Genomic DNA, 230,686 nt, shown 5'->3' on the forward strand with positions numbered 1-230,686 from the left:
AATTCGAACGGAAATAACTTGCTTTTTTGCCGACCTCATTATACAATGTTAAACAGGCAAAAAAAGGACTTGCTTATGGGATGGAGGAAACCAGCATAAGTAATCTGGCATAACATGACGTTTCAAGCTGCTATATCAACTGTATGTGCAAGATAAGCTGCGGCTGTTCCGGTGCGGATTTGACGAAAGATGCGAGGCTCTTCTGGCTGCAAATTAAGAAGAGCCTCGGTATGCGTTATATCGGCAGAAGCGCGGAATCGGGATGGCGGGCACAGAAGTAGTGCGAAAGCGGGGGCGTTTGTCAGCAGGAAACTGTGAAAGCAGTGGTTCGCAGGCAGGCAGCTGCGCTAAGACGCAGGCAGGGAAAGGTCGGAGAATGCAGATTCCGGATTTAGTACTGCATGGAAGCAGCGTGTTTTTACATATTGTATAATGATTATATAATCAGAACCGTCGGCGGAGTTGTAGTGCTAAAAAAGGGATGTCAGTGCGGCTGGCTGCCGGAATCATTTCCGGAAACAGGGATGAGGGCAGTGTTTGTCATCAGTCAGGCACCGGACAGCGCTTATGTGAGAATCGAATAACAAGTCAGTGGTACAGATGTTTATGTATGCATGGCTATTAAAGTCGGATTCGCATAGACGGAAGTGCATGCCATTTATGTATGCAGAGGAGATTGTACAATCCTCTGCTGCCGCAGCGTGTCAGATGGAGAATTCCCGGAGTGGATGACAAGCTCTGGAAATTTTGCAAAAACACCTGCAAACACAGATAGGTGGGAAGTATCACGGATGGCGCCATGAAAGAAACATGGATGCTGTCAGGATATGATTCACGAAGAAAGAGGGACGTCCGTCAAAGCATGGAACGATCTAATTACGAGGTGACACATTTATGAAACAGAATATGAAAAGAATGCTGCTTGTACTTTGCATGGCAGTCTGCTTTTTCGCTCTGTCCGCCTGTGGTAGCGCTTCTGAAGAAGCGGTAGAGCCGATTTCTCCGGAGATCGAGCAGACCATGAGCGATGGCGCTAAGAGCTATCTGGAGCAGTTCGCCAGCTACAGTGACGAAGATCTGGCAGCACAGCTGAAACAGGCTGAGAAGCAGAAAAACACAGTCATTGAGTCTGCAATTTCTTCTTGGACCAGTTCTAAGGACGATTTAGGCAAGATGGGTGAGATTCAGAGCGTGACCGTAGAGCGCGCCGATGATGACAGCTACACAGCAGTTGTTCAGGCTTCCTTTGAGAAGAGAAACTTGACTTTCTCCCTGACCGCTGAGGAGAGCGTAAGCAGCTACGGCGGTACTTCTCTGGTACCGACTGAGTTATCCTTTGTTGTAAACTACAGCTTCGGTGAGAAGATGGAGAAGGCAGCATTAAATACCCTGATGGGTATGGGTACCGTATTCCTGGTACTGATTTTCATCAGCTTAATTATCAGCAGCTTCAAGAAGGTTAACGAGATTGAGGCAAATGTAAAGGCTAAAAAAGCAGGAGCAGAGGCACCGGCAGCAGCACCGGCACCTGTACAGACTGCAGCACCGGCAGCAGCGCCGGCACGTACCGCAGCACCAGCAGCAGGCAATGCGGCAAACGATGGAGAACTGGTAGCAGTTATCACTGCAGCGATCGCAGCAGCAACCGGCGTACCGGCAGACAGCGTAAATATCCGCTCCATTACACGTAAATAATCATCGATAAAATCTGGAGGAATTTAAAATGAAGAATTATACTATCACCGTAAATGGTACAGCATATCAGGTAACCGTAGAAGAAGGATTTGCAGGCGCAGCAGCACCGGCTCCAGCAGCAGCTCCAGCACCGGCAGCAGCTCCGGCTCCAGCAGCAGCACCGGCAGCAGGCGGCGTAACCATCACATCCCCGATGCCAGGTAAGATCCTTGGTATTAAGGCAGCAGCTGGCACAGCTGTAAAACGTGGTCAGGTTATCCTGCTTCTGGAAGCTATGAAGATGGAGAACGAGATCGTAGCTCCTCAGGACGGTACCGTTGCCAGTGTTAATGTTGCAGTAGGCGATATGGTAGAACCGGGCGCAGTTCTTGCTACATTAAACTAATCTAATTTTTATAAAACTGGCTGAAAAAATACGGGATATGTTATTCCGTTTGGAGGAATTAATATGGAATATATAACAACTACATTGTCCAATCTTCTTCAGCAGACAGCATTCTTAAACCTGACATTTGGAAACATCGTTATGATTTTCGTAGCGCTGATTTTCCTGTATCTGGCAATCGGAAAAGGATTCGAGCCGTTACTGCTTCTTCCGATTTCCTTTGGTATGCTGCTTGTAAATATCTATCCGGATATTATGAGATCGATTGAAGACTCATCGAACGGAGTTGGTGGACTTTTACATTACTTTTATTTACTGGATGAGTGGAGTATCTTACCATCCCTCATCTTCATGGGTGTCGGTGCGATGACAGACTTCGGTCCGCTGATCGCTAACCCGAAGAGCTTCCTGCTCGGTGCAGCTGCTCAGTTCGGTATCTACGGCGCTTACTTCATGGCTATCTTCATGGGATTCAACGATAAGGCTGCGGCTGCTATCTCCATCATCGGTGGTGCAGACGGCCCGACCTCTATCTTCCTGGCTGGTAAACTTGGTCAGACAGGTCTGATGGGACCGATTGCCGTAGCAGCTTACTCCTACATGGCTCTGGTTCCGATTATCCAGCCGCCGATCATGAAACTCCTTACCACCAAAGAGGAGAGAGAGATCCGTATGGAGCAGCTTCGTCCGGTATCCAAACTGGAGAAGATTCTGTTCCCGGTTGTTGTTACAATCGTTGTCTGCATGATTCTGCCGACAACTGCTCCGCTGGTTGGTATGCTTATGCTTGGTAACCTGTTCCGTGAGTCTGGTGTTGTTAAGCAGCTGACAGAGACTGCTTCCAACGCCCTGATGTACATCGTCGTTATCTTCCTGGGTACTTCCGTAGGTGCTACTACCAGTGCAGAGGCTTTCTTAAACCTGGATACCATCAAGATCGTAGTTTTGGGTCTGATTGCATTCGCTCTGGGTACTGCAGCAGGTGTTATCTTCGGTAAGATTATGTGCAAGGTAACTCATGGTAAGGTAAACCCGCTGATCGGTTCCGCAGGTGTATCTGCAGTTCCGATGGCAGCACGTGTATCCCAGAAGGTTGGTTCTGAGGCAGATCCGAGCAACTTCCTTCTGATGCACGCAATGGGACCGAACGTAGCTGGTGTTATCGGTACTGCCGTAGCAGCAGGTACATTCATGGCTATCTTTGGCGTGAAATAGGATCGAGCAGATTTATTCTGAATAATGTATTTATATAGTAGGGTGGGATTCTTCGGGATTCTGCCCTATTGTTATATGCAAACGCCGGTTGCTGTTCACAGGTAGGAATTTTCTGAACTGAAAATTCCGTACGATACAGTTCCGGCAGCAGATTTTGCCGATTTGGAATGCGTAGCATCGGCAAAATCCCGTTGCTGGGCACACGTGTGTGAACAGTAACAAACGTCGTTTTTTGTCGAATTTAATCGGTCGAAATAGTTTGCTTTTTGCTGGTGGAAGACGTAAAATGACAGTGAAGTAAGGAGGAATGGCACTAGAGAATAGAAAAGGAGAATGCATAGGATGGCGGATATGAGAGAAGAATTAGTTCAAAAGATTGAACGGGCAAGACAGCAGCTGAATCAAAATATTGACACAAAGGCAGCATATGACATAATTTATCACTACAGTGTGGAGCTTGACAAACTCTTAAATCAGTATATCGGGCTGGAGACGGAGACTGAAAGAGGGCTGGAGACGGCGCTATAAAATAAGAGTGGAAATAGAAACAAATATAGATAAGTACAGAAAACTCAGGTACATGTGTTCGGAAAAAGAACCGGTGCCTGAGTTTTCTGATTTTTTTTCGATTTAGACCTTGCCATTTTGATGGGCATGTACTAAAATAAACATAACAAGTGGTAGAAAGTGGTGAAAAGTGGAACGAAATGGATTTTCGGGACACAAAAGTGGTACACATCGGATGACGGGTGATTGATATGTTCATGGGAGAATACAATCATACAATCGATGCGAAGGGACGTTTGATCGTTCCGTCGAAGTTCAGGGAACAGCTTGGAGACGAATTTGTGGTGACAAAGGGGTTGGATGGCTGTCTTTTTGTGTACGATAACACCGAGTGGAAAAAGTTCGAAGAGAAGTTACAGGCACTCCCACTTACCAATCAGAATGCCAGAAAATTCTCCCGTTTCTTTCTGGCAGGTGCCTCGGCGTGTGAGGTGGATCGTCAGGGACGAATCCTGCTTCCTTCGGTTCTGCGGGATTTTGCAGGACTCGAGAAGGAGGTTGTCCTGGTCGGCGTCGGAAGCCGGATCGAGATCTGGAACAAGGCGACCTGGGCGGAGAAGAATGTCTATGATGACATGGAAGAGATTGCAGAAAATATGGAAGGCCTTGGCATATGATATTTAATCACAAATCAGTATTATTAAATGAGACGGTTGACAGTCTCTGTGTAAAGCCCCAGGGTATCTATGTGGATGGGACACTGGGAGGCGGCGGTCACGCGAGCGAGGTGGCGGCACGGCTGGGAGACGGCGGACGCCTGATCGGGATTGATCAGGATGCGGACGCGATTGCGGCTGCGTCAGAACGTCTGGCTCCCTTTGGAGATAAGATAACCGTTGTGCGGAGCAATTATGAGCGGATTGCACAGGTGTTAGATGAGCTGGAGATTCCGCAGGTGGATGGAATTTATCTGGATCTGGGTGTTTCTTCTTTCCAGCTTGACACAGCGGAACGGGGATTTACCTATCGCGAGGACGATGCGCCGCTGGATATGCGGATGGATCAGAGAAATGAGCAGACCGCGAAGGACATCGTCAATACCTACAGTGAGATGGAACTGTACCGGATCATCCGGGACTACGGTGAGGAGCGGTTTGCGAAGAATATTGCAAAACACATCGTACAGGCACGACAGAAAAAAGAGATTGAGACGACAGGCGAGCTGACGGAGATCATCCGGGCATCGATTCCGGCAAAGGTCCGGGCGACCGGCGGTCATCCGGCAAAGCGTACGTTTCAGGCGATCCGGATCGAGTTAAACCGGGAACTGGATGTGCTGGAAGATTCGATCGATACGATGATTGAACGCCTGGCACCGGGCGGACGGCTTTCGATCATTACGTTCCATTCCCTGGAAGATAGAATCGTAAAGAACCGTTTCCGGACGAATGAAAATCCATGCATCTGCCCGCCGGATTTTCCAGTCTGTGTCTGTGGACGCAAAAGCCGCGGCCGGGTGATTACAAGAAAACCGATTCTTCCGACCGATCAGGAGATGGAAGAAAACCCGCGTTCCAAGAGCGCAAAGCTCCGGGTATTTGAAAAATCATAAACAAAAGCATAACTGCACCTCAGAACAGAGATCGTTTCAGGTGCGGGGGAGATAAAAGAGAGAAAAAGCGAAAGAGCAGGGAGGGAACGTTATGTCTGTCAGAAGGAGACAACATGTATCGGCCTCCACGTATGTGGACGGTAATACCGTGCGAAAAGTTCAGAGAACCGTGGAGATAAGACCAGAAAGAGATGAGAGAGAGGAGTACCGGCATAAACACGCCGTGCGCCGCAACCAGGAAAAGGCGCTTTACATGAACGGACCGTATGTGCTGGCGCTGACCATCGCTGCGCTGATCACGCTGGTTTTATGTATGAATTATCTGCATAAGCAGGCGTCGATCACGACCCGTATCAACCACATTGAGGATCTGGAGCTGAAACTGGAGAACCTGAAGTCCGAGAATGATGCACTTCAGACCCGGATTGACACGTATGTGGATCTGGATCATGTATATAAAGTGGCGACCGAAGAGCTCGGCATGGTATATGCAAATAAGGATCAGATTCTTTTATATGACAAGACGGAAAGCGAGTATGTAAGACAGTATGAGGACATCCCAAAACACTAACGGCAGACAGACCTTTCGGAAATATATGCAGGAAAAGCTGGCAATTACCGTCCTGGTAATTATGCTGGCTTTGTTTGCATTGGTGCTGGTGCTTTATAATCTGGTAAAAAGTAAGGGCGAGTCGTACAATCAGATAGTCCTGAGCCATCAGGACTATGAGAGCCGCACGATTCCCTACAAGCGCGGCAATATTATCGACCGGAACGGGACGTATCTGGCGATTAGCGAGAAAGTTTACAATCTGGTCGTCGATCCGAAGCAGATTCTGGATACGGAGGAGAACTACCAGTATCTCGATGCCACGCTGGACGCGCTGGTGGAGTGCTTCGGTTACAAGCGGGACGAGCTGCAGGCGATGATCGAGGAGAAAAAAGACAGCCAGTATGTGATCTATGCGAAACAGCTTCCAGCGGAAGACAAAGAGAAGTTTGAGACTTATGAGAAGGACAAGAACAAGGAATACCGGGCGCTGCCGACGGAGGAAGGCGGCAACCAGCGTATCACGGGCGTATGGTTCGAGGAAGAATATAAGAGAACGTATCCGTACAATGAGCTGGCATGCAATGTGGTTGGTTTTGCCCTCAAGGATGGCAATGCATCCGGCGGTGTTGAACAGTATTATAATGATATCCTGAACGGTGTGAGCGGTCGTGAGTATGGTTATTTAAACGGCGATTCGAACGTCGAGCGAACGGTAAAACCGGCGCAGAACGGAAAGACGCTGGAGTTGACGATCGACGTCAACATCCAGAAGATTGTCCAGAAATATCTGGATGAGTGGCAGGCGGGCATTGGAAGTAATCTGGCGGCGGCGATCGTCATGGATCCGAACAGCGGTGAGATCCTGGCGATGGATACGACGACCCGTTACAATCTGAATGATCCGTACAATTTAAGCACCTACTATACGGATGAGGAAATTCAGGCGATGGATGAAAAGGCGAAGTCCGAGGCGTGGTATAAAATGTGGAGAAACTTCTGCGTGAGCGACTCCTATGAGCCGGGTTCTCCACAGAAGGCATTTACGGTAGCCGGGGCGATCGAGGAAGGCGCGATTTCCGGAAACGAGGTCTTTGAGTGCGGCGGAAAACTGCATTTCGGAGACTGGGATATCCGGTGTGTTGCCCGAGCCGGTCACGGACCGCTGACGATCACACAGGGATTGATGAAATCCTGCAACGTCGTTATGATGCGTATTGTATCACTGGAGGGAAAAGAGAAGTTTGTCCAGTATCAGAAGATTTTCGGATTTGGCGAGAAGACGGGCATCGACCTTCCGGGTGAGGCGTCCGGTCTGATTTATCAGGCGTCCAATATGGATCCGGCTTCTCTGGCGACCAACGCATTTGGACAGAACTATAACTGTACGATGGTGCAGATGGCAGCCGGATATGCGTCCTTAATCAACGGCGGTTCCTATTATGAGCCGCATGTGGTAAAAGAGATTCTGAACGACGAAGGATCCGTTGTCAAATCCGTTTCCCCAAATCTGGTGCGAGAGACGGTTTCGGAATCGACCTCGAACTTCATTAATAATGCGCTTTACCAGACAGTATCAGGTGATGGCGGTACCGCGGGCGCGGCGGCAGTTGCCGGTTACGAAGTGGCTGGTAAGACAGGTACGGCGCAGAAGCAGCCGCGTGCGGAGAAGAATTATCTGGTTTCCTTTATCGGATATGCACCGGCATACAATCCGCAGGTGCTCTGCTATGTGGTAGTAGATACTCCGCATCTGCCGGGCGAGCAGCAGGCACATTCGACTTTTGCCAGCGAGATTTTCAGCAAGATCATGGCGGAAGTCCTTCCATATAAGAATGTATTCCCGGCAGGCGGCGCGGCACAGGATCTCGAGACCAATCTTTCCAGCCAGGAAGAAGGCATTATAAGCGGCACAGCGACCGAGGATCCGAATGCAGCTGAAACACCGGCAGAGACGACTCCGGCTCCGGAGGGCGGCTGGGCGAACTACGATGAGGAATTTATCGATTCCGGAGACGAGTACAGCTATCCGGATACGATGGGAAATGTGCAGGATGAATCGGCGGCGGTTGGAAACGGTGAAACGGCTGGAACGGGCAGAGACACCGGAACAGCGGATAATGCCGGAGAAACGGCATCTTCCCAGGAAGCGCAGGCAGCGGGAGATTAAGAATTGTGCCTGTCGGGAAGAGTTATCTATCCTGCGTGGAAAATACGTAACTGTTCACAGGTAGGAATTTTCTGAACTGAAAAATCCGTACGATACAGTTCTGGCAGCAGATTTTGCCGATTTGGAATGCGTAGCATCGGCAAAATCCCGTTGCTGGGCACACGCGTGTGAACAGTAACGAAAATACAGAATAAAGAAACGGTTCTTATGATATACTGTAGCAATGAGATCAGACAGGAAGCAGTATGAATCGGAACCGGACGCATCACAGAGGAAGAACTGTCTTTTTGTGCGCCGCCATCTGCCTGTGCATGGCAGGATTGGCGGGGAGACTGTTCTTCCTTATGCTGTATAAAGCGGATTATTACAGCCAGATGGCGGAGGAGCTGCATCGGCGGGAGCGCAGTATCAAAGCGCCGCGCGGGCGGATCCTTGACCGGAACGGAACGGTGATCGCTGATAACCGGACTGTGTGTACTATCTCAGTGATTCATAATCAGGTAAAAGATCCGGAGACAGTTATCCGGGTTTTAAGCGAAGAACTGGGACTTCCGGAGGCGGAGGTGCGGAAAAAGACGGAAAAACGATCTTCCAGAGAGGTGATCAAGTCTAATGTAGAGAAAACGCGGGGCGATGCGATCCGGGCAAGGCGCCTGGAGGGGGTCAAGGTAGATGAGGACTATAAGCGATATTATCCATATGGACGTCTGGCATCGAAGGTACTGGGATTTACCGGGGGAGACAACCAGGGGATCATCGGTCTGGAAGTACAGTATGAGAAGTATTTAAAGGGCACGGATGGCAAGATCCTGACGCTCACGGACGCGGCGGGGATCGAGCTGGAAAATGAGGCGGAGGATCGCATCGAGCCGGAGGCAGGGCGGGATCTGCAGGCGAGTCTGGATGTCAATATCCAGATGTACGCGGAACAGGCGGCGTACCAGACGATGCAGAAAAAGAATGCGAACCGCGTCTCGATCATCGTGATGAACCCGAAGAACGGGGAAATCTATGCAATGGTAAATGCACCGGAGTTTTCATTGAATGAGCCGTTTGAGCTGGTGACAGATGGAAAAAACGAAGATTCAGAAACAGAAGAAGACATATCCTGGAAGAATGAAGTGCAGTCACACGCAGCATCAGCGCAAAATAAACAAGCTCTCCTCAATCAGATGTGGCGCAATCCCTGTTTAAATGATACATACGAACCGGGGTCTACATTCAAAATCGTGACTGCCGCTGCGGGACTGGAGGCGGGCGTGGTCAACCTGACTGATCAGTTTTCCTGCCCAGGATTCCGGATCGTGGAAGATCGGAAGATTCGGTGTCACAAGGTGGGCGGACACGGCGGGGAGACGTTTTTACAGGGAATGATGAATTCCTGCAATCCTGTTCTGATCGATGTCGGACAGCGGCTGGGACCGGAGCGGTACTATCAGTATTTTAAGCAGTTTGGTCTGCTGGGAAAGACTGGGATTGATCTGCCGGGTGAGGCGGGGACGATCATGCACCAGCCGGATCAGATCGGACCGGTGGAGCTGGCGACCGTCTCTTTTGGGCAGTCGTTTCAGATCACGCCGATCCAGCTCATTACAACGGCATCCTCCCTGATCAACGGAGGCACGCGCATCACACCGCACATCGGGATCCGTGCCGTGCGAGCAGATGGTCAGGCAGTCCACGTGTTTACCTATCCAAAAGGGGAGAGAATCTTATCGGAGCAGACGAGTGAGACGCTGCGTTATATTCTGGAACAGGTGGTGGCGGAGGGGAGTGGAAAAAACGCCCGGATCGAGGGCTACCGGATCGGCGGAAAGACGGCAACCTCGGAGAAACTTCCAAGGAGCCGGAAAAAATATATTTCCTCATTTTTAGGGTTTGCACCGGCGGACGATCCGCAGGTGATCGCGCTTATCACCATCGATGAACCGGAAGGAATCTACTATGGCGGGACGATTGCCGCCCCGGTGATCCGCGATCTGTTTGAGGTCATTTTGCCGTATCTGGGGGTGGAGAAAAGAGGTTGATTATTCCCCTAAAAAGACGTATACTATTGAAGTGTATAATTTGAGGAACTATCTCTGTATACATAGGAAGATAAGTTAGAGGTGTGACATGGTAAATGAAACAATACTGGCGGTTATCATCGCATTTGTGGTCAGCGCAGTGCTGTGCCCGATCGTGATACCGTTTCTCCACAGGTTGAAATTCGGACAGCAGGTGCGCGATGACGGGCCGCAGACGCATCTGAAAAAGCAGGGAACCCCGACGATGGGCGGTCTGGTAATTCTTTCCAGCATCATCATTACGTCCCTGCTATATATCCGGGATTATCCGAAGATCATTCCGGTGCTGTTTATGACCGTTGGATTCGGCGTGGTTGGATTTCTGGACGATTACATCAAGATCGTGATGAAACGTTCAGAGGGCTTAAATCCGATTCAGAAGCTGATCGGACAGTTTGTGATCACAGGTATTTTTGCCTATTATATTGTAACCTCACCGGACATCGGAACAGGGATGCTGATTCCATTTACCGGCAAGTATTTACAGCTTCCGGTCTGGCTGTTTGTACCGGCACTGTTCTTCATCATTCTGGGAACTGACAATGGCGTGAACTTCACAGATGGTCTGGACGGTCTGTGCACCAGTGTGACGATTCTGGTAGCAACGTTCTTTACGATCGTGGCGATCGGGGAGAACAGCGGCATTAGCCCGATTACCGGCGCAGTAGTTGGAAGTCTTCTGGGCTTTCTTCTGTTCAATGTCTATCCGGCGCGTGTGTTCATGGGCGATACCGGTTCACTGGCACTCGGCGGTTTTGTCGCTTCCAGTGCCTTTATGATGCAGATGCCGATCTTTATCGCGATCGTGGGTCTGATTTATCTGGTGGAAGTATTATCTGTTATTATTCAGGTAACCTATTTTAAGAAGACGGGCGGAAAGCGTTTTTTCAAGATGGCGCCGATCCATCATCATTTCGAGCTCTGCGGATGGTCTGAGACCAGGGTCGTAGGCGTATTTTCGATTATTACGGCAATCCTTTGCCTTATAGCATACTTAGGATTATAGGAGGAAGATTATGAGTCAGAAAGTATTAGTAGCAGGAACAGGTATCAGCGGTATTGCAGCTGCAAAGCTCCTTCTCTCAAAAGGCGGGGAGGTAGTGCTTTACGATGGCAATGAAAAACTGGATCAAGAGGAGCTGAAAAAGAAATTTGACGAAGGCGCGACGATCACGTTCGTCCTCGGAGAGCTGAAAAAGACGGATTTGTTAGGCGTGGAGCTGGCAATTTTAAGCCCAGGCATCCCGACCGATGCACCGTTTGTAGAGATGATTCGTGAAACCGGTATTCCGATCTGGGGCGAGATGCAGCTTGCATATCACTGTGCCAAAGGACGTATGGCAGCCATTACCGGCACGAACGGAAAGACAACAACGACTTCCCTGACCGGCGAGATCATGAAGTCATTCTATGACAGCGTATTTGTAGTTGGAAATATCGGTGAGCCGTTTGCATTCCACGCATTGGAGACAACGGATGAGACCGTAACCGTCGCAGAGGTATCGAGCTTCATGCTGGAGACCATGACTGATTTCCACCCGAATGTAAGCGCTATTTTAAATATTACCCCGGATCATCTGGATCGTCATAAGACGATGGAATGCTACATCGAGACGAAAGAGAGCATTACCAAGAACCAGAAAGAGGGCGATGTCTGCGTCCTGAACTATGAGGATCCGGTACTGCGTGAATTTGGTGAGACTTTAAAAGACATCAAGGTGGTATATTTTTCCAGTCTGCGTACCCTGAAACAAGGTTTCTACCTGAAAGAGGATGAGATTGTATACAACGACGGCGAGAAAGAGACCGTGATTGTCAATATCCACGATCTGAAGCTACTTGGCCGTCATAACCATGAAAATGTTATGGCAGCGGTTGCTATCAGTATGAACATGGGCGTTCCGCTGGAGAAGATCCAGAAGGTGATCAAGGAATTCAAGGCAGTTGAACACCGCATTGAGTTCGTAACCGAGCGTTTTGGTGTCAAATACTACAACGATTCCAAGGGAACCAACCCGGATGCAGCGATGCAGGCGATCAAGGCGATGCCGGGACCGACCTTATTAATCGCAGGCGGATATGATAAGCATTCCGAGTTTGACGAGTGGATCGAGAGCTTTGGCGGAAAGGTACGCTATCTGGTGCTGATCGGCCAGACCCGCGACAAGATTGCCGAGTGTGCAAAACGCCACGGCTTCAATGATATCATGTACGCGGAAGATCTGCAGGAGGCTGTACAGGTATGTGCATCCTACGCAAATCCGGGCGATAACGTCCTGCTTTCACCGGCATGTGCAAGCTGGGGGCAGTTCAAGAACTTTGAAGAGCGCGGACGCAAATTCAAAGAGTTTGTGAGAAATTTGTAATACCAAGGTTCAAAGGTCGGAAATCCGACGCAAGATTGCTTGCAGGAGGAATTGTGACTTTTGAGAATTGCGGAGTGCAAAGCACGCAGCAATTCGGTATTGGAAGAATAAAGGCTTAATGTATTTAAGGGGGCTGTCGCAGCCGGCATTTGTCTGCGGCAGCCCTGATTTGAAGGAAAAACTGCCGTTTACAGGCAGAATTTCGAAACTGTAACAACAAAAAGCAGGGGAGTGGAAGTATGCCGGAACCGGGAAAAATTAAAAAGAAAAAACCACATCGGTTTTATGATTACAGTCTGCTGTTTACCATCATTTTCCTGACGGTATTCGGACTGATCATGATTTACAGCGCGAGCTCCTATAAGGCGCAGCTTGATTACGGCAATCCGGGATATTTTATGCTTCGTCAGGCGGGCATCGCGGGTGTCAGCTTTGTTGCGATGTATATCGTCTCCAAGATAGATTATCACTGGTTTGCGCGGTTTGCGATGCTGGGATATATCGTTTCATACGTGACGCTGCTTCTGACGCGTTTTACACCTCTGGGCGTGGCATCGCATGGTAAGAAGCGCTGGCTGCGCCTGGGACCGCTCCAGTTCCAGCCGACCGAGATTGTCAAGATTTCCCTGATTCTGCTTCTGGCGGTTCTGATTGCCAATCTGGGCGTGCGGATCAACCAGCTGCGGGCAGTCGGATTTATCGTGGCGCTGTCGGCGCCGCTGGCACTTTTGGTTACGGCGAACAACTTAAGTTCTGGTATCATCATCTGCGGCATCGTGTTTGTGATGCTGTTTGTGGCGTGCAAGATCAAATGGCCGTTTTTCCTCTGCATCGGAGGCGGCGTCGGACTTCTGGCGGTCGCCCCCTATATAGGGCATCTGCTGGTAAAGCTCCATATCCTGAAGGATTATCAGCTGGGACGAATCAATGTCTGGGTCAACCCGGTGCAGTATGCACGTTCCGGCGGTTATCAGGTGCTCCAGGGTCTGTACGCGATCGGTTCCGGCGGTCTGTTTGGAAAGGGACTGGGCGAGAGTCTCCAGAAGCTCGGTTTCGTGCCAGAGGCGCAGAATGATATGATTTTTTCGATTATCTGTGAGGAATTAGGTCTGTTTGGCGCGATTTCGGTCATTCTGATTTTCATGTTTATGATTTACCGCTTCATGGTAATTGCTGGAAATGCACCGGATCTGATGGGTGCGATGATCGTGATCGGTGTGATGGCACACATCGCGATTCAGGTTATCTTAAATATCGCGGTTGTTACGAATACGATCCCGAACACGGGTGTTACGCTGCCGTTTATCAGTTACGGAGGTACGTCCGTCATGTTCCTGATGCTGGAGATGGGGATGGTGTTAAGCGTCTCGAACCAGATTAAGTTGGAGCAGTAGGAATATTTGGCGGAGTTACATATTTACTTCGGGAAATGTAGAAAATGAGAACCATTTTCTCTCGTTGGCATATAATAATACATAGATGCCGGTGGGAGGGGATTGTTTGGCTTTCATCGAGATTCACGGACCGTGCCGGATTCAGGGCGGACTCACGGTGCAGGGGTCGAAAAATGCAGTTTTGCCGATGATGGCGGCGTCAGTGTTAAACCGCGGAATTACCGTGCTTGAAAATGTCCCCAGAATACAGGATGTGTTCTGTATGATGGGGATTCTTGATTCTCTGGGATGCCGGTGTGCGTTGCACGGAAACCGTCTGGAAATCGATACTTCGAAGATGAATGGCTGGCGGATCGAGCAGAAAGCGATGGGGAAAATGCGCTCGTCCATTATGCTTTTGGGAGCGCTTCTGGGACGCTTTTGCGAGGCGGGTGTCTACAGCCCCGGCGGATGTATGATCGGAAAACGTCCAATCGACTGGCATTTGCGGGCACTCCGTGCGCTGGGCGCGGAAATACGGGAACCGGAGCCGGACGGCTTCCTGCATGCACAGACAACGGGACTTCGCGGGGCAGAGATTATTTTTCCGTTTCCGAGTGTCGGCGCGGTGGAAAATGCCCTGTTTGCCGCTGTGGCAGCGGTGGGGCGGACGGTTCTGCGGGGATGCGCGCGGGAACCGGAGATTGGACAGCTGTGCCATTTCCTAAATGGTATGGGGGCATCGATCCGGGGGATCGGGACGGATGCGCTGATCATAGAAGGCGGATTGCCGCTCCATGACAGCCGGTTTGTGATCGGCGGCGACCGGATCGTAGCCGGGACCTATCTTCTTGCCGCTGCGTCCTGTAGCGGTGAGGTGATCGTGGACGGCGTGCAGACACAGGAGCTGCGTGCATTGACCGGGGTGTTGGAGCATATGGGCGTTTCGCTTTATCAGGAACCGGAACTTATATATGTACACGGCGGACAGCGCCTGCGGGCGGTATCGGTGAAAACCGGACCGTATCCGGCGTTTCCGACCGATCTGCAGCCGTTTTTGATGGCGGCGCTGTCACGGGCAGATGGAACCAGTATGCTGCGGGAGACGGTATTTGAAAACCGGTTTGGCACAGCGGCGGAGCTTCAAAAAATGGGGGCGAACATCGAATGCAGCGGGAACATTGCCCGAATTGACGGAGTGGAAACCTTGCGGGGAGCTTTGGTGCGTGCCCGTGATCTGCGGGGCGGTGCAGCCCTGACGGTGGCAGCCCTGGGGGCGGACGGATGGACCAGAGTATCAGAATGTGAACATATTGAGCGGGGATATGAAGATATTTGTCGGGATTTGCGGGCATTAGGAGCAGAGATCCGGCGCCGGGAGGATGATGGAGATAGAGAAGATACAGATTGAAAAAAAAACAGAGGAAAAGGTATGGCGCCGCCGTGGAAAAAAACATATCTGGATCACGGCGGCAGCACTTCTTGTGGCGGCCGCGTTTTTTGTCGGTCTGTCGCTGCTTCAGATCAATACAATCCATGTCAGTGGAAACCGGCAATATACGGCAGAGCAGATAGAGGCGTCTATTTTCGATTCGCGGCTGAGCCGGAATCCGGTGTTCTGCTATCTGCAGTACCGCTTCCGGCCGCACAAGTCAATTCCGTTCGTGCAGGATTACAAGCTGGTGTTCCGCAGCCCGTCGGACGTGGAGGTGATCGTCTACGAGAAGAGTGTGGTTGGTTACGTTTCCTACATGAACAGCCGGATGTATTTTGACAAGGACGGCATCATTGTGGAGAGCACAAGCGAGACATTGCCGGGTGTGCCGAAGATTGCCGGACTTTCCTTTGGACATATCGTGCTGCATCAGCCGCTGCCGGTCGAGGATATCAGCGTTTTCAACGAGATTCTGAACCTGACGCAGGTGCTGTCGGTCAACGAGGTTGCGGTGGACGAGATCCGTTTTAATAAGGAAAAGGAAGCGACGCTTCAAATCAGGAGCTTGAAGGTTGAGCTGGGAAGCAACAGTGAGATGAACGGGAAACTTTCGGAGCTGACGGATATTCTGCGGGATTATCCGGATCTGTCCGGAACCCTCTATCTGGACAGCTACGATGAATCGAATGCAAATCCGATGTACCGGTTTGATAAAAACTAGGAAGAATCGGCAAAATCCGTTACTGGCACGTATGCGTGAACAGTAACATTGTGACTGGTTTATTGAAAATTTATAAAAGAAACGATTGATTTTTTGCTGAAAATCAAATATAGTATTAGGTAGGCTAGATTTAAAAGACCCTAATTTTAGTATAAAGATGATAAAACCGGAACAGATGGGAAAATGAAGGAGGAAGTATCTTGTTAGAGATAAAGATAAATGAAGCAGAGAACTCTGCCAGAATTATAGTAGTAGGTGTCGGCGGAGCCGGTAACAACGCTGTCAACCGTATGATCGATGAAGATATTGCCGGTGTAGAATTTATCGGTATCAATACAGATAAGCAGGCACTGCAGTTCTGCAAGGCGTCCACAGCTATGCAGATTGGTGAGAAGCTGACCAAGGGACTTGGTGCAGGCGCAAAGCCGGAGATCGGTGAGAAAGCAGCTGAGGAAAGCCAGGAAGAACTGGCACAGGCTCTCAAGGGTGCAGATATGGTATTCGTTACCGCAGGTATGGGCGGCGGTACCGGTACAGGTGCAGCTCCGGTTATTGCACGTATCGCAAAAGATATGGGCATCCTGACGGTCGGCGTTGTCACAAAGCCGTTCCGTTTCGAGGCAAAGACCCGTATGAGCAACGCGCTCAATGGTATCGAAAAACTGAAAGCAGCTGTCGATACTCTGATCGTTATCCCGAATGATAAACTTCTTGAGATCGTAGACCGCCGTACCACGATGCCGGATGCACTGAAGAAAGCAGATGAGGTTCTTCAGCAGGCAGTACAGGGTATTACCGACCTGATCAATGTTCCGGGTCTTATCAATCTTGACTTTGCAGATGTTCAGACCGTTATGGTGGACAAGGGTATCGCTCATATCGGTATCGGTCATGCGAAGGGTGATGACAAAGCACTTGAGGCTGTTAAGCAGGCTGTATCCAGCCCGCTGCTTGAGACAACCATCGAGGGTGCAAGCCACGTTATCATCAATATTTCCGGCGATATCAGCCTGATCGAGGCAAATGACGCAGCCAGTTATGTACAGGAGCTTGCAGGCGACGATGCCAATATCATCTTCGGTGCGATGTACGATGAGAATGCACAGGATGAGGCGACGATCACTGTTATTGCGACTGGACTGGATTCCCACGGTGTGAACACACCGGTCGCAAAAGCGATGACTGAGTTCAAGACTCCGTTCAAGGCAAAGACGACTGGCAATACATACGCTCAGCCGGCAGCACAGACTGCAGCGGCAGCGCAGCCGACCTACAAGGCACCGACCTTCCGTGCACCATCTGCAGCAGCACCGGCACAGCCAGTCGCTCCGAAGGAAGCACCGCAGTCGGCACCGGCACAGCCGTTCCGCCCGATGCGCCAGGAAACACAGATCAATATTCCGGATTTTCTGAGAAATAAGAAATAATATAAGAGTGAGAGATGAGCTGCTCTTGCTTTAGTAAAAATACAAAATATATACAGAAGCAGTTGCTTTTGGAAGAGACACGCATTAGAAGTGAAAATTTCTGATGCGTGTTTTTTTGTGTAATAGGAAATTCCTTGGAATCCCCTATTACACAAAAAGTACTAACGTGCCAAGGCACATTCTTTTTTATCGTCGATTCAGACCTTCGACTTATGTCGAATCTATTCAAATTTTACGTTTTCCCCCCGATTTTTGGCGATCAAAACAGGCGTTTTGCGCCCTCGGTTTGACAAATTTTGCGGAACTTTTTTCTTATAATATCCCGTGTCGGACAGAAAGGTGGGAAGAGACAGTGACCTATCGTGTGTATGCGGATGTCATCCTGCTGCAAAATCTGGCAGCGGATTTCCTGCTTCTGTCGGTGGTGAAGAATTGCCTGCGTCTGCCGGAACGCCGGTATGGGCGGTTGGCAGGGAGTATTCTGGGAGCCGTGTATGCGTTAGGAATGGTGTTAGCTCCGGTTCCGCTGGGATATGCCGGGCGGATGCTCCTAAGCGCCACGATGAGCGTGCTGATGGTATGGACGGCATTTTCCATCCGTAGGAAGTCGGAGGCGGCAGAAGCTGCGATCGGGCTTTACATAGCATCTATGCTGGCGGCTGGCTGCATGGAACTGGTTCAGCCGCTTGGAATACGGGTGAATCTTCTGTTCTGGCTGTTTACCGCGGGGGGCAGTTTTCTGATTCCATCTGCGGTGTGGCGGTTTGGTATGCAGCGGTGTATGAAGCTGGAACACCAGTACGCGGTAACGCTTTTTAACAAAGGCAGGGAGCGGCATGTGCAGGCGATTCTCGACACAGGCAACCATCTGACGATGCCGCTTTCGGGGCGTCCGGTGCAGGTGCTGGATGCGTGTGCGGCAGAGAGATTTTTTTCCTGGGAGGACGGTGTCCAATACATCCCATTTCGGAGTGTCGGAAAGGGCGGCGGCGTGATTCCGGCATATCAGGCGGAGCGGATGGAAGTGTCCGGTCAGGGCGGTATGCGGGTGATTGAGAAGCCGTGGATTGCCATTTCACAGGAGGCGCTGTCGCAGAAGGGCGAGTATCAGATGCTGCTCAATGAAAAATATTGGTTGTGAAGAAAAACAGCCGTTATGGTCTGAACCATAGCGAACAACATAAGGGGGAAAAGCGTATGTTTATAAAAGTTTCAGTTCCAGGTCAGTTTCGTTTAAAAATGATGCCGTCGTTCCGGTCATTTCTGATGCACCGGGACGGGGAAGTTCATTATATCGGGGGAACCGATATCCTTCCGGCACCGTTTGACAGTGTGCGGGAGGCGGAGGTTTTAAGAAAATTTGGAACCAGTGAGGATAAAGAGGCGCGTTCGGCGCTGATCGAACACAACCTGCGCCTGGTGGTCTACATAGCAAGAAAGTTTGACAACACCAGCGTGGGCGTGGAAGATCTGATTTCGATCGGGACGATCGGTCTCATCAAGGCGATCAACACGTTTGACGTGGATAAAAATATTAAGCTGGCGACCTATGCATCCCGTTGTATTGAAAATGAGATTCTGATGTATCTCCGGAGAAATAATAAGACGAAGCTCGAGGTTTCGATCGATGAGCCGTTGAATGTGGACTGGGATGGAAATGAATTGCTTCTGTCGGATATTTTGGGAACGGATGAGGATATTATTTACCGGGATCTGGAGGATGAGACAGAGCGGAAACTGTTGAATGCGGCGATCAACCGCCTGAATCCGCGGGAACAGAAAATCGTGAAGCTGCGCTTTGGTCTGGGGAGAGAGCAGGAAGATGAAATGACCCAGAAGGAGGTTGCCGACCTTCTGGGTATCTCGCAGTCATACATATCGAGGCTGGAAAAGAAGATTATGAAACGCCTCAAGAAAGAAATTTCGCAGCAATGCGGTCTATACACCAGCCGATAAGTGCTGGAAGAAACAGACCGATCAGGATGTAAAACGGACCCATTTCATAGCGGAAGGAGACCGGGAAGTTGGAAAGCGTTTCCGGTATTTCCTTCAAAATGAAGCGGGCATAGGCAAAATCGATCAGCTTGAACAGCGTGAAGTGAATCGCCATAATGTCAAAGGAATGGCGTCCTAAAAAGGCAAGGACCTTTGCCAGCGGTCTGATGCGCTCGGACAGGTCGGAGAGCGAAAGGACGAAGTAAATTCCAATGATGGAGATCGGATAAAATAAGACGCCCGGAATGTGCATGCTTGCCAGATCGATGAAAATGTGAAGCTTTGTGTTCGTCAGGTGCAGAAGCAGGGCGCTTATCAGGCAGCCGTACCAGACTGTATAGTGGCGGAAATTGGAGAAAAACTGCTGCATCAGCCAGGCGATGAGATAGACCGGAACAACGAGCAGCGCCGCCTGCAGATTGTAAGGGAGCGGGCAGCTTCTCATATTTAAGAAGACACCGGCAAGGCCAATCAGGATGCATGCAAATGCACATACGGGAAGCTTGACATTATCTTTCCGGGTGAAGCGGGCAGCTGCGCGTCCAAACCAGACGCATCCGGCAAAGAGTCCGGAGGACACCAGCCAGACCGGCAGAAACCAGAGGGCACCCTGAACCTGTTCCGGGGAGTTGAAGGAAAGACTGCTCATCCATGCCGTAAGCATTCTGGTATGGTTGTAAAGTTCCTGTCCCGCATAGAGCCTGTGCGTTACAAAAAAGTTGTGAAGCAGGACAAAAAACAGCGTGTAGAACATATACCTGGGCCATGCACCGGCGAGACGGGAGCCGAAGTAGAGAAACGGCGTATCCCCGTATTTCGTTTCATTATAAAAATAGCCTGTGATAAAGAAGAACAGCGCCAGGTGGAACAGATAGACAAACGCACCGGCGAAATATCCGGTATGCCCCAGCACGATCGCAATAATGCCCCATCCCTTTACGATATCCCAGTAGAGGGAACGGGCTTTTTTTTGTGTGTTCATGAATGGATCTCCTTGTGGTTGAATTCTATTTTCTATAAATAATATTGATCGTAAAATCCCTGAAAATATATTTTACTATGGAACGGCAGAAAAGGCAAGAAATTGGAATGAGTGAAAACGGTTCTCATTTGTCCGGGTATAAATGAGCTTTGAATTGTCCATTCTAATGTATAGGTGACAAAACAAAAATCAAAACGATTCAACTATTTGCGTTGATCGTCCATCATACGGAGGGAATGGAAATGCCGGTCTATAAAGTGGAAATCTGCGGGGTCAATACATCCAAGCTGCCTCTTTTAAGTAATGAGGAGAAAGAAGAACTGTTTCGCCGGATTCTAAAGGGCGATCGGGAGGCAAGAGAACAGTATATCAAGGGGAATCTGCGGCTGGTGCTCAGTGTAATACAGCGCTTTTCGGGCAGCCGGGAAAATGTGGACGATCTGTTCCAGATTGGCTGTATCGGCCTCATCAAGGCGATTGATAATTTTGATATTACCCAGAATGTTCGTTTTTCGACGTACGCGGTTCCGATGATTCTGGGGGAGGTGAAACGGTATTTGAGGGATAACAATTCAATCCGGGTCAGCCGGTCGCTCCGCGATACGGCATACAAAGCGATCTATACCCGTGAAAATCTGCTGAAAAAGCAGTCAAAGGAGCCGACACTCTGCGAGATTGCCAAAGAATTGGGAGTCAGCAAAGAGGAGATTGCGTATGCGCTCGATGCTATCCAGAGCCCGGTCAGCCTGTACGAACCGGTCTATACGGACGGCGGTGATCCGCTCTACGTGATGGATCAGCTCAGTGACAAGAAAAATTCAGAGGAACATTGGGTCGAGGATCTGTCGCTGGGGGAGGCGATGCAGCGCCTGCCGGACCGGGAACGCCGCATTATTGATATGCGCTTTTTTGAGGGAAAGACCCAGACAGAGGTTGCCGAAGAAATCCATATTTCGCAGGCGCAGGTGTCACGGCTGGAGAAGAGTGCGTTAAAAAGCATGAAGCATTATTTGAGCTGAATGTTGATAGGGATTGTGTTATAGGGATTGTGTGAGATTCTTCTGATTGATTGTTTGGCGGCTCTGTGTTAAAATATAGAGGATATAGTCTGCAAAAAGAATCTGAAAATCAAGCAGATGACTGTTATCTGAACTGGGGTTGAGCGGAGTATTCCATCTGATATAGTGATAAAGGCAGCTTGGCGATGCGACACTCAGGCAGTCATGGACAGCAGACAGAGTAGAAAAGACAGGCGCAGGCGGATTGAGCCCCGCGCATGATAAAATGTACTCTCGGAGTCTTTTCTGCACTCGCTTTTGTGGCTGATTTTCCGCCAGCCGTACCCGAATTTCATCAACGTACGCACCGCGTACGCCTCAGAAATTTGAGCACAGCTGACAAAAAATCATCTCACAAAATCAAGCACAGAAAGATTCCGAGAGTACATTAAAAAGAGCCGGAGGAATTCAAATGGAGAAATTACGTGAACTGATGAAAGAACATCAGGATAAAGCAGATAAAAAAGTGATGGGAGAGGTTCTGGAGCTGCTTCAGAGAGAGCCGGGACTGTTTGTTGTGACTGTCCATGCGACGAAAAACTTCTTCCTGGGTGCAGAGAACGGCAAGGCGGCTGCTTTCCTTTACACCAGCCGCGAGTATGCAGATGAGTTCGTGAAAGGGCTGGAGATGGTCGGCGTAGAGACGAAGGTACTGGAGATCCGCCCATTACAGCGTATTTCCTTTTTCAACGACCTCTACCGCAGCGGTTTTGAGGCAGTTGTGATCGACAAGGGACAGGAAAATCATATGTCCATGTCGCTGTTCAGCATCATCGAGAAACCAAAGGATACATCCGAGATCGTGATGAACCCGTCCCTGGTCCGTTCTGCAAATCAGTTCTATCAGGCACTGGTACAGCACCAGGCATTCCCACAGATGCAGGATCTGATGTGCAAAGAGCTTTACGGTGCGCGTCTGCTGGTTCCGGTTGCTGACCCGCAGAAGACGACGGCAGTGCCGGTTCTGACCACTGGAAAGGGTGTACGCTATTACCCGGCATTTACGGATTTAGTAGAATTTGGCAAATTTGACCGTAAACATCAGTTTGGAGCAATGGAAGTCCGCTTCCGCGATCTGAAAAAATATCTGGATTACGTGAATGGAATCGTGGTAAATCCGTTTGGATTTGCACTCCGTCTGGACGGCGAGAAGCTGGATCGGATTGAGAAAGAGAATATGAAGCTGAAGGTTGTAAAATAAATGCTGCTGTGACCGTGACCGGTAATGAATAGATGTCAGCATAATAAACTGTGGTGAAAAGGCTGTCTCCCATCAGAATGTATCATATAGATACATCTGCCGAGAGACAGCCTTTTTGATTATTCGGTTCTCCTGTTTTTTTCATATAAATGTAGTAATCCCTTCATCAACAGCGCCCCATCATACGTGATCGTATGCGAACAGAGCGGCAGGACAATCTTGGAGATGCCGCCGGTGGCGATGATGGAAGTTTTCTCTCCGAGTTCTTCCTCGATGCGATCCAGCATACCGTCGATCATCGCGGCATTGCCAAATATGACGCCGCTTCTCATGCAGTCTATGGTATTTTTGCCAATGACACGGCGCGGCGTATCGAGGCTGATGCGCGGCAGCTGGGCAGTGCTGGCGCTCATGCTGTCGAGGGAAACGCGAAGTCCCGGCAGGATCGCGCCGCCGACATAGCGTCCGTTTTTGTCGATGACAGACATGGTCGTAGCGGTTCCCATTTCGATGATGATGATTGGCGGTTCATGCTCTGCAAGGGCACCGACTGCGTTTACGATCATATCGCTGCCGACGGATTTCGGGTTGTCCATCAGGATGTTTAAGCCGGTTTTCATGCCGGAACCGACCAGCATTGCGTTTAGTCCCGTTATTTTACGGATGGCGGCAAGAATCGTCCGGTTAAGCGGCGGAACGACCGAGGAGACGATCGCACCATCAAGCTGATCTGGGGCGATATGGTAAATTTCAAGAATACTTTTCAGCGCCACGGCATATTCCAGATTCGGTTTTCCGATGGTGGTCGTGATGCGTTCTACAAAATACGTTTTTTTTGCGTCGATCACGCCGATAATAATGTTGGTGTTTCCAACGTCGATAGCTAGAATCATAAAATAACTCCTTTATATCTCCTGCATCTCTACAATAATCAACATCTCTTATAAAATGTTGATTGTATAGTTATCGCAACGGTTTCATATGTTCAACTGTTACTATTTATTATATATCCACGTTAATAGTATGATTATATGTTTTTTAAAGAAAAGGATCAAGAAGAAGATGAAAAATGTTTTTAAGATCTGTTACCGATCGCGCGTGAGTGAACCGTAACTTGGACTTGCGTATTCGTTTAAAATAATATAGAATAAATACGTTTAGACAAAGTTAAAGAATGGTAGTAAGTTTGGAGGAAGATTTTTTTGGAAAATATAGCGGAGCAGATCAAAAAACGGCGTACATTCGCCATTATTTCCCACCCGGATGCTGGTAAGACAACCCTGACGGAGAAGTTTCTTCTCTACGGAGGCGCGATCAACCTGGCTGGTACGGTCAAGGGAAGAAAAGCGGCCAAGCACGCGGTTTCTGACTGGATGGAGATAGAGAAGGAGAGAGGTATTTCGGTTACCTCTTCCGTATTACAGTTTAATTATGAGGGATTCTGCATCAATATCCTGGATACACCAGGACATCAGGATTTCTCGGAGGATACCTACCGTACTCTGATGGCAGCCGATTCGGCGGTCATGGTCATCGATGGTTCTAAGGGTGTCGAGGCGCAGACGATCAAGCTTTTCAAGGTTTGCGTTATGCGCCACATCCCGATTTTTACCTTTATCAACAAGATGGACCGCGAGGCGCGCGATCCGTTTGAGTTGATGGATGAGATCGAGAGCGTGCTTGGCATCCGTACCTGTCCGGTCAACTGGCCGATCGGCTGCGGTAAGAATTTTAAGGGCGTGTATGACCGTGCCACAAAGAAGATCACAACTTTCACAGCAGCAATGGGCGGACAGAAGGAGGTCGCATCTCAGGAGTTCTCGTTAGAGGGCGATGAGGTTAACTCCATCATCGGTCCAGACTACCATCGGCAGCTGATGGATGATATCGAGCTTCTGGACGGCGCATGCGATGAGCTGGATATGGAGCGTGTCAGCCGCGGAAATTTATCCCCGGTATTCTTTGGTTCGGCGCTGACAAACTTTGGTGTAGAGACATTCCTGGAGCATTTCCTGAAAATGACAACCTCGCCGCTGCCGAGAAATACGACAACCGGCATGGTGGATCCGTTCTCTCCGAATTTCAGCGCGTTTGTCTTCAAGATTCAGGCAAATATGAACAAGGCGCACCGCGACCGTATCGCATTTATGCGTATCTGTTCCGGCAAATTTGAGGCAGGCATGGAAGTAACGCATGTGCAGGGCGGACGCAAGATCCGTCTCTCCCAGCCACAGCAGATGATGGCGCAGGATCGAAAGATCGTCGAGGAGGCATATGCGGGCGATATCATCGGTGTATTCGATCCGGGTATCTTCTCGATCGGTGATACACTTTGTACAGGTGAAAAGGTAGAATTTGAAGGCATTCCTACGTTCGCACCGGAACATTTTGCACGCGTGCGCCAGATGGACACGATGAAGCGCAAGCAGTTCATCAAGGGCATCAGCCAGATCGCCCAGGAAGGTGCGATCCAGATCTTCCAGGAGTTCAACACAGGTATGGAAGAGATCATCGTCGGCGTAGTCGGCGTCCTCCAGTTCGAGGTACTGACCTACCGTCTGGAAAATGAGTACAATGTAGAAGTCAAGCTGGAAAAACTTCCATACGAGTACATCCGCTGGGTAGAAAACGCTGACGAGATCGACGTTGCCAAGATTCAGGGAACTTCGGATATGAAGCGGATCAAAGACCTCAAAGACAATCCACTGCTTCTGTTTGTCAACAGCTGGAGTGTGGGAATGGTGGAAGAGCGGAATCCGAAGCTTAAGTTAAGCGAGTTTGGGCGTAACTAAAGCCATGCAGCGGAAAGCACTGTTTCAGCGAATGGAAAATTTATTTTTCAGGCGCTGAAAGGGGGATTTCTGCTATACGGCGCAGCCGGACAGGGGTGTGAAACCGCAGGTTTTGCACCTCTGGGCATGGTAAAACAAGAGAGAGTCCCTATCGCACCCCTGGGCATGGTAAAACAAGAGAGAGTCCCTATCGCACCCCTGGGCATGGCGAAATAAGAGAGAGTCCCCATCGCCCCCCCCTGGGCATGGTGAAAATATAGAAAAAATCAGAAAAGGAGACATTTCATATGAGCAGAGTAGATGTAGTACGTGCAGCCATGGTAGAAGCCATGAAAGCAAAAGACAAAGCAAGAAAAGATTCCTTATCCATGCTGTTATCCGCACTGAAAAATGCGGAGATCGACAAGCGTTCCCCGCTGACTGAGGAAGAGGCGGACGCAGTTGTAAAGAAAGAGATCAAGCAGACGAAGGAGACTCTGGAACTGGCTCCGGCAGATCGTGCGGATATCCGCGAGGAGGCACAGGCACGTCTGGCAGTTTATCAGGAATTTGCACCGGAGGATTTGACCGAAGAGCAGATCGCAGAGGTGATCAAAAGTGTTCTGGCAGAGCTTGACATTGAAAATCCGGCACCGTCTGACAAGGGCAAAATCATGAAAACCCTGATGCCGAAGGTAAAGGGCAAGGCAGACGGAAAGGTAGTGAACCAGGTACTGGCTGGAATTCTGTCCAAATAATAACCAAAGGAAAAGAACGAGGCGGAAGATTTATGTATAAAAAGAAAATCGAGCAGTATATCGAGGCGCACAAGCAGGAGATGTTAGATGACATATGCACGCTGTGCAGCATCAACAGCGAGCGTTCGGCATACCAGGAGGGCGATCCGTTCGGCGAAGGTCCGAGCCGCGCACTGGCACAGGCACTCAAAATGGCGGAAGAGTATGGATTTTCCATCAACAATTACGATAATTATGTAGGAACCGCCGATTTAAACGACGGTGAGCACCAGCTGGATATTCTGGCACACCTGGATGTTGTCCCGGCAGGCGAGGGCTGGACTGTGACACAGCCGTTTGAACCGATTGTAAAAGACGGAAAGTTGTACGGACGCGGCACGGCGGATGACAAGGGACCGGCGGTAGCAGCTCTGTATGCGATGCGTGCGGTCAAAGAACTGGGAATCCCGGTGACAAAAAATGTCCGCCTGATTCTGGGAACAGATGAGGAGTGCGGCAGCAGCGATATTGAACATTATTATAAAGTGGAGAAGGAAGCGCCGATGACATTTTCCCCGGATGCTTCGTTCCCGGTTATCAATATCGAAAAAGGACGTTTCCCGGGGCATGTGACAGCTTCTTTTGAGGTATCGACGGAGAATGCGCGGATCCTGTCCATCGAGGCTGGCATCAAGATCAATGTTGTTCCGGGCAAGGCGCATGCGACAATTACAGGACTGACCGAGGAAGAGGTACGTCCGATGGCAGAGGGCGTGACGAAGGAGACTGGCGTACAGTTTGAGCTGCAGGCAGAGGAAGATGTGATCGTGATCACCGCAGTCGGTGAGGGCGCACACGCCTCGACACCAGAGGAAGGCAAAAATGCGCTGGCATCCCTGCTTCTGCTTCTGGATCGCCTGCCATTTGCATCCTGCGGACAGACGAAGCTGATTCACAGCCTGACTGAGTGCTTCCCGTGGAATGATACCGAGGGAAAGGCGCTTGGCGTGGCGATGCAGGCAGAAGGATCCGGAGCGCTGTCTCTGGCATTCACGATGCTTACGATGACGGAGACACGGATGGAAGCGTACTTTGACGGACGTTTCCCGATCGGCGGCAATGATGACAACCTGTTGAAACCGGTGGAGGCAAAACTTGCGTCCCACGGCATGAAGTTAGAGTCCCCGCAGCTGCGAGAGCCGCATTTTGTAGACGGCAATTCCGAGTTTGTCAGAACACTTCTGAATGCTTATGAGCTTTATACCGGCAACAAGGGCGAGTGCAACTACACCGGCGGCGGCACATATGTGCATGACCTGAAAAACGGCGTTGCATTTGGCGCGTCGATGCCGGGCGTGGACAACCGGATGCACGGGGCAGATGAATTTGCCTATGTGAGTGATCTGGTGGCAAGCGCGAAGATTTTTGCACAGGTGATTGCGGATTTGTGTAAGTAACAGAAAATTTCGTTTTTTCCGCCGTAAGAATTAAAGAAACCTTAATTGATTCGCCGCAGGTTCTATGTTAGACTGAAATCCACAACCGGGAGGTACTGTGCATGTTTGAAGACAGCTGCAGGAACTCTGGCGAGAGGGAAAGGAGAGAACGATTATGAAAAAATCATTCCATACAGTTAAAAAGGCAGGGATTCTGACGGCGGCAGCGGTTCTGGGAACAGCGGCACTGGCGGGATGCGGCAGTAAGGCAGATATGGCAGAGAGTGCAGCGGCAAGCGAGGAAGCAACCGAAGCGGTCGGAGAAGCAGAAGCATCGGATGCACAGCTTGTCATCGCAGGCGGAGACAGCGCCGGATTGATCGCGGCGGTTCAGGCGGCAGCCGAGGGCATGGATCCGTCGAAGATCCTGATTCTGGCACCGGGCGAAGAGCTGGCGGCAGATATGGCGGAGATGGCGCCGTATGTCAATGCAGCCAATACAGATGAGCAGTTCCAGGCGAATCTTACGGATGATTTTGAGATTTATCTGTCGGATATTATGACGGCAGGAAATAATACGAACAATTCGGATATGGCGGCAGATGTATCGGAGAACAGCGAAGAGGCGAAAGACTGGCTTGCCGACACACTGGGAATGGAGTACGGCGATCTGACACAGGAGGCAGGTTCCACGGTAGCCCGCAGTTTCCCGGCAAAAGAGGGAAATCTGAATGAGCTTGCACAGGAAGCGCTGCTTAAAAAAGTCGAAGAGCTGAAGATTCCAGTTGAATATAAGACAGAATTAAAGAGCGTCGCTTACGATGAAGAAGGTGCGCTTGACCGCATCACTGTGACGGTGGACGGCAAGGATCAGGAAATTGACTGCCTGGCACTGGTAGCGACCGATGTCTCCCTGATTCCGGTTTTTGAGGAATCTCAGGTATATGAGGCAGATGGAAAGGCAGCTGCCTTGGTTGTCAGCAACAATGCGGAACAGCTAAACAAAGATAGCGGCGAGCTGATCAATGGTCTTTATGCAGCAGGTCCGATCCTGTCAGCGGCAGTAGACGGTGAAGGTGTGCTCTCCGGCAATGAGCTGACCGAGGCGGTTGTGTTTGGTTCGACTGCAGGAACAGAAGCAGCGGTTTATGTTTCGGATAACCAGTAAAAGCTAAAATGATTCACATATAATGCCATTTCTAAAAAAGTAGATGATACAGACGAAATAAAATAGAAACCTTTAAGAAGAAGGTTCAAGCAAGAAGCGGGTAAAAGCGAAAAACTTTTACCCGCTTTTAGTATTTTACAGAAAACAGCACGGAACTGATTTGCAAAAATAAAATTATTTTTATTGTGGAGACAATATCTAAAAAAGTAAGTCAGAACTAACTTTATATCACTGAATTATTATAACTTATTCGCAATTCGATATATTTGTTTATAATAATCTGGCTTTTTGATACTATGTAGTCAAACCTCATGAGGAACACGAGAAATAAAAAAACATTACATAAGGGGGTATTACATGGTGGAGAAAACTAAAAATGGGGCGGAGAAAAAAGAAACTCCGTTGTACGTGAAAATATTCATTGCATTGTTTGCAGGTATCGCGTTTGGTTACGTCTTAAATTTTATGGGCGGCGTGGAGAATGAGATCATTAACGGATATGTCCTTCCGTTCTTCCAGTTCATCGGAGATTTGTTTATCAAGTTGATCAAGATGATTGTCGTCCCGCTGGTGTTCTTCTGTATCATCGACGCGGCACTTTCGCTGGGCGATATCAAGAAACTTCGAAGCATCGGCGTTAAAACCATCATCTGGTTTTTAGCAACTGGCGGTATTTCAGCAACCATCGGTCTGATACTTGCCAATATCATCAAACCGGGACGTGGCTTGCAGCTGGGAACGGCAGAGACAGCAATGGAGGTGAAAGAACTTCCGGGTATCTACCAGACACTGCTCGACTTAATTCCGTCCAACCCATTCCAGGCACTGACAAGCGGCGAGATGATGCAGATTATCGTCTTTTCCCTGTTTCTTGGATTTGCCATCATCAGCATTGGCAAGGAAGCACAGCAGTTATGTGACATCATCAGCCTTTGTTCACGGACGATGTTTAAGGTTATCGACATGATTCTTGGAATCATCCCTTACGGCGTATTCAGTTTGATGACTGTAGCACTTGCAAAATATGGCGTTGCCATCTTCGGACCGGTTCTGAAATTCATCTTAACTGATTATCTTGCCTGCATTATCATGAGTACTGTTGGATACAGCATTTTCCTTATCGTGATTGGAAAGGTAAATCCGATGAAGTTCTGGCGCAAAGCGTTTGAACCTTGGATGATCGCATTTAGTACCTGTACTTCTTCAGCAGCTCTTCCGGTATCAATGGAAGTAGCACCGAAGAAGATGGGCGTTCCGAGAGATATTGCGAGTTTCGTACTTCCACTTGGATGTACCGCTCAGATGAACGGAACGTGTGCATACTTTGGTATCGTTGTTCTCTTTGCCGCACAGCTGTACGGCGTAGAGTTAAGTATTCAGCAGCAGATTATGCTGGTTGTACAGGCAACCTTCTTAAGCGTTGGCTGTGCAGCAACTCCGCAGATTGGTCTGGTTATCAGCTTAACCTTGATGACGCAGATGGGACTTCCGCTGGATGCATACGCACTGGTAGCTGGAATCTATCGTATCATCGACCAGATTCACACATCTACTAACTCTGTAGGCGACCTGGTAGCATCTGTCTGCATTTCTCAGATGGAGGGTGAACTGGATCACGATATTTTCAATCAGGAAGAAGCCAAAAAGGCAGCTTGAGTTTTAGAAAGAAACATCCCGGATTCGTATGAAATGTGAAATATATCTGGGCAGTAGTTATGTATGAAACCCGGAAAGCGGGGAAACGACAAATTTGTGCAGAACGTGAATCAAAGATGGAATATGGAACCCCCGGTTCTGAAAAGTCCACGTTTTCCGGATAAAAAGGAAAAAAACAGAAATAATTCCCACTTGCAAAGGTGCAAAAATTTAAGGGAACCAGACAAAACAAGAAAAGGAGATTAAAACTATGAGTGATAACAGAATTATCGAATGTATGGAACGTGCACAGTATCTTCTTGGCAACCTGATGGCTGTTAAACCGGGCGAGGAAGTTTTGATTGTCGTTGACCCTCAGACCGACGAGAGAATGACCCAGGCGATGGCAGCAGCCGCTTTAAACTGCGGCGCTGAGTACGGCGTATACATGATGCCGATTCGTGGAAAAGACAAGGCAACCATCTTCCCGAAATCCCTGGAACTTGGCATGGATGCCTGCGATGTATTTGTCGGCATGACCACCGCATCCGGTGCAGCTATCTACAATAACCACCTGAAAGAGCTCATCAACCAGAAGAAACTTCGCGAGGTTTCTATCTGCTTAAGAAATATCGACAACTTCACACGCGGCGGTGCTCTGGCAGACTATGAAGCAGTTTATGCAGACGGCGAGAAGCTGCAGGCGATCTGGAGAGGTCATAAGATGGCTCACATCACCACACCGGCTGGTACCGACCTGTACATGGAAATGAATCAGATGGAGCCGATCATCGAGTGTGGTATCGCGAGAAATCCGGGCGATGCAATGGCATGGTCTGATGGCGAGGTTTCCTTAGGACCGGTGATCGACACAACCCATGGCAAATTGGTAATTGATGGACCTATCTGCTACTATGGATGCCCGACCACACCGGTTGAGTTAAGGATCGAAAAAGGACGTATCGCAGAGGTAGTTGGCGGCGATCCGAAGATTTGTAAAGAAATCCGCCGTCAGATCGCAGAAGTTAAAGATTCCGACAACATCGCAGAGATCGGACTTGGACTTAATCCGGCTTGTATGTTTAACGGAGACTTCGAGGAAGAGAAGAAGGCAAGAGGAACCTGCCACATCGCAATGGGCAACGGCTTCTACTATGGACAGCCGGCACGCTCGACCGTACATATCGACATGGTACAGTACAATCCGACCGTTATCTTCGACGAGGGAACACCAGAAGAGGTTCTGATTGTAAAAGACGGCAAGGTTGTTTGTTTGGGCGACAAATAAAACTATTGCATCCAACTAGACAGTTCGCCCCAATTATAACCATATAAATATACCTTACTGTTTTGTATGACGCCAGGAATCCCCGTTCGGCCAGTGTATCGGCTGAACGGGGATTCTTGGTATTTTTAAGTCTGATTTGGATGTGAAGCACCGCCTCCCGAGCAAGAAAAACAGGTGACATTGAGCCGGTATGGAACTGCGGCTGGATGGCAAGCAAGCCGATGCAGGCGATTATCGTCCTGCTGTACGGCAGTACCGTATTCTACGCAATTTTCAGCGCACTGGAAATGCTTCCAGCAGGATGGTAAACCCCTTATCACGAAATATTTATAACATATTCGCAAATGGGTATATTTGTTTATAAAGTGTGTGCGGGTTTGATAGTATATAGTCAAACCTCATGAGGAACAGAAAAACTAAATAAACAGTTATGAAACAGAGAACAATGACAGGCAGATAGCTTAAATCGGCTGGATGCAGAAACTGTCAAATAATAAAAAAAGCGAGGAGAATGAACTATGAGTGATAACAGAATTATCGAATGTATGGAACGTGCGCAGTATCTTCTTGGCAACCTGATGGCTGTTAAACCGGGCGAGGAAGTTTTGATTGTCGTTGACCCTCAGACCGACGAGAGAATGACCCAGGCGATGGCAGCAGCCGCTTTAAACTGCGGCGCTGAGTACGGCGTATACATGATGCCGATTCGTGGAAAAGATAAAGCAACCATTTTCCCGAAATCTCTGGAACTTGGCATGGATGCCTGCGATGTATTTGTCGGCATGACAACTGCATCCGGTGCAGCTATATACAATAACCATCTGAAAGAGCTCATCAACCAGAAGAAACTCCGTGAGGTTTCCATCTGCTTAAGAAGTATCGATAACTTCACACGAGGCGGCGCTCTGGCAGACTACGAAGCAGTTTACGCAGATGGCGAGAAGCTGCAGGCTATCTGGAGAGGTCATAAGATGGCTCACATCACCACACCGGCTGGTACCGACCTGTACATGGAAATGAATCAGATGGAGCCGATCATCGAATGTGGTATCGCGAGAAATCCGGGCGATGCAATGGCTTGGTCTGACGGCGAGGTTTCCTTAGGACCGGTGATCGACACAACCCATGGCAAACTGGTAATTGATGGACCTATCTGCTACTATGGATGCCCGACCACACCGGTTGAGTTAAGAATCGAACAAGGGCGTATCGTAGAGGTAGTTGGCGGCGATCCGAAGATTTGTAAAGAAATCCGCCGTCAGATCGCAGAAGTTAAAGATTCCGACAACATCGCAGAGATCGGACTTGGACTTAATCCGGCTTGTATGTTTAACGGAGACTTCGAGGAAGAGAAGAAGGCAAGAGGAACCTGCCACATCGCAATGGGCAACGGCTTCTACTATGGACAGCCGGCACGCTCGACCGTACATATCGACATGGTACAGTACAATCCGACCGTTATCTTCGACGAGGGAACACCAGAAGAAGTTCTGATCGTAAAAGACGGCAAGGTTGTTTGTTTGGGCGACAAATAATATGGCTATATATTAAGAAGTATCAAGAACGAATTGTCAATGAAAGACTGCATGAATTGTGGCTGTGATTTCCCCTTGAGCAGTCGCAATATAAAACATCAGGAATTTGTAAAAGCTTAGGAATTGAATAAACCTCCATATTAAAAATGGAAGCTGTGGACGCAGGTTAGCTGCCTTAGATGTGTAGAGCGCAGGTGTTCGCAGCTTCTTTTGAGTGCTGATTCACGCACCTGGAAGTTTTGTAAAATAAGTTGGATTCTGCCTGAAAACGGACGGAAAATACAGTTTATTTGTTTACAGATATAGAAATCTTATGATAAAATAATAACAATAAAAAATAACTGTTAGATATGGCGGTTATATTCGTTTATAGCAGATTTTAGCATAGAGATATGGGAAAGTGGATCAGCCATATTTAAGTGCAGAACTATGGCAAAATTCGTTACGGGTCATGTGTGCAAGAATCGTAACATCATTTAAGCAAAGCAGGATGGAAAATGGACAGGGGGAATTGACAAATGCTGAATGAAATGAAGTACGTGTATGAGGTTTACAAAGAAAAGAGTTTTTCCAAAGCGGCGAAGAAGCTTTTTATCAGCCAGCCAGCACTCAGCAACATGGTGCGGAAGGCAGAGAAAGAGATGGGAGCGCCGATTTTTGATCGCAGTACGATTCCGCTGACGGTGACGAAGGAGGGCGCGTATTACATCCGTACCGTTGAAAAGATTCTTTTTCTGGAACGGAATCTGGAACGGTATTTTCAAGATATTGCGGGGCTTCAGGGCGGCACGCTGGCGCTCGGCGGTGCATCTTATTTCTGCTCGTTTGTGTATCCGGATCTGATTGCCCGTTTTCAGACAAAATATCCGCAGGTTACGATTGACCTAACAGAAGGAAATACGCGGGAGCTGAAAGCGGGGTTGGAAAATGAGTCGCTGGATCTGGTGTTGGAGACGGCGATGGAGAAGGACGATACTTCGATCAAACGGTATTTATTCCGGAAGGAAAATCTGATTCTGGCAGTTCCGGAAAGTTTTCCGGTTAACCGGAAGCTGCAGCCATACCGACTGTCCAGGCAGGAGATTCTGTCCAAGTCCTTTTTAAAACCGGAGGTGGAGGCGGTTCCGTTAAAGGACTTTAAGGATGTGCCGTTTATCACGATGAAACCGGGCAATGATATGTATAAACGAGGCGCGAAAATGTGCCGCAACGGCGGTTTTACGATGAAAACTGTGATGATGGTGGATCAGGTGCTGACTTCTTTAAATATCGTCTCCAACGGGGTTGGAGCGATGTTTGTGCGTTCTGATATTGTACAGTGGCGTCCGGAGGACCCGAGGCTGGTCTATTATAAGCTGGACGACCCGCTGTCTGAGCGGGAGATCACATTTTCGGTCAAGAGGGGGCGTTATGTGACGGCGGCGATGCGTGAGTTTATGCGTCTGGCAGGCATCCGGTCGGATGATCCGGACGCCGATCCGGCTGCCGGGAGGCAAAAGGAGTAACGGCAATTTCCGAAGACAGGGACTGAATGCGGCGTAAATTCCGAAATGCGGTTGCAAAATCAGTTAATCGTGTAAATTTTATATAATTTTACGTCGATTTAGACTTTACCAGCAGTCTAAAGTATGATAAACTATAAGAATGAGGGTAAATGAGTTGCCGATTAAAGGCGGAAGAATTTCTATTCTGGAGAATTCGCGGGATGCTATGAGAGACAGGAGCAAAGGTGGATTTTATGAAGGAGACAGAGGGGATTTATTTATCCAAGACGATGAGGAATAGGAGGAATGGCGGGCAGGAACATGGAAATTACAGTTGCGAAGACGGCTGGCTTCTGCTTTGGCGTGAAGCGGGCAGTCGAGAAGGTATATGATCAGATAGCGACGGGGAAGAAGCCGATCTATACCTACGGTCCCATCATCCACAATGAAGAGGTGGTGCGGGATCTGGAAGAGAAGGGCGTACAGGTCATCCATTCGAAGGAGGAACTGGAAGCCCTGAAAGAAGGCGTGGTCGTCATCCGTTCCCACGGCGTAGGCAGGGAGATCTATGAACTCCTGGAACGCCAGGGACTGGAGCTTGTGGACGCGACCTGTCCATTTGTCAAAAAGATCCACAAGATTGTCCGGGAACAGTGCGAAGCCGGACGCCGCGTGATTATCGTGGGAAATGAGCACCACCCGGAGGTCGAGGGTATCAAAGGCTGGGGAAATGAGTATACTCTGGCAGTCGAGTCACTGGAGGAATTTGAAAATCTGGCACTCAGACCGGATGAAAAGCTCTGTATCGTGGCGCAGACGACATTTAACTACAATAAATTTCAAGATTTAGTTGAAAAAATTTCAAAAACGTATTATGATATACTTGTTTTAAATACGATTTGCAATGCAACACAGGAGAGACAGGTTGAGGCGAGGCAGATAGCTTCACAGGTTGATGTTATGATTGTGATTGGAGGCAAGAACAGTTCTAACACACAAAAGTTGTATGAGATTTGCCGCAGGGAATGTAAACACACTTACTACATTCAGACACTGGAAGATTTCAAGCCTGAGATAACAGGTACTGTGCGCAGCGTAGGTATTACAGCCGGGGCATCGACCCCAAATCAAATTATCGAGGAGGTTCATACTAATGTCAGAATTAAGTTTTGAACAAATGTTTGAAGAATCATCATTCAAGAGATTACGTACAGGAGAGGCTGTTACCGGTCAGGTTATCGGTGTCAAGGAAGACGAAATCATTCTCAGCATCGCTGGAAGCAAATCCGAAGGCATCATCACAAGAAGCGAATTCACCAATGAGCCGGGCGTAGATCTTAGAACCAAAGTTCAGGTCGGCGACGAACTGGAAGCAAAAGTTCTGAAAGTAAACGACGGAGAGGGCATGGCTGCTTTATCTTACAAGAGACTGGCTGCTGATAAGGGTCTGAAACGTCTGAAAGAAGCTTTCGAGAACAAGGAAGTTCTGAAAGAGAAAGTTACACAGGTTATGGAGAAAGGCCTCGTAGTAGAGGTTGAGGGAACCCGTGTATTCATTCCGGCAAGCATGGTTTCTGATACTTATGATAAAGACTTATCCAAGTACGCAGGTCAGGAGATTGAGTTCGTAGTTACCGAGTTCAATCCGAGCGGAAGAAGAAGCCGTATCATCGGCGACCGCAAGCAGATCCTGCTTGAGAAGAAAGCTGCTATGCAGAAAGAATTATTCGAGAAGATCGCTGTTGGTCAGACCGTAGAAGGTGTTGTTAAGAATGTAACTGATTTCGGTGCATTTATCGACCTTGGCGGCGCTGACGGTCTGCTTCACATCTCTGAGATGTCCTGGGGCAGAGTTGAGAACCCGAAGAAGGTTTTCAAAGTAGGCGATAAAGTAAAAGCTCTGATCAAAGATATCAACGGCGAGAAGATCGCTCTGAGCTTAAAGTTCCCGGAGAGCAATCCGTGGGCAAACGCAGCTGAGAAATATGCTGTAGGCAACGTAGTAGAAGGCAAGGTAGCACGTATGACTGATTTCGGCGCATTCGTTGAGCTGGAGCCAGGTGTAGATGCACTTCTTCACGTATCCCAGATTTCCAGAGAGCATGTTGACAAACCATCCGATGTACTGAGCGTAGGACAGGTTATCACTGCTAAGGTAGTTGATTTCAACGAGGCAGACCGCAAGATCAGCCTGAGCATGAAAGCTCTTGAGAATCAGGAAGCAGAAGAAAACTAATCAAACGGTTGACGCCAGTTTCCCATCGGACAGATAGTGCGTCAGACGGAGGATGAAAGAATCATCAGGCTGTCGCTTCCACAGGAAGAATGTGGAGGTGGCAGCCGTTTTTGTGATGGCGTGGGGCATGGTATTCTTGACCGGAACGCAGTCGGGTGTTTCTGGGATTGGAAGAAAGAGCAGGGTTTTTCTGGTGTGGTAGAAAGCTATTTGGTGATTTTATCTCAGTTGAGAAGACTCCCGCCTCTTCAGGTAGTGAGTAATAGCAAATTTGTCTCAGTGGGAGTTGGGTCTCCAACTGAGATAAACGCTCCGCGAGGATGCGCAGTGATTCTGATAGGAATATGTCAGCTTTGCTGACCAGAATCACGCGCCAAGTCTCACGGATGTTCGACTTGAATAAGATAAAAATGAAAACAGGCTGTATGGCGTATGTGATGGAACATAGGTTGTACGGTCTGTTTTTTGCGTGATGAGGAGCGGGATACGGCGTGGTGAAGGGTTGTGGGAGCAGAAAGATGGATTGGAGTGAGTCATAAGGATATTTGGAAAAATATTGACAAAGAAGGTACACTGATATATAATTTAGATACAATATTATATAACATATAATATTAAACAAGAAAAAATATTATATTTTGAATTAGTGAATCTTAGGAGGGATAAGATGGTTTTTAATACAGGAGCTGCGCTTCTGGATGCGATCGTCCTTTCAGTTGTATCAAAATCTGCAGAAGGAACATATGGGTATAAGATCACGCAGGATGTCCGTCAGGCAATCGAAATATCGGAGTCCACGCTTTATCCGGTGTTGCGGCGGCTTCAGAAGGATGACTGCCTGGAAACATATGACCGGGCGATCGACGGCAGAAACCGACGGTATTACAAAATAACGGAGGCGGGACGGATTCAGCTGAATCTTTACCGGGGTGAGTGGAACGTGTATGCAGGAAAAATTTCAGAGATACTGAAAGAGGGATAAGGAGAGGCAGATCATGAAAAAAGAAGTATTTTTAGAGAGGCTGGAAGCGCTCTTGCAGGATATTCCGGAAGAAGAAAAACGGGATGCGATTGACTATTACCGCGATTATCTGGAGGAGGCAGGACCGGAGAAGGAAGAAGAGGTACTTGCAGAATTTCAGAGTCCGGAGCATATTGCCGAGGTAATCCGGATGGAGCTGCAGAGTGAATGGAGTGGCGGCGAATTTACAGACCGGGGGTACAATGACAGCCGGTTTGAAGAAAAGCGGACGACTTTATCCAGAAGCGGTGGGGCAGAACAGGGAGAACGAGAAAAAGAAGCAGGATTTCAGGCTGGAACCGAGGACGACCCATTCCGGGAATTTCGGGATGAGGAAACGGGAGAAAATGCGGCATCCAATGAGAATCAAAGAAGCCGTCTGAGCGAGATGCTGCATTGCTTAAAAGAAAAAATAACCGGTTCCAAGATTGGAATGGTTGTGGCAGTTCTGGTAGTGCTTGCAGTTCTTCCATTTATCTTTTCGCTGGTGACGGGAACTGTGGGAAGTGTTTTTGGGCTGGCAGTCGCACTGGCAGCGATACTGGTGGTGCTGGGACTGATGACGGTGCTGGTGTTTGTTGGCGGAATTATGCTGTTTGTTCTGGGTACGGCGAGTCTGTTTGAACATTTTGCGATGGGACTGATGTTCATCGGATTGGGTATCGCGGCAGAGGGCAGCTGTCTGCTTCTGATATGCGGCTGTATCCTGTTTTACGGTGTATTTCTGCCGTGGGCAGTCAAGGGAATCATTCAGCTTTGCCGTCAGGCGGCAGGTTATCTGTCAGCCAGGGCGTAGGAGGATAGGAAAATGAAAAAATGGATGAAAAAAATGGCAATCATTGGCGCTGTCCTCTTTGTGGGTGGAATCGGTGTGACATCGATCGGGGCTGCCATTGGAGGCGCAGCTGCCGGACTGGATTTTCTGATCGATCAGGAAAAAATTTTTCAGGATAAATATAATTGGGGTGATTCGGAGGAAATATGGGATGATACGGAGCAGCTGCCGGAAGAGATCGACGAGCCGGATGAGATGGAAGAGCAGCTGGACAGAGAAAAACAATGCGAATAGTTTTCCAGAAAATGGACATACTCTGAGTACACAAGGTGGAAAGGAGTATTTTTTATGGATGAAAATAAGGTGGATTTTGAGAAAATGACCCCGGCAGAGCGGCTGAAATATGAGGTGGCGGAAGAAATTGGACTGGCGGACAAGGTACGGCAGTATGGCTGGAGAAGCCTGACTGCCAAGGAGAGCGGGCGGATTGGCGGTCTGATGACGAAGAAAAGGCGGGAGATGAAACAGGATAAGAAAGGCTGATAGATATTTGCTTGAAAACACCAAAAGCCCTTGAAAATAAAGGAAAAATCCAATATTTTCAAGGGCTTTCAAATCTGCCGGCTGCGGGACTTGAACCCGCACGGTGTTGCCACCAATGGATTTTGAGTCCACCTCGTCTGCCATTCCGACAAGCCGGCTGTCTATCGACGCTTTTTATCTTACCAAAATTGGAGACAGATTGCAACTGTTTTTTTGTTTGTTTTGAAATTAAGAAGCGAAGCATTCGCAGGGGCTTGCGTGTTTCATTAAAATAAGGTATGATTAGGTTCAAATGGGTTTATGAACGCGTCATGCGTGAATGATAATTCATATGGAATGACAGACTGGAAAAGGAGGTGGCGTCTGTGACCTGTCGGGAAGCGGAGCGTCTTGTGACGCCGTATATCCAGGATAAACTGAGCGGGGATGAGCTGGAAGCGTTTCTGGAGCATCTGGAACATTGCCGCAACTGTCAGGAAGAATTGGAAATTTATTTTATGGTAGATGTCGGACTGAAACAGCTGGACACCGGATCGGGTACTTTTGATATCATGGGCGCACTGCAGAAGCGGATCGCTGAGTCATATGCCCGCGTGCGCCGGATGTGGCGCTTCCGGAAAATGGAGTATGCGGTCAATACGCTGGGCGTGATGGCGGTATTGGTGACGGTGATGCTACAGGTCAGGATTTGGCTGGCACCATAGAAAAAAGCAACAAGTGATAGAACAGGAGACGGAAACAGATGGGCAAATTAGTGCTGATAGATGGTCATAGTATACTCAACCGGGCATTTTACGGGGTGCCGGAGTTGACAAATTCGAAGGGACTCCACACCAATGCAGTGTACGGATTTTTAAATATCATGTTCCGGGTGATCGAAGATGAGGGGGCAGACTATCTGGCAGTGGCATTTGACTTGAAAGAGCCAACATTCCGTCACAAAATGTATGCGGCATACAAGGGAACGAGAAAACCGATGCCGCAGGAGCTGCATGAGCAGGTTCCGGTGATGAAGGAAGTGCTGACAGCGATGGGCGTGCCGATTCTTACCAAGGCGGGGTATGAGGCAGACGATATTCTGGGAACAATCGCGAAACGCTGTGCGGCGGAGGGCGTGGAGGTTTCTATCGTATCAGGAGATCGTGACCTGCTGCAGCTTGCAGATACGCACATTAAGATTCGGATGCCGCGTACTTCGAAAGGTACGACGGAGATACGCGACTATTACCCGGAGGATGTGAAGGCGGAGTATCAGGTGACACCGATCGAATTTATTGATGTAAAGGCGCTGATGGGCGATACTTCGGATAATATTCCGGGCGTGCCATCGATCGGTGAAAAGACGGCAACCAGCCTGATTACCACCTACGGAAGCATTGAGAATGCATATGCACACATTGATGAGGTAAAGCCGCCGCGCGCACAGAAAGCGCTTCGGGAGCATTATGACATGGCGCAGATGAGCAAGGATCTGGCAACGATCCGCATCAATTGCGAGATTGGTTTTTCGCTGGAGGAGGCGAAGCTGGATTCGCTTTACACGCCGGAGGCATATCAGTATATGAAGCAGCTGGAATTTAAGTCCATTCTGCAGAAATTTGGTGAGGACGCCTTTGCGTCATCAGAAATGGAAAAATCTTTCCGTCTGGTAAATGATTTTGGCGAGGCACAGGTGATTTTTGACCGTGCACAGCGGGCGGAGGAGATCGGCGCGCAGCTGGTGATTGAAAAAGGAGAGGTTGTAGCACTGGCACTCTGCCTGGATGGGACATCGATCTATGCGATCCCGGCGGTTGGGTTCCTGACCGGACAGTATCTGGCGGAGGAGCTGGAACGCCTGATGGAGGTGGTTCCGTCTGTGACGGTTCTGGATCTCAAGATCCAGCTTCCATTTCTTAAAAATCACAGCCGCCGGATCGTGGACGGCATCCGGAATGCAGAAGGAAACCGTGCGGTTATGGACGCAGGCGTGGCGGCGTATCTGTTAAATCCGCTCAAGGATACCTATGGATATGATGACCTGGCGCGCGATTACCTGGATATGACCGTGCCGTCACAGGTCGATTTGCTTGGAAAAACGGCGCTGTCGGATGCATTTGAGACAATGCCGGAGAAAGCGTTGAATTGTGTCTGCTACATGGCATATACGGCGTGGAAATCGCGGGAAATCCTGCTGGGGCGGCTTCGAAGACATGGAATGCTGCATCTCTTTTATGAGATAGAGATGCCGGTTATTTACAGCCTCTACCATATGGAAGAGGAAGGTATTCAGGTGCGCCGGGAGGAATTGAAAGCCTACGGCGAACGCCTCCAGACGCAGGTAGAGAAACTGGAGCAGGAGATTTACGCCGAGACGGGCTGTGAATTTAATATTAATTCCCCGAAGCAGCTGGGTGAGGTTTTATTTGAAAAAATGTCCCTGCCGGGCGGCAAAAAGACGAAGACCGGCTATTCGACGGCGGCGGATGTGCTGGAAAAACTGGCGCCGGAGTATCCGGTTGTGCGGAAAGTATTAGACTATCGCCAGGTGGCGAAACTCAAATCGACCTATGCGGACGGGCTGGGGGCATTTATCCGGGAGGACGGACGAATCCACGGAACCTTTAACCAGACGATCACAGCGACAGGACGTATCAGCAGTACAGAGCCGAACCTGCAGAACATTCCGGTGCGTATGGAGCTGGGACGCGAGATCCGGAAGCTGTTTGTACCGCGCGAGGGCTGTGTGCTGGTTGACGCTGATTATTCCCAGATTGAGCTGCGTGTGCTGGCGCATATGTCGAATGACAAGAACCTCATCCAGGCATACCGGCAGGCGGAGGACATCCACGCGATCACGGCGTCGCAGGTATTCCATGTGCCGCTTGAGGAAGTGACACCGCAGCTTCGCCGCAATGCAAAAGCAGTCAATTTCGGTATCGTATATGGTATCAGCGCGTTTGGGCTGGGCGAAGATCTCGGTATTTCCCGCAAGGAAGCGACCGAATACATTGAGCGCTACTTTGAAACCTACCCGGATGTCAAACGTTTTCTCGATGGTCTGGTAAAAACGGGCAGGAAATACGGCGAGGTCAAGACTATGTATGGGCGCGTGAGACCGATTCCGGAGCTGAAATCCGGCAATTTTATGCAGCGTTCGTTCGGTGAGCGTGTGGCGATGAATTCCCCGATTCAGGGAACTGCAGCCGACATTATCAAGATTGCGATGATCCGCGTCGATCAACGCCTGCGCCGCGAAGGACTGCGTTCCCGCATTGTCCTCCAAGTGCACGATGAACTCCTGATTGAAACCTGGAAAGAAGAGCTGGAACAGGTGCAGTCGATTCTGGCGACGGAGATGAAACGTGCGGCGCAGCTGCAGGTGGAGCTGGAAATCGATATGAAGATGGGAAATTCGTGGTTTGAAACGAAATAATGGAAAGGTACAGATAAACATGAAGATAATCAGTATTACCGGAGGCGTTGGTTCCGGTAAGAGTGAGGTCCTGCGTGTGCTGCAGGAGGAATTTGACGCGGAAATTATTAAGGCAGATGAAGTGGCTCACCAGCTCATGGAGCCGGGTAAGAAAGGCTATCAGCATGTGGTAGAGGCGCTGGGTGATTCCTTTTTAAATAAGGACGGCAGCATTGACCGCAAAAAGCTGGCGGCGCTTATTTTCCAGAATAAAGAGGCGGTGGAGACGATGAACGCCATCATCCACCCGATGGCGTGGGAGGAGATCCGCTATGCGATCAACCATTCCGACAAGGAGATCATCGTTGTGGAGGCAGCTCTCTATGATGACGACCATAATGCGATGTTTGATGAAATCTGGTATGTATACACATCGGTGGAGAACCGCATCAAGCGTCTGATGGCAAGCCGCGGCTACAGCGAGGAAAAATGCCGGGGCATCATGGCAAATCAGGCATCCGAGGACGATTACCGGAGTTTTGCGACGCGTGTGCTGGACAACAACGGCGGGATTGAGGATATTCGGAAGCAGATAGCGTCATTTTTAGGAAAAGAGGATTAGGATACATATGCGGATGGTTAGTATTGCCAGCGGCAGCAGCGGGAATTGTATTTATATAGGAAGCGACAACACCCACGTTCTGGTGGATGCGGGGATCAGCAACAAGCGTATTGAGATGGGGTTAAATGACCTGGGGCTGAATGCGCGGGAACTGGATGGAATTCTCATCACGCATGAACATTCCGACCACATCAAAGGGCTCGGCGTGTTGGCGCGCAAATATGGCACACCTATTTACAGCACAAAAGAGACATTAGAGGAAATTCAGGATTCCAAGAGTCTTGGCGAGATTCCGGAAGATCTGATGCACCCGATTACGCCGGATGTTGATTTTATGGTAGGAGATCTGGAAGTCAAACCGTTCCGGATCGACCATGATGCAGCGAATCCTGTTGCCTACCGGGTTCAGAATGAAAAAAGATCGGTGGCGGTGGCGACGGATATGGGGCATTATTCCCAGTACATCATTGACCATCTGCAGGGGCTGGATGCGATTTTGCTGGAAGCCAACCACGATGTCAAAATGCTGGAGGCAGGACCGTATCCGTATTACCTGAAGCGTCGTATCTTAGGCGATTACGGACACCTTTCCAATGAAAATGCGGGGCGGCTTTTAAGTTCCATTCTGCATGACAATTTGAAGCACATTTTCCTGGGGCATCTGAGTAAGGAAAATAATTACGAAGAGCTGGCATATGAGACGGTGCGTCTGGAGATCACAGAGGGAGATACGCCGTATAAGGCGAATGATTTCCCGATCACAGTGGCAAAACGCGATGCAGTGTCGCAGATTGTGACGGTGTAGAAGACGTAAAAGTATTAAAATTGGTTATACAAAGTCTGAAAACAAGCCAGAAGATATATTTGGGGTTATGGCTTGGAGGCATGGACAAAAGTGTGGGGTTGACAGAAATATCGTTACTGTACACGCATACGTGTCCAGTAACGGAATTTGCCGTGGCTTCGCATTTAAATACGGCAAATTCCTGCTGGCACCACGTTTTCTTACGGCACTTTCGGTTCCAAAAGTGCCTACCCGTGTACAGTAACGAAATATCATTTTAGGTATAAAAGTCAGCAGCCGGATGGCAGTTGAATTTTTATAGAAATTAGTAAGTCATAAAAACATTTCCGCCATAGGACGGAGAGCACACAGGAGGATGAAACCTATGAGTAAGATTATTATTACTATCGTTGGACAGGACCGCGTCGGTATCGTTGCAAAAACGTGTAATTATCTGGCTGACCACAACATGAACATTCTTGACATCACGCAGACGATCCTGCAGGAATATTTCAACATGATGATGATCGTGGATATTTCCGGTTCCAAGACATCCTTTGATGATATGGCACATGAGCTGGACAAGCTGGGACAGGAGATCGGCGTAAAGATTCTCTGTCAGAGAGAAGAGATTTTTACCAGTATGCACAGAATCTAAGCAAATATTTTCAGAAAGGACGTAAAACCAATGATTAACATGCAGGAAGTTCTGGAAACTAATAACATGATCGCGCATGAAAAACTGGATGTGCGGACGATCACGATGGGTATCAGCCTCTTAGACTGTGTGGACAGTGATCTGGCGAAGATGAATGAGAAGATCTACAATAAGATTACAACTTATGCGAAAGATCTTGTATCGACCGGCGATGCCATCGGACGTGAATTTGGGGTTCCGATCGTCAATAAACGTATCTCGGTTACTCCGATCGCGCTGGTAGGTGGAAGTGCCTGCAAGAAGAGCGAGGATTTTGTAGAGATTGCGAAAACACTTGATAAGGCAGCGAAAGAAGTGGGCGTCAACTTTATCGGCGGCTATTCTGCATTGGTTTCCAAGGGAATGACACCGGCGGAAGAGCTTCTGATCCGCTCGATCCCGCAGGCACTTGCCTGCACCGACCGTGTGTGCAGCTCCATCAATGTCGGTTCTACCAAGACAGGTCTTAACATGGATGCGGTCCGTCTGATGGGCGAGATGGTTGTGGCAACCGCAGAGGCAACGAAGGACAATGATTCCCTCGGCTGTGCGAAGCTGGTTGTATTCTGCAACGCGCCGGATGATAACCCGTTCATGGCAGGTGCATTCCATGGCGTGACTGAGGCGGATGCGATCATCAACGTCGGCGTCAGCGGTCCGGGAGTTGTAAAGACGGCTCTGGAAAAGGTACGTGGCGAGAACTTTGAGGTGCTGTGTGAGACGATCAAGAAGACGGCGTTCAAGATCACCCGTGTTGGACAGCTGGTAGCACAGGAGGCGTCCAAACGTCTGGGCGTTCCGTTTGGCATCATTGATCTGTCGCTGGCACCGACTCCGGCAGTCGGAGACAGTGTGGCGGAGATTCTGGAAGAGATCGGCTTAGAGCGCAGCGGTGCCCCGGGTACAACAGCAGCGCTGGCAATGTTAAATGATCAGGTTAAGAAGGGCGGCATCATGGCGTCCTCCTATGTTGGCGGACTCAGTGGTGCGTTTATTCCGGTCAGCGAGGATCAGGGCATGATCGATGCAGTTTCTGAGGGTGCGCTTACGATTGAGAAGCTGGAAGCAATGACCTGTGTCTGCTCTGTAGGTCTTGATATGATTGCGATCCCAGGCGATACGAAAGCGACCACGATCGCCGGTATCATCGCGGACGAGGCGGCAATCGGCATGATCAACCAGAAGACAACGGCAGTCCGCCTGATTCCGGTCATCGGAAAAACAGTGGGCGATACGGCAGAGTTCGGCGGTCTGCTTGGCTATGCGCCGATCATTCCGGTCAACCGTTTCTCCTGCGACAACTTTGTCAAACGTACCGGACGTATCCCGGCACCAGTACACAGCTTTAAGAACTAATAGGAGTTTCATATGGATAAATCACAGGAACTGAGAGAGGTGCTTCTGCGGTATCTCGATGCCGATCTGGAGCGAATCATTTTCAGCAACCCGAGAACCCGTGAATCCTATCTGAAATTAACCGTGCGTCCTCTGCTTCTGCGGGGGGCGCTTGCTTTTCAGACGGAAGAATTTACGGAAAAACAGGCATTTCAGAAAAATCAGAACGCAGAAAAGACCGCCGAGTACCTGCTCGGAGAACTGGAAAACCGTTACCGCAATGCGGAGATCGCGTCGCTTCACGGGATTGTCAATATTCTGATCAGTAAGAAGGGGACGGTGACGATCAAAGAGAAGAAAGTGGGGGTTAAAAGGGCAGAGAATCGGACGGTACCGGTGGCAGCAGGTGATGTGCAGAAAGCTGGAAAGCAGATGCCAGCGAAGAGTCATGCAGATGTGAAAGAAAATTCGCTCGAAAAATCGGGTCAGAGTCAGTCAAGTCACGAAAACGGAAAGATGCAGAGAAGTGCTAAAATACAGGGAAATGGTAAACTGCAGAGCAATGCGAAACAGCAGAAAAATGCCGGAACAGGACTGTCGGCTGGCATGGATGCCGCAGCGTTTTCAGAACGTCTGGCTTCGTTATCCCATAACCGTACTAAAAAATACGTCCTTCAGGAAGGCGTCCCAGTCCCATTTCTGGTAGATCTCGGTGTCATGACGGCAGAAGGCAAAGTTGTGAAATCCCGCTACGACAAATTTCGCCAGATCAACCGTTTCCTGGAATTTATTGAGGATGTACTTCCGAATCTCGATCCGAACCGGACGAATACGATCATTGATTTCGGATGCAGGAAATCATATCTGACGTTTGCGATGTATTACTATCTGCATGTGCTGAAAAAATATTCGATCCGTGTCATCGGTCTGGATTTGAAAAAAGATGTCATTGCGCTCTGCAACCGCCTGAGCAAGAAGTTTGGATTTGAGAACCTGACCTTCCTGCACGGCGACATCGCCGGATATGAGGGCGTCGATCAGGTCGATATGGTCGTGACACTGCACGCCTGTGATACAGCGACCGATTATGCGCTGGCAAAAGCGGTCAAATGGGGCGCAAAAGTCATTCTTTCCGTTCCGTGCTGTCAGCATGAGATTAACAAGCAGATTCAGAACGACCTTCTGTCGCCGGTTTTACAGTACGGTCTTCTGAAAGAACGTATGTCGGCGCTTCTGACCGACGGAATCCGTGGGCAGCTCCTCGAAATGTCCGGCTACCGGACGCAGATTCTCGAATTCATCGACATGGAACATACACCGAAAAACATCATGATCCGTGCGATCCGCCAGGGCAAGAAAGCAGACGGGGCGGCATTAGAGACAATGATGAAGGAATTGCATGTGAAGCCGACATTGTATGGATTGTTGGTGGGGGATGAGTAGAAAAACTGTGGCAGGTATAGTTGTATACTGAAGCTTATTTTTTGAATGAACGTTCAAAAAGTGAGTTATTAGGAACAACTATACCTGTTTTTGTTTTGTGTATATTCAGCAGTTGGAACAGTTCTTAGAAAATTGTGATATTGCAGATTTTGGAAGCTTTTAGAATAAAGAATTGAAATGATAGATCAAATGCGAAATATCAGAAATTAAATTTGATATTTATCATATAAGATTGTTCACATCGCATTTTCATGATATGATAAAAGGAAGAAAGAGTATTTGTTAAAAAAAATGATAGAACAAGAGGTGACATTATGGCGGTTAGTTATAAAAAGCTGTGGAAAATGCTAATTGATAAAGATATGAGGAAGAAAGACTTACGTGCATTGACTGGATTTAGTACAACAACAATGTCCAGATTGGGCAAGGATGAGAATGTGAGTACGGAAATTTTATCAAAAATATGTTCTGCTTTAAGTTGTGATGTTGGAGACATCATGGAATTTGTTCCTGATAAAAAAGAGGAACAGTAAGGAGGTACGGTAGTATGGATCATTCTTATCCTTATATTGCGTCTCTGACCAGAGAACCGTTCCTTTTCTACGAGATGCGTTCTACCGCAAAGCTAATGGCAGAAGGAAATTCAGATGATGCGATTGTGAAAGAAATTGTAGAGCAGAATCTTTTCCAGTACCCAACGGAAAAATCTATCACACGCATGGCGAAAGCCTGTATCAAACGGCTTCATGCTCTGGAAGATGATTCTCTGGTTTCTGCGATTGCGTCACAGCCAACAGATGTAGCAAAACAGATTTGTCTGTATGCGTTGATGAAGCAGAGCCGACTGGTCTGGGAATTTATGCTGACCGTCATTGGTGAGAAGTACAGATTAAGGGACACGTCTTTTGGTAAGATAGATTTGAATACATTTTTTATGCGCTTGCAGGAGCAGAATGATACCGTGGCTTCCTGGTGCGATACTACAATAACAAAGTTAAAACAGATCATTGCCAGAGTGCTTGTTGAAACAGAATATCTCGACAATCTCAAGGCAGATCATTTGAATCCAGTATGGCTACATCCTGTTTTGGAGAATGCCATCAGAAGCAATGGCGACACAGCGATACTGCCAGCGTTTAATTGCTTTTCTTAGGAGGTAGCCAATGAGTGACATAAAAGAACGCCTGGACAAAGTTCGGGTATTGATTCAGGAACCGGAGTTCCTGGAAGGCAAAGGACTCAGCAATGAGGTGAATATCAGAATCTTCTGCTATGAACCGGAGAATGAAATGGTTGTCCGCCATTTTGTGAATCAGTTGGAAACCGATCAGTCCTTAGATTGCCATTTGATCGTTTGTAATTTATATAAAACATTTCTCTCTATCTGCGATGATATGGACATCACAGATGCGATTCCCGATATGGAGGAAGCTGACGGGAGTGTTTATCTTCTGGAGCAGCTTAACTCCGCAATCGGTAATGGAGAGTTTATTGATAAAATCCAGTATGAGCCACATGAACCGGGTGATGTGCTGATGCTGACAGGTGTGGGCGAGGTGTTCCCGTTTATGAGAATCCATACGTTACTGGAAGCCTTGCAACCGTATTTTTCGGATGTTCCGATTTTGGTTATGTATCCGGGTGAGTTTGATGGTCGTCATGTAAAACTGTTCAATCGGTTGACACCAAATGATTATTACCGGGCATTCAATGTCATAGATTAAGGGGGATAAAGCCATGATGATTCGAGATATGTTTGCGGATGATATTAACCGCAAAATCAATGGTGTAATTAAAGTAGATCAGGCTGCTGATGATGTAATCGAGCAAGAGTTAAATGAATATGTCATTACCAGAGAATTGAAGAAACACTTTATTACATTCTTCAATTATTACGGTGATGCTTTCGACCAGCCGACAGCCGATATGGGTGTTTGGATTTCCGGTTTCTTTGGAAGTGGTAAATCTCACTTCTTGAAAATGCTTTCCTACCTTTTGGAAAATAAAGAGGTAAAAGGCATTCGCAGTGTGGAGCGTTTCCGTAAAAAGTTTGAGGATGACCCGGCAACTTTTATGCTGATCGACCGTGCCACGAAGGGTCAGACGGAAACCATTCTTTTCAACATTGATATTGAAGGCTTCAGCAATAAAGACAAGACTGCTGTACTTCGTGTTTTTGCAAAGATGTTCTACAACCATCTGGGATTTTACGGTGAAAATCTTAAAGTTGCCATGATGGAGCGTTATATTGACCAGCAGGGTAAGACAGAGGAGTTCCGCAGAGTTTTTGAAAAAAAGAAAGGCAAGCCATGGCTTGAAATGCGCCGTGCCTTTGCTTTCAATGGAAAGTTCATCATCCCGACACTGATGGAAGTTTTAGATATGAGTGAGGACGATGCCAAGACGTGGTTCAATGATAAAACCGCAACAGAAATTTCTATTGCACAGCTTGTGGAAGATATGAAAGCCTATGTAGATACTAAACCTGCAAACTTCCGTCTGCTGTTTATGATTGACGAGGTTGGACAGTATGTTGGTACGGATACCGATATGCTTTTGAACCTCCAGTCTCTGACCGAAAAAATCGGAAGTGAGTGCGAAGGTAAGATTTGGGTGATCTGCACTGGGCAGGAAGCCATTGATGAAATCATCAAAGTTCGTGCGGATGAGTTCTCCCGTATTCAGGCTCGTTTCAAAACAAGACTGAGTTTATCTTCTTCCTCTGTGGATGAAGTCATCCAGAAACGTATTCTGAAAAAGAAAGCGGAAGCAGTCGAAGAGCTGGAAGATGTTTATGAGCAGAATGATTCAGTCCTTCGCAATTTGTTCAGCTTTAGCGGTTCCGTTTTGGATATCAAAGGCTACTCCGGTCCGAGGGAATTTACAGAGAACTTCCCGTTTGTGCCGTATCAGTTCATCATCATGCAGAAGGTATTTGCTGAAATCCGCAAGCACGGAAATTCCGGCAAGCACCTGTCCGGTGGTGAGCGTTCCATGCTGTCCGGTTTCCAGGAAGCTGCACAGAAAATTCAGGAGAAGGACGAGTATGCACTTGTTCCATTCTTCCGTTTTTATGATACCGTACATACTTTCCTGGACGGTTCTATCCGTAGAGTGATTGAGCGTTGCCAGAAAGCTGCTGACAATGGCGATGGAATCGAACAGCAGGATGTGGATGTACTGAAACTTTTGTACTTGATTCGATATCTAGATGATATTCCTTCCAATCTGGACAATATCGTTATCCTCATGGCAGACGATATTCGTGTAGATAAGATTATCATGCGTGAAGCTGTCCGTGGAAGCCTTGACCGTCTGATGAGCCAGAATTATATCGGCAGAACTGGCGATACCTACAATTTCCTGACGGATGAGGAACAGGACATTCAGCGTGAAATCAGAGATACCAATGTGGATACCGTTTCTATTGTGGAGCGTATTGCCAAGATGATTTATGGTGATATTTTTAAAACCAGTAAATTTCGCTATGGAAACAATGATTTTGCATTTGACAAGATGGTAGATGGTATTACGGTTGGTGTGGCAACAGGCGGCATGTGTCTACGTTTCTTGACCGTTGCTATTGATGCTATTGAAAAAACAGATTATCGTCTGATGGCAGAATCCAAGGGCAACGAAGCAATCGTTGTTCTGGCTGATACGCCTTATTATGAATCTCTGGAATCTGCCATGAAGATTCGCAAGTATGTAATGCAGAGAAATGTAAGCTCATTACCAGATACAGTACAGAAAATTATTGAAAATCAGCAGAGTGAAGCTGGAAAATATGAGCTGAGTGCTATGACTGAATTGCAAAATGCCATCGAAGGGGCACAGTTCTATGTAGATGGCGAGCATCTGGAAATCAAAGCCGGAAATGCCAAGAGCAAAATTGACCAGTCTCTTGAATATCTGGTTGCTCATGTATATAGCAAGCTCGACCTGATTACAGATAATGCAGGCAGTGACGCAGATATTATTGCGATTCTGACAGGTGCAGTAACGGCACTTCCAGGCATGGAACCGAACCGTGATGCTGCTTCTGCTATGGAAGAATATCTGGAAATGCAGGATGCGAAAAAGCTACCGACTTCTATGGCAGATGTGCAGAGCAAATACAGTGCGATTCCGTATGGCTGGAAAGAAATCGACATTGCTGCGGTTGCGGCACAGCTGATTTATTCCCAGAAAGTAACCATCAAGTATGCAGGCAATACCATTCAGCCGGATGACCCGAAACTGCCGGATATGCTTCGTAAAAAGAGTGAGATTGGCAAGACTTCCATCAGCAAGCGTAAAACCATTTCCGCTACGATGATGCGTGATGTGAAATCAATGCTCCGGGATTATTTCGATGTTATGGATGTACCGGACGATGAAGATGGTCTGATTCGCTTTGTGACTGAGAAATTCAGTGAACAGCGTGATTACTATGCTTCTCTGGATGCCCGTTATGACGGACATAAATACCCGGATCGTGCATTGGTGCAGGAAGCCATTCATCTGATGGATAATGTACTTTCTCAGAAGAAAGACAATATTGCCCTGATTGAGCGTGTGCTGAAAAAAGAGGATGCTCTTTTCGATAACAAAGAAGCCATGAGCAACGGCATTGAAAACTTCTTCAAGACTCAGGTAACAGTATTCGACCAGGCGGTGCAGTTTGAAAAATCTCTGCATGATGACATTGACCGTATTGCAGAAAATGAGGAAGCACACAAGGCACTGAATACTATTCGTCTGATTACGATGGTTCAGACTGGAAACGAGTTCAACTATACCCGGATTCGTGAACTGAATCCGTTGATGGATACGGTTCGTACCGCCCATGACAAGATGCTGGAAGAAAAACGTGCCGAGGTTCTGGAAACGGTTCGTCAGTGTATGGAAGCGACCCACACTGCCGCAAACGGCGATTCCAAGGCATCCCATCTGATTGAAAAATCAGATCGGTATTTCAGCCAGTGCAAGGAGAAAATCGCAGAATTAAAGAGCCTCGCCCTTTTGGATGCCATGTTCCTGCCGATGTGCCAGTATAAGGATGATACCGTCAGCAATATTGAGTCTGTTCTGGCTCCGCCTGCACCGAAGCCGCCAGTACAGCCGACACAGCCGGGGAAAGAAGCTGCTCCGGCAAAGAAAAAGGTTGTCCGTGCCTATAACCGACAGGTTGTATTCCATGCAAAGACCTTACAGACGGATGCGGATATTGATGATTATGTAGAGAAGATTCGTTCTCAGCTGAAACAGTTGCTGAAGCATTGCGACGAAATCAAGCTGAATTAAGGAGGAGTTATGAAAAGTACGATAGAACATCCAAAAGTATTTATTTCTTATGCATGGGGAACTGAAGACTATAGATTGAAAGTTCGTTCTTTTGCAACAGACTTAATAGAAAATGGTATTGATGTTTTGTTAGATCAATGGTCTTTGAAAGAAGGAAATGATACATATGCATTTATGGAGCAGAGTGTGACAGATCCAACAATAACAAATGTATTAATACTACTGGATCCGATATATGAGAAAAAAGCAAATGAAAGACATGGTGGGGTAGGAACAGAAACACAGATTATTTCACCGGAAATTTACAACAAAGTTAAACAGGAGAAATTTTTACCTGTAATTTTTGAACGGAGAGAAAACGGAGAAATTCCAAAACCTCAGTATTTAAAAACGATGTTACATTTTGATTTATCTCAGGAAGAAAAGTATGATTTAGAATATCAGAGATTAGTGAAACGCTTATACGGAATAGAAATAATAGAAAAACCAGAATTAGGTAAAAAACCATCATGGCTGGAAGAAAGCTCTATTATTTCAACAAAAACGCGTACAGGATATGAATGTTTAAAACAACAGAAATCAGATAATGTTAAGAAAGACGAATATAGAAATTTTTTATTTGCTGTAAAAGAGAAAATGGTAAATTTTAGTAAGGATGAACTGGAAAATGGCGTATCAGCAGATGAGTATATAGAATTATATTCTAATACAAAATTGTATCGGGATGATTTTTTGCATTTATTAAAATATTCACTTTATGTTCCAGAGGCATATAAAATTATAGCATCGCTTATGGAAGAAATATGTGTGGAAATAAAGGAAAAAGGTGGATGTGAAGGCGAAGTCGTAAAAACCTTGCTGCACGAGATATTCATTTATGTAGTGGCATTTTATTTGAAAAATAAAAATTCTGATGCTGTATCGTATATTTTGTCAAAGACATATTTTGTAGGTAGATATGGATATAATGAAGCTCAGAGTTTTGATGCCTTTTATTATAATAATGAGAATTTAGACAGAGCTGTCTCACAAAAAGATGGTAAAAATTATTATTCTGGGACAGCTAGTTATTGGATTAATAATATCAATGTAGAAGTATGTAACAAGAATGAATTTGTTTTTGCTGATATCTTTTGTCATAATGCATCTATGTTTATTGAAAATTACACTAGAAAGTGGTTTTGGTTTCCAATAACATATATATATGATAAAGCGGAATATGGAAGTAGTCTTTTCAGGCAATTTGCAATGCGTTTGAAATCAAAGGAGCATTTACAAGAAGCTGTTAAAATAATGGGATTTTCAGATACAGATGCATTTAAAAAGAAATATATTGAAATCGAAAGCAAAATTAAAGAAGGAAAGATTGGAGAATATCGATATAACAGTGCGTTTGAATCAGCACCAGTTATATGTCAATATGTTAAATCGGAAGAATTAGGGATCAGAAATTAATAGAAAAGTTTGGTAAAGGAAAATTAGTAGAAAATAAATGGATAAGAATGCGATTAAAAAATTTGCTGTCTGGGCAAGAACAGAGCTAATTGCCCGTGTTTCCCTGAAAGGTGTGGAATACGGTATCACAGAGGACAACATTGAGGATGCCAATGCGGACAGCGTTGGCGGCAAAGTCCTCACTGCCGATGAAAAGAAACAGCGTCAGGCTCTCATTGCCGAGATTAACGATAAAGGCTATAAGCAGGTCATGGAGGAGGTTGCCTACACTTGGTTTAACCGCTTCTCTGCTCTGCGATTTATGGAAGTCAACGGTTATCTTCCTTCCCATGTGCGAGTATTCACGGACGAGGAAAACAACTTTAAGCCGCAGATTATAACCGAAGCTATTCATCTGGATTTGGATGGACTCAATATGGAAAAGGTCTATGAGCTAAAAGATGCTGAAAAGACTGAAGAACTGTATAAATATTTGCTGATCGTGCAGTGCAACGCTCTGAATAAGATTCTGCCGGGAATGTTCCAGAAGATTGCGGATTACACCGAGCTTCTTCTGCCGGATAATCTGCTCCGTGAAGGTAGTGTGATTCAGCAGATGATCGAGCTGATACCAGAGGAGGACTGGAAGGATGCTGTCCAGATCATCGGCTGGCTGTATGAAGCATATAACATCGAAAAGAATGAATTGGTTTACAATGGCAATATGTCAAAATCAAGAATCTCCAAGGATCTATTGCCAGCAGCAACAACGATTTTTACACCAGATTGGTCTGTTCGTTATATGGTAGAGAACAGCCTTGGTCGTTTATGGCTGGAGGGACACCCGGATGTGAAAGAGCAGCTTCTGCCGACAGAGGAAGAACAGTCTGCTTATGCTGCCGGAAATCGTGACCTGGAAGATGCCAAATGGCACTACTATCTGGAAGAAGCTGAGCAGGAACCGGAAGTGCAGACACAGCTTGCCGAGATTCGTAAGGAATACGCCGCACTGACACCGGATCAGCTGAAAGTCATTGACCCTTGCTCTGGCTCTGGTCATATTCTTGCATATATGTTTGATGTGCTGATAAAGATTTATGAATCCTATGGCTATACCACCCGTGAAGCAGTGGCAAGCATTGTGGAAAATAATCTTTATGGTCTGGATATAGATGACCGTGCGGCACAGCTGGCTTACTTTGCGGTAATGATGAAAGCCCGTCAGTATGATCGTCGTTTTTTCAGCCGCGGCATTCAGCCCCATGTATATGCTATTGTGGAGAGTAATCATGTAGATAAATTCGCTATGTACTATTTCTGCAATGGTGATATGAAGCTCACAGCTACTATGGATACCATCATCAAAGAGCTGCATGATGCAAAGGAATATGGTTCTATTTTGAACATAACACCGCAGGATTGGTCTGCATTGTATGATCGTTTTACTGAGATTACGGAAGATATCAATATGTCCCGTGAGACGGCACTCAGAGAATTACTGCCGTTGGTGCAGGTGGCGGAAGCATTGGCACAGAAGTATGATGTGGTTGTGACGAATCCGCCGTATTTAGGTAGTTCGAGATTTAGTCCTAAATTAGATTCATTTGTAAAAGAGCATTATCCAGATGTAAAAACAGATCTTTCAATGGTAATGTTTAAACATTCTTTGAGAGATTTATGCAAAGATAAAGGATATGTTTCCTTTATTACAACAACTTCATGGATGTTTTTATCGAGTTTTGAAAAATTACGAGAGTATGTGATTGATGGGTATACTTTTGGTTCGTTGGTTGATTTTGGAACAGAATTATTTGAAGGTAAGGTAGGGCATAATCCGATCGTGGCATGGGTGAATTGCAAGTCAAACATTAAAGCAAATATGACAGCAATACGATTAGTGGACTATTGTTATTCAAAGCGTGATGAAAAAGAAGCAGAGTTCTTTAATTCTCAAAATCTCTATGTTTCAAATCAGAATAAATTTAAAATGATACCAGGAAGTCCTATTGCATATTGGTGGGAGAATTTCAAAATTTTTTCATTGCCGCAAGTTCAAGATTTCTATGAATCCGCAGGGAGAAATAAAACACATAACAATGAATTATATACAAGAAATTGGTGGGAAATATGTGATATGGACAGATGGCAGCCGTATGCAAATGGAGGTCCTTTCAGAAGATGGGAAGGAAATTCGCTTGATGTTGTTGATTGGTCTATTGCCGCTAAAGAGTTTTATGCAAGTCATGGAGGTTTATATAATCAGAAGTATTGTGGAAAGAGAGGTATTTGTTGGAATTTAATTACATCTTACAAAAATGGCTTTAGAATAAAATATAAGAATTATCATTATAGCTCTGCCGCACCCACTATTATTGCAAAAAAAGAAAATTTTGATTTTTGGATGCTTGCATTTTTGAATGGGATTGTAGCTTCTACAATTTTAAACATGTATAATCCTACACTTAATACAACTGTTGGAGATATTCTTAGTTTACCAGTCCAGTTCAAGAAAAGAGAACAAATTGAACCTATTGCAGAGAAAAACGTAGAACTTTCACAAACTGACTGGGATTCTTTTGAAACCTCATGGGACTTTCAGCACCATCCACTGCTTCGTAAAGTTTCTACCATTGCGGAAGCCTTTGAACAATGGAAAACGGAATGTGATGACCGTTTTAATCAGCTGAAAACTAATGAGGAAGAACTGAACCGTATTTTCATTGACATTTATGGCTTGCAGGACGAGCTGACACCGGAAGTTGAGGATAAGGATGTCACTGTCCGCAAGGCTGACCTTGGCAGAGATATTCGTTCTTTCATTTCCTATGCGGTTGGCTGTATGTTTGGTCGCTACTCTCTGGATGTGGACGGTCTTGCCTATGCAGGTGGCGAATGGGATGCCAGCAAGTATGCTTCTTTTGCTGCGGATAAGGATAACATTATCCCGATTTGCGACGATGAATACTTCGAGGATGATATGGTTGGTCTGTTTGTAGAGTTCGTGAAAACCGTTTACGGTGCAGATACTCTGGATGAAAACCTGAAGTTTATTGCCGACGCTCTGGGTGGCAAAGGTCAGCCGAAGGATGTGATTCGGAATTACTTCCTGAGCGACTTCTACTCCGACCACTGCAAGATTTATCAAAAACGCCCGATTTACTGGCTGTTTGACAGTGGTAAAAAGAATGGCTTTAAGGCTCTGATTTATATGCACCGCTATCAGCCGGACACCATTGCCCGTATCCGTACCGACTATGTGCATGAACAGCAGGCTCGTTATCGCACCGCCATTGCCGATTTGGAACAGCGTATTGCCAATGCTTCCACTGGCGAGCGTGTGAAGCTGAATAAAAAGCTGACCACCTTACAGGCACAGGATACCGAAATCAGAACCTACGAGGAAAAGATTCATCACCTTGCCGACCAGATGATTTCCATTGACTTGGACGATGGCGTGAAGAAGAATTATGCAATTTTCCAGGATGTTTTGGCTAAAATAAAGTAAGGAGGGATAGTTATCGAACCGAAACAAAAGAAATCTGTTCTCTTGGGGAATGGAGTAAACATACAGTTTGGTGGAAAAGCCTATTCAAATAGATTCATTTTGTCAAGAATTATCTTTAACGCACAGTGCGATAAGTATGATAGTCTTTTTGAAGGTACGCTGTCGGGAAGTGAAATTGAACAGATATTTCGAGGACTTCTTCCTACTGTAAATGCTGTGCTTGATGGAAAATATGATAAAGTCAATGCTGACGATGTAGTGAAAAGAGCTGTAATGGAGTTCAAGGCACAAAACGCAGAACGCAGCAAATTTGAGCATTATTATGAAATTCCATTAGAAGATTGGTTTTTGTTACTTCGATTATTCTTCATGGATAATCCAGATTTGAGTGATATGTGGAAAGCATCAAAACAAGGATTTGAATGGATGATTCTGGATGCTATCTATAATGCTGGTAAAATTCAAGAAATTTATCAAAAAATGAAAAAGCCTGTCAAACATTTTTTTAAATCGTTTGATTCGATATTTACATTGAATTATGATAATAATATTGAAAAGTTGACTAATAAAACAATTTACCATTTGCATGGGGATTATTCTGTCCTTGCAGATTCTGAAAATCCTGAAACAGTTCAGGGATTTTTGAACAAGCAAAACGGAAAAATCGTTATGAATCCAGATTATCTGCAATGTTATTGTAATGCGTTACTTAATTTTAGTGGACAGAATAAATATAAAGAAGCTCAGGATAAAGTGAAAGGAATTGAGGCACTTCAAAGACTAAAGCAATTACATGATTCGGATGTAGAGAAATTTGAGATAATGAGAGCAGGTGTAGAATCAGAAAAAGCTCAAATTATAGATACTTATATCAAACATCCAGAACTGAAAATTGCTACGGATTATCATTTTGGGGAACTTGAAAAACTTTCAGGTGAATTGCATATTATAGGGCTTTCACCACAGAATGACAGTCATATATTTGCTTGTATAGAAAAAAGCTCATTAGATAAGGTGGTTTTCTATTCGTATGGTGAGCCGCCAAAGAAATTGCCATTGACTAAACCATATGAATTTGCAGATATTAAGCAGTTATGGAAGTCATTGGATGCGAATCAGCCACAATATAATTGTGGTAGAAAATATCCGGATTCTGATGAAGCTAAAAAGTTTTTTGAACTTTTTAATGCATTATCCCTTGATCCGATCACAAAAGAAGAAATTGAGAAAGAAGCAAATTCAATTCCTGAATATATGGCGTTGCCATTATGCAAAGAAGCTATGAATTTGATTAAGGTTCAGACAACACCAAAAAGTGAAGAAGAACTTATGAAACAGTTTAGAATGGTTAGTAGAATAGCTTTAAGAGAGGGAATTTATCCGTCTGCTTTTTATTTGATTTTAATAGACAATTTTTCAAAATTATCGTAAAAGGAGGGCTTGCATATGATAACGGATGAAAGAATCAAAAATTCCAGTGAGCTGGAGTTTGCTGTATTTTGTATTGAAAATGTAGCAGCAAAGCTGGGTGTGGATGCAGAGCGTGTCTATCAGGCATTTACTGAACAGAGTGATATTTTGCACGGTTACATCGTGCCGGAATATGAAGTGCTGCATACCCAGAGTCGGGAATATATCGTTGATGACCTCCTTGATGTGATGAAAGAAAGGGGTGTGGAAGTATGATTCTCTATCATGGTTCTTTCTTAGAGATTGCAAAGCCGGATTTGGTTCATTCCCGTCCCAATGTAGATTTCGGGCGTGGCTTCTATGTCACGCCGCTGTATGAACAGGCGGCGAAGTGGTGCGGCAAGTTCAAACGCCGTGGGAAAGATGGCATTATCTCTCGGTATGAATACGATGAAAGCCGGGAATCTGAACTGAAAACGCTGAAATTTGATTCTTATTCCGAAGAATGGCTGGATTTCATTCTGAACTGCCGCAGCGGAAAAGATTCGACAGATTACGACCTTGTTGTGGGCGGTGTTGCCAATGATAAGGTGTTCAATACCGTGGAGCTGTTTTTTGACGGACTGATTGATAAAACGGAAGCTATCAACCGCCTGCGTTATGAAAAGCCGAACCTGCAAATATGTTTCCGCACAGAGAAAGCACTATCTCTGTTGCATTTTGAAGGGAGTGAAGCACTATGACAGCGAACCCGATTTTGCTTCAGAAAAAATATAGCCGTGTTATTGAATGCTTTGCTAAACAGCAGGGACTTTCGCTGGATGCGGCATTGGATTTCTTTTATCATTCCCAGGTTTATCAGCTGATCCGTGATGGTGTTTCTGATATGCACTGCATGAGCGATGCGTATCTGGCAGAGGAACTGGAACAGGAATATGCCGAGAAAATCGCCGGATAAGTGCCGTTAAACTGCCGGATACTACAAAAAGTGCCGGGAAAGTGCCGACAAAATGCCGGATACCAAGGAAGGAAAGAAAGTGACTTATGGATACAGACAAAGTAATACAAGACTTAAACCGCAGGTTTGCTGCACTTCTGCCGGAGTTTTATCAGCGTCGTATCATCTTCTGGTACGATGAAGATAAGGAATTTGAGGATAAACTGGACGAAGTGGTTCTGGAAAATGCAAAGGTAATTGCTCTGACCGGAAACAATGCCTTTTCTATGAAGAAACTGCTTTCGGTGGACGATCTGACCACAAACTATCTGGTTTACAGTCCATTAGCATATAACCGCCCAGATGATAACTGGCTTCTGGATGTGGAGCTTTACAGTGAGGAGTTCCGGGCAGACCTGATTTCCATTTGGATGGATGAGATGGGGCTTGCATCGAATCCGGCCATGCGGAAGCAGGTCAAGAATTACCGTGCTTATTTCAATGCGAAAGACCGTCGATTGAAAGTCAGCACACAGAATAAAGTTCCGGCAACTCCGGCACAGTTGCACATGGCTGTCATGGCGGCGATTTGCGGATTGAAAGACGCACAGCCGAATATGATTCTACGCAGCGTGTTCCGGGCAGGGCTGGATTTGAAGAACAATACTATTTATCAGGATTTTGTAAAATATCATGCTGATGGTGCATTTTGGGCGATGGTTCGCCAGGGCTGCGGATTTGTAGAGGAAGAACCAGACCTTGGACGACTGGCAATTCATTTGCTGTTGACCGCCGCTACCCGTACCATGCGGCAGGAGTATCTTGCCGGACTGGATAGTTTTATCTCCATGCCACACCAGGCATATTGCTATGATTTCATTTCTGAATGGCTTCACAGCGAGGACATTCAGCAGCTATATGATGTGGCACGGTATGTTGAGGATGAAGCACGTCTGCATCAGCGTTTTGAAAAGCTGACAGTGGATGATCTGGCAGGAACCGAGTGCTTCCCATGTATCAACGAAGTGATTTTAACAAAGCTGATGATAGAGATCAGCGACCATATCATTGATGTGGATACGATCACATCTACCGTTGAAAAGCGGAGAACCTGCGCGTGGTATGAGCCGTTTGAGAATTTCTATGATGGTATCTTGCAAGTGGCAAATATGCAGAGCTTCTTCAAGGAACACTCTGCCGGATTCCATACCGCAGAAGCAAAAGGCATCTGGAAAGAATACACGGAAAGCTACTATCAGATGGATACCTATTACCGTTTGTTCCATCTGAGCTTCCAAAAGAGCCTGGGAATTTCCAATATCTTGCTTGACGATTTGTTCAAGCACGTTGTCGATAAAGTGGAAGGACTCTATACGCATTGGTTCTTAGGCGAGCTGGGTAACAACTGGTCGGATGTGTGTGTGGATGAACTGGAAAACTACGGTAAGGTTTTGGAAGTGCCACAGCAGGAAGAATTTTACCGTTCTCGCATTAAGACTTCGGATACTAAGGTATTCGTGATTATTTCAGATGCTATGCGGTATGAAGTGGCGGCTGCGATGGCAGATCAGCTTCAGAGAGAAACCCAGAGTAAGGTTTCCATCAGCAGTATGCAGAGTATCTTCCCGTCTATCACAAAGTTTGGTATGGCAGCGTTATTGCCACATAAAGAACTGACAGTAGAAGTTCGGAACGATATTTTGACGGTTCTGGCAGATGGTCAGTCTACGGCAAGCACTTACCGGGATGAAGTTCTGAAATCAGAAGATCCGGCGAGTGTAGCTTTGAAATACAATGACATCATTGCCATGAAACGAGCAGAACGAAGTGCGCTGGTAAAGGGCATGGATGTGGTTTACATTTATCACGATACTATTGATGAGGCCAGCCATACTTCTGACACCGCTGTTTTTTCTGCCTGTGATAAGGCAATTTCAGAGTTAAAAAACCTTGTGCGTATTATTGTGAATGAATTTGGCGGTACGAATATTCTGATTACGGCTGACCACGGATTCCTTTATACATACAGTCCGCTGACTGAGGATGACAAGGTAGATAAGACCAGCTTTAACGGCATGGATGTGGAATATGGCAGACGCTATGCAATCATGCAAAAAGGCGCACAACCGAACTATCTGTTGCATGTGAAGTTCCTGGGCGGCAAAACGGAATTTGATGGATTTGCACCGAGGGAAAGTATCCGTATCAAGATGAATGGCGGCGGCATGAACTTTGTCCATGGCGGTATCAGCTTACAGGAAATGGTTGTTCCGGTGATCGAGTACCATTATCTCCGCAATGATTCTATGGAATACAAGCGTAATAAACAGAAATATGATACCAAGCCGGTAACAGTCAATTTGCTGTCTGCAAACCGTAAAATTAGCAATATGATTTTCTCATTGAACTTTTATCAGAAGGATTCAGTCAGTGCAAACCGTGAAGCGGCTACCTATCAGGTTTACTTTACGGACGAAAATGGCAAGCAGATCAGTGATGTTCAGAAGATTATTGCAGATAAAGCCAGCGACAACGGTGCAGAGAGAACTTTCCGTTGCCAGTTTAATCTGAAGTCTCTGAAATACAGCAATACTGCTACTTACTATCTGGTAATTGCAGATGAACAGAGCTTGCAGATGCCGCAGCGTGAGCCGTTCCAGATTGACATCGCCTTTGCGGTGGATGAGTTCGATTTCTTTAGTTAATACTGCAGGAGGATAGAAAGATGGGGCAATTTACAGAGGGTGAAAGCACCCGTGAAGAAATAAAGAATAAGCTCCGTCAGAACTTTGACGGTAAGATTGTTCGGAAAGACCTGACAAAGAAAATCAAGGAAGGGGCAAATGTCCCGGTGTATGTCCTTGAGTTCCTGCTGGGTCAGTATTGCAGCTCAGATGATGAAACGGTCATTGAAAAAGGCGTACAGAACGTGAAGCGTATTCTTGCTGATAATTTTGTACGCCCGGATGAATCGCAGAAGATTCTGTCTCAGCTGCGAAAGAAAGGCAGTCACACTATCATTGATATGGTGACTGTCCGACTGGATATGAAAAAGGACTGCTTTTTTGCGGAGTTTTCCAATTTGGGCGTTGGCAATGTACCGATTGCCGACGAATACCCGGAGAAATTTGACCGCCTGCTCTGCGGAGGTATCTGGTGTATCGTTCAGCTGGATTACGAGGTTGAGGGCGACAATAACTTTGGCATTGAGGATATTGACGGAAATCCGCTTCGTTCCAAACAGAAAAAACAAAAAGATATTTCTCCGATCAGTATCCGTAAGCTGACACCGATCCAGATGCCGCACATTGATATTGATGAACTGAAGCAGGGACGAAAGGCTTTTACGAAAGATGAATGGCTGGATATTCTTCTTCGTTCTATCGGCATGGAGCCAGATGAATTTACATATCGTGAGAAATGGCTGCTCCTGACCCGTATGATTCCATTAGTTGAAAACAACTTTAATCTTTGTGAGCTGGGACCGAGAAGTACCGGTAAATCTCATCTTTACAAAGAAATTTCACCGAACAGTATTTTGATTTCCGGTGGGCAGACGACGGTTGCAAACCTGTTTTACAATATGGGACGCAAAACGGTCGGACTGGTCGGCTTATGGGACTGTGTAGCTTTTGATGAAGTGGCAGGTATCAAGTTTAAAGATAAAGATGGCATTCAGATTATGAAGGATTACATGGCATCCGGCTCTTTTGCCCGTGGCAAAGAAGAAAAGTCTGCTATTGCGTCGATGGTATTTGTGGGAAATATCAATCAGAGTGTGGATGTGCTGTTGAAAACGTCCAGCCTGTTTGCACCTTTCCCGCAGGAAATGGGAACAGATACAGCATTTCTTGATCGTATGCACTGCTATCTTCCAGGATGGGAGATACCGAAGTTCAGACCGGAACATTTTACCGATGATTACGGTTTTATCAGTGATTATCTGGCTGAATTTATCCGGGAACTTCGCAAAGAACAGTATGGTGATGCACTTGACCACTACTTCCGCCTGGGAAGAAATCTGAATCAGCGTGATACGATTGCAGTCCGCCGTATGGTAGACGGTTATCTGAAGCTGATGTACCCGAATGGTGAGTTTACCAAAGAGGAACTGGAAGAAGTCATTCAGATTGCATTGGAAATGCGCCGCCGTGTAAAAGAACAGCTGAAAAAGCTGGGCGGCATGGAGTTTTACGATGTGAACTTCTCCTATATTGACCTAGAGGATATGTCAGAACATTATGTTTCCGTACCGGAACAGGGTGGCGGTAAACTGATACCGGATGGAATGTGCAATCCGGGACAGGTTTATACCGTATCCAGAGGAAAAAGCGGCATGATTGGCGTGTTCCGTCTGGAAAGTCAGATGCTTCCGGGCAATGGCAAGATTGAACGGACAGGCTTAGGCAGTGATTCCAAGTGCAAGGAAGCTGTGAACACGGCGTTCAATTATCTGAAAGCCAACGGCAACCGGATCAGCGGTTCTATCAGCACTTCGACCAAGGATTACATCATCAATTATCAGGATTTGCAGGGTATCGGTATGACAGACAAATTGGCACTTCCAACATTGATTGCACTTTGTTCGATTGCCCTTGGAAAGCCTGTTGTCAGCAACTTGGCAGTGTTGGGAGATATAACAATTAGTGGCACAATGATAAAGGTGGATGAACTTGCCAATACGCTTCAAGTGTGCCTGGACAGTGGTGCAAAGAAGGTACTGATTCCGAGTACCTCATTTGTTGATTTCGCAAGTGTTCCGGCTGATCTGATGAGTGCATTTCAGCTGATTCCGTATCAGAGTGCGGAGGATGCGGTGTTTAAGGCGTTGGGGGTAGAATGATTGAAGAAAGACGTAATTGTGCTTATAGATTCACGAAAAGAAATAGAAAAGATGTTCCATCCGTTTGATGGAGGTATGGGAACATCTTTTGAACGGATCGGTGATGTGCCTAAATTTCAGAATTGGCTATGAAAAGTTAAAGTTATAACTTATAAAACCTCTTCGCAAACTCCAAAAACACCCCGCCTTCCTCCGCCATATACTTAACCGGTGAATACACCAGATAGAGTTTCCGGAGAAAGGCAGCTTCCCCAAGCGGAAAGAGAAGCAGTTTCCCCTGCCGTGCATCTGCCTGTATAGTTGCTTTTGAGAGAATGGAGATGCCCATTCCCAGCATGATACACTGCTTGAGGGCGGCGGCATCGTCCATCACGGCAATAACATTTAAATCATCGAGTGAAAGCCCTTTATTTTTCAGGAAATAAAGGGTTTCCTGTTTTGTGCCGGAATTATCTTCCCGGAGCAGAAACGGTTCTTTTAAAAGGGCATCCAGCGGTGATGGAATAGACTGGTAAGCCTGATAATGCGGTGTGGCGGGGGCAGCGATCACAAGCTCATCGGAGGCAAATGGGAGAAATTCGCAGGAGGTGTCCGAGGTAGTAGTTCCGACCAGACCGATGTCGCAGATGCCGTCATCCACCTTATGTACAACGTCCAGGCTGTCTGAGCAGGAGGCATAGACACGGATATCAGGATGAACTGCGTGATAAGCGCTTAAAAGTTCCGGCAGAAAATAAAGGGACGGAACGGAGGATGCGCCGATCCGAAGCTGCGGTTTCGTCTCGTTGGCGAGTTCCACGATTGCTTTCTGCTGCAGGGTCAGAATCTCCGTGGCATAGGAATATAATTTTGTCCCGGCAGGAGTCAGGGAGAGCGATTTGGTGGTGCGCTTTAAAAGCTGGGTGTGAAATTCCTCCTCCAGACTGCGGATGTGGGCGCTGACAGTCGGCTGTGAGATGTACAGCTTCTGGGCGGCAAGCGAAAAACTCTGATATTTGACGGTGTACACGAAAGCTTCTAATTGGCGGATGTCCATATATTTAAAATCCTTTCTATAGATAAAATCAATTTTTAATGATTCTGTGATAAAATCCAAAATTAAAATGAATAGTAGACAGGTGAAAACAATCTCTAAAGAAGAGTGTAGCTTTATTTATTGAAAATATCAATAAGTTTATAGCAAATATCAATATAAACGATTTTACCATAAAAATACAGGATGTTATACTTGTCTGCGGAAAGTATGGATAGATCCATGAAATGTACGCGCTTGAAATTTTTCTTGTTTGATTTTGTGAGATGATTTTTTTGCCAGATGCACTCAAATTTCTGATATGTATTGATGAAATGCGAGTGTGGTGCGTGAAATCACCCACAATGACGAGGGTGAGAAAAACTTTAAGAGTACATGAAATAAAAAAGGAGGCAGGTATGAAAGTATTTGACAAGACATGGAAGCTGGCAGTGGCAGGCGCGCTTGTGGGTGTGCTGGCAGCATTGCTGGCGTATTTTGGAAATCCGGCCAATATGGCGATCTGTATTGCGTGCTTCGTACGTGATACGGCGGGCGCGCTGAAACTTCACTCAGCAGCACCGGTTCAGTATTTCCGTCCGGAGATTGTAGGATTTGCAGTGGGAGCATTTGCAATCTCACTGGTGACGAACGAGTATAAGGCGACAGCAGGTTCTTCACCGATGATCCGCTTTGTTCTGGGTGCGATCATGGTAATCGGCGCGCTGGTATTCTTAGGGTGTCCGCTGCGTATGGTTCTGCGTATGGCAGCCGGTGACCTGAATGCGTATGTAGCGCTGGTTGGATTTGCAGGCGGTATTGCAACTGGTTCGTTCTTCCTGAAAAAGGGATTTTCACTGGGCAGAGCGTATGAGACGCAGAAATCAAGCGGATATGTGCTTCCGGTGCTCCTTTTGGCGCTTTTTATCATTGGAGCAGTAACAGGCGTATACGCAGCCAGCACGGAAGGACCGGGAAGCAAGCACGCACCGGTTCTGATTTCCCTGGTTGCGGCTCTCCTGATTGGTGCATTGGCACAGAAGAGCCGTATGTGTTTTGCAGGCAGCATCCGTGATGTGATTCTGATGAAAAACTTTGATCTGCTCAGCATTATCGGCGCACTGTTTGCAGTCATGCTGATTTTTAACCTTGCAACTGGCAATTTCCATTTGAGCTTTTCCGGTCAGCCGATCGCGCACTCCCAGCATCTCTGGAATATTCTGGGTATGTATGCCGTTGGATTTGCAGCCGTTCTGGCTGGCGGATGCCCGCTGCGTCAGATCATTCTGGCAGGGCAGGGCTCCTCGGACAGTGCGGTAACCTTTCTGGGAATGCTGTTAGGGGCGGCACTTGCACACAATTTTAACCTGGTTGGTGCGGCAGCAAAAGCGGCAACCGAGACAGAGGCAGCCGTTTTGGGTGGTCCGGCGATGCCGGGCAAAATTGCCGTAATTGTATGTATTGCCCTGTTATTCGTGATTGCAGCGGCAAATATGAAACGTAGAAAGAAATAAAGAAAAGAGGAAACGGAAAATGTCAGATTTTGTTGAGGTAGATGTGCGGGGACTCTCCTGTCCGGAACCGGTTTTGATGGTGATGGATGCGATGGATGAACATCCGGGAAAACAGATCCGTGTGCTTGGCGATGAGGCACACACCCGGACGAATATTGAGCGCACGTTGGAGTATCATGGAAAAGAGGGGCACACCAAGGTACTGGAAAACGGATGTTTCACCATTACCTTTGAAGCGTGATGCTGCTCTGGAATATTAAATAGGTGGAAATGATGAGGCAGAAACGGGAATATCGGATTTTTACCTTTCACACGACGGCTGCGGCGGTGGAGATGGAGGCATTCTGCCGGGAACAGGGAATCAGAGGGCGCCTGGTGCCTGTCCCACGCGAACTCTCAGCAGGCTGTGGAATTGCCTGGCGGATGGAACCGGCGGAATATGAACGGTTTCAGGGAGTGATTGCGGAGAGCCAAATTGAGATCGAGCAGAGCTGTGTGGTTATGAATTAAATAAAATGTTATGTTAGAGCAGGCATCATAGAAAAAGTATATAGGAAAAAGCGGCGGTATCGGCAGTGGCGAGACATTCAAAAAAGAATGGAGCGCTGACTGTGTGATACCGCTGCTTTTTGGCGTGTAAATCGAGGTCAGAATGAGGTCATTGAGGTCAGAAATCAAATCATGGCCTCGATGACCTCATTTGAGACCTCGATGATCCCAATATTTTGAAATATTATTCTCCCGCCTTCGCCTCCTCCAGCAGCCGTGCAATCTCCCCCCGCACCAGCGAGAATGCAACCTCATTCCGCCCGCTGTTGGTAACCACATCCGCATAGGCGCGGGTCGGTTCTACAAAGAGGGCATGCATCGGTTTGACGGTGGTCAGATACTGGTCGATGATGTTTTCGATATCGCGTCCGCGCTCTTTCGTGTCACGTAAGATTCAGCGGAGGATGCGCTCGTCGGCGTCGGCATCGACGAAAATGCGGATGTCGAGCAGATTGCGGAGTGCTTCGTCATAGAGAACGAGAATGCCCTCCAACAGGATAACCGGGCGCGGCTCGATGTGAATGGTCGCTTCGGCGCGGTTGTGGTTGGCGTAGTTGTAGGTTGGACAGTCGATTGCCTCCCAGTTTTTCAGTTTGTTGAGATGCTCAAGAAGCAGCTCCGTCTCAAATGCATCCGGGTGGTCGTAGTTCAGCTTTTTGCGCTGTTCAAATGGCATATCGTCGTGGGCGCGGTAGTAGTTGTCGTGGTAAAGCACGGTTACCTGATTACCAAATGCGTCTTTCAGACGGTTTGTAAAAGTGGATTTTCCTGAACCAGTTCCTCCGGCAATTCCGATGATAATAGGTGATTTTCTATTCACTGTGGTTTCCTCCATTTGTAAGTTTTATCTCAGTCGAGAAGAGTCCCACCTCTTTAGGTGGCGAGTAATAGCAAATTTGTCTCAGTGGGAGGTGGGTCTCCGACTGAGATAAACGCTCCGCGGGGATGCGCAGTGATTCTGTATGGAATATGTCAGCTTCGCTGACCAGAATCACGCGCCAAGTCTCACGGACGTTCGACTTGAAAACTGGTTCATTTTTATACAAAAACCAGTCCTTCTGTATATTCATTTTGAAATACGCCGCTGCGCTTCATCCGCACCGTCTGGTATAAATGCGAGGCGTACACCTCCTGCTCCAGCAGCGCGAGCGCCGACGGGGAGAGGTTCTGGGCGGCATCTGCCATTTTAGTGATGAGGGGGATGCTGCTTTTTTTATGCAGACAGGAGAGCAGAGGGCTGCTCTGCCTGCGAAAACCGAGAATCCGTGCATAGAGTGCATAGCCCTCGTCCTTCCACCGGGAAATATCTTCCTCGCGCATACCGAGTACCAGATGCAGAAGCGCACGGCTGACACGCGTGTAGGTAAGCTGGCGCGTCTTTAATGCCTGAATCCGTTCTTCAAAAGAGAGAGGAAAGTAAGGTGGTTTTGCAAGGCGGGCGGCAAGCTCCGGGGAGAGATCTGCGATGCGGGATATAGCCTGCGTATTGGTATCAACAGACAAAGTGCTGGAAGGCATAACGACGTTTGTGGCAGCAATGGAACCTTTCGCTGAAGATTTCTGCATCTGTAAAACAGCCATATTTAAAAGTTCTGAAAAGTCATCCGTAAAAACGGGAAGTGCACCTGCGTATGCGGGATGCGTCACGGCTGGCAGATGAGGTATTAAAATATTAAATAAAATCTCACTTTTTGAATCAGAACCCGGTTCCTGTTTTAGTGAAGCTGGACTATCTGCTGACAGATTTTCATAGCTCTTCCGAACTATCCCGCGAATTGCCGAAGCGGATGGAAACTTTGCTTCAGACAGTGCATCCTCATGATATCCGCTTCCCTCCCGCGAAATCGTATAAAATTCCATCGGGCTGTGCAGATCTTCCGCCGCCCGCAGATATTCAATCCCAAGGATATTATTAGGGGAGTTTAAAATGGAAGACCATATATGAGAGTTCGACACATCTGTATTTGCGTGAAAATCTTCTACATTTTCAACTCTTGTCCCGCCCGCCTGTGTTTCTCCCAGCGCCTTCGCCCGTGCCTGCGGATAAGTCAGTCCCGCCTTCAACCCTTTCCGCAGCCGTTCCTGAAATTCTGCCGATTCGTGGTTCAGCGCAGAAGCAGCCTGCTTAAGGAATTCAATCTGCCCGCATTCACTGCCGAACACAACGGCATCCACACCGATCGCCGACAGAAGCGCGACTCCATAGGCGGCAAATTCATGCGCCGAAGCGGTAGAAAAAGCGACCGGCATCTCAAGTACCAGGTCGGCACCGGCGAGAAGAGCGGCTTTTGTACGACGGTACTTATCAAAGATGGCGGGTTCGCCGCGCTGGACGAAGCTGCCGCTCATCAGGACGACGCAGTAGTCTGCGCCGGTCAGTTCCCTTGCCTGCTGCATATGATACAGATGTCCGGCATGGAACGGGTTATATTCGGTAATTAAACCAACGATTTTCATAAATTTCAATCCTGTTTTTTGCATTTTTGCGAGGAATTTTGTAGCAGCCTATTTATAATAGAAATAAAAATAAAAGACTGTTGCTGTTGCGGCAGAAAAATCTGTAAAAAATAGCAGCCATTTTCTGCTTCATTTACATTATATAGTGGAAGTGTGGGAGCGTAAAGGGAAAATTATAGTGCATCTTGTTAAAAATTTAATTAATCAAAAATTTGAAAATCGCTCTTGTATACAATAAACAACTGGTATATAATGTTAGCAGTAATAGACACACACTTATGAAAGGGGTTTTATAACCATGGCATTTATTGACAAGATTAAGGAAAGAGCAAAAGCAGACAAGAAAACCATCGTTCTTCCAGAGTCAATGGACAAGAGAACATACGAGGCAGCTGAGAAAATTCTGAAAGAGGGTATCGCAAATCTGATCATCATCGGTACTCCGGAAGAGATTGAGAAAAACGGCAAAGGCTTCGACATTTCCGGTGCCACCATCGTTGACCCGTACAATGATCCGAATAAGCAGAAATACATCGACAAGTTCGTTGAATTAAGAGGCAAAAAAGGTGTTACTCCGGAAGTCGCAAAAGAGCAGATGGAGAAAGACTATATGTACTATGCTTGCCTGATGTGCAAGTGCGGCGATGCTGACGGCGCTGTATCTGGTGCATGCCATTCTACCGGCAACACCATTCGTCCGGCTCTGCAGCTTCTGAAGACCAAACCGGGTATCAGCTCTGTATCTGGCTTCTTCCTGATGGAAGTTCCGGATTGCGAGTTCGGTGAGAACGGTCTGTTCGTATTCGCTGACTGTGCAGTAAACACTGACTTCGATTCCAACAAGCTGGCTGAGATCGCTGGTCTGTCCGCAGAGAGCTTCAAGATGCTGGTTGGCGCAGAGCCGAAGGTAGCTATGCTGTCCTATTCTTCTATGGGTTCCGCTAAACATGATGATGTTACCAAGGTAGCAGATGCAGTTAAGATCGCTCATGAGAAGTTCCCGGAACTGAAACTGGATGGCGAGCTTCAGCTTGACGCAGCACTGGTTCCGTCCGTAGGCGAGGCTAAGGCACCGGGCAGCACCGTAGCTGGACATGCTAACACCTTAGTATTCCCGTCCCTGGAAGCAGGCAACATTGGTTACAAACTGGTTCAGAGACTTGCAAAAGCTGGCGCTTATGGTCCGGTTCTTCAGGGTCTGTCCATGCCGGTAAACGATCTGTCCAGAGGATGCTTCGCAGACGATATCGTAGGCGTAGTAGCTATCACAGCTGTACAGGCTCAGCAGGCATAATTAATACCAATTGGAATCAAATGGATGGAGAACTGGCACCGCGTCAGAGAATCTTAAATCCGTTTAATTAAGAATTAAAAGTGATAATTACAGTTCAGCCCGGTATTCATACATAATCCTGCAGTTCACAACAGGGCAGTGCAGACGTTTTTGCAGATGCTTCCGTGTGAACCGCATATAGAGAGAATACCTGCGGCTGAATTGTGATGTTATAAAGAAAGGAATCTATTACCATGAATATTTTAGTTATTAACTGCGGAAGTTCTTCCTTAAAGTATCAGTTAATCAACTCTGAGACAGAGGGCGTTCTGGCTAAGGGTCTTTGCGAGAGAATCGGCATCGACGGTATGCTGACTTACCAGCCGGAGGGCGGCGAAAAAGAGAAATCTGAGATCGCTATGCCGACCCATACAGAGGCTATCAACGCAGTTCTGGCAGCCCTGACTAACGAGAAGAGCGGCGTTATCAAGAGCCTGTCTGAGGTAGGTGCAGTTGGACATCGTGTCGTACACGGCGGCGAGAAATTTACTTCTTCCTGCTTAATCAACGACGAGTCCATGAAAGCGATCGAAGAGTGCAACGATCTGGCACCGCTTCACAACCCGGCAAACCTGATCGGTATTCGTGCCTGCCAGGAACTTATGCCAGGCGTACCGATGGTAGCTGTATTTGATACCGCTTTTCATCAGACCATGCCGGATGTCGCTTACACCTACGGTATTCCGTATGAATACTATGAGAAATACAAAGTTAGACGTTACGGCTTCCATGGTACTTCCCACAGCTACGTATCTAAGAGAACCGCTGAGATCGTGGGAAAACCGTATGATCAGATGAAGATCATCGTTTGCCACCTGGGTAACGGCGCCAGCATCTCCGCTGTAAACTGCGGCAAATCTGTAGACACCAGCATGGGTCTGACTCCACTGGAAGGTCTGGTTATGGGTACACGTTCTGGTGACCTCGATCCGGCTATCATCGATTTCGTAGGTAAAAAAGAAGGTCTGTCCCTGGATGAGATGAACGAAGTCCTGAATAAGAAATCCGGTATGCTCGGTATCTCCGGCGTATCCAGCGATGGTCGTGATCTGGAAGCAGCAGCTGAGACTGGCAACAAGAGAGCACAGCTGGCCCTGGACGTATTCGACTACCGCGTAATCAAATATATCGGTGCATACGCAGCAGCTATGAACGGTGTAGATGCAATCGCATTTACCGCTGGTATCGGTGAGAACAACATCAAGATGAGAAAAGATGTTTGCAGCAGCCTGACCTACTTAGGCGTTAAACTGGATGAGGAGAAGAACAACGTAAGAGGTGAGGAGAGAATCATCTCTGCTGACGACTCCAAGGTTCAGGTTCTCCTGGTTCCGACCAACGAAGAGCTGGCTATCGCCCGCGAGACTCTTGCACTGGTAAAATAATTAAATATGAATTAAAATTTGCAAAAATATGTAAAATTAATCATTGACAAACGCGCTCGACCTTTGTATAATATCAAAGTGCGTATTAGGAGATTAGTATGCTGATTCATTTATCGGAACTTTTTAACTGCGAGGGTAGAAAGAAAGTCTATACAGTCGAGACTGCGCTGGACTCTGTTGATTTTGACGGAGAGACGTTTCAGATTGAGAAGGCTGAGCCTTTTGAACTGGAACTGACGGCTAAGACACGGCATAAGTATACGATGAGTGGTCATGCGACGCTGACGGTGGGAGGTCACTGTGCGCGTTGTCTGGAGCCAGTATCTTTCGACTGCGAACTGGATTTTGGACGAGAGTTTGAGGTGCAGGACGGTCAGGAGGAGAGTTTAGATGATGAACCCTTTATGAAGGGGTACAATCTGGATGTAGACCAGTTGGTTTGCAACGAACTGCTACTGAGCTTGCCTATGAAAGTCCTGTGCAGAGAAGACTGCAAGGGGATTTGCAATAGATGTGGTACAAATCTTAATCTTCGGACTTGTACCTGTGACACTAGGTCGCTCGATCCAAGGATGTCGGTTATCCAGGAGATATTCAATGAATTTAAGGAGGTGTAACCATGTCTATCTGTCCTAAGAACAAATCTTCCAAAGCAAGAAGAGACAGCCGCAGAGCTAACTGGAAAATGAGTGCTCCGAACTTAGTAAAGTGCAGCAAGTGCGGTGCTCTGATGATGCCTCACAGAGTGTGCAAAGCTTGCGGAAGCTACAACAAGAAAGAAATCGTTAAAGTAGAAGACTAATTCAATACTTTAATATCAGGGGTTAGGTCGTAAAGACCTAACCCTTATGTACAAGTCAATATCCTACTTACATAATATGTATTAGGGATAGGGGCGCAAGAGCACTTTGATTGCTTTTGTAGTTGTAAAATATCTTTCATTTTCTTATTTAAATGAGTTGCAAGTTGTTTTTAGCGGAATGGTTTTATTTTTTTTATCATACAAACCTACTAAAACAGTCGGAAAGATGGATTTAACACATTACTCCCACAAAGAAAATGAAATGAAAACAGACGGAGGAGTTATGACAAACGAAACGAAAAAGTATGCGGAAACGTATGGAGGAATGGCAGGAGCAGTTCTCCCGCTGATTATCATGATGGGAACGATGATCTTCATGGTTGCCTTTGGAATGCGTTCTACCAAAAATTTCTGGTCGGCTGGTTATTTTGCTGTTTTGGCTGGATTTCTTGTATATAAGGATAAGAAAGCATTTCAGAAAGCGCTGATCGACGGCGTGCGCGACAATATTTTTGCATTTATGATCGCCTGTTTCTTATTTGCGGGCGTGATGTCGAAGATTCTGACAGCATCGCATCTGATCGAAGCACTTTTATATGTAATGACAAAGATCAACATGTCACCGGCACTGATGCCGATCATCTGTTTCTTTATCTGTGTGGTGCTTTCCAGTGCAACCGGCAGTGCGGCGGGTGCGTTAAATACAGCCGGACCTCTTCTGATTCCGCTTTCCGTCGGAATGGGCTGTAATGTCAACCTGATCTGCGGTGCGATTCTGGCAGGCAGCTGTTTCGGTGATAACCTCGCACCGATCTCGGACACGACGATTGCATCCTCTCTGTCCCAGGAAGTCGATGTCATGAAGGTTGTCCGTTCCCGTTTTAAATATGCACTGATCGCAGGTGCCATTTCTGTGGTTGGCTATCTGGTATTTGGCTTTATGGATGCTGGAAATGGTGTTTCTGCTGAGATGGCGGCGGTTGACGCAACCTACGCTTCCAGCATCGTATTCCTGATTATCCCAGTTCTGGTGGTTGTGCTGATGCTGCGTGGCAGCGGACTCTTTACCTCTCTGTTAGTCAGTGAGATGGCTGGTTTTGTTTTACTCTTTGCATTTGGTTATCTGACACCGGCAGAGCTGGTTGCGAAAGATGGTCTGATTGCGAATGCGTTTGACGGTATGTTAAGTTCCATCATTTTCATCCTGTTTATCTTCGTTATGGTCAGCCTGATCAGCGAGGCAGGTGTGCTGGATGCGATTCTTGTATGGATGCGTAAATATGCGAAATCTGAGAAGTCGGCAGAAATTGCAGCCGGTGCGATGGTCAGCGTCATGGGTATCGTCATCAGCAGCGGTACTTCCGCCATTTCTTTCTGTGGCCCGATCATCCGCAAGCTGCTCCGCCCATTCAAGATTGACCGTGCCCGTGCGGCTAACTTCCTGGATGGTCTTGGATGTGGCGTCGGCTATCTGGTTCCGACAAACCCGGGGTGCCTGAACCTGGCGGCGATCGCGGTTGCCAGTGGCGTTGTGTCCGAGGGCTATAACGCGGTATCTTTTGTTGGCTACAACTTCCACAGCATGGCGCTGACGCTGGTTTTCTGGTTTGCAATTCTCTCTGGATGGGGAATGAAGCATGAGACAGACGAAGAGCTGGCGGCAGATGGAGTCGTGATTGAAGACGGCAATTCTGGGAAATAAAAAAGAATAGATTTTTGGCGTACATACATGACAGACGATAAAAAAGAATTTATAATAGAGTCTGTGTGAGAAAAAGAACAACTGTGCTATATCATCTGCATTGAAGCCGATTGTATATGGGAAAATCAGGTATATAGCATGCTTGCTATAGAAGAGAGGTTCAAATACGTGGGAACAGCAGAAAAATATTTAGATGCTGCGAAGGCAGCCATGAATTTTATCAACACAAGAAAGAGAACGGATGAGGAAGGTATCTACTGGACGCTTGCAGATGCGGCGGCGGGAAAGCCGAGCTATTATGACGAAATATGCGTGTACGCAGGTGCTTCGGGCATTATTTGTTTTCTTCTGTCTCTGTATGAAGATACACAGGATGCGGCATATCTGGATGAGGCGAAAGAAGCGGGCTGTTATCTGGAATACCGTTGGAGAAAGAGACGCGAACTGAAACGCAATTTCTCCCCGTATGCATTTTCAACCGGATGGGGCGGCGCCTCGTTTGCCTTGCTTCAGATGTATCTTGTAACGAAGGACGAACATTACCGCGCGCTGGTAGAGGAGATTCTCGACCAGGCGGTTCGGGATGCAATCCCGGTCAAAGAAGGCGAGGGCTATTACTGGTCCACATATCCGGGCATCGTCGGAACCGCGGGAACCATTCTCGTTATCTTAAATGCGGCTGAGAAATTGGGACGCGAGGACTGGAAGGAGTTTGCGGTCAAAGCAGGACGCTATTTTCTGACAAGAGGACGCGATATGGGAAATGGAATGATCTGCTACACGGGCGTCGATCCGACCTACTTTGGCGCTGGAAAAGATTATATCGACCCGAATTTCCCGATGGGAACCGGCGGAATCGGATTCCTGATGCTGAAGCTTTACGAAGTCAGCGGAAAGAAGGAATTTCTGGATGCGGTCAAGGGCGTGCCGGAGTATATGGACACGGTGGCAGTCAAGATGCGTGCTGGAAAATTGCTTCCGCATGCGCTCCCGGATCGTCCGGATCTCTTTTATCTGGGCTACTGCCACGGACCGGCAGGAACCAACCGTTTCTACTATGAGCTGTACAAATTCAGCGGCGATGCGAAATACCGCCATGAGATCGAGGAGCTTGTCAAAGGACTTGAGGCGACCGGTGCACCGGAGAAACGTTCGGCTGGATACTGGAATACGGAAAATATCTGCTGCGGAACCGCAGGTCTCTTAAATATGTACCTGGGGCTCTGGGCGGCATTTGGCGAAGAGCATGATCTGGAGTATGCGAGACGCTGTGCAAAGGTGCTGATGGATACGGCGGTCTTCGAAGATGGTGCGGACGGCGGACAGGCAAGCTGGAAATTTGCGCTTGATCGCGTAGCACCGGAACGCCTGAGCACGCCGATTGGTTTCCTCGACGGTGCGGCAGGTATCGGTTCGGTTCTCCTTCAGATGGCGCGGGCAGAGCGCGGCGATTTCCATACGGTAAGAGCGGTGGATGATCCGTTCCCGGAGAGAAAGTTAGAGAAGTAAAATGGCTGTTCAGGCAGAGGTGCTGTTTGTGGGCGGTATATTTGAATGTGTTTGAAATAAAATGTGCTGTGAGATAGTTGCTGTTCACGTATGTGTGAACAGTAACGTGAGATACTGATACTATGTAGATGGCGGTGTTGTATGCAAAAAGGTGTACAATACCGCTATTTTTTGTTAATATAGAGAAGAAGGAAAAAAGAGGGATAATGTTTATAAAAATCACGTTAGGAGGTTTTACATATGAAAAAGGGAAAATATTTACTTTTGACCGTCACAGCCGCCGCGCTTCTGGCGGCGATCCCATTTCAGGCATTTGCGTCGAGGGATACGGAGAACCGCAGCCCGGTTGGCTCGATCGGCTTAAATGTTTCGTCCTCGATCCATGTCGGTGATGAGAGTTCAGATGTGGATGTTTCGCTCGATTTCGGTGACTGCGATATTTCCAATGTTGATGTGATCAATGAGCCGTCCGGCAAATGGGTGGACAAGGATAAGCCAAAGCTGGAGGTTACTCTGGAGGCGGACGATGATTATTATTTTAAATCCGGTTATGCGAAAAAGAATGTAACCCTGAGCGGTGACAGTGCGACGGTTACTTCTATCAAGCGCAAGGGCGATGAGGAACTCCGGGTCGTGATCACCCTGAAAGCTTTAAAAGGAACCTCCAGTGATTACAGCCTGGATGTAGATGAGGCAGAGTGGGATCAGATGGATGGCGTTGCAGAGTGGAACGGCAGTGAGGATGCGAAATACTATGAGCTGCGCGTTTACCGGGATGAGAAATTTTTAAGTACGGTAAAACCGGGAAAAGAAACGAAATACAATCTTGGACGTTATCTTACGCAGGCGGGAACCTACACGTTTGATGTGCGCGCGGTTTACAGCGATTCACGGCACGGCGAATGGCAGACATCGGATTCCTTCACAATCACGGCGGAGCAGGCGCAGGAAATTCAGAAGACGCTTGTCTTCAAGGAAGCAGGCAGCGGTCCGGCAGCCGGTGCGTGGGAACAGGATGCGCTTGGCTATAAATACCGCAATTCCGATGGAAGCTATGTGACCAATAACTGGCAGCAGATCGGCGGTGTGTGGTATTTCTTCGATGAAAATGCATATTGCAAGACGAATACCTGGGTGTTCTGGAATGGAAAATGGTATTATCTGGATGTAAACGGCGCGATGTTAGTTAATACGACGACGCCGGACGGCAAGCAGGTCGGGGAAGATGGGGCGCTTCTGTAAAATTTTTAAGAAACAATTTTGATGAAAATCCGTCAGGGAAGATGGAGACAGAATTGTAAAATAGATGTGAGAAGAGGCAGATTGCACGGAATATGCGGTCTGTCTCTTTTACATTTAAAAACAGAGAAAAATAAAGAGAATATTTGCAAACAGAACGATGATAGAATGAAAATACATACATGAAAAGAGTGCTGAAGGACAAGCTGGCAGTTATTTCTGATGGAATAAAAAAATTAACAAAAAGAATACTTGCATATTGTGAAATAAGTAGTAAGATAGAGGTGGTATCTCATGACTGCCTATTTTTTAACAATCTAGGGGAAGGGGCGGTCTGAGAAGAGACTGCAAGGGGTTCTAAGCCAGTATGGAGGATGGCAAAAAAAGGACTGACAAAGGAGGGGCACAAAGATGGCAGCACAAATTTTGGCTGTGATTATTTTTATTGTAATGTTTGGACTTATCATCTGGGATCACATTGAGAGGCATATCGTATCGCTCGGATGCGGGCTTCTGACGCTGGTGCTGGTGTTTGGCATCTGTATGCACAGTGAGGCGGCAGCGGCGGAGACACTGAGCCTGCAGAGCTTCATGGTTCCGAACTTCTGGTTTCAGACTGAGGCGGCGGCAGAGTCCTCGAGCGGCATCAACTGGGCGACGATTCTTTTTATTGCCGGTATGATGCTGATGGTGGAGGGTATGGAGCGCGCGGGATTTTTCCGGTGGCTGTGCCTGACAATCGCCAAGGCGGTACATTATAAGACGATCCCGATTTTTATTTCATTTATGCTGATGTCGGCGTTTCTGGCGATGTTTATCGACAGTATTACCGTTATTCTTTTTTTGGCAGCGGTCACGGTAGAGCTGGCGCATCTTCTGCATTTTGATCCGATTCCGATGATCATTTCAGAGATCTTCTGTTCGAATCTGGGCGGCTCTGCGACGATGTGCGGCGATCCGCCGAATATCATCATCGGAACCTCGCTCGGATATTCATTTAAAGATTTTATTTTAAATACAGGTATGATGGCGGGTGTTTCGCTGATTTTTATCGTACTGTTTTTCTATTTTTCCTTTAGGAAAGAATTAAAGGCGAGTGAAAAGCATGACGAAGCGGTTACATATCCATCCCCACAGGAGGCGATCGCGGATCGGAAACGGTTTGCGGTCAGCGTGGTGATCTTTGCGGCGGCGATCGTGATGCTGGTGACGCATGCACAGACGGGACTGACAGTTGCGACGATCGGCGTATTTATCGGTGCTTTTTCGCTGCTGGCATCCGGCGGTGAGGCGCTCAGCATGATTAAGAAGCTTGACTATAAGACGCTGCTATTCTTCATTGGTCTTTTTGTCGTGGTCGGCGGCATGGAGCAGACGGGCGTCCTAAATTCTTTAGCAGGGATCATTGACGCAGTCAGTGGAAATAATGTAAAATGGGTAGTAGCGATTGTGCTGTGGCTGTCGGCGCTTGCGAGTGCATTTGTGGACAATATCCCATTTGCGGCGACGATGATCCCGGTTATCCGGAGTCTGGCGCAGGCAGGCGGCATGGATCTCTCGGTTCTGGCGTGGGCGCTTTCGATGGGTACGGATATTGGCGGCTGCGGAACTCCGATCGGAGCCTCGGCAAACGTAGTTGGTATCTCAGTGGCAGCGAAAAACGGACATTTTATCGGCTGGGGGAAATATTGCCGGTATGCAGCTCCGGCGACGGTGCTGGTAATCCTGATTTCCATGGTTTGTATATATGCGAGATACTTTTAAGGGGGCTTTTATATGGAGGAGAGGAAAAACAGAGTGATCATCTCGGTCAGCAGACAGTTTGGCAGCGGCGGACACAAGATAGCGGAAGCGCTGGCAGAGCATTTTGAACTTCCGATTTATGATCATAGGATGCTGGACAGTATTGCCAAGGAAAAGGGTGTGGATCCGCGTGTGCTGGAAAAATACGACGAGAAGCCGCTAAACCGTTTTCTGGCGCGCAATGTCAGCGGATTTTCAAGCTCTCTGGAGAACAATCTGGCGCAGATGCAGTTCAGTTACCTGAAAGACAAGGCCGATTCGGGGGAATCGTTTGTGGTAGTTGGACGGTGTGCGGAGACGGTTTTAAAGGAATATGACGGACTGATCACGATCTTTGTGCTGGGCGATGAGGAAACACGGGTGAAGAGAATCGAGCAGCTGCACGGACTTTCAGAGGACGAGGCGAAACGTCTGGTAAAGACGAAGGACTGGCGGCGGAAATCCTACCACAACTGTTACAGCCGCGGACGCTGGGGAGATTCCAGAAATTATGACCTTTCGATCAACAGCAGCCGGCTGGGAATTGAGGGAACGACGAAGATGCTGGAGGAGTATGTGCAGGCGCGGATGGACACGATGCAGAAATAAAATAATAGAGATATCGAAGGAAAAGAGAAAGGGGAACGTGTGCATAGGCGGCGCACGTCCCCCTTTCCCTTTTTCTGCCGAGGTGTTATACTGTTACTGTTCCCGGGTGGGCACGTTTGGAACCGAAAGTGCCGTAAGAAAACGTGGTGGCAGCAGGAATTTGCCGTATTTAAATGCGAAGCCACAACAAATTCCGTTACTGGGCACGTATGCGTGAACAGTAACGTTATACTAAAAAATATGGAATTAGATAGAAAAATCGTATTTGCTATCTGTTCGATCTTGTTTTATAGTATATAAGATATTTAATAGGAGTTTGATGATATATGACAGAGTTAAAAAAAGAAAAAAAGACCGGTCTCGTTCTGGAGGGCGGCGGGATGCGCGGTATTTACACAGCGGGCGTCCTGGATGTGTTTTTGGATCATGATATTTCATTTGACGGCGTGATCGGCGTCTCGGCGGGGGCAGTGCATGGGGCTTCGTTTGTGTCGGGGCAGAAGGAGCGGAGCATCCGCTATTATAAAAAATACTGCAATGACAAGCGTTTTATGAGCTTTGAAAACTGGCTGCGGACGGGAAATCTGGTGGACGAGCAGTTCTGCTTCCATGATATACCGGAACGGCTGGATCCGTATGATTACGAGGCATTTGACCGGGGAAATACACGGTTTTATGTGGCATGCAGCAATGTGGAGACAGGGAAAGCAGAGTATCTGGAGATCAAAGATATGTTCAAAGATGTCGAATATTTCCGTGCGACGGCATCCCTTCCGTATGTGTCCCATATGGTCGAGGTTGGTGGAATGAAGCTTCTGGACGGCGGCTGCACGGACAGCATTCCGTTGCATGCGTTCGCTAAGATGGGGTATAAAAAATGCGTCGTTGTGCTGACCCGTCCGGCGGGCTACCGCAAGAAACCGGGCAATTTCTGGCTGCCGGAGGCGGCATATCACAAATATCCGGCGTTCGTGAGGGCGCTTCGCAGCCGCTATTATTTCTATAATAAGACGGTGGAATGGATCGATCGCCTCGAACAAGAGGGAAAAATTTTTGTTATCCGTCCGAGCGTGGCGCTTCCAATCGGCAGAACCGAACATAGTGTTGAAAAATTGCAGGAGACGTATGATATCGGCAGGAAGGATGCTGCCAATCAGATGCATGCAATGGAAAATTGGTTCAAATCTTATTGATTTATAGATTGATCTCTAGTATAGTAAAGATTGATGTAATGTGGCTGTGGACAATAAAAAGCGGGACAGCTGCAGCGTGACGATGAAAGAGCGATTCGTTCGGACCACATATGCCGCAGTGGCGGAAGACAGGTTTGGTATGTGTATCGCTATAAATTATAGAAGGAGAACACGCAATGGTTAAGATAGCAGTAGATGCCATGGGGGGCGACAACGCACCGGGTGAGATCGTGGCAGGTGCCGTGATGGCAGCCCAGTCGAGGGAAGATATTCAGATTTTCCTGATCGGCAAGGAAGAAGTCGTATCAGAAGAATTAAAAAAGCATACATATAAGAAAGAACAGATCGAGGTTGTCAATGCAACTGAGGTCATCGAGACGGAGGAACCGCCGGTCAATGCGATCCGCACGAAGAAAGATTCGTCCATCGTGGTCGGCATGAATATGGTCCGCAGGGGTGAGGCGGATGCATTCTGTTCCGCGGGCAGCTCCGGCGCGATTCTGGTCGGCGGACAGGTGATCGTCGGCAGAATCAAGGGCGTTGAACGTCCGCCACTGGCTCCATTGATTCCGACAGAAAAGGGTGTATCCCTGCTGATCGACTGCGGCGCCAATGTCGATGCAAGACCGTCCCATCTGGTACAGTTTGCAAAGATGGGCTCCATCTACATGGAACACGTGGTTGGCATCAAGAATCCGCGTGTGGCGATCGTCAACATCGGTGCGGAGGAAGAGAAGGGCAATGCGCTGGTGAAAGAGACATTCCCGCTCTTAAAAGAATGTAAGGACATCAATTTCATCGGCAGCATCGAGGCACGCGAGATTCCGCACGGCGGCGCGGATGTCATCGTTTCTGAGGCATTTGTCGGAAATGTCATCCTGAAACTCTATGAAGGTGTTGGTGCAACCCTGATTTCCATGGTAAAACAGGGCATGATGACGAGCCTGCGCTCAAAGATCGGCGCATTGCTTGTAAAACCGGCGTTGAAGACGACGCTCAAAGCATTCGATGCGAGCCAGTACGGCGGCGCACCGCTTCTGGGATTGAAGGGGCTGGTTGTCAAGACGCACGGAAATTCCAAGCGCATCGAGGTGTGCAATTCGATTCTTCAGTGTGTGACCTTTAAAGAGCAGGCGATTAATGAAAAGATCAAGGAAAGTCTGTGAAGCTTTCGTGAAATTATAAAATGTAGCGAAAAAACGATATGTTTTTAATCAATCTAGAATTCTAAATATTTTAAAATAAGTTCATAGAAAGGAAGAAAATTATGGAATTTGAAAAATTACAGAACATTATCGCGGAGGTACTGAATGTTGAAGCAGATGAAATTACGTTAAATACGACGTTTGTGGATGATCTGGGCGCTGATTCGCTGGATATTTTTCAGATTATCATGGGAATCGAGGAGGCGTTTGATATCGAAATTCCGACTGAGGAGGCAGAAAAGATTGTATCTGTGGGCGATGCAGTAGAGCAGATCAAGAACGCACTGAACTAATTCAATGTTTGTTAAAAAGTTATAGAGAAGTCTGTCAGGCAAAGGGGCTGGGCGGGCTGCCGAAGGGCAGGATCGCGACAGCTCCTTTCCAAAAAGAACGGATGTTTGACTCTGGCTCACAGACACAAATAGCAATGATTGCCGGAATCAGTCAGCAGCAGGACAGGCTGGAAAGAGAGAAATATATGGAGTATACATTAAATAAATTGGAAAAACGGATTGGCTATTCGTTTCAGGACAAGAAGCTTCTGGAACACGCGATGATACACAGTTCGTATGCCAATGAGCACCATCTTGGAAAACTGGGATGCAACGAGCGTCTTGAATTTTTAGGCGACGCGGTGCTGGAAGTGGTATCGAGTGATTTTCTGTTCCGCACGTTTCCGGAGATGCCGGAGGGCGATATGACAAAGACACGTGCGAGTCTGGTCTGCGAGCCGACGCTTGCATTCTGCGCACAGGAGATCGATCTGGGTGGATTTTTGCTGCTTGGAAAAGGCGAGGATGCGACCGGCGGACGGGGGCGCGATTCGGTGGTGTCGGATGCGATGGAGGCACTGATCGGTGCGATTTATCTGGACGGTGGTTTTGCTAATGCAAAAGAGTTTATTCATCGATTTATTCTCAACGATATGGAACACAAAAAGCTCTTTTATGATAGCAAGACTATCTTGCAGGAGATTGTGCAGGGACACACAGACGAGACACTTACATACGTTCTTCTGAAAGAAGAAGGACCGGATCACAACAAGAGCTTCGAAGTGTCCGCGATGCTGGACGGTCAGGAGATCGGCCGCGGCATCGGACGGACGAAAAAATCAGCGGAACAGCGTGCGGCGTACCGTGGGATCCTCACTATCAGAAAACCGCAGGAGTAGGTATGTATTTAAAGAGTATTGAAATACAGGGTTTTAAGTCATTTGCCAATAAAATTCTGTTTGAGTTCCACAACGGAATCACGGGCATCGTCGGGCCAAACGGCAGCGGCAAGAGCAATGTCGCCGATGCAGTGCGCTGGGTGCTCGGTGAGCAGAGAAGCAGGCAGCTGCGCGGCGGCACGATGCAGGACGTTATTTTTGCTGGTACGGAGCTTCGAAAACCGCAGGGATTTGCCTACGTGGCGATCACACTGGATAATGCCGATCACAAACTTCCGATTGAGTACGACGAAGTCACGGTTTCAAGACGTCTTTACCGTTCTGGTGAGAGTGAATATAAGATTAATGGAACGAGCTGCCGTTTAAAAGATATCAACGAGCTCTTTTACGATACGGGTATCGGTAAAGAGGGATATTCCATCATCGGACAGGGGCAGATTGATCAGATTTTAAGCGGGCGGCCGGAGGAACGGCGCGAGCTGTTTGACGAGGCGGCTGGAATCGTGAAATTCAAGCGGCGCAAGGCGATCGCACAGAAGAAGCTGGAAGATGAAAAACAGAACCTGATCCGCGTGACGGATATTTTGTCCGAGCTGGAAAAACAGGTAGGACCGTTGGAACGGCAGTCGGAGGAGGCGAAGGAGTATCTGCGTCTGCGGGAAGAGCTGCGCTGCCTGGACGCCAACCTGTTTTTGGCAGAATCGGAGGAATTGAAGCGCCAGATCCGGGAAGTGGAGCAGAAAGAGATGATTCTGACCGGCGATCAGGAGAGTGTGCGGGCGGAATCGGAGACACTGAAATCGCAGTACGAATTGCTCGGAACCGAGCTGGATGCGCTGGATGCGGCGATTGCCGCGGATCGTGAGGCGTGTAGCCGGGAAGACCTGGAACGCCAGGAGAAGACCGGACGGATCGGGGTTCTCAGAGAGCAGATCCGGACGGAGCAGATGAACGAAGAACATATCCGCAGCCGGATGGCGTCGATCGACGGCGAAATGCATCAGAAAGAGGAAGAACAGGCGGAATATGAGTCTGAAAAACAGGCACTAAATGCATCGGTGCAGACGATTGAAGCAAAACAGCAGGAAGCGGAGGCAGCAGTCCGTTCGATGGACGAGGCGGTCAGCCGGACGGAAACCTTGATCGAGACGGCAAAAGCCGAGATCATGGACGCTTTGAACCAGAAAGCGGAACTTGCCGCCCGCCGTCAGCGCTATGAGACGATGCTGGAGCAGGCGGATGTGCGTCGGGCGGAAGTGACGCAGAAGCTTTTGAAATTCAAGAGCGATGAGTCGGTTCAGGAAGAGCAGAAAAAAGAAGAAGAAGCCAAATTAGGGAAGGTGCGGGAATGTCTGGAAGCGTTTTCGGCGCAGGAAAAAGAGCTGCAGGAGCAGACGCGCACGGAGGAAGAACAGGAACGCCGCCTGAACCAGAAACTTTCGAGCCTTCAGCAGGATTACCACACGAACCGGACGAGGCTGGAATCGATGCGGAATCTGGCGGAGCGCTACGAGGGCTACGGCGGCAGTATCCGCCGCGTGATGGAAGTCAGGGACCGTGTTCCGGGCATTCATGGCGTTGTGGCGGATTTGCTCAGCACGACGAAGAAATATGAGACGGCGATCGAGACGGCGCTTGGCGGCAGCATCCAGAACATTGTGACGGATTCCGAGGAGACGGCGAAACGCCTGATTGAACATCTGAAAAAGAACCGGTATGGCCGTGCGACGTTTCTGCCGCTGACCAGCATGGAACGCCGCCAGAGTTTTGGACAGCCGGGGGCGCTGAAAGAAATGGGTGTTCTTGGACTGGCAAGCGAACTGGTCTCTGCGGATGAGAAATACAGCGGGCTGGTGTCCTATCTGCTGGGACGCGTGGTCGTGGTGGATCAGATCGATCATGCGATTGCGCTGGCAAAGAAATACCGCTATTCTCTCCGGATCGTGACGCTGGACGGCGAGCTTTTAAGCCCTGGCGGTTCGATGACCGGTGGTGCATTCAAGAACAGCAGCAATCTGCTGGGACGACGCCGTGAGATCGAAGAACTGGAAGCTGCCTGCAAAAAGGCATTGGAACAGGTGGAAGCGGTACAGAAGGAGCTGGCAGAGACGGGGCGCAGGCTGACGGAAGCGAAGAGAACACTGGCATCCGTCCAGGAGAGGCGCCAGCAGATGCAGATCCAGCAGAATACGTTGGAACTGACGATCTGCCAGCTAGAGGCGAGACGGCAGGAGATTGCAGATTCCTCGCAGGATCTGTCTTCAGAAAATCAGGAACTCGAACTGCAGGTAGGCGATCTGCGCGGGGCGCTGCGGGAGCTGCAGACCGAAGAGATGAAGCTTGAAACGCTAAGCAATGAGAAGAACCAGTACGTGGAAGAGCAGCAGACAGGTCTTGAGACGGCGAAAAAGCAGCGTGGGGAAGCGGCGGCAGCCCTTTCGGAGATACAGCTTGGGCATTCCCAGGCGGAGCAGAAGGGCGCGTTTATCGAGGAAAATCTGCGCCGTGTATTGCAGGAGCAGGAACGTCTCCGGGCAGAGAAAGAGAAACTTTCCGGCGGTCACGCGGACAGCAGCGAGACGATCGCTGCCAGAGAGCGCGAGATTGCAGCGCTGGAAGCCGAGATACAGGCGTCCGGGGACAAGCGGACGCAGATGGAACTGGTAATCCAGAACAAGCAGCGTGAGAAGGAAAAAAAGGCGGGGCGGCAGAAAACTTTCTTTGATAAAAAGGAAGAGCTGAACGAACGTCTCCAGCTTTTAGACCGCGAGAACTTCCGTCTTCAGAATCAGAGAGAACGCCTGAATGAGCGCCTGGAGTCGCAGGTCGATTATATGTGGAGTGAGTATGAGCTTACGTATTCGCGCGCAGAAGAGCTGCGGAAGGAAGAGCTGACCTCGATTCCAGAAATGAAGCGGTCGATCAATGAGAAAAAGATGGAGATCCGCGCCCTTGGGAATGTCAATGTCAACGCGATCGAGGACTACAAGGAGATATCCGGCCGCTACGAATTTATGAAAAACCAGCATGAAGATCTGGTAGCGGCACAGGCAGCGCTGGAAAAAATTATCGAGGAGCTCGATGAAGGAATGCGGCGTCAGTTCCGGGAAAAATTTGGTGAGATCCGCCGCGAGTTTGATAAAGTATTTAAGGAATTATTTGGAGGCGGAACGGGTACGCTGGAGCTGTCGCAGGAAGAAGATATTCTGGAGGCAGGCATCCAGATTATTTCACAGCCGCCGGGCAAAAAACTGCAGAATATGATGCAGCTCTCCGGTGGAGAGAAAGCATTGACGGCGATCGCACTGCTTTTTGCAATTCAGAACTTAAAACCATCGCCATTCTGCCTGCTTGATGAGATTGAGGCGGCACTCGACGATTCCAACGTAGATCGGTTTGCCGGGTACCTGCATAAGCTGACGCGCTACACGCAGTTTATCGTCATCACCCACCGAAGAGGCACGATGGTGTCGGCAGACCGCCTGTACGGTATCACGATGCAGGAAAAAGGTGTGTCCACGCTGGTATCGGTCAGCCTGATCGAGGCGCAGATGGAGCGGGAAGAGGAAAAAGCAGAATTATAATTGCAAAAAAGAGCTCAGAAATAGAAAAGGAGGCGCAGCCATGGGAGAGAAGAAAAAGGGTTTTTTTGGCCGTCTGGTAGAAGGGCTGACGAAAACGAGAGATTCCATCGTAAGCGGAATTGATTCCGTATTCAGCGGTTTTTCCGCGATCGATGATGATTTCTATGAGGAGATCGAAGAGACGCTTATCATGGGCGATCTAGGTATCCAGACGACGATGGCGATCGTCGAGGATCTCCGGAAAAAGGTAAAAGAAAACCACATCAAGGATCCGGCAGAGTGCAAGGATCTTCTGATTGCCAGCATCAAGGAACAGATGGATCTGGGCGAAAATGCCTACGAATTTGAAAACCGCAAGTCGGTTGTGCTGGTGATCGGCGTCAACGGCGTCGGGAAGACGACCTCGGTCGGCAAGCTGGCGGGTCAGTTAAAGGATCAGGGCAAGAAGGTCATTCTGGCGGCGGCGGATACATTCCGTGCGGCAGCGATTGAGCAGCTGACGGAGTGGGCAGGACGCGCGGGCGTTGAGCTGATCGCCCAGCAGGAAGGTTCTGATCCGGCAGCTGTTATCTACGATGCGATCGCGGCGGCAAAATCAAGAAATGCCGATGTGCTGATCTGCGACACGGCAGGTCGTCTGCACAACAAGAAAAACCTGATGGAAGAGTTAAAGAAGATCAACCGGATCATCGACAAAGAATATCCGGACGCTTACCGTGAGACATTGGTTGTCCTTGACGGAACGACCGGTCAGAACGCGCTTGCACAGGCAAAACAGTTTATGGAGGTGGCGGATATCACCGGCATCATCCTGACGAAGCTGGATGGCACGGCAAAGGGCGGTATCGCGGTTGCGATCCAGTCCGAGCTTGGTATTCCGGTTAAATACGTCGGAATCGGCGAAAAAATCGACGATTTACAGAAATTCGATGCGAATGATTTCGTCAATGCACTGTTTAAGAGAAATGAAGCATTGACAGAGAATGAATAAAGCTAAAAATAGTTGAGCATGCCACGGCTGAAACTGGTTTGGCGGAGAACAAATCTGCTTAAGCCGTAGATTCAGATAAACAGGACACACCCGGCAGATTGTCTGGTCAGAGAACCGGCAAAAGCAGGGCGCATTCTGAGAAATACGGATAAATGGAGGAAAGACAATGAGTGAGACAATAAAGGAAGAGACAGCAGAGGCAGTACAGGCTGAGCCGCAGGGACTGACGCTGGAGAAATTCGAAGAAGCAACTGAGGTTGTCAGCAAGGTTATTTCCGAGACAAAACTGGTTTACAGTGAATATTTTTCGAATTTGACCGGCAATAAAGTATATTTAAAACCGGAAAATATGCAGTATACAGGTGCTTACAAGGTAAGAGGTGCATTTTATAAGATCAGCACCCTGAGCGATGAGGAGAAACAGCGCGGTCTGATCACCGCATCGGCTGGAAACCATGCACAGGGCGTTGCATACGCGGCAAAACTGGCTGGCTGCAAGGCAACGGTTGTTATGCCGACGACCACGCCGCTCATGAAGGTAAACCGTACCAGAAGCTATGGCGCAGAGGTGGTTCTTCACGGCGATGTATTCGATGAGGCGCTGGCATATGCAAATGAGCTGGCAGCGGAGCACGGATATACCTTTATCCATCCGTTCAACGATCTGGACGTAGCCACCGGTCAGGGAACCATCGCGATGGAGATCATCAAAGAGCTTCCGACCGTTGATTATATTCTGGTTCCGATTGGCGGCGGCGGACTCTGTACCGGTGTTGCAACGCTGGCAAAACTGCTGAATCCGAAGATCAAAGTGATCGGTGTAGAACCGGCAGGTGCAAACTGTATGCAGGAATCCCTGAAAGAAGGAAAAGTAGTGACTCTCCCGAGCGTCAACACAATCGCGGATGGTACTGCCGTTAAACGCCCGGGCGATCTGCTGTTCCCGTACATCCAGATCAATGTGGATGATATCATCACCATCGAGGATTCCGAGCTGATCGTGGCATTCCTTGATATGGTAGAAAACCACAAGATGATCGTTGAGAACTCCGGTCTTCTGACTGTGGCGGCTCTGAAACATCTGAATGTGAAGAAGAAAAAAGTCGTATCCATCCTGAGCGGCGGCAACATGGATGTGATCACAATGGCATCCATCGTACAGCATGGTCTGATCCAGAGAGACCGTGTATTTACCGTATCGGTATTGCTGCCGGATAAGCCAGGCGAACTTGCAAAAGTCGCAACCCTGATGGCAGAAGAGCAGGGCAATGTCATCAAATTGGAGCATAATCAGTTTGTCAGCATCAACCGCAACGCAGCAGTGGAGCTGCGGATCACCGTTGAGGCGTTTGGTACGGATCACAAGAATAAGATAGTGGAAGCGCTCAAGGAAGCAGGCTACCGTCCGAAGCTGGTAAAATCCAAAAATATCTATGATGTCTAAGGCGGAAATGAAAAGCAGTGTAGATAGAGCAGACAGGGGAGAATTGAAATGAAGCGGGAGAAATATGAGCCGGTGTTAAAAAATATTTCCTATTTTATAAAATGGGCGGAAGGCGCGATTGTGATTGGAATTGTGAGCGGCTGCATCGGCACGGCATTTGGAAAATGCGTCCTATGGGTGTCGGCATTCTTTCAGAGCCACCCGTGGATGGTCTTTCTGCTGCCGCTCACCGGTCTTCTGGTTCTGGGTGTTTACCATGTGCTGGGAGAGAGTAATAACCGGGGCACAAATATGGTGATCGAATCGATCTATTCGAACACAGAGATCAGTTTTGCGACTGCCCCGGCAGTCTTTGCAGGAACACTTCTGACGCACCTGGGCGGTGGTTCTGCCGGACGGGAGGGCGCGGCGCTGCAGATGGGAGGAAGCATCGGAACCCAGATCGGAAAATGGCTGAAATTTGATGAGAAAGATAAGAAAATTGCGGTCATGTGCGGCATGAGCGGTGTGTTTGCCGCCTTGTTTGGCACACCGATGGCGGCGGCGATCTTTTCGATGGAGGTTATCAGCATCGGCGTTATGTACTATGCAGCGCTGGTTCCATGTGTCTTTTCTGCCTTTACGGCGGCGGCGCTGGCGAGGTTCTGGGGACTGATGCCGGAGCAGTTTGCGATTGGTGCGGTTCCTGCGTGGAGTATTGAAACAGCGATCGTGGCTGTCGGTCTGGCGGCTGGCTGCGCGCTGGTGTCGGAGCTTTTCTGCATCACGCTTCACACAACGGAACATCTCTACAAAAAATATCTTCCATCGCCGGTCTGGCGGATTCTATCCGGCGCGGCGATTGTGATTGTTTTGACGCTTCTGACCGGTTCGACCCGCTATAACGGAAGCGGTGTCTCCCTGATTGAAAAATGTTTCGAGGGCGAGGGGCTTCCATGGGATTTCCTGATGAAAATTCTCTTTACGACGGTTACGCTGGAGGCAGGCTTCAAGGGAGGCGAGATCGTGCCGACCCTGACGATCGGAGCGGCGTTTGGCAGTTTCTTTGCGTTCCTCTTTGGACAGCCGGTCGGTCTTATGACCGCCTGCGGTATGCTGGGACTCTTTGTGGGAGTCACAAACTGCCCGATCTCAACGCTTCTGCTGGGCTTTGAGCTTTTTGGCTATGAGGCGATGCCGTTTTTCGTGCTGGTGATTGCAGTCAGCTTTAGTTTCTCTGGTTATTACAGCCTGTATGCGAGTCAGAAATTTATCTACTCGAAGACGAGGACGGAGTTTATTAACCGGAAGACGAATAAATAGGTGGAAAATGCTCACCATAATTTTGATTTTTTACTTTTGAATACCACAAAAAGGGTTCCAATTTATCTTTGGAACCCTAAAATGTCATGCTTTAAAGAAATTCATGAATCTACGTGCTCTATCATGATTTATTCATGAAAATCCTGCGGTTTCTCATCACGGAAATCGAGCAGGGCGCGCGGTGCAACCTGCAGAACACCTGCAATATCAAAGAGACTCTCTAAGGAAAGACTCGTTTTCATGTTCGGTGCCTCGATGTTAGATATATGAGTCCGGCTTAAATCGGTCGCCTCTGCTAAAGCCATCTGGCTCATGCCGCGGAGTTTGCGGTAATAAGCGATGTTGAGACCTATCTGACGGTAATATTTTTCATAACGGTTTGTCTGCTGCTTGTTAATTTGTTTTTGATCGATTGCTGTCATATTTTTCAAGTGCCTCCCCGATCCGAAAGAATCATGCGTTATTGTTATTTCAGAGATAATAAATAATTACAACTGATATAACTATTGTAGCTGGAAATTGATTTTTATCAAACAATATAATGATTCAAATTTGCAATGTTATAAAATGCATATCCAATAAAATAATGCACATACATGGATTGCACCTAGGAAGGCTGTTAAATAATGCACAGAAAAAGATTGCAGAGGATAAGTGCAGATAAATAATGAGAAACTGGGGGCAGAGTGAGAGCGGCGGGAAAAGGTGAAATAGAAAAAAAGTAAAACGGGCGCTAAAATTTGAGAAAAAATGAAAAACAGGGCGAAGAATCCGTATACAGAAAGGCGTTTGGGGAAAATGATGAAAGGATGCACAGGATTTACGAAAATTCTATCGCACATTCGGATTTTTTGTGGTAGAATATCTTTGATAAGGTGACGCAGCTTTTTACGGTCATCACAGATAAAATGTACATCAGAACGTACATATAGACAGGGAGAACCGAATTATGGAATTAAAGCGGGTATTACTGAAGCTGAGCGGAGAAGCGCTGGCAGGCGACAAGAAAACCGGGTTTGATGAAGCAACGGTCAAGGAAGTAGCCAGACAGGTTAAGACGGCGGTCGATGACGGAATCGAAGTAGGTATCGTGATCGGCGGCGGAAACTTCTGGAGGGGCCGCCAGAGCAATGCAATCGATCGGACCAAGGCGGATCAGATCGGAATGCTGGCAACGGTCATGAACTGTATTTACGTGTCGGAGATCTTCCGGAGCGAGGGTATGATGACACAGATTCTGACACCATTTGAGTGCGGTTCCATGACGAAGCTGTTTTCAAAGGACAGAGCCAATAAATATTTCTCAAAGGGTATGGTCGTATTTTTTGCAGGTGGTACAGGCCATCCGTATTTCTCAACTGATACCGGCGTAGCGCTGCGTGCGATTGAGATGGATGCAGACTGCATTCTTCTGGCCAAGGCGATCGACGGCGTCTATGACAGCGATCCGAAGATCAACCCGGATGCAAAGAAGTATGATACGATCACGATTCAGGAGGTGATCGATAAGCAGCTGGCGGTCGTAGACCTCACAGCTTCCATCATGTGTATGGAAAATCACGTTCCGATGGCAGTATTCAGCCTGAATGAAAAAGACGGAATTGTAAATGCAATGCGCGGAAAAATTAACGGTACAGTGGTTACCGCATAACTAGGAGGATTTTATGCAGGAGAGATTAAAAGTTTACGAAGAGAAGATGAATAAGTCCTATGACGCACTGCTGAATGAGTATACATCCATTCGTGCTGGACGTGCGAACCCGCATGTACTGGACAAAATTAAAGTAGATTACTACGGCGCACCGACCCCGTTACAGCAGGTGGCAAATATCTCTGTACCGGAGCCGCGTATGATTCTGATCCAGCCGTGGGAGAAGAAGCTCATTAAGGACATCGAGAAAGCGATCCTGACTTCCGATCTGGGTATCAACCCGAACAACGATGGAAGTGCAGTACGCCTGATTTTCCCGGAGCTTACTGAGGAACGCCGTAAAGATCTGGCAAAGGATGTTAAGAAAAAGGGCGAGGGCGCGAAGGTTGCAGTCCGCAATATCCGCCGTGATGCAAACGACCTGTTAAAGAAGCTGGAAAAAGGCGGCGAGATCACCGAGGACGAGCTGGCAGATGGCGAGGATCAGATCCAGAAGCTGACTGACAAGATGATCGCAAAGGTTGATAAAGCAGTAGAAGAAAAAACAGCTGAGATCATGACTGTATAAAAATACAATAGAGTTTAAATGTAAAAATCAGGCTGCCTCAAGCAGGGCTGGCCGGCATTGCAGATGCGGATGGCCGGCTGGTCCTGTTTTCTGGCTATTAAGGGAATATTATGGAGGAAAACTGGATGGAAAGGGACATCGAAAACCTGGTAATTCCGCAGCATGTCGCTCTCATTCTGGACGGCAACGGCAGATGGGCGAAGAAGAGAGGTCTTCCGAGAACCGTAGGTCATAAACAGGGGTGTGTGACGGTTGAACAGACGGTTGAGGATGCAGCGAGACTGGGAATCCGTTATCTGACGGTATATGGTTTTTCAACGGAAAACTGGAAGCGTTCTGCTGAAGAAGTAGGGGCGCTGATGCAGCTCTTCCGTTTTTATCTGAAACGGCTTTTAAAGATTGCCAAAAAAAATAATGTAAGAGTCAAAATGATCGGCGACCGCACGCGCTTTGACAGCGATATCATCGAGGGCATCAACCGCCTGGAAGACGAGACGGCGGCAAACACGGGCATGACCTTTGTGATCGCAGTCAACTACGGCGGCAGAGATGAGATCACGCGCGCGGTGCGCCATATGATGATGGACTGTCAGGACGGAAAGCTGGTGCCAGAGAACGTGACAGAGCAGACCGTTGCGTCTTATTTAGATACGGCGGGCATCCCGGATCCGGATCTTCTGATCCGCACCAGCGGCGAGATCCGCCTGTCCAATTATCTGCTGTGGCAGCTTGCCTACAGTGAGATTTATATCACGGACTGCCTGTGGCCGGATTTCAACCGCGACGAGCTTATAAAGGCAATTGAGCAGTTCAATCAAAGAGACAGACGCTTTGGCGGAGTCAAGGCATAAGGAGGAGTTGCCATGTTCAGAACGAGGCTGATAAGCGGGATTGTGCTTGTAGCACTCGCGATTTTACTGGTTACAAAGGGCGGTGTCCTTCTGTACTGTGTGACCGCCGCGATCTCCCTGATCGGTATGTTTGAGCTTTACCGGGTTATGGGGATTGAGAAAAAAGCGCCGGGCATCGCCGGGTATCTGGCGTGTCTGGGATATTATGGGCTGGTGTGGTTTGAAGGGCAGCATTATGTGACGCTGCTTGCGATTGCAGCCCTGATGGTGCTGATGAGCATTTACGTGTTCACGTTTCCGAAATATGGGACCGAGCAGATTACAGTGGCATTTTTCGGCATTTTTTATCTGGGAATTATGCTTTCCTACCTGTATCAGGTGCGGGCAATGGTGGACGGAAAATACCTTGTCTGGCTGATCTTTTTAAGCTCCTGGGGCTGTGACACCTGCGCATACTGCGCGGGAATGCTCCTTGGAAAACACCGTCTGGCACCGGTTTTAAGCCCGAAAAAATCGATCGAGGGCGCCGTCGGCGGTGTGGTCGGATCGGCTCTGTTAGGCTGCATTTATGCATATTTCTTCGGTGCGAAGATGGACGAGGTCAGCAATCCGATGGTGGCATGCGCGGTGGCGTGTGCGATTGCGGCGGTCATTTCCCAGATCGGGGATCTGGCGGCGTCGGCGATCAAGCGGAACCACAATGTCAAGGATTACGGAAACCTGATTCCGGGACACGGCGGCGTGCTGGATCGGTTCGACAGCATGATTTTTACGGCACCGGCGATTTATTTTGCACTGACGTTTTTACGATAAAACGGAAGCATGTATGAAAATACAGAAACAGGAGAATAAGAAATGAAAAAAATTGCGATACTTGGATCAACCGGATCGATCGGAACACAGACATTGGAAGTGGTCCGGGCGAATAAAGATATAGAAGTAACGGCTTTGGCGGCTGGAAGCAATATTGATCTTCTGGAGAAACAGATCCGGGAGTTCTCTCCGAAGATCGCGGCGGTCTGGAACGAGGAAAAAGCAAAAGAACTGAAAGACCGTGTGCGCGATCTGGATATCCGTGTCGAGAGCGGCATGGATGGACTTCTCGCAGTGGCAACGGAGCTGGGTGCGGAGATTGTGGTGACAGCGGTAGTCGGAATGATCGGTATCCGCCCGACGATCGCAGCGATGAATGCTGGAAAAGATATTGCACTTGCAAACAAAGAGACCCTGGTAACGGCCGGGCATATCATTATGTCGCTGGCAAAGGAGAAGCATGTCCGCATTCTGCCGGTGGACAGCGAACACAGCGCGATTTTCCAGAGTTTAAACGGTGAGACGGGAAATAAGATCCACAAGATTCTCCTGACAGCGTCCGGCGGACCGTTCCGCGGATGGACGAGAGAGCAGATGAAGAGTGTGCAGGTCGAAGATGCGCTGAAACATCCGAACTGGACGATGGGGCGCAAGATCACGATCGACAGTTCCACGATGGTAAACAAAGGTCTGGAAGTTATGGAGGCGAGATGGCTCTTTGGCGTGGAGATGGATCAGGTGCAGGTGGTTGTGCAGCCGCAGAGTGTGATTCATTCAATGGTAGAGTACGAGGACGGCGCGGTGATAGCGCAGCTCGGCACGCCGGATATGAAGCTTCCGATCCAGTATGCGCTGTATTATCCGGAACGCCGCTTCCTGGCGGGCGACCGGCTGGATTTTGCAAAGCTGGCACAGATTACCTTTGAAGCGCCGGATTTTGAGAATTTCCACGGACTTTCCCTGGCATACAAAGCCGGACGGCGCGGCGGCACGCTTCCGACCGTGTTCAACGCGGCAAATGAGCGGGCAGTCCAGAAATTCCTCGATCGCGAGATCGGATATCTGACCATCACTGATATGATTGAGGCGGCGATGGAACACCACACCGTGAAAGAGAATCCGACGGTCGAAGAGATTCTGGCAGCAGAACAGGAAACCTATGATTTTATAGAGAGCAGGTGGTAGATTGGTAAGTTTGCTGGCGGCGCTGATTGTATTCAGCCTGATCGTGCTGTTTCACGAATTTGGACATTTTTTATTGGCAAAACGGAGCGGAATCTGCGTCGTTGAGTTTTCGCTCGGCATGGGTCCTAGACTTTTCAGTTTTGTGAAAGGCGGGACGCGGTACTCGCTGAAGCTGCTTCCGTTTGGCGGTTCTTGTATGATGCTGGGGGAAGATGAAGGGTATGATGCGCCGGATGAGACGGAAAAAGGGAGTTCCTGCGATCAGAACCAGAGTCTGACAGATGGAAAAACGGATCGGCTCCTGCTGCCTCCGGGCGCAACGGGGACTTATTTTAATGCGGTTTCTGCCTGGACACGTTTTAAAGTCGTGGTGGCAGGGCCCGTATTCAACTTCATTCTGGCGTGGTTTTGCGCCTTTTTCGTAATCAGCTGTGTGGGCTTTGACCCGGCATCGGTTGTCAGTGTTGAGGACGGCTATCCGGCACAGGAGGCGGGGCTGCAGGCGGGCGATACGATCGAGCGCTTAAATGGTACGCGCACCTATCTGTACCGCGATGTGCAGACGTATCTGCAGTTTCATCCGGGAAAGAGTGTCACGGTGGAGTATGTGCGGGATGGGAAATCCTACACGACGCAGATGGTTCCGCACTATTCTGAGGAAGCGGGACGCTATCTTATTGGAATCAGCGGTGGTGTTTACCAGAAACCGGCGTCCGTGATTCAGACGGCGCAGTATAGCTTTTATGAAGTGCGCTATTGGATCCGTGTGACGTTCAGCAGCCTTGGCATGATTCTGAAGCGGCAGGTCAGCTCGAACGATATCGCGGGTCCGGTGAGGATTGTGTCGATGATCGGCACGACGGTCAAGGAGAGCCAGAGCTACGGACTTATGATTGTGCTTGTCAATCTGGCCAATATGTGTATTCTGCTCAGCGCCAATCTGGGTGTCATGAACCTGCTTCCGGTTCCGGCGCTGGACGGCGGACGGCTTGTATTTATCATTCTGGAGATGCTGCGCGGCAAGCCGGTTGATCCGGAAAAAGAGGGCATGGTCCATATGGCGGGCATGGCGGCGTTGATGACGCTGATGTTATTTGTATTGTTTAATGATATTAGAAATTTATTGTAATAATTCATGTAACTGTTCAGTAGGTCTGCGCATTTACTGCGCTGACCGTACGAAAACATGGACCAGCAGGCAAAAATCCCATTGCCGTAGGCAATTTTTGATGGATTTTTGCGCGTGACTGTGAAGGTACTGAACAGTTACTAATTCATTTGATTCAAAGGCATGAAAGATTCGCTCGAAAAAGGCCGGAAATTTTGTGTCGGAGAAGAATGGTTTGGGAGGAACGATATGGGATACCGGGACGAGACGAAAGTGGTGCAGATTGGAAAACGACAGATCGGCGGCGGCAATCCGATTCTGATCCAGTCGATGTGTAATACGAAAACAGAGGATGTGAAGGCGACCGTCGAGCAGATTCTGGCGCTGGAGCACGCGGGCTGCGATATTATTCGTGTGGCAGTGCCGACAATGGAGGCGGCTGCTGCCCTGACGGAGATTAAACGCCAGATACATATTCCATTGGTGGCGGATATTCATTTTGACTATCGTCTCGCGATCGCGGCGATCGAGTGCGGCGCGGACAAAATCCGTATCAATCCGGGAAATATCGGTTCCAGAGAGCGGATCCAGGCGGTGGTTGACAAGGCAAAAGAGTATGGCGTGCCGATTCGTGTCGGCGTCAACAGCGGTTCTTTGGAAAAGCCATTGGTAGAGAAATATGGCGGCGTGACAGCGGAAGGACTCGTTGAGAGTGCACTGGATAAGGTTGCCCTGATTGAGCAGATGGGTTATGACAATCTGGTTATCAGCATCAAATCTTCGGATGTTATGATGTGTGTAAAAGCACATGAACTAATTGCAAAAAAGACTCATTATCCGCTGCATGTCGGTATCACAGAGGCGGGAACTGTGATTGCGGGCAATATCAAGTCAGCGGTCGGTCTGGGACTGATTTTGAGTCAGGGAATCGGTGATACGATCCGCGTGTCCCTGACAGGCAGCCCGCTGGAGGAGATCAAGTCGGCAAAGCTGATTTTGAAGACGCTGGGCCTTCGCCGGGGAGGCGTGGAAGTTGTTTCATGTCCGACCTGCGGACGCACGCAGATCGACCTCATCGGTCTGGCAAACCAGGTGGAGACGCTGGTACAGGGATATCCGCTGGATATCAAGGTTGCCGTCATGGGCTGCGTGGTCAACGGACCGGGCGAGGCGAAGGAAGCCGATCTCGGTGTAGCCGGCGGTATCGGCGAAGGACTTCTGATCCGCAAGGGCGAGATTGTGAAAAAACTGCCGGAGAGTGAACTTTTACCGGCGCTCAAAGCGGAGCTTGACCGGATGGTGGAAGAGAAAAAAGCAAAGGAATGATAGAATGAAAACATTTCTGGAGGTATTTCCAGATTTACATATTGCGGAAAATGTGCGGGGACTGCTTGAAATGGTCGGGATCGAGAAGATCTCGACGAACCGTGACCGGAGCGTGATCCGCGTCTACATCGACAGCCCGCGCCTGATGCACAAGCAGAGTATCTGCGATCTGGAAAAAGGCATCAAGGATCAGTTATTTCCAGGCAAGCGGGTGACGATCAAGATTTTGGAGAAATACCATCTGTCCAGCCAGTATACGCCGGAAAAACTCATGAATGTGTACCGGGACAGTATTTTGATGGAGCTGAAAAATTACAGTATCCTTCTTTATAATATGTTCCGTAAGGCGGAGATGGATTTTGAAGAAGAAGGATACCTGAAGCTGTCGCTGGAGGACACGATGATCGTGCGCGATAAGGCACCGGAGCTGGTGCGGATTCTGGAGAAAATCTTCACCGAGCGCTGCAATGTGCCAATGGTTGTGAAGACTTCCTACCGTCCGGTTGAGAGGAAGAATACTGAGCCGGAGATCATCTACATGAAGCCGCAGGCGGCAGGCGGAAGCGGCGCGGCTGCCGGAGCAGCAGGTGCCAATGAGGCGTATATGGAACCGTCGGGGGCAGAACCTGCCTCTGGCGGTGTCGATCTGCCATTTGACGAGGGAAAGACTGTTTTAAAACCGGTTGGTAAGCTGAAAGCCGGGGGGAATCCGGCAGGAGGCAGAAACCAGGCAGGCAGCGCAAATGCTGGATCTGGCAAGGGCGGCGAGTACCGCCGTTCGGGCTATATGAAGAAATCCGACAATCCGGATGTGCTGTTTGGGCGCGATTTCGATGAGGAGGCGAGCCCGATCGAGGAGCTGGAAGGCGAGGTTGGGCAGGTTGTCATCCGCGGAAAGATCCTGACCTGCGAGCTAAGGGAGCTCCGCAGCGGCAACACACTGTTTATGTTTTCGGTAACGGATTTTACAGATACAATCGGCGTCAAGATCTTTGCACGGGAAGATACGCTGGATGATTTGAAGACGGCGACCAAGGCGGGACAGTTTGTCCGCATCAAGGGTGTTGCCAACATTGATAAATTTGACGGCGAGCTGACGATCGGTTCGGTTTCCGGCATCAAGAAATGCGAAGATTTCACCAGCAAGCGGATGGACAACAGTCCGGTCAAGCGAGTGGAGCTTCACTGTCACACAAAGATGAGCGATATGGACGGTGTTTCCGAGGTCAAGGATATCATCAAACGTGCCAAACAGTGGGGCATGGACGCGATCGCTGTTACCGACCACGGCTGTGTGCAGGCGTTTCCGGATGCGAACCATGCGGTCGATAAGGGCGAAAACTTCAAGATCCTCTATGGTGTTGAGGGCTATCTCGTCGATGATATGAAGGAACTGGCGGAGAATGAGAAAGGACAGACGTTAGATCACACCTGCGTTGTATTCGATATCGAGACGACCGGCTTCAGCCCGATCAAGAACCGCATCATCGAGATCGGCGCGGTGCGTGTGACGGATGGAAAGATTGTGGACAAATTCAGCACATTTGTCAACCCGGAAGTGCCAATCCCCTATGACATTGAACAGCTGACAAGCATCAACGACGGCATGGTAATCAGCGCGCCGACGATCGAAGAGGTTCTGCCGGAGTTTCTGGCATTCTGCGAGGGTGCGGTCATGGTCGCGCACAACGCGTCGTTTGATATCAGTTTCATCAAAGAAAATGCGAGACGGCAGGGAATCACATTCCAGCCGACCGTTCTCGATACGGTTTCGCTGGCGCGTGTCCTGCTGCCGAACCTGAACCGCTTCAAGCTCGACACAGTAGCGAAAGAGCTTAAAATTTCCCTCGAAAACCATCACCGGGCGGTCGATGATGCGGGGGCGACGGCAGAGATTTTTGTCAAGTTTATCGAGATGTTAAAGGCTCGTGATATCGAAAATCTGACGCAGCTCAACGAACTCAGCAAAATGACGCCGGAAATGATCCGGAAGATGCCGACCTACCATATTATTATTTTGGCGAAGAATGATGTCGGGCGAATCAACCTGTACCGGCTGATTTCCCAGTCAAACCTGACGTATTTTGCAAAACGTCCGCGGATTCCAAAGAGTCTGCTGGCGAGCCACCGCGAGGGGCTGATTCTTGGGTCGGCGTGCGAGGCGGGCGAGCTGTTTCAGGCGATCCTGCGCGGGGTTCCGGAGGAGGAACTGGGAAAAATAGCGAATTTCTACGATTATCTGGAAGTGCAGCCGCTTGGAAACAACGCATTTATGCTGCGGGATGAGAAAAGTTCGGTCAACACCTGGGAGGATCTGCAGGATCTGAACCGCAAAGTGATTGAACTTGGCGAACAGTGGAACAAGCTGGTCTGCGCGACCTGCGACGTACATTTTCTCGATCCGGAGGATGAGGTCTACCGCCGTATCATCATGGCGAGCAAGGGCTTTAAGGATGCAGACGATCAGGCACCACTGTATCTGCGGACCACCGAGGAAATGCTGGGGGAATTTGAATATTTAGGCAGCGATAAGGCGGAGGAGATCGTTATCACAAACACGCGCAAGATCGCGGCGATGTGCGAGCGTATTTCCCCGGTACGCCCGGACAAGTGTCCGCCGGTTATTCCGAATTCGGATGATACGCTGCGTACCATCTGCTACAACCGTGCACATGATATGTACGGCGATAAGCTGCCGAAGATGGTAGTCGATCGGTTGGAGCGGGAACTTCACTCGATCATTTCCAATGGATTTGCCGTTATGTATATCATCGCGCAGAAACTGGTTTGGAAGTCGAATGAGGATGGATATCTGGTTGGTTCGCGAGGATCCGTTGGTTCCTCACTGGCGGCGACGATGTCTGGTATCACGGAGGTAAATCCGCTGAGTCCGCACTACTATTGTCCGAGTTGCCATTATTACGATTTTGATTCAGAAGATGTAAAAAAGTTTTCGGGTATGGCGGGCTGTGATATGCCGGATAAGATATGTCCAAAGTGCGGCAAACCGCTGAAAAAAGACGGGTTCGACATCCCGTTTGAGACGTTCCTGGGATTCAAGGGCGATAAGGAGCCGGATATCGACTTAAACTTTTCCGGTGAATATCAGAGCCGGGCGCACAGCTACACGGAGGTCATCTTTGGAAAAGGACAAACCTTCCGTGCGGGGACGATCGGTACGCTGGCAGATAAGACAGCGTATGGTTTTGTGGCGCATTATTATGAGGATAAAGGAATCCGTAAGCGCCGGTGCGAGATTGAGCGCATCGTGTCCGGCTGCGTCGGTGTGCGGCGTACCACCGGACAGCATCCGGGCGGTATCATCGTACTGCCCCTCGGAGAGGAGATTGACACGTTTACACCGGTGCAGCACCCGGCGGACGATATGACGACACGTACCGTCACGACGCATTTCGATTACCACTCCATCGACCACAACTTGTTGAAACTCGATATTCTCGGACACGATGATCCGACCATGATTCGTATGCTGCAGGATTTGACGGGACTCGACCCGGTTAAGGATATTCCACTGGATTCGAAGGAGGTCATGAGTCTCTTCCAGAACACGGAGGCGCTCGGTGTCACGCCGGAGGATCTCGGCGGCTGTAAGCTCGGGGCGCTTGGCATTCCGGAGTTTGGTACAGACTTCGCGATGCAGATGTTGATCGATGCCAAACCGAAATATTTTTCGGATTTGGTGCGGATTTCCGGTCTGTCCCACGGTACGGATGTATGGTTAGGAAACGCGAAAGACCTTATCCTGAGCGGACAGGCGACGATTCAGACGGCGATCTGTTGTCGAGACGATATTATGATTTATCTGATTCAGAAAGGACTCGAAGAGGGACTGTCCTTTACCATCATGGAGTCTGTCCGAAAAGGAAAAGGACTGAAACCGGAGTGGATCGAGGAGATGAAAGCTCATGATGTGCCGCAGTGGTATATCGATTCCTGCCTGAAAATCAAGTATATGTTCCCGAAGGCGCACGCGGCGGCTTACGTTATGATGGCGTGGCGTGTGGCGTACTGTAAGGTATTTTACCCGCTGGCGTACTATGCGGCATATTTCAGCATCCGTGCGAGTGGATTTACCTACAAGCTGATGTGCCAGGGGCGCGATAAGCTGGAGTACCATCTGGCGGAATACAAGAGCCGGTCGGATTCTCTTTCCAAGAAAGAGCAGGACACGCTGCGCGATATGCGTATCGTACAGGAAATGTACGCGCGCGGATTTGAGTTCATGCCGATCGATATTTACCGGGCAAAAGCCCGCAATTTCCAGATCATAGACGGAAAGCTGATGCCGTCGTTAAGCAGTATCGACGGACTCGGCGAGAAAGCGGCAGACGCGATTGTTTTTGCGGCGGAGGACGGAAAGTTCTTGTCAAAGGAGGACTTTATCAACCGCACCAAGGTTACGAAGACGGTGTGCGATCTGATGGCAGAGCTGGGAATTCTGACGGGGCTGCCGGAGAGCAATCAGCTTTCGCTGTTTGATATGGTAATGTAAAAGAGCCGTACTAAAAAATGCGCTCAATTACTATAAAATTATTTTAAAACAAACATATGAAGGAGAAGAAAAATGAAACGTTCAATGGAAACAACGTGCATTCAGGGCGGATGGCAGCCGAAAAATGGAGAGCCGAGAATTCTGCCGATCTATCAAAGTACAACCTTTAAATATTCAACCAGTGAGCAGATGGGAAGACTCTTCGATCTGGAGGAAAACGGATATTTTTATACCCGTCTGGCAAATCCGACCAACGATGCAGTCGCAGATAAGATCCGTGAGCTGGAGGGCGGCGCGGCAGCAATGCTGACATCCTCCGGACAGGCGGCAAACTTTTATGCGGTATTTAATATCTGTGGCGCGGGCGATCATCTGGTCTGCTCGGCAACCGTATACGGCGGCACATCGAACCTGTTTGTCGTTACGATGAAAAAAATGGGCGTTGATGTTACGTTAGTTGACCCGGATGCGCCGGAAGAGGAGATCGAGAAGGCGATCCGCCCGAACACAAAGTGTATCTTCGGTGAGTCGATCGCAAACCCGGCTCTGGTAGTGCTGGATCTGGAAAAATTTGCCCGGATTGCACACAGAAATGGTATTCCATTTATTGTAGATAATACGTTTGCAACTCCGATCAACTGCCGTCCGTTCGAGTGGGGCGCAGATATTGTAACGCATTCTACTACAAAATATATGGATGGACATGCGATGACCGTCGGTGGCTGTATCGTGGACAGTGGCAACTTCGACTGGGAGGCACATGCAGACAAATTCCCGGGTCTGACAACGCCGGATGAGTCCTACCACGGCATTATTTACACGAAGAAATTCGGTAAGGCGGCTTATATCACCAAGGCAACCGCACAGGTAATGCGTGATCTCGGTTCCATCCCGTCCCCGCAGAATTCCTTCTTATTGAATATCGGTCTGGAGACGCTGCATCTGCGTATGCCGCGCCATTGTGAGAATGCACAGAAGGTAGCAGAGTATTTACAGAGCCGTGAAGATGTGGCTTGGATCAATTATCCGGGACTTGAAAATGATAAATACCATGCACTGGCGCAGAAATATATGCCGAACGGTACATGCGGCGTTATTTCTTTCGGCTTAAAGGGCGGTCGTCAGGCAGCTGGCGAGTTCATGGATAAGCTGAAACTGGCAGCCATCGTAACCCATGTTGCCGATGCGAGAACCTGCGTGCTGCATCCGGCAAGCCATACTCACCGTCAGCTCTCCGACGAGCAGCTCAAGGAGGCGGGCGTTGATCCGAGTCTGATCCGCCTGAGTGTCGGAATTGAGAATGTGGATGATATCATCGAGGATATCCGTCAGGCGCTGGAGGACTAAAATGCCAAGAATGGCGATATAACAGCTTTATGCCGGGTATCCGTGAGATGTTTCAATGCGGTTGTTAAAATGAGCGCTTACAACGACAGGTCAGTCGGGATGACACATAAATCTGTGTCAGTCTCCGGCTGACCTCTTGTTTTATTTGCAAAAATCTGTCATACTATGAGAGATGGCACTGTAGTTTTAAATGATATGGCAGATGCCTGATGAACGAGATAGAGAAATGGACTGGTAGAAAATGGAGAAAATACTTAAAAAATTGAAAAAACTGCTGCGTCTGATCTTCGGGCGTACCACGCTGGGAACGCTGTTTCTGCTGATACAGATTCTTGTGCTCTTTGCCGGGTTTAACTGGTTTAGAGAGTACCTGATCTATATGTATGGCGGATCTGCGATACTCAGTGCCCTGATATTGATCTATATTATCAGCGATGAAGGAAACAGCACGATCAAGCTGTCCTGGGTTGTGCCGATCCTGGTATTTCCGGTGTTTGGAACACTGTTTTATCTGTTTTTGACGCTGCAGCCTGGCACGCACCGTATTAATCGGCGGATCGAGGAGGTTGGGACAAAACTGCGTCCATATCTTTTACAGGATCCGGAGGTGCTGGCACACTATGAGAGCATCAGCGCCAGTGGCGGCAATCTCGTCCGCTATATGAACCAGTACGGACGTTTCCCGGCGTATGAAAATACGGGGGCACGCTATTTCCCGCTGGGAGATGATATGTTTCCAGTATTATTGGAAGAACTCAAAAAAGCGGAACATTTTATATTTATGGAATATTTTATCGTAGAACACGGCGTGATGTGGGATGCGATTTTACAGATACTGGAGACGAAGGTCGCCGAGGGCGTGGAAGTCCGTTTCATGTACGATGGCATGGGAAATCTCTTTACGCTGCCGCACGGCTATGAGAAGGCGATGCAGGAGAAGGGCATCCAGTGTAAGATTTTTGCGCCGGTGCGTCCGGCTCTCTCGAGTTACCAGAACAACCGCGATCACCGGAAGATCTGCGTGATTGACGGTCATACTGCGTTTACTGGAGGTGTGAACCTGGCGGATGAGTATATCAACCAGCGGGTGCGCTTCGGGCACTGGAAGGACACGGCAGTCATGATCAAAGGAAAAGCCGTGGATAGTTTTACGATGATGTTTCTGCAGCTCTGGGATGTGACGGAGCGGGATGGCGAGGAGTACCGCCGATTTTTATGTCCGCCGGAATTTCATATGCCGGCGGGGATGGCATACGGCGGCTTTGTGATGCCGTATGCGGACAGCCCGCTCGACGGGGAAAATGTCGGCGAGTCGGTGTACCTCGATATTTTAGGGCGTTCACGCCGGTATGTGCACATCACGACCCCGTATCTGATTCTCGATGATACGACGCTGGCGGCGCTCAAGTTTGCAGCAAAGCGCGGCGTGGAGGTCATTATTATCATGCCGCATATACCGGATAAGTTATATGCGTACCTGCTGGCTCGCAGCTATTATGCAGAGCTTCTGCGGGCTGGTGTCCAGATCTATGAATACACGCCGGGCTTTATCCATGCGAAGATGTTTACGAGCGACGATGAGAAGGCGGTGGTCGGAACGATCAACCTTGATTTCAGAAGCCTGTATCTGCATTTTGAGTGTGCGTCCTATTTCTTCCGCAATGCGGTTGTGATGGATGTGGAAGAAGATTTCCAGAAAACACTTGCAAAGAGCGAGCGGATCACTCTGGAAAACTGCCGGAAGTATCCGTTTATCCGGCGGTTTGCGGGGAAGGCGCTGCGGATTCTGGCGCCGCTTATGTAGAACTTCAAAACGAGAGATATGGCATATTTATGTTTTCTTGAATGAAAAACAAGGATAAATAAGCAAAAAATGTGAGAGCAAATGACGAACAGGGAGAGATAAACGTATGGAATGGCACGATGGAAGACACCGCTGCTGCTGGGCGAATCCAAAGAATGAATTGTATATCCGTTATCACGACGAGGAGTGGGGAAAGCTGGTTCGGGATGATGCGAAGCTCTTTGAGATGCTGATCCTTGAATGCTTTCAGGCAGGGCTTTCGTGGGAGTGCATTCTCAATAAGCGGGAGGCATTCCGCGCCGCGTTCGATGAATTTGACCTGGACAAGGTGTGCGGTTACGACGAGGCGAAGGAGGAAGCACTCCGGACCGCCCCGGGAATTGTACATAACCGGCTGAAAATTCATGCCGCTGTCACGAATGCACGGATATTCCGGGAAATTCAGAATGAATATGGGAGTTTTGACGCGTATCTGACTCACTGGACAGGAGATGCGGTGATTCATGAGACAGGCAAGGTCAGCTCGCCGCTCTCAGATGCAGTGTCGGCAGATCTCAAAAAGCGTGGGATGAAGTTTGCCGGGACGGTGATTATTTATTCGTATCTGCAGGCGGTCGGGCGGATTGAGTCGCATGAGGATGGATGCTTTCTGGAATATAAGATGTAAAATAACAAGATGGCAGGTGCAGGGAAAAGAGCGTGCCAGGGTTTTTGTTTCATGGGAAATTATGTCCTATGAAACAAAAAACGCTCCGCGAGGATGCGCACTCGCGCGAAGCAGAAACATGTTGCAAGCGACCGCGCTTGGCGCGAGAATGTGCCAAGGCACATTCTTTTTCACGGGAGGACGGAGCGATGGATTCCGAGAATGCGAATAAGAGTAAGAAGAAAAAGACTTCAAACATAATACAGATCTGCATCGGCGTGCTGGCGGTTGTGCTGGCGGCACTGATTATCGTGATGATGGGAATTGTCTCCAGTATTCAGGGAACGGCGCGTGTGGTCAATTATGCGGGACTGGTGCGCGGAAAGACACAGCGTATCATTAAATTGGAAATTTCCGATCAGCCGGAGGATGGTATGATTCAGGATATTGAGGCCTTCGTCGACGGTCTGCGGAATGGCAATGGCGAACTGGGGCTGGTGCGCCTTGATGACGGGGCGTTTCAGAGTAAGATGCAGGAGTTGGAGGAGTACTTTGCCGCGCTTCACTATGAAATCCTGCGTGTCCGAGAAGTCGGCTATGAGAATACAGAGATCATTGATAAGAGCGAGCGGTTCTTTGAAATCTGTGATGAGGCGACGGGACTGGCGGAGGCGTATTCCCAGAGGAAGGCATCCTCGCTGACGGTAATTGAAAAATATATCACGATTGATATTATTGTTCTGATGCTTCTGATTGGATATGAATTTATCAAGGCGGTGCGCTTTGCGGCGATGAACCGTGCGCTGCAGAAAAAGGTGTATTTGGACAAGGCGACCGGACTCCCCAATAAGAATAAATGCGAAGAATTGCTGGATGATCCGGAACCGGCGGCAGAGAATGTGGGAGTATGCAGTTTTGACCTGAATAATCTCCGCCGAATCAACAACAGCATGGGGCATGAGGCGGGGGATGCCTACATCAGGCGGTTCGCCGTCTGTCTGCGCGCGTCCATGCCTGCGGAACAGTTCGTAGGGCGGGACGGCGGCGATGAATTTATTGCCGTTACGCATGGTCTGGATGAGGAGGCCATGCGGGAATGCCTCACCCATGTGCGGGAGGCGATGACAGAGGAGTCAAAGGGATATCCGGATATGCCGCTCAGCTATGCGGCCGGGTATGCACTTGCCAGTGATTTTCCGGGCAGCACGATGCGGGAGCTTTTCAGTTTTGCCGATAAAAATATGTATATCAACAAAAACCATGTAAAGCGCGAGGAAGCGGCAGCGGAAAAACGGCTGGATTTCCACCTGCTCAAGCTTTTAAACCGGTACGGGAGAAACTTTTCGGATTGTCTCTACTGCGACGCGCACATGGATACTTACCGGGCACTCCGTGCCAGTGCTGATTTCTTTCTGGCGTCAGACGGAAGCTATTCCGGTGCGGCGGAGCAGATAGCAGCGGAACGGGTGGCTCGTGCTGACCGCGCCCACATCCGCCAGAGCCTGCAGGTTTCAGAGCTTTCCGGGAAGCTGCAGGCGGAGGGAGATCTACTCGAATTGCAGTATGACACGAACGGTCAGGGACTCTACAGCCGCCTGACGCTGATCCCGGTAGATTGGGATGAGGAAGGAAAGCTGCATCATTTCCTGCTGGCATTTGAGACGATCCGGAAAAGTTCAGAAGGGCGGGCAGATGCGAAGGAACAGCTGACGCTTTATTATGAACAGCTCAAACAGTCGATTCTGGAAAATGACAGCTATGTGGATGCACTCCTGGATCTGTCGGATATGATATATACAGTTAATTTGACAAAGGATATTCTGGAGAAGAGTGTTGTCCTGAATGGAAAAGACGAGGAATGCCGGGAGCTATTTATGGACTATCCGCTGCCGTGTTCTTACCGTGATTATTGCAGTGAATATATGAAGATGGTCACCCAGGAGACCTTGGGAAGCTATCGTCTGGCAGATGATCCGGCTAAGCTGTTGAAGCGGTTTGAGGCAGGGGAGAAACATATTTCTGTGGAATACTGTATCCAGGAGGAAGATGGCACGATCTGCTGGGTACAGAAAACAGTTCTGATGACGCAGACGATCGTGTTTGATACGGAGCTTTCTTGTGAGATGCCGGTGGTTCATGCGATCATTCTTCTGCAGGATACGTCGCAGATGCACGCGCGGGATGAACAGGAGCACGCGCGCCTGCAGGCGGCATTTGATGAAATGAGGACGGCAAACCGGGCGAAAACAGATTTCTTAAGCCGCATGAGCCACGATATCCGGACACCGCTCAATGGCATTATCGGGCTTTTGAAAATAGATGAGGCACATTTTGATGATAAGGAGATGCTGATGGAAAATCACCGGAAAATGCAGGTGGCGGCGGGGCATCTGCTGTCCCTCATCAATGATGTGCTGCAGATGAGCAAGCTGGAAGAAGGAAAGATCATTCTGGCACATGATTATATTTCATTGGCAGAGATGACGCACGATATCGTGAGCATCATCATCGAGCGCGCGGTAGATGCGGGCATTCAATGGGAGTATGATAAAAGAAAAGCGGAGATTCCGTATCCGTATATTTATGGCAGCCAGCTCCATCTGCGCCAGATTTTCCTGAATATTTATGGAAACTGCATCAAATACAATCATCCGGGCGGAAAAATCAGTACCAGGGTGGAGGCGCAGGATGTACGGGACGGCTGGTGCGTCTATAGGTGGACGATCTCGGACACGGGAGTTGGCATGAGCCAGGAATTTCTGGACCACATCTTTGATCCGTTTGTACAGGAGAAAAATGATGCACGCAGTGTTTATCAGGGAACTGGGCTTGGTATGACGATCGTCAAAGGGCTGATTGAACAGATGCACGGAACCATCGAAGTGACGAGTGAGGTCGGCATTGGAACGACGTTTGTGGTGGAAATTCCATTTGAGATTGCACCGCCGCCGGAGGAGCTTCCGGTTAAGGAAGCAGCGCCGTCAGGAGATATTCACGGTTTGAAGCTGCTTTTGGCGGAGGACAATGAGTTGAATGCAGACATCGCGGAGACACTTCTGACCGATGCGGGTGCCCATGTCACGATTGTGGAGAACGGGAAGAAGGCATTAGACTGCTTTGAGGCGGCACCTCCGGGGACGTTCGATGCGATTCTCATGGATGTGATGATGCCGGTGATGGATGGTCTGGCTGCGACACGCGCGATCCGGGCGATTCCGCGGGCGGATGCAAGGCAGATTCCGATTCTTGCCATGACGGCAAATGCCTTTGAAGAGGATGCCAGGCAGTGCCTGGCGGCTGGGATGAATGTGCATCTGGCAAAACCACTGCAGATGGATAAGGTGGTAGCGGCGCTCATGGAGTGCTGCGGCAAAAAGAGGGATCTATAAAGTTTGGAAAGGGCGAAAAGGAACGCAGGTGGTATGAAAGCAATCTCTATTTACACGATTACCCGAAATCAGAATACGGAATACCTTCAAAAGCTGGAACGACAGCTTTCGGGGCGGGATGTGTTTCTGAAAATACGGGAATGGGAGCTGGACAGCATGAAAGCGCTGGTTTCGGAGTTGGAGAGACATATACAGGCGGTGTACGCACTGCGTTTTTTCTATTCCTTTCAGATTCCGAGACTGGGAAAAGAGTTTGATCTGCTTCAGATCAAGGAAGAACAGATTTTAAACCTTGAATTAAAGAGCGGACAGGTGTCGGATGAGGCGATCCGCAAGCAGCTCATACAGAACCGGTATTATCTGGCGGCGCTGGGAAAGCCGATTCGTTCGTACACTTATATTAGCAGCCAGAACCGCCTGGTGCGTCTGACGAATCATGACCGTATTGTGGAGGCGGACTGGGAACAGCTCTGCCGGGATTTGCAGCAGGAGAGTGCTGATTATCCAGGCGATATCGAAGACTTGTTTCAGGCGGAGCTGTACTTGATTTCTCCGCTTACAGAGCCGGGACGGTTCTTAAAGAAAGAATATTTCCTGACATACCAGCAGAGGGATATTGAACGCCAGATTTTAAAGAAAATCCGGGCAGACCGGACGGGATATTTCTGGTTTACCGGGCTTCCGGGGACGGGAAAAACGCTGCTTTTATATGATATTGCGATGAAACTCTCCGGGCGGCAGCGGGTGTGCATGATCCACTGCGGTGAAGCGGGAAAAGAGTGGAAGGTGCTGCATGAGCGGCTGCGGCGGGTGGAGTACCTGGCGGAGGATAGTGTTCAAACGGGAGCGGAAATCAGGTTTGAAGCATACAGCGCGATCTTAGTAGATGAGGCACACCTTCTGTCACCCAATACATTGGAAATTTTGCTGGAGATCGGCAAAACGCGTCCGGTTATTTTTTCCAGTAACTGTGAGGATATGATTTCGCCGGAAGAATTGGATCTGGGTGCAATAAAGCTCTTGGGGGAGCAGCCGGGAATCCAGACATTCCACCTGACGAATCGGATCCGTGCGAATGAAGAACTTTCCTATTTTATACAAAATATGATGCACCTGCCGCACGGACGCGGAATGCGGCACTATCCCCATGTCGCGGTGGTTTATGCCAACGATGAGTCAGAAGCAGCTAATTTGCTGAATGATTACATCCGTCAGGGATATGAGTGCCAGGAATCCGATTGGCAGGAAAAACTGGAAAAGCAATCCGATTCTGCCGTAGAAATACAATCTCGCCATACGCGAGAAGTCGATCGCATGGTGCATCGGCTGGATGGGCGCTATTATTATGATGAAATGGGATATCTGCGCTCGACGGAGCGTGATGTGAGACATCTTTTTTATCAGCTCAGCGAGGCAAAAGAAGAACTGGCGCTGGTGGTGATGGGAAATGAGAAGCTGTATGGAACGCTGCTGAACTTGTTTTAAGGTGTTTTGAAGGAAAAATTTTATATAAAATGTTGGAATGTGTTCAAAAAGCATATTTCCAACATTTTTTGTCGTTCATTATGCTAAGGACAAGAAAAAAGCCTCAGGCAGACACCTGAGGCCAGTTAAACTCGATTTAGGCTCTTTCAACTAAACCGGATCTTAAGCAAGAAGTACATACATACATCTTCTGAGCTCCGCCATTAGTTTTAACCTTAACAGACTTAACGTTAGCTTTCCACATTTTGTTAGATCTTCTATGTGAATGACTCACTGCATTACCAAAATGAGCAGCTTTCTCGCAGATTGCACACTTAGCCATCGTAGCACCTCCTTAACCGATCATTGGACTTCCTATTAAAATCCATAACAAAGGTATAATAGCAGAAAATAGGAAAATATGCAAGTGAAAAACCAAAAAAAATAAAAAAAGTTTTCGACAGATGTCTATTTTCTATTTCCTTTTTAACGTGGGTGGTGTATAATATACGCGTAAGCCATGAGTCATGCGGATAAAAAAGGCTGAAAAACGGTGTTGTGCTTGCACATAAGCCGTATTTCAGACATTTTTATCCATAGGGCGAAGCCCGTGAGCGAGATGGAGCGAAGCGGAATCGAGCTGCATGACGGGGTAGAGAGACGCATATATTTCATCCCACGCGCCGACACAGGAGCCGTTCAGGCTCCGCATGTCCAGCCCGTGAAGTACTCATCCCACGCGCCGACACAGGAGCCGCCCCGGCTCCGCATGTCCAGCCCGTGAAAAATCATGGCATAAAATTCGAATCAAACAAAAACAAGTAAAGAAACGGAGGCTGTCAATATGAAAGGACGCATCGACAATAAAATGGGTTCGATCCAGATCGATCCGGAAGTAATTGCAATGTACGCCGGAACGACAGCAGTAGAATGCTTCGGTATCGTTGGCATGGCGGCTGTCAGTATGAAAGATGGTCTGGTAAGACTGCTTAAAAAAGAAAGCCTGACACACGGTATCAACGTAGCCATCAAGGACAATGCACTCAGCATCGATTTCCACGTAATCGTGGCATACGGAGTCAGCATCTCTACCGTTGCGGACAACCTGATCGAGAGTGTAAAATATAAAGTAGAAGAGTTTACTGGCATGAAGGTTGAGAAAATCAGCATTTATGTTGAAGGCGTAAGAGTGATAGATTAAGGAGGAACAAACCCTGTGGGCATGAATTATATAGATGCCGGGATGTTAAAGAATGCATTTCTGGCTGGAGCAAAGGGCCTGGAGGCCAACAAGGAATGGATCAATGAGCTGAACGTATTTCCTGTTCCAGATGGAGATACCGGTACGAACATGACGATGACGATTCTGTCAGCCGCCAGAGAAGTGGCAGCCGTTGAAAATCCGACGATGGAGGCGCTGGCGAGAGCGATTTCCTCCGGTTCCCTGCGTGGCGCACGAGGCAATTCCGGCGTTATCCTTTCACAGCTCTTCCGCGGATTTACGAAAGAGATTAAGACGGTAGATGTCATTACGACGAGTGTTCTCTCAGACGCATTTAACCGTGCGACGGAGACAGCTTATAAGGCAGTTATGAAGCCGAAGGAAGGTACGATTCTGACGGTTGCCAAGGGAATGGCGGATAAAGCGGCAGAACTGGCACCGCAGACCGAGGACGTACTTGAATTTTCAGAGAAAGTATTGGAGTACGGCGAATATGTTTTAAGCCAGACACCGGAGATGCTTCCGGTTCTGAAAGAGGCAGGTGTAGTGGATTCTGGCGGACAGGGTCTGATTCAGGTTATCAAGGGCTGTATTGAGGGCTTAAAAGGAAAAGTCGTGGATATCGACGCGGCAGTTACTCCGTCTGTATCGGGAAATGGAGCGGCAAAAACAGCAACAGGCGCCGGAAGCACGCAGGCAGCGGATATCCGTTTTGGTTATTGTACGGAATTTATTATCAATGCAGAAAAACCGGCGGATGAGACGACAGAGCAGGAACTGAAAGATTATCTGAGCACGATCGGCGACTCCTTGGTAGTTGTGGCAGATGATGATATTGTCAAGATTCACGTTCATACAAACGATCCAGGTCTGGCGATTCAGAAAGCACTGACCTACGGTTCCCTGTCCCGCATCAAGATTGACAATATGCGTGAGGAACATCAGGAGAAACTGATCAAAGATTTCGAACGTCTGGCGGCACAGCAGAAGGCAGAAGAGGAAGCCAAAGAGAAGAAGGAAGAACCACGCAAGAAATATGGATTTATCGCCGTATCGGTCGGAGAAGGTCTTTCTGAGATTTTCAAGGGTATCGGCGCTGACTATATCATCGAGGGCGGACAAACGATGAATCCGAGTACGGAGGATATGCTGGAAGCAATCGAAAAAGTCCATGCCGAGACAGTTTACATTCTGCCGAACAATAAAAATATTATTCTGGCGGCAGAGCAGGCAAAGAGCCTGTCAGAAGATACCAAGGTATATGTAGTTCCGTCCAAGACGGTTCCGCAGGGTATCACGGCGCTGATTAATTTTGCTCCGGATCTGACGGCGGAAGAAAATATGGAACAGATGTCCGAGGAGATGAGCCACGTTAAGACCGCTCAGATTACCTACGCAGTCCGCAATACATCGATCGATGGTATGGAGATCGCAGAGGGCGATATCATGGGGATCGGCGACAGCGGCATGCTGTCAGTTGGCAAGAATATCGAGGAGACCGCGATGGAGTCTCTTCGTAAGATGGTAGATGATGAGTCTGAGCTTGTGACGATCTATTATGGTGAGGATGTCACGGAAGAGGACGCAGAGGCATTCTGTGAGAAAGCCCGCAAAGAATTTATATCCTGCGAATTTGAATGCCAGAATGGCGGGCAGCCGATTTATTATTATATGATTTCGGTAGAGTAGATTTAGGTCGTTTAAAGTGATTGAAATGCGTTAAATGAATCTGCACTATTGGCTGAGAAAACGCAGATAACGAGAAAATGAATTTTCTATGTGATGGCGCAGATAAAACATTTGACGTATAAAACAAAATAATTCATAAGTATGAAATGAGGCAGGTCAGGGGAGAGATCCCTGCGTCCTGCCTCTCTTTCATTCCAATGTATTCCCGGATTTTTTGTCCGGTAACTGTCCGCGTGGCTGATTTTCCGGAGAATATTCTGAAAAGCAGGAGGAGATAAATGGAACAGCAGAATATAACCGCTGTCAAGGGCATCGGTGAAAAGACGGCAAAGCTATTTCAAAAAATAGGCGTGGAAACGGTGGAAGAACTGCTCCATTATTATCCGCGTGCTTATGATGAGTTTAAGGAACCGCAGCCGATCGCGGAACTGAAGGAAGATACGATCGCGGCAGTCGGCGGAATCCTGGCAAAAACGGCGGATGTGGTGCGGTATGGAGCGCGCCTGCAGGTTACGACGGCTGGATTGCGGGACAGCGGAGGCACACTGGCGCTGGCATGGTACAATATGCCCTATCTGCGCGGGACGCTCAAGGCGGGGGAACGCTTTATTTTCCGTGGCCGTGTGGTAAAAAAAAGGGGAAGACTTACGATGGAGCAGCCGGAGATCTACCGCCCGGAACAGTATGCGAAAGTCGTGTCGTCTATGCAGCCGGTTTACGGACAGACGAAGGGACTTGGCAATAAGACGATCGCAAAGGCAGTCACGGAAGCCCTCACGATGCACCAGATGGAACGGGAATATCTGTCGGCTGGTCTGCGGGAAAAGTACGGATTGGCGGAAATCAACTATGCGTTGGAGCACATCCATTTTCCGGCAAACCGGGAAGAACTGATGTTTTCCCGGAAACGTCTTGTGTTTGATGAATTTTTCATGTTCCTGATGTCAGTGCGCCTGCTCAAAGACAAAAAAGAAGATAAAAAGAGCGCATATCCATTTACGATTTCTGGGGAAATGGCGTCGGTGGAAGAGCGCCTCCCATATGCTCTGACCGGGGCACAGAAAAAGGTAATCCGGGAGGTGTACGCCGATTTGTCCGGCGGGCATATCATGACCCGATTGATTCAGGGCGACGTTGGTTCGGGTAAGACGATTGTGGCGATTCTGGCGTTGCTGCAGGCGGCGGCAAATGGATATCAGGGGGCGCTGATGGTGCCGACGGAGGTACTGGCGCGCCAGCATTACGAGTCGATGACCGAATTGTTTGCGTCGCTGGGAATCACATATCGTCCGGTGCTTCTGACCGGTTCGATGACAGCAAAGGAAAAACGGCTTGCCAGAGAGTCGATTGAAAATCATGAGGCAGATATCGTGATTGGAACCCACGCGCTGATTCAGGAAAAAGTGGTGTACGACAATCTGGCATTGGTAATCACGGATGAACAGCACCGTTTTGGAGTGGCGCAGCGGGAAATGCTGAGCAAAAAAGGCGGCGAGCCGCATGTGCTTGTCATGAGTGCGACGCCGATCCCGCGGACGCTGGCGATTATTTTATATGGGGATCTTGATATTTCCATCATTGATGAACTTCCGGCAAACCGGCAGCCGATCAAGAACTGTGTCGTGAACCGTGAATTTCGCCCGAATGCCTACCGTTTCATCGAAAATGAAGTCCGTGCCGGCCGTCAGGCATACGTCATCTGCCCGATGGTCGAGCCGAGCGAGATGCTGGAGGCAGAGAACGTCATCGATTATACCGAAGAGCTGCGCCGCGCCCTGTCCCCGTCGATCCGGGTGGAATATCTGCACGGAAAGATGAAGGGAAAAGAAAAAAATGCGATCATGGAAGCATTTGCGGCAAATGAGATTCATGTGCTGGTATCCACCACGGTCATCGAGGTCGGAATCAATGTCCCGAATGCCACCGTTATGATGATCGAAAATGCCGAGCGTTTCGGTCTGGCGCAGCTCCATCAGCTCCGCGGGCGCGTCGGTCGAGGAAAAGACCAGTCCTACTGCATCATGGTCAACGCCTCCGGCGAAGAAGACGCCGGAAAGCGGTTGGGTATTCTCAACAAGTCAAACGACGGCTTCTATATCGCCTCCGAAGACTTAAAACTGCGCGGCCCCGGCGACCTCTTCGGCGTCCGCCAGAGCGGCGATCTCGAATTCCATTTAGCGGATATATTTGCAGATGCAGATATATTGAAGGCAGTTTCGGATGAAGTGAAGAAATTAATGGATAAAGATCCGCTGTTGGAGGCGGAGGAGAATCAGGAGCTGAAACGGAAGATGAATGGGTATTTAGAGAGAGGATGGGAGAAGGTGAATTTGTGATGGGGATGGATTGAATTGCAAATCGCGGTTTGAGTAGATTAATTAGAAAAAGCTCCTGCATACACAGAATGAACATTCATCTGTGTATGCAGGAGTTTTTTGAAATTTCCAGCCGTTTATCAGCCGTCAATTCTCATTACATCTGTCCCTCGTTATACCGCTTAATCAGCTTCTGGATCTTCGCCGTCGGTGTCAGTGCGTTCTCCAGAGATACGTTATGGTTCAGGGAGTTGATGATTGCAGCGATAAACTTGCTCATATCAGCTTCTACATACCAGTCACGTTTAAGAAGTTCCGGCGTGTGGTAGTTTAAGTTGGTGGTTACGACGCAGTCGAGGTAACCTTTTGCGAAAAATTCGTCGAATTTCTCAAGTCCGTTGGTGAACAGACCGAAGGTAGCGCATACAACGACGCGTTTTGCCTTGCGCTCTTTGAGGGCGCGGCAGGTGTCCAGCATGCTCTCGCCGGAGGAGATCATGTCATCGATGATGAGAACGGTCTTTCCTTCAACGGAAGAACCTAAGAACTCATGGGCAACGATCGGGTTACGTCCATTGACAACACGGGAGTAATCGCGGCGTTTGTAGAACATACCCATGTCAACACCCAGGTTGTTTGCCAGATATACGGCGCGGGACATAGCGCCCTCGTCCGGGCTGATAACCATCAGGTTGTCCTTGTCGATCTTTAAGGTTTTGTCATGGTTCAGTAATGCCTTGATAAACTGGTAGGTCGGCATGAAATTATCAAAACCGCTTAACGGAATGGAGTTCTGTACACGCGGGTCATGTGCATCGAAGGTAATGATGTTGCTTACGCCCATCTGAATCAGTTCTTCGAGCATCATCGCGCAGTCAAGGGATTCACGACCGCTGCGCTTGTGCTGGCGTCCTTCATATAAGAACGGCATGATAACATTGACACGATGAGCGGTAGCAATGGATGCGCCGATGATACGTTTTAAATCCTGATAATGGTCGTCCGGGGACATATGATTGGTAAATCCGCTCATTTTGTAGGTCAGGCTGTAGTTGGTTACATCGACCATGGCGTAAATATCGGTACCACGGACAGACTCATTGACGATGCCTTTTGCTTCACCGCTTCCGAAACGCGGGCACGCGCAGTCAAGCATGTAGGAATCAGCATCATAGCCGCGGTACTGTAAATTTTCCTGACGTTTTTTCAGGACTTCAATATCGTTGCGGCGGAAATTGATAATGTGGGAGTTGACTTTCTCAGCCAGATCCCGGCAGCTCTCCAGTGCGGCAATTTTAAGCGGCGCAACCGGAAGCGTGTCATTAAACACGTAGTCATTCGACATGATTATACCTCCAAACAGTGTAGGTCCTTCGATGCATGCGGGCAGAGCGTACAAGTTTGTCTGCCATTTGCAGGACATAATACAACTACTTTATACCATTTTATGATAAGAAACGTCAATAGCAAATGAGAAAATTACAAAAAAAATCAAATATTTGGCTTGCTTTCAAAAAAATCCGCATCTGCGAATCAGAAGCACAACTTTACAAAAAAGCTGATTACTGTTAATATAATACTGGATTCTTAGGGTTTAAAAATATTTGAAATGAGGATTTTATAAATGAAAAAAGGTCATCTGATAAAATCGGTCGATCCGGGCTCGATTGCGGAGGAAATGGAGCTGGAGCCGGGGGACGTCCTTCTGACGATCGATGGAGATGAGATAGAGGATATTTTTGATTATGAATATAAGATAAACAGTGAGGAGATTACGCTGCTGGTCCGCAAGAAGAACGGCGAGGAGTGGGAACTGGATATCGTAAATGAGTATCAGGATCTGGGGATTACCTTTGAAAATGGTCTGATGAGCGATTATCGTTCCTGCAGGAATAAGTGCATCTTCTGTTTCATCGACCAGATGCCGCCGGGCATGCGTGAGACACTGTATTTTAAGGACGATGATTCCAGACTTTCGTTCCTGCAGGGCAACTATATCACGCTGACGAATATGAAGGATAAGGATATTGAGCGGATTATCCGGTTTAAGCTGGCGCCGATCAATATTTCAGTGCAGACGACGAATCCGGAGCTGCGCTGCAAGATGCTTCATAACCGCTTTGCCGGTGAGGCACTCCAGAAAATCGACCGCCTGTATGAGGCGGATATCCCGATGAACGGTCAGATCGTTTTATGCCGGGGCGTCAATGACGGGGCGGAGTTAGATCGTTCGATCCGTGACCTGACGAAATACATTCCGGCGATGCAGAGTGTTTCGGTTGTGCCGGTCGGTCTCTCGAAGTACCGCGATGGTCTGTATCCGCTTGAGCCGTTTACACCGGAGCAGCTGGGCGATACCATTGATTTGATAGAGAAATGGCAGAAGAAGATCTATGCGGAACATGGTATTCACTTCATTCACGCCAGCGATGAATTTTATATGGGCGCCGGGCGCCCGCTTCCGGAAGCGGATCGCTATGATGGCTATATCCAGCTGGAAAATGGGGTCGGCATGATTCGCCTGATGGAGGAGGAGATAGCCGAGGCGCTGGAGCAGCTGCATCCGGGAGAGGCTGGCGAGGTGTGCCCGGAGGAGATTTCGATTGCAACGGGACGGCTGGCTGCCCCGTATATTGAGCAGTATGTAGAGCGCGTGTGCCGCCAGTTCCCGGGGAAAAAGGTACATGTATATGCGATCCGCAATGACTTCTTTGGTGAGCGGATCACGGTGGCGGGGCTGATCACGGCAAAGGATCTGATTGCACAGTTAAAGGAACAGCCGCTCGGCAGCCGCCTGCTGCTTCCAAGCGCCATGTTCCGAAGCGGCGAGGAGACATTTCTGGATGATCTGACCCGCACGGATGTACAAAATGCTTTACAAGTTCCGGTGGATATTGTAAAATCAAGCGGACGCGATTTTGTGGAAGCAATTCTGGCTCCTGTGAAGGAGGAAAGCTCCAGGCATGGCGAGTATGAGCCGGATCCGGAGGAATTTGTCGCTCAGATGGATGATAACTGGCAGGAAGAAGATCTGGATGGCGTACAGGTGTACGCATATGAGCCGGAAGACTTGGACGAGGATGCTCCGGATGAAGTCGTTTGTTTTGAAGAGGAAGACTCAGATCGGGAGGATGAGAAAGAAACGTGATGGCTGGAAATACAGTGGAAAACGTGCTTTCGGACACACAGAAAGAAAGCGTCTGGATGTGAAATGCATCACAATGAATGAAACAAGTAACTGGACAATAAAAATAGCAGCTGTGGATTTACAAACCAGCTGCGGAGCATGAAAATAAATGGAGGCATAAATATGAAAAAGAAACCGGTGGTGGCGGTCGTTGGACGTCCAAACGTGGGAAAATCCACCCTTTTCAACGTCCTTGCGGGCGATATGATTTCGATTGTAAAAGATACTCCAGGTGTAACGCGTGACCGTATTTACGCGGACTGTACCTGGTTAGACCATTCTTTTACCCTGATCGATACTGGCGGTATCGAGCCGGATACGAAGGATATTATCCTGTCCCAGATGCGTGAGCAGGCGGAGATCGCGATCGCGACGGCGGATGTGATCCTGTTTATCGTAGATGTGCGTCAGGGCATGACCGATTCGGATTCCAAGGTGGCGGATATGCTGCGTAAATCGAGAAAACCGGTTGTTCTGGCGGTCAATAAAGTAGACAATCCGGCGAAATTTGGCAATGACGTCTATGAGTTCTACAACCTCGGTATCGGTGATCCGGTAGCGATCTCGGCAGCCTCCCGTCTGGGACTGGGCGATCTGCTGGATGAAGTCGTGGCACATTTCCCGGAGGGAAGCGGCGACGAGGAAGAGGATGACCGTCCGAGAGTGGCGATTGTCGGAAAACCAAACGTAGGTAAATCTTCTATTATAAATAAGCTTCTGGGCGAGAACCGCGTCATTGTATCGGATATCGCCGGTACGACCCGCGATGCGGTCGATACAGAGATCGTCCGCAACGGTACCGAGTATGTCTTTATCGATACGGCAGGTCTGCGCCGCAAGAGCAAGATTAAGGAGGAGCTGGAGCGCTACAGCATCATCCGTACCGTAACGGCGGTTGAGAGAGCTGATGTGGTTCTGATGGTCATCGACGCGAAAGAGGGAGTAACCGAGCAGGATGCAAAGATTGCCGGTATCGCACATGAGCGCGGAAAAGGTATTATCATCGTGGTAAATAAATGGGATGCGATCGATAAGACCGATAAGACTATTTATGAGTACACCAATAAGATTAAGACCGTTCTGTCCTTTATTCCGTATGCGGAGTTCGTCTTCGTATCCGCACTGACCGGACAGCGTATGAATAAGCTGTTTGAGATGATCGACATGGTGCGCGAAAATCAGACACTGCGTATTGCAACCGGCGTTCTCAATGAGATCCTGGCAGAGGCAGTGGCACTGCAGCAGCCGCCGTCTGACAAGGGCAAGCGTTTAAAGCTCTACTATATGACACAGGTAGCGGTCAAACCGCCGACATTCGTTGTGTTTGTCAATGATAAGGAACTGATGCATTTCTCATATACACGGTATCTCGAGAACAAGATCCGTGACGCATTCGGATTCAAGGGAACTTCCTTAAAATTCCTGATCCGCGAGAGAAAGGGGAAGGATCAATAATGGAACGTCTCATCTGTATTGTGATTGGCTATATCTTTGGTCTGATCCAGTCCGGCTATCTGTATGGAAAGGCGAATCATATGGATATCCGCCAGTACGGCAGCGGAAATGCCGGTTCTACGAACGTCCTGCGTGTGATGGGAAAGAAAGCGGGCGCGATCGTATTTTTAGGGGACTTTTTCAAGGCGGTGTTTGCAATGGCAGTCTGCCGTCTGCTGTTTAAGGGAAATGCGGACGTGGATCTTCTTGCATTGTATGCGGGTCTGGGAGTCACACTCGGTCACAATTTCCCGTTTTACCTGAAATTCAAGGGCGGCAAGGGAATTGCCTGCATGGCGGGCATCATGACAGCGATGGATCTGCGGATTACGCTGACCTGTTTCGTGATTTTCTCCGTGACGGTGTTCCTGACCCGCTATGTATCGCTTGGTTCGATTCTTGTGTCGCTCACCTTTTTTGCAGAGCTTGTGATCTTTGAGAGCATGGGTTCCTACCGGGTAAGCACGCCGAACCGCATCCAGTTCTATGCACTGGGCGCGATTCTGATGTGCATGGCGATCTGGCGCCATCGGAGCAATATTGGGCGTCTGTTGTCCGGCGCAGAAAACAAACTGGGCGCGAAGAAATCATGAAAGAAGTTTAACAACACTTTACATAGTTGCCATAAGGTAATTGTTCACAGGTAGGCACTTTTGGAACCGAAAGTGCCGTAAGAAAACGTGGTGGCAGCAGGAATTTGCCGTATTGAAATGCGAGCCACGGCAAATTCTGTTACTGGGCACGTATGCGTGAACAGTAACGTCATAAGTAACGGGAATGTATAAAAATTTCCAAAAAACATTGACCTGTAGAGAGAAGAAGAGAGAAAAGCAGGTCGGGAGGTATCAGGATGGCAGCAGTAGGAATTATCGGAGCCGGAACCTGGGGCACAGCCCTGGCGGTGCTTCTGAACAATAATGGACACGATGTGACAATCTGGTCGGCATTTGATACAGAGATCCAGGAAATGAGCCGCACCAGACGGCACAAAAATCTGCCGGAGGTTGTACTTCCGGATCAGATCCAGATGACAGCGGATCTGCGCACCGCGATGGCGGAGAAGGATATGCTGATTATGGCGGTTCCGTCCGTCTATGTCCGCAGTACGGCGGCGAAGATGAAGGAATACCTGCGTTACGGTCAGATTGTTGTGGATGTAGCGAAAGGAATCGAGGAGCAGAGTCTTATGACGATGTCACAGGTCATCGAGGAGGAACTTCCGCTGGCGGAGGTAGCCGTCCTTTCCGGACCGAGCCATGCCGAGGAGGTGAGCCGGGGATTGCCGACCACCTGTGTGGCAGCGGCGCACCGCAAAAAGACTGCCGAGTTCATGCAGAGTGTGTTTATGAGCCCGGTGTTCCGTGTTTACACCAGCCCGGATATGCTGGGCGTGGAAATTGGCGCGGCTCTTAAAAATGTCATTGCGCTGGCAGCCGGTACCGCGGATGGGTTGGGATGCGGCGATAACACAAAGGCGGCGCTGATCACCCGCGGAATTGCGGAGATTTCCCGTCTGGGTATCGTAATGGGCGGAAAACAGCAGACCTTCTACGGACTGTCCGGTATTGGTGATTTGATCGTAACCTGTGCGAGCATGCACAGCCGCAACCGCCGGGCGGGTATCTTGATTGGAAAGGGATACACGATGGATGAGGCGATGAAGGAAGTGCAGATGGTTGTCGAGGGCGTTTATTCTGCGAAAGCCGGTCTTCTGCTGGCACAGAAATACGGCTGCGATATGCCGATCGTTTCCCAGGTCAACCAGGTGTTGTTTGACGGGAAATCTCCGAAAGAGGCGCTGGCGGATCTGATGATGCGCGATCCGCGGATTGAATCGAGCGATCTTCCATGGAAGGGATAATTCAGACGGCAGTCATTGTTCTGAATTTGAGTGATATAATTCGGAATAATAGCAATGAGATCTACTATGTTTTTCTGGAAAATGCAGGTGTCCACGTCAGGTGGACAAAAGCTTATAAAAGTGTTTGCTATAACCTGTAAGAATACTTAATATAACTACGAGATCTGGAAAAGAGAGAATTTAGCGAAAAAAAACGAAAATCCGCTAAATTCCCTCTTTTTTAAGTGGTTTTTGTATTGACAATTAGAGGGGTAAAATTTATAATTGCCTCATTCAAATAGTTGTTGTATTCCATTGCAGCATAGAATTGGAGGAGAATATTATGAAAAAAAGAGTAGTTAGTCTTGGGCTTGCAGCTATGATGGCGATGTCTATGACCGCTTGCGGCGGTTCTGGAAATGCGGGCACTTCTGAATCAGCAGCAGAAGATGCACAGGGCGCAGAGGGAGCTGACGGCGAAGTATTTAAAATCGGCGGCATCGGACCGATCACCGGCGCGGCTGGCGCTTACGGCGAGGCTGTAAAGAATGGTACTGAGCTGGCAATCAATGAGATCAACGAGGCTGGCGGTATCAATGGTTACCAGGTAGCGTTCAACTTCCAGGATGATGAGAATGATCCGGAGAAGGCGATCAACGCATACAATACCTTAAAAGACTGGAATATGCAGATGCTTCTTGGCACCGTTACTTCCAAGCCGTGTATCGCAGTTGTAGCAGAGACAGCAGCAGATAACCTGTTCCAGCTGACTCCGTCCGGATCTGCTGTTGAGAGTATTTCCGGCGACAACGCATTCCGCGTATGCTATTCTGACCCGGATCAGGGACGTGCATCCGCTCAGTACATCGGCGAGCACAAACTGGCAACCAAGATCGCTATCATCTACGACAGCTCCAGCGAATACTCCGATGGTATCCGCGAGTCCTTCGTAGCAGAGGCTCCGAATCAGGGTCTGGAGGTAGTAGCCAGCGAGGCATTTACATCTGATAACAATACCGATTTCTCCGTACAGCTTGACAAAGCAAAAGAGTCTGGCGCTGATCTGGTATTCCTGCCGATCTACTATCAGGAGGCATCTGTTATCCTGAAACAGGCAAACGATAAAGATTTCCACCCGCAGTTCTTCGGCTGTGATGGTATGGACGGTATCCTGAGCGTTGATGGCTTTGATGAGTCCTTAGCAGAAGGTTTGATGCTTCTGACTCCGTTCTCCGTAGACGAGGAGTCCAGCCAGGACTTCGTAACTGCTTACCGTGATGCTTACGGCATCGACCCGCTTCAGTTCGCAGCAGATGCTTACGACGGCGTATATGCAATTAAGGCAGCTGCAGAGAAGGCAGAGATCACACCGGATATGAGCACTTCCGATATCTGCGATGCACTGAAAACAGCTATGACTGAGATCCAGATCGATGGTCTGACCGGTACAGAGATGCACTGGACGGCAGAAGGCGAGCCGCAGAAAGCGCCGAAAGCTGTAGAGATCAAAGACGGCAAATATGAGATGATGCAGTAATTAAAAATTTAAAAACTGCAGAACCGTTGCGGCTATATGTATGTAGCTCTGATGGGACTGTTACTGGATGTCCGGCGGCACAGATGGCTGCCGGGCATTTAGTAACAGCTTTCTTTTTAAAACGGTTCACTGCACATGCTTGCCTGCGACGGCAACCAGGTGTTTGCTTTTTTGCAGACTGCGCGACGGTCATACTTGTTCTGCTAAATTCGGTCACAGGTAAACATGTGCAGCGAAATGCGTGTACAGGGAAATGCGAAAACGTAGAAACAAAGAGGTAGGTGTATACATATGAGTTTTCTTTCTTATTTAATCAATGGCATCAGTCTGGGAAGTGTCTATGCGATCATTGCACTGGGCTACACCATGGTTTATGGCATCGCGCGCATGCTGAACTTCGCACACGGCGATATCATCATGGTAGGCGGTTTCACAGTGTTTACGATTGTCACAACGATGGGCGGTTCTCCGGTTGTGGGTATTCTGGCTTCGGTGGTTGTGTGTACAGTGCTGGGCGTTACGATCGAGCGAGTTGCATACAGACCGCTGCGTGGTGCGTCCCCGCTGGCAGTTCTGATCACTGCGATCGGTGTCAGTTATCTGCTTCAGAACGTGGCGCTTCTGATTTTTGGTTCCAATGCGAGACAGTTTACATCGGTTATTACTGTACCGGCATTAAAGCTGGCTGGCGGCAAGCTTTCGATCTCCAGTGTCACGATCGTGACGATTTTAAGCTGTATCGTGATTATGGCTGCCCTGATGACGTTTATCAATAAGACGAAAATGGGTCAGGCGATGCTGGCGGTTTCTGAGGACCGCGGTGCGGCAACCTTGATGGGTATCAATGTAAACCGCACGATCTCCGTAACCTTTGCGATTGGTTCCGCCCTGGCGGCAGTAGCAGGCGTGCTGCTCTGCTCGGCGTACCCGTCCCTGTCTCCGTACACCGGTTCCATGCCAGGTATCAAGGCATTCGTGGCAGCAGTATTTGGCGGTATCGGTTCGATTCCGGGCGCATTTATCGGCGGTATCCTGCTTGGTATCATTGAAAACCTTGCCAAGGCGTATATTTCCTCCCAGCTTTCTGACGCGATCGTATTCTCTGTCCTGATTATCGTGCTTCTGGTCCGCCCAACCGGTATTCTCGGCAAGAAGATGACGGAGAAAGTATAATAGAGAAAATTATACGATGGTTCATGCCGGGGACTTTTGAAACGGAAAGTGCTGTGTGAAAACAAGATGGTGCATGAACTGCAATAAGCAAGAGAAAGAGCAGGTGTTTAAAATGAACGCATATAAAAATAAAATTCGGATTCAGAATGCGATCACGTATGCAATTGTAATTGGCTGTTACATTCTGATTCAGATTATGATGGCAGGCGGCCATGTAAACAGTCTTTTAAAGGGTATTCTGGTTCCACTTTGTACCTATACGATTTTGGCGGTTTCCTTAAACCTCACGGTTGGTATCCTCGGCGAGCTGAGCCTGGGTCATGCCGGATTCATGTGTGCGGGCGCGTTTTCAGGTGCATTTTTTAATCATGCCATGAAAAATGTGATCGCAAGCAACCAGGTACGTTTCATTCTGGCGCTCTTTGTCGGTGCGGCGGTAGCGGCGGTATTTGGTATCCTCATCGGTATTCCGGTTCTGCGTCTGAAAGGCGACTATCTGGCGATTGTAACGTTGGCATTCGGTGAGATCGTTAAAAATATTATCAATGTTCTGTACGTCGGCATCGACGGAAACGGAATCCACGTTTCCATGAAAGATGTAGCTTCCTTAAAGCTGGCAGCGGACGGTCAGGTGATCATCAAGGGTGCACAGGGTATCACAGGTACACCGAAGACGGCGACCTTTACGATCGGCATTATCCTGGTACTCCTGACCCTGTTTATTGTATTGAATATCATCAATTCCCGGACAGGCCGTGCGATCATGGCGATCCGCGATAACCGTATTGCGGCAGAGTCTGTGGGTATCAATATCACGAAATACAAACTGATGGCATTTACCATCTCTGCTTCCTTAGCCGGTGTGGCAGGCGTTCTGTACGCACACAACCTGGCGACGCTGGCAGCGACCCCGAAAAGCTTCGGTTATAATATGTCCATTATGATCCTTGTATTTGTGGTTCTGGGCGGCATCGGAAATATCCGTGGTTCCATGATCGCGGCGGTTATCTTAACCCTGCTTCCGGAGATGCTTCGAAGCCTCAATAATTACCGTATGCTGATTTACGCGGTCGTCCTGATTGCAATGATGCTTTTGACCTCCAGCCCGAAGGCGATCGAGGTTCGCGAGCGCATCTTTTCATCATTCCGGAAAAAGAAGACAGAAGGGGAGGCGTAAATCATGGCAATGCTGGATGTAAAAAATTTAAGTATTTCTTTTGGCGGTCTGAAAGCGGTCGATGATTTCAGCATCACGATAGAAAAAGGACAGCTCTACGGCCTGATCGGACCGAACGGCGCTGGTAAAACGACTATTTTCAACCTTTTGACGGGCGTGTATAAGCCGGATGGCGGACGGATTCTGCTGGATGGAAAGGACATTACCGGTCACAAGGCAATCCAGATCAATCAGGCAGGCATCGCGAGAACCTTCCAGAATATCCGTCTGTTCAAGGAGCTGAGCGTGCTTGACAATGTAAAGGTTGGTCTTCACAACCATCATAAATATTCTACGCTGAGCGGCATTCTGCGTCTTCCGTCCTATTACAAGGTTGAGAAAGAGATGGATGAGCGCGCGATGGAGCTTTTGAAGGTATTTGACCTCGACAAAGAGTTTGATTATAAGGCATCGAACCTCCCATACGGCAAGCAGAGAAAGCTGGAGATCGCCAGAGCGCTGGCGACCGAGCCGAAGCTTCTGCTTCTTGACGAGCCGGCAGCCGGCATGAACCCGAATGAGACGGCAGAGCTGATGAAGACGATCCGTTTCGTGCGCGATCATTTTGATATGACCGTACTTCTCATTGAGCATGATATGAAGCTGGTCTCCGGTATCTGCGAGCGCCTGACGGTCTTAAACTTCGGTCATATGCTGGCAGAGGGACCGACCAGCGAGGTGCTCAGCAATCCAGAAGTTATCAAAGCATATCTGGGAGAATAGGGGGAAGTTTCGTATGTCAATGCTGGAAGTAAAAGATTTACAGGTATATTATGGTGTGATACAGGCACTCAAGGGAATTTCCTTTGAGGTAGAACAGGGCGATGTGGTAGCGCTGATCGGTGCCAACGGAGCCGGAAAGACGACGACGCTTCACACGATCACGGGTCTGCTGCCGTCCAAGGCAGGCAATATCACATTTGAAGGAAGGGATATTACCCATGTACCGGGCTATAAGCTGGTATCAATGGGAATCGCCCACGTGCCGGAGGGGCGCCGTGTGTTCGCTTCCCTGACGGTTCTCCAGAACCTGAAAATGGGTGCGTATACGAGAAATGACAAGAAGGAAATTGAAGATACGATCGAAATGATTTACAAGCGTTTCCCGCGTCTGAAAGAGCGCAAGAACCAGCTTGCCGGAACTTTGTCCGGCGGCGAGCAGCAGATGCTTGCGATGGGACGCGCCCTCATGAGCCACCCGCGCTTGATCGTTCTCGACGAGCCGTCGATGGGTCTGTCCCCACTCTATGTTAATGAGATTTTCGATATTATCCAGGAAATCAACAAGGACGGAGTGACCGTTCTTCTGGTCGAGCAGAATGCGAAAAAAGCGCTCTCCATTTCCAATAAAGCATATGTGCTTGAGACGGGCAATATCGTTCTGAGCGGTGATGCGAAAGAACTGATGAATAATGAGAGAGTAAAGAAGGCTTATCTGAGCGAATAAAAATGTTCTGTGAGCCGGAGCTTTCCAAATGGGAATATTCATAACCCCCTTATGGTCTGAATACATTGTATCAGCAGACCAAGGGGGTATTTTTATGGATCATTTTAATGTATACAGCGATATCCAGGCGCGAACCGGCGGCGAGATCTATATTGGGGTGGTTGGTCCGGTTCGGACAGGGAAATCGACCTTTATTAAGCGCTTTATGGAACTTCTCGTCCTTCCGGGGCTGGAAGATGTCCATGCCCGCGAGCGCGCCCGGGATGAACTTCCCCAGTCTTCGGCGGGGAAAACGATCATGACAACGGAACCGAAATTTATCCCTAAAGAGGCGGCAAAGCTCTCGCTTGGGGACGGTGTGGAGGTGCGGGTCCGCCTGATCGACTGCGTCGGTTTCATGGTGGAGGGCGCTGCCGGTCATATTGAAAACGAGAAAGAACGCATGGTGCGGACGCCGTGGTATGAGGAGGAGATCCCATTTACAGCGGCAGCCGAGCTGGGAACGCGCAAGGTCATCACGGATCATTCGACGATCGGGCTTGTGGTTACGGCGGACGGCAGTTTCGGGGAGTTGAAACGGGAGAATTATGTTCCGGCGGAAGAGAAGACCGTGCAGGAACTGAAAAAACTGGGAAAGCCGTTTCTGGTGCTTTTAAACTCGCAGAAACCATATTCGGAGGAGACGCGGGCGCTGGCAGCCCGGATGACCGAAAAATATGAGGTGCAGGTGCTCCCAGTCAACTGTGAGCAGCTGCGCGCCGAGGATATCCGGGAGATTCTGGGGCAGGTGCTTCTGGAATTCCCGGTCACGGAGATCGATTTTTCGATTCCGAAATGGCTGGAGATTCTGCCAAACAGTCATTGGCTTAAATCGGAGGTCATACAGGCAGTCCGGGGGATGATGGATCGGACGGTACATATGCGCGATGTGGCGTTGGCGCTGCCGGAGGAAACCGGGGAAGCGATCCGTCGGATCCGGATTGTATCAATGAAAATGGATGATGGCAGCGTTCAGGCGGTGGTCGAGCTGGACGACGGGCATTATTATCAGATCCTCAGCGAGTATGTGGGAATGCCGATCGAGGGCGAGTACCAGCTGATGCAGACCTTGAAGCGGTTGGCGTCGATGCAGAGCGAGTATGAAAAGGCATCCGTGGCGCTCACGCAGGCGCGCAAGAAGGGCTATGGGGTTGTCACGCCGGAACGCGGGGAGATCGTCCTCGATGAGCCGCAGGTGGTGCGCCACGGCAATAAATATGGAGTCAAAATGAAAGCGCAGGCGCCGTCCATCAATCTCATCAAGGCGCAGATTGAGACTGAGATCGCGCCGATTGTGGGAAATGAACAGCAGGCAGAGGATTTGATCCGATACATCCGGGAGAATGCTGGAAAAGGTGAGGAAGGCATCTGGGAAACCAATATTTTTGGAAAATCAATCGCTCAGATCGTCGATGACGGGATTCAGGCGAAGATCTCCCAGCTCACTGAGGACTGCCAGGTGAAGCTGCAGGATACGCTGCAGAAAATCATCAATGACAGCAATGGGGGGATGATCTGTATTATTATATAATAGAATAGGTCTGGCTCTTGTTGGGAAAATGGTGCGTTGTCTGGAATGGGAATGTGGGACAGATAAGGTGATTTTATGAAAATTTTATCGAAACTTTATCGGGGAAATTGCAAAATTGTCAGAAATCAGTTATAATGAAGCTAATAGCAAAAACATTTTCCGCAAGGGGTATGCGGAAACATAAACGACAGAACAGGGGGCTGATTTTATGAGGCTTACATTTATCGGTGCGGATCATGAGGTTACAGGCAGCTGTCATTTCCTGGAGGCAAGCGGACTGAATATTCTGATTGACTGCGGTATGGAACAGGGGATCAACAAGTATGAAAATGCAGAACTTCCGATTCCGTATTCGGATGTGGACTATGTGCTGGTGACGCACGCCCATATTGATCATGTGGGATTGCTTCCGCTTATCTATGCGAGGGGATTCCGCGGACAGATTATGGCGACGCGCGCGACCTGCGATCTGTGTGATATCATGCTGAAAGACTGCGCCCATATCCAAGAGTCAGAAGCGGAGTGGAAAAACCGGAAGGCCATGCGTGCCGGAAAACCGGAGGTGACGCCGATTTACACGATGAACGATGCGGAAGGGGTACTGCATCACTTTGTCCCCTGCAATTACAATGAGATTATCCGTCTGAATGACAATCTGGAGATTCGGTTTGTCGATGTGGGACATCTGCTTGGTTCGGCTTCGATCGAGATCTGGATGAAGGAAGACGATTGTTCCAAGAAGATTGTATTTTCAGGTGATATCGGTAACAAAAACAAGCCGCTCATCCGCAGCCCGCAGTACATCCGTCAGGCGGATTATGTTGTCATGGAGAGCACTTACGGCGGTCGGTTCCACAAGAATACAGGCGATCACGTGGAAGAATTTGCCCGCGTGATTCAGGAGACGCTGGATAAGGGCGGCAATGTCGTGATCCCGGCATTTGCGGTCGGCAGAACGCAGGAAGTGTTGAATTACATCCGTATTATCAAGGAGAAGAACCTTGTAACCGGGCACGGCGTATTTCCGGTTTACTTAGACAGCCCGATGGCGGTGGAAGCGACCGGCGTGTTCAAGGACAATATGATGGATTGCTACAATGAAGAGACGAAGGAGCTGGTAAAAAAGGGCATCAATCCGATTTCTTTCCCGGGTCTGCATCTCTCGATCACCAGCAGCGATTCCGTTGCAATCAACTTCAACGAGGAACCGAAGGTTATCATCTCGGCAGCCGGCATGTGTGATGCGGGCCGTATCCGCCATCATCTGAAACACAACCTCTGGAGACCGGAGTGTACGATTTTGTTTGCTGGCTATCAGGCAGTCGGCACACTGGGACGCAGCATTATTGAGGGACGCGAGGAAGTGAAGCTGTTCGGTGAGTCGATCGAGGTCAAAGCACGGATCGAGAAGATCGAGGGCATCAGCGGCCATGCGGACGAGACCGGGCTTTTGGAGTGGGTTGGCAGTTTTATGGAAAAACCGTCCCAGGTCTTCGTGGTACACGGCGATGACACAGTGTGCGATGCATTTGCAGAGACGGTCAAGGAGACTTACGGCATCAATGCGATGGCTCCGTTCTCCGGCAGTTCCTACGACCTGAAAGAGGGATGCTTCGTGACTGTTACGAAGGGTATTCCGATTCAGAAACCGGCAGTGAACGAAGCAACGAAGAAAGCGGCTGGTGTATTTGCCCGCCTGCTGGCAGCCTGCGACCGCCTGCGCCGTGTTGTTATGCATAACGAGGGCGGGGCGAACAAAGATTTGGCACGTTTTGCCGACCAGATCAACTCGCTCTGCGATAAGTGGGACCGCTAAGCTTCAATAATAGACATAAAGGAGATTTCTGACTTGAAAGTAACTATATACACAGACGGCGCCGCCCGCGGCAATCCAGATGGTCCGGGCGGATTTGGAACCGTCATTCACTATGTAGATCCGGCAGGAAAACTGCACACGAAAGAGATTTCCGGCGGCTACAAACGAACTACGAACAACCGTATGGAGCTGATGGCAGCTATCGCCGGTCTCGAGGCGCTCAACCGCCCCTGCGAGATCGAACTCTATTCAGATTCCCAGTATCTCGTCAACGCTTTTAACCAGCACTGGATCGAGGGTTGGATCAAAAAGGGCTGGAAACGCGGCAAAAATGAGGAGGTTAAGAATGTAGATCTATGGAAGCGCCTGCTCGCTGCCAAGGAACCCCATCAGATTTCGTTTTTCTGGGTGAAGGGGCATAATGGGCATCCGGAGAATGAGAGATGTGACTTTTTGGCTACTTCGGCGGCGGATGGGGACGAGCTGATGGTGGATCCGGGGGTATAGCTCGTTATTGTTCACACATGTGTGCCCAGTAACAGGATTTTGCCGATGCTTCGCATTCCAAATCGGCAAAATCTGCATTCGGAACTGTATTGTACGGAATTTTCAGTTCAGAAAATTCCTACCTGTGAGCAGTTACTATAACAACCCTTACGATATGTTTACATCTTTCGATCATCTATTTTCAAACCGTCTTAAATGTGCTATTTTAAAATTATCAAGTGAACAGGAATAGCAAAGGCGGTTGAGAGTAATTTGAAAAATAAAGGAATGATCGCTGCCCTCGGTCTGATTCTGGTGCTGGGGATTGTGACGACGGCGGCAACGCGGCGTTATATCCGGGAGCAGGCGGGAAGTGAGAGAAGCCTGACGGTCGGACCGGAGGCGATGTATGAGGCGGAACCATTTGCGGCGGAAGCAGCGGAAAATGGTCTGGCGGAGGATGCGCCGGAGCCATCTTCTAAAAAAATGGCGCATGCGGAAAGCGTGGGGACAGAAGATAGAGCCTGTATGCAGGCGGAAGGAGATGTTTCTGTCCAGTCTTTAGGTGAACAAAAGGAAAAACGTGCAGATAATCGGGCGGCTGCTAAGGCGGCAGAGAAGCAGAGCGCGGGCGATGAGTCGGATCATTCTGTGAATACAGGGGCGGTTGTGTCCCCGGTTGAAAATGGAATTGTATCTCCTGCGCGAGGCGCGTCCTCCGGGACAGGTGCAGGCTCGGACCGGACAGCGGAAGATTACCGGAACCGGCTGGGTGAGATCGAGAATACGATTCAAAACCTGGAAAATTCGGGAAGTGCGAATACGACCGACGCGATGCGGGAGGCGGTCGCGTATGAGTACCGGCTCTGGGATGCCGAATTAAATCAGATTTATCAGGCAATCATGGCGGTGCTTCCAGACGAGGAGACAGACACGCTGCGTGGTCTGGAACGCAGATGGATCCGGGAACGTGATACGGCGGCGAAACAGGCGGCGGAGCGCTACAAGGGCGGCACGATGGAAAATGTCGAGTACACGGCGTCGCTGGCAAATTCGACGCGGGATCGGGCGTATGAGCTTTTGGATTTGTATGAATCGTATCTTCCGGCAGAGTAGTGAAAAAATTAGAAAATGGGACTTTTGCGGCATATAGAATTGCGGTAAGGGTCCCATTTTTGCACACTTTTTGTACACTTTTTGTACCGATAAACCTCTTGCGAAATGTAAATTCCTATGATAGGATATAAAGAATGAGGAAAATTTTACTTAAATAGAAGTAACTATAGGAGGAAGCAACGTGAAAAAATACGGTGTGAACGAACTTAGAAAGATGTTCTTAGACTTTTTTGAGAGCAAGGGACATCTGGCAATGAAGAGTTTCTCTCTGGTTCCGCATAATGATAACAGCCTTCTGCTTATCAACTCTGGTATGGCTCCGTTAAAGCCATATTTTACGGGTCAGGAGATTCCGCCGAGAACAAGAGTATGTACCTGTCAGAAATGTATTCGTACCGGCGATATCGAGAATATCGGTAAGACTGCCCGTCATGGTACCTTTTTTGAGATGCTTGGCAACTTCTCCTTCGGTGATTATTTCAAAGAGGAAGCGATTCACTGGTCCTGGGAATTTTTAACCGAGGTTGTCGGACTTGATCCGGATCGCCTCTATCCGTCTGTGTTCGAGAGCGATGACGAGGCATTTGATATCTGGAACAAAGAGATGGGTATTCCGGCAGAGCGTATTTTCCGCTTTGGCAGAGAGGATAACTTCTGGGAGCATGGCGCTGGTCCGTGCGGTCCGTGTTCTGAGATCTACTATGACCGCGGTGAGAAATACGGCTGCGGCAAACCGGGATGTACGGTAGGCTGCGAGTGTGACCGTTACATGGAGGTATGGAACAATGTATTCTCCCAGTTTAACAACGACGGTCACGGCAACTACACCGAGCTGGAGCACAAGAACATTGATACCGGAATGGGTCTGGAGCGTCTGGCAGTGATCGTACAGGATGTAGATTCCTTGTTTACGGTTGATACCAACAAAGCTCTGTTAGACCGTGTCTGCGAGCTGGCACATACCGAATATCAGAAAGATCATGAGACCGATATTTCTCTGCGTATTGTAGCGGATCATATCAAGTCCTGCACCTTCATGATTTCCGATGGCATTATGCCATCCAACGAGGGACGCGGATATGTTCTGCGCCGCCTTCTGCGCCGTGCAGCACGCCATGGCAAAAAACTTGGCATCGAGGGTGAGTTCTTAGCAGCTCTGTCCCGCACCGTTATCGACCTTTCCAAGGATGGTTATCCGGAACTGGAAGAGAAGAGCGCGATGATTTTCAAGGTTCTTTCGGAGGAAGAGGATAAGTTCAACAGGACCATTGATCAGGGTCTTGCGATCCTTGCTGATATGGAAGAAGATATGAACAAGAAGGGCGAAAAAGTGCTGTCCGGCGACAACGCATTCAAGCTCTACGATACGTATGGATTCCCGATCGACTTAACCCGTGAGATTCTCGAGGAAAAGAGCCTCGGTATCGATGAGGACGGCTTCAACGCAGCGATGAAACGCCAGAAAGAACAGGCGAGAGCGGCGAGAAAGACGACTAACTATATGGGCGCGGATGTTACGGTATACCAGTCCATCGATCCGGCTATTACAACTGAGTTTATCGGCTATGATCGTCTGACAGCGGAATCCGAGATTTCCGTTCTGACGACCGAGGATGAGATTGTAGAGGCACTGACTGACGGTCAGACTGGTACAATTATTACCAAGGAAACCCCGTTCTACGGAACCATGGGTGGCCAGGAGGGTGACTTCGGTCAGATTACCGCTCCGGACGGCTCTGTGTTTGAAGTAAAAGATACCATTCATTTACAGGGTGGCAAGATCGGTCATGTCGGTGTTGTAGTAAAGGGTATGTTCGAGGTGGGAGAAAAAGTAACCATGTCGGTTGACAAGGAAAACCGTGAACTGACTTCCCGCAACCATTCCGCAACCCATCTGCTTCATAAAGCGCTGCGTACCGTACTTGGTAGCCATGTAGAGCAGGCTGGTTCCCTGGTAACCCGTGACCGTCTGCGTTTCGACTTTACTCATTTCTCTGCGATGACTCCAGAGGAGATAGAGAAGGTTGAAAAGATTGTAAATGATGAGATTGCAGCATCCCTGCCGGTTGTAACCGATGTTATGTCCTTGGATGAGGCAAAGAAGACGGGCGCGATGGCACTGTTTGGCGAGAAGTACGGCGAGAAAGTCCGTGTTGTTAAGATGGGGGATTTCTCCACCGAGCTTTGCGGCGGTACACACGTATCCAACACAGGCACAATTGCATCCTTCAAGATTCTCTCTGAGGCTGGTATTGCAGCAGGCGTCCGCCGTATCGAGGCGCTGACCTCCACCGGTTTGATGAACCACTACAAAGAGGTAGAGAATGAGCTGCATGAGGCGGCGAAACTGGCAAAGACCACTCCGGCGGCACTGAGCAGCAAGATTGAGTCCATGTTAGAGGAGATCAAGACTCTGCACGCAGAGAACGAGAAGTTAAAAAGTAAGCTGGCGAACGACTCTCTGGGCGATGTTATGAACCAGGTACAGGATGTAAACGGCGTGAAGCTGCTGGCAGTTGAGGTTAAGGATGTAGACATGAACGGTCTGCGTAATCTGGGCGATCAGCTGAAAGAGAAGCTGGGCGACGGCGTTGTTCTGATTGCATCTACTCTGGATGGCAAGGTAAGCCTGATGGCTTCTGTAACTGACGGTGCGATGAAGAAGGGTGCACATGCTGGAAACTTAATCAAAGCAATCGCAGGTCTTGTCGGCGGCGGCGGCGGTGGCCGTCCGAACATGGCACAGGCTGGCGGAAAGAATCCGTCTGGTATTGCAGCAGCCCTTGAAAAAGCGGCAGAAGTAGTAGCAGAGCAAGTAAAATAAAAAAATCATAAAAATATGTAAAATGTTGTTGACGTATCATTTTTTTATGATATAATCTTTTTAGTGCTAAAAAAATACCCATACAGTTGTATTAATATGCACTTATTACACAACTGGAGGGAGGTTAGGTGTGAGCTATGTCAAATGTAATCGTTAAAGATAACGAGAGTCTGGACAGCGCTTTACGCAGATTCAAAAGAAACTGTGCTAAGGCTGGTATCCAGCAGGAGATTCGGAAAAGAGAGCATTACGAGAAACCGAGCGTTCGTCGTAAAAAGAAATCCGAAGCTGCTAGAAAACGCAAATACAATTAAGTAACGCAAAAGTCCTGGTTTTCATATGAACCAGGACTTTTTTGTGCAATAGGAGAAAGAGAAGAAATGCGATGTGGCGGATGATGGAGTGAGGGGCATGAGAGAGAAGCAGGAAAATGAGAGACGGGGAAAGGGATTGAAACAATATATTGCGGATCGGCGCCTGGCAGCAGTCAGCCTTGTGCTGGGTGTTTTGATGGGGCTGATGATTCTTCTGGGAATCCGTTACAGCCGCAATGAGCTGATTTACCGGACGGCGGGTCAGTTTTTGGGACAGTTGGCGGGCTGGGTGGCGTGTATGACGGTGATGGTCTGGGCGATTTGTGTGAGACTGGATGCTTTGGGGCGTGGCTGGCCTGAGATACGGGATTTTCAGTTCAGAAAATTTCTGCCTGTGAACAGTTACCAGAAACGGACGCAAGCACGGAGGGGGAAAGACTGCGAAGACCAGGGAAGCAGCCGCGATGTGGAAAGCCAGGGACGGGAATCGAAACAGCGCGCAGCGAAAAATTCGGATTTGGGGACATGGCTGAAATGGATGTTTCTCTCCTGGTGCGTCTACCTCCCGGTTTTTCTGGCGGTTTATCCGGGCATTTATTCTTACGATGCGTCCGCGCAGCTCCTTCAGTTTTATGGAAAACTGCCGCTGACAACCCACCATCCATTAATTCACACGCTATATCTGGGACTCTGCATGAAGATTGCGGGGCGTCTGTTCCATACCTATCAGGCAGGGATGGCGCTGTATGCGCTGTCGCAGTCGTTTTTTATGAGTGCGGTATTTTCCCTGTGTCTGTGCCGGATGAAAGCGCGGCGGGCACCGCGATGGCTCTGCGTTGCTTCGTGGACGTTCTGGATCCTGAATCCGTATCTGACGGTCTTTTCCTTTGTCACGACGAAGGATGTGCTCTTTGGCGCATTTTTCCTGCTGGCATTTGATGCGGCATGTTGTCTGGCGGAGGATCCGGAGCATTTTTGGCGGGGGATGTGCCAGAAGAAAGAGAATTTGGATAAAGAAAGAGAGCTGGATAAAGAGAAAAATCCGAATGGAACAGGTTCTCGGAAAGAAGTGGGAAAGACGGGTGATTGGCTGCTCTTTTTTGTGAGTGTGTTTTTCATGTGCCTGTTCCGAAATCAGGGAATCTATGTGTTCCTGTTTTTTGTTTTGGCAGTCTGCCTGTTTTTACGAAAAAAAGTGTATCGCAGAAACTGGTTTATCGGGGCATCTCTGCTGGTGGCAGCTTTATGGTATGTTTTATCCGGTCCGATTCCAACGGCGTTCGGCGTGGGAAAGGGCGATGCGAGGGAGATGCTGTGCGTGCCGATGCAGCAGCTGGCGCGCATATATCATGAAGTCCCGGAGAAATTGGCACCGGAGGAAAAGGAATATATCGAGACGCTGATTGATCCGCAGGCGCTCAGTGAGTATGTTCGTGTCAATGCGGATCCGGTGAAAAGTGGGTTTCATACGGAAGTGATGCAGGCAGATATGGGACGTTTCGTGCGGACCTGGGCGGAAATCGGGAAGCGCCATCCGGATATCTATCTGGATTCATTTCTGATGGGAAACTGGGGGTACTGGTATATAGGAGACAATCAGTACTGGATCAGCTATATTTTATACGACGGGGCGTACCTGGAAGATGATTTAAATATCCTGCATATCACGCGGAACAGCCATTTTCAGGCGCTTTCGGACTGGCTGAGGGAGGCAACGCTGACACCGGCATTCCAGTCGGTTCCGATGCTGTCGGTGCTTCTAAACCAGGCATTTCCGTTCTGGCTGATGCTGTTTGCGGCAGGATTTGCAGTCTGGAAGCGCCGGGCGTATGAGATCCTTCCGATGATGCTTCTGCTGGGCTGCTGGGGAACGCTTCTGCTGGGACCGGTGGTTTCCCTGCGGTATGCATTGCCGTTGATTTACTGTGTGCCGCGGCTGCTGGAAATGATAGTGGGTTTGACGGGAAAACGGTAAACGGCATAGTTTCTGCTTTCCTACATATATTAGATAATAACAATGAAATAGGCGGTAGGCGCTTGTTTGGCAGACAGAAAAAAGCGATCGTTTCGGCGCTCCATCTGCCGGAGGACGTCGTTCTCGGAGAGATGCTTCTGTATTTTACCGGCAGTCGGGCGGCTGTGGTGGAAAATTACAGGAGCATTCTCTTTTTTTCCGACGAAATGCTGCGGCTGACGGGAAAGAACACCCGGCTTACTATCAAGGGGAAGGGGCTTTCGATTGAGTATTATGACCGCGATAATCTGCGGGTCACGGGGCAGATTGTGTCTGTCGAATTTGGGGTGCTGTGAGGAATGAGTATGGCGAAGGTAAGACACCTTCTACATGGGATAGTGCGGCTTAACATGCGCGGCACCTCCCCGGAGAGATTCCTGAATCTCTGTACACTGGCAGGTTTAAATGTCTGGCAGGTAAAAAAAGAGCAGGCAAATCTGCTGTTTTATATGGAAATCCGCGATTTTAAGCGGTGTGCGCCACTGGCAAGAAAAGCGGGAGTCCGTCTGCATATCGTTGAAAAGCGTGGGCTGCCGGTGTTTCTCTGGCGGAACCGGAAACGGAAAGGGTGGGCGGTCAGCTTCGTCCTTTTTTTTCTGTTATTATTGTTTCTGGCACAATTTATCTGGGAGATCGACTGGAGCGGAAACCGGCGTTATACCGAAAGTGAGCTGAATCATTACCTCCAGACGCTGCAGATTGAAGAGGGAATTCCCAAGAAGCGGATTTCCTGTGCGAGGCTGGAGGAAGAACTGCGGGAGTCATTTGAAGATATCACCTGGGTGTCGGTGCGCCTGCATGGGACGCGCCTTTCCATCCGCCTGCGGGAGAGCGAGGTTCCGATCCGGCAGGAAGTGGAGTCCGGCGAGGCGTGCGATCTGGCGGCGGCATCAGACGCGCGGATCACGTCGGTAGTCGTCCGGAGCGGAATCCCGCTTGTGCAGGCGGGAGATACGGTGGAAAAGGGGCAGCTTCTGGTGTCGGGAACGGTGCCTATCACAGATGATGGAGGCGAAGAAATTTCCTCTTACCGGGTGCGGGCGGATGCGGATATATATGGGATCCGGGAGCGGGTCGGGAGAAAGGAGCTTCCGCTCTGGAGGGAAATGCGGACGGAAACGGGAAAGAAACGATACGGAATTGCTTTGGAAGCAGGAACACACACATTTTACTGGAAAATTCCAGAATTTTATGATATGATAGAACATACATTCGATATGGCGGAGCAGTGGGGCTTTTTCAGACGAAGCAGGCGGATGAAACCTGCCTGGACGATCCGGACGGAGTACCGGAAATTGCGGCTCCCGCTTGATTTTTATCTGCCGCTTTCTGTCGGGTGGAGTGAGTACCGGGAGACGTCTGTCTGCGAAAAAAGGTATACAGAACCAGAGCTTGCGGCGCTGTCAGCGGCATTTCAAAAGGAGACGGAAGAAAAATTGTGCGAAAAAGGTGTACATATTATGGCAAGTGATGGTAGAATACTAATAAATGGCGGAGTCTGCCATTTTGAGGTACGGCTTCAGACGGAGGAGCCGATTCAAGTTGTGACACAAGGAGAACAGCAAAGGAATGAGCATAATAGAGACAATGATTGATATTCCGATGGAGCATGAGCGGAATGTATGCGGACAGTTTGACGCGTATCTGAAAAAGATTGAGCGGACGCTGCACGTGACGATGATCACACGCGACGGCGCGCTGAAAATCATCGGTCCGGAGCAGGCGATCCGGCAGGCGAAGAGTGTGTTCAACAATCTGTTAGAGCTTTCCAGGCGCGGCAATACCATTACCGAGCAGAATGTTGATTACGCCCTGTCGCTGTCCTTCACGGAGAAGGACGATCAGATTCTCGAGATCGATAAGGATATCATCTGCCGGACGATCACGGGCAAGCCGGTCAAACCGAAGACGATGGGACAGAAACAGTACGTGGACCTGATCCGCAAGAAGATGATTGTATTTGGCATCGGTCCGGCGGGTACCGGAAAAACGTATCTGGCGATGTCGATGGCGATACAGGCATTTAAGAGTGGCGAGGTAAGCCGGATCATCCTGACGCGTCCGGCGATCGAGGCGGGGGAAAAACTGGGTTTTCTGCCGGGCGATCTGCAGAGCAAGATCGATCCGTACCTGCGTCCGCTTTACGATGCGCTGTATCAGATTATGGGGGCAGAAAGTTACCTGCACAATTCTGAGAAGGGCTTGATTGAGGTGGCGCCGCTTGCGTACATGCGTGGTCGTACCCTGGATAATGCGTTCATCATTCTCGATGAGGCGCAGAATACGACCCCGGCACAGATGAAGATGTTCCTGACACGTATCGGCTTTGGTTCCAAGGTGATTGTGACGGGCGACCAGTCGCAAAAGGATCTGCCTGCCGGAGCTGCGTCCGGACTGGATACGGCGATTCATGTACTCAAGAAAATTGACGATATTGGTTTCTGCTATCTGACCAGCAGCGATGTAGTCCGCCATCCGCTGGTACAGAAGATCGTAGAGGCATACGATGCGTATGAGAAAAAAGATGCGGATGCGTCCCGCGTTTTCCGGAGAAATAATTCCGGGACGCGTGACCGGAAAGATGGAGGAAGAAAGAACAGATGACAATCCAGATCGAATATGAAGCAGAGCGGGAGTGGGAGATAGATTACCGGCCGATCATCGAGGAGATCGTGGTTGCGGCACTCGATTATGAAAAATGCCCGTATGAGGCGGAGGTCAATGTAGTCCTGACAAATGATGAGGAGATTCATCGTATTAATAAGGAATTCCGAGGAATCGACCGGGCAACCGACGTCCTCTCTTTTCCGATGGGGGATTACGATGTGCCGTCCGATTTTGAACGGTTGGAAGAGCAGTCAGAGGACTATTTTAACCCGGAGACGGGCGAACTTCTTCTGGGCGATATCGTGATCTCGATCGATAAGGTAGACGAGCAGGCGGAGAAATACGGTCATTCTAAGGAGCGCGAGCTGGCGTTCCTGGTGGCACACAGTATGCTGCACCTGTGCGGTTACGATCATATGGAAGATGACGAACGCCTTGTGATGGAGAAAAAACAGGAGGAAATCCTGGCTGGCAAAGGGTATACGCGCTAAAAGCAGGGAAAAGAACCGGAGGGAAAGGGGAGAGCCCATCTGGGAAATGAGGCATATGGGGATGTGATGGGGGAAGTACGGAATGAAAAAAAGCAGTTGGAAAATAAGGGCACTGGCACTGACTCTGATGGCAGTCTGCTGGCTGTCAGGCTGTTCGGCTCACAAAGAAATATCGGTAACGGCAGCAGAGACACAGGAGGAGACACGTGAGCTGTCCTTAAATACAGAGACGGAGGCCGAAACGCAGCCGGAAGCAGAGCCGGAGGGACGTTACGAAAAAGACGGGAAGATACAGAGTTATCTGACCGGGGAATGGACGGATGTCGCAAAGGCGAACCGCCGTCCGCTCGCAATCATGATGAGCAATGACAAGGCGGCGCTTCCGCAGTATGGCATCAACCATGCCGGAGTGGTCTATGAGGCACCGGTGGAAGGCAGCATGAACCGCTATATGGCACTGATAGAGGACTATGACGATCTGGACCGGATCGGTTCCGTCCGGAGCTGCCGCCCATACTATACTTTTTTTGCAAGGGAATTTGAGGCGGTCTATGCACATTATGGGCAGAATACGTTTGCACTTCCGTATCTGGAGCAGATGGAACATTTAGATGGAATCAAAGGCAATGGGGCATCTGCGTATTTCCGGACCAAGGATCGGAAGACCCCGCACAATGCCTATGCATCGGGACCAAAGCTGCGCCAGGCGATCGAGGCGAGCGGTTATGCGGATGCGTACCCGGAGAGCTATGAGGGGCATTATACTTTTGCGCCGGAGAGTGCGCCGGTGTGCTTTGAGGATGGTATCGCAGCGGCCAAAGTAGTGCCAGGTTATCAGTTAAGCAATCCCTGGTTTGAGTATCACCCGGAGGACGGGCTGTACTACCGGTATCAGTATGGCGGTCCGCATATGGGAGATGCCGGACAGATAGCGGTTAAAAATATTATTTTCCAATACTGTTTGTGGAAATATTATAAACCGACGGAATATCTGAATATTGATGTCTATACACCGGCGATGGGGTATTATTTTACAAATGGACACGGCATTCTGATTCGTTGGGAAAAAGACGGCGCTTACGGCGTCACAAAGTATTACGATATGGACGGTCAGGAAATCAAGCTGAATCCGGGCAAGACCTGGGTCTGCATCCTTCCGAATGACCGTATGGATAAGGCGGAATTCTATGGAGAACAGACGGAGTAGAAGAAAACCCGGAATGCGGGAAGAGACAGAAAGAGAGATAATCAGCCGGCAGCGCACGGCAGGACGTAGAGAAGAAGCAGCTGGAGGCAGCCGGGAAAGTGCGGGCAGAAGCCGTAACCGGTCAGGAAGCAGCCGGAAGCCGGAAGCGGTTCCGGTGAGGAAAGAAAATTTTGTCATTCAGGGTACGATCCTGGCAGTTGCCGGTATCATTGTGCGTCTGATCGGTATTCTGTACCGCGTCCCGATGACGAATATCATCGGCGATGAGGGCATGGGATATTATTCGACGGCATTCAACGTATATAATATCATGCTGATCCTTTCATCGTACAGTCTGCCTCTGGCGGTGTCGAAGATGGTAGCGGCCCGCCTTGCGAAAGGGCAGTACCGCAATATGAACCGTGTTCTGCGGGCGGCGCTTGTCTATGCGACGGTCGTAGGTGGTCTGGCATGCTTTATTACCTGGAATTTTGCAGGCTTTTTTGCGACGACCTTGTTTAACACGCCGTTCTGCGTGTATGCACTCCGCACACTTGCGCCAACAATCTGGATCATGGCGTATCTGGGCGTCTTGCGCGGTTATTTCCAGGGACATGGAACGATGATTCCGACGGCGATCTCCCAGATCCTGGAGCAGGTGGTCAACGCGATTATCAGTGTGGTGGCAGCCAGCGTCCTTTTCAAGGTGGGACTGGATACGGCGAAAGTATATGGGAAAGATGGATATGCACAGGCATTTGGTGCGGCTGGCGGTACGATCGGTACAGGAAGCGGTGCGTTTGCAGCCCTGTTATTTGTGCTGGTATTGTTTTTACTCTACCGTCCGACGGCAAAACGGCGGATTGCCAAGGATCGGAGCGGTAGTGTGGATTCCTACCGTCAGATTTCGAGAATCTTCTTCTTTACCGTTATTCCGGTTATCGTAAGCTCGGGTGTTTACAATATTAACTCGGTTATTGACAACGGTATCATGGCGCACGGCATGGAGTCGCTGGGACGCGGCAAAGAGTTTTTAGCCCTCTGGGGTATCTACAACAACAAATATATGCTGCTGGTACACGTCCCGCTTGCGATGGCGAACTCACTGTCCTCGTCGCTGATTCCTTCGCTGTCCGGTGCAATAGCGCGTAAGGATCGAAAGGCGGCGATTGAGAAGACAGCCCTTGCGATCCGGTTTGCTATGCTGATTGCGATTCCGTCGGCGGTGGGGCTGACGGTACTTTCAGCACCGGTCAATAACCTGTTATTCCGGGGCGGAAACAATGCGGAAGCGATCCGTATGATGATGATTGGCGCTTCAGCCGTTATCTTCCTGTCGCTTTCAACGGTTACCAATGCAATCTTACAGGGACTTAACCGGATGAATGTTCCGGTGCGGAACGCCCTGATTTCGTTGGCATTACACGTGATTGCGCTGTATATTATGCTGATGATCTTCAATATGGGTATCTACAGTATGGTATTTGCAAGTATTTTATTTGCGCTCTTTATGTGCATTTTAAATGCGATCGCGATCCGCAATACACTCGGTTACCGCCAGGAGATGGTCAAGACCTTCCTGCTGCCGGCGATCAGCGCAGCATTTATGGGCGCGGCGGCATATGGCGTGTACCGTGGGGTTACGCTGGTGATCCACAGCAATGTGCTGGGAACGCTGCTGGCGGTGCTTGTGGCGGTCGCGGTATATGGCGTGCTTCTTATCAAGCTGCACTGTATCGAGGAAGATGAGATGTATTCGATGCCGATGGGACGGAAACTCACACGCATCTGCCGGAAGCTGCATCTGATGTAGGGTTAGAAATTTAGTTATGATTAAAATTTAGAAAAAAGTGAATAATAAGGATACACAACAGGAGGTATCCTTATTATGAGAAAATATCAGGGAATACTGTTTGCGGCGCTTTTTTGTTTTGCAATGCTTCTGCTTCTGGCGGCAGGGCTCTGGTGGTATCGTCCAAGGCGGGCGGAACCGGTACCGGGGCGCGTGTATGAGTCAGAGCGGATGCCGGAGAATAATGCGGTTCTGAACCCGGAACCGGAAGTGGCGGAGAAACAATCCGGCTATTGTCTGACGGCGGAGGATGGGATGCTGCTTATCTTTGACGGAGCAAGCGGCGAAGTCTGTTTCCAGACCCATATGCCGCTCTCAGAATTTTCCGTGGAAGAACAGGAAAAACTGCTGGAAGGAGTCTGGTTCGACACAATGACGGATGTGTTTCACTATCTGGAGTCTTTCAGCAGTTAGATGTGATTATAATACAGTCAAAAAACAAAGAATAAAGTCCGCGTATGAACGGTACGAAGCAAACGGTCAGGAAGGGAAATAGGGATGAGTCAGAATAAAGTAATCATAGTGGGAGCAGGAGCAGCCGGAATGACGGCTGCCATTTTTGCTGCCAGGGAGGGCGCACAGGTGGTTCTGCTGGAACATAAAGACCGGGTCGGCAAGAAGATCCTGTCTACCGGCAATGGACGCTGTAACCTTTCAAACCGTTTGCAGGAGCCGTTCTGCTACCGCAGTGGTCAGCCGGATTTTCCATGGAAGGCGCTTGGGGCGTTTACGCTTCCGATGACACTGGAATATTTTGAGGATCTCGGCGTTTTGACGCGGGAACGGGACGGATATCTGTATCCATATTCCGGGCAGGCAAGCGCTGTTTTAGATGCACTCCGTCTGGGACTTGCGCGGGAGTCGGTTCAGGTGGTGACGGAATGTGAAGTTTTCTCGATCACGCCGCGCGAAGATGCGAAACACCGGTTTGAAGTGAAGACGTCCCAGGGGAGCTTTTCGGGCGAGACGCTGATTCTGGCGTGCGGCAGCAAGGCGGCACCGGGTACAGGTTCGGATGGAAGCGGATATAAGCTGGCGAAACGGCTGGGACACCATATCATCAAGCCGCTTCCGGCACTGGTTCAGCTTCGTTGCCCGGAAAAGTTCTTTAAACAGCTCGCCGGAGTACGCGCGGATGCCTCTGTGATACTCTACAGCGATGGCAGAAAGCTGGCGGAGGACAAGGGCGAGGTGCAGCTTACGGATTATGGTATTTCGGGGATTCCGGTTTTCCAGGTCAGCCGCTTTGCGGCGCGCGCGCTCGATGAGGGACAGGATGTACGGGCGGTACTCAATTTTTATCCGGAATGCCCGGAAACGGAGACACGCCGGATATTAAAAGAGCGGAGTGAGCGCCTGAAAGAACGGCAGGTGGAGGACTTTTTTTCCGGCTGGATACATAAAAAACTGGCAGCTCTGTTTTTAAAACAGGCAGGAATCCGGCCAGATCGGACGGTTGGCAGCCTGACAGAGGCACAGATTCAGACGCTGGGGGATCTGCTCTGCCGGTTTGAGGTCAGCGTGAACGGTACAAATTCCTTTGAACAGGCACAGATCTGCTGCGGCGGCGTCGATGTGCGGGAGGTTGACGCACAGACGATGGAATCGAAGAAGGTAAAAGGATTATATTTTGCCGGGGAGATTCTGGATGTCGATGGCATCTGCGGCGGTTATAATCTCCAGTGGGCGTGGAGCAGCGGTGCAGCAGCTGGAAAATGTGCTGGAAGGGAGTCAGATAAATGATACGAGTAAATCAGGTAAAACTGCCGGTCAGCCACAGTGAGGCAGATCTTCGCAAGAAAACTGCCAAAATGATGGGAGTATCGGCAGATCAGATACAGTCGGTGGAGCTGGTGCGCCAGTCTCTGGATGCGCGCAAAAAGCCAGATCTGTACTATTTATATGCATTAGATGTTGCAGTGGCAGGGAAAGAGGCGGCGATTGTCAAACGTGCGCGCAGTGTAAATGTGCAGATCCGAAAGGAAGAGGCGTACCGCCTGCCCGATCCGGGAATAGAGCCGCTTCGGGAACGACCGGTAATCGTGGGCTTTGGTCCGGCAGGTATGTTTTGTGGTCTGATGTTGGCGCGTGCCGGATATCGCCCTCTTATTCTGGAACGGGGGCTGGATGCGGACAGCCGTGCAAAGGCGGTTGCACGCTATTGGACAGATGGAACGCTGGATCCGGAGTGCAATGTGCAGTTCGGCGAGGGCGGTGCCGGTACGTTTTCAGATGGAAAGCTGAATACGCTGGTCAAGGATCCATCTGGGCGGAATAAGGAAGTGCTGAAAATCTTGGCGCAGTCGGGCGCGGATCCGACGATTACCTATGTGAACAAGCCGCACGTTGGAACGGATGTTCTGCGGACGGTGGTAAAGAATATTCGAAGTGAGATAGAGAGTCTGGGCGGTGAGGTACGGTTTGGCTGCCGTCTGGAGGACTTTGAGACACAGAATGGTCATTTGTGTTCCATCCGCGTCAGTGCCCGTAAAGGCACGTCGGAGGCAGGACGGACGGTGGAGGAGATTCCGGCATCGGCACTGGTGCTGGCGATCGGGCATAGCGCCCGCGATACGTTTGCGATGCTGGCAGAGAAACCGCTCGACATGCAGGCAAAGGCATTTGCGGTGGGACTGCGGATCCAGCACCCACAGACGCAGATCAACTTAAGCCAGTACGGACGGGAAGAAGCCGGGAATCTGGGGGCTGCCAGCTATAAGCTGACGGCACAGACCTCCGGAGGCAGGGGCGTGTATTCTTTCTGTATGTGTCCGGGCGGCTTTGTTGTGGATGCATCCTCAGAGCCGGGACGGCTGGCAATCAACGGCATGAGCAACCATGATCGTGCCGGTGCAAACGCAAACAGCGCCCTGATTGTGACCGTTACACCGGAGGATTTTCCACAGCCGGGCACACTTGGCGGCGTGACGTTCCAGCGTCAACTGGAGGAAGCGGCATACCGCTGCGGCGGCGGAAAAATCCCGGTACAGCTTTATGGAGATTTCCGGGAAAACCGGATTTCAACGGGATTTGGAGCAGTGACACCACAGTTTGAAGGGCAGTTTGCATTTGGAAATCTGCGGGAGGTGCTGCCGGAAGCGCTTTCGGCAGCGATGTTAGAGGGAATGGAACATTTTGGACATGTGATTCATGGCTTTGACCGTGAGGATGCGGTTTTTGCCGGAGTAGAGAGCCGGACCTCCTCGCCGCTGCGGATTCCGCGTGACCACGCGACGATGGAGAGCAGCACGATCGCGGGCATCTACCCATGCGGCGAAGGCGCTGGATATGCGGGCGGCATTACCTCGGCGGCGATGGATGGGATGAAGACGGCAGAGGCAATTATCGCGAAGTATGCTATCCCCCAAATTAAATTGTGAGAGAGAATGGTTCAGCGGCTTTAGGCTTTATAGTAAGGATGTCTGCCTGTAGCTGCGAAGAAACAAGCATTATAAGAGGAGAAATGATAGATGAAACAGGAAAGAATTGACCGTATTAATACGTTATATCATAAGAGCCAGGCAGTTGGATTGACCGAAGAAGAGAAAAAAGAGCAGGCAGCGCTTCGGAAGGAGTACATTGAGTCAATCCGTGGAAATATGCGAGGACAGTTAAATTCGATACTGATTAAAGAGAAAGACGGTTCTATTACGGATCTGGGTAAGAAATACGGCGGCGTTACGGATACGAAGAATTAATTGAAGGGTAGAAGAGATGGTTATTCATTCATCTGGATCGCAGATATCAAAACAGGAGATTCGCGCATATGTCCTTCAAAAACGCCGGACTCTGCTGCCAGAAGAACAACAACGATGGGATGAGGCGTTGTTAGAACGTCTCCACCCCCTCTTTCCATCAGCCGGGACGGCAGTGTATGCCTATACGAGTGTGCGCGGTGAGGCAAGTACGGAATATTTGATTGACGAGCTGTTAAAGCGCGGCTGCCGGGTAGCGCTGCCGCGGGTGTTTGGGCGTGAGATGCGTTTTTTCTATGTCACAGATCGGAGCCAGCTTGTGGCGGGGGCATATGGCATCCCGGAACCGGCGGACGGATGTCAGGAGGCAGATGCGCCGAAAGCGCTGGTGATCACGCCTGGCGTGGGGTTTTCCAAGGACGGAAACCGCATCGGTTATGGGGCGGGGTATTATGACCGCTTTTTTGCGGCAGAACCGGACCATATGGCGGTGGGGATCTGCTATGGATTCCAGTTGTTTCCGGCATTTGAAACCGAAAAGCACGATAAAAAAATGGCATATATTGTGACACCGGAGCAGACAATTAAAGTTTTGTAATGTCTGGCGCACTCGCGCGAAGCAGAAACATATCAAAGGCATACAGGAACAGAGCAGCCGTGTGGTAAACTCTGTTTTTGCTTCCAGATACATGAACCGGAATATTTTGTAAGAAACTGGAAAGGATTCTGGCAGGAATGGGACTTGCGAAAATGAGCGCCATATAGTAATATTATCTAATGTATGAAATATTAGGATTATTAGGATAATGAAAGAATAGTAAGGAGCAATACAATTTATGGATTTACATACAAACGATTCGTCCGAATCCGCAGCAGGCGTGTTTGTGTCTGACAAATGTCAGATTCCGGTGGGCGGTATACCGCAGCAGGAACCGGATCGCCAGCAGTATTATATGGCACTCTGCCGCCAGAAGGTACAGGAGATTTCGGACAAACTGGGGCGTCCGCTGACCTGCTTTATCTCGACGTTCGGGTGTCAGATGAATGCACACGATTCAGAAAAGCTTCTCGGTATTCTGCTGGAAGCAGGATTTGTGGAAGGAACCAGTGAGGAATCGGATTTCGTCCTCTACAATACATGTACAGTCCGTGAAAATGCGAACCTGCGCGTGTATGGACGTTTAGGGTATCTTCACAGTCTCAAGAAAAAGAATCCGCACATGATGATCGCACTCTGCGGCTGCATGATGCAGGAGCCGGAGGTTGTAGAGAAATTAAAGAAGAGCTACCGCTTTGTGGACTTGATTTTCGGCACACACAATGTATATAAACTGGCAGAGCTGCTGGAACAGCGCTTTGAGACGGGGAAGATGGTCATCGATATCTGGAAAGGAACTGATAAGATCGTTGAGGATCTGCCGTCGGAGCGCAAATATACATTTAAGTCTGGCGTTAATATCATGTTTGGCTGCAACAATTTCTGCAGCTATTGCATCGTCCCGTATGTGCGCGGACGCGAGCGCAGCCGTGCGCCGGAGGACATCATCCGTGAGATTGAAGAGCTGGTTAAGAACGGCGTCGTGGAGATCATGCTGTTAGGGCAGAATGTCAATTCCTACGGAAAGAACCTGGAATCTCCAATTACCTTTGCAGAACTTCTGCGCCGGGTAGAGCGGATTGAGGGGCTTAAACGGATCCGTTTCATGACCTCCCATCCGAAGGATCTGTCGGATGAGCTGATCGAAGTGATGGCATCTTCCAAGAAGATCTGCCGCCATCTGCATCTGCCGCTTCAGTCGGGCAGCAGCGAGATCCTAAAGAAGATGAACCGCCATTACACGAAGGAGCAGTATCTGGAACTGGCAGAGCGCATCCGCAAGGCGGTACCGGATATTTCCCTGACGACGGATATCATCGTTGGATTTCCGGGAGAGACGGAGGAAGATTTCGAGGAGACACTGGAGGTTGTGCGGAAAGTCCGCTACGACAGTGCATTTACCTTTATTTATTCGAAGCGCACCGGAACTCCGGCGGCAGCGATGGAAAATCAGGTTCCAGAAGAAGTTGTCAAAGAACGTTTCGACCGTCTGCTCGCAGAGGTACAGGCGATTTCCGCACAGGTCTGTGGACGAGATGTCCATACGGTGCAGGAGGTTCTGGTGGAGGAACTGGACAGTCACGTGGAGGGACTGGTAACCGGACGTATGTCCAATAACACAATCGTTCATTTCCCAGGTGGAAAAGAGCTGATTGGTAAAATTGTTAAAGTATATCTGAAGGAATCCAAGGGATTTTACTATATGGGATCCCTGGTAGATTAAGGAGGATAAATTTATGAAAAAGCATTATAAAGGATTGACGGTTCTGCTGTCAGCCTGCATGCTGGCAGGAAGTGCTTCTGTCGCATATGCAGGACCGGCAGATGACATTGCAAACGGTACAGTCGGTATGCCAAACACCGGTTCGTCAACATCGGCAGAGCAGTTCAACCAGGGAACCGGGCAGCAGGATGAGAACACGGCACTTCATGTCGGCGTCAATTATCTGTATAATGCGGAAGGCGATATTTCTGCATTTGCGATGGATTTGAAAAACTTTGAGGGGATCGGCGGCGTGTCCTACCGTGCATATACCAACACAGGCGGTTATCTGTGGTGGTACCATGACGGCATCCAGACCGGTGTGGTTGGTTCTGGAAGCTGGGTAGAGGCGATCCAGATTCAGCTTTCCGGTCAGGCTGAGAAGATGTACGATGTTTACTATAGCGTTACATCTAGCGGTCAGGGCAAGATGGGATATGCGAAGAACGGCGAAGTGGCTGGTACCGTGGATATCGGCGAGAAGATCCTTTCGATTGAAGTCGTATTAGTTCCGAAGGGAAGCGCAGGTCCGCAGAGTGCAGCACCGCGCTACAAATCAGCTGCTTCCAGCAGACTGAGCGTAGCAGAAAATGCAACGGTTATGTTTAATGAGGACGGAAGCGTATATAACGGTTGGCTTTCCGATGACTTTGTACGTTATTATTTTGAAAATGGCTATGCAAAGACCGGCTGGCAGTATATCGATGATTACAAGTTCTACTTTGACTCATGCGGTCGTCTGGTTCAGGACGTAGACAGCCTGATTGGCAAGCAGTCCGATTATCTCCTGAAGGTAAATAAGACACTGAACTGCCTGACGGTTTATGCAAAAGACGGCAATAACGGATATATTATTCCGGTGAAAGCGATGCTGACCTCCGTCGGTGATGATACGCCGATTGGAACTTTCAAGACACCGGAGAAATATCGCTGGAGACTGATGGTAAATGATACTTACACCCAGTATGCAACCCGTATCACACAGGGATTCCTGTTCCATTCGATTACATACGCAACCCCGAATGAGAATAACCTTCTGACCGTCGGCTATAATGGTCTGGGTGTTTCCCGTTCTTTAGGCTGTGTACGCCTGAACTGTAGAAACTCCAAGTGGGTATATGATAACTGCCATCTGGGAACGACTGTACAAGTATACGAGGATGCCAATGTAGCATCTCCATTTGATAAGCCGGAGCTGGTACCGATCTCCGATCAGCAGACCTGGGATCCGACGGATCCGAAATTCAACTAAAATAAAACGACAGCGGTCTGTCTGGTCTGGCATTCAGATGAGTGAAGTGCCGGAAAACGGGCAGATCGCGATGAAGAGAGGTAAATTGTGGCACTTTCACCAATGATGACTCATTATCTGGAGACGAAAAAACAGTATCCGGACTGTATTCTGTTTTATCGTCTTGGCGATTTCTATGAGATGTTTTTTGAGGATGCCCAGACTGTTTCGAAAGAACTGGAACTTACCCTGACTGGAAAAGACTGCGGACTGGAGGAGCGCGCGCCTATGTGCGGCGTTCCTTATCATGCCGTAGAGGGTTATTTGAGCCGTCTCGTCCAGAAGGGCTATAAGGTCGCCATCGCAGAGCAGATGGAGGATCCGAAACAGGCAAAGGGACTTGTGAAGCGGGAGGTAATCCGGGTGGTGACGCCGGGAACCCTGACAAATTCACAGGTTCTGGAGGAATCAAAAAACAATTACCTGATGGGAATTGTATACATAGACGGTGTATTCGGCGTTTCGACGGTTGATGTCAGCACGGGCGACTATCTTGTGACGGAGGTTCGCAACGAGCGCAGTCTGTTAGATGAAATTTATAAATTTTCGCCGTCGGAGCTTATCTGCAACGAGGCTTTTTACATGTCAGGAATCGATTTAGAGGACTTGAAAGTACGGTTAAATGCCGTGATCTCAGCACTTGAAAATCGGTTCTTTTCTGATGATTCCTGCCGGAGAATCCTGCGGGAACATTTTCATGTAGAGCACCTGGAAGCGTTGGGACTGGCGGACTATGAGACGGGCGCGATTGCGGCGGGCGCTGTCCTGCAGTATCTGTATGAGACGCAGAAAAATACACTGGAACACCTGACGCGCCTGACTGTCTATACGACCGGACAGTTTATGATGCTGGATACGTCCACGCGCCGGAACCTGGAGCTTACTGAGACGCTCCGGGAAAAGCAGAAGCGGGGCACACTTCTCTGGGTGCTTGATAAGACGAAAACGGCGATGGGCGCCCGTATGCTGCGGACACTTGTGGAGCAGCCGCTCATCAGCCGGGAGGAGATCCTGCGCCGCCAGAATGCGATCGAAGAGCTGAACATGAACTATATCAGCCGCGAGGAGCTGTGCGAATATCTGAATCCGATCTACGATCTCGAACGTCTGATCGGACGCATCAGTTACCGGACGGCAAATCCGCGCGATCTCATCGCGTTTGGCAATTCACTGGCGATGCTTCCGTATATCAAACAGATTTTGAAGGAGTTTTCAGGCGAGCTGCTTAAAAACCTGGAAGCCGCTCTGGATCCGCTGGCAGATTTGAAGGAACTGATTGACAAGGCGATCGTGGAAGAGCCGCCGATCACGGTGCGCGAGGGCGGCATCATCAAGGAAGGCTACCATGAGGAGGCAGACCGTCTGCGTCATGCAAAGACAGAAGGAAAAGACTGGCTGGCACAGTTAGAGCAGAGCGAGCGCGAAAAGACAGGCATCAAAAACCTGAAAGTCAAGTTCAATAAGGTATTTGGCTACTATTTTGAGGTGACTAATTCCTTTAAGGATCTGGTGCCGGATTATTTCATCCGTAAACAGACCCTGACAAACGCAGAGCGCTATACGACCGACCGGTTGAAAGAGCTGGAAGATATCATTCTCGGCGCCGAGGACAAGCTGGTTTCTCTGGAATATGATCTGTTCTGCCAGGTGCGCGACCAGATCGCGGGCGAGGTAAACCGGATTCAGAGTACCGCCCGTGCGATCGCGATGACGGATGTGCTGGCGTCTCTGTCGGTGGTGGCGACGCGTTACAATTACGTGAAACCTCATATCAACGAAAAGGGCATCATCCGCATCAAAAACGGACGTCATCCGGTCGTAGAGCGCATGATGGGCGGCGAGATGTTTGTCGCTAATGACACATATTTAGACAACGGAAAGAACCGGATTTCGATCATTACCGGTCCGAACATGGCTGGTAAGTCAACTTATATGCGTCAGACGGCGCTGATCACGCTGATGGCGCAGATCGGAAGCTTCGTCCCGGCGGATGAGGCGGATATCGGTCTCTGCGACCGTATTTTTACCCGTGTGGGCGCCTCGGATGATCTGGCATCCGGTCAGAGTACCTTCATGGTGGAGATGACCGAGGTTGCGAATATCCTGCGGAATGCGACGAAAAACAGCCTTCTGATTCTCGATGAGATCGGGCGCGGTACGAGTACCTTCGACGGCCTTTCGATCGCCTGGGCGGTTGTGGAGTATATTAGTAATACGAAGATTCTGGGTGCTAAGACGCTGTTTGCGACACATTACCATGAACTGACAGAGCTGGAAGGAACCTTAAGCGGCGTCAACAACTACTGTATCGCGGTCAAGGAACAGGGCGACGATATCGTCTTCCTGCGTAAAATCGTGAAGGGTGGCGCCGATAAGAGCTACGGCATCCAGGTGGCAAAGCTTGCAGGCGTTCCGGCTCCGGTCATCGATCGGGCAAAAGAACTGGTGGAAGAATTGAGCGATGCCGACATTACAGCGCGTGCGAAGGAGATTGCAGAAAATGGTCCGGGAACCCAGACGCGCAAAAAGGTGGCAAAACCGGACGAGGTAGATCTGCAGCAGATGTCGATCTTTGACACGGTCAATGAGGACGATATCATCAAGGAGATCATGGAACTGGAAGTAAACCGGATGTCTCCGCTGGATGCGCTCAATACATTAGATAAGCTGCAGGCGAAGCTGAAAAATCGGTGGATGCACCAGTAAAAAAGAGTTTAGGAAGGATGTGGAGGAGATAGATGGCTGCGATTCAGGTCTTGGATTCCAATACAATCAATCAGATTGCAGCCGGCGAGGTCATTGAACGGCCGGCGTCGGTTGTCAAGGAGCTTTTGGAGAATGCGATCGATTCGAAGGCGACGGCGATCACGGTGGAGATTCAGGGCGGCGGTCTGCAGACGATCCGGGTGACGGATAACGGAAGCGGCATTGTGCGCGAGGAGATCCCACTGGCATTTAAGCGCCATGCGACCAGCAAGATCCGGACGGCGTCGGATTTGTTTCAGGTGGCATCGTTAGGGTTCCGCGGCGAGGCGCTGGCGTCGATCGCGTCGGTGGCGAAGGTGGAACTGATCACGAAAACAAACGATTCGATCAGCGGTTCCCGTTACCGCATCGAGGGCGGCGAGGAACTGGGACTGGAGGAGGTCGGTGCGCCGGAAGGTACGACCTTTATCGCCAGAGATCTGTTCTACAATACACCGGTACGCCGGAAGTTTTTAAAGACGCCGGCGACAGAAGGGTCCCATGTGGCAGATTTAGTCGAAAAGATTGCCCTGTCGCATCCGGAAATCTCCATCCGTTTCATCAATAACAACCAGAGCCGTCTCCATACCTCTGGAAATCATAACTTAAAAGATATAATTTATGCGGTCTTTGGACGCGAGATCACGGCAAACCTGATTGAGGTGGATGCCGGAGCTGATCCGATCCGGGTAGGCGGCTTCATCGGTAAGCCGCTGATCGCGCGCGGCAACCGCACGTATGAAAATTATTTCATCAACGGACGCTATATCAAGAGCAGTATCATCGGAAAGGCGATCGAGGACGCATATAAACCGTTCATGATGCAGCACAAGTATCCATTTACGATGCTGCAATTTACGATCGATCCGTCGTATATTGACGTCAACGTCCATCCGGCGAAGATGGAGATCCGTTTCAGAGACGGCGAACAGATCTACCGGACGGTCTACCATACGATCGCGATGGCACTCGCTAACCGGGAACTGATTCCGGCGGTTTCGCTGGAGAATGAGAAGAATGCAGAGAAAGAACTGAAGATTCTGGGGTTGGAAAAGGGAGTGCTGCCGGAGCTTCCAACCAGAAAGATGGAAAGCAGCCAGGGCAGCCGTCCGTCCTTAAAACCGGTCCGTATCCGTGAGGAACATCCGGAACCGTTTGAGACGAAACGTCTGGGGGCGTCGCAGGCAGAAATGATGTCGCTCTCGGAAGATATGCCGGGATATGGGGCTGAAAACGGCAGCGGATCAAATGCGGCTGTGTCAGGAACGGGGCGGTTCGATGAAGTGTTTGGAAGAACCGACACAACCGGCAGAGTTGAAAATGTTTCAATTAATACAGAGTCAGATCTGCCAGAGCCGGCCACGTCAGCGCCTTCCAGCGAATCCATCTCAGCTTCAGCGGGGCAAGCTGCATCTCCTGCATCTGTTTCAACGGGAACGACCCAGTCCGCCCCATCTGAAAAGCCCCGTCAGATGGATCTGTTTGAAGATAAACTCCTGACCAAACCGGCGCGTGCGAACCACCGCCTGATTGGACAGCTGTTTGACACATACTGGCTGGTGGAGTATCATGATAATCTGTACATCATTGATCAGCATGCGGCGCATGAGAAAATCCTCTATGAGCGGACGATGGCATCCCTTCAAAAGAGGGAGTACACCTCCCAGATGATCGATCCGCCGATCATTTTGAGTCTCAACAGCAGTGAGCAGCTCAAATTAGAGCAGTATATGGAACATTTTACCTCGATCGGATTTGAGATTGAGCCGTTTGGCGGCAAGGAGTACGCGGTGCGTGCCGTTCCGGCGAACCTCTTTTCCGTCGCAAAACGCGAGCTTCTGATGGAGATGATCGACGATCTGGCGGAGGGCAATGGAAGCGGAACCCCGGATCTCATCAATGAGCGTGTGGCGACGATGTCGTGTAAGGCGGCGGTCAAAGGCAATCACACATTATCATTTGCCGAAGCGGACAAGCTGATCGATGAGCTTCTGGAACTCAAAAATCCGTATGCGTGCCCACATGGACGCCCAACGATCATATCGATGAGCAAATATGAGTTGGAGAAGAAATTCAAACGGATTGTATAACCCATTAAAAGGAGAGAAAGTCTTATGGGAAATCTGGAACAAGCGGCTGAAAAAAAGCCTCTGATTGTCCTGACCGGACCGACGGCAGTCGGAAAAACGGCGCTATCCATTCAGCTTGCCAGGCGGATCGGCGGCGAGATCATCAGCGCGGATTCGATGCAGGTGTACCGCCACATGGATATCGGTACGGCAAAGATACGCCTGGAGGAGATGGACGGTGTGCCGCACCATCTGATCGATATCTTAGAGCCGACTGAGGATTTCAATGTCGTGCGGTTTCAGGCGCTTGCCCGCGCGGCGGCGGAAGATATTTACAGCCGCGGAAAAATTCCGATCGTGGCAGGTGGAACCGGCTTTTATATTCAGGCACTGCTCAATGATATTGATTTCACCCAGATCGACGAAAATACGCAGTTTCGGGAGGAGATGGAACGCCTGGCAGACGAACAGGGAGCGGAAGTCCTGCATGAGCGCCTGCGGGCGGTCGATCCGGAATCGGCGGAGGCGATCCACGCAAACAATGTAAAACGAGTGATCCGAGCACTGGAATATTATGAGCAGACGGGCGAGAAGATTTCTGCCCACAATGAGGCGGAGCGGGCAAAGACTTCACCGTACCATTTCTTCTATTATGTATTAAATACCGATCGGACGGTTCTCTATGAGCGGATCGAGAAGCGGATCGATGAGATGATGGAAAAGGGACTGGTCGAGGAAGTGAGGCAGCTGCAGGCGATGGGCTGTCGCCGTGATTCAGTGGCGATGCAGGGACTTGGATATAAAGAAATTCTGGCATATTTAAATGGCGAAATGTCGTTGGAGACAGCGGTCAATATCCTGAAACGCGATACGCGCCATTTTGCGAAACGTCAGCTTACCTGGTTCCGGCGGGAACGCGACGTGCGTTTCTTATATTTGCCGGAATTTGATAATGACCGGGAACGCGTGCTGGAACATATTCTGCAGGAATTAGCGGCGGAAGCGGGTATTATGGAGTGTGATTCATAAGATGGATGGAACACTCTAAATTATAAGTTGTAAAAATCAAGAAAAGTTAAAGAAACAAAAAAAGAATTATAGAATAACCGTAACTGTTCAGTAGGTCTGCGCATTTACTGCGCTGACCGTACGAAAACATGGGTCAGCAGGCAAAAATCCCATGGCCGTAGGCAATTTTTAATGGATTTTTGCGCGTGACTGTGAAGGTACTGAACAGTTACGAATAACCGACAACAGGAAAGGAACCACCATGGAGTTAGAGAAAATGTATGGCGACCTCGGTATTTCGAAAGAAGTGCTTGAATATGGAGCCAGAATCGAAGCGGCTCTGGAAGACCGTTTCACAGAGATCGATGGCAATGCAGAGTACAATCAGTTAAAGGTAATCGCTGCGATGCAGAAAAACCGCGTCAGCGATATTCATTTTTCCGGTACAACCGGATATGGTTACAACGACCTTGGACGTGAGACGCTGGAACAGGTATATGCGGATGTATTCCACACTGAGGACGCGCTGGTGCGCCCGCAGATCGTGTGCGGAACGCACGCGCTCTACACGGCATTAGCCGGAAACCTGCGCCCGGGCGACGAGCTGCTTTCGCCAGTGGGAAAACCGTATGATACTCTGGAGGAAGTGATCGGCATCCGCGAGTCCAACGGTTCCCTGCGGGAGTACGGCATTTCATACCGTCAGGTTGACCTGCTGCCGGACGGAACCTTCGATTACGACGGCATCCGCGCGGCGATCAACGAGAAGACAAAACTGGTAACCATCCAGCGTTCCAAGGGATACGCATCCCGTCCAACCCTCTCGGCAGAGCAGATCGGTGAACTGATTGCATTTGTTAAATCCATCAAACCGGAAGTGATCTGTATGGTAGACAACTGCTATGGCGAATTCGTTGAGCGGATCGAACCGAGCGATCTCGGTGCGGACATGGTAGTCGGTTCCCTGATTAAAAACCCGGGCGGCGGACTGGCGCCGATCGGCGGCTATATCGCCGGAACCAGACAGTGCATCGAAAATGCAGCGTACCGCCTTGGTTCTCCGGGACTCGGACGGGAGGTCGGCGCGAGTCTTGGCGTCAATCAGTCCTTCTTCCAGGGACTTTTCCTGGCACCGACCGTTGTATCCGGCGCATTAAAGGGAGCTATCTTTGCGGCAAATGTCTATGAGCGCTTGGGCTTTGATGTGGTTCCGAACAGCACGGAGCCGCGCTATGATATCATTCAGGCGATCACGTTTGGAAAACCGGAGGGTGTTATTGCGTTCTGCCAGGGCATTCAGGCGGCGGCGCCGGTTGACAGCTATGTATCGCCGGAACCGTGGGATATGCCGGGGTATGATTCCCAGGTTATCATGGCAGCCGGTGCCTTTATCCAGGGTTCCTCGATCGAGCTTTCCGCGGATGGTCCGATCAAACCGCCGTACAGCGTCTTCTTCCAGGGCGGACTGACCTGGTACCATGCGAAGTTAGGCATTTTAATGTCCCTGCAGAAGCTTCTGGATGCAGGCATAGTAAAACCTGAGCAGCTCAAAATCGACTAGAAATGACGTTTTTTGAATGATTTTGTAATTGATTTTAAGAAAACTTTAAAAAAAAATCTGCCGGACTGCCTATACACATTCCGGCAGTTTGTGCTAAGATAATAAAGATTATAGAAAGGGACGGTATTCGGTATCATGAATCGAGCAAAAAATTTCTGGATTCTTCTGCTGCTCCTGATGACAGGGATTGTGTTAGGTGGATTTATCGGAAATATGGCATCCGGCATCAGGGGACTGTCGTGGCTGAATTACGGACAATCCTTCGGTCTGATGGACCCGGTTGTTCTTGATTTAGGAATCCTGGTTATCACGTTTGGTCTGTCAATCCGGGTGACGATGGCGAGCATCATCGGCGTTGTCATTGCACTGATCGCATATCGTCTGATTTAATCAAAGAATCCCGCCTGGCGGGAATGGCTTTCTGTATGCAGAGGAGAGGCACGCAGGAGGACAATCAATGAAAAAAGAAACAGAGAAACCAGTAAAAAGTTCTGAACCGACCGCTGGATGGCGTCTTACCATGAAAGATATCCCTGAAAAAGACCGCCCCTACGAAAAATGTGAGAGGGAGGGAGTTGGGGCACTGACGGACGCCGAGCTTTTAGCGATCCTTATCCGGACCGGAAACCGGCAGGAGTCGGCACTTTCCCTGGCAACCCGGATTCTGGCGCAGGCGCAGCCGCCGGGGATTTTAGGGCTTTTGCATCTGACTCTTCCAGAACTGATGGAGCAGAAAGGAATCGGCAGGGTCAAGGGAATCGAACTTTTGTGTGTGGGAGAACTGTCACAGCGGATCTGGCGCACCTTGACGCTTTCAGAAGCGCCTGCGTTTACGGCGCCGGAGGCGATCGCCGCTTTTTATATGGAGGAAATGCGTCACAAAGAGCAGGAAGAGATGCACCTGATGATCCTCAATACGAAGCAGAGGCTGATTCGGGATATCCTGCTGTTTCGGGGAACCTTCAATCACTCTCCGGCGTCTCCGAGGGAGATATTTATCGAGGCGCTGCGCTATCATGCAGCCAGCATCGTTTTAGTACATAATCATCCGAGCGGGGATCCTACCCCCAGTGCGGAGGATCGGCGGACGACCGTCCGGATTCAGGAGGCGGGCGCTATGCTGGGAATCCGGCTTTTGGATCATGTGATTATCGGCGAACAAGCCTATTTTAGTTTCAAAGAACGGGGAATACTATCATTATGAAAAACAGCAAGTATATTCTGGCAGGTATGTCAGCCTTCTGTCTTGTGCTGATTACAGCAACGTCTATCAAATCAAGCTTTCTGATGCCGCTTCGGACGGGTGTCGGTTTTGTTCTGGTACCGCTGCAGTCAGGCGTCAACGCGATCGGCACAGGTCTCTACAATGCGCTTGAAAATTTTTCCTCCCTGCGGGAGGCGCAGGAGGAGAACAAAAATCTCCAGATGCGTCTGGATCAGATGGTGGAAGAGAACAACCGCTTGCAGTCGGAGCTTTACGAGTTAGACCGTCTCAGAGAGCTGTATCAGCTTGATCAGGAATATATGCAGTATAAAAAAATAGCCGCCCGTGTCATTGCAAAGGACTCTGGAAACTGGTTTCAGGTATTCCGGATCGACAAGGGAGCGGACGATGGCATCCAGGAAGATATGAACGTCATGGCAGGCGGCGGACTGGTCGGTATTGTAACCGATGTCGGGGCAAACTATGCAACTGTCCGCGCGATCATCGATGACGACAGCAACGTCAGCGGCATGTCCCTGCGGACTGGCGATACCTGTAATGTATCCGGCAACCTGACGCTTTACCAGGATGGACGGCTGGGACTTGACCATATCAAGAAAGAGGCAGATATCCAGGAGGGAGACAAGATCGTGACCTCCAACATCAGTGATATTTTCCTGCCGGGCATTCTCATCGGTTATGCCTCCGGGCTGACGACCGATGCCAACAACGTAACAAAATCCGGTACAATCATTCCAGTTGCAGATTTTGATAACCTGCAGGAGGTACTGGTAATCACCCAGCTGAAAAATGGGGATGGAGGCGACAATAATGCGGAAGCTGCTGATTAACCTTGTCATGCTGATTCTGGCATTCACGATCCAGATCTGCGTGTTCCCACAGATCGCCTTCTTATCTTCGGCTCCGAACCTGCTGCTGATTGTGGTGTTTGTGTGCAGCTTCATCGAGGGGCGCGAGCGGGGGATGTTCTACGGGCTGGTGGCAGGTCTTTTTATGGATCTGTTTTACAGTGGACCATTTGGCTTTTATACACTGTTTTTCATCAATCTGGGGTATGTCAGTGGAATCTGCAACAAGTATTATTATGAAGACTACATCACGCTGCCGCTGCTTTTGAGCCTGGCAAGTGATTTAATCTATAACCTGTACATCTATGTATTCCGGTTCCTGATACGGAATCGTCTGAATTTTGGGCATTATCTGGTCTCCATCATTATCCCGGAGATCATATTTACCACGGTTACGACGCTTGTCGTATACCGGTTTTTCCTTTTTATCAACCGGAAACTGAAAGAATGGGAACAAAGGAGAGATTCGAACATTGTTTGATGACCTGAAAGAATATCTGCGAGAATGGTTCAAAAAAGTGATTACCTCCCGGCTTTTTGTCCTGGCGGTTGTGTTCTGCCTGATGTCGTCCGCATTGGTGATGCGGTTGTTCAACCTGCAGATCATCAAGGGCGAAGAGTATCAGGATGCATATACAGCGATGACGGAAAAAGTCATAAAGACTGCCAGCACGCGGGGTAATATCTACGATCGGAACGGCAATGTGCTGGCGTACAACGAACTGGCATACGACGTTACCATACAGGATACCGGTGCGTACAAGACGGATGCACAGTGGAACACGATGCTCTACGATCTGGTATCGATCTTGAATAAACACGGTGAGAGCGCACAGACCAGTTTAGAGCTTACGCTCGATCACGATGGAAATGTCGTGTATACCTCCGAGACACAGTCCGGACGCAAGCGATTCCTGCGTGATTATTATGGTCTTAAAAATGTGGATGAGATGGACGATTCAGATGGAAAATACCCGTCCGACATTTCAGCGCCAGATCTGCTGGAGCGGATGAAAAAGGAGTACCACCTGACACTCGGTGACGATAAGAACCGGGACGGGCGCCCGCTTGACAAAGACGGCAATCCCATCGATGTTTCGGATGAGGTGGCGCTGCAGATCGTCGGTATCCGCTACACGATGCGTTTTACCGCGTTCCAGAAGTACGAATCTACAACGATCGCGACGGATATCAGCGATGAGACCGTTGCAGACATTTTAGAGCACGCAGCCGATCTGGTGGGCGTCAATATACAGGAATCGACGATCCGTGTGTACAATGAAAGCATCTACTTTGCGCCGATCATTGGATATACGGGAAAAGTAACGAGCGAACGTCTGGAGGAGTTAAAGACGGTCAACGATGACTATGAGTTAAATGATGTCGTAGGCCGTACCGGCATCGAATCCTCGATGGAGCTGGAATTAAAGGGTAAGAAAGGTTCCCAGACGGCATATGTAGATAACGTCGGAAGAATCCTAAGCGTGACCGGGGAAGTCGCACCGGTGGCAGGCAACGATATCTGGCTGACCCTCGATCTGAACCTTCAGAAGGGTATTTACCACATTCTGGAGAAGCAGCTGGCGGGCGTCTTGTTAAAGACGATTGTCAACCAGGATGAGAAAGATATCGCTTATATCGATTCTTCCAGTATTAAGATACCGATCAAGAAGGCATACTTCCAGCTGATCAACAACAACGTCCTCTCGATTGACAATTTCGCTTCCGAAGAGGCATCCGATGTGGAACAGCAGATTTATCAGAAGTACGAGAGCTCACGCGTGCGGATTGAACAGGAACTGCGGGGTGAACTGCAGTCTGAAAATGCAACGCCGATGAACGCGCTGTCAGAGGAAATGCAGGCATATATGCAGTATATCTATTCGTATCTTTCTTCCAGCAATAAGGCGATTGTCCAGCGTGATGCGATCGATACGTCCAGTGACATGTATCAGGCGTGGAAGAACGGTACGATCAGTCTGCGGGAATACTTATATTATGGAATTGCCAACAACTGGATCGATACGACGAAGCTGGACATACAGAGCCGGTATTCGAATGCGGACGATGTCTTCACGGCACTGCTGGACGACTGTTTCCGCGATCTGGAACAGGATCCGGCATTCGAGAAACTGATTTATCAGTATTTAATCAATAACAATGTTGTGACCGGGCGCGAGCTCTGCATGGCGCTCTATTCCCAGAATGTGCTTGCATACGATGAGAATGAGGTCAACCTGCTGCGTGTCAGCGGGGAAGAATATGCGTACCAGTTCCTGATGAATAAGATCCGCAATATTGAGATCACACCGGCGCAGCTGGCACTTGACCCGTGTACGGCGAGCTGTGTCGTGACGAGCGCGAAGACTGGCGAGGTGCTGGCACTGGTATCTTATCCAAGCTATGACAACAACCGGATTTCGGACAGCACCTATTTTGCCCAGCTAAATGCCGATCAGTCGCTGCCGCTGCGAAACAATGCGACGCAGACGCTGAAAGCACCAGGCTCCACCTTTAAGCCGATCACGGCGATTGCAGGTCTGGAAGAGGGGGCAATCACGCTTTCTGATATGATTAACTGTACCGGTATTTATGAGGAAGTCAGCAATCCGATCCGATGCTGGAAATATCCAGGCTTCCACGGACCGTTAAACGTCGTGGGAGGTATCGAAAATTCCTGTAACTATTTCTTCTCGGAGGTGGCGCACCGCCTGTCCACAGAGACAGATGGAAGCTACAAACCGGAGAAAGGTCTGGAGACGCTGAAAAAATATGCGACCATGTTCGGTTTGGACCGGACTTCGGGCATTGAAATCTCGGAGGCGACGCCGTCGATCAGTGATACCGATCCGGAGCGTTCCAGTATGGGACAGGGTACGCACCAGTTTGCGAGCGTGCAGCTTGCCCGCTATGTGACGGCGCTTGCCAACCGCGGCACGGTCTATGATCTGAGCTTGATTGATAAGGAGACGGATTCCCAGGGTAATCTGGTCAAGGATTATTCGCCGGCTGTGGCGTCAACCCTTGATTTCCAGACAAGCACCTGGGATGCAGTCCAACAAGGTATGCGCCAGGTAGTTACCAACAGTTCGACCAAGCGCGTGTTTGATGGTCTGGACGTACACGTGGCCGGTAAGACCGGTACGGCGCAGGAGTCCCAGAAACGGGGCAACCACGCGTTCTTTATTTCGTTTGCACCGTATGAGAATCCGGAAATTTCGGTGACGGTCAGTATCCCGAATGGATATTCTTCTTCGAATGCGGCGATGGTGGCAAAACACGTATATCGTTACTTCTATGGCTATGCGAGTCTGGATGATATCCTGAATTCAGGAGCATTGGATGCGTCCAATGAACGAATCAATGGAGATTAAGAGGTGATGGAACTATGAAAAGTTCCGTAGTAATAAAGGGATGTAAGTCCGGTATGACGGTAATTCTGAATCCGGACACCCCCTTTGAACAGTTACTGGAGGATGTAGGGAAAAAGTTTAAAGAAAGTGAAAAATTCTGGGGATCCGCCCAGATGACGCTGACCCTGGAGGGGAGAGAACTGACCCCAATCGAGGAACTGCAGGTGACGGATGCGATTACCGCCAATTCCCAGATAGAGATTCTCTGTTTGCTGGATACTGACGCTAACCGCATCGCCCGCTGTGAAAAGGCGCTGACCGAGCGGCTGATGGAGCTGACTGCCCGGACGGGACAATTCTATAAGGGTAATTTATCCCGGGGCGATCTGCTGGAATCCGATGCGAGCATCGTGATCATCGGGGATGTGGAGCGCGGCGCGCGTGTCAGCGCACGGGGCAATATCGTCGTCCTCGGCACGCTGGCGGGTTCCGCCCATGCTGGGGCGGCGGGAAGTGAGGACGCGGTGATCACCGCGCTGGAGATGTCGCCGATGCACCTTCGGATTGCTGATCTGACAGCCAAAACGCGCAGTCAGGGTAAAAAGATGGGGCGCGGACCGATGATTGCATCGGTATCCGGTGGAAACATTGACGTAGAATCGGTCAAAAAAAGTTTTTTAGATTATTTTCATTTTATTTAGCGTATTTAATGGATTTAAGACTGGAATTATTCTACTTTTTAGAGTAGAATAAAATGGTAAAACAGAATACAGGAGGATGTTCCTATGAGCGAAGTTATCGTTATTACTTCCGGAAAAGGAGGCGTCGGCAAAACGACAACCTCAGCGAACGTCGGCACCGGGCTTGCCATGCTTGGCAAACGGGTGGTTCTCATCGACACCGATATCGGTCTGAGAAACTTGGATGTCGTCATGGGACTGGAAAACCGGATTATCTACAATCTGGTCGATGTGATCGAGGGAAACTGCCGGATGAAGCAGGCGCTGATTCGAGACAAAAGATATCCTGACCTGTTCTTATTACCTTCCGCCCAGACGCGGGACAAGTCGTCCGTGAGTCCGGGGCAGATGATAAAATTAGTAGAAGACTTAAGAGAAGAGTTTGATTACATACTGCTTGACTGTCCCGCCGGGATTGAGCAGGGCTTTCGCAATGCGATCGCCGGGGCGGACCGGGCGCTGATTGTCACGACACCGGAGGTATCCGCGATAAGGGATGCTGACCGGATCATCGGACTTTTAGAAGCATCCGGGGTCGGGCGTATGGACCTGATCATCAACCGGATCCGGAGCGATATGGTGCGCCGGGGCGATATGATGTCGGTGGATGATGTGATGGATATTCTGTCTGTCCCTGTGATTGGCACAGTCCCGGACGATGAGGATATCGTTATATCCACGAATCAGGGCGAACCGCTGGTCGGCATGAATGGATATGCCGGGCAGGCATATTTAAACATATGCAAACGAATACTTGGAGAATCGGTACCATTTATACAGCTTGATGCGTCTCCGGGCTTCTGGTCCCGGATATCCGGCTTCCTCAAACGTGCATAGGAGGGGACGCTATGATTCTGATTGCAGAACTGTTTACGAAAAAGAATTCCGGCGAGATAGCCAGAAAGCGTTTAAAACACCTTCTGACTGCCGATCGGGCGGGCTGTTCGCCGGAACTTCTGGATCTGATTCGCGCAGATTTCCTGAGGAGCGTGTCACGTTATCTGGAGATTGATCCGGGGGATGTGACACTCCGGATTCTGAGGACATCCTCAGAACAGCCGGCGGAGGTATTCCCGGCGGTCTGTGCGTCGGTGCCGGTTCTTACTTTAAGGAGCCATTTACAGCATGATATTCGATTACCAATTTAGAAATTACAACTTTCGAGCCCTCATTTATATGATTCTGCTGAGTGTTCTCGGCATTTTGGTTGTCGGGAGCGCCAGCAATCAGGACCGTTCCTCTGTGATAAAACAGATTATCGGAGTGGTTGTATCCCTGATTATCTGTCTGGTTCTGTCTTTGATTGATTACCATCAGTATTTCCGATTTACCACGCTTATCTATGTGGTCTGTGCCGGAATGCTGGCGGCAGTTCTTTTGTTTGGACGTACCACCAAGGGCGCGACCCGCTGGCTGCGGATCGGCGGGATTCAGATCCAGCCGTCCGAGTTTGTAAAGATCGGTCTGATCCTCATCCTGGCGAATTTTCTTTCCAGAAACCGGGATAAAATCAATGAGCCAAAGACATTGGGGATGACGGCGCTTATCTGTGTCCTTCCGGTCGGCATGGTATATTTACAGCCGAACCTTTCCACCACCATCGTCATCTGCTTCATGATTCTGTGCATGGTTTATGTAGCCGGTATCAGTTACAAATGGATTGCCGGTGCGGTGGCGGTCGGGGTACCTGGATTTGCGGCGCTTATCTATCTGTCGCTGCAGGGATTCATCCCGTTTCTCCAGAAATACCAGGCACAGCGTATCATGGGAAAGATTTTCCACAGCAGCAGTGAATTTACGGATCTGAACCGTCAGCAGGATAACTCCATGATGGCGATCGGCTCCGGGCAGCTACGCGGCAAGGGGCTTTTTAACAACACATTAAGCTCCGTCAAGAATGGAAATTTCCTCTCGGAGGAACAGACGGACTTTATCTTCGCTGTTATCGGAGAGGAGCTTGGGTTTGTCGGCGGCGTGGCGGTCATTGCCCTCTATGCGCTGCTGGTGTATGAGTGCCTCTGGATTGCGGCGCGCGCGAAGGACACAGCTGGACGTCTGATTGCATCGGGCATGGCGGCGCTTCTGGCGTTCCAGAGTTTTGCCAACATTGCGGTAGCCACGGGAATCTTCCCGAACACGGGTCTTCCGCTTCCTTTCATAAGCTCCGGACTTAGTTCGCTGCTCAGTATGTTTATCGGAATGGGAGTTGTTCTCAATGTTGGATTGCAACGAAATAACGTAACCGTTCAGTAAGTACATGCATGGACTGTGAAGCTGCATGGAAATTGAATTTTATGGTTATGAAAAATAGGAATCATTAAGGAGGCAGGTATAGATGTATATCGGGTTAATCGCACATGATGCGAAGAAAAAACTGATGCAGAACTTCTGTATCGCATATCGCGGCATCCTGAGCAAGCATGAACTCTATGCGACAGGAACGACAGGCCGCCTGATTGAGGAGGTTACGAATCTGACCCTCCATAAATATCTGCCGGGTCATCTGGGAGGTTCCCAGCAGCTCGGCGCACAGATCGAACACAATCAGATCGATCTGCTGATTTTCCTGCGCGATCCGTTGGCGCCGAAGCCGCATGAGCCAGATGTTAATGATGTTGTCCGCCTCTGTGATATTCACAATATCCCGATGGCGACAAACCTGGCGACGGCAGAGCTTCTCGTCAAGGCGCTTGACCGCGGCGATATGGAATGGCGGGAGATGTACAAATGAGAAAACAGACAATCGGACTTGCGGGCGCACTGATGCTTTGCGGTATTAGCATGCTGACCGGCTGTGGTGCCCGCGGTCTGGAACAGGCATATTCATTTCAAGAACGGGAAGCGCAGATGACGCCAGCGGCAGGTGCCGGGCTGGCGCCCTTTTTTGCGTCTTCTCTCTGCGTACCGGAATCTGCAGACGGCGATATTGCTCCAGATGATGCGGTGACGGCGCAGGCGGGCGCATTGTTTGATGTGACCGACTCCAGCGTTATATATGGTAAGAACATCTATGACCAGATGTACCCGGCGAGCATCACGAAGGTAATGACGGCGATCATCGCGATCGAGGAAGGCAATCTTTCCGATGCGGTGACGGCAAATGACGATGTCGTGATCCGCGAGGCAGGCGCTTCGATGGCAGGCATCAAGCCGGGCGATACCTTTACGCTGGAGCAGCTCTTATACGGACTGATGATTCCGTCCGGCAACGATGCAGCCAATGCGATTGCGGATCATATCGCCGGAAGCACGGATGCGTTTGTGGAGAAGATGAATGCGAAAGCGAAGGAACTCGGTGCGACCCACACGCATTTTGTCAATGCAAATGGTCTGCACAGCACCGACCACTATACAACGGCATATGATCTCTATCTGATTTTCAACGAGGCGCTTAAACTGCCGCTGTTTTGTGAGATCATTAACGCGCAGTCTTATACAGCTGATTATACCGATGCAAATGGAGCCGCAAAACAGCAGGTCTGGAAGGTTGGCAACTGGTATCTGAAGGGAGACCGCGAGGCACCGGAGGGAGTGACTGTCTTAGGCGGCAAAACCGGCACCACACAGGCGGCTGGCTACTGCCTGATCATGGCGAGCGATGGGGACGATGGCAAGGAATATATATCGGTTGTGCTAAAATCTGCAAATCGTCCGTCACTTTATGACAATATGACGGAAATTTTGACTAAAATTTCAAATAAGTGATTGCAATATTTATAAATTTATACTATAATTATTTATACAATAAAAGATTTTACATACAACTTAAATAAACTCAAGGAGGAGATTGTTATGGTTCAGATCATCGCAGGAGCAAAGGGAAAAGGAAAAACTAAATATTTACTCGATATGGCGAACACGGCTGTCAAAGAAGCCAAGGGTTCCGTTGTCTATCTGGATAAGAGTTCCAAACATATGTATGAGTTGAATAACCAGATTCGCCTTATCAATGTACAGGAATATCCGATTGATACCAGCGATGGATTTATCGGATTTATTTGTGGTATTATCTGCCAGGATCATGATCTGGAGCAGATGTATCTTGACAGCTTCCTGAAACTTGCCTGCCTCGAGGGAGCGGATATTGAAGAGACCTACAAGACGCTGGAGACCATCAGTGAGAAATATCATGTAAAATTTGTTTTAAGCATATCCATGAATGCAGCCGATCTTCCAGAGTGCGCGAAAGAAAGTGTTGTAGTATCTTTATAAGAGATTCAAAATAAACGAAACCGCAGCTGTCAGCGCAGGGCGGAGACAGGAGACTGTCCGATTCATCTGAAAAAGGAGAATTGGATGGTCTCTTTTTTTTCTAATTTTCTAGTTTGGGCTCAAAACCATCTTTCCACATTTTCATTGAAATGCTTCTTTTGCAGGTACCACCTTTGGGAAAAAATAGATATGCTTTTACATTTTTTCAAAACTGAAAGGATTTCCTATCATATATATGAATTTTTTGCATTAAATGAAAAAATTACAAAATATACTGAAAAATAATTGTAAAAATTTGATTTATACGGTATAATGACACATGTCGGGAGACAAAGGATTATGATACATCTATTTGTGAGATAGATACAAAAGTATACGGAAATCATTTAAAAGACAGGAAGGAAAATACTATGAATGCAGAATTTTACCAAGGGAACCGACAGCGGCTGTATGACAGCCTTCCGGATCACACCCTGCTTCTCCTGTTTTCCGGTTCTTCCATCCGAAAGACAGCCGATGAAAATTATCCGTTTTATGCCGATCGGAGTTTTCTCTATCTGACCGGCATTGGGCAGGAACACACAGTCCTGATGGCAGAGAAAGACGGAGAAGAGGTACAGGAAACACTTTACATACTTCCGCCGGATATGCTGGCAGAGCGGTGGACCGGGAAGCGGTTCACACCGGAGGAGGCCAGGGCGCGATCCGGGGCCGCGCAGATCGCATCGAGCGGCGAGTGGGAAAACCGTCTGAAACTTCTGATGCGGAGCGGACGGTTTGAGCGGATTGCGATGGATCTGTACCGGCACGATCCGGAGGATGCAGATACCGAGAGTATCCGGATGGCACGGAGACTTAGAAAGTGGTACCCGGCAGCCACACTCACGGATATTTCCCGTCAGATACGCCGCCAGCGCACCATCAAGCAGCCGTGTGAGATCGAGGCGATGCGGGAGGCAGTCAAGATTACGAGGGACGGCATTCTGGCGATGATGAAGGCATCAAAGCCGGGAATGTACGAATACCAGTATAAAGCCGAATTCGACTACGCACTGGCGCAGCACGGATGCCTTGCACCGGCATTTCCGAGTATCATTTCCGCGGGAGCCAATAATTTCTGTATTCACTATTATGAGTACACAGGGCAGGCGAAGGACGGCGATATGATTCTCAACGACGTAGGCGCCCAGTACGACCACCTCTTCAATGATGTATCGCGCGGCTGGCCGTGCAACGGAAAGTTTTCCGAACGGCAGCGACTTCTTTACACATGTGCATACCGGACTTCGCAGCACATGTTCTCTATCATCCGGCCGGGAATGAAGATGGCAGACGTGGACCGGCTGGCGAGGGAATACAATTTCGAACAGCTCAAAGCGATCGGCTTATGTGACCGGTATGAGGATGTCGGCAGATATATCTGGCACGGCGGCGCCCACCATGTTGGCTGGGACACACATGATCTGGTCGATGTCGATATCGTAGAGCCGGGTATGGTTTTCTGCGTGGATATCGGCATCTACTGCGAGGAATGGGGCATCGGCTTCCGCCTCGAGGATAACTGCCTGGTAACGGAGGATAGCTGTGAGAATCTGACAGCATCCATCCCCAGAACGATAGAGGAAATAGAATCAGTGATGGGAGGAGAGTAAGCATGGAACAGTTACTTGCGTATATGCAGAAAGAGCACCTGGATGGCATGTTCATCAGCCGCCCGGTCAATGTAAAGTATGTCAGCCATTATACCGGCGAAGATTCCTGGCTTTTTATCACGGAGCAGGAAAAATTCTTTCTGACAGATCCGCGCTACACCGAGCAGGTTTCCTATGAGTGCCCGGATTACACGATTTTGAACTGGAGAGATACCTATGGTTCCATCGGAAAGGCACTTGCCTACGCGGCGGAAAAGGTTGGGGCAAAGACGATCGGCTTTGAAGCAGCCCACCTGACCGTTGAACAGTACCAGAACCTCCAGTCGGAGGTAAAAGCAGAGCTGGTACCGGCGGACGGCATCATTGAGGAGTTCCGCTCCATCAAGAGGCCGGAAGAGATTGAGTGCCTGCGTATCTCCTGTGATATTGCTTCAAGGGCATATGAAAAGATCCAGAAGGATATCCGGGTCGGCATTACCGAGAAAGAGCTGGCGGCGCGTTTAAGCCTCTATATGGTTCTGGAGGGCGCGGATACACAGCCATACGGCAATATCCTCATCTCCGGTGCGAGAACATCCCTGCTTCATGGAATTCCGTCCCAGAAGGCGATTGAATACGGCGATCTGGTCCTGATGGATTATGGATGCCAGTATCATGGTTATTTATCTGATATGACGCGTACCCTGGTAGTCGGACGCGCAACGCCGAAGCAGAAGGAAGTCTACAAGATTGAGCAGCAGATGGTCGCTGCGGTGGAAGGATTCTTAAAAGACGGTGTTTCGGCATCGGATGCATATTATGAATCCACGAGGATCATCGAGGGGACCGAGTATTTTCCGTATCACTACACAGGAATCGGACACGGCGTCGGCATGTTTGTCCATGAGATTCCATTTATGAGTCCTGTTTCCAAAAATATCGTGCATGCCAATAACGTCATGACCGTGGAACCGGGTATCTACATTCCGGGATGGGGCGGCATCCGCATCGAGGATCAGCTTCTCATCACGGAGACAGGCAATGAAAATCTGATCAGCGCCACCAAGGAGCTGATTGAGCTTTAATAAAAGAGGACAAGGAGGAATATTATGAGAAAAAACAAACTACTTGCACTGGGATTAGCTGCACTGATGGCAGCGAGTGTAGCGGGCTGTTCCACTCCGAGCGCTTCGGTGGATGATACGAAGGCAGCTGAATCGGGAAGTGACAGTTCCCAGAGCGCAGCAGCGGGCGAAAAGATTTTCCGTTATTCCAACACGGCGGATATCGCGACGATTGACCCTGATAAGACAAACTCCGTAGCAGACGCGACCGTCTCCTATCATATCTATGATGGTCTGTACCGCAACGTACAGGGCGAGCTTCAGCCGGCAACCGCTGAGAGCTATGAAGTCAGCGATGATGGTCTCGTATATACTTTCAAACTCCGTCAGGATACAAAGTGGAGTGATGGACAGACTGTTACGGCTAAGGATTATGAGTACGGTATGAAGCGTCTCTGCGATCCGGCAGCAGCCTGCCCTGCCAGCTATCTGGGTGCTGTTTTAAAGAACGGTGCCAAGGTCAGTGAGGGTGAACTTCCGGTGGATGAACTGGGAGTCAAGGCACTGGATGACTTTACCCTGGAGATTACGCTTGAGAATCCGGCTGATTACTTTGTCAGCATGACAAGCATGAGTGCATTTATGCCGGTACGTGAAGACCTGGTTGAGAAATATGGCAATGAGTTCGGCGGAAGTGCCGATAAACAGGTTTACAATGGACCGTTCGTTGTAAGTGAATACAGTAACGGCAAGGTAGAACTGACGAAGAATCCGGATTACTATGACAATGAAAAGATCAGTCTGGACGGCGTTGAGATTCTGACCGTAGCCGATCAGACTACTGCTGTTTCGATGTTCGATGCAGGCGAGCTGGATCTGGCAGAGGTTCCGACCGAGCTGGCAGCGCAGTATGAAGGCAAGACACAGTCCTACTACAGCGGCGCAGATGATTATGCGGCACTGAATCACCGGAATAAATATCTGGCAAACAAGAACCTGCGTCTGGCGATGAACTACGCAGTCAACCGTGAAGAATACATTCTTCTGACCCACAATGGCTTATATCAGGCTAACCAGAGATATGTGCTTCCGCAGGTTCGCGGCGTGGACGGCGAGTACGGCACCGAGTATCCGTTAGAGGCATTCCCACTTCAGGGTGATATGGATAAGGCAAAAGAGTATCTGGATACGGCATTATCTGAATTAGGTCTTTCCAGTGCTTCTGATATTTCCCTGAAACTGGTTGTATCCGATTCTGACACAGCGAAGAAAGAGGCAGAGGTTGTTGCAAACCAGTGGAAGAACAACCTGGGTATCAACGTAGATATCAACATGGTTCCGTACGCAACGAAAAACGCACTCCTGGTTCCGGACAGTGATGAGTACGATATCATCATGAGCGGCTGGGCACCGGATTACTCTGACCCGTACAGCTACCTGGAGCTCTGGTACAGCACCTCCGGCTACAACTACTTAAATTACCACAGTGATGAATACGATAAGTACATCGACGCTTCCAAGACAACTTCCGGTAAAGAGCGTATGGACAATCTGTTCAATGCAGAGAAGACACTCCTGGAAGACGGCGCACTGGTAGCGCTTCAGTTAAGAGAGGTTCCGTATATGGTATCTGACCGTGTACAGAATCTGGGCGCATACTTTGTTGGACTGAACTATGACTATATGTATGTGGACATCACAAACTAATCCATCATCTATCCAAAACATATTGAAAAACCTTAGAAGATGATTGAAGCACCTGCGCTTCAGGATCCGGCGGAAACCGGATTTCTGAAGCGCAGTACATATCCGGTGGCTGCTTGGCGGATGAATGAGCCGTAACCGGCGGCCGGAACAACCGGATTTGGGATGTTCCCGTAGTTAAAGGAGCGTGAACCTATGAAAAAATATATACTGAAGCGGGTGGGAATATCCATTGTGACTGTGTTTGTTCTCGTATCCGTTGTATTTTTCCTGGCAAGGCTGATGCCGGGCGGACCGTTCAATGATCCGAAAATGTCAGCAACCGCAAAGGCCAATTTAAGTGCCTACTACGGATTCGATAAACCTTTACTCCAGCAGTATCTGACATATCTGAATAATCTGATTCATGGAAATTTCGGTTTTTCTACCAAATATCCGAGCCGTACCGTCAATGACCTGTTAGCAGGCGCATTTCCGTATTCGGCAGACCTTGGTATCCGCGCATTATGTTTTGCGATTTCCTTTGGTCTTGTATTTGGTATTATTTCTGCATTAAACCGTGGCAATAAAATTGATTTAATCTTTGTGATTGTAGCTGTATTTGGTACAAGTGTCCCGGACTTTATCATGGGCGCGCTGCTGCAGCATTTCTTTGCAGTCAAATGGGGGCTGTTCCCGATCGCGCAGTACAAGGGCTTCGCCTACACGATCCTGCCGTCGATCGGACTGGGATTCTACACGATGGCATCCGTCTCGCGTATCATGCGTGCGAGTATGCTGGAGGTAGTCCAGCAGGATTACATCAAGACGGCGCGCTCGAAGGGCATTTCCAAGTTCCGTGTGACCTGGAAGCATCAGATCCGGAACGCGATCATGCCGGTTGTTACGATCCTCGGTCCGACGGTAGCAGCCGTTCTGACCGGTACATTTGTTATCGAGTCCCTGTTTGCTATCCCCGGCATGGGTAAATATTATGTTGAGAGTGTGCAGAACAACGATTACTCCCTGATCCTTGGCATGACGGCGTTTTACGGCACATTTCTGGTATTCTGCAACATGGTAGTTGATATTCTGTATGGCGTGATCGATCCGAGAGTGCGGATCGGCGGAAAGTAGGTGGCAGTATGGGTGAGATGAAAATGAAAGATGGAAATGTGCTGCCTTCTGAGAATTCCGGCGCAGCAGCAGGCACATCCGAAAACCTGACAGATGGACGCACGATTACCCGCGACAAGTTTGAGATGGTAGGTAAAAATATTGAAAAAATGGAATCGATCTCCCGACCAAGCCTGACCTTCTGGCAGGAGGCGTGGAGACGAATCCGGACAAATAAGGCGGCATATTTCAGTCTGATTCTGTTGATTGCATATGGACTGTTAGCGATCTTTGCACCGATGTTCAGCCACTACGGATTTGACCAGCAGGATGCCTACTCGATGAGCAAGGGGATTTCAGCAGCTCATTGGCTGGGAACCGACTCTCTGGGGCGTGACCTCTGGGTACGTGTTTGGATGGGCGCGCGTGTTTCTTTGACGATCGGTCTTCTGGCAGCCCTTTTAAATACTGTAATTGGTACAGTGCTGGGCGGTTTCTGCGGCTATTATGGCGGCAAGTTTGATATGATCGTCATGCGTATTATCGATGTTATTTATGGTATTCCATCTCTGATCGTCTGTATTTTGGTTATGGTAGTATTAGGTTCCGGCGTTAAAAGCTTAATCATTGCAATGGTTATTGTTGGATGGACGGGAACCTGCCGTTTTACCAGAGGCGAAGTATACCGCTTGAAAGAGCAGGATTTTGTACTGGCAGCCCGCGTCATGGGCGAGTCGGCGTTCACAATCATCGTGCGTGAGATCATCCCGAATATCATGGGTCTTCTGATCACAAACCTGACAATGGCAATCCCGAGCGCCATCTTCCAGGAGGCGTTCTTGAGTTATATCGGTCTCGGCATTTCCCCGCCGCAGGCAAGCTGGGGCGTTCTGGCAAAAGAGGGAACCCGTATGATGACGGCAGCGCCGCATATGCTGTACGTGCCGGCATTCTTTATCTGTACAACTGTACTGGCGCTCAACCAGCTTGGAAACGGTCTGCGGGATGCATTTGATCCGAGACTGAGAGGAACGGAATAGGAGGTAGGAGACAATGGCTAAAAATATATTGGAAATCAAGAATCTGACCTTCTCGTTCCATACATACGGCGGCGTGGTAAAATCCGTCCGGGATGTTAGTTTTAATGTACGCGAAGGCGAGATTCTTGGAATTGTAGGCGAGAGCGGATGCGGCAAGAGCGTTACCTCCCAGTGCATTTTAAAGCTCAACCCGGAGCCGCCGGGATTTTTTGAGGGCGGTTCGATCAAGTATAAAGGCGAGGAGATCATCACCAAGACAGACCGAGAGATGCGGAAAATCCGCGGTGTGGAGATTGGATTTATCTTTCAGGATCCGATGACCTCGTTAAACCCGACCATGACGGTTGGAAAACAGATCGAGGAGGTTTTTGTCGGACGGAAGGGGATGACCCGGGCAGAAGTCAGGGAACGGGCGCTGGAGATCCTGCGTCTGGTCGGCATTAATGAGCCGGAGCGTCGTTATAAACAGTATCCGCATGAGTTGTCCGGCGGTATGAAGCAGCGTGTCATGATCGCGATCGCGCTGGTCGGCAAGCCGAGCATCATCATCGCGGATGAGCCGACGACCTCGCTGGACGTAACGATCGAGGCACAGATCCTGGATCTTCTGAAGGAACTGCGCGATAAGATGAACACCTCGATTATCCTGATTACCCACGATCTCGGAGTTATCGCCAAGATGTGCGACCGCGTGCTTGTTATGTATGGCGGCAAGGTGGCTGAAAAAGGAACGGTTGATGAGATCTTCTATGAGACGGCACATCCGTACACGGCAGGTCTCATCAAATCAATCGCTACGCTGGATACCTCCAAGAATCAGAAGCTGGTGCCGATCGATGGAACTCCGCCGGATCTGTTTGCACCGCCGAAAGGATGCCCGTTTGCAGCGCGCTGTGAGTTTGCGATGAAGGTCTGTTATGAAGAACAGCCGGAATTTCACAGGCTTTCAGACGAACATACCTGTGCGTGCTGGCTGCAGCATGAATATGCGCCGAAGGTGGATATCATGAAAGGGCTGACTGAGGCGCAGAAACAGGAAGAAGAGGAAAATGTTGCGGCTCTGCCGGAAGAGAAACGGAGGGGACACCATGGCAAAACGAATTGATAGGAGCACACCCCTGTTCCAGGTCACGGATCTCTGCCAGTATTTCAACGTCGGCAGGGGAAAAGTGCTGAAAGCAGTTGATCACGTGCATTTTACGATTTATAAAGGGGAAACGTTGGGACTGGTAGGTGAGAGCGGATGTGGCAAGTCCACGACGGGACGGTGCCTGGTAAAGCTCTATGAGCCGGCAGCAGGCACGATCACCTATAAAGGAAAAGATATTTTTAAATACACCCGTGAAGAGGAAAAAGCATTCCGCAAGAATGTGCAGATGATCTTCCAGAATCCACATTCCTCCCTGAACCCGCGTATGACGGTCAAGGATATCATCGGTTCCGGCATGAAACTGCATGGACTGGCGACGGACAAGGATGTGGATCAGAAGGTAGAGGCGATCCTGAAGCGCGTCGGTCTGAACCGCGACCATATGTCCCGTTTCCCGCATGAGTTTTCCGGCGGTCAGAAGCAGAGAATTGGTATTGCCAGGGCATTAGCGGTCGAACCGGAGTTTGTGATCTGCGACGAGCCAATCTCCGCACTGGATGTTTCAATCCAGGCGCAGGTTTTAAATATGTTAAAGGAACTGCAGGAAGAAATGGGACTGACCTATCTCTTCATCGCACATGACTTGAGCGTCGTCAAATACATTTCCGACCGTGTTATCGTTATGTATCTGGGAACGATGGTTGAATTTGCCGATTCCGAAGAGCTGTATGCACATCCGCTGCATCCGTACACGCAGGTGCTTCTGTCCTCGATTCCGGTTGCGGATCCGAGGCTGGTGCGTGAGAAGAAGCGTATCATGGTTAAGGGCGAGATTCCAAGCCCGATCAACCCGAAGGACTGCTGCCGTTTTGCCGAGAGATGTCCGTATGCGACGGAGGAGTGCAGGGCGAAGCTGCCGGAACTCCGGGAAGTGATGCCGGGGCATTTTGTGGCTTGTCATATGGTAAAGTAAATTAAATAGATTCGTGAAGGCGTCGAAGCTGACGGGGACAGGACAGCCTGGCTTCTCAGACTTATCATTGTTCGCTTGCTTTCGCTACAGATGCTCGCCTGATGCGGACTTACATCTGCCTCATTCGGACATCTGTGCTCAAAATGCGTACAATTTGACAAGCTGAAAGCCAGACCGCCCTGTCCTCGTCAGCTTCTTAGTTTTTTGGCTAATTGAGGGAGTAATTGTAGACATTGATCGCCGACTGGTGTAAAATATTAGTTAGAATTTTTTTAAAATTATGGCTGAATTTGGAAAATTTTAACGATATATAACAGAAAGGTGGATTTTCTATGCAGTACGATTTTGATACACCGATCGATCGGACCCATACTTGGTCGATCAAGCATGATTTTAAGAAAGAAAATGGGAAAGCGGATGATATTCTGCCGCTCTGGGTGGCGGATATGGATTTTCGATCGCCGGACAGCGTGGTTGAAGCGCTGAAAAAGGCAGTAGATCACGGGATTTTCGGTTACAGCCGGGCAGATGAGTCGTACTTTGATGCGGTGGCAGCGTGGTATCAGAAACGCCATCATCTGACTCTGCAGCCGGAGTGGATGACCTGCACGCCAGGTATTGTGTTTGCACTCTCGATCGCAGTGCGGGCTTTTACCCAGGAGGGCGATGCGGTGTTGATCCAGCCGCCGGTCTACCATCCATTCAGCCGGGCGATCCTCCGCAATAAGCGGACGCTGGTGGAGAATCCGCTGGTTTTAAAAGATGGACATTATGAGATGGATCTGGAAGAGTTGGAGCAGAAGGTGCTGGATGAGCATGTCAAACTGATGATTTTATGCAATCCGCACAATCCGGTTGGCCGTGTCTGGACGAGGGAAGAGCTGACCGCACTGGCTGACATCTGCCTGCGCCACCATGTATACGTGATCAGCGACGAGATCCATGGCGATTTTGTATGGCAGGGGCATGAGCAGACTCCGTATGCGTCGATTTCAGAGGAAGCATGCCTTCATTCGATGATGTGTACAGCGCCGAGCAAGACCTTCAATCTGGCTGGCATGGCGACATCAAACCTCTTTATCCCGGATCCGGAGATGCGGCGTAAATTCCGGTCGGAGCTGCTGGATGTTGGTCAGGAAAATATGAACCGTCTGGGATTGTTCGCCTGCCGTGCAGCGTATGAAGGCGGCGGGGAATGGCTGGATCAGCTTATCGGCTATCTGGCTGGCAATCTGGCACTGGTGCGCGATTTCTGTAAAAACCGTGTGCCGCAGATTCAACTGGTAGAACCGGAGGGAACGTATCTGGCATGGCTGGATTGCCGTGAACTGGGGATGACGGATGATGAATTGATGGCATTCTTCTCGAATGAAGCGAAGGTATGGCTGGATCCGGGCACGCATTCGGGTGAACAGGGATCTGGATTTATGCGCTTTAATCTGGGCAGTTCGCGCAGTGTGATTGCACAGGCGCTCGATCAGATCGAGGCGGCATGGAAAAAACGGAACGCATAATGAATAATAGCAGAACCGTAAAAATAAAACGTTCGGAGGGATTGCATGGAATTTGAAGAAGTGGAGAATATTGGACAGCGGATCAAGGAGATTCGCAAGAGTAAATCTATCACGATCCAGAAGCTGTCCCAGTTTACCGATCTGTCAGTGGGATATCTGAGCAATCTAGAGCGGAACCAGGCAAGCCCGACGCTGAACAATTTGCAGCGCATCTGCGTGGCGCTTGGTATTTCGATCCGGGATCTGCTCAGTCCTTCCGGCGAGGAGAGAACCCTGATCCGCCAGGAGGAGCAGCAGTTATATGAATATGATGAGTACAAGCTTCAAATCCGCCGTCTGGATTTTGGAAAGAAACGCGGTATTTATGAGTTTTCAACCTATGATCCAGAGACAAAAGATACACCGCCGTCCTGGGGGCTGCATCCATACGCGGAGGTCGGAGTCGTTCTGGAAGGCAAGATGGAGGTCAATCTGGATGGAACGGTTTATCTCTTAGGACCGGGCGATTCGATCTATATCAAGCCGAATCTCTATCACACGATGCGGAATGCGGGCGATACTCCCTGCCGCTCCTTCTGGCATTTGCAGATTATGGATGATTCTGTATAATTGACGGGATGAATTGATCTTGAAATTTGGACAATTCACTCGTATAATAAAGGCTGTACGTTGGGCTATACAGAATATTGCAAAAGTCCATGGCCGTAGACAAATTTGCGTGGATTTTTGTCTGGTAACTGTGAAACTGCAGAAACAGCTGCCAGAGAAGTACATCGGGAAAAGGGAGGATAGAGCTGCATGGCCAAAAACAAGAAAATTGTACGCTACAGAAAGCCATTGAATATCAATGTAGGCATGATCATTTTTGCCATGATTTTCGTCTATCTTTCTTTCAGTGTCTATACATATCTCAGGCGGGATCACGTCCAGTTTTATGAGGTCGTCGAGGGAAGTATTGTAAATAATAAAGAATACAACGGAATCCTGTTTCGGGATGAGACAGTGGAAAATGCACCGCAGACCGGGTACGTCAACTATTATGTGCGCGAGGGAAAGCGGGCAGGCGCTGGGGCGCGCGTCTATTCGCTAGATGAGACCGGCGAGCTGGGGAAATTTTTGGAAGAAAATCAGTCCTCTGGGGTGTCCCTGTCAGCAGAAAATCTGGCTGATTTGAAGAAACAACTCAGTTCGTTCTGTTTATCCTACAACGATCAGCGCTTTGAAAGCGTCTACGACGCCAAATATTCTTTGCAGGCTTCGGTTGCAGAGTATATGAATTTCAATGCGCTGGGCGATATGGATGCACAGCTTCAGGCACAGGGTATCAATTACAAACAGATATCGGCGCCCCAGCCGGGTATTATTTCCTATGTGACCGATTCTTTTGAGGGGGTCGCGCCGGAGGAGGTGACGGCGGATTCGTTTGACCGGAGTCAATATACGCGGCAGGTGGGACGAGCTGGGGAACTGATCGAGGCGGGCACGCCGGTGTACAAGATCATCACATCGGAGAACTGGAGTATCGTGTTTCAGATGGATGACAAGGATAAAGAGCAGTTTGCCGATCAAGATACACTGACGATCGAGCCGTTGGGAAGTGATATGAAATTCCGGGGAAATTATTCGATGTTTACCGGTTCCGATGGCAATCTGTATGGACGCCTGGATCTGGACCGTTACATGATCCAGTTTGAATCCGAGCGTTTTATGAACTTCGAGATCTCCAGCGAGGAAACGCAGGGACTTAAAATTCCGGTATCATCGGTGATGGAGAAGGAATTTTATACCATTCCAGTTGATTATATGACAACGGGCGGTAACGCTACTGAAGATGAGGCTGGCTTCAATAAAGAAGTTTACGGCGAAGGCGGAAAGGCGTCGATTGAATTTGTCACGCCGGAGATTTACAGCTCGACAGATGAGTATTATTATGTCGAGAAGAGCGACGATGGGCTGTTAAAGAGCGGCGATTATCTGGTGAAGCCGGATTCAAACGAGCGCTTCCAGGTAGGACCGACGGCAAAGCTGACAGGTGCTTACAATATTAATAAGGGATACGCGGTGTTCAAGCAGGTGAAAGAACTTGCAAATAGCGGTGAATATTACATTGTAGAAAAAGGAACCAAATATGGATTATCGGTTTATGACCATATCGTGTTGGATGCCAGCACCGTATCGGATGGCCAGATCGTATATCAGTAATGATATTTCCAAAATATAGAGATAAGGAAGGTGTATCACATATGGTTCAGGAACAGTTAGAAGAAGTACGTCAGAATATACGGAACGCCTGCGAGCGGAGCGGACGGAAGGTGGAGGATGTCACGCTGATCGCGGTCAGTAAGACAAAGCCGGTGCCGATGCTTCAAGAGGCATATGATGCCGGCGCCAGAGATTTCGGCGAAAACAAGGTGCAGGAGATTCTGGAGAAGGAACCGCAGCTGCCGTCTGATATCCGTTGGCATATGATTGGACATTTACAGAAAAATAAAGTCCGTCAGGTAATTGACAAGGCAGTTCTGATTCACTCCGTCGATACGGTGGGACTGGCAGAGCAGATCGAAAAAGAAGCGGTCAAACGTGATCTGGACGTTTCTATTCTTCTGGAGGTCAATGTCGCCGGAGAAGAGTCCAAATTTGGTTTTGCCCCGGAAGAAGTCGAGGAAGCGGCACGCGAAATTGCAAAGTACCCGCATGTCCACATACAGGGACTTATGACGATTGCACCATTTGTAGAGAATTCGGAAGAAAATCGTGGTGTTTTTAAAAAATTATATGAATTATATGTTGACATGAAACGGAAAAACATTGATAATGTTACTATGAATGTCCTTTCGATGGGAATGACCGGAGACTATCAGACAGCGATTGAAGAAGGTGCAACTATGGTAAGAGTCGGTACGGGCATTTTTGGAACCAGGGCAAAGATAGGAGAGAAATAGGGTTATGAGTATTCTGAACAAATTAATGGATACAATGCGTCTCACAGAGAATGATGACGATTACTTCGATGAGGAAGATTACGAAGAAGAAAAACCGGTGATTAAGAAGCGTTCTTTCGGCAAGAGGGACGAAGAGATGGATGATTACCGCCACGAGGAGGAATCTAAGCCGCGTTTTCTGCCACGTTCCTCTAACAATAAGGTAGTGCAGATGCGCCGCAGCATGGAAGTATCTCTGATCAAACCTACTTCCATGGAGGATACGAGAGAGATTTGCGATTACCTGCTGGCTGGAAAAGCTGTTGTTTTAAATATGGAAGGAATCCACATGGAGGTTGCACAGCGTATCATTGATTTTACCTGTGGCGCGACCTATTCGATGGATGGAAATCTCCAGAAGATTTCCAATTACATTTTTATTGCGACACCGTCATCGGTTGAGCTGTCCGGCGACTTTCCCGAACTCTTAGCAGACGGTTCCATGAATGTTTCCGGGATGAATCTCCACTTCTGATACTGATATACTCCCAGGTTCGCTATATATCTGAACCTGGGAGTATTTATTATACAATCGGAAATTTGTGTGATTTCTGATTGTATACAGGCTCTCTGGGCAGGAGCACACTTTATATAAGCACTTTCGAACAGGAGTAGAAACACGCGATGCTGCAGGAAAAAGAAGAACAGCTTTTAAAAAAGAGAATGATAGAACTGGCCGGACTCTGTTATCAGCGCGATATACAGACAAGTACCGGCTTTTTGTCGTTAAATGAACAGGCGATCTTTCACTCGATCGAGAAGACGCTGCCGCCGGTGCGGACTTGCCTGACGGGCGGCTTTGAGGGCGCAGAGCGCAAACTTCTTTGTTTTCTGGCTTCGTATGACGATGAGGAGTTTGGACTTCCGATCGCCGTGTTGGAGGTCATTCCGGCAAACCTGCGCTACAGTGAGGCGCTGACGCACCGGGATTATCTCGGGGCGCTCATGAACCTGGGGATTGAGCGCAGCTGCATCGGGGATATTCTGATGAAGGAAAATGGCTGCTGCGTCTTCTGTCAGGAAAAGATGGCGGATTATCTCTGCCAGGAACTCACGATGGTGCGCCACACCTCCGTGATCTGCCGCAGGGCGGACGCGACGGAGCCGATCACACCGAAGATGGAGCGCGTGAGTGGAAGCGTTGCATCACCGCGTCTTGACAGTGTGATCGCGATGGTATTTTCATCCTCCCGCACGAAGATACTGCCGCTCATTGAGGGCGAAAAGGTATTTATTGACGGGAAACAGGTGACTTCCCCGGCGGTGCAGCTTAAAGAGGGCGAGATTGTATCTGTGCGCGGCATGGGAAAATTCCGCTTTGCCGGGAGCGGGGGATTGTCGAAAAAGGGACGTCTGTATGTTTATGCGGATAAATATGTGTAAAAAAGAAAGGACTGAAAACAAATGACAGAAGTAAAGAATGAGAAAATGAATCGCGTAACCGTTCACCTGGACGAGAAGCCGATCTATGATATTGTGATGACCGAAGATTTTTCGGCACTTCCGGGTGAAATCGAAAAACTCTCCATTTCAAACCGCCGTCTCTGCATCGTGACGGATTCGAACGTAGAAAAATTATATCTGAATGAGGTAAAAGAACTTCTGGCGCCGTGCTGCAAGACGGTAATTTCGTTCGTATTTCCGGCGGGCGAGGAGCACAAAAACCTCGACACCGTCCGGGATTTATATGAGACCTTGATTTTGAACCATTTTGACCGCAACGATATGCTGGCAGCACTCGGCGGCGGAGTTGTGGGCGATCTCTGCGGATTCGCGGCGGCGACCTATCTGCGCGGCGTTGCCTTCATGCAGATTCCGACGACGCTTCTTTCCCAGGTGGACAGCAGCATTGGCGGCAAGACGGGCGTTGATTTTGACGCGTACAAAAATATGGTTGGCGCGTTTCATATGCCGAAGCTGGTATTTACCAATATCAATACGCTTCAGACGCTTCCGGACAACCAGTTTTCCGCCGGTATGGGCGAGGTTATCAAACATGGTCTGATCAAGGATGCGGCATATTATGAGTGGCTGCTTGAAAATGCGGCAGATATCTGGGCGAGAAAGCCGGAGGCACTCCGCAAGACAGTGACCTGGAGCAATGAGATCAAGCGTGCTGTGGTAGAGAAGGATCCGACCGAAAAAGGCGACCGTATGCTCTTAAACTTTGGTCATACGCTGGGACACGCGATCGAGAAGCTGAAAAACTTTGAACTTCTGCACGGTGAATGCGTGGCACTCGGCGCGCTGGCAGCGATGAAGCTGTCGGAAAACCGCGGCATGATCAAACCGGAGGAAACAAACCGCTTCAAAGAAGCACTGGGAGAATTCCATATCGGTACGCAGGTATCCGGGCTTGAGAAAGATGCGATTGTGGCAGCGTCCAAGAACGACAAGAAGATGGATTCCGGCATCATCAAATTTATTCTTATTCATTCCATCGGCGACGCCTACGTGGATCGTACAGTAACCGAGGACGAGATGAAACAGGCACTCGATCAGGTGCTGGTATAATAGCAGGAAAGGAATCAGGTGCATGAACACGAAATTACGACAGTTCTTTATCTTTTTTATCGGGCTGGGAGTCAGCATCGGACTGGATCAGTTTACAAAACATCTGGCAGTTGTCCATCTGAAAGGGCAGAAGCCATTTGTGCTCATTAAGGGTGTGTTTGAATTTTATTATTCTGAAAACCGCGGCGCTGCTTTTGGAATGCTGCAGGGACGGCAGGGATTCTTCTTCCTGATTGCAGCGGCAGTCATTCTGGCAGTGTTGTGGGCGGTTTACCGGATGCCGGCAGGGAAACGGTATCTGCCGCTGATGTGCAGCTTGTTTCTGCTCGTATCAGGCGCAGTTGGCAATATGATCGACCGTCTGACACAGAAATATGTGGTGGATTTCCTGTATTTTAAGCTGATTGATTTCCCGATTTTTAATGTGGCAGACTGCTATGTGGTGATCGCGACTTTCTCGCTGATTCTTCTGTTTTTCTTCTTCTATTCGGATGAGGAACTGGAATTTCTTTCTTTTAAAGGTGCGAAAAAGGAGTCGGGGCGATGATGCAGGAATATCTGGTTCCAGAAGAGGCGGCTGGAACCCGCATCGATAAATTTCTGGCGGACGCCTGCCCGGATCTGTCCCGTTCCTTTTTGCAGAAACTTCTGAAAGAGAGCAGCGTGACAGCAGATGGAAAAGCGGTTAAAAGTAGTTTCAAGGTAAATGGCGGGGAAACTATCGCCTTTGAAGTTCCAAAACCGCAGGAGGCGGCGATCGAGGCGGAAAATATCCCGTTGGACATTTTGTATGAAGATTCGGATATAATTTTAGTCAATAAGCCGAAGGGGATGGTTGTCCATCCGGCGGCAGGGCATTATACGGGGACTCTGGTCAATGCGCTGATGTACCATTGCAAGGATCAGCTCTCCGGCATCAACGGAGTCATGCGCCCTGGGATCGTCCATCGGATCGATATGAACACGACCGGTGTGCTGGTGGTGTGCAAGAATGATTTCGCCCACAATTCACTTGCAGAACAGCTCAAGGTGCATTCGATTACCCGCGTGTATTATGCCATCGTATTTGGCAATCTGCGCGAGGATGAGGGCACTGTCCATGCACCGATCGGGCGTCATCCGACGGATCGCAAGAAAATGAGCATCCACTCCAAACAGGGGCGCGATGCGATCACGCATTACCGCGTACTGGAACGCTTCGGGGCGTATACATTTATCGAGTGCCGCCTGGAGACGGGACGCACACACCAGATCCGCGTCCATATGGCAAGCATCGGTCATCCGCTTCTGGGCGATGAGGTGTACGGTCCGGCGCGGCAGCCATTTTCACTGGAAGGGCAGACCCTGCATGCGGGAGTCTTAGGCTTTATCCATCCGCGGACTGGGGAGTATGTGGAGTTTTCTGCGCCGCTGCCAGCGTATTTTGAAGAACTGCTGGAGAAGCTGCGGAAAAAAGCTGGAAAGTAAAAGTAACGTGAATAGTAAGATCGTTCTAATTCGTATACACATTCTTTTCAGATAGTTTATTTCTGTGTCGCTAAGAAATACCTTTTATTCCGAAAAAATGATGACTTTTCAGATAGCTTGTGTTATAATAAAGGCAGAACTTGAAAGGAGTTGAGGGAGACATGAAAAAAAATTTAGTAATTACAATCGGTCGCGAATGCGGCAGCTCCGGAAGAGCGATTGGACGAAAACTGGCGGAATCATTGGGAATCAAGTGCTATGATAAAGAGCTTCTTGCACTGGCAGCGAAGAACAGCGGTCTCTGTGAAGAGCTTTTTAAGACGCATGATGAGAAACCAACCAACAGCTTCTTATATTCACTGGTAATGGACACCTATTCGATGGGTTATAATACATCGGCTTATATGGATATGCCGATCAACCACAAGATTTTCCTGGCACAGTTTGACACGATCAAGAAACTGGCAGATGAAGAATCCTGTGTCATTGTAGGACGGTGTGCGGACTATGCGCTGGCAGATTATCCGAACGTAGTGTCTGTTTTCATCTGTGCAGATGAGGAAGTGAAGATTCAGGAATTGATGAAACGTCACAATATTACCCGCGATAAGGCAAAAGATGTGATGATCAAGACCGATAAGCAGCGTTCTGGTTATTATAACTATTATTCCAGCAAACGCTGGGGCAGCTCCAAGAGCTATAACCTCTGCATCAACAGCAGTGTCGTAGGCATCGACGGTGCCGTAGAAATTATTAAGGAATTCGCCAAAAAGAAACAAGAATTTCTTAAGATAAACGAGAACGCATAAAAGTATAATTAAAACCGGTGTGTTTGAATTTCTGGTGAAGAATCAGAAAGGACGCATCGGTTTTTTGCGCCTGGATGTTTTGAAGATGAGATTGCGTTGGGGTATAAAAACAAAATAGTTACTTAAGATTTTGAATGTAGATACATGAAGAAAATGATGATGAAAGAAAGACATTCTTATATAATCCGAACGGCGCTCATGGCGGCATCGGGTATTTTATTGTGCGGGATTGCCGAAGCAGTGCGCCCGGAGGTGGATTTATCAGTCGATGTGCCTGCTGATAAAGTTGTGATTGCAGATGGAATTTTAGACCAGGAGACACAAAATGATACAGACGAATCCTTCTGCGACCGTCTGATGAAGAAAATGGTACACCCGATTCACATGGCATCCCGATTTTTAAATGGTCTGGGAGCAGACTCGGAAGAATATATTCCGTCGGAAACGGAGTATAACCTGATGGCGCTCCGGACGGAAGAGAGCGCTGTTGATCTGTCTGATCCATTGGCGGCATTTGAGTCTCTTCCATGGTATAAACTTGCAAAACGATTCCGGAGTATGGGGACAGAAGATACCTGGGGCGCGAAGATGTACGAAGCGCTTGGAACACGGGATGCACAGTGGATATCGGAGATCTACGGGTGGATCCAGACGACACCGCTTACGGCTTCCCAGAAAATGGGGCTGCCAGCTGCACAGGTACTCGGCAGCTATGATCCCTCCAATCCAGAGCATAACGCGCAGGACCCGGCGAGCTGGGTAGTTCCAACTTGGAAAAATATCCGTTTCCAGATATGTGACGGAGACGGAAAGCCGACGTCCCTCGTATCCAATGCGACCGATATTTTGTCTATGGCAAATGTATATACATATAGCCTGGACTGGAAAAATACAGACCTGTTCAATACCTATATCAATCAGCTCTGGACCAGTTCCCACCAGTACCACGTGAGCATTAGCAATGTGTATTACTGTGAGGGCTGTACAGAACTGCCGGACGAGCCGGCGACAGAGGGAACAGCAGATGACGATGTGGAGAGCGGCAGTGCAGCAGGAGAGGCATCCTCGGAGGCTTTAGATGCCCAGGGCGCAGGAGACAGTCAGACAGCGGCAGAAGAGCCGTTAACGGAGAGCGAGGCGGCATCCACAGCAAATAATTATGTCAAACCGGCACAGGGACCGGGGGCTTCCACACAGGAGCAGGCAGCCGAATCAAAAGCGGTTGCGTCCCCGTCAGAGGCGACGTTCAGTGCGGAGAGCGCTGCGGCAGTTACATTAAATGAAAACGGAAAATATTGCCCGGGACACGTTGATCTGACTATTACCGTTAAGACAACCGGTCTGAAAGAGAAGCATAATCTGTTTGCACTCGATGGAACGGGAAATCAGGCTGTCGGGAACTGGCAGGGTTGGACGGAAGAAAAACAGACAGCCGCCCAGACACTCGCTGCTCAGGATTGGCAGGGAATGTACGGGCTTGCCAGTTCAGAGTTTGCACTCGGGAATCCGCTGACACCGGCAGAAATTGCGTCTTACCTGGATTTACTTCCAGAGGATTTATCACCGGAGCGGCGTGCCGTTATCACATGCGCGCTCAATTCCGTTGGCAAGATTCCATATTATTATGGAGGAAAACCGAGTACAGCAGGACTTTCCGGCAATCATTTTGCCAGCGTGACAAGCCCGGATTACAAGGGACGGATTTTGTCAGGGCTTGACTGTTCTGGATGGGTCAACTGGGTATACTGGACCGCGCTTGGCAATAGAATGGGTGCCGCCAGCACCTACGAGATTGTGCGGACAGGACGGGCGATCAACAGCGCAGAGCTTCAGCCGGGCGACTTGCTTGTCCAGCTTGGCGGTGATTCGCACGTTGTAATGTTTTTAGGCTGGAACGCAGACAGAACCATACTGGGCGTACATGAATCCGGCAGTGCACGCAATGTAACGGTCGGAAAGGTCCATGCGGTCTGGCCGTATTACCGGGCGTTTTTGGATTAAGAAGTGAATAAAGAATAAAATGAATATGAATTAGTCATAAGGGATTTTGAGCTGGATGGATGTTGCCTTTGTTTTTTGCTGGAGTGTTTGCTGGTAAATGGCAAAGGCGGCATCCATCCATTTTGTGTTTAGGTTTGTTTTTATGCTGAAATACGATATTGAATAATTCGTAAAAAGATTTATTTACAAATAAAGGGAAACATGGTATGATAGGAAGATGGACAAAACTATTCGTGAAAGCCTACTTTATCGAATAGTTTGAAATATAAATATGTGTATGCACTTAATCTGTTTGCTAAACTATTCATTCGTTATATTTGAAAGGATGTTCTCATGAAACTTCAACGTCTTCTAAGTTTAACCCGCCAGGCGGTTGATGACTATCGTCTGATTCAATCCGGCGATAAAATAGCTATCGGTATTTCTGGCGGTAAAGACAGCCTGACACTTTTATATGCTTTACAGGGGCTTCGTCGGTTTTACCCGGAACCATTTGAACTTTGTGCTATTACAGTTGATCTGGGCTTTCAGGCACTTTCTCCGGAGGTTTCGAACCGGTTGTCGCCGACGCTTTCATCGGATGCGGCTGCATTTGATTTAAAACCGGTTCAGGAGCTTTGTGATGAATTAAACGTGCCCTACACGGTCGTTCCGACGGAAATCGGCAAGATTCTCTTTGAAACCCGTCAGGAATCCAATCCATGTGCGCTCTGTGCCAAGATGCGAAAAGGCGCTTTAAATGAAGCAGCTCTGAAACTTGGCTGTAATAAAATCGCCTATGCACATCACCGCGACGATCTGATCGAAACCATGCTTTTATCCTTGATTTATGAGGGGCGTTTCTATTCCTTCTCGCCGAAAACCCATTTGGACAAAACGGGATTGACGCTGATCCGCCCGCTGATGTATGTCCAGGAAGCCGATGTGATCGGATTTAAAAACAAATATCATCTTCCAGTCTGTAAAAATCCATGTCCCGTAGATGGAAAAACAAAACGCGAGTATGTGAAACAATTAACAAGGAAACTCAACCATGATTCACCGGGGGTAAAGGATCGCTTTTTCCATGCGATTATTGATGGAAACAATCCCGGATGGCCGGAACGGACCGATCAACACCTGAAAAATTTGATACATTCGGACCTTTCATCATCACCAAAGGAGGAATTGTGATATGGCTGCACTCTCCTACCACGAACAGGAAGACATCGAAAACACAAAACGAATCCGAGGCATTCTGAAAGAGCTGCCACCGTTCTGTACCGATTTCTTCCGCGGCATTGAACCTCGTACATCGGCGCGCACTCGGCTTGCGTATGCCTATGATTTAAAGACATTTTTTGATTTCCTGAAACAAGCAAATCCAGAGCTTAAAACAAAGGAGCTGCGTGATTTTCCGCTTTCCATTCTGGATGAAATCAAGTTGATGGATCTGGAAGAATATATGGAGTATCTGAAATGTTATTCGACCGAAAAACGTGAGGATCTGATGAATACAGAGCGGGGTATCATGCGGAAAGTCTCGACGGTCAAGAGCTTTTACAACTACTTTTACCGGACCGAGCGGATTCAGAATAACCCCGCTTCTCTTCTGCAGCTTCCCAAGATTCATGAAAAAGAAATTATACGCCTCGATGTTGACGAGGTGGCGCGTTTCCTGGATGAGGTTGAGGATGGCGAATGTCTGACCGAAAAACAGAAAGCCTACCATGCAAAGACCAAGCTGCGAGATCTGGCGATGATGACGCTTCTGCTTGGTACGGGGCTTCGTGTATCAGAATGTGTCGGACTGAATATCAACGATGTTGATTTCCGAAACGGTGGTCTTAGGATTCATCGAAAAGGCGGAAAGGAAGTCATCGTATATTTTGGTGCCGAGGTAGAATATGCGCTTCAGGACTATCTCAGCGAGCGTGAACATATTGTCCCAGAGGAAGGCAGCGAAGAAGCACTCTTCCTCTCCATGCAGCGTAAGCGCATTAACGTACGCAGTGTGGAAAAAATGGTCAAAAAATACGCACAGCTCGTCACACCGCTAAAAAAGATCACGCCACATAAGCTCCGCAGCACCTACGGCACTAATCTGTACCGTGAAACCGGCGATATTTACCTCGTCGCGGATGTTTTGGGACACAGTGATGTCAATACGACGAAGAAGCATTATGCGGCGCTGGAGGATGAACGGCGGCGAAGCGCAAGGAATAAGGTGCAGCTGAGAGAAAAAGAGTAAAGGGCAAAAAAGGCAAAAAGTAAAAAAAATTTTTAGGTAAAAAAGGCTAATTTCGTACTTTATTTCCGTGTAAAGTGAAAATAGTATTTTGCTAAAATAAAGTTCAAAATTCATATTTGCCAAGAAAACCGATGACCTCGACTGCTTATAGTTTATGCCATCGGTTTTCCTAGTTCAAGCACTCTCACTCTGCTTCATCTGTGTCTCAATAACTTTGTCTAAGTTGGCTGCTGTAGTTTGTTCACTCATAGCCTTCTGCCTCTAATAATAAACACTGCAAAGGTTTAAAATATCCTGCAACAGATCATACTCCATCTTTGCCTTATCATTCATTTGATAATTTATCAGAGCCTTTTGCGAGTACATCGCATCTACGCTTTGCGTTTTCGTTGAAAATTCCATCAAAGTATCCGGGCCAATGCCCAAACTGGTAAAAATTTTATTCAAATGCTTATCGAATGAGCTTTTACTATCTATCTCGCCATTTAAAATTTTATCTAAAGTAGGTCGAGAAATTTCTGCCTTTTTGCAGAACGATACCTTAGAGAATCCATTGCCACTGATGTAGTCCTTTAATTTTATTCCTGTCAGTTTTCTCATTTCAAAAAGTTCATCAAAACGCACTCTCTATCTCTCCCAGTAACAAATTGTCAATAGTTTTTTAATCACTTTTCTTAAAAAGGAAAAAAATAGAACGTATAGTAAACGCTATGGTGCGTTGACAACGTATAGATTATTTCCATACGCTCTATCTCTCATTTCGTAAACGCTCCATAGCAAGTACCTTGCCAGCCCAAAGTGCTGCAACATGGTTTTGCAAGCAATAATCCGCAACGTTCGCTCCTCTAGTATTCACCTGTAATCTCCATACCGCCATCTTCTCATCTCCCCGCTTTCTTCTTTAGTGCTTATCCACCTTCCGCTTCGGGAACCATCCTTTTTCCACTCTTTTTTCCTGTTCTTTCAGTTCCTTAATGCTCCAAAAGCAACTGACGCCCAAAACACCCAGGGAAACCGACCAAAGTATTTCCTGCATTCTTACGGATAGAATCATACACAAAATGCCCACCAGCAAAAATACCGGCCAACAGCGGCTTCCAAAGTAATACTCCGCATATATAACAATAGGATGGAACAATCCAATCAGAAAAAAGGTAAGCACACCAATCAATATCCCACTAAAATTCATCATAACTCCTTGTCCTTTTCCTTATACAAACAGCACATTATCGCAGACCGGCGCAACTTATCTTCTGCGTGCAACAGTCGCCCTCAACAGCATATCCAATATGCGCAAAGAAGAAGTATTGCAATATAGAACTACAACCTTCCTCTTCCATATTTTTTAAATATCTGACACATTTTTACGGATTGCATTTTTTACACGGATCATAACCTGCAGCAATCAGCGCATCCCTACTCTCTGATGAGGATTTTTTATTGCTCTCCTTCATCTGTTTGACCGATGAACAGGACGGCCGATGAAATTTCTTTGTATTGGTATTGAGGATATAGGATTCCGTGCTGGTCTGCTGAGAAGCTGCCTGCGTAACAGCCTGTGTGGCCTGCTCTGTTTCTGCCGTCTTGTTTGTTCCAGAAGCCGAGCTGTCACCCGTCGCATAATTGATGTTAAAGGTCATTTTACCCATTTTGAGGGATGTAAAGTGACCTTCTCTTAGTCAAATATAATGCCGTTCCTTTCTTCGCAAACCTTTACAGAAAGTACAAGCATCCATGTTTCGTTTTTGATAAAGAATCCGTTGCTTTGGTGAGCACTTATAATCGTGTGCACACACTGGGCATGTCCAACAAACAGGTGTTATGCAATTATCCAAAATCTGATCAGGATCACATAACAAATAGTTATCCAAATGGTTCCACTCATTCATTAAATCCGGATGCAATACGGCAAAGGAATTAACACCCGGAAGAACTTCTTTCATTGAACAATACACACAATCCACGTTTCCCGTTGCCATATCTCGAATAGAACTTATATATTCGCCACCACAATCAGGGCATTTCCAGAGTGCTCGGTAACATGAATTATTTAAATAATGTGACATTGGTTCTTCATTATTAGAAGACCATCGCGACATTAATTCTGGATTCGTTAACTTGAATTGACATAAACTTTTTCTTAAAATCACCTCCTCGTCTACTTTCTTTCACACTATCACCTCCAGAATCACACGCGCTCAAATGACAGATATCTCGTTCCCTGAAACGTGACATAGTAGCTGGTACTTGAAGTAGAATGGTAGCCATGAGTTCCAGACAGGTCCCCCGCATTTGCATGGCCATGATGTGTGATATTTTCACGCTTTGAGACGATGGTTGCACTCACCGACAAACGCGGTGACTGATTGTTTTTATGCCATGTTCCGATTCCTGTCACAAACTGGAAGATGATCATGCCAAAAACCATTATGAAGATAATCGGAAACATAAACTCAAACAGCATAAACATATAGCTCACCTCTTCTTCATCTTTCGTCCAATGATTACTCTGAGCACAAAACATACGACAATCACGAAAAGCGAGGCAGCGATATACAGTAATGCTTCTGTATACCACGGTGCAGAATACGATTCGTATAGTTTCGGAAAGCGCTTATACCCATAGAAATCCATACCCGTTTTAATCACAATTATGTAGAAACTCGCATAGATAATATATTTTAATAAATCGTATAGTCCATCGTCTCCGCGATATTCTGTTTTAACCTTTTAGCATCGGCAAACTGGAATTTTCAAATTAGTCTTTGCAAATAACCTTTGAATCTTCACCATCAATTACAATTCCCTGACGGTTGTTAATTGGGCATAGATTCAAATCCGAAAACTCAGTCATTATTTTCTCGGTAACTTTCTTAAATGGTGCTGTAAGATAATGCGGAAGAACATAGAAATCAATCAAATCAATCCCTGCATCATCTTCTTGTGAGTAGTCCTCCGGCTTTTCATCCATTTGCTCGATATATTGGATGCTTGGAGCGCATATAATTGCGCCTGCCGACTCGCCGATCATCAATTTTCCATTTGCCAATTCCTTTTTCAGCAGTCCATCAGTTCCCGTTTTACGGAGCTGGTCCATAAGAAAGAAAGAATTTCCGCCGGTAAAATATATCACATCTGCTTCTTCAAAAACAGACTGTATCGTTGAATAAGCCTCCGTTGAAATATCAATTTCAGTTACGATTGCTCCCAACTTTTTGAATAATTTTCGAGCCGAGCCGACATAACCGGTGTAGCCTTCACGCAGTGAAGCTGTTGGAATAAATGCGACTTTCTTATTTTCAATTTCTTCCTTTATCAGACTTCCTACACTTGAAAAGTGCGAACATAAAAATAGTTTCATCAATATTCTCCTTTATAAATCCCGACTTGTTACTCACATTATATCATATTTTTTCTTCAGTTACATCCACCAAATTTTAGTACACTGCCATTCGGCTTGCTTCTGTAACCGACATCCGTTTAATCTTCTCCTGCATTGTTTCCTTTGTATCTTCATTGATTTCTATACGGATTTCCCTTATGTTTTGATTAAGAATACCCTCTCAATGTATGAAAGGCCGGTTCAATTATATGTGTCTATTTTAATTCTGGAAACAGTTTCTCCAATTCTTCATGAAATGTCCCATTCCTTAATGGTTTGCCGCAGCGTCTCGATGGTCTGCGTTTTCTGCTCATTGATGTTCCGGTTTACAGCCTGCATTTCTTCCTCGGTTGTAGTAGATTCCTGCCAGCCTCTGTTCACGATCATTTTTCTGGATCTTCTGTTGGTTCTGGAAGTCTCCGGCTGCTTTTCCTATATTTTACTTGAAACAACAACTTATTCCATCAATGAGATTTCTAAGATTGTCGGGTATGATAACCAGCTTTATTTCAGCCGACTCTTCCACAAGCTAAAAGGATATTCACCTAGAGAATACCAAAAGATAAGAAATAAGTTCTGAAAACCATAATATTATAAGAATCCAATTTATCTAAAACCACTCCCCCGCTACATCCGGACAATTAAAAATGTACTTTATTCTGTTTCGAAATAAAGTACATTTTGAAATTTTTGTACTTTATGCTATAATCCTTGTATCTAAGCCATTTATTAACCCCTAACTATAAAGTACAAAATTTTTTTACTTTTCGCAATTTCCTATGAAACAAAAAGAGAGATGCCGTAAAGGTATCTCTCCCAAAAGCATTACTTCTGATGACTGATAATCCATTGCAATATAGTCTCAAATCCTATTTTTCCCGCAGCTAAATCAAGACTTTCTCCCGTCGTTTCGATCAATCTAAATTGACATAGTAATAAAACTATATTCCGTTCATTTTCTTTCTTTCCAGTTTACCCCAGTTCAGTTTGTTCTTCTTGTATCCCACAAATGCAGTCACACGGACAAATGCCAGATAAAAGCGGAGAAAAGTTGTTTCAAAAAAACAAGCAACAATAGCAAGGATCAGTTCTCGAAAAGAAAGCCTCTGGTCAATGGTATAGATTCTTGAAAAATATGCAGTTAATGTAAGTAAAATACCATACAGGGCATAGCAGGCAAGAAATGCCAGCATAAACTTTACATTCAGCATATCCATCATCACAGATAAAACCATTGTAAGTATACCAAAAAGTTCAATAAATGGTGACAATAATTCGTAAAACAGAAAATAAATATAGGATAAAAGTCCTACAGCTCCGTACCGTGGGTTTGCCAGCATTTTACGGTGTCCCCACATACACTGGAACAATCCTCTCTGCCATCTTTTCCGCTGCTTGCCCAATTCACTTAATTTTTCCGGTGTTTGCGACCAGCAGATGGCATCCTGTGCAAAATCAATCTTATATGGCTTACGATTCATGCGGCTGAATTCATGAAGTCTGACTACCAGTTCCATATCCTCGCCCATTGTACTGCTGTCATATCCGCCTACGGCAATCACTGTTTTTTTCTCAAATAATCCAAAAGCTCCGGATATGATCATGTTTGCATTGATTTTATCCAACAGGATACGTGCTGCCAGAAAAGAACGGTCATATTCCAGGGATTGCATTCTTGCTATTATATTTCTAGGCAGCCTATATTTTATCACATGACCTTTTTTTATGACAACACCATTGGCTGGACGGACACTTCCACCAACGGCTATTACATTTTCGTCCTCCAGAACCGGACGAACGATTTTCTCCAGTGAATCATGCTGTAAAATAGAGTCCGCATCCATACAGATAAACCAAGGATACCTGGCTGCATTGATTCCGGCATTTAGGCTGTCTGCTTTTCCGCCGTTCTTCTTACGGATCAAAGTAATGGGTACTTTCTGGTTCGGGCATTCATAAACATCTTCCTCGGGCTGACATTGGATTAGATGACGGATCGGGCGCGCCACTCGCTCCATATGAAATGCATCAATCAGGATCTGAGATGTTTTGTCTTTAGAACCATCATCTATCACTATAATTTCATATAGTTTATAATCCAGGTTGAGAAGTGAAGTAACTGTGTCCTTCACCGTGATCTCCTCATTATAAGCCGGAACAAGAATGGAAACCGGTATGTAATAGCTTTGCCACAGTTTATTGTGCAGCTGTTCAAGGTGGTATGATTTGTACAGTTCAATTGCTCCTGCTACAACCGACAAAAACAAAAAGCTGGAATATCCAATCAGATATATAATAAAAAACAGATTGACACATTCCAGAAAAAAACGAAATGCATCGGTCATAAACCCGCCCTCCTTTGTGCTTTTGCTGCATCTAACTGGTACTCTAACATTTCTTTTGCATAGCGGTCATTTCCCTGTAAAATATCAGCTAATGCGTCCCTATCTGTATTCAGAACTGCAAGGCTTTTTGCAGCATTATGACGGACATACCAGTTTTTACTGGAAATCTCTTTTTTCAAAATTTCCAGTGTCTGCGGTCCGGGATACATAGCAAGAGCGGAAATACAGGCATTCTGCAATTCCCAGACCCCTTCCTTTTCTTCTTTGGCGTGATGAAGCAAAAAAGAAACACTTCGTTCATCCTGATATCTGCCAAAATAGCGGACACATGCGATCTGAATTTCCCTATCCTGGCTTGTTTCCAACATAGACAGCATTTCATCCTTCCAGTTTGACGATGCATATCGAATATAATCCAACAGGTTTACCTGCATCCTTGGATGAAATTCACTCAATTTTTTCCAAAGGAGTGGTATCAGTTCTTCTTTTTTATCGAAGGAAAGAAGTCCATCTACAAGTATTTTTTTATGCGGAAGCAGCTGCTCATTTGCATTCAGGAATTCCAATGCCTGCATAACTGCGTGTATATCTTCTGAACTGTATAACGCCCGCAAAGCATTCTCTCTGCAATAGAGACTTTTATTTCTAAGCAGGTCAAAAAGAAATGGGAAAACAATTTCCTTAGCCTGGAATTTCGTCATATGAAATATGGCAAATACATAAGCCAAGCAGGCCTTTTCCATATCCGATTTTCTTTTATAAACCGGTATCAGTTCTTCCATCAGCCGACTTACAGATGCTATTCCCTGCTGGAATTGTTCCGGCATACGGTTTTCAACTTTATATAATGCTTCACTGAACGTCAGAAGTCTACTGGTTGACTGAAGCTCTTTAACCAGCCTTTTTTCCTGCTTTTTATTTTCCGTTATATTATCTAAAAACAGCTGTCTGTATTCTTCGCAATATCGTTGTTCCCTCCTTTTCAGAACACAGGAACGATATCTTGAAATTATCTCTGTGAAGCAGTTAAACAGAATAATCCCCACACAGACAATAAAATAAAAAACAATCACAAATTGTGCTATCATTCGTGTTCCTTTCCTGTCCAGTATGTCTTCAGAACCTGGTATGCTTCTTTTAATCTTTCATGGTAAGATACTGTATTTTCCCATCCTTTCAGTTTAAGCCGTCCCATCTCGATAGTATTTCCTTCTCTGCCAAGACCTATAAACATCTCTTTGATCCCCACTGCTTCAATGCCATAATTTCCATCATAATAATCATCATGAATCTGCATTCGGGACGGATCAGAAAAATTCAGCAGCTGCCATGGGATTCTAATTTCCACATCATCTCCGTTACAGATAAAATCTGCTCTGGAATCATAATCAGATGCAGATGGATTTCCATTACCATAATGCAGCTTTCCACTTTCAAAGGTTCTTAACGGTGTGGCAGCATCCTGATACTGACCAATAACATCCCGTAATACCATGCAGATATTTTCGAATACAGCGCTATCCCGAGCCGGTGGATCAATATAAGAATCTTCTCCTGTAATATCTTCCTCATAATTGGCATGAATGGGATTATACCGATCCTGAACCAACAGACGAGTATTATCTTTTCCATTTAAGATCAGTACAAAATCTGTAGGTCTTTCAAATTTTGCTGTACAATTTTCCATACGGGTACTGCCTGTTTTAGGGGTCGTATCAACCGGAACATACAGCGTGTCATTTTCCAGATCAAAGCCCTTTTTATGGAGATATAAATAAACATCGGAGGCATCATACTTCACACTGATGAAAGAGCCGTCTTCATATTGGATCACCATATCTTTATCCGTCCATTCGGAAGTATCCCCGTCCACGTAACAAACACTTTCTTTTTCCCCACAGTCAAATGCCAGCAAGCCAAAATGCTGGTCATTTGTCTGAGCATCTTCCCAGTAAATATTACGGCTTAAATCTACAGCATACATGGTATTCCAGGTATGCTTGAACCATTCATCCTGCCAGGAGTAGACACAGCCTCCGGAAAGTCCGGCAGCCATAATGTCTTCATAACAATCTACCAGAATCTTTCCCTGTTCTTTTTCAGAATAGTATCCAAGTCCTCTGCTGGTTACCTGATTCTCCTGAATCTCACCTCGTCCTGTGGCTGCACCAAATTCAACAGCCAAAACCGGCATTGTATGATGTTCGTTTAAAAGTCTTAAATATGCCCGATAAGTATTCCTTTTTCCGTCAGGAGTGATACAGTCACTAAAGTCAATCTTTTTATCAGACAAGCTGTTCCACGTTGTGTATTCCATACAGGAAAGGTAATCCTGATCATATGGAGATGCACTGTAGCTGGCAAACTGACCGGATATAAATTTATCAGTTGCAGTTATATGTTCTGCGTCGATCCGGGCACATTTTCGGAAATATTCTGCAATCTCTTTAGGATAATCAAAAGGATCTGTTGCATTTCCACTGGAAAAGGAGATCAGACGCTGCTCATCATATCTTGTTGATTCATAGTACAGCATCTTGTCACCTGTTTCTGCAAGCAGGGATTCAAAGGCAGAGGCATCTTTTGAAGCAGTAAGATAAGTTCCTTTATACGGTTCCATATCCGGATATTTCTCATCTGTATATGCAACGGTTGTATCTTCCCATCCATTTCCGATAATATATCCCAGCACCCATTTCGAGACATCGTGTAAATAAAGTCCTGTACTTGTATCTGCATCATTATTGATGATAAGTCGTTTTCCATGGATCACATCTACAGTGACCAGGCAATTATCCAGAAGCTTTCCTGCAAAGGAGTCGGCATATGCATCCACTCGGGAGTTCTGTATATAATCATTTACCCAGATTCCCTGAAGTAAATATAACGGCTCCTCATGTTGGGAATTGTATTCATAGAACGCTTTATAAAAAGACGGATTCTGGACAGAATAGACTCTCAGCGTATTTGCTCCTGCTTCCTGGATCAGCTGAAACCAGTGCAGATAGGTTTCTTTGGTGATCGCATAATCTGTAGACCATTCACCTGGAATACCGCTTCCCATGTCAATTCCTCTGACTTCAAATGGTTTCCACTTATCTTTGTCCTTTATAAGTATCTCTTTATTCTCAGTTTGGACAAATGTGTTTACATGATTGTCCCGGCCTGAGTCTACATAAAATCCGCCATAAAACACAGCTATAAATCCAATAAATACAAGCAGAATGATGGCAGATATACTGATAATAAATCGTTTCATATTTTAATCATTAACCTCATTATACTGCTTTACACGGGAGGATGCTGAATACTGACGCAGAGTCTCAATGTTTTCATCCAGCCATTTTCCTCTGTTTCGCAAGTAACCTTTTAACTGTCCTTCAGCGGCAGATCTGCTGTCAAGATTTCTCGATACCGGAACCAGAAGTCCCTTTGCCTGCTGTTCCACACTTCCCCATCGTGCATCGTTTCTTGCAAGAGCTGGTGCGATAAAATCAAGGGTTTCATCGATATAACGATAAAGTGATTCTTCACTTAACAGACCTTTTCGCAAGGAATGATATCGCTGGATGATCCGTTCAGTAAAATCCTCATCTTTGATAAGCATTTCAAACCATAATCGGTTGTTCAGGAAAAATCCTGTATAAGGAAGTTCCTCCTCGAAATAGTTATTGCAGGCATTATTAAAATCCCATACACACATACGATACAGATTGTCGGTTCCCTTATAAATATAAGTGGAATAGTTTCCGGCATCTGCATTACTGGAAAGCTCATTGATTATAAAGTAATCTACAAAGCTGTCTACATCTATCATAGAAGTGTAGCCATGTTTTTCCCTGTCATAATCATATGAATACAGAGTTTTTTCAAAATTTGAAAAATCCTGTCGGATTTCTTCTGTCAGTCTGGCATCCCTGTTCCTGTTTCCGGGATATTCTATCTGCAGCAGGAAGGGGGTTTTGTAGGTATACGTTGTAAAGCTGTTTAAAGCTTCTTCGCCCGCATGCTGATGATCCAGGCGAAGCAGGTATCCGGAAAATGTGCTGCGCTTGGCATTTACACGAAGTCCCAGCCTGGCTCCATCTTTTCCGCCGGTTATCATTTCAGTCATTACATATAGACCTTCATATTCACCATTAAGAATTACTTCGCAGAATCTTACATTTGGCGCATAAGACATCATTTCTCCGGCAAGATTGTAAAACATATAATTTCGTATGGCTGTTTTATCGAGCCAGGGACCGTATAATACCCATTCATGGTGCGCATCCATTCCCATAATGGAAAGCGGATTGTTTTCCCCTTTTTTATCTACAAGTCTGATGGCATAGCTTGGCTTATCAAACTTTCTTGAGGAATTACCTCTCATTCGTATACGGATTTCAGAAGATACATCTGCCGTTTCATTTGCATGATGGTACTCTTTGCTGTCATTCCCAATTATATCCATCTGAGCAGCAATTGTAGTTTCCCCATCCGTAGCGCGTGTATAAATGCGGTTGTTTCCATCATCCTTAATGGGTCTTCCCGGGATTTCTATCCCATCTGTATCAATTTTGACAATCGGAAGATATGTACACAGACCGCCATCCGCAGGATCCGTACATGGTTCCTGGGGAATTTCCTGTTCATGCTGATGAATTCTCTCTGTTTTTCGGTAGTCCTTATAAGACAATGGCGCAAAAACGGCAATCAGGATAACCGCAAAGCAGCATATAAATCCTATTATTTTATATTTCATATCAGTTATAAATCTCATCGCTTTGAGCTACAATATTAACACTTTCGATTTGTCCAAGGTTATAGAAATCATCTGTTAAAGCCGGATACTGTTTCTGAACTTTCTCCAGTATTTTTCTGGATAATTCATAAATGTACTCAGCATTTTCCTCTGTCGTATTTTTTACCCGAAGAACGACACCAGTCCCAAAATAACGAAAGACCTGAGATTCTATATTTTCACAGCGGCTTCTTTTTGCACGGATGATCAAAAGCATACGGTTATCACTGCGAATCGCTCCCATGATAAGAAAAATAAGAAAAATAGCAGAACTGCCTACTGCAGCAACCAGATAATCTCCAACTCCACAGCATATTCCCACAATAATCGTCCAGAAAATATATACAGTATCTCTGGAATCTTTTATTGCAGTTCGAAAACGCACAATAGATAATGCACCGACCATACCAAGCGACAATGCAATATTGTTTCCTATGACAGTCATAACTGTTCCTGTCATAACCGTCAGAACGATCAGTGTTACTCCAAATTTTTTGCTGTAAATCGTTCCCTTATGTGAAATCACATATGAAATAAAAATAAACAGACCAATGACAGCACTTACCAGAATATGCATTATAATTTGCTGCCAGGTCATATCCCCCTGTTGGGCAAGCAGGTTATAAATCGTCTCTTTCATTTCCTTTCCTCCTAAAACCTGTAGTTACAGCCAATTTGTCTTGCCATACAATATTTGCTCACGGAAAGCTCGCTTTTCTGAACGGGCAGAAGCATATGCTTGATATAGCTTAACAAAAAGCCATTGTATTTTACTTCCAGCACTACAGCAAAAGGCGACATTACACTGTTTAACACCAGATTTCAATCAAACACATTAAAATTCACTTCATTAGCCCGTATTCTGGAATCAAAGGTTATTCGAATAGAGTTTTCTGGCGCGATAAATGCAAATCTGTCATATTCTACAACTGTTTTAGGACGGTATGCCCACATTTCCATAATTGAATAACATTCCTGTCCAAACTCACTGCCACTGTTTAAAAGTACGGAATAATCACCCTCAATGAGAGCCTGCGCTTCCTTTCTGGATAATCTTAATGATCGCTTTCGCTGATATGGTCCCTGCTTCTGCTTCATTTCAAACAGTGCAAAATCCGCATCAGGACTATATACCCGCAAACGAAACTTTCTTCTTAACTCCAGACCATCTTCTTTTTCCTGAAAATCCCGATTTGACAAAGAATCAAAGTACAAAGAACGTACCTGGTAACCATCTGGTCCATTATGTAAATCGGTATGAACCACATTTGACAGATAATTCCGGAGTTTTAAAGCTTCTGCCTGATTCAGCAGAAATTTCTTTTCTTCCCGCAGTACATCGCGCACAGTATTATTTCCTCCTGCTTTTGCTTTTTAGTAAATCCAACTCTATAGTATACATCCAAAAAATTTTTCTGTCTAGAATACAACTTCATACTATACAATGACCTCTCAGTTACTATTCAGGGGTTAGCTGGACTTGAGGAAACCGATGGTGTAGACTGATAACAGTCAAAGCCATCGGGTAAGCTCATCTGTATTTGTTTTCCATTTTGGGGAACATATCCAAAATACATTCCACTGACATTAACCCTTTTTGCGGATAACTGCTTTTGGAATTCTTGTAACCCACTTTATTCCACTATTTATGAAATTTCCAAAATGGAGCGATTTGAAAATGTACTTTATTCTGTTTCGAAATAAAGTACATTCTGAAATAAAGTGCATTTTGAAATTTTTGTACTTTATGCTATAATCCTTGTATCTAAGCCATTTATTAACCACTAACTATAAAGTACAAAATTTTTTACTTTTGAAAAAGGCTAATTTCGTACTTTATTAAAAAAGCAAAAAAGGCATCGTACAAAAATTTTAAAAGTTGAACACTTGAATTTCTCACAGTTTTCACAGAAAGGAAATGTTTATGATAAAAGGAACCTTATATGGTGTAGGAGTAGGTCCGGGCGATCCGCGGCTCATGACGTATCTGGCAGTTGACACGATTCAGAAGTGCCCGGTGATTGCGGTACCGGCGGATGGAAAGGAAAATGCAGTTTCCTATAAAATTGCCAGTGGGATCGTGGAAAATCTGGATGAAAAGGAATGCTTAAACCTCACTACTCCGATGACAAAAGATAAAGCTGTTTTAAATGCAGCATACCAGGCTGCCTCGAATCAGATTATAGAGCAGCTGGAACAGGGGAAGGATGTTGCCTGCCTCACGCTCGGAGATCCGACGATTTACAGTACCTATATTTATATCCATCGGATTGTAAAAGCACATGGTTATGCAACTGAAATCATTAATGGCATTCCGTCCTTCTGCGCGGTCAGCGCCAAGCTTCAGGACAGTCTTGTTGACCGCTCAGAACAGCTTCATATTATTCCGTCCACTTATGATATTGAGGCGGCGCTGGAACTTCCAGGTACCAAGGTTCTGATGAAAGCAGCTTCCAAGATGCCGCTTGTCAAGGCGACCCTGAAAGAAAAGCATATGACAGGTACCATGATCGAAAATTGTGGTATGCCAGAGGAGCATATTTATCATAAAATTGATGAAATTCCAGATCGGGCAAGTTATTATTCGATTATTGTCGTGAAGGAAGGGAACCATGATTGAATTAAAGCATCTGACAAAAAAATACGATCATTTTCTGGCGGTCGAGGATCTGAACCTGAAAATTGAGACAGGCGAGTTCTTTGGGCTTTTGGGACCGAATGGTGCCGGAAAAACGACCACCATCGGAATGCTCTCCACTCTCCTGCTTCCGACTTCGGGTGAAATCTGGATCAACGGAGAGCTGCTGACCCGTCAGAAAAATCAGCTGAAACAAAAACTCAGTGTCGTTACGCAGGAATACTCGATGCGTCAGGATATGACGATGAACGAGATTATGGAATATCAGGGACGTCTTTATTATATGCCGCTCAGAAAGATTCGGGAGCGGTCAGAGGAATTGTTGGAATTCTGCGGGTTGATCGATTATCGGAAGAGAACCGTCCGAAAGCTTTCCGGAGGCATGAAGCGGAAGCTGATGGTCTGCCGGGCACTTTTAACGGAACCGGAAATCCTTCTTCTGGATGAACCGACTGCAGGGATGGATGCATTTGCCCGCCGTCAGATGTGGAATCTTCTGAAAAAGCTGAATCAGCAAAAGCTTACCATTCTTCTGACAACGCATTATATGGAGGAAGCAGAAACGCTTTGTGACCGTGTCGGCTTTATGTGCGGTGGACGTCTGGAGGAAACAGATGCTCCGGGGCATATGATAGAGACGCTGGGGCGGTATGCGGTCGATGAGACTTCACCAGATGGGCTGAAATCACACTATTTTCATGGAAAGGAGGAGGCAATTCAGTATTTGTCCGCGTCAGAACAGGAAACAGCGCTTCGCAGTACGACATTGGAAGATGTATTTCTGGAGACAATCGGGCAGCAGCTGGAATGCCGGTAAAAATGGGTATTCTTACTGTGTTATGGGAAAAATGGGTAGAATTCCGGCGGGATTTTTATAAAATCACGCTGGCTGCCATGATTGCCCCTCTTTTATATATTCTGGTGTTTGGTCTTGGAATCCAGACTATGTCGCACGGACAATCGTATCTGAACTTTCTGATTCCGGGAGTGGTTGCCCTGACGACCATGAACGGCAGTTTCAATGCTATCGCCCAGAATTTAAACGTCCAGAGATTGTACGAAAAAGCATTTGACCAGGTCATCATCTCTCCTACCCCGCTGTGGCAGTTCATCGCGGGACAGATCATCGGCGGAAGTCTACGGGGATTATATGCGGGAGCCGTGATTATTCTTCTGATTTTGCCGATCGGAACGGGGCTCTGTTTTAACGGCTGGTCGTTTCTTCTAATGTTTTTAAACGGATCTGTGTTTTCCGCAATTGGAGTTGTGGTATCTTTTTATGCCAAAAACCATGCCGATGTGCCGCGCTTTTCGAATTACGTGATTATGCCGATGGCATATCTGTGCAATACATTCTTTTCAGCCCGGAGTATGCCGGATGGTCTGCGCCAGGTGATTGAATATCTGCCGTTATCGCAGACCAGTGCGGCGCTTCGCAGCATCGCCAATCATGAGGCATTTTCTTATACAACGATTGGGATCCTGCTTCTGTATCTGGCGTGTTTTTCGATTGCTGCGTCCTGGTTTCTGTATAAGAAAAAGAATTTATAAACACAGGGTAAGGAGTTTTCTGTCTATGAAAAAAATAGGTTTCATTCTTTTGGGAATCATTTGTATCTTATTTAGCAGCCGGTGGACGTTGACAGCGCAGGCAGGTGCTGGAACGCTGCTTTCCCTGAAGGATGGTGAATATGCCATCGAGGTAACAATGACCGGAGGAAGCGGAAAGGCTTCGATCCAGAGTCCTGCTCTTCTGACGGTGACAGATGGAACGGCATACATATCCATCACATGGAGCAGTTCCAATTATGATTACATGGTGGTAGATAATAGAAAATACGAGAATGAAAGTGCCAAGGACGCAAATTCTCATTTTACGATCCCTGTTTTGGATCTGACAAAAGAACTTACAGTCAGGGCGGATACACTGGCGATGGGAACGCCTCATGAAATCGAATATACCCTTCAATTCAATACTACGTCGATTGCGTCTAAGAGCACACTTCCGCAGGAAGGGGCGAAACGTGTGCTGATGATGGCAGCCGTTATTATTATCGGTGGCGGGATTCTGAATCATATCGTAAATGAACGCCGGAAGCGGGATTATACGGGGAAACGCCGGATTTAAATTAAAAGGGATTCGTAACTGTTCAGTACCTTCACAGTCACGCGCAAAAATCCATTAAAAATTGCCTACGGCAATGGGGTTTTTGCCTGCTGACCCATGTTTTCGTACGGTCAGCGCAGTAAATGCGCAGACCTACTGAACAGTTACAGGGATTCTTCTTTGAAAACCAGCTTCGGGAGAATCCCTTTTTAATGCTTTTATCTTATTTATTATTCAGCATGCTTTTGTACATAAAACAGGCGAGAATCAAAGTCGCAGCTCTCTCTTCTACCATCCATATACTGTCCGGAAGAGGCGTCACTGGTAATCAGTCCTAAATTCATCAGTTCGTCACCATAGTGGGTGCTTACGGCACTTTCATGTCCTTCTGTATATTCCGTGACATTGTAAAGATCGGATTCTTCCAGTCCCTGTAAATACAGCCGCGTAAACGGACCATTGGCGACATTCAGTGTCCGGTACCAGCCGACCAGGGCTTCTGTGCGGTCTTCACTGACCGCCATCCATGCAGTGATATTGTTTTCAAACGGACTGGAAAGTCTGTAAAAAGTACCATACTGAATCAGGGACCGGTGCTGTTTCATAAAGGCGGTCTGAATTTTTAATTCAGATAGATCATCTTCTCCGAGCTGTGCCAGATCCAGTTCATAGCCGAAAGTTCCGAAGAACGCGGTATTGGCACGTGTCCAAAGCGGTGTCTGACGATGAAGCTGATGGTTCGGAGAAGCAGATACATGGGATCCCATCGAGCTGATCGGGTAACCATAGGAAGTGCCGTATTGAATCCGCAGGCGTTCAATCGCATCTGTATCATCACTGATCCATCCCTGCGGTGCATAATACAGCATACCTGCATCAAAACGCGCTCCGCCGCTGGCGCACGATTCGAACAGAATGTCCGGAAAGCGTGTTGTCAGCCGCTCATACATCTGATAAACACCCAGAATGTAGCGGTGAAATACTTCTCCCTGCTGTCTGGCGGAAACTCCTCTGCTCCATACATCACTGAGACTTCGGTTCATATCCCACTTAATATAGGAAATGGAGGCGCCTTCCAGAATCGATACAATCTTTTCATAGATGTAATCAAGGATCTCCTGCCTGGAAAAATCCAATACATACTGGTAACGTCCGTGACAAGGCGTTCGCCCTGGAACCTGGAGGATCCAATCAGGATGCGTGCGGAATAAATCGGAATCGGCATTTACCATCTCCGGTTCGATCCAGAGACCAAACTTCATACCGAGCGCTTCTATCTTCTGTGCCAGTCCGGAAAGACCGTTTGGCAAACGGTCACGGTTTGCCTCCCAGTCGCCCAGTCCGGCTTTTGAGCTGCTTCTGGCACCAAACCAGCCGTCATCTAAAACAAACAGCTCTATGCCGCATTTCTGCGCTCTGGAAGCCAGCTGTAGAAGTTTTTCTTCGGTAAAATTGAAGTAAGTTGCCTCCCAGTTATTGATCAAGATTGGGCGCTCGCGATCACGCCAGTACCCCCTTGCCAGTCGGCGCCGATACAGCCGGTGAAAAGTCTGGCTCATGTCGTTAAGTCCCTGAGAGGAGTAAACAAGCACTGCCTCCGGAGTCTGGAAGGTTTCACCAGGGTTCAGCTCCCAGCTAAAGCCAAACGGATTAATTCCTATCATAAGACGGGTGGTTCCATGTGACTCCACTTCTGCCTGAGCCAGAAAATTACCGCTGTAAATCAAGCTGCAGCCAATGGCTTCTCCCTGAAATTCGTCAGCCGAAGGGCGTTTTAAAATAATGAACGGATTCTGCTCATGGGAAGAATGTCCCCGGGTGCTGTCAATCGCCTGAATGCCATACTCAAGCCTGCGTGTGTGGAGTGCGCGCTCTCTCGCCCATGCCCCAGAAAACTGCATCCACTCATAATCGTGGTCAGGAAGATCCAGGCAAAGACTCATCGCGGTCTGAACCTGTACAGAAATGTCTCCCTGATTGGAAATAGAAGCACTTCGGGCAATGACACCGCCCTCGACAAATATTGTATATAAAAGATGCAGCTCCAGATTAGTATGGGTATCTTTTAACGTAATAATAAGAGTTTCAGCTTCCCCGTCCTGTTCAGTATAAGTAGCGGGAAGTCCTGGCAGTTTTGGCTTTCCGGATGTAACCTGATATCCAGTAAATTGAAAATCTGAATAGGTACTTCCATCATTCTGGAGAATCTCTACTGCCGGATGACGGTAATCACCGCTTCCGTAAGTACCGTACTCCAGCTTAATATGTCCAAGTGAAAAGGTGCGATCGTTTTCATAGAGATAAGATGCCATGTCTCTGGGAGCTAATTCAAGAAGGTATGAGAAATCTTCCTTGTCACGAATCTTTTTCCCATAATACAGCTGTCCCATATGTCCGTTTGGAAGAACCATCATGATATAGCTGATGGTCTGGTTATATAAATGAAATATCTTCGATGATTCGTGATATACAATACTCATATCCTTATTTCCTCCTGTTCTTCTGTCGCTTGTCATTTAATCAGATATAGACTGCTTGCTAAACTTTATTCTACCAGAAAATAGATTAAATGAACAGACTACGGACAGGAATATGGAAAATTCTATAAATTTGATTCTGTCTCTGTTATCGGTTGTGTGTACGTGTATGTGAACGGTAACGATTTATTTATAATAACGAATGGTCAGGTAATGCCCTGCGTCAATATGGTCATCCGAAAGACTGTTCATCTGGCGCAGCTCCCGTACATACTCTTCAACTGACTCCTCCGAATCTGCACAATATGTCTGAGCAATGCTCCAGAGCGTATCTCCATCTTTCAGATGAATACTGGTATAGTACTTTTCCGGTCTAGTATCTGCTTCTTCCTCAGCCATCACATACATCAGACTCCGTCCAAAAAAGCCCGAAAGCAGCATGATGAAAACAACAGCTAAAACCATAACACCTTTTTTCAACGTATACATTTGCAATCTTCTCCTCTCGTGTTTTGTTGGAATCGTCTTTTTGTATTCAAATCCGTTCTTAAAGAATGAGAAGAGATTTGAATATTATAAAAATGTTAGGAACATTTGTTCTGTATGGCTACATTATACGATACGAACAAATGTTTGTCAATGGTTTTGAAAGAAAAAACAAACATTTGTTCTCAACTTGTTACTGTTCACGCATACGTGCCCAGTAACGAAATTTGCCGTGGCTTCGCATTTAAATACGGCAAATTTCTATTGCCACCACCTTTTCTTACGGTACTTTCGGTTTCAAAAGTGCCGTAAGAAAAGGTGGCTTTGCTCGTAAGCAGCAGACACCTGCTTCCTATAAAAATCTAAATACTTTAGGTATATAGATTTTTATAGGAAATCATACATATTGCACAAAACTGCGCTGCTATTTCTGGAAAATATGGCTATAAAAGTCAACAAAACTATTCGCGAAAGCATCCTTTCACGAATAGTTGATAGTTTCATTCCTATTTTTACTATCAAAATCATAATCTATGTATAACAATAATCATGTATAACATATATATAACATACCACAGAATCAGATTGACGCCATTGTGGTTTCATGATAATCTATATACATAAAATAAAGTATGACGCAATTTGAAATTTCAGTTTAAATCGAACGTTATAAGACTTGGCGCATGATCTTTGCAAAGCACTTCTTTGAAATCAGTTTGATAAGCAGAGTATTATCTCGCGTAACTGTCTACATGAGTATGAACAGTTACCATCTCGCAGCAAGAATGTCAGGGTATTAAACAAACAGGTAACTGTTCAGTACCTTCACAGTCACACGCAAAAATCCATTAAAAATTACCTACGGCAATGGGATTTTTGCCTGCTGACCCATGTTTTCGTACGGTCAGCGCAGTAAATGCGCAGACCTACTGAATAGTTGCATAAACAGTTACAAAAAAATAGATTGGAGAATATAGAATATGGGAGAAATTAAACAGGCAAACTTTCGAATCGATTCCGATACAGCGGATGCTTTCCGTGCATTTTGCGAACAAAAAGGAATGAACCAGGCCCAGGGCTTTGATCATGTGATGCAGGTGTTTGAGTTAAATCAAGCCAAATCCTCAATCCCGGGGAGAAGTGTCGAGATTGAGGAGTTTGAAACCATGGTTAAGTCCATCACCTCCGCATATCTGTATAGCTTGGAATTGAACCAGAATGCAGAAGCCAGAGCACGGGAGGAGTTCTCTTCTGAACTCCAGAGAAAAGAACTGCGCCTCACAGAGTTACAGAAAAAAGTAGAACAACTTCAAGCAGAAAAGAAAAAAATGGATGCGGAGTCCGCTTTGCTGACCAAGCAGGAACAGACACTCACCGAACAGCTAGAATCGCTCAGAAAAGGTGCTGCTGACCAGGAGCAGATCAACCAGATGCTGAAGGAGAAACTAGAAGAGGCACAAAATCAGCTGAAGGAAAATGAACGATCAAAAGAATCAGAAGAAATGCTTAAGAATGAGCTTTTACAATGCAAACAGGAGCTTCATGATACGGTACTTGCTCTCTCTCACTCTCAGAAGGAACAGGAGGTAAAGTCAGAGTCCTATCAGCATGCATCCGATCGGATTCTGGCACTTGAAACTGAAAATAAAGAACTACAGCAGAAACTCACAGGACTTACCCAGGAATTATCAAAACAAAAAGCAGATGCTGATATGGGTCTTCAGCAATGCAAAGCCCAGGGGGAGCTTACGATGGAGCGCGCACTATTCAAAAAAGAACGGGAAATGCAGGAACTCCTTCGTCAGGCAGACAAAGAAAATGCCCGTTTGGAAGTGCTGCTTGAGCAGGCAAGAGAACAGCTTAAAAAAGAAAACATTGATAAAGACGAACAATAGTTTGCATTTTGCCCGAACATATGTTACTATATATAATATAATAAGGGCTTACTATAGGCCAGACCTTTCAGTGATTCAGCTGCTGGTCCCATCAGGTGGGCGTTCGACTTGTATCCTGCCAGAATCACTGTATATCCGATATTAAAAACATTTTATATACTTCATCGACAGGAGGAATCTATATGGCACAGGGACGTATTACAGATAAACAGAAAGAGATCTTGGAATTTATTAAAGCATGCATTTTAAAGAAAGGTTATCCGCCGACGGTACGTGAAATTTGTGAAAAGGTACAGCTTAAGTCTACCTCTTCTGTCCACTCTCATCTGGAACAGCTTGAGAAGAACGGATATATTCACCGGGATCCGACAAAACCGAGAGCCATCGAGATCGTTGATGACACCTTTAACCTGTCCCGCCGCGAACTGGTGAATGTACCCCTTATCGGTACTGTAGCAGCCGGTGCGCCGATTCTGGCTGATGAGAATGTGGAGAACTATTTCCCGATTCCGGCAGAACTGCTTCCGAACAGCGAAACTTTTATGCTGAAGGTCCGCGGCAATAGTATGATCGATGTGGGCATCTATGACGGAGATCGTGTTATCGTGGAACAGACCAGTGTCGCAGAGAATGGCGAGATCGTGGTTGCACTCATCGATGATTCAGCTACCGTTAAGCGTTTCTTCAAGGAGAACGGTCACTATCGTCTCCAGCCGGAGAATGCAACCATGGATCCGATTATTGTGGATAAAGTACAGATTCTTGGGAAAGTAATCGGCCTGTTGCGCCTTATGCGGTAACACATTGGTTTGCTGTCGCTTACCTTTCATGTATTATCTGAAAATGGCAGAAGCATTATGTGACAAAATTTAACTCAAAAGCTCTATTCGTTGACGTCCGGAGATACGGTACGCTCAATTTTATAGAATAGAGCTTTTTTGTTCGTATGATTCATTTTTGCAATATGCTTCTTTCGGTGATTAAACCGGTGCATACCGCTCAAAAAGCCAGTCTTCCAGTGCATTTAAGTTATCATCGGAATGTTCTACTTCCCGGGCATATCTCCAGGAGATTTCTTCCACATCCTTCATGGAAAGTTTCTTTCCATTTTCCAGCCATCGGACCATCAGAAATTCCTGTATCCAGCGGACAGAGAACAATGCCAGTTCCATCTTGGAACAGACCATATCGTCGTAGACAGCCCCGCAAAAATAGGTATAGACAAAAAACATTAAAAGCTGCTCGCCCAGATTTTCCCATTCTTCTTTGTGACTTCCTAAGCTTCCATATGCCTTATGAAATTCTTCGCAAATTTTATGATAGGTTTCCTCACTTCCCTGATACAGCCACTTTTCAGCACCATCCAGCACATCATCCCATTCCGGACGCAGGCGTTCCAGACCGCGTAGTACTTGCAATTCTTCTATCTGGCGTGCCCACCGATGGAGAGATGCTGCATCAATGCCTTTTTCAGCAAGACTTTCTGATACAAATTCCTGGAGTTTTTTTCTCTGATGAAGAGCTTCACAGCTTCGCAGAAGTTCATCAATTTCATATTCCTTCTGCTCTTCCACCCGGATCTGATATTGTTCTGTCAGCTGTTCGGATGCCGACATTCGGAGTGTCAGAGGAAGGGATCGATCCTGTAAAATCGAAAACAGAACATCTCTTGTATCTTCCAACTGGGAAAACATCATAAAATCGAATTCTTCAAAATCGTCCTCCAAATCGTCCTCTTCTTCCAGAAAACGGACCGGTTCTTTACAGGAAAGAATGATTCTAGCCGCCTCCGGACAGGACAGGGAAAGAGATAATTCCCGAAGTCCCTCGTATTCTTCCGTATGTCTCGGGTACATTCGACAGGTATCACAAAGAGAATCTGGTCCCAGTGCTTTATAAAGATCGCAGAGATTTTCTTCATTTAAAAATGCACAGCGCCGATTGTTCTGGTAAAAACATTCTTCATCCCAGTCAATAGAATTGCGTAATCGCGTTCCGAACTCGCTCTTTTCATTTCCATATCGCTCCAGAGAGGTTTCATCAATCATGATCTGCCATCCGGCACAGCAGCTATCCGGACAATCTCCTGCTGTACAGACAAATTTATCATAATAATGTGGTTTTAAATATCGCATTTATTTTCCTTCTTTCTTTTTATATAGATCCAGGCACATAAGGCAGTAAAAATAACAGCCGCAGCAATCCATACCGGCCATACCGGAATCGGACAGACTCTTGCGTTCATCATGTTCAGTCCCTGATGAAGTGTGAAAGCACCAAATATGGAAAAAATAACAAATGCCAGTGTATTCAGCAGCCCATCGGGAGTTTTGCTCTTTAAAAGATATCCAACCAGCATTCCGAGAATATCCGCTGCAAAAAGTCCCAGAGAGCACCCAATCCATACAACAAAGGCTGATTTCATGCCTTCATTGGCTCCGAACGTGATGGCTGTAAGCTGAGTCTTATCTCCCAGTTCTGCCACAAAAAATGTACAAAAAACAGCTAAGGGTGCAAACTGAATCTTTGATTTACCGCCCTCATCCTCTTCTTCTTCATCATCACCGGCAAGAGTCGATGCGGCGAAATACAGAAATGCAAGTGCTGCAATCATCTTAATAAGCCAGTCAGGAATAAATTCACTGACAAGTCCGCCCGCCAGAACCGCAAGACCATTCAGAACAAGAATCGCCGCCGCAGTTCCTAGTATAATATCTCTCAACTTATATTTTGAAGTGAGAGCAATCAGCATAAGCTGGGTTTTATCGCCCATCTCTGCGATAAATTCTGTAAAAAACACTTTAAAAAACAGCATCATTTTTCATTTCCTCCTAGATGTAATGCATGTTCCCTCACCGCTCACTGTCGATTATGATGTCCTCCCTTTTTTGCATCAATGCACAAAAGAAAAACTCATGTATATCAACTGACAGCTATGCATGATACAAAAACTGTCGTCCATCGATATACATGAGTCTCATTATTTAAGATTTGCCAGATTATACAGTTGCTATAATCAGAATGTTGACAAACCACACTTTCGCGCTAACTACTCCCTCATGGAATATTGAATTTACTTGATAAATAGTATCAAATAAAGAATGTGTTGTCAACGGAATTTAACGCTTTTACCTACGATTGTCTCATTCGGGTTATGATCTCATTTGCCTTTTTGTAAACTTCCTTTGGCTCCACCCCAATGAAGAATTTCTGGTTTTCATAGAGGATCTTGCCGTTGATCATGGTCATCTTCACATTCTGTTTGCTTCCGCTGTATACCAGGTTTTTCATCGGGTTGTTGATAGGTTGCATATTCGGCTGGTTCAGATCGATCATAATCAGATCCGCCTTTTTGCTTTCTGCAAGGCAGTCGCAGTCTGTCAGTCCCATTGCTTTTGCACCGCCGGTTACTGCCATTTTCAGAACTTCTTCTGCTGGTACTGCAGATGCATCCCGATCATGAAGTTTTCCCAGTCCCGTCACTAAAAACATTTCCCGGAACATATCCAGGCAGTTGTTGCTGGCTGGTCCATCTGTGCCGATGGCCATATTGACTCCGTGTTTCAAAAATGCCGTAGTGTTGGCGATGCCGCTTGCAAGTTTTGTGTTGGATCCAGGATTGGTTACCGCTGTCAGTCCTTTCCTGCGGAAGAGTTCTATTTCCTCATCGGTAAACCAAATGCAATGATATCCACCGCCCCCATGTTCAAATAAGCCCAAGGAATCCAGATAAGCTGCAGGTGTAGTTCCATGGCGCTGTACACACTCTGCCACTTCCCGTTCTGTTTCTGACATATGAGCAAATACAGGAGCCTTGTAGCGCTGTGACAGCTCGGCAATCTTTTTTAAGAGTTCTTCGGAACAAGTGTATTCTGCATGAAATCCCAGACAATACCTGATCAGCTCATCATATTGGTTGTAGGTATTAAAATCTGCCTCCACTTCCTCCAATGAAGAGGAAAAATCATTGATTCCGCTGACGAGTACACTCCGGAATCCACATTCTACCGATGCTTTAGCCATCATTTCTGTATTCAGATACATATCAAAGCAGGAGGTAATACCGCTGGTCAGGTATTCCATGATTCCCAGTTTGGAGAGCCAGTAGATATCATCCGGCTGTAATTTTGCTTCCATCGGGAAGATCTGCTTTGTCAGCCAGTCCTGCAGCGGCATATCATCCGCATAGGATCGAAGAAACGTCATGGCTGTGTGCGTATGTGCATTTTTAAAGCCCGGCATGATGAGATTTTTTTCTGCATCGATCTCACGGTCCCACACATTGCCGCATTCCTTATGAGGACCTACATATGTAATAGTGTTCCCTTCGACCCATACCTCTCCGTGGATGATATCCATATTTCCATTCATCGGAAGAATCTGGGCATTATAAAAACGAATATTCATGTTCTACCTCTTTCCTTTGTCGTAAATCTCTCCAAGTGCACGAGGAGCACGATTGTATTTTGAGAAGAAAATCAAAAGCAGCATTGTAACGATATAAGGCAGCGTCATGGCAAGATCCGAGTAACTGCTGGGCATCTGCATCTTCTGGACAAGATAATAGCCTCCGGATCGGGCAAAACCAAACAGCAGGCAGGATCCAAGTGTAGGAAGGATCTTCCAGTTTCCGAATATCATGGCTGCAATCGCCAGATATCCGTATCCCACATAGATGTTGGAAGAAAAGTTCGCTGAAATGGAATAAGCAAAGCTGATTCCAGCCAGACCGGACAGAGCACCGGATACAAGGACTGCAATCAGACGGATCCGGGTAACATTCTCTCCTGCTGCGTCTACTGCGTGAGGATTATCTCCACAGGCACGAAGATTCATGCCATAACGCGTTTTATACAGCACATACCAGGCAACAACTGCGATCAGAAGGATCAGGATCTCAAATGGATAGACATCTTTAAATGCGGCTCCAATTACTGGGATGCCGGAGAGCAGCGGAATTGTAAACCGTGCAGACACACCCAGAACAAATTTTTCCGAAGCTGCACCGAACACAAGGCGGTTTAAAAGTTTTGTAAAAAATGCAGTCAGTGACATAGCCAGGATATTGATCACGACTCCGCCAATGATCTGATTTGCCTTCAGACGGATACATAACAGTCCATATAAGAGCGAATACAGCATTCCACCTGCCATGGCACATACAATTGCGAGATAATAAGGAACCTGGGAATTGCTTCCAAAATAGCCTGCAGCCAGAACGGCCACAAAGGCGCCTATAAATGCCCCCATTCCCTGCAATCCCTCCAAAGCCAGATTCGTCACGCCGCTCTTTTCGCTGTAGATCCCTCCGATTGCCATTACGAACAGCGGGATCGCAAAGGATAAACCATCAATCAGGATTCGTTCCATCAGCTGATCCCCCTTTCTGTCTCTTCATTTAACTCTTGTTTCATTCGATTCACTTTGTAACGGATATATACACCGCAGGCGGAAAACAGCAGGATCAATCCGGTGATAACGGATGCGATCTCTGATTCCAGACCGGATGCTGAATTCATGTAGGTACTGCCCTTGCTGATCACTGTGATCAGAAGAGATGAAAATATGATGCCGATGGGATGGTTTCCTGCAAGAAGTGCCACTGCGATGGCATCAAAACCGGTGCTTGGAAGGACGCGGGGCTGAATCGAACCAAAATACCCCAGGTAGTACGTCACTCCTGCCAGGCCTCCTAATGCACCGGAGAACATCATCGCCATGATCATGCTTTTGCCAACATTGACACCTGCATACATGGCCGCTTTTCTTCCAAGTCCCACGCATTTGAGTTCATAGCCAAATACGGTGCGATCTAACACGAACTTCACCAGGACTGCAGTCAGAACTGCAAGAAGGATTCCTAAGGGAATATCCATTTTCAAGTTTCCGACGGGTGTGTCCATCAGAGTCAGGCGGGATGCTTTCGAGACGGCCTGGGACTGCCTGGAAACCGGATTGATATAGTACGTGTTGATGAAAAAGCTGATCACATACTGGGCCGTATAGTTTATCATGATCGAAGATACGACTTCATTGATATTAAATTTGTATTTTAACCAGCCAATAAGTGCACCGATGAGTGCACCAACGACTGCTCCGACAATCAGTACGCATGGCTTAGCCACCGCTGCCGGAAGGGAACTATATCCGATCACCAGAGTTGTGATAAAACCAGAGGTAAGCATCTGACCGGAGACACCGATATTAAAGAGTCCGGCACACATACCGACTGCTACTGCCAGAGACGCAAAAAGCATCGGAGTCCAGGCATTCATATAACTGGTGAAGTCGGTCAGCATATTCTTATATCCGGCATAACTCGGTTTCGGGAGGAATCCAGCCCCCTGAAGAAGGTTACCATAGGCCGACAGAGGATTCTTGCCAAGCGAAAGAATGATCACAGCTCCAGCCAGAAGGCTTAAGAAAATGGCCGACATGGGAATGGTGATACCCTGGTATTTTTCATTTCCCAGGAGTCTGACAAGCATCTTTTTCAATCTGTGTTTAATTTTCAGCATTTTGGTGCACCCCCATCATAAATTCTCCCACTTCATTTGATGTAAGCGTTTTTGCAGCTGCTATTTTCTGGATTTCTCCATTATATATTACTCCGATGGTATCTGCACAATTCATGATCTCATCCAGCTCTAACGAAATCAGCAGGATTGCCTTTCCTGCATCTCTCTGTCGGATAATCTGCTTATGGATATTTTCGATGGCTCCGATATCCAGACCTCTGGTTGGCTGCACAAAGATCATCAGAGGAGACTGAAGTTCAATCTCTCTTCCGATGATGGCCTTCTGCTGATTACCGCCGCTCATGGAGCGGACAATGGTCTTGTTTCCCTGACTGCTCCGGATGTCATACCGGTCAATCAGTTCATTTCCGTACTGGGAAAATTCTGCTTTATCCAGTACACCTTTATGGGAAAATGGTTCTCGGAAGTAGTTTTTCAATCCCAGATTTTCCTCCAGGGTAAAATCCATGACCAGGCCGCAGCTCTGCCGATCCTCCGGAATATAAGAGATTCCTTCCAGGGTTCGTTTGCGGATGGAGTAATTGGTGATATCGACTCCATTCAGAAGAATACTACCTGAAGCTGCCTTCTCAACTCCTGCAATCGCATCTGCAATCTCAATTTGACCATTGCCGGATACTCCGGCAATGGCAAATACTTCTCCGCCGTGGACAGAAAAGGATACATTTTTTACTACTTCAAAATGATCCTGATTTTTTACAGTGAGATTCTTTACCTCTAACACAGTCTCCCGGTAATGAGGCTCTGATTTCTCTACTTCAAAAGAAACTTCCCGTCCAACCATCAAATTGGCCATCTGCTTTGTAGAGGTCGTGGCGACATCTAGAACATCGATGAGCTTTCCTCTGTTTAAAATCGCACATCTATCTGCAATTTTTTTGATTTCCTCCAGCTTATGGGTGATCAGGATGATGGTTTTTCCATCATCTCTGAGGTTGCGGATGATCGTCAGCAGGGATTCAATCTCCTGAGGCGTCAGCACTGCTGTCGGCTCATCAAAGATCAGAATTTCAGCTTCCCGGTACAGCATTTTCAGGATCTCGACACGCTGCTGTGTCGATACACTTGTATTTTCGATCACATCGATCGGATTGACTTCCAGACCGTACTTCTTAGAAAGCGCCTCGATCTCCTGATCTGCTTTTTTTAAATCAACATAGGGAAGGATTCCAAACAGTTTGTCTTTCTTCTTTAAACCCAGAATAATGTTTTCTGTAATCGTGTAATTCTGTACCAGCTTAAAATGCTGATGGACCATACCAATATTGAGTTTTGTTGCGTAGCTTGGAGAATGAATCTGTTCTTTCTTACCCCGGATGAAGATCTCACCTTCATCCGGTTCATACATACCAAATATCATGCTCATCAAAGTTGATTTTCCGGCACCGTTTTCGCCAAGCAGTGCGAAGATCTCACCTTTTTTAATTTGAAGCGTCACATCATCGTTTGCCACGATACCTGGGAAACGTTTTGTGATGTGCTTCATTTCAATGATATATTCCGACATTTAAGCCTCCTCATTTTCTGGTACAGAACGTATTATTTCAATCCTGGGAAATCTTCCGGCTCAATTCCGTTAAAGTTTGCTGCCGGAACGATAGTTCCATCTTTTACAAGTTCATATGCTTCGTCCATCTTCTTCACGGTATCCTCAGACATGCTTTGACGTCCTTCCTCTGTTACATAACCAACAGAATCAGAATCTGCACCTAACAGAGCGTTTGCTCCCTGGAAACCTCCGTCTGCGATAGCATTTAATTGTTTCTCTACGTTCATGCTCATAACTTTCAGTACAGAAGTCAGAATAATGTTATCAGAACCGTTAGCACCATCATCATACTGGTCTACGTCACAGCCTACTACTTTTACATTGCCAGCTTCTTTAGCAGCAGTAAATACACCGTTTCCAGAACCGCCTGCAGCTACGAACAGAATATCACAGCCCTCATCGATGAGAGCTTTTCCAACAACTTTACCGGTTGCTTCATCTGCAAAGCTTCCAACATAGTTTCCACCTACATTTTTATTGGTAACGTCAACGCCTGCGTAAGATGGGATCTCTACGATCTCAACACCGGTATCATATTTCTCATTTGCGTAATTGACACCACTCTCAAAACCGTACTGATAGTTTACATTGCTTGGGTATGCAATACCGGTTACTACAGCTACCTTTTTGCTTTCAGACTCCAGTGCAGCTGCCATTCCCGCGAAGAAACCTCCTTCCTGCTCCTTGAAAGTCATTGCATAAATATTATCACATTCGATGTCATTACCCTCAGAATCGGTCGGATTCGTATCTACAAGGATAAAATCTACATCTGGGTTATCGGTTGCGATGGTTCCGATTCCGGAGAATTGGAAGCCCGGGCATACGATCACATTGTAGTCTGCAACGATATCAGCAACTGCCTGAATAACTGCAGCCGGATCACCGGTTTCCTCGCGAACCGGAGTTACGGTTGCTCCCGGATGAGACTCGATAAATTTCAGGATACCGTTGTAGTTATCCTGGTTAAAGGAGCCGTCATCTACACCGGATGGGCTGGTCACGATGGCGATCTTTAAATCTCCATCAGCGTTCTCAGCAGAAGCTGCTGCTGTTTCAGCCGTATTTTCCTTTGTCTCGGCTGTATTATTGTTTCCACCGCATCCTGTCATTAACGCTGCGGATACTGCTACACCTGCTACAATACCAAATAATTTTTTCATCAATCTTTTCCTCCTATTTTTTGTTTTTGCCAAACATATTTGCAAGACTCTCCGTATACGGTGGTCTACAGATTCCTTTTTCCGTTACAATTCCGGCGATCAGCGTGTGATCGGTTACATCAAATGCCGGATTATAACATTTGACACCCTCCGGTGCCATCGGTTTTTCATAAAATTTGCTTTTGATCTCTTCCGGACTTCGAAGTTCGATCTGGATATCATCGCCAGTTGCACAGTCAAGATCGATGGTTGAACTCGGTCCTAATACATAGAACGGAATTCCGTAATGTTTTGCAAGGATTGCAACACCACTGGTTCCAATCTTATTGGCCGCATCACCGTTGGCAGCGATACGATCACAGCCTACGAAGCAGGCCTGGATCCAGCCGTTTTTCATTACAATGCTGGCCATGTTATCACAAATCAATGTTACATCGATTCCTGCCTGATCTAACTCATATGAGGTAAGTCTTGCTCCCTGAAGAAGCGGCCTTGTCTCATCTGCAAATACATGGAAATTCATGCCCTGCTCTTTTCCAAGGAAGAGAGGTCCTAAGGCAGTTCCATAGCGGGAGGTGGCTAAGGGTCCGGCATTGCAATGTGTCAGAATTCCGTCTCCGTCCTTAATAAGGCTTAAACCATATTCAGAAATCGCTCTGCACATCTGGCAGTCCTCTTCCTGAATATCCATGCACTCTTTCTTCAGATATCCAAGAATCTCTGGTACAGAAGCATCGCTGTGGCTTGTCACTACCTGCTCCATGCGGTTTAATGCCCAGCTCAGGTTCACTGCCGTTGGACGGGAAGAGTTCAGATAATCCTTATACTCTCTGAATTTCTTTAAAAACTCATCGTAATCCCCGGTTTCAATCGTTCCGGCCAGAACATACATTCCAAATGCCGCACAAATTCCGATTGCCGGTGCTCCCCGGACTTTCAATTCAAAAATGGCATCATACAGATCCTTCGCCGTTCCAAGGGTCAGGTATTCGGTAACCGTTGGAAGCTTAGTCTGATCAATGATGGTCACAGCTTTGCCGTCTTCATGCAAGTACACATTTTTGATTGCTTCTGACTGATTGTCCACTTTATCATCTCCTTTGTTTTTTATTCATCACTCAGATCATTTTACCGATTCGAACTATGGATTCCGTAATCAGCTGTTTAAATAACGGTGCAACACGGTCAGCTGTTTCCTTCACTTCCTCCGCACTCAAAGGCTGATCAGTCATTCCGCATCCCAGATTGGAAATGCAGGAAATACCGCAGACCTTCATGCCCATATGATTGGCAGCTATGGCCTCGCATGCGGTGCTCATTCCTACTGCATCTCCTCCAAGTATCCGGCACATTTTTACTTCATGGGGAGTTTCAAAATTCGGACCGGACAGCTGGATATAGGTTCCCTCCTGAAGCGGAATCTGAAGGTCTGCAGCAGCACCCCGGATGATCCCACAAAGGTCCTTACGGTAAATCTCAGACATATCGCTGAAACGCTCTCCCAGCATCTCCTCATTGGGTCCGATGAGAGGAGACGGTACAAAATTACTGATCTGGTCGGTGATCATCATAAAATCACCGGCTTTGTAATCATAATTCACACTGCCGGAAGCATTGGTCAGAAACAAGGCCCGGGCCCCCATCATCTTCATGAGACGGGTGGGAAGAACTACATCCTCCATGGAATATCCTTCATAGTAGTGGACACGTCCCTGCATGATTACGACCGGGACATCTCCTACGTATCCAAAGACAAATCTGCCCTTATGTCCGCTGACTGTGGACACAGGAAAACCCTCAATATCATGATAATCCAAAACAGCTTCTACCCGAATGGTATCTGCATAATCACCGAGTCCGGATCCCAGCACCAGTGCCACCTCCGGCTTAAAATTAATTTTGTCTTTAAAGCACTGATAGCATTTTAATAATCGTTCATACGCCTTTGTCATATCAGACCTCCTCGTATTCTTTGATCACAACCGGATGTCCTGAACAGAGTGCAAGATGATAGATCTTTGCAGCATCCTCCACATAAACACTGTTTGTATATGCTTCCGGTAATGTTCCGCCGATAGCCACGACACCGTGATTGGCCATCAGACAGGCATTTTTCCGTTCCAGGATTGGAACTGCATTCAGACCAACCTCTGCACTTCCCTGCTGTGCATAAGGACTTACCTCCAGTTTCCCTTTTAAGAAAGGAATCATTTCAATCAGTACAACTGGAATTTCCTGATGGTTTACCGCAAAACTGCTTGCATAAGGAGAATGTGTATGCACCACCGCATTAGCATGGGACAGGTGACGGTAAATCTCAGCATGCATTTTCCACTCGGAAGATGGCTTGTGTCTTCCTTCGACCAGATTGCCATCCAGATCAATCACTACGATATCCTCTTCCGCCATCAAACTGTAATCATAGGAGCTGGGAGTAATTACGATCCACTGCTTCTCACGAAAGTAAGCACTGATATTGCCGCTTGTTCCGGCCATCAACTTTTCATCATGGGCCTTTTTCGCTGTCATCAGCACATTTTGTTTCAGTTCCTTCAAATCTGTCATAATCTTATCGCTCATCTCCTTTGGTTTTTGATTTTCTTTCCGCTTTCCCTTCCAGGACAGGGATCTGATGTGCCTGGAACCATTCCCATAGGTCCGGATTGGTTTTTCGGATGGAATGATCCACAACCACCTGACTGAGCTGCTCCAACTCTCCGATCACATACACCTCGTTGCGTCCGATCTTCGTATTGTCCACCACCAGGATCTTATGTTTCGCCTGCTTTAATACCTGACGACGGATATCTGCTTCTTCACGGGTGGAATCTGTAATACCTGCCTCCAGACTGCAGCCGGCACTGCTGACAAATGCATAATTGATAAAGCAGGTTTTCATCTGTTCCAGTACGGTCTGTCCTTCAAACGCTTCCCGATCGCGATTCAGCTCACCGCCAAATAAAATAAGACGAATCTGCGGATTCGCATCAATCTCCTTTGCCACTGCCAGAGAATTGGTCATGACGGTCAGCTTGCCGGGAAAATCCGCTAATTGCTTCGCAATATGAAGAGCCGTGGTACTGCAATCCAGAAAAATGGAACTCTTTTCGTGGATCCATTGCATGCAGAGAGATGCAAGAAGCTTTTTCTCTTCCTGCATCACCTTGCTGCGAACCGAGATGGGAGTTTCATTGCCAAAACCTTCGTTTAAGTAGGCACCTCCGTGAACACGGTTTAATTTCTCCTGTTTTTCCAGTTTTTCCAGATCCTTTCGAACCGTTTCTTCCGTAACTCCCATTTCACGGCTCAGATCCGTCACCATGACTACTTTATTCTTCTCCAGCATGGACAAGATGTATTCTGCACGTTCGATTGCATGCATATTACTGATAGTCCTCACCTTCCAGGTAATTATAGAAAGCGGTATTGCAGAAGCGTTCAACCGGTACAACTTCCAGGCCGTCGGAGATTTCCGTCAGTTTTTCAACAACCTCATCTTTATCTTCCGGTAAGGTAAATGGATGAATGGAATACGTATCGTTCGTGATTACGCAATCATAGATCTGATGATAATCAGTCTCCGGCATATCTGTTCTGGTTGAAGAATAAAGCGGCTGCCACCAGGATGCATAGATCAGGCCCTTTGCTTCTTCATTTCCTTCATTTTTCTTTGCGTACGTCTTGATTACTTCGTCAAAACGATTCATATCCTCAAGATTGTCGAACTCAAGCTCAAGGTCATATTCTACTGCATATACCAGTGCAAGATCTTCATATTCTTTTACTTCGTAGGTTGGAGTAGCCTCCGGGATCGGACCCCACTCCGGCAGATACTGGTAAATACTAATCTTCGGCTCAAGCTGAACCTTTGCTGTGATATTCTCGCTGTTCAGGAGCCCCATCAGCTGATGTACATGTTTGATATCAGAATGACCGTACTGTAAGGTCAGTTCCGGTAAAAAGCGGGCACTGTATGCAGCAGATTTTAATCCATATCCGGTGGTTACCTTGTTCTGTACAGCTTCTTTTCCGATCTCTGCCAGTTTGCTGTCATCAAATAAGATAAAGGAATTCCATGCCTGGTCCAGTTTCGCGTAAATGTCTGGATCATTTGACATGCCAAGGTAGTTTCTTGCGTCTCCATTTGCATTGGCAATTGCCATCAGAAGACTGATTTCATCCTCAGCTGTAAAGGCATCTTCTGCAACGACTTTTTTCGCAGTTTCGGAAGTGATGAGGCTGGTATCCAGAGCAGCAGCAACGTATCTGGCATATTCATTCGTCTCATCCATCTTTACCCCATATTGTTCAAGACGATCTTTAATCTTATCTTCCGGATAGCTAAGAGCAAGCTCTTCATAATCAGCAGCAGCCACAGCAGCTTTCACAGCAGAAAACCAGGTCATGTCCCCCTCGACAGCCGGTGCCTCATCTCCTGCTACCTTTTTCAGGTCAGCGGAAAAAGCAGCACTGTCCGGATCTTCTTTGATCTGTACATCGAAAAACTCTGCCAGGTATTCTGCCTCATGGGCATCAGCCTCTTTGGTTTCTTCCTGAGCTGCTTCTGTCTCCTGAGCAGCAGAAGTCTCAGCCGGTTTGGTCTCTGCGCCGGTCGGTGCTGCATCCTTTGCACCACAGCCCCCTACCATCGCGGTTGCGGCCATAGCAGCCATCATTACTGCAAGTTTTTTTCTCATCTCTTCTTCTCCTCTTATATGTATTTATTAGTTTTGCTACTAACTAGCAGCTGATTTATTTACATACATTATAAGCACCTTTTATAGGAAAAGCAAGTACTAATCTTTCTTTTTCTTTGTTTTTCTGTTTTTTGTTTTGTTTTTTTCACCATAGGATGAGGTTTTCTATGTCACAAAAAGATCCCCCGAAAAATCGAAGGGATCTTTCTAGGAGAGCTGAATTGGAATCCGAGCTTCCAGTTTGCAAGTTTAAGTTCTGATTTAGCTAATCACTTGCAAAAGTAAATTCTGGCAAATCAAAATATCATGATTTTTATGGACGTTAGTTTTGCAAAGTTCTTCAAAACTGGAATTTACTATTAGAAACAAGTTGTTTTATGCTTCATATGCTGATATACCCTTGAATAATGTACTGTTTCACTTCAAATACGTGACCGCAGCAACAACACTTAAGCTTTCGCATAACAACAATTCCCGGCTCGCCCAGAAGTAACTCCAAGGATGATTTTCCCTCACTGGCTGCCACATACGCGTCCATCTTCGCCTGTTCCTCATCCGTCAGCTGAATATGCCACCAATTATGTTCCTCATGGCACTTGGGACACGGCTGGTTGATTTTGTAAAGTCTTCCCATAGTCTGATCTCCTTTCGATTTTTTCTGCCCAACTATATCATCATCGAATTCGAATTTCCAATTAGCGGTTTCTGCGGATAACGTTTTGAGTCAAATTTTCGCTCAGACGTTCCTGCCTGAAATCATAAAGCGCTTTATCATAATTCCGGTTTTGGAATTCTTGTGACCCAATCCATTCCGTGTTTATAACCCACTTCAGTACACTATTTTTGAAATTTCCAAAATGGAGCGATTTTAAAAAGTAAGTTTTGAGTTAGGTTTTGAACTCTTTCAGACCGAAATCCTTCTTACCATGAAAAATGGCTACGGAATTGCTTCCGCAGCCGTTGTGCCTGAAAACCGTACCTTGGCACCGTGATCCCTCACAGGTTTTTTACAGGGTGATTTGAAAATCTGCATGATATGCTTTTCCAAAGCCGTCTCCATGAACCGAAACACATAACCCGATAACAAATAACCGATAAGCGATGACAATGAACCGTAACCACTCGTAATTTTTTGTTAGAAGTATGCCCTGTACGGAAATTCTACTTAGATATCCACCTCAAACAGCACCGTCTGATTATAACGATCCAGTGCAATCTGCATTTCCATGATCGTATTGGAGATGCGGTCATATTCCTGCCGGATCAGTTCCGGATCGTAGTTGATATACTTATACTCCGGTGCCGAACCAGAAGAACCGAAGGAGTTGCCATAGACTCGCGTTTTTGGAAGTCTCTTGCGCATATCGTCAAGCACCGTCTTTCTCTTGTTGAGCTGCGCCATCCGGATTAGGATGCCGTCAATGCTCATTTCCTGAGCGCCGACCTGCACTTTTGCGGTGGCATTGGTCAGATTCAATGTGTGCTTGATAGTAAGGATCTTCCTGTCAATCTCATCAATCGTATTCGCAACAGTCATGTAATCATATTCCGGAACGACTGGTTCCTCGTTGACCGCAGCCACGTAAGTACTGGATGTCGATTCCTTGTTTACCCAGAATGCCTTGTCTTCTTCTAGGCTTCTCAGCATCTTATTTGCATAAGCCGATGTAATTTTCTGCATGATTTTCGCCTCCCACAATGTTCTTATCAATATAAATAAAAATGATCTCAGTCCCACAGCTCCCAGAGATATCTGGTAAAAAGCTTCATTCCTTCTTTCATACACCGATCTCGGTATGCTGCCAGTTCCTTCTCCGCTGCAAACCATTGGTCCAATATTTCCTTGTATTCCGGCACATCGGACATGGTATGCACACAGTAATAACCTTTATCTTTTTCCTGCTCTTTTTCTTCTTCGGTTTTCAGCTTTTCACCAAACATCCCGTATTTCCGGGTGAAAGCCTCTCTTGCCTGATCATATGCTTCTTCATATGGATTTTTCCGGTGACAGGTTTCCTCGTTTGCCTCCCGAAATAGAAATTCCATATGTTCTAGGATCCGGTTCCATTTCCGCACATTCTCTTCTTCGGTTCCTGTGAAAGATCCCGGATATCCATGACCGTTGATACGTAGATCGTTGAGCATATTGGGGATGATAACAAGAAACCACTGGTCAATCGCCCAGGCATCACGGTAGCAGTATCCGTAACGCAATCTCTGACAGATGCAGATGATATCTTCTTTCCAACGTTTTATCCATCCCAAGGGGAAAACGTGAATCGGTCCGTAAGTAAGAAAAACAGGATATTCCGGTTTGCGCATCTTACTTTTCCGTTTCTTTCGCAGAATATCATTTAACATAAATTTATGTTCCGATTCCATGTTTCACCGTCCTCTCCTCTATCATTTGTTTCTGATCCGATTGTAAATCATACGGCAACGGATGTCATTCAACCATCGGTTTAAAATTCCCCATAAACGAGGAATATCCCCGTCAATGACGAGGATATCTTCAATCGTAGTATGCAATAATCTACTTAAAATAATGAAGTTGTCGATGCTGGGTAACGATTTACCGGACAGCCATTTGTAAATGGCCTGCGGATTTTCAAACCCGAAAGCTCCCTGGATTTCCCGAATCGTATACCCTTGTTCCAAAAGCAGTCTTCTTATGCGTTCCCCTGTCTCTTCCGGCTGGATTGACAAATACATTGGTTCCATACTTTGCACCTCCATGATTCAGGACCGTGTTTCTTGATAACGTAAATATTCTACCACGGAAAGGACAGACCCACCAGTACCAATCATACTATAGCAGTAGGGAATGTAGGGTTTTTCCTACCACTATTATATGATCTTTTAAAAAAATATCAATATATATACTTATTGCTTTGATACAACACTTCTCAATAAACAAATTGCGTTCGTTGCAATTAGCGTATTCCAACCTTGTAACTCGTTTTATTTCACTATTTTTGAAATTTACAAAATGGAGCGCTTTTAAAAAGTAAGTTTTGAGTTGAAAGGAAAACACTTTATCAGCCTTGTTCGCGATAGATGGGAAAACACAGATTTCAAGTTTTTCTCTCTTATTCGCGATAAAAGGGAAAAACCATTTGCAGGTTTTTCCCTTTCTGTTCGTGATATAAAAGGAATGAAACAAAAATCTATTACAATTCCTCCACATTCTCAACTACTTTTCCGTCTCTCCAGATGCGCTCCAGATCATAAAACAGTCTGTCATCGCGGGAGAAAATGTGTACGATCAGATCGCCGTAATCCATCAGGATCCATCCGGCAGTCTGATAGCCCTCGATCTGACGGCACTCATGACCGGCTTTGCCGAGTTCTTCCTCTACATTATCTGCCATTGCCTTTACCTGGCTGGCGTTGCTTCCGTCTGCGATGACAAAGTAATCAGCCAGTACAGATACTCCATGAATATCAATGACGCGAATATCTTCGCCTTTTTTATCTTCCAGCG

General features: G+C 48.0%; 201 protein-coding genes, 1 tRNA gene and 1 pseudogene (1 of these 203 only partly in view). 163 read left to right on the plus strand and 40 right to left on the minus strand.

The features are described 5' to 3' along the window. The first annotated feature begins 401 nt into the window (after window positions 1-401). The 18 genes from DW931_RS16030 (at window position 402) to sigE (ending at window position 19,478) form a co-directional block, all read left to right on the plus strand. Entirely contained in the window at window positions 402-584 is a 183-nt protein-coding gene (locus DW931_RS16030; protein ID WP_106999720.1) for a hypothetical protein, read from the plus strand. A 310-nt stretch (window positions 585-894) separates the two neighbouring features. Next, window positions 895-1,695: an OadG family transporter subunit gene (locus tag DW931_RS00750; RefSeq protein WP_022360206.1), complete on the plus strand. Its 801-nt coding sequence runs from the start codon at window positions 895-897 to the stop codon at window positions 1,693-1,695. Between the two features lie 28 nt (window positions 1,696-1,723). Continuing rightward, window positions 1,724-2,080, plus strand: a complete 357-nt coding sequence (locus tag DW931_RS00755) for a biotin/lipoyl-containing protein (protein WP_106999722.1) — start codon at window positions 1,724-1,726, stop codon at window positions 2,078-2,080. 63 nt (window positions 2,081-2,143) lie between these two features. Next, entirely contained in the window at window positions 2,144-3,295 is a 1,152-nt protein-coding gene (locus DW931_RS00760; protein ID WP_022360208.1) for a sodium ion-translocating decarboxylase subunit beta, read from the plus strand. 342 nt (window positions 3,296-3,637) lie between these two features. Beyond that, window positions 3,638-3,823, plus strand: coding sequence for an aspartyl-phosphate phosphatase Spo0E family protein (locus tag DW931_RS00765; protein ID WP_022360209.1), 186 nt, complete (start codon window positions 3,638-3,640; stop codon window positions 3,821-3,823). Between the two features lie 230 nt (window positions 3,824-4,053). Next, on the plus strand, window positions 4,054-4,479 hold the full coding sequence (gene mraZ, locus DW931_RS00770; RefSeq protein WP_022360210.1) for a division/cell wall cluster transcriptional repressor MraZ: 426 nt from the start codon (window positions 4,054-4,056) through the stop codon (window positions 4,477-4,479). Next, window positions 4,476-5,414, plus strand: a complete 939-nt coding sequence (gene rsmH, locus DW931_RS00775) for a 16S rRNA (cytosine(1402)-N(4))-methyltransferase RsmH (protein ID WP_118481736.1) — start codon at window positions 4,476-4,478, stop codon at window positions 5,412-5,414. Before mraZ ends, rsmH begins: the two co-directional genes overlap by 4 nt. Window positions 5,415-5,505: 91 nt before the next feature. Then, complete coding sequence (locus DW931_RS00780; RefSeq protein WP_022360212.1) at window positions 5,506-5,985, plus strand: hypothetical protein; 480 nt, start codon at window positions 5,506-5,508, stop codon at window positions 5,983-5,985. Continuing rightward, window positions 5,963-8,134, plus strand: a complete 2,172-nt coding sequence (locus tag DW931_RS00785; RefSeq protein ID WP_243015172.1) for a penicillin-binding protein 2 — start codon at window positions 5,963-5,965, stop codon at window positions 8,132-8,134. The genes DW931_RS00780 and DW931_RS00785 overlap by 23 nt, the downstream gene beginning before the upstream one ends. A 245-nt stretch (window positions 8,135-8,379) precedes the next feature. Next, window positions 8,380-10,161 (plus strand): penicillin-binding transpeptidase domain-containing protein, encoded by a 1,782-nt coding sequence (locus tag DW931_RS00790; RefSeq protein ID WP_118481738.1) that lies wholly within the window; start codon window positions 8,380-8,382, stop codon window positions 10,159-10,161. 88 nt (window positions 10,162-10,249) lie between these two features. Next, entirely contained in the window at window positions 10,250-11,206 is a 957-nt protein-coding gene (mraY, locus tag DW931_RS00795) for a phospho-N-acetylmuramoyl-pentapeptide-transferase (protein ID WP_022360215.1), read from the plus strand. Between the two features lie 10 nt (window positions 11,207-11,216). After that, on the plus strand, window positions 11,217-12,566 hold the full coding sequence (gene murD / locus DW931_RS00800) for a UDP-N-acetylmuramoyl-L-alanine--D-glutamate ligase (protein ID WP_118626836.1): 1,350 nt from the start codon (window positions 11,217-11,219) through the stop codon (window positions 12,564-12,566). Between the two features lie 239 nt (window positions 12,567-12,805). Next, window positions 12,806-13,960: a putative peptidoglycan glycosyltransferase FtsW gene (locus DW931_RS00805; protein WP_117795227.1), complete on the plus strand. Its 1,155-nt coding sequence runs from the start codon at window positions 12,806-12,808 to the stop codon at window positions 13,958-13,960. A 106-nt stretch (window positions 13,961-14,066) separates the two neighbouring features. Beyond that, a complete protein-coding gene (gene murA, locus DW931_RS00810) occupies window positions 14,067-15,350 on the plus strand; it encodes a UDP-N-acetylglucosamine 1-carboxyvinyltransferase (RefSeq protein WP_118522308.1) in 1,284 nt (427 codons plus the stop codon). Further along, window positions 15,322-16,095, plus strand: coding sequence for a cell division protein FtsQ (locus tag DW931_RS00815; RefSeq protein ID WP_233430135.1), 774 nt, complete (start codon window positions 15,322-15,324; stop codon window positions 16,093-16,095). The genes murA and DW931_RS00815 overlap by 29 nt, the downstream gene beginning before the upstream one ends. A 200-nt stretch (window positions 16,096-16,295) precedes the next feature. Then, on the plus strand, window positions 16,296-17,522 hold the full coding sequence (gene ftsZ, locus DW931_RS00820; RefSeq protein WP_022360220.1) for a cell division protein FtsZ: 1,227 nt from the start codon (window positions 16,296-16,298) through the stop codon (window positions 17,520-17,522). Between the two features lie 352 nt (window positions 17,523-17,874). Then, complete coding sequence (locus DW931_RS00825) at window positions 17,875-18,663, plus strand: sigma-E processing peptidase SpoIIGA (RefSeq protein WP_182427293.1); 789 nt, start codon at window positions 17,875-17,877, stop codon at window positions 18,661-18,663. Window positions 18,664-18,719: 56 nt separating this feature from the next. Further along, window positions 18,720-19,478 carry an RNA polymerase sporulation sigma factor SigE gene (sigE, locus tag DW931_RS00830; RefSeq protein WP_118481741.1) on the plus strand — a complete coding sequence of 253 codons (759 nt, stop codon included), beginning with the start codon at window positions 18,720-18,722 and terminating at the stop codon, window positions 19,476-19,478. On the opposite strand, the gene DW931_RS00835 is transcribed toward sigE, so the two are convergent. Continuing rightward, window positions 19,432-20,499: an acyltransferase family protein gene (locus DW931_RS00835; RefSeq protein ID WP_022360223.1), complete on the minus strand. Its 1,068-nt coding sequence runs from the start codon at window positions 20,497-20,499 to the stop codon at window positions 19,432-19,434. The genes sigE and DW931_RS00835 overlap by 47 nt on opposite strands. 242 nt (window positions 20,500-20,741) lie before the next feature. Here DW931_RS00835 and sigG point away from each other — a divergent pair, with 242 nt between their 5' ends. Together sigG and DW931_RS00850 are read left to right on the plus strand one after the other, a co-directional pair. Next, entirely contained in the window at window positions 20,742-21,518 is a 777-nt protein-coding gene (gene sigG, locus DW931_RS00840) for an RNA polymerase sporulation sigma factor SigG (RefSeq protein ID WP_106999731.1), read from the plus strand. 451 nt (window positions 21,519-21,969) lie between these two features. Beyond that, window positions 21,970-22,758 carry an SseB family protein gene (locus tag DW931_RS00850; protein WP_022360225.1) on the plus strand — a complete coding sequence of 263 codons (789 nt, stop codon included), beginning with the start codon at window positions 21,970-21,972 and terminating at the stop codon, window positions 22,756-22,758. A gap of 119 nt (window positions 22,759-22,877) precedes the next feature. Here DW931_RS00850 and DW931_RS00855 read toward each other — a convergent pair whose 3' ends face one another. After that, on the minus strand, window positions 22,878-23,651 hold the full coding sequence (locus DW931_RS00855) for a type III pantothenate kinase (protein WP_106999733.1): 774 nt from the start codon (window positions 23,649-23,651) through the stop codon (window positions 22,878-22,880). Window positions 23,652-23,960: 309 nt separating this feature from the next. Between DW931_RS00855 and DW931_RS00860 the strand changes: the two genes are divergently transcribed. From DW931_RS00860 to DW931_RS00930, 15 genes are all read left to right on the plus strand, one after another. Beyond that, window positions 23,961-25,550, plus strand: coding sequence for a peptide chain release factor 3 (locus DW931_RS00860; RefSeq protein ID WP_106999734.1), 1,590 nt, complete (start codon window positions 23,961-23,963; stop codon window positions 25,548-25,550). 287 nt (window positions 25,551-25,837) lie between these two features. After that, window positions 25,838-26,287, plus strand: a complete 450-nt coding sequence (locus DW931_RS00865) for a GatB/YqeY domain-containing protein (protein ID WP_118481742.1) — start codon at window positions 25,838-25,840, stop codon at window positions 26,285-26,287. Between the two features lie 32 nt (window positions 26,288-26,319). Further along, window positions 26,320-27,723: a dipeptidase PepV gene (pepV, locus tag DW931_RS00870; protein ID WP_106999736.1), complete on the plus strand. Its 1,404-nt coding sequence runs from the start codon at window positions 26,320-26,322 to the stop codon at window positions 27,721-27,723. Between the two features lie 154 nt (window positions 27,724-27,877). Then, window positions 27,878-28,870: an FAD-binding protein gene (locus DW931_RS00875; protein WP_118481743.1), complete on the plus strand. Its 993-nt coding sequence runs from the start codon at window positions 27,878-27,880 to the stop codon at window positions 28,868-28,870. A gap of 357 nt (window positions 28,871-29,227) precedes the next feature. Beyond that, window positions 29,228-30,526 (plus strand): dicarboxylate/amino acid:cation symporter, encoded by a 1,299-nt coding sequence (locus tag DW931_RS00880; protein WP_118481744.1) that lies wholly within the window; start codon window positions 29,228-29,230, stop codon window positions 30,524-30,526. A 250-nt stretch (window positions 30,527-30,776) separates the two neighbouring features. Further along, window positions 30,777-31,793, plus strand: a complete 1,017-nt coding sequence (locus tag DW931_RS00885) for an aminopeptidase (RefSeq protein WP_118626837.1) — start codon at window positions 30,777-30,779, stop codon at window positions 31,791-31,793. Window positions 31,794-32,311: 518 nt separating this feature from the next. Next, the gene (locus tag DW931_RS00890) at window positions 32,312-33,328 is read left to right on the plus strand and encodes an aminopeptidase (RefSeq protein ID WP_106999739.1); all 1,017 of its coding nucleotides are present in this window, start codon (window positions 32,312-32,314) and stop codon (window positions 33,326-33,328) included. 518 nt (window positions 33,329-33,846) lie between these two features. Next, a complete protein-coding gene (locus tag DW931_RS00895; protein ID WP_118481745.1) occupies window positions 33,847-34,833 on the plus strand; it encodes a LysR family transcriptional regulator in 987 nt (328 codons plus the stop codon). A 300-nt stretch (window positions 34,834-35,133) separates the two neighbouring features. Continuing rightward, window positions 35,134-35,985, plus strand: coding sequence for a 4-hydroxy-3-methylbut-2-enyl diphosphate reductase (gene ispH, locus DW931_RS00900; protein ID WP_106999741.1), 852 nt, complete (start codon window positions 35,134-35,136; stop codon window positions 35,983-35,985). Continuing rightward, complete coding sequence (gene rpsA, locus DW931_RS00905) at window positions 35,966-37,048, plus strand: 30S ribosomal protein S1 (protein ID WP_022360427.1); 1,083 nt, start codon at window positions 35,966-35,968, stop codon at window positions 37,046-37,048. Before ispH ends, rpsA begins: the two co-directional genes overlap by 20 nt. A gap of 52 nt (window positions 37,049-37,100) precedes the next feature. Continuing rightward, complete coding sequence (locus DW931_RS16130) at window positions 37,101-37,250, plus strand: hypothetical protein (protein ID WP_243015175.1); 150 nt, start codon at window positions 37,101-37,103, stop codon at window positions 37,248-37,250. A gap of 465 nt (window positions 37,251-37,715) precedes the next feature. Beyond that, complete coding sequence (locus tag DW931_RS00915) at window positions 37,716-38,030, plus strand: PadR family transcriptional regulator (protein WP_022360428.1); 315 nt, start codon at window positions 37,716-37,718, stop codon at window positions 38,028-38,030. 13 nt (window positions 38,031-38,043) lie between these two features. Further along, window positions 38,044-38,865, plus strand: a complete 822-nt coding sequence (locus DW931_RS00920) for a DUF1700 domain-containing protein (protein ID WP_118481746.1) — start codon at window positions 38,044-38,046, stop codon at window positions 38,863-38,865. Window positions 38,866-38,877: 12 nt separating this feature from the next. After that, the gene (locus DW931_RS00925; RefSeq protein ID WP_118481747.1) at window positions 38,878-39,138 is read left to right on the plus strand and encodes a hypothetical protein; all 261 of its coding nucleotides are present in this window, start codon (window positions 38,878-38,880) and stop codon (window positions 39,136-39,138) included. A gap of 54 nt (window positions 39,139-39,192) precedes the next feature. Continuing rightward, entirely contained in the window at window positions 39,193-39,387 is a 195-nt protein-coding gene (locus DW931_RS00930) for a small, acid-soluble spore protein, alpha/beta type (RefSeq protein ID WP_106999744.1), read from the plus strand. Between the two features lie 75 nt (window positions 39,388-39,462). Here DW931_RS00930 and DW931_RS00935 read toward each other — a convergent pair. Beyond that, window positions 39,463-39,545, minus strand: a tRNA-Leu gene (locus DW931_RS00935). A gap of 207 nt (window positions 39,546-39,752) precedes the next feature. Here DW931_RS00935 and DW931_RS00940 point away from each other — a divergent pair. The 19 genes from DW931_RS00940 to brxL all read left to right on the plus strand — a co-directional run bounded on the left by DW931_RS00940 (window position 39,753) and on the right by brxL (window position 65,077). Further along, entirely contained in the window at window positions 39,753-40,091 is a 339-nt protein-coding gene (locus tag DW931_RS00940; protein ID WP_022360432.1) for a zf-HC2 domain-containing protein, read from the plus strand. 38 nt (window positions 40,092-40,129) lie between these two features. Then, complete coding sequence (gene polA / locus DW931_RS00945; RefSeq protein WP_118472285.1) at window positions 40,130-42,802, plus strand: DNA polymerase I; 2,673 nt, start codon at window positions 40,130-40,132, stop codon at window positions 42,800-42,802. 19 nt (window positions 42,803-42,821) lie between these two features. Next, entirely contained in the window at window positions 42,822-43,403 is a 582-nt protein-coding gene (gene coaE, locus DW931_RS00950) for a dephospho-CoA kinase (RefSeq protein WP_107000385.1), read from the plus strand. 7 nt (window positions 43,404-43,410) lie between these two features. Further along, window positions 43,411-44,208 (plus strand): MBL fold metallo-hydrolase, encoded by a 798-nt coding sequence (locus DW931_RS00955; RefSeq protein WP_022360435.1) that lies wholly within the window; start codon window positions 43,411-43,413, stop codon window positions 44,206-44,208. A 364-nt stretch (window positions 44,209-44,572) separates the two neighbouring features. Beyond that, complete coding sequence (locus DW931_RS00960; protein WP_022360436.1) at window positions 44,573-44,845, plus strand: ACT domain-containing protein; 273 nt, start codon at window positions 44,573-44,575, stop codon at window positions 44,843-44,845. 30 nt (window positions 44,846-44,875) lie between these two features. Then, window positions 44,876-46,240 carry a PFL family protein gene (locus DW931_RS00965; protein ID WP_106999746.1) on the plus strand — a complete coding sequence of 455 codons (1,365 nt, stop codon included), beginning with the start codon at window positions 44,876-44,878 and terminating at the stop codon, window positions 46,238-46,240. Window positions 46,241-46,252: 12 nt separating this feature from the next. Beyond that, complete coding sequence (locus DW931_RS00970; RefSeq protein ID WP_243015176.1) at window positions 46,253-47,662, plus strand: SAM-dependent methyltransferase; 1,410 nt, start codon at window positions 46,253-46,255, stop codon at window positions 47,660-47,662. Between the two features lie 314 nt (window positions 47,663-47,976). Further along, window positions 47,977-48,195, plus strand: coding sequence for a helix-turn-helix domain-containing protein (locus DW931_RS00975; RefSeq protein ID WP_106999747.1), 219 nt, complete (start codon window positions 47,977-47,979; stop codon window positions 48,193-48,195). 14 nt (window positions 48,196-48,209) lie between these two features. Beyond that, entirely contained in the window at window positions 48,210-48,815 is a 606-nt protein-coding gene (locus tag DW931_RS00980; RefSeq protein ID WP_106999748.1) for a DUF1819 family protein, read from the plus strand. A gap of 10 nt (window positions 48,816-48,825) precedes the next feature. Further along, window positions 48,826-49,386, plus strand: coding sequence for a DUF1788 domain-containing protein (locus tag DW931_RS00985; protein WP_106999749.1), 561 nt, complete (start codon window positions 48,826-48,828; stop codon window positions 49,384-49,386). Window positions 49,387-49,399: 13 nt separating this feature from the next. Then, a complete protein-coding gene (gene brxC, locus DW931_RS00990; protein WP_118467570.1) occupies window positions 49,400-52,948 on the plus strand; it encodes a BREX system P-loop protein BrxC in 3,549 nt (1,182 codons plus the stop codon). Between the two features lie 9 nt (window positions 52,949-52,957). Beyond that, entirely contained in the window at window positions 52,958-54,403 is a 1,446-nt protein-coding gene (locus DW931_RS00995) for an SEFIR domain-containing protein (protein WP_118467572.1), read from the plus strand. A gap of 37 nt (window positions 54,404-54,440) precedes the next feature. Continuing rightward, window positions 54,441-57,887, plus strand: a complete 3,447-nt coding sequence (gene pglX / locus DW931_RS01000; RefSeq protein WP_118467574.1) for a BREX-1 system adenine-specific DNA-methyltransferase PglX — start codon at window positions 54,441-54,443, stop codon at window positions 57,885-57,887. Between the two features lie 42 nt (window positions 57,888-57,929). Then, window positions 57,930-59,318, plus strand: a complete 1,389-nt coding sequence (locus DW931_RS01005) for a hypothetical protein (RefSeq protein ID WP_227589541.1) — start codon at window positions 57,930-57,932, stop codon at window positions 59,316-59,318. 15 nt (window positions 59,319-59,333) lie between these two features. After that, a complete protein-coding gene (locus DW931_RS01010) occupies window positions 59,334-59,573 on the plus strand; it encodes a DUF3791 domain-containing protein (RefSeq protein WP_106999754.1) in 240 nt (79 codons plus the stop codon). After that, a complete protein-coding gene (locus DW931_RS01015) occupies window positions 59,570-60,040 on the plus strand; it encodes a DUF3990 domain-containing protein (protein ID WP_118467576.1) in 471 nt (156 codons plus the stop codon). The genes DW931_RS01010 and DW931_RS01015 overlap by 4 nt, the downstream gene beginning before the upstream one ends. Next, window positions 60,037-60,255: a DUF3791 domain-containing protein gene (locus DW931_RS01020; RefSeq protein ID WP_118467578.1), complete on the plus strand. Its 219-nt coding sequence runs from the start codon at window positions 60,037-60,039 to the stop codon at window positions 60,253-60,255. The genes DW931_RS01015 and DW931_RS01020 overlap by 4 nt, the downstream gene beginning before the upstream one ends. A gap of 86 nt (window positions 60,256-60,341) precedes the next feature. After that, window positions 60,342-62,939 carry a BREX-1 system phosphatase PglZ type A gene (gene pglZ / locus DW931_RS01025; protein ID WP_118467580.1) on the plus strand — a complete coding sequence of 866 codons (2,598 nt, stop codon included), beginning with the start codon at window positions 60,342-60,344 and terminating at the stop codon, window positions 62,937-62,939. Window positions 62,940-62,959: 20 nt separating this feature from the next. Further along, the gene (gene brxL / locus DW931_RS01030) at window positions 62,960-65,077 is read left to right on the plus strand and encodes a protease Lon-related BREX system protein BrxL (RefSeq protein ID WP_118467582.1); all 2,118 of its coding nucleotides are present in this window, start codon (window positions 62,960-62,962) and stop codon (window positions 65,075-65,077) included. A 142-nt stretch (window positions 65,078-65,219) separates the two neighbouring features. Here brxL and DW931_RS01035 read toward each other — a convergent pair whose 3' ends face one another. Then, window positions 65,220-66,113, minus strand: a complete 894-nt coding sequence (locus tag DW931_RS01035) for a selenium metabolism-associated LysR family transcriptional regulator (protein ID WP_147353606.1) — start codon at window positions 66,111-66,113, stop codon at window positions 65,220-65,222. Between the two features lie 341 nt (window positions 66,114-66,454). Between DW931_RS01035 and yedE the strand changes: the two genes are divergently transcribed. Genes yedE through DW931_RS01050 form a run of 3 tightly spaced genes read left to right on the plus strand, consistent with a single transcriptional unit; the run spans window position 66,455 to window position 68,113 of the window. Continuing rightward, the gene (yedE, locus tag DW931_RS01040; RefSeq protein ID WP_279220873.1) at window positions 66,455-67,603 is read left to right on the plus strand and encodes a YedE family putative selenium transporter; all 1,149 of its coding nucleotides are present in this window, start codon (window positions 66,455-66,457) and stop codon (window positions 67,601-67,603) included. Window positions 67,604-67,622: 19 nt separating this feature from the next. Continuing rightward, window positions 67,623-67,844 (plus strand): sulfurtransferase TusA family protein, encoded by a 222-nt coding sequence (locus DW931_RS01045; protein ID WP_118481752.1) that lies wholly within the window; start codon window positions 67,623-67,625, stop codon window positions 67,842-67,844. A gap of 32 nt (window positions 67,845-67,876) precedes the next feature. Continuing rightward, on the plus strand, window positions 67,877-68,113 hold the full coding sequence (locus DW931_RS01050) for a DUF3343 domain-containing protein (protein WP_118481753.1): 237 nt from the start codon (window positions 67,877-67,879) through the stop codon (window positions 68,111-68,113). Between the two features lie 223 nt (window positions 68,114-68,336). Here DW931_RS01050 and udk read toward each other — a convergent pair. Both udk and DW931_RS01060 read right to left on the minus strand, forming a co-directional pair. Further along, window positions 68,337-68,987 (minus strand): annotated as a pseudogene (gene udk, locus DW931_RS01055) (uridine kinase). Between the two features lie 203 nt (window positions 68,988-69,190). Continuing rightward, window positions 69,191-70,609 (minus strand): nucleotidyltransferase family protein, encoded by a 1,419-nt coding sequence (locus tag DW931_RS01060; RefSeq protein ID WP_118481754.1) that lies wholly within the window; start codon window positions 70,607-70,609, stop codon window positions 69,191-69,193. A 298-nt stretch (window positions 70,610-70,907) separates the two neighbouring features. Between DW931_RS01060 and pta the strand changes: the two genes are divergently transcribed. The 18 genes from pta to DW931_RS01145 all read left to right on the plus strand — a co-directional run bounded on the left by pta (window position 70,908) and on the right by DW931_RS01145 (window position 91,860). Beyond that, window positions 70,908-71,903, plus strand: a complete 996-nt coding sequence (pta, locus tag DW931_RS01065; RefSeq protein WP_117795259.1) for a phosphate acetyltransferase — start codon at window positions 70,908-70,910, stop codon at window positions 71,901-71,903. Window positions 71,904-72,136: 233 nt separating this feature from the next. Next, window positions 72,137-73,327, plus strand: coding sequence for an acetate kinase (locus tag DW931_RS01070; protein WP_022360442.1), 1,191 nt, complete (start codon window positions 72,137-72,139; stop codon window positions 73,325-73,327). A gap of 98 nt (window positions 73,328-73,425) precedes the next feature. Continuing rightward, complete coding sequence (locus tag DW931_RS01075) at window positions 73,426-73,944, plus strand: DUF177 domain-containing protein (RefSeq protein WP_022360443.1); 519 nt, start codon at window positions 73,426-73,428, stop codon at window positions 73,942-73,944. A 2-nt stretch (window positions 73,945-73,946) separates the two neighbouring features. Continuing rightward, window positions 73,947-74,129, plus strand: coding sequence for a 50S ribosomal protein L32 (gene rpmF, locus DW931_RS01080; protein ID WP_003499726.1), 183 nt, complete (start codon window positions 73,947-73,949; stop codon window positions 74,127-74,129). Between the two features lie 226 nt (window positions 74,130-74,355). Further along, a complete protein-coding gene (locus DW931_RS01085; protein WP_207664427.1) occupies window positions 74,356-75,831 on the plus strand; it encodes a Na+/H+ antiporter NhaC family protein in 1,476 nt (491 codons plus the stop codon). A gap of 168 nt (window positions 75,832-75,999) precedes the next feature. Further along, on the plus strand, window positions 76,000-77,340 hold the full coding sequence (locus DW931_RS01090) for a lanthionine synthetase LanC family protein (protein ID WP_182429107.1): 1,341 nt from the start codon (window positions 76,000-76,002) through the stop codon (window positions 77,338-77,340). 240 nt (window positions 77,341-77,580) lie between these two features. Beyond that, the gene (locus tag DW931_RS01095) at window positions 77,581-78,582 is read left to right on the plus strand and encodes a hypothetical protein (RefSeq protein WP_118481757.1); all 1,002 of its coding nucleotides are present in this window, start codon (window positions 77,581-77,583) and stop codon (window positions 78,580-78,582) included. A 179-nt stretch (window positions 78,583-78,761) separates the two neighbouring features. Next, window positions 78,762-78,917 carry a hypothetical protein gene (locus DW931_RS16035; RefSeq protein ID WP_207664428.1) on the plus strand — a complete coding sequence of 52 codons (156 nt, stop codon included), beginning with the start codon at window positions 78,762-78,764 and terminating at the stop codon, window positions 78,915-78,917. Between the two features lie 73 nt (window positions 78,918-78,990). Then, window positions 78,991-80,343 (plus strand): SLC13 family permease, encoded by a 1,353-nt coding sequence (locus DW931_RS01100; protein ID WP_118481758.1) that lies wholly within the window; start codon window positions 78,991-78,993, stop codon window positions 80,341-80,343. A gap of 12 nt (window positions 80,344-80,355) precedes the next feature. Further along, window positions 80,356-80,970 (plus strand): cytidylate kinase-like family protein, encoded by a 615-nt coding sequence (locus DW931_RS01105; RefSeq protein WP_117795265.1) that lies wholly within the window; start codon window positions 80,356-80,358, stop codon window positions 80,968-80,970. Window positions 80,971-81,296: 326 nt separating this feature from the next. Next, a complete protein-coding gene (locus DW931_RS01110) occupies window positions 81,297-82,163 on the plus strand; it encodes a patatin family protein (RefSeq protein WP_118481759.1) in 867 nt (288 codons plus the stop codon). A 176-nt stretch (window positions 82,164-82,339) separates the two neighbouring features. Beyond that, a complete protein-coding gene (gene plsX / locus DW931_RS01115; protein ID WP_106999768.1) occupies window positions 82,340-83,329 on the plus strand; it encodes a phosphate acyltransferase PlsX in 990 nt (329 codons plus the stop codon). Window positions 83,330-83,430: 101 nt separating this feature from the next. After that, window positions 83,431-83,661 carry an acyl carrier protein gene (acpP, locus tag DW931_RS01120; protein ID WP_106999769.1) on the plus strand — a complete coding sequence of 77 codons (231 nt, stop codon included), beginning with the start codon at window positions 83,431-83,433 and terminating at the stop codon, window positions 83,659-83,661. 185 nt (window positions 83,662-83,846) lie between these two features. Next, window positions 83,847-84,539 carry a ribonuclease III gene (gene rnc / locus DW931_RS01125; protein ID WP_107000387.1) on the plus strand — a complete coding sequence of 231 codons (693 nt, stop codon included), beginning with the start codon at window positions 83,847-83,849 and terminating at the stop codon, window positions 84,537-84,539. 2 nt (window positions 84,540-84,541) lie between these two features. Continuing rightward, window positions 84,542-88,123, plus strand: a complete 3,582-nt coding sequence (smc, locus tag DW931_RS01130) for a chromosome segregation protein SMC (RefSeq protein WP_118626839.1) — start codon at window positions 84,542-84,544, stop codon at window positions 88,121-88,123. A 40-nt stretch (window positions 88,124-88,163) separates the two neighbouring features. After that, window positions 88,164-89,114 (plus strand): signal recognition particle-docking protein FtsY, encoded by a 951-nt coding sequence (ftsY, locus tag DW931_RS01135; RefSeq protein ID WP_118626840.1) that lies wholly within the window; start codon window positions 88,164-88,166, stop codon window positions 89,112-89,114. 166 nt (window positions 89,115-89,280) lie between these two features. Beyond that, window positions 89,281-90,558 carry a threonine ammonia-lyase gene (gene ilvA, locus DW931_RS01140; RefSeq protein WP_022360456.1) on the plus strand — a complete coding sequence of 426 codons (1,278 nt, stop codon included), beginning with the start codon at window positions 89,281-89,283 and terminating at the stop codon, window positions 90,556-90,558. Between the two features lie 48 nt (window positions 90,559-90,606). After that, complete coding sequence (locus DW931_RS01145; protein ID WP_118481760.1) at window positions 90,607-91,860, plus strand: chloride channel protein; 1,254 nt, start codon at window positions 90,607-90,609, stop codon at window positions 91,858-91,860. 128 nt (window positions 91,861-91,988) lie between these two features. Here DW931_RS01145 and DW931_RS01150 read toward each other — a convergent pair whose 3' ends face one another. Then, on the minus strand, window positions 91,989-92,282 hold the full coding sequence (locus DW931_RS01150; protein WP_022360458.1) for a helix-turn-helix transcriptional regulator: 294 nt from the start codon (window positions 92,280-92,282) through the stop codon (window positions 91,989-91,991). A 527-nt stretch (window positions 92,283-92,809) separates the two neighbouring features. Between DW931_RS01150 and pyrH the strand changes: the two genes are divergently transcribed. The 13 genes from pyrH to DW931_RS01215 all read left to right on the plus strand — a co-directional run bounded on the left by pyrH (window position 92,810) and on the right by DW931_RS01215 (window position 112,546). After that, window positions 92,810-93,511 (plus strand): UMP kinase, encoded by a 702-nt coding sequence (gene pyrH, locus DW931_RS01155; protein WP_106999774.1) that lies wholly within the window; start codon window positions 92,810-92,812, stop codon window positions 93,509-93,511. Between the two features lie 13 nt (window positions 93,512-93,524). Next, complete coding sequence (frr, locus tag DW931_RS01160) at window positions 93,525-94,079, plus strand: ribosome recycling factor (RefSeq protein WP_022360460.1); 555 nt, start codon at window positions 93,525-93,527, stop codon at window positions 94,077-94,079. 125 nt (window positions 94,080-94,204) lie between these two features. Then, complete coding sequence (locus DW931_RS01165; protein ID WP_117795278.1) at window positions 94,205-94,930, plus strand: isoprenyl transferase; 726 nt, start codon at window positions 94,205-94,207, stop codon at window positions 94,928-94,930. Between the two features lie 12 nt (window positions 94,931-94,942). Further along, window positions 94,943-95,743 (plus strand): phosphatidate cytidylyltransferase, encoded by an 801-nt coding sequence (locus DW931_RS01170; protein WP_118467605.1) that lies wholly within the window; start codon window positions 94,943-94,945, stop codon window positions 95,741-95,743. Between the two features lie 42 nt (window positions 95,744-95,785). After that, window positions 95,786-96,928, plus strand: a complete 1,143-nt coding sequence (locus DW931_RS01175) for a 1-deoxy-D-xylulose-5-phosphate reductoisomerase (protein WP_118467607.1) — start codon at window positions 95,786-95,788, stop codon at window positions 96,926-96,928. A gap of 1 nt (window position 96,929) precedes the next feature. Continuing rightward, window positions 96,930-98,057, plus strand: a complete 1,128-nt coding sequence (rseP, locus tag DW931_RS01180; protein ID WP_118467609.1) for an RIP metalloprotease RseP — start codon at window positions 96,930-96,932, stop codon at window positions 98,055-98,057. A 228-nt stretch (window positions 98,058-98,285) separates the two neighbouring features. Beyond that, entirely contained in the window at window positions 98,286-99,362 is a 1,077-nt protein-coding gene (gene ispG, locus DW931_RS01185) for a flavodoxin-dependent (E)-4-hydroxy-3-methylbut-2-enyl-diphosphate synthase (RefSeq protein WP_117795284.1), read from the plus strand. Between the two features lie 4 nt (window positions 99,363-99,366). After that, a complete protein-coding gene (locus tag DW931_RS01190; RefSeq protein WP_118467611.1) occupies window positions 99,367-103,875 on the plus strand; it encodes a PolC-type DNA polymerase III in 4,509 nt (1,502 codons plus the stop codon). Between the two features lie 72 nt (window positions 103,876-103,947). Continuing rightward, window positions 103,948-105,222 (plus strand): aminotransferase class I/II-fold pyridoxal phosphate-dependent enzyme, encoded by a 1,275-nt coding sequence (locus tag DW931_RS01195; protein ID WP_118467613.1) that lies wholly within the window; start codon window positions 103,948-103,950, stop codon window positions 105,220-105,222. Window positions 105,223-105,463: 241 nt separating this feature from the next. After that, a complete protein-coding gene (cls, locus tag DW931_RS01200; RefSeq protein WP_118481761.1) occupies window positions 105,464-107,026 on the plus strand; it encodes a cardiolipin synthase in 1,563 nt (520 codons plus the stop codon). A gap of 106 nt (window positions 107,027-107,132) precedes the next feature. Further along, entirely contained in the window at window positions 107,133-107,693 is a 561-nt protein-coding gene (locus DW931_RS01205) for a DNA-3-methyladenine glycosylase I (RefSeq protein ID WP_118481762.1), read from the plus strand. A 188-nt stretch (window positions 107,694-107,881) separates the two neighbouring features. Beyond that, complete coding sequence (locus DW931_RS01210) at window positions 107,882-111,061, plus strand: ATP-binding protein (protein WP_118481763.1); 3,180 nt, start codon at window positions 107,882-107,884, stop codon at window positions 111,059-111,061. Between the two features lie 33 nt (window positions 111,062-111,094). Continuing rightward, complete coding sequence (locus DW931_RS01215) at window positions 111,095-112,546, plus strand: AAA family ATPase (protein ID WP_118481764.1); 1,452 nt, start codon at window positions 111,095-111,097, stop codon at window positions 112,544-112,546. A gap of 136 nt (window positions 112,547-112,682) precedes the next feature. Here DW931_RS01215 and rpmB read toward each other — a convergent pair whose 3' ends face one another. Then, window positions 112,683-112,868, minus strand: a complete 186-nt coding sequence (rpmB, locus tag DW931_RS01220; protein ID WP_003504147.1) for a 50S ribosomal protein L28 — start codon at window positions 112,866-112,868, stop codon at window positions 112,683-112,685. A gap of 501 nt (window positions 112,869-113,369) precedes the next feature. On the opposite strand from rpmB, the gene DW931_RS01225 reads away from it, so the two are divergent. The 3 genes from DW931_RS01225 to recG all read left to right on the plus strand — a co-directional run bounded on the left by DW931_RS01225 (window position 113,370) and on the right by recG (window position 117,772). Then, entirely contained in the window at window positions 113,370-113,726 is a 357-nt protein-coding gene (locus tag DW931_RS01225) for an Asp23/Gls24 family envelope stress response protein (protein ID WP_106999821.1), read from the plus strand. 15 nt (window positions 113,727-113,741) lie between these two features. Next, entirely contained in the window at window positions 113,742-115,436 is a 1,695-nt protein-coding gene (locus tag DW931_RS01230) for a DAK2 domain-containing protein (protein ID WP_118481765.1), read from the plus strand. A gap of 278 nt (window positions 115,437-115,714) precedes the next feature. After that, on the plus strand, window positions 115,715-117,772 hold the full coding sequence (gene recG / locus DW931_RS01235) for an ATP-dependent DNA helicase RecG (RefSeq protein WP_118626841.1): 2,058 nt from the start codon (window positions 115,715-115,717) through the stop codon (window positions 117,770-117,772). A 136-nt stretch (window positions 117,773-117,908) separates the two neighbouring features. Here the strand turns inward: recG and DW931_RS01240 are convergent, their stop codons facing one another. Beyond that, the gene (locus tag DW931_RS01240) at window positions 117,909-119,096 is read right to left on the minus strand and encodes a ribose-phosphate pyrophosphokinase (RefSeq protein ID WP_022359714.1); all 1,188 of its coding nucleotides are present in this window, start codon (window positions 119,094-119,096) and stop codon (window positions 117,909-117,911) included. A 279-nt stretch (window positions 119,097-119,375) separates the two neighbouring features. Between DW931_RS01240 and DW931_RS01245 the strand changes: the two genes are divergently transcribed. The 65 genes from DW931_RS01245 to DW931_RS01565 all read left to right on the plus strand — a co-directional run bounded on the left by DW931_RS01245 (window position 119,376) and on the right by DW931_RS01565 (window position 193,141). Next, window positions 119,376-120,899, plus strand: a complete 1,524-nt coding sequence (locus tag DW931_RS01245; RefSeq protein WP_118626842.1) for a DUF512 domain-containing protein — start codon at window positions 119,376-119,378, stop codon at window positions 120,897-120,899. A 162-nt stretch (window positions 120,900-121,061) separates the two neighbouring features. After that, on the plus strand, window positions 121,062-122,393 hold the full coding sequence (gene der, locus DW931_RS01250; RefSeq protein WP_118481766.1) for a ribosome biogenesis GTPase Der: 1,332 nt from the start codon (window positions 121,062-121,064) through the stop codon (window positions 122,391-122,393). Next, window positions 122,393-123,025, plus strand: a complete 633-nt coding sequence (gene plsY / locus DW931_RS01255) for a glycerol-3-phosphate 1-O-acyltransferase PlsY (RefSeq protein ID WP_118481767.1) — start codon at window positions 122,393-122,395, stop codon at window positions 123,023-123,025. Before der ends, plsY begins: the two co-directional genes overlap by 1 nt. 257 nt (window positions 123,026-123,282) lie before the next feature. Beyond that, window positions 123,283-124,293 (plus strand): NAD(P)H-dependent glycerol-3-phosphate dehydrogenase, encoded by a 1,011-nt coding sequence (locus DW931_RS01260; RefSeq protein WP_118481768.1) that lies wholly within the window; start codon window positions 123,283-123,285, stop codon window positions 124,291-124,293. Window positions 124,294-124,615: 322 nt separating this feature from the next. Continuing rightward, window positions 124,616-125,809: an ABC transporter substrate-binding protein gene (locus DW931_RS01265; protein ID WP_118481769.1), complete on the plus strand. Its 1,194-nt coding sequence runs from the start codon at window positions 124,616-124,618 to the stop codon at window positions 125,807-125,809. A gap of 291 nt (window positions 125,810-126,100) precedes the next feature. After that, window positions 126,101-126,982 carry a branched-chain amino acid ABC transporter permease gene (locus tag DW931_RS01270; RefSeq protein ID WP_118481770.1) on the plus strand — a complete coding sequence of 294 codons (882 nt, stop codon included), beginning with the start codon at window positions 126,101-126,103 and terminating at the stop codon, window positions 126,980-126,982. A 112-nt stretch (window positions 126,983-127,094) separates the two neighbouring features. Beyond that, window positions 127,095-128,159: a branched-chain amino acid ABC transporter permease gene (locus tag DW931_RS01275; protein ID WP_118481771.1), complete on the plus strand. Its 1,065-nt coding sequence runs from the start codon at window positions 127,095-127,097 to the stop codon at window positions 128,157-128,159. 3 nt (window positions 128,160-128,162) lie between these two features. Further along, entirely contained in the window at window positions 128,163-128,921 is a 759-nt protein-coding gene (locus tag DW931_RS01280) for an ABC transporter ATP-binding protein (protein WP_022359705.1), read from the plus strand. Window positions 128,922-128,934: 13 nt separating this feature from the next. Next, window positions 128,935-129,645 carry an ABC transporter ATP-binding protein gene (locus DW931_RS01285; RefSeq protein WP_118481772.1) on the plus strand — a complete coding sequence of 237 codons (711 nt, stop codon included), beginning with the start codon at window positions 128,935-128,937 and terminating at the stop codon, window positions 129,643-129,645. Window positions 129,646-129,739: 94 nt separating this feature from the next. Beyond that, the gene (gene spoIVA, locus DW931_RS01290; protein ID WP_106999830.1) at window positions 129,740-131,215 is read left to right on the plus strand and encodes a stage IV sporulation protein A; all 1,476 of its coding nucleotides are present in this window, start codon (window positions 129,740-129,742) and stop codon (window positions 131,213-131,215) included. Window positions 131,216-131,423: 208 nt separating this feature from the next. Further along, on the plus strand, window positions 131,424-133,031 hold the full coding sequence (locus DW931_RS01295; protein ID WP_106999831.1) for an MBL fold metallo-hydrolase: 1,608 nt from the start codon (window positions 131,424-131,426) through the stop codon (window positions 133,029-133,031). A gap of 33 nt (window positions 133,032-133,064) precedes the next feature. After that, a complete protein-coding gene (rnhA, locus tag DW931_RS01300; RefSeq protein WP_022359619.1) occupies window positions 133,065-133,538 on the plus strand; it encodes a ribonuclease HI in 474 nt (157 codons plus the stop codon). A 252-nt stretch (window positions 133,539-133,790) separates the two neighbouring features. Continuing rightward, window positions 133,791-134,633 carry a lysozyme inhibitor LprI family protein gene (locus tag DW931_RS01305; protein ID WP_118472309.1) on the plus strand — a complete coding sequence of 281 codons (843 nt, stop codon included), beginning with the start codon at window positions 133,791-133,793 and terminating at the stop codon, window positions 134,631-134,633. 214 nt (window positions 134,634-134,847) lie between these two features. Continuing rightward, the gene (alaS, locus tag DW931_RS01310) at window positions 134,848-137,457 is read left to right on the plus strand and encodes an alanine--tRNA ligase (protein ID WP_227589512.1); all 2,610 of its coding nucleotides are present in this window, start codon (window positions 134,848-134,850) and stop codon (window positions 137,455-137,457) included. Between the two features lie 137 nt (window positions 137,458-137,594). Next, complete coding sequence (gene rpsU / locus DW931_RS01315) at window positions 137,595-137,771, plus strand: 30S ribosomal protein S21 (protein ID WP_003504099.1); 177 nt, start codon at window positions 137,595-137,597, stop codon at window positions 137,769-137,771. Between the two features lie 97 nt (window positions 137,772-137,868). Then, complete coding sequence (locus tag DW931_RS01320; protein ID WP_118293686.1) at window positions 137,869-139,746, plus strand: DUF6020 family protein; 1,878 nt, start codon at window positions 137,869-137,871, stop codon at window positions 139,744-139,746. 62 nt (window positions 139,747-139,808) lie between these two features. Further along, entirely contained in the window at window positions 139,809-140,081 is a 273-nt protein-coding gene (locus DW931_RS01325) for a YabP/YqfC family sporulation protein (protein WP_118293687.1), read from the plus strand. Between the two features lie 9 nt (window positions 140,082-140,090). Then, window positions 140,091-141,380, plus strand: coding sequence for a sporulation protein YqfD (locus DW931_RS01330; RefSeq protein WP_182426207.1), 1,290 nt, complete (start codon window positions 140,091-140,093; stop codon window positions 141,378-141,380). Further along, entirely contained in the window at window positions 141,355-142,389 is a 1,035-nt protein-coding gene (locus DW931_RS01335) for a PhoH family protein (protein ID WP_243015179.1), read from the plus strand. Before DW931_RS01330 ends, DW931_RS01335 begins: the two co-directional genes overlap by 26 nt. Continuing rightward, the gene (gene ybeY / locus DW931_RS01340) at window positions 142,386-142,883 is read left to right on the plus strand and encodes an rRNA maturation RNase YbeY (protein WP_022359625.1); all 498 of its coding nucleotides are present in this window, start codon (window positions 142,386-142,388) and stop codon (window positions 142,881-142,883) included. Before DW931_RS01335 ends, ybeY begins: the two co-directional genes overlap by 4 nt. Window positions 142,884-142,965: 82 nt before the next feature. Continuing rightward, complete coding sequence (locus tag DW931_RS01345) at window positions 142,966-144,090, plus strand: DUF3048 domain-containing protein (RefSeq protein ID WP_117795328.1); 1,125 nt, start codon at window positions 142,966-142,968, stop codon at window positions 144,088-144,090. Then, a complete protein-coding gene (locus DW931_RS01350; RefSeq protein WP_227589503.1) occupies window positions 144,071-145,882 on the plus strand; it encodes a polysaccharide biosynthesis protein in 1,812 nt (603 codons plus the stop codon). The genes DW931_RS01345 and DW931_RS01350 overlap by 20 nt, the downstream gene beginning before the upstream one ends. 75 nt (window positions 145,883-145,957) lie before the next feature. After that, window positions 145,958-146,335, plus strand: a complete 378-nt coding sequence (locus DW931_RS01355; RefSeq protein WP_117795332.1) for a hypothetical protein — start codon at window positions 145,958-145,960, stop codon at window positions 146,333-146,335. 84 nt (window positions 146,336-146,419) lie between these two features. Then, window positions 146,420-147,664 carry an NAD(P)/FAD-dependent oxidoreductase gene (locus DW931_RS01360; RefSeq protein WP_118293689.1) on the plus strand — a complete coding sequence of 415 codons (1,245 nt, stop codon included), beginning with the start codon at window positions 146,420-146,422 and terminating at the stop codon, window positions 147,662-147,664. Further along, on the plus strand, window positions 147,661-149,301 hold the full coding sequence (locus DW931_RS01365) for an FAD-dependent protein (protein ID WP_118626843.1): 1,641 nt from the start codon (window positions 147,661-147,663) through the stop codon (window positions 149,299-149,301). Before DW931_RS01360 ends, DW931_RS01365 begins: the two co-directional genes overlap by 4 nt. Window positions 149,302-149,391: 90 nt before the next feature. Next, a complete protein-coding gene (locus DW931_RS01370) occupies window positions 149,392-149,619 on the plus strand; it encodes a DUF896 domain-containing protein (protein ID WP_022359502.1) in 228 nt (75 codons plus the stop codon). 16 nt (window positions 149,620-149,635) lie between these two features. Then, on the plus strand, window positions 149,636-150,214 hold the full coding sequence (locus DW931_RS01375; protein ID WP_106999841.1) for a 5-formyltetrahydrofolate cyclo-ligase: 579 nt from the start codon (window positions 149,636-149,638) through the stop codon (window positions 150,212-150,214). A 355-nt stretch (window positions 150,215-150,569) separates the two neighbouring features. Then, window positions 150,570-151,937 carry a tRNA (N6-isopentenyl adenosine(37)-C2)-methylthiotransferase MiaB gene (gene miaB / locus DW931_RS01380; RefSeq protein ID WP_333493348.1) on the plus strand — a complete coding sequence of 456 codons (1,368 nt, stop codon included), beginning with the start codon at window positions 150,570-150,572 and terminating at the stop codon, window positions 151,935-151,937. Window positions 151,938-151,950: 13 nt separating this feature from the next. After that, entirely contained in the window at window positions 151,951-153,228 is a 1,278-nt protein-coding gene (locus DW931_RS01385) for a L,D-transpeptidase family protein (protein WP_118293692.1), read from the plus strand. Window positions 153,229-153,330: 102 nt separating this feature from the next. Then, window positions 153,331-155,973: a DNA mismatch repair protein MutS gene (mutS, locus tag DW931_RS01390; protein WP_106999844.1), complete on the plus strand. Its 2,643-nt coding sequence runs from the start codon at window positions 153,331-153,333 to the stop codon at window positions 155,971-155,973. 32 nt (window positions 155,974-156,005) lie between these two features. Continuing rightward, window positions 156,006-158,102 carry a DNA mismatch repair endonuclease MutL gene (mutL, locus tag DW931_RS01395; RefSeq protein ID WP_118293693.1) on the plus strand — a complete coding sequence of 699 codons (2,097 nt, stop codon included), beginning with the start codon at window positions 156,006-156,008 and terminating at the stop codon, window positions 158,100-158,102. Window positions 158,103-158,126: 24 nt separating this feature from the next. Beyond that, window positions 158,127-159,110: a tRNA (adenosine(37)-N6)-dimethylallyltransferase MiaA gene (miaA, locus tag DW931_RS01400; protein WP_118293694.1), complete on the plus strand. Its 984-nt coding sequence runs from the start codon at window positions 158,127-158,129 to the stop codon at window positions 159,108-159,110. 241 nt (window positions 159,111-159,351) lie between these two features. After that, entirely contained in the window at window positions 159,352-160,650 is a 1,299-nt protein-coding gene (locus DW931_RS01405) for a methionine gamma-lyase family protein (RefSeq protein WP_117795348.1), read from the plus strand. A 135-nt stretch (window positions 160,651-160,785) separates the two neighbouring features. Further along, entirely contained in the window at window positions 160,786-161,040 is a 255-nt protein-coding gene (locus tag DW931_RS01410) for a DUF4321 domain-containing protein (protein WP_118293695.1), read from the plus strand. A gap of 67 nt (window positions 161,041-161,107) precedes the next feature. Continuing rightward, complete coding sequence (radC, locus tag DW931_RS01415) at window positions 161,108-161,854, plus strand: DNA repair protein RadC (protein ID WP_118293696.1); 747 nt, start codon at window positions 161,108-161,110, stop codon at window positions 161,852-161,854. Then, window positions 161,851-162,705: a rod shape-determining protein MreC gene (gene mreC, locus DW931_RS01420; RefSeq protein ID WP_106999850.1), complete on the plus strand. Its 855-nt coding sequence runs from the start codon at window positions 161,851-161,853 to the stop codon at window positions 162,703-162,705. Before radC ends, mreC begins: the two co-directional genes overlap by 4 nt. Next, window positions 162,686-163,204: a rod shape-determining protein MreD gene (mreD, locus tag DW931_RS01425; protein ID WP_022359512.1), complete on the plus strand. Its 519-nt coding sequence runs from the start codon at window positions 162,686-162,688 to the stop codon at window positions 163,202-163,204. Before mreC ends, mreD begins: the two co-directional genes overlap by 20 nt. Next, the gene (locus tag DW931_RS01430) at window positions 163,197-166,097 is read left to right on the plus strand and encodes a penicillin-binding transpeptidase domain-containing protein (RefSeq protein ID WP_118293697.1); all 2,901 of its coding nucleotides are present in this window, start codon (window positions 163,197-163,199) and stop codon (window positions 166,095-166,097) included. Before mreD ends, DW931_RS01430 begins: the two co-directional genes overlap by 8 nt. A 14-nt stretch (window positions 166,098-166,111) precedes the next feature. Continuing rightward, on the plus strand, window positions 166,112-166,777 hold the full coding sequence (locus DW931_RS01435; RefSeq protein ID WP_117795354.1) for a septum site-determining protein MinC: 666 nt from the start codon (window positions 166,112-166,114) through the stop codon (window positions 166,775-166,777). Between the two features lie 84 nt (window positions 166,778-166,861). Beyond that, the gene (minD, locus tag DW931_RS01440; protein WP_022359515.1) at window positions 166,862-167,653 is read left to right on the plus strand and encodes a septum site-determining protein MinD; all 792 of its coding nucleotides are present in this window, start codon (window positions 166,862-166,864) and stop codon (window positions 167,651-167,653) included. A gap of 11 nt (window positions 167,654-167,664) precedes the next feature. Continuing rightward, a complete protein-coding gene (locus DW931_RS01445) occupies window positions 167,665-167,964 on the plus strand; it encodes a cell division topological specificity factor MinE (RefSeq protein ID WP_022359516.1) in 300 nt (99 codons plus the stop codon). A 28-nt stretch (window positions 167,965-167,992) separates the two neighbouring features. After that, window positions 167,993-169,069: an FtsW/RodA/SpoVE family cell cycle protein gene (locus DW931_RS01450; protein WP_338108838.1), complete on the plus strand. Its 1,077-nt coding sequence runs from the start codon at window positions 167,993-167,995 to the stop codon at window positions 169,067-169,069. An 82-nt stretch (window positions 169,070-169,151) separates the two neighbouring features. Continuing rightward, window positions 169,152-169,547, plus strand: coding sequence for a methylglyoxal synthase (locus DW931_RS01455; RefSeq protein WP_022359519.1), 396 nt, complete (start codon window positions 169,152-169,154; stop codon window positions 169,545-169,547). Continuing rightward, complete coding sequence (locus DW931_RS01460) at window positions 169,544-170,521, plus strand: serine hydrolase (protein ID WP_182426208.1); 978 nt, start codon at window positions 169,544-169,546, stop codon at window positions 170,519-170,521. Before DW931_RS01455 ends, DW931_RS01460 begins: the two co-directional genes overlap by 4 nt. A gap of 87 nt (window positions 170,522-170,608) precedes the next feature. Beyond that, a complete protein-coding gene (locus tag DW931_RS01465) occupies window positions 170,609-171,028 on the plus strand; it encodes a hypothetical protein (RefSeq protein WP_022359521.1) in 420 nt (139 codons plus the stop codon). Window positions 171,029-171,438: 410 nt separating this feature from the next. Beyond that, complete coding sequence (locus DW931_RS01470) at window positions 171,439-172,680, plus strand: aminopeptidase P N-terminal domain-containing protein (RefSeq protein WP_022359522.1); 1,242 nt, start codon at window positions 171,439-171,441, stop codon at window positions 172,678-172,680. Between the two features lie 2 nt (window positions 172,681-172,682). Further along, window positions 172,683-173,744 (plus strand): Xaa-Pro peptidase family protein, encoded by a 1,062-nt coding sequence (locus tag DW931_RS01475; protein WP_118293699.1) that lies wholly within the window; start codon window positions 172,683-172,685, stop codon window positions 173,742-173,744. Window positions 173,745-173,768: 24 nt separating this feature from the next. Next, the gene (locus tag DW931_RS01480) at window positions 173,769-175,430 is read left to right on the plus strand and encodes a peptide ABC transporter substrate-binding protein (RefSeq protein ID WP_118293700.1); all 1,662 of its coding nucleotides are present in this window, start codon (window positions 173,769-173,771) and stop codon (window positions 175,428-175,430) included. Window positions 175,431-175,622: 192 nt separating this feature from the next. Continuing rightward, complete coding sequence (locus DW931_RS01485) at window positions 175,623-176,543, plus strand: ABC transporter permease (protein WP_117795360.1); 921 nt, start codon at window positions 175,623-175,625, stop codon at window positions 176,541-176,543. Window positions 176,544-176,551: 8 nt separating this feature from the next. Further along, window positions 176,552-177,562: an ABC transporter permease gene (locus tag DW931_RS01490; RefSeq protein ID WP_227589504.1), complete on the plus strand. Its 1,011-nt coding sequence runs from the start codon at window positions 176,552-176,554 to the stop codon at window positions 177,560-177,562. Window positions 177,563-177,575: 13 nt separating this feature from the next. Next, on the plus strand, window positions 177,576-178,667 hold the full coding sequence (locus tag DW931_RS01495) for an ABC transporter ATP-binding protein (RefSeq protein WP_022358656.1): 1,092 nt from the start codon (window positions 177,576-177,578) through the stop codon (window positions 178,665-178,667). Further along, window positions 178,651-179,625 carry an oligopeptide/dipeptide ABC transporter ATP-binding protein gene (locus DW931_RS01500; protein ID WP_106999857.1) on the plus strand — a complete coding sequence of 325 codons (975 nt, stop codon included), beginning with the start codon at window positions 178,651-178,653 and terminating at the stop codon, window positions 179,623-179,625. The genes DW931_RS01495 and DW931_RS01500 overlap by 17 nt, the downstream gene beginning before the upstream one ends. A 332-nt stretch (window positions 179,626-179,957) precedes the next feature. Continuing rightward, complete coding sequence (locus DW931_RS01505; RefSeq protein WP_117795364.1) at window positions 179,958-181,139, plus strand: MalY/PatB family protein; 1,182 nt, start codon at window positions 179,958-179,960, stop codon at window positions 181,137-181,139. 45 nt (window positions 181,140-181,184) lie between these two features. Continuing rightward, entirely contained in the window at window positions 181,185-181,748 is a 564-nt protein-coding gene (locus DW931_RS01510) for a cupin domain-containing protein (RefSeq protein ID WP_106999859.1), read from the plus strand. A gap of 189 nt (window positions 181,749-181,937) precedes the next feature. After that, window positions 181,938-183,341 (plus strand): HlyD family efflux transporter periplasmic adaptor subunit, encoded by a 1,404-nt coding sequence (locus tag DW931_RS01515; RefSeq protein ID WP_106999860.1) that lies wholly within the window; start codon window positions 181,938-181,940, stop codon window positions 183,339-183,341. A 41-nt stretch (window positions 183,342-183,382) separates the two neighbouring features. Further along, the gene (locus DW931_RS01520) at window positions 183,383-184,081 is read left to right on the plus strand and encodes a YggS family pyridoxal phosphate-dependent enzyme (RefSeq protein WP_106999861.1); all 699 of its coding nucleotides are present in this window, start codon (window positions 183,383-183,385) and stop codon (window positions 184,079-184,081) included. 4 nt (window positions 184,082-184,085) lie between these two features. Continuing rightward, window positions 184,086-184,595: a cell division protein SepF gene (locus tag DW931_RS01525; protein WP_022358650.1), complete on the plus strand. Its 510-nt coding sequence runs from the start codon at window positions 184,086-184,088 to the stop codon at window positions 184,593-184,595. 149 nt (window positions 184,596-184,744) lie between these two features. Further along, window positions 184,745-185,503: a YlmH/Sll1252 family protein gene (locus tag DW931_RS01530; RefSeq protein ID WP_227589505.1), complete on the plus strand. Its 759-nt coding sequence runs from the start codon at window positions 184,745-184,747 to the stop codon at window positions 185,501-185,503. Window positions 185,504-185,524: 21 nt separating this feature from the next. Beyond that, window positions 185,525-186,634, plus strand: coding sequence for a 3-dehydroquinate synthase (gene aroB, locus DW931_RS01535; RefSeq protein WP_117795370.1), 1,110 nt, complete (start codon window positions 185,525-185,527; stop codon window positions 186,632-186,634). Between the two features lie 22 nt (window positions 186,635-186,656). Further along, on the plus strand, window positions 186,657-187,181 hold the full coding sequence (lspA, locus tag DW931_RS01540; RefSeq protein ID WP_106999863.1) for a signal peptidase II: 525 nt from the start codon (window positions 186,657-186,659) through the stop codon (window positions 187,179-187,181). Beyond that, window positions 187,178-188,101, plus strand: a complete 924-nt coding sequence (locus DW931_RS01545; RefSeq protein ID WP_118467668.1) for an RluA family pseudouridine synthase — start codon at window positions 187,178-187,180, stop codon at window positions 188,099-188,101. Before lspA ends, DW931_RS01545 begins: the two co-directional genes overlap by 4 nt. A 161-nt stretch (window positions 188,102-188,262) precedes the next feature. Next, window positions 188,263-188,910 carry a cytidylate kinase-like family protein gene (locus tag DW931_RS01550; protein ID WP_022358645.1) on the plus strand — a complete coding sequence of 216 codons (648 nt, stop codon included), beginning with the start codon at window positions 188,263-188,265 and terminating at the stop codon, window positions 188,908-188,910. Window positions 188,911-189,054: 144 nt separating this feature from the next. Next, window positions 189,055-190,911 carry an NlpC/P60 family protein gene (locus DW931_RS01555; protein ID WP_118467670.1) on the plus strand — a complete coding sequence of 619 codons (1,857 nt, stop codon included), beginning with the start codon at window positions 189,055-189,057 and terminating at the stop codon, window positions 190,909-190,911. Window positions 190,912-191,244: 333 nt separating this feature from the next. After that, the gene (locus DW931_RS01560) at window positions 191,245-192,084 is read left to right on the plus strand and encodes a tRNA 2-thiocytidine biosynthesis TtcA family protein (RefSeq protein ID WP_117795381.1); all 840 of its coding nucleotides are present in this window, start codon (window positions 191,245-191,247) and stop codon (window positions 192,082-192,084) included. Between the two features lies 1 nt (window position 192,085). Continuing rightward, a complete protein-coding gene (locus tag DW931_RS01565; protein ID WP_118467672.1) occupies window positions 192,086-193,141 on the plus strand; it encodes a tyrosine-type recombinase/integrase in 1,056 nt (351 codons plus the stop codon). A 261-nt stretch (window positions 193,142-193,402) separates the two neighbouring features. Here the strand turns inward: DW931_RS01565 and DW931_RS01570 are convergent, their stop codons facing one another. The 6 genes from DW931_RS01570 to DW931_RS15810 all read right to left on the minus strand — a co-directional run bounded on the left by DW931_RS01570 (window position 193,403) and on the right by DW931_RS15810 (window position 196,910). Beyond that, complete coding sequence (locus DW931_RS01570) at window positions 193,403-193,765, minus strand: helix-turn-helix transcriptional regulator (RefSeq protein ID WP_118467674.1); 363 nt, start codon at window positions 193,763-193,765, stop codon at window positions 193,403-193,405. A 277-nt stretch (window positions 193,766-194,042) separates the two neighbouring features. Continuing rightward, window positions 194,043-194,333 carry a DUF4491 family protein gene (locus tag DW931_RS01575; protein WP_333491337.1) on the minus strand — a complete coding sequence of 97 codons (291 nt, stop codon included), beginning with the start codon at window positions 194,331-194,333 and terminating at the stop codon, window positions 194,043-194,045. Between the two features lie 172 nt (window positions 194,334-194,505). Then, window positions 194,506-194,790 carry an Ada metal-binding domain-containing protein gene (locus tag DW931_RS01580; RefSeq protein WP_118293713.1) on the minus strand — a complete coding sequence of 95 codons (285 nt, stop codon included), beginning with the start codon at window positions 194,788-194,790 and terminating at the stop codon, window positions 194,506-194,508. A gap of 539 nt (window positions 194,791-195,329) precedes the next feature. Beyond that, window positions 195,330-195,611 (minus strand): DUF2500 domain-containing protein, encoded by a 282-nt coding sequence (locus DW931_RS01590; protein WP_118467676.1) that lies wholly within the window; start codon window positions 195,609-195,611, stop codon window positions 195,330-195,332. Window positions 195,612-195,899: 288 nt separating this feature from the next. Beyond that, window positions 195,900-196,502, minus strand: a complete 603-nt coding sequence (locus DW931_RS01600; protein ID WP_007888235.1) for a Type 1 glutamine amidotransferase-like domain-containing protein — start codon at window positions 196,500-196,502, stop codon at window positions 195,900-195,902. A 270-nt stretch (window positions 196,503-196,772) separates the two neighbouring features. Then, on the minus strand, window positions 196,773-196,910 hold the full coding sequence (locus DW931_RS15810; protein ID WP_181357141.1) for a hypothetical protein: 138 nt from the start codon (window positions 196,908-196,910) through the stop codon (window positions 196,773-196,775). A 16-nt stretch (window positions 196,911-196,926) separates the two neighbouring features. Here DW931_RS15810 and DW931_RS01605 point away from each other — a divergent pair, with 16 nt between their 5' ends. Beyond that, on the plus strand, window positions 196,927-197,103 hold the full coding sequence (locus DW931_RS01605; RefSeq protein ID WP_338126553.1) for a helix-turn-helix domain-containing protein: 177 nt from the start codon (window positions 196,927-196,929) through the stop codon (window positions 197,101-197,103). A 361-nt stretch (window positions 197,104-197,464) separates the two neighbouring features. On the opposite strand, the gene DW931_RS01610 is transcribed toward DW931_RS01605, so the two are convergent. From DW931_RS01610 to DW931_RS01635, 6 genes are all read right to left on the minus strand, one after another. Then, window positions 197,465-198,868: a glycosyltransferase gene (locus DW931_RS01610; RefSeq protein WP_118467678.1), complete on the minus strand. Its 1,404-nt coding sequence runs from the start codon at window positions 198,866-198,868 to the stop codon at window positions 197,465-197,467. Further along, the gene (locus DW931_RS15735; protein WP_147353096.1) at window positions 198,865-199,443 is read right to left on the minus strand and encodes a HEAT repeat domain-containing protein; all 579 of its coding nucleotides are present in this window, start codon (window positions 199,441-199,443) and stop codon (window positions 198,865-198,867) included. The genes DW931_RS01610 and DW931_RS15735 overlap by 4 nt, the downstream gene beginning before the upstream one ends. A gap of 509 nt (window positions 199,444-199,952) precedes the next feature. Then, on the minus strand, window positions 199,953-202,127 hold the full coding sequence (locus DW931_RS01620; protein ID WP_118467682.1) for a hypothetical protein: 2,175 nt from the start codon (window positions 202,125-202,127) through the stop codon (window positions 199,953-199,955). 3 nt (window positions 202,128-202,130) lie between these two features. Continuing rightward, window positions 202,131-203,612 carry a CotH kinase family protein gene (locus DW931_RS01625; RefSeq protein WP_182426625.1) on the minus strand — a complete coding sequence of 494 codons (1,482 nt, stop codon included), beginning with the start codon at window positions 203,610-203,612 and terminating at the stop codon, window positions 202,131-202,133. Between the two features lies 1 nt (window position 203,613). After that, complete coding sequence (locus DW931_RS01630; RefSeq protein ID WP_118467686.1) at window positions 203,614-204,291, minus strand: DUF4956 domain-containing protein; 678 nt, start codon at window positions 204,289-204,291, stop codon at window positions 203,614-203,616. Window positions 204,292-204,473: 182 nt separating this feature from the next. Further along, the gene (locus DW931_RS01635) at window positions 204,474-204,998 is read right to left on the minus strand and encodes a polyphosphate polymerase domain-containing protein (protein ID WP_243015182.1); all 525 of its coding nucleotides are present in this window, start codon (window positions 204,996-204,998) and stop codon (window positions 204,474-204,476) included. A gap of 577 nt (window positions 204,999-205,575) precedes the next feature. On the opposite strand from DW931_RS01635, the gene cobI reads away from it, so the two are divergent. Genes cobI through DW931_RS01655 form a run of 4 tightly spaced genes read left to right on the plus strand, consistent with a single transcriptional unit; the run spans window position 205,576 to window position 208,417 of the window. Then, window positions 205,576-206,271, plus strand: coding sequence for a precorrin-2 C(20)-methyltransferase (gene cobI / locus DW931_RS01640; protein ID WP_265104113.1), 696 nt, complete (start codon window positions 205,576-205,578; stop codon window positions 206,269-206,271). Further along, complete coding sequence (locus DW931_RS01645; protein ID WP_118467689.1) at window positions 206,264-207,106, plus strand: ABC transporter ATP-binding protein; 843 nt, start codon at window positions 206,264-206,266, stop codon at window positions 207,104-207,106. The genes cobI and DW931_RS01645 overlap by 8 nt, the downstream gene beginning before the upstream one ends. Further along, window positions 207,097-207,840, plus strand: coding sequence for an ABC transporter permease (locus tag DW931_RS01650; protein WP_243015183.1), 744 nt, complete (start codon window positions 207,097-207,099; stop codon window positions 207,838-207,840). The genes DW931_RS01645 and DW931_RS01650 overlap by 10 nt, the downstream gene beginning before the upstream one ends. A 25-nt stretch (window positions 207,841-207,865) precedes the next feature. Then, window positions 207,866-208,417 carry a hypothetical protein gene (locus tag DW931_RS01655; protein WP_118467691.1) on the plus strand — a complete coding sequence of 184 codons (552 nt, stop codon included), beginning with the start codon at window positions 207,866-207,868 and terminating at the stop codon, window positions 208,415-208,417. A gap of 209 nt (window positions 208,418-208,626) precedes the next feature. Here the strand turns inward: DW931_RS01655 and DW931_RS01660 are convergent, their stop codons facing one another. Then, window positions 208,627-210,876, minus strand: coding sequence for an alpha-galactosidase (locus DW931_RS01660; RefSeq protein ID WP_118626844.1), 2,250 nt, complete (start codon window positions 210,874-210,876; stop codon window positions 208,627-208,629). Between the two features lie 183 nt (window positions 210,877-211,059). Next, entirely contained in the window at window positions 211,060-211,362 is a 303-nt protein-coding gene (locus tag DW931_RS01665; protein WP_022359414.1) for a LysM peptidoglycan-binding domain-containing protein, read from the minus strand. Window positions 211,363-212,339: 977 nt separating this feature from the next. Here DW931_RS01665 and DW931_RS01670 point away from each other — a divergent pair. Both DW931_RS01670 and lexA read left to right on the plus strand, forming a co-directional pair. Further along, entirely contained in the window at window positions 212,340-213,254 is a 915-nt protein-coding gene (locus DW931_RS01670) for a hypothetical protein (RefSeq protein ID WP_118482374.1), read from the plus strand. Window positions 213,255-213,436: 182 nt separating this feature from the next. After that, window positions 213,437-214,054 (plus strand): transcriptional repressor LexA, encoded by a 618-nt coding sequence (gene lexA / locus DW931_RS01675; RefSeq protein WP_022359416.1) that lies wholly within the window; start codon window positions 213,437-213,439, stop codon window positions 214,052-214,054. Window positions 214,055-214,234: 180 nt separating this feature from the next. Here the strand turns inward: lexA and fliB are convergent, their stop codons facing one another. From fliB to rsfS, 17 genes are all read right to left on the minus strand, one after another. Beyond that, on the minus strand, window positions 214,235-215,389 hold the full coding sequence (gene fliB / locus DW931_RS01680) for a flagellin lysine-N-methylase (protein ID WP_118467697.1): 1,155 nt from the start codon (window positions 215,387-215,389) through the stop codon (window positions 214,235-214,237). Continuing rightward, the gene (locus DW931_RS01685) at window positions 215,377-216,072 is read right to left on the minus strand and encodes a TMEM165/GDT1 family protein (RefSeq protein WP_118467698.1); all 696 of its coding nucleotides are present in this window, start codon (window positions 216,070-216,072) and stop codon (window positions 215,377-215,379) included. Before DW931_RS01685 ends, fliB begins: the two co-directional genes overlap by 13 nt. 314 nt (window positions 216,073-216,386) lie before the next feature. Next, a complete protein-coding gene (locus DW931_RS01690; RefSeq protein WP_118482375.1) occupies window positions 216,387-217,661 on the minus strand; it encodes an amidohydrolase in 1,275 nt (424 codons plus the stop codon). A gap of 3 nt (window positions 217,662-217,664) precedes the next feature. Then, a complete protein-coding gene (locus DW931_RS01695) occupies window positions 217,665-218,624 on the minus strand; it encodes an ABC transporter permease (RefSeq protein WP_106999892.1) in 960 nt (319 codons plus the stop codon). Next, a complete protein-coding gene (locus DW931_RS01700; protein WP_117795411.1) occupies window positions 218,624-219,772 on the minus strand; it encodes an ABC transporter permease in 1,149 nt (382 codons plus the stop codon). Before DW931_RS01700 ends, DW931_RS01695 begins: the two co-directional genes overlap by 1 nt. Next, window positions 219,759-221,300: an ABC transporter ATP-binding protein gene (locus tag DW931_RS01705; protein WP_117795413.1), complete on the minus strand. Its 1,542-nt coding sequence runs from the start codon at window positions 221,298-221,300 to the stop codon at window positions 219,759-219,761. Before DW931_RS01705 ends, DW931_RS01700 begins: the two co-directional genes overlap by 14 nt. Window positions 221,301-221,332: 32 nt before the next feature. Beyond that, window positions 221,333-222,505 (minus strand): BMP family ABC transporter substrate-binding protein, encoded by a 1,173-nt coding sequence (locus tag DW931_RS01710; RefSeq protein ID WP_117795415.1) that lies wholly within the window; start codon window positions 222,503-222,505, stop codon window positions 221,333-221,335. 13 nt (window positions 222,506-222,518) lie between these two features. Continuing rightward, window positions 222,519-223,592: an S-methyl-5-thioribose-1-phosphate isomerase gene (mtnA, locus tag DW931_RS01715; RefSeq protein WP_227589507.1), complete on the minus strand. Its 1,074-nt coding sequence runs from the start codon at window positions 223,590-223,592 to the stop codon at window positions 222,519-222,521. A gap of 31 nt (window positions 223,593-223,623) precedes the next feature. Then, window positions 223,624-224,457 (minus strand): purine-nucleoside phosphorylase, encoded by an 834-nt coding sequence (locus tag DW931_RS01720; protein ID WP_118467702.1) that lies wholly within the window; start codon window positions 224,455-224,457, stop codon window positions 223,624-223,626. A 1-nt stretch (window position 224,458) separates the two neighbouring features. Further along, complete coding sequence (locus DW931_RS01725; protein ID WP_227589508.1) at window positions 224,459-225,085, minus strand: class II aldolase/adducin family protein; 627 nt, start codon at window positions 225,083-225,085, stop codon at window positions 224,459-224,461. After that, the gene (locus tag DW931_RS01730; protein WP_106999897.1) at window positions 225,075-225,887 is read right to left on the minus strand and encodes a DeoR/GlpR family DNA-binding transcription regulator; all 813 of its coding nucleotides are present in this window, start codon (window positions 225,885-225,887) and stop codon (window positions 225,075-225,077) included. The genes DW931_RS01725 and DW931_RS01730 overlap by 11 nt, the downstream gene beginning before the upstream one ends. 1 nt (window position 225,888) lies before the next feature. After that, window positions 225,889-227,202 (minus strand): hypothetical protein, encoded by a 1,314-nt coding sequence (locus DW931_RS01735; protein ID WP_117795417.1) that lies wholly within the window; start codon window positions 227,200-227,202, stop codon window positions 225,889-225,891. Window positions 227,203-227,584: 382 nt separating this feature from the next. Continuing rightward, window positions 227,585-227,836, minus strand: coding sequence for a hypothetical protein (locus tag DW931_RS01740; RefSeq protein WP_117795419.1), 252 nt, complete (start codon window positions 227,834-227,836; stop codon window positions 227,585-227,587). A 531-nt stretch (window positions 227,837-228,367) separates the two neighbouring features. Further along, a complete protein-coding gene (locus DW931_RS01745) occupies window positions 228,368-228,883 on the minus strand; it encodes a hypothetical protein (RefSeq protein ID WP_106999899.1) in 516 nt (171 codons plus the stop codon). A gap of 47 nt (window positions 228,884-228,930) precedes the next feature. Continuing rightward, window positions 228,931-229,416, minus strand: coding sequence for a hypothetical protein (locus tag DW931_RS01750; RefSeq protein ID WP_147353607.1), 486 nt, complete (start codon window positions 229,414-229,416; stop codon window positions 228,931-228,933). 189 nt (window positions 229,417-229,605) lie between these two features. Next, window positions 229,606-229,923 carry a helix-turn-helix transcriptional regulator gene (locus DW931_RS01755; protein ID WP_106999901.1) on the minus strand — a complete coding sequence of 106 codons (318 nt, stop codon included), beginning with the start codon at window positions 229,921-229,923 and terminating at the stop codon, window positions 229,606-229,608. A gap of 449 nt (window positions 229,924-230,372) precedes the next feature. Continuing rightward, on the minus strand, window positions 230,373-230,686 hold the 3' portion of the coding sequence (gene rsfS, locus DW931_RS01765; protein ID WP_106999903.1) for a ribosome silencing factor. 55 nt of this gene lie beyond the right edge of the window; the window shows 314 of its 369 coding nt (coding positions 56-369); the start codon falls outside the window, past its right edge; it ends in the stop codon at window positions 230,373-230,375.

Source organism: Clostridium sp. AM43-3BH (assembly GCF_003479985.1).
Lineage (GTDB): Bacteria > Bacillota > Clostridia > Lachnospirales > Lachnospiraceae > Otoolea > Otoolea fessa.

Coding starts and splice junctions, on each gene's coding strand:
- DW931_RS16030 (WP_106999720.1), top strand. CDS start 402: ATGGAAGCAGCGTGTTTTTACATATTGTATAATGATTATATAATCAGA.
- DW931_RS00970 (WP_243015176.1), top strand. CDS start 46,253: ATGGATAAATCACAGGAACTGAGAGAGGTGCTTCTGCGGTATCTCGAT.
- DW931_RS00985 (WP_106999749.1), top strand. CDS start 48,826: ATGAGTGACATAAAAGAACGCCTGGACAAAGTTCGGGTATTGATTCAG.
- DW931_RS01610 (WP_118467678.1), bottom strand. CDS start 198,868: ATGACCGATGCATTTCGTTTTTTTCTGGAATGTGTCAATCTGTTTTTT.
- DW931_RS01165 (WP_117795278.1), top strand. CDS start 94,205: ATGGAAAGGGACATCGAAAACCTGGTAATTCCGCAGCATGTCGCTCTC.
- DW931_RS01725 (WP_227589508.1), bottom strand. CDS start 225,085: ATGAGCGATAAGATTATGACAGATTTGAAGGAACTGAAACAAAATGTG.
- DW931_RS01720 (WP_118467702.1), bottom strand. CDS start 224,457: ATGACAAAGGCGTATGAACGATTATTAAAATGCTATCAGTGCTTTAAA.
- DW931_RS01670 (WP_118482374.1), top strand. CDS start 212,340: ATGGGAGAAATTAAACAGGCAAACTTTCGAATCGATTCCGATACAGCG.
- DW931_RS01205 (WP_118481762.1), top strand. CDS start 107,133: ATGGAATGGCACGATGGAAGACACCGCTGCTGCTGGGCGAATCCAAAG.
- DW931_RS01210 (WP_118481763.1), top strand. CDS start 107,882: ATGGATTCCGAGAATGCGAATAAGAGTAAGAAGAAAAAGACTTCAAAC.
- plsY (WP_118481767.1), top strand. CDS start 122,393: ATGGAACGTCTCATCTGTATTGTGATTGGCTATATCTTTGGTCTGATC.
- DW931_RS01345 (WP_117795328.1), top strand. CDS start 142,966: ATGAAAAAAAGCAGTTGGAAAATAAGGGCACTGGCACTGACTCTGATG.
- DW931_RS00835 (WP_022360223.1), bottom strand. CDS start 20,499: ATGAACACACAAAAAAAAGCCCGTTCCCTCTACTGGGATATCGTAAAG.
- DW931_RS00925 (WP_118481747.1), top strand. CDS start 38,878: ATGAAAAAATGGATGAAAAAAATGGCAATCATTGGCGCTGTCCTCTTT.
- DW931_RS01580 (WP_118293713.1), bottom strand. CDS start 194,790: ATGGGTAAAATGACCTTTAACATCAATTATGCGACGGGTGACAGCTCG.
- DW931_RS15735 (WP_147353096.1), bottom strand. CDS start 199,443: ATGCAGGCATTGGAATTCCTGAATGCAAATGAGCAGCTGCTTCCGCAT.
- rpmF (WP_003499726.1), top strand. CDS start 73,947: ATGTCTATCTGTCCTAAGAACAAATCTTCCAAAGCAAGAAGAGACAGC.
- DW931_RS01320 (WP_118293686.1), top strand. CDS start 137,869: ATGAGAGAGAAGCAGGAAAATGAGAGACGGGGAAAGGGATTGAAACAA.
- plsX (WP_106999768.1), top strand. CDS start 82,340: ATGGTTAAGATAGCAGTAGATGCCATGGGGGGCGACAACGCACCGGGT.
- DW931_RS01145 (WP_118481760.1), top strand. CDS start 90,607: ATGAAGCGGGAGAAATATGAGCCGGTGTTAAAAAATATTTCCTATTTT.
- rpsA (WP_022360427.1), top strand. CDS start 35,966: ATGTCAGAATTAAGTTTTGAACAAATGTTTGAAGAATCATCATTCAAG.
- fliB (WP_118467697.1), bottom strand. CDS start 215,389: ATGCGATATTTAAAACCACATTATTATGATAAATTTGTCTGTACAGCA.
- DW931_RS01505 (WP_117795364.1), top strand. CDS start 179,958: ATGCAGTACGATTTTGATACACCGATCGATCGGACCCATACTTGGTCG.
- DW931_RS01215 (WP_118481764.1), top strand. CDS start 111,095: ATGAAAGCAATCTCTATTTACACGATTACCCGAAATCAGAATACGGAA.
- DW931_RS01700 (WP_117795411.1), bottom strand. CDS start 219,772: ATGCTGAAAATTAAACACAGATTGAAAAAGATGCTTGTCAGACTCCTG.
- DW931_RS01405 (WP_117795348.1), top strand. CDS start 159,352: ATGGAGTTAGAGAAAATGTATGGCGACCTCGGTATTTCGAAAGAAGTG.
- DW931_RS01360 (WP_118293689.1), top strand. CDS start 146,420: ATGAGTCAGAATAAAGTAATCATAGTGGGAGCAGGAGCAGCCGGAATG.
- DW931_RS01050 (WP_118481753.1), top strand. CDS start 67,877: ATGAGGCAGAAACGGGAATATCGGATTTTTACCTTTCACACGACGGCT.
- radC (WP_118293696.1), top strand. CDS start 161,108: ATGAAAAAAGAAACAGAGAAACCAGTAAAAAGTTCTGAACCGACCGCT.
- DW931_RS01330 (WP_182426207.1), top strand. CDS start 140,091: ATGGCGAAGGTAAGACACCTTCTACATGGGATAGTGCGGCTTAACATG.
- DW931_RS01515 (WP_106999860.1), top strand. CDS start 181,938: ATGGCCAAAAACAAGAAAATTGTACGCTACAGAAAGCCATTGAATATC.
- DW931_RS01500 (WP_106999857.1), top strand. CDS start 178,651: ATGGCAAAACGAATTGATAGGAGCACACCCCTGTTCCAGGTCACGGAT.
- rnc (WP_107000387.1), top strand. CDS start 83,847: ATGGAGTATACATTAAATAAATTGGAAAAACGGATTGGCTATTCGTTT.
- DW931_RS01105 (WP_117795265.1), top strand. CDS start 80,356: ATGGAGGAGAGGAAAAACAGAGTGATCATCTCGGTCAGCAGACAGTTT.
- DW931_RS01435 (WP_117795354.1), top strand. CDS start 166,112: ATGAAAAGTTCCGTAGTAATAAAGGGATGTAAGTCCGGTATGACGGTA.
- DW931_RS01710 (WP_117795415.1), bottom strand. CDS start 222,505: ATGAAAAAATTATTTGGTATTGTAGCAGGTGTAGCAGTATCCGCAGCG.
- DW931_RS01490 (WP_227589504.1), top strand. CDS start 176,552: ATGGGTGAGATGAAAATGAAAGATGGAAATGTGCTGCCTTCTGAGAAT.
- recG (WP_118626841.1), top strand. CDS start 115,715: ATGGAACAGCAGAATATAACCGCTGTCAAGGGCATCGGTGAAAAGACG.
- DW931_RS00805 (WP_117795227.1), top strand. CDS start 12,806: ATGCCGGAACCGGGAAAAATTAAAAAGAAAAAACCACATCGGTTTTAT.
- DW931_RS01705 (WP_117795413.1), bottom strand. CDS start 221,300: ATGTCGGAATATATCATTGAAATGAAGCACATCACAAAACGTTTCCCA.
- DW931_RS01265 (WP_118481769.1), top strand. CDS start 124,616: ATGAAAAAAAGAGTAGTTAGTCTTGGGCTTGCAGCTATGATGGCGATG.
- DW931_RS01690 (WP_118482375.1), bottom strand. CDS start 217,661: ATGAATATTCGTTTTTATAATGCCCAGATTCTTCCGATGAATGGAAAT.
- DW931_RS00980 (WP_106999748.1), top strand. CDS start 48,210: ATGGATCATTCTTATCCTTATATTGCGTCTCTGACCAGAGAACCGTTC.
- DW931_RS15810 (WP_181357141.1), bottom strand. CDS start 196,910: ATGATCGTGAACAGAGGCTGGCAGGAATCTACTACAACCGAGGAAGAA.
- DW931_RS01020 (WP_118467578.1), top strand. CDS start 60,037: ATGACAGCGAACCCGATTTTGCTTCAGAAAAAATATAGCCGTGTTATT.
- DW931_RS00780 (WP_022360212.1), top strand. CDS start 5,506: ATGTCTGTCAGAAGGAGACAACATGTATCGGCCTCCACGTATGTGGAC.
- mreC (WP_106999850.1), top strand. CDS start 161,851: ATGAAAAACAGCAAGTATATTCTGGCAGGTATGTCAGCCTTCTGTCTT.
- polA (WP_118472285.1), top strand. CDS start 40,130: ATGGGCAAATTAGTGCTGATAGATGGTCATAGTATACTCAACCGGGCA.
- pglX (WP_118467574.1), top strand. CDS start 54,441: ATGGATAAGAATGCGATTAAAAAATTTGCTGTCTGGGCAAGAACAGAG.
- rsmH (WP_118481736.1), top strand. CDS start 4,476: ATGATATTTAATCACAAATCAGTATTATTAAATGAGACGGTTGACAGT.
- DW931_RS01085 (WP_207664427.1), top strand. CDS start 74,356: ATGGATTTAACACATTACTCCCACAAAGAAAATGAAATGAAAACAGAC.
- DW931_RS01755 (WP_106999901.1), bottom strand. CDS start 229,923: ATGGAACCAATGTATTTGTCAATCCAGCCGGAAGAGACAGGGGAACGC.
- ybeY (WP_022359625.1), top strand. CDS start 142,386: ATGACAATCCAGATCGAATATGAAGCAGAGCGGGAGTGGGAGATAGAT.
- pglZ (WP_118467580.1), top strand. CDS start 60,342: ATGGATACAGACAAAGTAATACAAGACTTAAACCGCAGGTTTGCTGCA.
- sigG (WP_106999731.1), top strand. CDS start 20,742: ATGCCGGTCTATAAAGTGGAAATCTGCGGGGTCAATACATCCAAGCTG.
- DW931_RS01470 (WP_022359522.1), top strand. CDS start 171,439: ATGAATGCAGAATTTTACCAAGGGAACCGACAGCGGCTGTATGACAGC.
- DW931_RS00760 (WP_022360208.1), top strand. CDS start 2,144: ATGGAATATATAACAACTACATTGTCCAATCTTCTTCAGCAGACAGCA.
- DW931_RS01245 (WP_118626842.1), top strand. CDS start 119,376: ATGAAAAAAGGTCATCTGATAAAATCGGTCGATCCGGGCTCGATTGCG.
- DW931_RS01660 (WP_118626844.1), bottom strand. CDS start 210,876: ATGAGTATTGTATATCACGAATCATCGAAGATATTTCATTTATATAAC.
- DW931_RS01740 (WP_117795419.1), bottom strand. CDS start 227,836: ATGGGAAGACTTTACAAAATCAACCAGCCGTGTCCCAAGTGCCATGAG.
- DW931_RS01735 (WP_117795417.1), bottom strand. CDS start 227,202: ATGAGAAAAAAACTTGCAGTAATGATGGCTGCTATGGCCGCAACCGCG.
- DW931_RS00785 (WP_243015172.1), top strand. CDS start 5,963: ATGAGGACATCCCAAAACACTAACGGCAGACAGACCTTTCGGAAATAT.
- DW931_RS00865 (WP_118481742.1), top strand. CDS start 25,838: ATGAGCAGAGTAGATGTAGTACGTGCAGCCATGGTAGAAGCCATGAAA.
- DW931_RS01275 (WP_118481771.1), top strand. CDS start 127,095: ATGAACGCATATAAAAATAAAATTCGGATTCAGAATGCGATCACGTAT.
- DW931_RS01075 (WP_022360443.1), top strand. CDS start 73,426: ATGCTGATTCATTTATCGGAACTTTTTAACTGCGAGGGTAGAAAGAAA.
- cobI (WP_265104113.1), top strand. CDS start 205,576: ATGATAAAAGGAACCTTATATGGTGTAGGAGTAGGTCCGGGCGATCCG.
- DW931_RS01260 (WP_118481768.1), top strand. CDS start 123,283: ATGGCAGCAGTAGGAATTATCGGAGCCGGAACCTGGGGCACAGCCCTG.
- DW931_RS01240 (WP_022359714.1), bottom strand. CDS start 119,096: ATGTCGAATGACTACGTGTTTAATGACACGCTTCCGGTTGCGCCGCTT.
- DW931_RS00920 (WP_118481746.1), top strand. CDS start 38,044: ATGAAAAAAGAAGTATTTTTAGAGAGGCTGGAAGCGCTCTTGCAGGAT.
- ispG (WP_117795284.1), top strand. CDS start 98,286: ATGGGATACCGGGACGAGACGAAAGTGGTGCAGATTGGAAAACGACAG.
- DW931_RS00995 (WP_118467572.1), top strand. CDS start 52,958: ATGAAAAGTACGATAGAACATCCAAAAGTATTTATTTCTTATGCATGG.
- DW931_RS01170 (WP_118467605.1), top strand. CDS start 94,943: ATGTTCAGAACGAGGCTGATAAGCGGGATTGTGCTTGTAGCACTCGCG.
- DW931_RS01630 (WP_118467686.1), bottom strand. CDS start 204,291: ATGAAAGAGACGATTTATAACCTGCTTGCCCAACAGGGGGATATGACC.
- ilvA (WP_022360456.1), top strand. CDS start 89,281: ATGAGTGAGACAATAAAGGAAGAGACAGCAGAGGCAGTACAGGCTGAG.
- DW931_RS01520 (WP_106999861.1), top strand. CDS start 183,383: ATGGTTCAGGAACAGTTAGAAGAAGTACGTCAGAATATACGGAACGCC.
- DW931_RS00885 (WP_118626837.1), top strand. CDS start 30,777: ATGAGTGATAACAGAATTATCGAATGTATGGAACGTGCACAGTATCTT.
- DW931_RS01545 (WP_118467668.1), top strand. CDS start 187,178: ATGATGCAGGAATATCTGGTTCCAGAAGAGGCGGCTGGAACCCGCATC.
- miaA (WP_118293694.1), top strand. CDS start 158,127: ATGGGAAATCTGGAACAAGCGGCTGAAAAAAAGCCTCTGATTGTCCTG.
- DW931_RS01190 (WP_118467611.1), top strand. CDS start 99,367: ATGAAAACATTTCTGGAGGTATTTCCAGATTTACATATTGCGGAAAAT.
- DW931_RS01730 (WP_106999897.1), bottom strand. CDS start 225,887: ATGCATGCAATCGAACGTGCAGAATACATCTTGTCCATGCTGGAGAAG.
- mreD (WP_022359512.1), top strand. CDS start 162,686: ATGCGGAAGCTGCTGATTAACCTTGTCATGCTGATTCTGGCATTCACG.
- DW931_RS00975 (WP_106999747.1), top strand. CDS start 47,977: ATGGCGGTTAGTTATAAAAAGCTGTGGAAAATGCTAATTGATAAAGAT.
- brxC (WP_118467570.1), top strand. CDS start 49,400: ATGATGATTCGAGATATGTTTGCGGATGATATTAACCGCAAAATCAAT.
- DW931_RS01375 (WP_106999841.1), top strand. CDS start 149,636: ATGGTTATTCATTCATCTGGATCGCAGATATCAAAACAGGAGATTCGC.
- DW931_RS01510 (WP_106999859.1), top strand. CDS start 181,185: ATGGAATTTGAAGAAGTGGAGAATATTGGACAGCGGATCAAGGAGATT.
- DW931_RS01100 (WP_118481758.1), top strand. CDS start 78,991: ATGGCAGCACAAATTTTGGCTGTGATTATTTTTATTGTAATGTTTGGA.
- DW931_RS01530 (WP_227589505.1), top strand. CDS start 184,745: ATGCTGCAGGAAAAAGAAGAACAGCTTTTAAAAAAGAGAATGATAGAA.
- DW931_RS00960 (WP_022360436.1), top strand. CDS start 44,573: ATGAGTAAGATTATTATTACTATCGTTGGACAGGACCGCGTCGGTATC.
- minD (WP_022359515.1), top strand. CDS start 166,862: ATGAGCGAAGTTATCGTTATTACTTCCGGAAAAGGAGGCGTCGGCAAA.
- ispH (WP_106999741.1), top strand. CDS start 35,134: ATGGAAATTACAGTTGCGAAGACGGCTGGCTTCTGCTTTGGCGTGAAG.
- DW931_RS01600 (WP_007888235.1), bottom strand. CDS start 196,502: ATGAAACTATTTTTATGTTCGCACTTTTCAAGTGTAGGAAGTCTGATA.
- DW931_RS01070 (WP_022360442.1), top strand. CDS start 72,137: ATGAATATTTTAGTTATTAACTGCGGAAGTTCTTCCTTAAAGTATCAG.
- DW931_RS00875 (WP_118481743.1), top strand. CDS start 27,878: ATGAAAAAATCATTCCATACAGTTAAAAAGGCAGGGATTCTGACGGCG.
- pyrH (WP_106999774.1), top strand. CDS start 92,810: ATGGAATTAAAGCGGGTATTACTGAAGCTGAGCGGAGAAGCGCTGGCA.
- DW931_RS01560 (WP_117795381.1), top strand. CDS start 191,245: ATGAAACTTCAACGTCTTCTAAGTTTAACCCGCCAGGCGGTTGATGAC.
- DW931_RS00765 (WP_022360209.1), top strand. CDS start 3,638: ATGGCGGATATGAGAGAAGAATTAGTTCAAAAGATTGAACGGGCAAGA.
- DW931_RS01280 (WP_022359705.1), top strand. CDS start 128,163: ATGGCAATGCTGGATGTAAAAAATTTAAGTATTTCTTTTGGCGGTCTG.
- DW931_RS01555 (WP_118467670.1), top strand. CDS start 189,055: ATGAAGAAAATGATGATGAAAGAAAGACATTCTTATATAATCCGAACG.
- DW931_RS01460 (WP_182426208.1), top strand. CDS start 169,544: ATGAGAAAACAGACAATCGGACTTGCGGGCGCACTGATGCTTTGCGGT.
- DW931_RS00880 (WP_118481744.1), top strand. CDS start 29,228: ATGGTGGAGAAAACTAAAAATGGGGCGGAGAAAAAAGAAACTCCGTTG.
- DW931_RS00815 (WP_233430135.1), top strand. CDS start 15,322: ATGATGGAGATAGAGAAGATACAGATTGAAAAAAAAACAGAGGAAAAG.
- DW931_RS01495 (WP_022358656.1), top strand. CDS start 177,576: ATGGCTAAAAATATATTGGAAATCAAGAATCTGACCTTCTCGTTCCAT.
- DW931_RS01110 (WP_118481759.1), top strand. CDS start 81,297: ATGACAGAGTTAAAAAAAGAAAAAAAGACCGGTCTCGTTCTGGAGGGC.
- lexA (WP_022359416.1), top strand. CDS start 213,437: ATGGCACAGGGACGTATTACAGATAAACAGAAAGAGATCTTGGAATTT.
- mraY (WP_022360215.1), top strand. CDS start 10,250: ATGGTAAATGAAACAATACTGGCGGTTATCATCGCATTTGTGGTCAGC.
- DW931_RS01150 (WP_022360458.1), bottom strand. CDS start 92,282: ATGACAGCAATCGATCAAAAACAAATTAACAAGCAGCAGACAAACCGT.
- DW931_RS01350 (WP_227589503.1), top strand. CDS start 144,071: ATGGAGAACAGACGGAGTAGAAGAAAACCCGGAATGCGGGAAGAGACA.
- yedE (WP_279220873.1), top strand. CDS start 66,455: ATGACGAGGGTGAGAAAAACTTTAAGAGTACATGAAATAAAAAAGGAG.
- DW931_RS00890 (WP_106999739.1), top strand. CDS start 32,312: ATGAGTGATAACAGAATTATCGAATGTATGGAACGTGCGCAGTATCTT.
- mutL (WP_118293693.1), top strand. CDS start 156,006: ATGGCTGCGATTCAGGTCTTGGATTCCAATACAATCAATCAGATTGCA.
- DW931_RS00790 (WP_118481738.1), top strand. CDS start 8,380: ATGAATCGGAACCGGACGCATCACAGAGGAAGAACTGTCTTTTTGTGC.
- brxL (WP_118467582.1), top strand. CDS start 62,960: ATGGGGCAATTTACAGAGGGTGAAAGCACCCGTGAAGAAATAAAGAAT.
- DW931_RS01370 (WP_022359502.1), top strand. CDS start 149,392: ATGAAACAGGAAAGAATTGACCGTATTAATACGTTATATCATAAGAGC.
- DW931_RS01620 (WP_118467682.1), bottom strand. CDS start 202,127: ATGAAACGATTTATTATCAGTATATCTGCCATCATTCTGCTTGTATTT.
- lspA (WP_106999863.1), top strand. CDS start 186,657: ATGAACACGAAATTACGACAGTTCTTTATCTTTTTTATCGGGCTGGGA.
- DW931_RS01060 (WP_118481754.1), bottom strand. CDS start 70,609: ATGAAAATCGTTGGTTTAATTACCGAATATAACCCGTTCCATGCCGGA.
- DW931_RS01015 (WP_118467576.1), top strand. CDS start 59,570: ATGATTCTCTATCATGGTTCTTTCTTAGAGATTGCAAAGCCGGATTTG.
- ftsY (WP_118626840.1), top strand. CDS start 88,164: ATGGGAGAGAAGAAAAAGGGTTTTTTTGGCCGTCTGGTAGAAGGGCTG.
- DW931_RS01355 (WP_117795332.1), top strand. CDS start 145,958: ATGAGAAAATATCAGGGAATACTGTTTGCGGCGCTTTTTTGTTTTGCA.
- DW931_RS00855 (WP_106999733.1), bottom strand. CDS start 23,651: ATGATTCTAGCTATCGACGTTGGAAACACCAACATTATTATCGGCGTG.
- der (WP_118481766.1), top strand. CDS start 121,062: ATGAAAAAGAAACCGGTGGTGGCGGTCGTTGGACGTCCAAACGTGGGA.
- DW931_RS01655 (WP_118467691.1), top strand. CDS start 207,866: ATGAAAAAAATAGGTTTCATTCTTTTGGGAATCATTTGTATCTTATTT.
- DW931_RS01565 (WP_118467672.1), top strand. CDS start 192,086: ATGGCTGCACTCTCCTACCACGAACAGGAAGACATCGAAAACACAAAA.
- DW931_RS01365 (WP_118626843.1), top strand. CDS start 147,661: ATGATACGAGTAAATCAGGTAAAACTGCCGGTCAGCCACAGTGAGGCA.
- DW931_RS01550 (WP_022358645.1), top strand. CDS start 188,263: ATGAAAAAAAATTTAGTAATTACAATCGGTCGCGAATGCGGCAGCTCC.
- DW931_RS01285 (WP_118481772.1), top strand. CDS start 128,935: ATGTCAATGCTGGAAGTAAAAGATTTACAGGTATATTATGGTGTGATA.
- DW931_RS01475 (WP_118293699.1), top strand. CDS start 172,683: ATGGAACAGTTACTTGCGTATATGCAGAAAGAGCACCTGGATGGCATG.
- DW931_RS01195 (WP_118467613.1), top strand. CDS start 103,948: ATGAAACGTTCAATGGAAACAACGTGCATTCAGGGCGGATGGCAGCCG.
- cls (WP_118481761.1), top strand. CDS start 105,464: ATGGAGAAAATACTTAAAAAATTGAAAAAACTGCTGCGTCTGATCTTC.
- DW931_RS01625 (WP_182426625.1), bottom strand. CDS start 203,612: ATGAAATATAAAATAATAGGATTTATATGCTGCTTTGCGGTTATCCTG.
- DW931_RS01465 (WP_022359521.1), top strand. CDS start 170,609: ATGGTTCAGATCATCGCAGGAGCAAAGGGAAAAGGAAAAACTAAATAT.
- DW931_RS01745 (WP_106999899.1), bottom strand. CDS start 228,883: ATGCAGAAAATTACATCGGCTTATGCAAATAAGATGCTGAGAAGCCTA.
- rpmB (WP_003504147.1), bottom strand. CDS start 112,868: ATGGCTAAGTGTGCAATCTGCGAGAAAGCTGCTCATTTTGGTAATGCA.
- DW931_RS01335 (WP_243015179.1), top strand. CDS start 141,355: ATGAGCATAATAGAGACAATGATTGATATTCCGATGGAGCATGAGCGG.
- DW931_RS00930 (WP_106999744.1), top strand. CDS start 39,193: ATGGATGAAAATAAGGTGGATTTTGAGAAAATGACCCCGGCAGAGCGG.
- DW931_RS01685 (WP_118467698.1), bottom strand. CDS start 216,072: ATGATGCTGTTTTTTAAAGTGTTTTTTACAGAATTTATCGCAGAGATG.
- DW931_RS00755 (WP_106999722.1), top strand. CDS start 1,724: ATGAAGAATTATACTATCACCGTAAATGGTACAGCATATCAGGTAACC.
- DW931_RS01485 (WP_117795360.1), top strand. CDS start 175,623: ATGAAAAAATATATACTGAAGCGGGTGGGAATATCCATTGTGACTGTG.
- DW931_RS00965 (WP_106999746.1), top strand. CDS start 44,876: ATGATTAACATGCAGGAAGTTCTGGAAACTAATAACATGATCGCGCAT.
- DW931_RS01035 (WP_147353606.1), bottom strand. CDS start 66,113: ATGGACATCCGCCAATTAGAAGCTTTCGTGTACACCGTCAAATATCAG.
- mraZ (WP_022360210.1), top strand. CDS start 4,054: ATGTTCATGGGAGAATACAATCATACAATCGATGCGAAGGGACGTTTG.
- sigE (WP_118481741.1), top strand. CDS start 18,720: ATGTTTATAAAAGTTTCAGTTCCAGGTCAGTTTCGTTTAAAAATGATG.
- DW931_RS00850 (WP_022360225.1), top strand. CDS start 21,970: ATGGAGAAATTACGTGAACTGATGAAAGAACATCAGGATAAAGCAGAT.
- alaS (WP_227589512.1), top strand. CDS start 134,848: ATGTTCTTAGACTTTTTTGAGAGCAAGGGACATCTGGCAATGAAGAGT.
- DW931_RS00955 (WP_022360435.1), top strand. CDS start 43,411: ATGCGGATGGTTAGTATTGCCAGCGGCAGCAGCGGGAATTGTATTTAT.
- DW931_RS01480 (WP_118293700.1), top strand. CDS start 173,769: ATGAGAAAAAACAAACTACTTGCACTGGGATTAGCTGCACTGATGGCA.
- DW931_RS01295 (WP_106999831.1), top strand. CDS start 131,424: ATGAGGCTTACATTTATCGGTGCGGATCATGAGGTTACAGGCAGCTGT.
- DW931_RS01590 (WP_118467676.1), bottom strand. CDS start 195,611: ATGTTTATGCTGTTTGAGTTTATGTTTCCGATTATCTTCATAATGGTT.
- DW931_RS01650 (WP_243015183.1), top strand. CDS start 207,097: ATGCCGGTAAAAATGGGTATTCTTACTGTGTTATGGGAAAAATGGGTA.
- smc (WP_118626839.1), top strand. CDS start 84,542: ATGTATTTAAAGAGTATTGAAATACAGGGTTTTAAGTCATTTGCCAAT.
- DW931_RS01575 (WP_333491337.1), bottom strand. CDS start 194,333: ATGATGAATTTTAGTGGGATATTGATTGGTGTGCTTACCTTTTTTCTG.
- acpP (WP_106999769.1), top strand. CDS start 83,431: ATGGAATTTGAAAAATTACAGAACATTATCGCGGAGGTACTGAATGTT.
- frr (WP_022360460.1), top strand. CDS start 93,525: ATGCAGGAGAGATTAAAAGTTTACGAAGAGAAGATGAATAAGTCCTAT.
- pta (WP_117795259.1), top strand. CDS start 70,908: ATGGCATTTATTGACAAGATTAAGGAAAGAGCAAAAGCAGACAAGAAA.
- DW931_RS01045 (WP_118481752.1), top strand. CDS start 67,623: ATGTCAGATTTTGTTGAGGTAGATGTGCGGGGACTCTCCTGTCCGGAA.
- DW931_RS00895 (WP_118481745.1), top strand. CDS start 33,847: ATGCTGAATGAAATGAAGTACGTGTATGAGGTTTACAAAGAAAAGAGT.
- rpsU (WP_003504099.1), top strand. CDS start 137,595: ATGTCAAATGTAATCGTTAAAGATAACGAGAGTCTGGACAGCGCTTTA.
- murD (WP_118626836.1), top strand. CDS start 11,217: ATGAGTCAGAAAGTATTAGTAGCAGGAACAGGTATCAGCGGTATTGCA.
- DW931_RS00750 (WP_022360206.1), top strand. CDS start 895: ATGAAACAGAATATGAAAAGAATGCTGCTTGTACTTTGCATGGCAGTC.
- DW931_RS01175 (WP_118467607.1), top strand. CDS start 95,786: ATGAAAAAAATTGCGATACTTGGATCAACCGGATCGATCGGAACACAG.
- aroB (WP_117795370.1), top strand. CDS start 185,525: ATGACAGAAGTAAAGAATGAGAAAATGAATCGCGTAACCGTTCACCTG.
- DW931_RS16035 (WP_207664428.1), top strand. CDS start 78,762: ATGAAAAGAGTGCTGAAGGACAAGCTGGCAGTTATTTCTGATGGAATA.
- DW931_RS01270 (WP_118481770.1), top strand. CDS start 126,101: ATGAGTTTTCTTTCTTATTTAATCAATGGCATCAGTCTGGGAAGTGTC.
- DW931_RS01645 (WP_118467689.1), top strand. CDS start 206,264: ATGATTGAATTAAAGCATCTGACAAAAAAATACGATCATTTTCTGGCG.
- DW931_RS01665 (WP_022359414.1), bottom strand. CDS start 211,362: ATGTATACGTTGAAAAAAGGTGTTATGGTTTTAGCTGTTGTTTTCATC.
- DW931_RS01445 (WP_022359516.1), top strand. CDS start 167,665: ATGATTCTGATTGCAGAACTGTTTACGAAAAAGAATTCCGGCGAGATA.
- coaE (WP_107000385.1), top strand. CDS start 42,822: ATGAAGATAATCAGTATTACCGGAGGCGTTGGTTCCGGTAAGAGTGAG.
- spoIVA (WP_106999830.1), top strand. CDS start 129,740: ATGGATCATTTTAATGTATACAGCGATATCCAGGCGCGAACCGGCGGC.
- DW931_RS01525 (WP_022358650.1), top strand. CDS start 184,086: ATGAGTATTCTGAACAAATTAATGGATACAATGCGTCTCACAGAGAAT.
- DW931_RS16130 (WP_243015175.1), top strand. CDS start 37,101: ATGAAAGAATCATCAGGCTGTCGCTTCCACAGGAAGAATGTGGAGGTG.
- pepV (WP_106999736.1), top strand. CDS start 26,320: ATGTATAAAAAGAAAATCGAGCAGTATATCGAGGCGCACAAGCAGGAG.
- DW931_RS01225 (WP_106999821.1), top strand. CDS start 113,370: ATGAAAGGACGCATCGACAATAAAATGGGTTCGATCCAGATCGATCCG.
- DW931_RS00915 (WP_022360428.1), top strand. CDS start 37,716: ATGGTTTTTAATACAGGAGCTGCGCTTCTGGATGCGATCGTCCTTTCA.
- DW931_RS01450 (WP_338108838.1), top strand. CDS start 167,993: ATGATTCTGCTGAGTGTTCTCGGCATTTTGGTTGTCGGGAGCGCCAGC.
- DW931_RS01095 (WP_118481757.1), top strand. CDS start 77,581: ATGAAAAAGGGAAAATATTTACTTTTGACCGTCACAGCCGCCGCGCTT.
- DW931_RS01385 (WP_118293692.1), top strand. CDS start 151,951: ATGAAAAAGCATTATAAAGGATTGACGGTTCTGCTGTCAGCCTGCATG.
- DW931_RS01695 (WP_106999892.1), bottom strand. CDS start 218,624: ATGGAACGAATCCTGATTGATGGTTTATCCTTTGCGATCCCGCTGTTC.
- DW931_RS01410 (WP_118293695.1), top strand. CDS start 160,786: ATGAATCGAGCAAAAAATTTCTGGATTCTTCTGCTGCTCCTGATGACA.
- DW931_RS01455 (WP_022359519.1), top strand. CDS start 169,152: ATGTATATCGGGTTAATCGCACATGATGCGAAGAAAAAACTGATGCAG.
- miaB (WP_333493348.1), top strand. CDS start 150,570: ATGGCACTCTGCCGCCAGAAGGTACAGGAGATTTCGGACAAACTGGGG.
- DW931_RS01010 (WP_106999754.1), top strand. CDS start 59,334: ATGATAACGGATGAAAGAATCAAAAATTCCAGTGAGCTGGAGTTTGCT.
- mutS (WP_106999844.1), top strand. CDS start 153,331: ATGATGACTCATTATCTGGAGACGAAAAAACAGTATCCGGACTGTATT.